The following is a 230686-nucleotide window of genomic DNA, read 5'->3' as shown; positions in this document are numbered from 1 at the left end:
CTCCCTGGTAGGCGATGCGGGACACGGGGCGGGACATGGCGGCAAGGGTAGGGGGAAGCGAGCGAGCACCGCCCGGGTCCCGGCCGTCCGTGGACCGCGGTGCGCACCGCAGCACAGGTAAGGCTAGCCTTCCTTCGTGACCACGACCGAGATCGCGCCCGCGCGCGTCCGACCCGAGCGCCGGGTCGTCGCGCGCGGCCGCGGCCCGCGCGTCGTGGTCCTCGCCGGCTCGCTGGTCGTCCTGGCGCTCGCCGTCCTGGCCAGCCTGATGATCGGCCGGCAGACCCTGGCGCCGACGACCGTGCTCGCCGAGCTGTGGCGCGACGGGGGCGGCATGGCCGGCGACATCGTGCGCGGCCTGCGGATGGACCGGACGGTGATCTCGCTCGCGGTCGGGCTCGCGCTCGGCGCCGCCGGCGCCCTGATGCAGGCGCTCACCCGCAACCCGCTCGCCGACCCCGGCCTGCTCGGCATAAATGCCGGCGCCGCGGCGGCCGTCGTCAGCGCGATCACCTTCCTCGAGGTCACCGCGCTGCGGCACCAGATGTGGTTCGCGTTCGCCGGCGCGGCCGCGGCCGCGATCGCCGTCTACGGTCTCGGCTCCGGCGGCCGCTCGGCCGCGACGCCGATGCGGCTCGCGCTCGCGGGGGCGGCGCTCACCGCCGTACTCACCGCCTACGCCAACGGGATCGCGCTCCAGGACCAGCGCAGCTTCGACACGATGCGCTTCTGGGTGGTCGGCTCGGTGGTCAGCCGCGACCTGTCGGTGATGGCCGACGCACTGCCGTTCCTGGTTGCCGGCGTCGTCCTCGCCTACCTCGTGACGCCGGGGCTCAACGTGATCGCCCTCGGCGAGGACACCGGCCGCGCGCTCGGCGCCCGGATCGGCCGCACCCGCGTGGTGACGGCGGTGGCGGTGACGCTCCTCTGCGGGTCCGCGACCGCGCTCGCCGGGCCGATCGCGTTCATCGGTCTCACCGTGCCGCACGTCGCGCGCTACCTCGTCGGTCCCGACCAGCGCTGGGTGCTGCCGATCTCGATGACGCTGGCGGCGGCGCTCCTGCTCGTCGCCGACACCGCGGGCAGGGTCGTCACGCCGGACCGGGAGATCGCCGCCGGCATCATGACCGCGTTCATCGGTGCACCGGTCTTCGTCGCGCTCGTGCGCCGCCGGAAGCTGGTGCACCTGTGAGCACCTCCTCGACGGTCCTCGGCGCCGGCCGCCTCGGCATCGGCGTCCTCCGGCTCGGCCCGCTCTCGGTGCGCGTGCACCGGCGGGGACTGCTGGTCTGCCTGCTGCTCGTCGCTGCCACGCTGGGCGCGGTCCTCGCCTCGCTCGTGCTCGGCGACATCCAGGTCGGGCTGCCTCGGGTGCTGCTCACCGTCTTCGGCGAGGGGCTGCCGGTCGAGGAGCTCATCGTCCAGGACTACCGGCTGCCGCGCGTCGCCACCGCCGCCCTCGTCGGTGTCGCCCTCGGGATGGCCGGCGCGGTCTTCCAGACGATCTCCCGCAACCCGCTGGGCAGCCCCGACATCGTGGGCTTCGAGACCGGCGCCGCCACCGGCGGCCTGGTCGCGATGCTCGTCGTCGACGCGGGTGTGGTCGGTACGGCGGCCGGGGCCGTCGTGGGCGGTGCACTCACCGCGGTCGTCGTCTTCTCGCTGGCCGCCCGCGGCGGGTCCGACGGTCTCCGGCTGGTGCTGATCGGCGTCGGCGTCGGCTCGGTGCTGCTGTCGTTCAACTCGATGCTCATCGTCAGCGTGAACATCTACGACGCGCAGGGGGCCGGCGTGTGGCTGGTCGGCAACGTCGCCGGAGCCACGTGGGACCAGGTCGCCGTACTCGCGCCGGCGGTGGTCGTCCTGGCCGCCCTCGCGCTGCTGCTCTCCCGCGCGCTGACGATGACCGAGCTGTCCGACGGCACCGCCGTCGCCGCGGGCCTGCCCGCGGGCCGGGTCCGGGTCGTCGCCGGCGCCGTAGGGGTTGCGATGTGCAGCGTCGCCGTCGCCGCCGCGGGCCCGGTGGCGTTCATCGCCCTGACCGCGCCCCAGGTGGCGCGGCGCCTGACGCGCGCGAGCGGGCCGAACCTGGTGGCGTCGGGACTCACCGGGGCGCTGTTCCTCGTCGTGGCCGACCACGCGGCACGCGAGCTGTTCCAGCCCCGGCAGGTCGCCGTCGGCGTGATGACCGGCGTGGTCGGCGGCCTCTACCTGGCCTGGCTGCTGACCCGCGAGTGGAGGAGTGGACGAGCATGACCACCCAGCGCCTCGAGGCGAGCGGCCTCAGCCTCGGCTACGACAAGCGCCTCATCACCCAGGACCTCGGGCTCGCCATCCCCGACGGGTCGTTCACGGTGATCGTCGGCGCCAACGGCTGCGGCAAGTCGACGCTGCTCCGCGGGCTCGCCCGGCTGCTCACGCCGAAGGCGGGTGTCGTGCACCTCGACGGCAAGGACATCCACCGCTACCACTCCAAGGAGGTGGCGCGGCGGCTCGGGCTGCTGCCGCAGGCGCAGGTCGCGCCCGACGGGATCACCGTCGTCGACCTGGTGTCCCGCGGCCGCTACCCCCACCAGAGGCTGCTGCGCCAGTGGTCGGGCGAGGACGAGGAGGCCGTGCGCGCCGCGCTCGCCGCCACCGACACCACCGACCTCGCCGACCGCGTCGTCGACGAGCTCTCCGGCGGTCAGCGGCAGCGGGTCTGGCTGGCGATGGCGCTCGCGCAGCGCACCGAGATCTTGCTCCTCGACGAGCCCACGACCTACCTCGACATCGCCCACCAGGTCGAGGTCCTCGACCTGGTGTCGGGGTTGCGTGACGACCACGGCTACACGCTCGTCGCCGTGCTCCACGACCTCAACCTGGCCTGCCGGTACGCCACCCACCTGGTCGCCATGAAGGACGGCGCCGTCGTCGCCGAGGGCGACCCCGCGGAGGTGATCACGGCCGAGCTCGTCGAGCACGTCTTCGGCCTCACCTGCCGCGTCATCACCGACCCCGAGTCGCACACGCCGCTCGTGATCCCCCGGCGCTCCCGCCGGGACCCCGATGAGAAGGAGAACCGATGATCCGCGCGCACCGCCGTACCCTGCGAGGCGCCCTTGCCGCCACCGCGCTGACCGCGACGTTCGCGCTCACCGCGTGCAGCGGCGACACCGACCCCGACGCCCGGGCCGAGGACACGGGCGGGGCCGAGGGCCAGACGGCTCCGGAAGGCCCCTTCACCTACGAGGACGGCCGCGGCCACACGGTCGAGCTCGAGCAGACCCCGACCAACGTGGTCGCGCAGAGCAGCGTCGCCGCGGCGCTGTGGGACGCCGGCTACCAGGTCGACGGCGTCTACGGCGAGCTCGCCGAGGTCGACGGCGAGCTCAACTTCCAGGCGGGCAACATCGACCTCTCCCAGGTCGAGGTCTACGGCGAGACCTACGGCGAGCTCGACGTGGAGCAGCTGCTGGTCAGCGCGCCGGAGCTGGTCATCGACTACACCTTCGACGGCAAGGGCCTCTGGTACATCCCCGGCAAGCAGGGCAAGACCGTCGACGAGGGCACCGAGACCCTCGCCATCGACGGCAACTACACCGACACCGACACCGCCATCGAGTCCTTCGTCGACCTGGCGAGAGCCCTCGGCGCCGACACCGAGAGCGCGGACCTCCAGGCCGACAAGGAGGCCTACGACGCCGCCCTCGAGGAGATCGGCACGATCTCCGGCGAGTCCGACCTCCAGGTGGCGTTCGTGTCCGCCGACGCCGACGCCGCCAGCTTCTACATCGCCAACCAGGACTTCTTCCCCGAGATGGGCACCCTGGCCGAGGCGGGCCTCGACATCGTCGAGCCCAAGACCGGCAAGCCGATGCACTTCCACGCGATCAGCCCCGAGCAGCTCCCCGACTATGCCGACGCCGACGTGATCCTCTTCGACGCCCGCACCTACGGCCTGCTCGCCGACAAGCTCGAGACCATCGACACCTGGACCAGCCTGCCCGCCGTCGAGGCGGGCCAGGTCTACGAGTGGTACGCCGCGGCGCCGTACTCCTACGAGCAGTACGCCGGCATCTACCAGGAGGTCGCCGACCACCTCGCCGAGGCGCAGCCCGTCGACTGACACTCGCCGAGTCGGCTCGTCGTCACGCCTGAGAAACGCCGAGTCGGCTGGTGATCACCAGCCGACTCGGCGCATTACGTTGAGGCATGGCGCTCGTGCTCGCGATCCTCGCGCTCGTCCTCTCCGCTGCGGCGGCGGTCCTGGCCTACCGCACCTGGCGGCGGGTGTCGCCCGACGACGGGCTCGACGTACCGGCCGACGTGGCCGGGCTGCGGGCCGAGGTCGCCCGGCTCAAGCAGGAGGCGGGCCGGTCGCTGCGGCACCTGGCGGTGGTGCGCTACGACGCGTTCGAGGAGATGGGCGGCCGGCTCTCGTGGTCGCTCGCGCTGCTCGACGACCAGGGCGACGGGGTCGTGCTGACGTCGATCCGGGGCCGCAGCGAGGCCCGCACCTACGCCAAGGGCATCGCCGGCTGGAGCAGCGAGCAGGAGCTCTCGCCGGAGGAGACCGAGGCGGTCTCGCGGGCGAAGGCCGGCGCCTGACGAGCGAGGCCGCTAGCGCGGCACCCGGACCAGGAGCCGCCCGTGGATGCACTCCATGTGCAGCTCCTCGCCGAGGCCGATCGTGTCGCCGTCGAGCTGGCGGGGCGTCGGTGAGGAGGCCCGGACCGACACGGTCTTGCCGGTCATCCGGTTCATGGTGTCGTCGATGCGCGGCTGCTTGGTGAGGATCCGGATCGCCAGCGGGATCCACGAGAGGAACCGCTGCGGGTTGAGGAGCACGACGTCGAGCGTGCCGTCGTCGATCGCCGCGTCGGGCAGCAGCGGCATCCCGGCCTGGAGGTAGCCGACGTTGCCGACGACGATCGTGCGCGCGCGGTGCTTGGTCCACTCGCCGCCGTCGATCGAGATCTCCACCTTCGTGGAGGGGAACATCAGGGACTTCAGTCCGGACCACACGTAGGCCAGCCAGCCGACCTTCTTCTTGATGTCCTCGTTGACGCCCTCCATGATCGCGGCGTCGAAGCCCATGCCGGCCATGACCATGAAGTGGGTGTCCTCGATGCCGTCTCCGCTGACCGCGACCATGTCGATCGCGCGGTCCTGGCCGGTGAGCGCGATGTCGATGGCCGCCCGGATGAACAGCGGGATGGCGAGGTTGCGAGCGAGCAGGTTGCCGGTGCCGGCGGGCACGATCCCGACGGGGATGCCGGTGCCGGCGAGCTCGGCGCACACCTCGCGCACCGTGCCGTCGCCGCCGCAGACGATCACGAGCTCGGCCCCGTCGACGGCCGCCTGCTCGGCCTGCCCGGTGCCGGGGTCCTCGACGGTGGTGAAGTACCAGCGCGGCTCGCTCCAGCCGGAGTCCACCGCCATCTGGGTGACGATGCTCTGGAACTGCTCGACCGACTCGACCTTGATCGGGTTCAGGATGACCGCGAGGCGGCCGCCGCCCGGGAACGCCTGCGGCAGCGGTGCCGCGCCGGCCGCATGGCTGCGGGGGAGCGGGCTGTAGAGAGCGAGCCCGAGCAGCACGACGCCCACCCCGAGGAGGACGCCGCCGATGGTGTCGGTCACGAAGTGCCGGCCGAGGAGCACCCGGTCGGCGGCCACGACGATCGTGACGACGACCGCGGCGGTGCCGATGAGCCGGCGGATGCCGCCGCGCCGTACGAGCATCACGGCGAGGAGGATCACCAGCGCGGCCAGGGCTGCGGTGAAGGACGCATGCCCCGACGGGAACGCCGCGTTGTCGTGGAATCGGTCGCCCGCCTGCCACTCCGGGCGGTCGCGGCCGAGCAGGTACTTGAGTCCGTACGTCCCCAGCATCGTCACGGTCATCGTCGCGACGACCAGCACCGTCGCCCGGCGGTGCCCCTTGAGGAACATCACCAGCGCGAGGACCAGCGCGTAGACGATCGAGGCGATCGTGCCGAAGCCCCGCTCGACCACGTGCAGCGGCACGTCGAGCCAGTCCTGGCGGATCGCCCACCGGCTGGCGGGCCTGACCTCGGCGTCGACGTCGACCAGCCAGGACGGCGCGGCGACCACGATCGCCGCCAGCACCGCGAACGTCCCGAGGCACAGCAGCGACCACGTCAGCTGGGTACGTCGAGAGCGGTCGAGCACGCCGTGAGAATAGGTGATCGCCAGCGTTCGACCGTGATCGCTAGTTTCTCCCTATGAGCGCCGACACACTCCCCGACGCCACCCGACCGCCGCTGCGGCGGCTCGGCAGCTCCGGCCTCGTCGTCTCCGCGGTCGGGCTGGGCTGCAACAACCTCGGCCGGCCGGGCACCGCCACCGAGAGCCAGGAGGGCACCGACCGCGTCGTGCGCGCCGCCCTCGACGCCGGCATCACCTTCTTCGACGTCGCCGACACGTACGGCGCCCGGCCCGGCCTGTCGGAGGAGCGGCTCGGCGCCGCTCTACGCACCGAGCGGGACCGGGTCGTCATCGCCACCAAGTTCGGCATGGACATGAAGGGCGTCAACGGGCCCGACGGCGGCGCGCGGGGGTCGCGGCGCTACGTCATCACCGCGGTCGAGGCGTCGCTGCGCCGGCTCGGCACCGACCGGATCGACCTCTACCAGTTCCACACCCCCGACCCGCTGACGCCGATCGACGAGACCCTCAGCGCGCTCGACACGCTCGTCCGCGACGGCAAGGTCCGCTACGTCGGCCACTCCAACCGATCGGGCTGGCAGATCGCCGAGGCCGAGTTCGTCGCCCGCGAGATGGGCGCTGAACGGTTCATCTCCGCGCAGAACCACTACAACCTCGTCGACCGCCGCGCCGAGCACGAGGTGGTGCCCGCGTGCCGGCAGTTCGGGCTGGGCCTGCTGCCCTACTTCCCGCTCGCCAACGGCCTCCTCACCGGCAAGTACGCCGACGGCACCGCACCGGAGGGCACCCGGCTCGCCCGCACCCGCCGGCACCTGCTCGAGGCCGCGGTGTCGCCGGAGCTCAAGCGCTACTCCGAGTTCGCCGCCTCGCGCGGACTCACCGAGGTGACCGTCGCCATCGGCTGGCTGCTCGCCCAGGCGCCGGTCGCGTCCGTGATCGCCGGCGCCACCCGACCCGAGCAGGTCGTGGCCAACGCCGCCGCCGGTGCGTGGGTCCCGCGCCCGGAGGACCTCGCCGAGCTCGACGACATCTTCCCGCCGCCGGACCCGATCTCGCCGTTCTGACGGGCCGTGCGGGCGGCTGTGAATCCGGGGAGCGTCGGCCTGCGTCCGCCGGATAGCCTGAACGCATGATCGACCCGCGCATCCTCCGCGACGAGCCCGACCGCGTCCGTGCCGCCCAGGCCAAGCGCGGGCTGTCCGCCGACGTGGTCGACCGTGCTCTCGCCGCCGACCGGACCCGGCGCGACGCCATCGCGGCGTACGAGGCCAAGCGGGCCGAGCAGAAGCAGCTCGGCGCGCTTGTCCCGAAGGCCCAGGGCGACGAGAAGCAGCAGCTGCTCGCCCAGACCAAGACGCTGGCCGCCGAGGTCAAGGAGTCCGAGGCGGCCCGCGTGGCTGCCGAGGAGGAGTGGAACGCGGCGCTGGAGACGATCCCCAACCTCGCCGCCGAGGAGACGCCGCCGGGCGGCGAGGACGACTTCGTCGTGATCGAGCACGTCGGCACGCCCCGTGACTTCCGGGCCGAGGGCTTCGAGCCGCGTGACCACATCGAGCTCGGCCGGATGCTGGGCGCGATCGACCTCGACCGTGGTGCCAAGGTCAGCGGCAGCCGCTTCTACTTCCTCACCGGTGTCGGCGCCCAGCTCGAGCTCGCGCTGGTCAACATGGCGATGGACCAGGCCCGCAACGCCGGCTTCACCCAGGTGATCGCGCCGTCGCTGGTGCGCCCCCGCGCGATGGAGGGCACCGGCTTCCTCGGCCAGGCGGCCGACGACGTCTACCGGATCGAGGGCGAGGACCTCTACCTCGTCGGCACCTCGGAGGTGCCGATGGCGGCCTATCACTCCGACGAGATCCTCGACGCGGCGTCGCTGCCCCGCCGCTACGCCGCGTTCAGCCCCTGCTTCCGCAAGGAGGCCGGCTCGCACGGCAAGGACACCAAGGGCATCATCCGCGTCCACTGGTTCGACAAGGTCGAGATGTTCGTCTACACGACGCTCGAGGAGTCGTACGCCGAGCACGAGCGCCTGCTCGCGTGGGAGAAGGAGTTCCTCGACAAGCTCGAGCTGGCCTATCGCGTCATCGACGTCGCCGCCGGCGACCTCGGCCTCAGCGCGATCCGGAAGTTCGACTGCGAGGCGTGGATCCCGACGCAGGAGAAGTACCGCGAGCTCACCTCGACCTCCAACTGCACCGAGTTCCAGAGCCGTCGCCTCGACATCCGCGCCCGCGACGACGGCGGCACGCGGCCCGCCGCCACGCTCAACGGCACGCTGACCGCGATCACGCGCGCCATCGTCGCGATCCTCGAGACCCACCAGCAGCCCGACGGCTCGGTGCGGCTGCCGGCCGCGCTCCGCCCCTACATGGGTGGCGTCGAAGAGCTGAAGCCCGTCGTTGCATCATGACCGAACCCCCCGCCGGCTGGCAGCCCAAGCTGGTCGCGCTCGACATCGACGGCACCCTGCTCAAGTGGGTCGTCGGCCAGGGCTCCACGCACGAGGAGGTCCCGCCCGCGGTGCACGCGGCGGTCGGCCGGGTGCTCGACGCCGGCGCCCACGTCGTGCTCGCGTCCGGGCGAGCACCGCACAGCATGACGACGATCGCCGACCTGCTCGACCTGCACGGCCACGGCGACCGACTCTGGATCGTGGCGTCCAACGGCTCGGTGCTGCTGCGCTACCCGCCGGAGGAGATCGTCCACGAGGAGACCTTCGACGCGGCGCCCGCCGTCGCTGCGATCCTCCAGCGGCACCCCGACGCGCTCGTCGCGATCGAGGAGCGCGGCGTCGGCTACCGCGTGTCCGCGCCCTTCCCGACCGGTGAGCTCGGCGGCGAGGAGATCGTCACCGACATCGACGAGCTCGTCGCCGGACCGGTGAGCCGCGTGATCATCCGCGACCCGCAGGCCACCGCCGACGACTTCGTGCAGATGGCCGCCGAGCTCGGGCTGCACGGCACCGACTACGTCGTCGGGTGGACCGCGTGGCTCGACCTCTCGCCGGTCGGAGTCTCGAAGGCGTCGGGCCTCGCCCACGTCGCCGAGCAGCTCGGCGTCGACCGTGCCGACGTGCTGGCGATCGGCGACGGACGCAACGACCTCGAGATGCTGCGCTGGGCGGGGCGCGGGGTCGCCATGGGCCAGGCCGTGCAGGAGGTCCACGACGCCGCTGACGCGTCGACCGGCACCGTCGACGAGGACGGCGCCGCGACCGAGCTGGACCGCTGGTTTCGAGACGCCTCGTCCCTCGGCTCCTCAACCCAAGGGTTTGCGTGAACGCCTCGTCCCTCGGCTCCTCGACCCAGGGGTTTGCCTGAGATGGCCGGTCTGCCGGCGCTCATCAGCTCCGACCGGATCCGGCTCTTCCTGATCTCGCCCGAGGAGGCGGCCGACATGGTCGCAGGCCGCCGGCACGACGACCGCTGGCACCCCGACTACCCGCGCAAGGACGACGTCGACGCCGCGTCGATGATCCGCGCCGGCGGCGACGGGGCAGACGGGGCCGACGGGGCCACGTGGGGCCCGCGCCACATCGTGCTCGACCGGCTCGCCGTCGGCTCGATCGGCTGCTTCGGTCCACCGGTCGACGGCGAGACCGAGGTCGGCTACGGCTTGGTGCCGGACGCCCGGGGACGCGGTGTCGCGACCGAGGCCCTCGGCCTGCTCGCGGCCGAGGCCGACAAGGTCGGCGTCCGGCTGCGCGCGAGCGTCGCCCCGGACAACACGTCCAGCCTGCGGGTGCTCGCGAAGTGCGGCTTCTCCGACCTGCGCGGCACGACCGAGGACGGCGAGCTGGTGATGGTACGGCGGCCGCGTCCCGCCTCGTGAGCGGCGAGCCCGTGTGCCTGCGTTCCCGGCGATCTGGTGAGATGGACGGGTGACCGTGCTCCGGACTGCCGCCGTCGCGGCTGCTGCCCTCGCCGCAGTAGCCGCGGGCGCCGTACCGCCTGCGGCGCCGGCCGCTGCCGCCACCGCGCCGACGAGGGCCGCTGTGTGCGCTCCGCTCGACCTCGCCGACGTCGAACCGCAGCAGGTGCGCGACTACGCCGCCGAGGTCGACTTCGTGTTCGTCGGCCGGGTGCTCGACCGCAGGGCGTTGCGGCCGCAGACCAGCGGGCTCCGCCCGAGGACGGCCGGCTACATCCACACCGTCACGGTGAAGGCCGCGCTCCAGGGCGACGTCCGCAACGTCGTCAAGGTGCTGACCACCGACGCCCGCGCGACCGGGCTCGGCCCGCTGCGGCCGCGATCGGACTACCTGTTCTTCGCCGACGAGGTCGACACCGACCGCGCCGGCGCCCTCACCGAGGACCGGCGGTTCGAGGCCCTGCAGTGCTCGGGCACGACCGAGCTCGACGAGCCGATGACCAGTCGCGTCGAGCGCGACCTCGAGCAGGCGCTCCGCGCCCCCGAGGAGCCGGGCATGCCCGTCGAGCTGACCGAGCCCGACGGCGGCGCGACCGAGCCCCCGTCGCTCACCCGGGCGATCGCGCCCGGCGTCGCGCTGGGGCTGGTCGGGCTGCTCGGCCTGCTGCTGTTCTCGCGGGTCGGCCGGCGGGCCTAGGCGCTTCGCGCCTGGCTCCCTCGCTAGAGGTACATCCCGCCGCCGGAGGAGTTGCCCTCCTCGGGCGACGCCTGCTCCGGCTGCCCGGGCTGACCTGGATGGCCCGGCTGACCGGGCTGGCCGCCGAGCATCCCGGGCGGCAGCGCGCGGCGGATCTGCTCGAACTGCGCGCGGGCCGCCATCTGCTGGGCGTAGATCGCGGTCTGGATGCCGTGGAAGAGACCCTCCAGCCAGCCCACGAGCTGCGCCTGCGCGATCCGCAGCTCCGACTCCGACGGGGTGGCGTTCTCGGTGAACGGCAGCGAGAGCCGGTTGAGCTCCTCGACGAGCTCGGGGGCGAGGCCCTGCTCGAGCTCCTTGATGGAGGAGCGGTGGATCTCGGCGAGCCGGTTGCGGCTGGCCTCGTCGAGCGGGGCCGCCTTCACCTCCTCGAGCAGCTGGCGGATCATGCTGCCGATCCGCATCACCTTGGCGGGCTGCTCGACCAGGTCGGTCAGCGAGGTCTCGTCGTCGTCGCCGTCGTCGCCGTCGTCGCCCGCGGCGGCCTCGCCGTCGGTCGGGATGGCGCCGATCGGCCGCCCGTCGGGGCCGATGACCACGATCCGCTGCTCCTCGTCCTGGGGGGTGCTCTCCGTCATGGCTCCGAGCCTAGTCGGCGCCGGTTCCGGCGGATCACAGCGTCAGGAGGACCTTGCCGACGTGCGAGCTCTCCTCGAGCATCCGGTGCGCGTCGGCGACCTGCTCCAACGGCATCGTGGCGTGCACGATCGGCTTCACCGAGCCGTCGGCGACGAGCGGCCACACGTGCTCGACCACGGACGCACAGATCGCCGCCTTGTCGTCGGCCGGCCGCGACCGCAGCGTGGTCGCGATGACCGCGCCGCGCTTGCGCAGCAGCGCGCTGATGTCGAGCTCGCCCTTGACCCCGCCCTGCATGCCGATGATCACCAGGCGGCCCTGGTCGGCGAGCACGTCGACGTTGCGCTGGAGGTACTTCGCCCCCATGTTGTCGAGCACGACGTCGGCACCGCCCGCGCGGTCCTCGGTCCTCGTGCGCGACCGCACCACCTCGACGAAGTCCTCCTCGCGGTAGTCGATCGCCACCTCGGCGCCCAGCTCCACGCAGGTGGCGCGCTTCTCCGCCGTACCCGCCGTCGTGAAGACCCGAGCGCCCAGCCGGCTGGCCAGCTGGATCGCGAACGTGCCGATGCCGCCGGCGCCGCCGTGGACGAGGAACACGTCGTCGGGCCGCAGCCCGGCCACCATGAAGACGTTGGACCACACCGTGCACGCGACCTCGGGGATCGCGGCGGCGGTCACGAGGTCGATGCCGTCGGGCACCGGCATCAGCTGGCCGGCGGGCACCGCGACCTTCGAGGCGTAGCCGCCTCCGGCCAGCAGCGCGCACACCTCGTCGCCGACCGACCAGCCGGTGACGCCGTCGCCGACGGCGGCGACGGTGCCGCTGCACTCGAGGCCGATCACGTCCGAGGCGCCGGGCGGCGGTGGGTAGAACCCCTGCCGCTGCAGCAGGTCGGCGCGGTTGACGGCCGTGGCGACCACGTCGACGACGACCTCGCCGGGTGCGGGCTCGGGGTCGGGGAGCTCCCCGACCGAGAGGATCTCCGGGCCACCCTTGCCGTCCGCGATGACTGCACGCATGACGTGCAGGCTAGCCAGGGTGTCGAGGCCCTAGACCGTGGCCTCTTCCTCCTCCTCGTCGAACTCGAGCTCGTCGAGGTCGTCGAGCTCCTCGACCGTGTCGTCATCGTCGTCGTCGACCGCGTCGGCCGGCCGGTCCCAGGACTCGGCGAGCTCCTGCACCTGAGCGGCCATCCGCTCGATCCGTTCCGGCCCGGCCTCGCGCACCCCGGCAGCCACCCCCAGCAGGAACGCCGTGACCGGACCGGCGTTCGACGCGACGTTCTCGACCGCGATGTCCGCGATGTCGGCGAGCAGCACCTCGTCGGCCTCGGTCTCGACATCGAGCAGGTCGCTCAGCTCATCGATCCAGTCGTGGAGGTTCACCAGACCAGAGTGCAAAACTCGGGAGCCCCTGACAAGGGTTTTGAGAAGGCCGTCAGTCGCCCATGTCGCGAAGGTCCGTCCACGAGTCGACGTCGCGGTGCTCCTCGCCCGTCGGTGCGACGTCGACGAGGTCCAGCGGCTCCAGCAACGACCGCAACGAGGCGCCGTGCTGGGCCTCCCGGTCCGGCCGCTCCGCGTCGAGCCGTGCCGTCGACACCACGAAGGCCAGCTGCCGCCGGCCGTCCGGGTCGGTGAGGACGGCGCCGTCGTGGCCGGCCGCGGCGTCGTACAGCCGCCGGATCGTGGAGGTCGTCACGTTGGGCATGTCGACGGCGAGCACCACCAACGACGGCGTACGCCGCAGCAGCGAGTCGCGCCCGGTGAGGAGGCCGGCGACCGGCCCGCCGTAGCGCGGGTCCTCGACGACGAACGTCACCGGGCGGTCGGTGGGCACGTGCTGGCCGACGACGACCACCTCGGCCGCGTCGATGACGGCGTCGAGGGTGCGCTCGAGGAGCGTGCGGCCGCGGAGCTCGATCGTGGCCTTGTCGGCACCGCCGAGGCGGGTGGCCTGGCCGCCCGCGAGGATGATCGCGGCGAAGCTGGTCAGTCCTGGCTCGATCACCCCTGGAGTCTCCCAGCCGGGCGCGCTCGGGACACCTGGGAGACTGGAATCGTGAGCGAGACCACCCCGACGCTGCGGATCGCGCTGGTGCAGGCGGCATCGACCCTCGACCCCGAGGCCAACCGCGCGGCGCTCGACGAGCTGACGCCCGAGGGTCACGACCTGGTCGTCTTCCCCGAGGCGTTCGCCCGCGACTTCGGCGAGGCCGGGTCCGACGTCAGCGCTTTCGCCGAGGCGGTCGACGGCCCGTTCGCGAGCGAGGTCGCACGGGTGGCGGCGGAGCGCCGTACGACGCTGCTGGCCGGCATGTTCGAGCGCGGCGACGACCCGGCACGGCCCGCGAACACCCTGGTGCTGCGGGGCGCGGCGACGGCCGACTACCGCAAGATCCACCTCTACGACTCGTTCGGCTACCGCGAGTCCGACCGGCTCACCGCGGGCCCGCTGGAGCCGGTGGTCGTCGAGGTCGGCGGCTGGCAGGTCGGGCTGATGACCTGCTACGACCTGCGCTTCCCCGAGCTCGCGCGGGCGCTCGTCGACCGCGGCGCGGAGCTGATCGTGGTGCCGGCGGCGTGGGTGGCCGGCGAGCGGAAGGTGCGCCACTGGCAGACGCTGCTCACCGCCCGGGCGATCGAGAACACCGTCTACGTCGCTGCCGTCGGCCAGCCGGCGCCCCGCTACACGGGGCACTCGATGGTCGTCGATCCCCTCGGCGACGTCGTCGCGGAGGCGGGTCCGGGCAGTCCCGACCGGCCCGAGGTGGTCGCCGCGACCCTCGACCGCGACCTGCTCGACGGCGCACGCCGGACCAATCCCTCCCTCGCGAACCGGCGTCTGTAGGCTCGTCGCCCGTGTCCCGCGCCGCACCCTCCCCGCTCCAGGAGCGGCTGCGCCGGATCTCGGAGTCACGGCTGCCGGTGACGGTGTGGCTGCTCGTGGTCGCCGCAGCGACCGCCGTCCTCGTGTGCGCCATGGTGCCGGTCGGCCCCGACTGGCTCGGTACGGCGGGCGCGGTCGCCATCGCGAGCACCTTCACCTGGGCGCTCGCCGCGCGGACGGGCGGGCGCCCGGTGATCTTCGGGCTGGTGGCGCTGGCGTTCGCGCTCGCGGTGGTGCTCGCCGGCCACGAGTTCCTCCGCACCGGGGCCGCGGTGCTCACGGCGGGCATCGCCGCAGTGCTCGGCGTGATGGTCACGGTCCCGGCCCAGGGCTTCCTGCAGGCCGTCCGCGAGAGCGTCGTGGCGACCGCCGTCGCCGCCGTCGGCGCCCTCGGCGCGGTGGGCTTCGAGCCGACGATCCGCGTGGTGCGCTTCGAGTACGTCACGCTCGGCCTGGCGCTGGTCGGCGCGTTCCTGCTCGTCTACCGGCTCGGCGCCGGCCTGCACGGCCTCGGCAGGCGAGGGCTGATCGTCGTCGGCGGCGGCTCGATCGTGCTGCTGCTGATCCTGCTCTACGCCGAGACCCTGCACCGCTACGGCGCCGCGGGCTTCATCGACACCCTGGACAGCTGGGTGGCCTGGTCACGCGACGAGCTCGGCGCGTTCCCGCGGCCGATCATGGCGGTGCTCGGCATCCCGGCGATCGTGTACGGCGGCCACATGCGCGCGCGCCGGCGGCAGGGGTGGTGGGTCTGCATGTTCGGTGTCGCGGCCACCACTCGCGTCGCGACGGCCCTGACCGACCCGACGGTCGCGCTGCGCGAGATCGGCCTGTCGGTGGCCTACGCGCTGGTCGTGGGCTGGCTGATCGGCTGGCTGCTGATCCGGCTCGACCTCGCCCTGAGCGGCAACCGCGGCCGGCGCCGCCGGGTCGAGGAGCAGGCCGCGGCCCACCGGCCGGAGCCCCCGCGCACCAAGCCGCTCCTCTGACCCTCCAAGAATCGGCCCGGCGCTTTGGACGCGCCGGAGTCGCCGTACCCGGAAGTAGCGCCTAGCGTCCTCGACATGCCCCGAGAGACGACCGTCGCGATCACCGCGGAGATGGTGGCCAACGTCCTGTCCGTCGACGTGCCGGTGGGCGCCACCGTGCAGCCGGGCGACACCGTCGCGCTGCTGGAGTCGATGAAGATGGAGATCCCGGTGGTCGTGGAGACCGGCGGGGTGGTCAGCGCGATCAAGGTCTCGGCCGGCGACGTCGTCCAGGAGGGCGACGTGCTCGTGGAGCTCACGCTCTCCTGAGCCCCGCCCCGCTGGTCGAGGAGGCCGCCGCGCCCCGCTGGTCGAGGAGGCCGGCCACGGCCGTCACGAGACCCTCGGCGGATGGTGAGGGATTTGAACCCCCGGTGCCTCTCGGCACGCTCGCTTTCAAGGCGAGTGCAATCGGCCGCTCTGCCAACCATCCTCGCGGCACCCGGTGCGCCCGGTGCCGACCCCGAGAGTCTAGGACCGCCGGGGTGCAGTTGAATTGCGCCCCATGAGTGCACCGGCTCCCACCGACGTCAGCGAGTACCGCCTGTCCCCGCTGGTGTTCGCGCGGATCGTCGGCGCCTACCTGATCGTCTTCGCGCTGCTCCTCCTCGCCGGTACGGCGCTGGTGGGCGCGCTGGAGTGGAGCGGCGACCTGCTCGTCGTGGTGCTGGGCGTCGGGGTGCTCGGCCTGATCGCGCTGTCGTGGTGGCTGCGCGCCCGCCTGGTGCTCGTCCGGCTGACGGGCACGGGCTACCGCGTGCGGATGATCCGCGCCGCGGGCGTGACCGAGGGCCGCTGGCCGGAGGTCGAGGACGCCGTCGCCGCCACGCCACGGGGGGTCGAGTGCGTCGTACTGCGGCTCAAGGACGGGCGCACGACCACCATCCCGGTCGCCCTCCTTGCCGCCGACAAGGACGACTTCGCGCGCGACGTACGGGCCCGCCTGCGCTCGGCTGCTCGCTGACCGGCAGCGGCCCCGGACGGGCCGGATTCGGCGCGAACCGGCCGGGCGAGTAACCTTGCCCCGCCGGCCGAAGGGTCGGTGAGGAGGCGTCGCCTAGTCTGGTCTATGGCGCCCGCCTGCTAAGCGGGTTTGGGGCTACAACCCCATCGAGGGTTCAAATCCCTCCGCCTCCGCCATGTGGCCCAGCCACGCGAACGGCCCCGATGAGGACACCTCATCAGGGGCCTGTTCCGTTTCCAGGGGCGATGAGGCAGGATGAACGTCACAGCCCACACGAGTCACGGGGGAACGTGATGAAGAAGCTCGCTCGCAAGGCCGCACTGACACTGGCCGCGACCGCTGCGACGGTCGGACTGGTTGCCGTCTCCGCCCCTCCGGCGCAGGCGCTCGACAGCGGCTGGGGCTGCGGCGGGGCCTGCCGCACGCGCTGACCTGAAGGGGTCGTCGGGCCGCGTTCACTCCTGCTTGGGGAGCTCCTTGCCGGACACCCCGAGCTTGCCCATCGTGTAGCCGAGCTGGAAACGTGTCTCGGCGTCGTACTCCTCCTTGAGCTCGGCGACGTAGCCGGCGTACGTGCGCGGGCTCACGCCCAGGCGCTTGGCGCTGACCGCGTCGGCGTGGCCCTCGATCAGCATGCGGATCGTCATCGCCCGCTGCTCGGCGGCGACCTCACGCATGAGCGAGGTCTCGGTGTTGGTGAACGGCCGGGCGCGCGCGAACGCGCGGTCGAAGACGTCGACGAGGTAGGCGACGACGGACGGCTCCCGTACGGCGACCGCGGTCGTCAGGTCGTCGGGGGCGGGGATCACCGCAACCCGCCGGTCGACGACGATCATCCGGTTGAAGAACTCGTCGAGCGTGCGCACCTCGGCACCGCGTTCGGTCACCTGCGCGACGTACTTGTGCGTGATCGCGTGCCGCCGCGCGCTGTGCTGGTAGAGGATCCGCATCGAGACGCCACGCTCCAGGGCCTGGATGTCGCGCAGCGCGGCGGACGCGATCGACGCGGCATCGCGGCCGGTCTGCGGCTGCGCGGTGAGCAGCTCCTCCTCGGCCTCCCCGATGATCGTCGTGAGGTAGGGGCTGATCGCCTCGCCGTGCAGGTAGGTGAACGGTCCCCGGGTCTCGGCCTGCGGTGACCGGCGCCAGGTGCTGGTGAGGGTCTGGAACGCCCGGGCCCAACGCGCGGACTCGTCAAGCAGGCGAGCGCCCTCGACGCCGAGCGGGCTCACGACCCGGCCCTGCGAGGTGCTCGGCTCGACCGCCGTCCAGCGGGGGTTGCCCGGCTCGTGTTGGAGCAGGCCGAGCTCGACCAACAGGTCGAACGCCTTGCGCTGCTCGCCCTCGAGGAGCCGCGGGTCGTCGTCCGAGATGCCGCCGGCCTCCACGACCACCTCGTAGAGCTCGGTGGCGACCCGCTCGAACAGATCGCGCCTCTCGGAATCGAAGCCGGGCATGCGGTCATGATCCCACGACCCGGATTCGGTATCCGTGCACCGACTCGGCTATCCTCGTCCGGTCGCTCCGCGCAGCGGGACGACGGGCGCCTGTAGCTCAACGGATAGAGCATCTGACTACGGATCAGAAGGTTTGGGGTTCGAATCCCTACAGGCGCGCAAATGTGATGAGTCGGGACATGGGTGACACCTGAGTCGCGACGGTCGACAGTCAATGAGCCCCCGGCCAGCGGCCGGGGGCTCATTGCGTGTCGCGCCAGTAGTGCTTGCCAGAGTCGATGCGGTCGGCCGATCCTGATCAGCCGACCTGCGCGACGACCCGCTTCGAGCCCAGCACCTGTCCGCCTGCGTCGAGGAAGGTCAGCGTGAGTGACGTGGCCTGCGACGCCTCGGGGAAGGCGTCGCCGTAGCCGAGGGAGTCAGCGCGCACCGGCAGCGTGCGGTCCACGCCGTCGCCCTCGACGATCACCTCGGTGGCGCGCGGGTACGGCGAGACGCCGTACACGACCAGCCCGACCTCGGCCGCGAAGAACCCGCCGAACTGGTCGGGGCGGGTCAGGTGCTCCGGCGGCCGGTTCGGGCCCATCCAGAGCTGCCCGCCGCAGCCGTACTCGAGCTGGTCCTCGGTGGGAGTGCCGGTCCCATCCCACTGCCCGTCGCTCAGCGCGTAGCAGACGGTGCCCGAGGACGACGTGGCCACCCAGAACGCGAAGACGCCGTTCTCGCTCTCGAACTGAGCCACGAGCTCCGGGTCGTGCAGGACCCCGAGCCCGTTGCCGCTGGTGTTCGGCTGCTCGCTGAACTGCGTCAGCACGCGTCGTACGACGTCGTCAGGCCCGCCCGCGGCGACCGACGCCGCCGTGCCGACGGTGAGGGCGCTCGCCGCGAGGCCTGCCAGCGCGATCCGACGGCCGCGCCGCTTCCTCGCGGGCGCTTCCTGGTCGGTGGCGAGGATGCCGAGGAGGGTCTGCTCCGACCAGTCGGGATCGAACGGCTGAGGTGTCGGCGCCATGTCGGCGATGAGGTCGGTCTTGGTCATCGGATTCCGCCTTCGTTGAGGAGTCGGTTGGGCACGGTTGCGTGCCGGGGAGGAGTGGTGGACTGGTCGAGTGCGGCGCGGGCACGGTGCGTGCGCACCCGGAAGGCGCCGGGCCTGATACCGAGCGCCGCAGCCGCCTCGTCGGGCGTGAGGCCGTCCCACGCGACGAGCAGCAGCGCTTCCCGCTGCTGGTCGGGGAGGTCGGCGAGGGCTTGCAACGCCGCGATCCGCTCGGTGGCCAGCACGCCGGCGTCCTCGCTGGGACGCGCGGCCTCGAAGAGCAGCGAGAGCCGGTCGTGGAGCGCCGTTCGGCGGCGGGTGGCGCGGCGACTGTTGCCGATCACCTTCCGCGCGGTACCGATCAGCCAGGCGATCGGCGGCTGCGGAACCGCGTCCCAGCGCCGCCAGGCCTGCAGGAACGTCTCGGCCACGACGTCGTGGACGTCGTCTGCCGGCACGTGGCGGCGCGCGTACGCCGCGACCCGCGGCCCGTACTCGTCCCAGGCCCGGCCGAACGCGGCGTCATCGGGAGTGCTCATGTGTAGGTAGTGTCCGGCGGCGGCGTGGCGTTACGGCAGCGACCGCTTTGGATCCCTCTTCTTCACAGCGGGGTCCGGCCCCGGGCGGGGCTCCTACTTGCCGCCCCGGACGCGCGTGAGCGCGGATCGGACGTAGATCCCTTCGTCTCGCCCAGGCCGGCGTCGTCACGTTCATCGCTGAGGCCGGTCGGACCGACCCTTCGGGCCGCGCCACGTGCGCTGTCGTCGGGACCGATGCGCGCGGTCGAGCTGAGTCTTGACGTGATCGGCGTCACATGGAAGGTTAAGACAACGTTGTCACGTTGACGGTCATGAGCCAGCCGCTGAGAAGGAGTTCGACAGGCATGAGCAGATGGACACGCAGGCGCGCCGGTGCAGTGCTGATGCTGACGGCGGTCACGCTGGGCGTCACCACCGTGACCGCCACTGGTGGAGAGGTCGAGGACTACCCCGAGTTCCCTTATCCCTCGACGAACTACCAGGAGGACAACCGCGGCCAGCACCACTTCAGCTCGCGCGGCGGATGGATGAACGACGTCAACGCGCCCCTGTACTACGACGGTCTCTACCACCTCTACTACCAGCACAACCCGCACGGACTCGAGTGGGACACGATGCACTGGGGCCATGCCACCAGTGCCGACCTGGTGCATTGGAAGCAGCAGCCGATCGCGCTGGAGCCTGGGGTGCATCCCGGTGACCTGTTCTCAGGTGGCGGCGTCGTCGACACGAACAACGTGTCCGGCCTCAAGTCCGGCGACGAGGATCCGATCATCGTGTACTCCGGCACCAACGGCGTGCGCGCCTTCTACAGCAACGACGGTGGCTACACGTTCGAGACGTATGACGGGGGCAACCCCATCGCGACGCCGGCCGGTACGTCGCGCGACCCCAAGGTCGCGTGGGACCCGGAGTCGCAGAAATGGATCATGGTGGTGTGGTCCGACGAAGGTGGCAACGGTGTCAACTTCTACTCTTCGGAGAACTTGCTGGACTGGGAGTACGAGAGCCGGTTCGCCGCCGGCTGGCTGTTCGAGTGTCCCGACTTCGTCGAGATGGAGACTCCGGACGGCGGCACGACGTGGATGCTCAGCGACGCCCAGGGCGAATACGTCCTCGGCGACTACACGAACGGGGAGTTCAGCACGGACTGGGCAACTCCCCAGCGCGTCAACCTGAACGCCTCCGGTCCCGGCGGCGAATACTACGCGGCTCTGACCTTCGAGAACCTGCCCGACGACCGGGTGGTCAACATGGCATGGCAGGGCGGCAACCGAGGCTCGGTCTGGACGGGCAACGCGACGTTCCCCGTCGAGATGGAGCTTGCCGAGACCGATGACGGTCTGCGCGTGCGCAGCACTCCGGTCGCGGAGCTCGAGAACATCCGCGGCAGGAGCACCACGTTCGAAGACGTCGACCTCACCCCCGCGGGCGCGGAGACACTGCTCGACAACGTGGAGGCCGACACCTACGAGGTGACGGCGACGTTCGATCTCGCCCGCAACCTCGAGCTGGAGCGACTCCAGGACGTTGAGGCACGTCAGCTCGCGGCGATCGCGACCGTGAGCAAGCAGATCAGAACGTCGAACCAGAAGATCAAGAGCTTGAAGAAGCGGATCGCTGATCTCGAGCCGCACCAGTCGGAGCTCCGCACGAAGCTGCGCCGACAACTGGAGGCCGAGCGCCGGACGAACGTCAGGCTGACGACGCGGCGAACGCAACTGCGGTCCGACCTGGCCACGACCCGCGAAGCGATGGACGTGGAGCGAGACCGACCTGCCGCTACCGCCTTCGGTCTGCGTCTTCACACCGACGCCGACGGCTGGCACGACGCCGAGGTGACCTACGACGTGGCCGCGCGCACCCTGGACGGGAGCCCTCTGCCGGCTGGCGATGATCCGAACAAGGTGAAGATGCAACTGCTCGTCGACCGCGGTCAGTTGGAGATCTTCGGCAGCGACGGCCTGTACTACAAGAGCAGGAACATCAACTTCGACAGCCTGCCGGGTGGGGACGGGGTCGACCTGTACGCCGACGGCCACGTTGTTCTGGAGTCGCTGAAGATCACCGACCTGAAGTCCATCTGGAAGGCCGCGGGGGAATCCACGCTGCGGACGAACATCGAGGGACCCTGGTATCCCCACGGCGGGACCTGGACCGAGAGTGCCGACGGCAAGCAGGGAACCTCGACCGGTGATGCTTGGTATCTCTCGAAGGCGACCGGGGGTGACTTCGTCCTGGAAGGCGACGTCCGCATCGACTCAGGCCAGGCAGCGGCGCTGACGTTCCGGGCCGACCGCAACCTCACCAGGCACTACACGATCAACGTGGACTCTGTCGACAGCGGCGGAATGGTCAAGCTCTGGCGGGCTGGCGGAGTGGTGCTCGATACAGTTCCGTTCGATGTCGAGATCGGCCGCTTCTATCACTTCAAGGTCGAGGTGGACGGGAGCCGGATCAAGGTGTTCGTCGACGGTTCGGAGGAGCCGCTGGTAGACGTGGTCGACGACTCCTACACCGAGGGGCAGTTCGGACTCCAGGTCTTCCGATCCACCGCTACGTTCCAGAACGTCACGGTCACGCCGTTGGGCTGATCGCACGATCGAGACTCCACTGTTCCTAGGCGAGTGGCAGCTCAGAGAGCGGCCGGCTCGCCTACGGATCCTCGTCGCCAGGACCATCGGCCCTGCCGATCGAGGTGCGGCCTCGGCCAGGATGGTCTGGTAAGCCGAGGACGAGCTGCGCGTGGTCGCGGGCGTCCAGCTTCGTCATGGCGCGCTGCACCTGGGCTCGGTCTGCGAAGGGGCTGAGGTATGTCGAGTAGCCAGGGGGCGGACGTACACGCATCTCGAAACGTGCGCGTGAGCCGTTACCAAGCATCAAATCACTTGCTAGAGTCAGTTGACGCTTAAGTTTCGCTCGCATGGATGCGCCCATCTCCCCGACGAAGGAGAACAATCGTGACGATTCCGTTCACCGTCCACTACAACGACGCCCGAGCCGTGCGCTACACGCGCGAGGAGAATGGACTGGACGGGGTGAGCCGTCGCATGGTGCAGCGGAGCGACGGCCTCCCGTTCGGGGTGCACCACGCGACGGTCAAGGCACCTGGCTCGTACGGCGGGACGAGCGGTGAGGACGTGGCGATCTACGCTCTCGAGGGCTCGGCCACCGCGTGGGTTGACGATCACGAGTTCGACTTCCAGGCCGGACAGGTGCTCGTGATTCCGCGGGGCTCGGCGTACCGCATCGAGCATCCCGACAACGACCAGACGACCCTCATCTTCCTGACGCCCCCGCCGAGCGAGGGGAAGCACCACTGACCGGGTCGGGGGAGCGAGGGAAGTCCCGTGGCTGATGTCGTGATCATCGGGGGCGGACTCACCGGCCTCGGGACCGCTGTCGAGCTTGCCGATCGCGGCGCCGAGGTGGTCGTTTTGGAGAAGGACGGACTCGGCTTCGAGCAGACCGTCCGGAGCAACGCCGCCCTCCGCCTCCCCGGGCCAGGTCCGCTCGCCATCGAGAGCGAGTCGGTGACCGGGGCATCGATGGTGGGTTGGGATCAGTTCGAAGATCGCTTCGGGGAGGACATCGAGCTCGACCGCGGCGGCTGGAGCACGCTCGTCGTCGACGACGACGACCGCGCCTGGCTGGCGGCGCAGTCGACGACCCTCGGCGTCAGCGAACAGATCGATCTCACCGCGCTGACGCCTCCCGACGAGGTGCGGGCGAGGTGGCCCGCCCTGGCCGGCGAGTTCCTCGGCATGCACACCAAGCCAGGCGGTCACGTGAACCGGATGCGCGTGGTCGCCGCACTGCACCGCGCCGCGCTTGCTAGGGGGGCGCGGTTCTCGGTCGGCACGATGGCGGTCGGCTTCGACCTCTCGCGACGCAAGATCACCGCCGTCCGCACGCTTCAGGAGCGGTTTTCCTGCCAGCAGGTCGTGATTGCCGGAGGGGTCTGGACGCCTCGTCTGCTCGACGCTCTCGGGACACGCGTCCCGATGCAGCGGGTCCGCGTGCCGAGTGGCGAGACGGCCCCGATCGGCGACCGGCTGTTTCCCGGGTTCATCCGGGCGGGCAAATTCACAATGCGACAGAGTGCCGACGGCGTAGTGCGGTTCGGCGGGGGCTACCGGGCGCCCGAGTACGTCCACGACCTGTCGCTCGACGACGTGAGGGACCTCCGGACCTGGGCCCCGGCTCTGCTCCATCACGTGCGCGGAGCGACCTTCCGCGTCGACTGGGCGATCGCCCGCAACGACCTGCGACGCCGGCGGCGACGACTTCGGAACGGACCCGACTTCGTCCCTACGGGTTGGGAACCGCGGCCGTGGCGACGCTACTCGGAGAGCAAGCTCGCCTCCGCGGCGCGCGTGGTGCCGTCGCTGGCGAACCACCGTCTCCAGCGGACCTCGTCGGGAGTCGTCGACATCACCCCTGACTTCGAGCCCTACGTCGGCCGGGTGCCGACGGCCGACAATGCGTGGGTGGCAGCCGGCATGAGCGGACACGGGTTCATCCTGGGGCCGGGCACGTGGCGGGCGGTCGCGGAGGGGATCGTCGACGGGCGCAGTGCGCTCGACCTGCGGCCGTATCGCGTCGATCGCTTCGCGCAGCTGCCATAGCACTGTCGATCCGTTGGCAGATGGGTTCCTAGAGAAGCATAAAACTTGTACAGGCCTTGACATTGCACAGAATCGTGCGTGACTGTCGTCACATTCAATCGATTCGCATCTCGGCCCGACCTAGGAGAAACACCTATGCCCACGTCCATCGGTCCGACGTCCACGAGGGAGCCTGGCAAGTCCGCGTCCGGCCTGGAGACCGGTCAGCTCGGCCGGCTCTCGCTCGCCTCGCTCGCCATCGCGTCGTACACGCCAGCGGTCGGGATGGCGCTGGCCCCTGTCCTCTTCTTCTCCGCCGGAGGCGTCAATGCCTGGCCAGCCGCCTTCCTGGCGATGATCGCCGTCATCGGCGTCGGTCTCGCCGTCGTTGCTTTCGCCCGCCGCTACGTCGGAACCGGGTCTCTCTACTCCTATGTGGGTGAAGTGTTCGGCGCCTGGTCCCGCGTGCTGATGGCGGCGACACTGCTTCTCGGTTTCGTGCTCCAGTTGGCCGGGACCACCGCGATCGTGGGGATCTTCACGGGCAGCTTCCTCTCCGCCCGCGGCATGGGGAGCGCCCTCGACCTCGGCCCTCAGATCGTCATCTACGCCATCGCGATCCTGGTCTCGGCCACCGTCGCCTACCGCGGACTCGACACCTCGGTCCGCGTCGCCGTGCTGCTGACGGTGGTGTCGCTCCCGCTGGTCCTGCTCATCACGTTCGCGAGCGTCGGCAGCACCGGCCTACAGCTCGATTCGCAGCTCGACCTCGGCTCGATGAGCATGAGCAGCACATTTCTCGGTCTTGCGGGCGGCATCGCGTTCCTGGTGAGCTTCGAGAGCTGCACAGCACTCGCCGCCGAGACGAAGGACCCGCGGCGAAACGTGCCGATCGCGGTCATGTCGATCCCGGTCCTTCTCGGCGGTCTCTATCTTCTGGCGACGTTCCTGCAGACGCCCGGGCTGGCCGCGGCGTCCGACGCGCTCGCGGCTGGTGCGTCGCCCACCGCTGCACTCGCGGAGCAGTCGGGGCTCGGCAGCGGCGTCGCGACCGCCACCGACGTCGTCCTCGCGCTCGCCGTGTTCGCCAGCCTCATCGGCTTCGTCAACTACGGGTCTCGGTTCTTCCTCACGCTCGCCCAGGACGGCCTGCTTCCGCGAAGGATCACGAGCATTCACCCGCGCCACCACAGTCCGTCAGCCGCGATCGTGCTGCTTGCCGTCACTGGGTTCGCGGTGCTGGCCGCTGCTTTCCTGCTCGCTGGCGACCTGCTGACCGCCTACAACTCCATCGCGGTGTCGATCGTCTACGCGTGGGTCCTGCCCTACCTCATGATCACCGTCGGAGCCGTGGTCCTGCTGGTCCGCGAGCGCGCGCTCGCGCCCCTGACGATCCTCGGCGCAGCGGTGGGTTTCGCCGGAATGGGTTGGCTCTACGTCAACGGGATCGTGAACCCACCCGCCCCGCCGATCGACGCGATGTCATGGGTGGTGCTGGTCGGGATCGTGGTGCTGGTCGTGTTGCTGGGTGTCGCCTACCAGCGGCGCGTTCGCTCTGACGGCTGAGCGAGGAGAAGGGGTGGGGTCGGACCGTCCGACCCCACCCTTCGGCGTCCCTGGGTCAGAGTTCTCCGCGGTAGTCCCACGCCCGGAAGCGGACCGGCGTGAGCCTCAGCCGGACCTGGCCCGCCGCCTTGCGGTCAGCGAACTCGCGACCCGCATCCGGCCCGAGGTAGCGGGTCGCGATGCGCACATGGTGCTCGTGGACGTCGTCGGTGTCGACGGTGACGGTGCAGGACGCCTCGACGCCGCGGAAGGGACTGGTTTGCTCGTAGACCACGATGCTCGCACGGGGGTCCCGGGTCACATGGCGACCCTTGATCCCGGCGAGAGGCGTGATGACGGAGAACGCGCCGTCACGCCACTCGTGCCACACCGGTGCGAGCAGCACCTCGCCGTCCTTGCGGTAGGTGCCGATCACCGCGATCAGTGGCTCTTCGAGGAGCCCGTCGAGGTCGTCGAGAGTGAGATGACGTCGCACGAGGGCCTCAGCTCGCTGCCGCCGCGCGGAGCAGTCGGTCGAGCTCCGGTGAGTCCACGACCGCCCTCGCCTTCAGCAGGTGCCGATGACCCCACCCGAGGTAGTCCACGCCGTGGTGCTCGATGTCGTAATTGAGCACCGGATCGGCAACCACCGCCCAGAAGTATTCTCGGAGGGCAGCTACCAGCGCCATCAGGCGGACTCTGGCCAGCTCAGCATCTGTCGCGGGCCGTCCGAGATAGCTCCGCATCAGGTGGTCGACCTGACCGTCACTGAGATCTGCGTTCATCGCGAGGTTGCCGAGATCGAAGTCGCCGTAGGCCATCCCGCCGTACTCCCAGTCGACGAGGGTGACGCCCTCGGGTCCGATGATGAGATTCTGTGGCACCAGGTCGTTGTGGCAGAGGACCTCGCCGGCCGGCAGGCCGGCGAAGACGCCGCGCGTCCGCTCGAGCGCCTCGATGAGCAATGGCGTGTCGTCGGCGACGGTGAGCCCCTCGCTGCGCGCGATGTCCACGTACGACAACGTCGCGTCGATGACCGACCAGCGGCCTATTCGGACCGGGGACGAGTGGAGGCGGGCCAGAAGGCGGCCGACCTCTGCGAGCAGCGCGTCGTCCGCGAGATCCGCAGCCGAGGCCGAACGTCCGTCCACCAGATCGGTCAGACAGTGCCCGTCCGGTGCTACCGCAGCCCGCAGCGGCGGCGCGATCAGGAGGTCTGCTGCCGCGCGGTGAGCAGCGAACCCGCAGCCGCGGTCCATTCCGAACCGGGCGCCGTTGGGATCCGCGATGCGGAGCACGAACCGCTGGTCTCCGGTGGTGACGCGGAAGTTGGCGTTGGCCGCGCCCCCGGGGATCTCTGTCGCGCTCCACACGGCGCGAGCGAGCCCGAGCTCGGGCGTGAGCCGGGCGAGCGCCTGCTCAACCGCGGCGCGGCGTGCGGGATCGATCGTGGCGTCGCACGACACGGTCGGTCCGGCCGGCGCGGGCGTGGTCGGGTTCATGGGCGGACCTCCAATGGTCACGGTCATGGCATGTTTCAGACCATTGAAGAGTGAAATGAAGTTCATGACAAGGTCCCGACGAGTCAATCAACAATAATTCGGCCGTCGGGCATGCGAATTGCTTGTCAATCGACGTGGATCCTGCGTACCCTGGCGCTCGAGACACCGCGAGCGAGGAGGAGCAGCCATGGGCGCCGCAACGGCCGGCCACAGGGCCGTGCACGAGTTCCGGATCGAGGTCCCCGACGCCGACCTGCGAGACCTCCGGGCTCGGCTGCTGCGGAGTCGGCTGCCCGACGACTTTGCGAATGAGGATTGGAATCAGGGGTTCAACACCGACTACCTCCGCGAGCTCGTCGCCTACTGGGCCGACGAGTACGACTGGCGGGAGCAGGAGCGACGGATGAACGAGCTCCCGCAGTTTCGCACCGAGATCGACGGTCTGCCCATCCACTACGTGCACGTACGTGGCGTCGGTCCCGCCCCGCAGCCACTTCTGCTCCACCACGGTTGGCCCGAGACCTTCTGGGACCTGGCCAAGGTGATCGGGCCGCTCTCGGACCCCGCTGCGCACGGAGGTGATCCCGCGGACGCCTTCGACGTCGTCCTGATGAGCCTGCCCGGGCACGCCTGGTCCTCGCCGCTGCGCCGGGAGGGTCTCAACTTCTGGAGCGCAGCCGACCTCGAGGTGGTGCTGATGGAGCGGCTCGGTTACGACCGCTTCTTCACCGCGGGGGGCGACTGGGGTGCGTGCGCCGTGGAATACCTCGGGCACGCGTACGCCGACCGGGTTCGCGGGCTCTACTGCCACATGCCGGTGCAGCTCAGCCAGGACGACGACTTCCACGGCGACGCCATCCCCGGGATGCCCTACGGCCCCGACGCGATGCCCGCTCCGGAGGTCTTCGCGGCGGACGAGAAGCACTGGCTGCTCCACAACGAGCGGATCATGAACGAGGAGTACGGCTATGCCTGGATGCACTTCACCAAGCCACAGACGGTCGCCAACGCACTGAACGACTCACCGGCGGGGATCGCCTCCTGGCTGCTGGAGAAGCGACGTTCCTGGGCGCAGACCGGCGGTGACATCGAGTCGGTGTGGTCGAAGGACGATCTCTGCACGACGGCGAGCATCTACTGGTTCACCCAGACGATCGGCACGTCGATGCGCTTCTACCGCGAGCAGCTGCGCAACGCCTGGCGCCCCTCCCACGGCCGCTTCCCGGTGGTCGAGGCCCCGTCGGCCGTGGCGGTCTACCCGGGCGAGATCGCGCCCTACATGCCGCGGGCCTGGACCGAGAAGTACTTCAACCTCCAGTCCTACCGGGAGCACGACCGTGGTGGCCACTTCGCCGCGGCTGAGGTGCCGGACCTGTTCATCGGCGACGTCCGTGAGTTCTTCCGCACACTTCGCTGATCGCCCACCTACCACCGCATGCACGAGAAGGAGTCACAAGTGACCGAGTACGACGTCGCCATCGTCGGAGGGGGGTTCGCCGGAGCGGTGGCCGCCCGTGAGCTCACCCGGGCCGGACGCACCGTCGTGGTGCTGGAGGCGAAGGACCGGATCGGGGGACGCGGCTACTCGACGACCTTCCGCGGCCGGACCGTCGAGCTCGGTGGTCACTGGGTGCACTGGCTTCAGCCGCACGTGTGGGCGGAGATCACCCGCTACGGTGCAGAGGTCGTCGAGACGCCCGGCGCCCGTGCCCAGGAGCTGGTGTACCTGACCCGCGGCGGGCGCCTGCTCACGCTGGACGCCCACGGCCCCGCCCGCAAGGTGATGCGTGCGGTCTTCCGCTATGGGTTCGACCGGTTCTGCCGCGACGCCGAGCAGGTCTTCCCGCGGCCGTACGACGCCGCGATGTCACCGGAGCAGACGGCCCTCGATCGCACGACCGTGCGCCACCACCTGGAATCGCTGCGGTTCATGCCTCCGTTCGTGCGCGACTACGTCGGCGGGATGATGCTGTCCTTTGCCGGCGAGCTCGACCAAGGGTCCGCCGCGCAGATCATGAGGACCTACGCCGCGGCCAACTGGAGCGCGCGATCGCTGATGGATGCCGGCGCGAAGTACCAGCTCCGCGACGGCACCGGCGCTCTCGTGCAAGCGATCATGGACGACTCGAGCGCCGAGGTCCGCCTGGGCGCCTATGTCCGCGAGATTCTCGACAGCGGCGCGGGCGTCGAGCTCAGCTGCGCGGACGGCACCAAGGTCGATGCGCGGTACGCCGTGGTCACGGTGCCGACCCCGGCCTACAAGCAGATCGCGTTCACCCCCGCCCTGACTCCGGCTCTCCAGCACATCTCCGACACCGCGACCGCTGTCCGCGGGGTCAAGATCCACGCTCTGCTCGACCGCCAGCTGCCGGACTTCTTCGCCCAGGGCGCGGTCAACCAGCCGTTCAACTGGATCTTCGCGGAGGACGTCGGCCCCGACGGGACGCTGGTGATCGCGGGCACTCACCGGCACGAGCTCGTGGATGTGGACGACCACGCGTCGGTGGAGGCAGCGCTCCAGCGGTACATCCCGGGTGTGAGGGTGATCGACTACCTCACCCACAACTGGGTGGAGGACGAGCTCGCCTGGGGTGGTGGTGACGGCTCGAAGGTCGGCGAGATGGCACATTGGCTCCAGCACCTCCACCAGCCTCACGGAAGGGTGCACTTCGCCGGCTCGGGCACGGCGACCGCGTGGAAGCGCTTCATCGACGGGGCGATCGAGTCGGGGCTGCGCGTCAGCCGCGAGCTCCGGGGTCTGCTGGACGAGACCGGCAGCGCGGCGAAGACCGAGAAGCTGACTCACGCGTGATGGCTGCCGATCCTGCCCCCGTCGCCGTCCTCGGCGCCGGAAACATGGGAGTCGCCGTGGCACGGCGGCTGCTCTCGTCCCAGCACCGCGTGACCGTCTGGAACCGTACGCCGGGCCGCACCGGGCCGCTCGTCGACCTCGGTGCTACCGCAGTGGATGATCTCGCGGACGCAGTCGCGTCCGCACCGGTCGTGGTGGTCACGGTCAGTGACTACCCGGCGGCGACGACCGTCCTAGGCACTCCGCCGTCGGGGCCGACGGTGGTGAATCTCTGCACCGGTACGCCGGCCGAGGCGCGTCGATTCGCCGACGCGGTCCGCCGGGCGGGAGCCGTGCTGCTCGACGGGTACCCCACCCACCACGCCGACCGGGTCGGCACCGCCGACGCCCTGACCGTGTACGCCGGGCCGCGCCGGGCCTACGAGGAGCACCGGGAGGTGCTCGACAGTCTCGGTCGTCACGCCTGGTTGGGGGAGGACCCCGGACTCGCGAAGGCAGCGGCGATCGCCAGCGCCCCTGCCTACCACGGCGTCATGGTGGCACTGGCGGCCGGCGCGGCGTACGCGGAGGCAGAGGGCATGGACGTTGCCGACTACGTCGAAGTGATGCGGCCGTTCGTCGGCACGGTCAAGGGGATCTGGGACTCCACACTCGACCACTTGGCGGCCGGGACGTGGGTCCCGCCCCGGACCACGATCGACAAGCAGGTCCGAACCAGTCGTAGGACGATCGACGCGTTCGCGGCGGCAGGCCTGCCCCCCTCGGTCCTCGGCTCGGTCGCCGAGGTCTTCGCCGCCGCTGCCGCGATGGGGCACGGGTCCGACGACACCGCAGCCGTGGTCGAGGTGCTGCGCTCCCGCGGCGGGACACCTCGTGACCGCCCGCTCCACGACCTGAGCGCCGACGCGATGCCCACTCCCGAGCCGAGAGAGACCGACCAGTGAGCTCCGCTCCCGCCCTCAAGCCACGTCAGGTCCTCGACCAGGCAGGGGTCCTCACCGATGGCCACGAGGTGTCGACCGACGCGCTCGTGCGCACCCACCGCGACCTCGTCCGCGCCCGGGCGCTCGACGAGCGGGCGATAGCGCTCCAGCGCAAGGGCTGGCTGCGCTCCTACTATCAGTCGTCCGGCCAGGAGGCCGTGCTCGGCGCGGTCTACGCCTTGCGGGAGCAGGACTGGATCTTCACTGCCTACCGCGAGCCCCACGTCTGGTTGGCGCGCGGCGTGAGCCCGTTCGTGATCCTGAGCCAATGGAAGGGCCTGGTCGACGACGGCTGGGACCCCCGAGAGCTGCGGATCACGCGGCTCAACGCGACGATCGGCACGCACCTGCCGCACGCGACGGGGTTCGCGTACGGGCGACGGCTGCTGGACGAGGACACCGTGTCGCTGGCCATCTTCGGCGACGGCGGTACCTCGACGGCCGACTTCCACGCGGGGCTCAACTTCGCCGGGGTGTGGCGGACGCCGACGGTCTTCCTCTGCCAGAACAACCAGTACGCCGAGGCGACACCGGTCCGGCTGCAGACGGCGTCGGACACGCTGGCCCGGAAGGCCGCGGCCTACGGCATGCCCGGCGTCCTGGTCGACGGCATGGATCCGCTGGCGGTCGAGGAGGCAACGCGGGATGCCGTCGAGCGGGCGGTCGCCGGTGGCGGGCCGACGCTCATCGAGTGCCTCACCTACCGGTTCGCGCCCCACTCCTCCTACGACGGCCGTCCGGTCTACCGAACCGCCGACGAGGAGGACGAGTGGCGCGACCGCGACCCCATCCTGCGAGTTGCTGCGCAGCTCGCCCACCGAGGCGTCGATGTGGCGGCACTCCACGAGGAGACCGTCACCGCGCTCGGTGCCGAGGTCGACGAGGCGGTCGCCGAGATCAACCGCCGGCTGGGGGACCGGCCCTCGCGTGCATCGATGAGCCGTCACCTGGTGGCTGATCTTCCGGCGCGCCTCGTGCGGCAGCTCGAGGACGAGGCGGCTGCCGAGGGCGAGCCCGAGCTCGGACTGCCGGTGCCCGACCGGCCGGCGGAGCCCCGACCGGACGGGCCGACGTCGACGCGCACCCAGGTCGAGGTCATCCGCGCCACCCTCGAGCACGAGCTGTCCACGCGACCCGACCTCGTCATCCTCGGCGAGGACGTCGCCATCGAGGGTGGTGTCTTCCGAGCGACGAAGGACCTGCATCTGAAGTTCGGCCTGGAACGCGTGATCGACACACCGTTGTCGGAGAACGGCATCGTCGGCGCCGCGGTCGGGATGGCGATGGCCGGCTTGCGTCCGGTCGTCGAGATCATGTTCGCCGGCTTCTCGTACATCGGCATCGACCAGGTGATCGGCCACGTCGGTCGGATGCGTTGGCGGACCCGTGGACAGGTGTCGCTTCCGCTGGTGATCCGGATGCCCGCCGGAGGCGGCTTCGCCTCGCCGGTCGAGTTCCACTCCGACTCGCCCGAGGCCATGTTCGTCCACAACCCCGGACTCACCGTCGTCTATCCGTCCACCGCGTACGACGCCAAGGGCCTTCTCGCGAGCGCCATCGCGTCCGACGATCCGGTGATCGTCTTCGAGCCGATCCTCCGCAACCACCTGCCCGAGGACGGCGTGCCCGACGAGCACTACACGGTGCCGATCGGGGTCGCGGCGGTGCGCCGCCCCGGACGCGACCTGACCGTCGTGACCTACGGCAACGGCGTGGCCGCCTCGTTGGACGCTGCCGACCTTCTCGCCGATGAGGGGATCGAGCTGGAGGTCATCGACCTGCGCACCCTGTACCCCTTCGACGAGGACTCGGTGCTTGCCAGCGTGCGCCGGACCGGGCGCCTCCTGACCGTGCACGAAGCGGCGTTGACCGCCGGCCTGGGTGCGGAGATCGCGGCGACCGTCGCCGAACAGGCACTGGAGTACCTCGACGCGCCGGTGGCCAGGGTCGGGCACGCCGACACGTTCTGGCACCCGGGCGCCGAGCTGGAATCGTTCTCGATGGTGACCCCGTCCCGAATCGCTGCCGCCGCGCGTCGGATCGTGAGAGGCGGCTGACGTGGCTCTGCGGGAGTTCCTGCTGCCCGACCTCGGCTCCGGCCTGGTCGAGGCCGAGGTGCTCGAGTGGCACGTCGCCGTCGGGGACCGGGTGAGCGAGGGGGACGACATGGTCGATGTCGAGACCGCCAAGTCCGTGATCAGCGTCCCTGCGCCGTTCGACGGTGTGGTGTCCGGACTCGCGGGCGCCCCGGGCACGGTGCTGGCCGTGGGTGCGGTCCTGGTGACCCTCCAGACCGATTCGCGAGCCGAGATCGATACTCCCGTCCCCTCGGATCCGGTGGCGGGGTCCGGTGCCGCGGACGTGCCCGCGAGCAGCAGCCGAACCGTGGTCCCCTCCGGTGCTCAGACGACCGCGGGTCGGGACATCGACCCTGGCAGCGAGGTGCGGGCGTTCCCGCTCGCCCGCAGGGTCGCCCGCCAGCACGGGCTGGCGCTGACAGCCGTCACGGGCACCGGCAGGGGCGGTGTCGTCACCAGGGCGGACGTCGAGCGCGAAGTCGCCCGCCGGACGGCAGAGGCCCCCGTCGCGCCCGAGGTCCTCGCCGCCGAGCGACGCCGGTTGTCGGTCACCCGGCGCACCATCGCGGAGCGGATGAGCCGCGCCTGGCGGGAGATACCGCACATCACCTCGCACGACCACGTCGACGCGGAGGCACTGCTCGCGGCGCGATCCGCCCTCGCGCGCGCGATGGGCGGACCCGTGCCGTTGGAAGTGCTGGCCGTCATGGCGTTGACGCGTGTCCTCCCGGAGTTCCCCGAGTTCAACGCGACGCTCGACGGGGATGACCTGGTTCTCCACGCGAGCTTCGACGTGGCGGTCGCGGTCGACACCCCCGCAGGCCTGGTGACCCCGGTCCTGCGGGGGGCCGAGCGGCTCGGGGCCGCTGCGCTCACCGAGCGGATCACCGACCTGGTCACCCGGGCGCGCGACCGCTCCTTGACCCCGGCGGAGCTCGACGGGGGCAGCATCACCCTGTCGAACATCGGCGCTGCCGGTGGTGGCAGCGCGTCCGTGGTGCCGATCGTCCCGCCAGGCACCACCGCGATCGTGTCGCTCGGGCGTGCCGAGGAGCGCCCTGTGGTGCGCGACGGCGCTGTCGTCGCCGGCGTCCGCCTGCCAGTCGACGTGTCGTGCGACCACCGTGTCATCGACGGGGCGGCGGTACGCCGGTTCGTGGGGGCGCTCCGGATGCGCCTCGAGGACCCGCTGACCCTCCTGCTGTGACCGGAGCTGTCGCGATTTCGGTATGGTGACGCGTGTCCTTGGTGCCCTCTGCTGGATCCGCGGCCGGCCCGTCGGCCGGGTGGCCCGCCCTCGACAAGATCGACGCCCGGCTCATCTCCCATCTGCAGGACGACGCTCGCGGCACCTACGTCCAGTACGCCGAGGGCACGGGGCTCTCGGCGGCGGCGGTCCGGGTGCGCGTGCAGCGGCTGCATGAGACGGGGGTCGTTCGCACCCTGGGAGTCGTGCATCCGGAGATCCTTGGGATCGACTGCTCGGCAACGGTGGGGCTCAAGGTCGACGGGGGGATCGAGGACTGCGCCGGACACCTGGCCGGCTTCGCCGAGACGACCTTCGTGGTCGTGACCGCCGGGCGGTACGACGTCCTCGCGGACGTGAGCTGTCGTACCAACCGGGACCTGGTCGGCGTGCTCGACAGGATGCTCGCCTTGCCCGGGGTGACCTCGGTCGAGCCCTTCAAGCACCTTGACCGGGTGAAGAGCGCGACCCAGGCGCCGCACACGGAGCTGCGCCTCAACGGGTCCTTGGACGAGATCGACCACGTGCTGCTGCGCGAGCTCGAGCAGGACGGTCGGGCGTCGTACGCCCACCTGGCCGCCGCGACGGGGCTGTCCCAGGCCGGTACCCGCGCTCGCGTGCACGCCCTGCTCGCCGCGGGCGCGATCCGCGTGCTCGCCGTCGTCGATCCGATCGCGCTCGGCATCGGCGAGCTGTGCGGGTTCGGGCTCAAGGTCGGGGGGCCCGCGCGGCAGGTGGCGCAAACGGTGGCCTCCCTCCCCAGTACCGAGCTGGTGGCGCTGACGGCAGGACGCTGGGACGTCGTGGGCACCCTCCGGGCGCCGTCCGACGACGCGGCGGTGGAGGCGTACGACCAGGTACGCCAGGTCGGGGGGGTCGCGGCAGTGGAGACCTTCGCTCATCTCGCCATCCGCAAGGAGGCGTACCCCCGCCTCAGCGATCTCAATCTTAATTGAGTTCGCCCTTCTGATTACGAAACGCTTGCTACCTGCCTCTACTACCGACGAATCACTTGTCGTGCCGGTGCATCCGGGATAGAGTCGCGACGTGACTGCGCGCCGCGAGATCGAGGTGAGCGCCTATGCCGCGCCGTTGGTCCGCAGGGTCGCCGTGCGGCTGGCGGACTCGATCGGTAGCGATGACCTCGCATCCCTCATCGATGAGCTGCCGGGCCAGGTGACCCTCGGGTCCGCCCCCACCGAGGCCTGCGTCGTGGAATCGGGCGAGCGCGTCGTGCGGGTGCGATCCGCGGATCGGCACGAGGCTCCGACCTTCGTCTGGGAGGGCGACGGGACCGTCCGGGCCCTGGAGACGTCGACGACCGCGACGGCCGACCGGCTGGCGACGTTGCTCGCGGGCCCGGAGCGAGCGTGGGCTGACCGGTTGAGCGACGTGTGGTCCCGCGGCCAGAAGGCGCCCGGCCTGCCTGCCGCCGTCCGTTTCCGGTGCACCGACGACGGGTCGGAGCTCGTCCTGGGCGAGGGGGAGCCAGAGGTAGAGGTGACCGGCTCGGAGGTCGCGCTGCACGGCTACGCGCGGGGCGACCTGCCGCTGCTGCTCTCGGTGCTGGGTGACGTCGACCTCACTGCGCGGGGATCGCTTGCCCATCTCAGCGTGCTGCAAGGAGTCGGGTTGAGCTGGGTGCTCGGCACCGCGGCGCTGCCGGGCGTCAACGTGGTGGGCCGGGTCGATCGTGGCTGAGCTGGTTCCGGAGCGGGCCGACCTCGTCGTGCTGGGCGGCGGTAGCGCCGGCTACGCCGCCGCCCTCCGCGGCCGTCAGCTGGGGCTGGAGGTCGTCTTGGTCGAGGAGGATCTCCTCGGCGGCACCTGCCTTCATCGCGGATGCATCCCGACGAAGTCGCTTCTCCATGTCGCGGAGGTCGCCGACCAGGTGCGGGAGGCCGCCGCGCTCGGGCTGGTCGCCACCGTCGATGGCGTCGGTGGTGTCGACGGCTCGGCGCTACGCGCGCACCGCGAGCGCGTGGTCGGACGCCTGCACCGGGGACTGCAGGCCCTCATCGCCGCGTCGGGCGCCGTCGTCGTGCCCGGGCGAGGCAAACTGGTCGCTCCGGGCGCGGTGGGTGTCGGCGACCGGACGATCACCGCGGGCAACGTGTTGATCGCGACCGGCGCGGAGCCGATCGTGCCCGCCGGGGTCACGCTCGGGGATCGAATCGTCACCAGCGACGGCGCGCTCGAGCTGCCGGAGGTTCCCGGGCGTGCCGTCATCGTCGGAGGCAACGTCATCGGGCTGGAGATCGGGTCCGCATGGCGGTCCCTCGGCGCCGACGTGACCGTCGTCGAGGCACGTGAACGCGTGCTTCCCGACACCGACGCCGCATTGGGCGCGGCCGTCCGCCGCGCCTTTCGCCGGCGGGGGATGGTCGTGCGGACCGGCGTGGCCGTCACCGGCGTCGAGGCGAGTCCGACGAGTGCCGTCGTGTCACTCGGCGACGACACGACGCTCGACGCCGACGTCGTGCTGGTCGCCGTCGGCCGCCGGCCGCGGACGTCCGCCTTGGGGCTCGCGGAGGCAGGGGTGCGTCTCCTCGACAGCGGACACGTCGCGACCGACGAGCGACTCGCCACGTCGGCGCCCGGCGTCTTCGCCGGCGGTGATCTGGTGGTCGGCCCCCAACTGGCGCACCGTGGCTTTGCGCACGGCGTCTTCGTCGCCGAGGAGATTGCGGGTCTGGCGCCGATGCCGGTCGACGACGCGCTCGTCCCGCGGGTGACCTACGGGAGTCCTGAGGTCGTGTCCGTCGGGCTCACCGAGGACGAGACCCGTACGGCGCACGGCAGTGCGACGGCCACGACCTACGACCTTGCAGGAAACGGCCGCAGCCTCATCCTCGGCACGTCCGGGCACGCAGTGATCGTGACTCGTCCAGACGGCCAGATCGCCGGGGTGCACCTGGTCGGCGACCGGGTGAGCGAGCAAGCCGGCGCTGCGCTCCTCATGGTCGCGTGGGAGTCGCACGCGGCGGACGTCGCCGTGCTACCCCACGCCCATCCGACCCAGAGCGAGGCACTGGGTGAAGCGGCCATGGTGCTCGCCGGCCGCCCGTTGCACGCGCACTCCTGACCTCGCGCCTAGAGCGCGATCCAGGTGGTCTTGAGGGCAGTGAACTTGTCCAGGGCATGGAGGCTCTTGTCCACCCCGTGTCCGGAGAGGCCGCGTCCCCCGAAGGGGACGGAGAGGTCGCCCTCCTCGAAGCAGTTCACCCAGACCGTCCCTGCGCGCACGCGGCGGGCCAGTCGGTGGGCGGCGGTGAGGTCGCGGGTCCACACGGCAGCCCCCAGTCCGTAGGCCGAGTCGTTCGCCAGAGCGACGGCGTGGTCAGCGTCGTCGGCCGGGATCATGGCGAGCACCGGCCCGAACACTTCCTCCTGCGCGAGCGGCGAAGCGGGATCGACGTCGACGAGCACGGACGGATCGACGTACCAGCCGGCACCGGGCCGGGGACTCTCGCTCCCAGAGCGCAGGACGGCCCCCGCCGCGACCGCCGACCGGACGCGGCGCAGGACATCCTCCCGACGGTGCTCGCTCACCAACGGGCCGATCTCGGTGGTCGGGTCGAGCGGATCACCGACCCGGCGGGCCGACACGCGCTGGACGACGAGGTCGCGGAAGTCGGCGTACACCGCCCGGTGCACGATCGCGCGTGACGCCGCCGTGCAAAGCTGGCCGGCATTGAAGGTGATGCCCCAGGCCAGGGCGTCGGCGGCGGCCTCGAGATCGGCATCCGCGAGCACGACGAACGGGGTTTTGCCGCCCAGCTCGAGCCAGACCGGCTTGAGGTTGGACTCGCCGGCGTAGCGCTGGAGCAGCCTGCCGACCCGTGTCGAGCCGGTGAACGTCAGGCTGTCGACACCCCGGCTGCGGGCCAGCGCCGCCCCGGCGACGTCTCCTGCGCCGAGGATGACCTGGAGCACCTGATCCGGCACTCCCGCCTCGCAGCCCCAGCGGGTCAGGAGGAGCACCGACAGGGGGCTCAGCTCGGAGGGCTTGACGACGACGCTGTTGCCGGCCGCGAGGGCGGCGGCGAGCTTCCAGCTGGTGATCGTGACGGGCATGTTCCACGGTGTGATGGCGCCGACGACACCGACGGGCTCCCGCGTCACGAGCGCAAGGGCATCAGTGAGCCCGCGGGGTGCCTCGTCCTGCAGCTTGTCGGCGGCCTCGCCGTACCAGCGAAGCGTGCGCTCGGCCGCCCTGACCTCGACCAGGAGCGCGTCGCTGACCGGCTTGCCCATCTCGAGACTGATCGCGAGCGCCAGCTCCTCGCGGCGGGCGGCGACCAGGTCCGCCCAGCGCCGGAGAACCCCTCCCCGCTCCGAGGCGCTGATCCCGGACCAGTGCCCACGTTCGAAGGATCTGCGGGCGGCAGCGACCGCGCGCTCGACGATGGCCTCGTCCGCCGACGGCATCGTCGCCAGGACGCTCCCGTCCCGGGGGGAGACGACCGAGATGCTGGGAGCAGGGGAGTCCGTGAGCTGTCGGCCGTCCACCCACATCCCGCTCGGCGGGACGAAGGAGGCGGCGCGGTCGATCCAGGACTGGCGCAGGTCGGTCTGGTTCACTTCGTACTCCTCGGTGTCGCGGCGGCGACCAGCCAGTCGAAGGCCGGGTCGCGGGGATGGAGCCACTCGGGGTGCCACTGGACGCCTAGCACGGGACGGCCCGGAGCTTCGATGACTTCGGCGACGCCGTCGGAGCTGCGCCCGGTGACGACGAGGCCACGCCCAGCGCGAGCGACGGCCTGGTGGTGGAGCGAGTTCACCGTCACCTGGGCTCCGTAGAGCTCGGCAGCCAGAGACTCGCCGTCGAGGTGGACGTCGTGATGGCGGTGCCCGGTGGACCGGCCGGAAGCAAGGTGGTCGAGTGGTCCCGCGAGGTCGGGCACCAACGTGCCGCCGAGCGCGACGTTGAGCACCTGCATCCCGCGACAGACAGCGAGCACCGGGATGCCGCGGGCCAGCGCGGCGCGGAGCAGGTCGAGCTCGCGTGCGTCCCGGGCCGGGTCCACCTCCCCGCGGACGCTTTCGGCCGGACCTCCCCAGCGCTCGGGGTCGACGTCCTGACCGCCCGAGAGCAGGAGCGCGTCCAGTCGGTCGACCACGGCGCTCGAGCCGTCGTACGGCAGCTCGACCGGGAGCCCTCCGGCGTCTGCGACCGCCCGCGAGTAGTCGGCGAAGAAGACGTCGACCTCCGTCAGCCGGTATCGCTCCTCCAAGCCTGCGACGCGTGCGGAGGGGAGCCGGCGCCCGGACACCCCGACCAATGGCTGCTGCACGATACTATTCACACTGTCCGGCGCTACCGGCAAGCGAATCAACACTCATGAGCGCCAATCTATCACTAATCAACGCTTACGATCGTGTTGATCTTGTGTAGAGTGCCGCCATGAGCGACTCCGAGGTCGACGCCGCCCGGGCCTGGCTGCAGCAGCACGACATCCGCTCCGTGCAGGTCCAGGCCCTGACGCTCCAGGGGAGCATCGTCGGGAAGCGGCTCGCCGTTGACGAGTTCCTGGCGGTCCTTCCGGAAGGGATCGGACTGCCGGCGACCGTGCTTCACCAGAACGTCGGCGGCGACTACGCGTTCACGTTCGAACCCGGTCCGTGGGCTGGCGAGCTGCGCGACGTGTGGGCCCGTCCTGATCTCCGCACGCTGGTCTCGCTCGACCCGGTTGCTCGCTCGGCCGCTGTGTTGGCAGATCTCTACGACGACCACCACGCGCCGCTCCCCGTGTGCCCCCGGTCGCTTCTGCAGCGGCTGCTCGGCGAGCTCGGCGACGCCGGGTTGAGCCTCCGGGTCGCCTTCGAGCTGGAGGGCACCGTCTTCGAGGAGCCCTTCGACGTCGCGCGGGCGCGGGACTACGACGGACTCACCCCCCTGGGCTCGCACCAGAAGCGCTTGTGCCACGGACGGCCGCCGGCGTCGTACGTCGACTACGCCGAGGCGGTGACCCAGGAGCTGGACCGGATCGGGGTGCCGTGGTCGGGCTGGGTGAACGAGGGCGGTCTCGGCCAGCTGGAGGTCAACTTCCACCCACAGGACCCGCTCGCGGCCGCGGACGACCTCGTGCGTGCTCGAGCCGCCATGATCTCGGTCGCCGAGCGCTGCGGCCGCACCGCGACCTTCATGCCGCTGCCGACCGCTCGCACCCCCGCTGGTCTCCACGTTCACCTGAGCCTCTGGGAAGGCGACCGCAATCTCTTCGCTGACCGGGAGGACGGACGTCACCTAGACCTGTGGATCGCCGGCCTGGTCTCGACGATGGCTGCCTTCACCTCGCTGGTGATGCCGGGTCTCAACTCCTTCCGACGGCTGGTGCCCGGGCACGGCGCGCCGACCGCGCCGTTGTGGGCGCGGCAGAACAAGACGGTCGCCCTCCGCGTGATCCCGGGCGACCGGAGCGCCCGGCTTGAGCACCGGCTGGCCGGTGCCGATGCGAACCCCTACCTGATGCTTGCCGGGATCGTGGCGGGCGGACTGATCGGCGCGCGGGGTCGTCGGCCTCTCCCGCCGGAGTTCGCGGGGTCGGCCTGGGGCCTACCGGAGGACTTCGAACCCTCACTGCCGAGCGGACTGATCGAAGCAGCGGACGCCCTCTGCGCCGACGAGGAACTTGGCGGCCTCCTGGGTGAGCTGGTCGTCCGCTACTGGGCGGGGACCCGTCGCTGGGAGTGGTACGCGTGCCACACGCAAGGTGCCGATCCGAACGCGGTCACGGCGTGGGAGCGACGTCGCTACTTCGAGTCTGTCTGACCGTACCGACCACGATGCGCAGGAGCAGAACGTGAAGGTCCTGGTGACCAATGACGACGGGCTGTCAGAGGGGATGTACGCGCTGCGCGACGGGCTGCTTGCGCTCGCCGGCGTGGTGGACGAGGTCGTGTGCGTCGTCCCGGACCGCAACCGCAGCGGGAGCTCTAGGGCCATGAGCATCAACGGTCCGGTGGAGGTGCTGACCGTCGCTGTGGGGGCGTCGCCCGTCCACACGTGCACCGGCTCGCCGCTTGATTGCGTGCGCGTCGGTCTGCTGAGCGACGTGGCTCGATCCGTGGATCTCGTCGTCTCCGGCATCAATCACGGGGCGAACCTCGGCGATGACCGTTACTACTCCGGCACCTTCGGCGCGGCCCTCGAAGGTGCGCTGCTGGGGCGGCAGGCCCTCGCCGTGTCGCAGCAGTTCTCGGGCGTCACCTGGTTCTCGCCCGCCGCGCCTCCGCCGTCCTTCGGCCGCGCGGTCAGCGTGGTCCAGGAACTGGTGCGCCGACTGGTCGACCGTCCACTGCCCGCGCGTTCGGTGCTCAACGTCAACGTGCCTGCCGGCGAGGGTGCCGGTCGGCTGGTCCCCTCGCGGCCCGGACGTCGGCACCAGAGGGAGCTGCACATTCGGCCGTCGAGTCCGGGGCGCTTCGACGTCTGGGGGCCCGACGCCGGCGAGCCCGGCATGGACCAGGAACCCGACGCCGACTACCACGTGGTCGCGCGGGGCGACGTCGCGATCACCCTGCACACCCACGACCACGCCGTCATCGAGCGGGCGCGGCGCGACGCGGCGCACTGGCTCGGCGGCGAATGACCGCACCCGTCACCAGAGGAGTTGCCGCACGTGAAGACCCGCCCGCCCGTCCCCCGTCAGGCTGACCGGCTGTACGACGACGGCACCCTGCCCGACGAGGTGCGGGCCGCTCGCCATCGCGTCCGCGCGATCGCCGACGAGGTGGTCGCGCCCGTAGCCCACCGGCTCGCCACCCAGGACGAGCGCGTCGACGGGTTTCCCCGCGACGTGTTCGACGCCCTGGCGGCGCGCGGGCTGTTCCGCCTGCCCTTCAGCGCGGATGTCGGCGGCGACGGCCTCGCCCACCGCGCCACGGTCACCGCGGTGGCGGTCGAAGAGCTGGCCTACCACTCCAACTCGATGGCCGCGATCTTCGACGTCCACTGCATCCTCGCCGGCAACGCGCTCGCGCAGGGCACCGCGGATCAACGCGAGCGATGGCTGCGTCCGATCGTCAGCGGTGATGTCGTCGGCGCGTTCGCGACCAGCGAGCCGGGGGCGTCGAGCGACCTGTCGCCGGCGGCGATCGGCACGGTGGCGGTCGAGGACGGCGAGCGATGGGTGTTGTCGGGCCACAAGCGTTGGATCACGAACGCCGTCGCAGCGGGAGTGGTGGTCGTCCTGGCGCGGACGGGTGACCGCCTGACCACCTTCCTGGTGCCGAGGGACCTGCCGGGGGTGCGGATCGGCACCCCTGACCGCAAGATCGGCAATCGGGCGCAAGTCACCGCCGACGTCGTGCTCGACGGGGTGCGTCTGGGTCCAGAGCACGTGCTTGGCGAGGTCGGGGGTGGCTTGCGGGTCGCGCTCCAGACTCTTACCTACGGGCGTATCGGGATCGCGGCCGCCGGGGTCGGGATGGCGCAGGCTGCCTTCGATCAGATGGTCGCCCACCTGCGTGCTCGCGAGGCGTTCGGCCGTCCGCTCGGCTCTCTTCAGCACTGGCAGTTCCTCGTCGCGGACCGGGCGACCGATCTCGAGACGGCCAGGTCGCTCTACCTCAAGGCGGCCCGTCGCCTCGATGGAGGTGCGGCGTTCCCTGAGCCCGAGGCGGCCATGGCCAAGCTGCGCGGTACCGAGCTCGCGGTCTCGATGGCACGGGACGCCGTTCAGGCACTCGGTGCGCTCGGTTTCGTCCAGGAACGCGGCGACGGCGTGATCGGCCCGGTGGAGGCGATCTATCGCGACGCCAAGATCGGCGAGATCTACGAGGGTGCGAACGAAGTCCAGCGATGGGTTGTCGCGAGGGCAGTGCTGGGTCGCGACGTGACGGGCTGACCCGCGACCGGGCCGGATCCGAACGGTCGAGGAATAGGTTTGGTCGATGCCCACCGTTGAAGCGCTCCTCGCCTTCGCGCTCGCTTCCTTGATCCTGATCGCGATCCCGGGGCCGAGCGTGCTGTTCGTCATCGGTCGTTCGCTGTCGCTCGGACGCCGCGGCGGCCTGTGGAGCGTCCTCGGCAACGAGCTCGGCGGTCTCGTCCCGATCACTGCGGTGGCGCTGGGCGTCGGGTCGCTCGTGGCGGAGTCGGTCGCGTTGTTCACGGCGGTCAAGCTCCTCGGCGCGGCGTACCTGGCCTGGCTCGGCGTCCAGGCGATCCGCCGCCGGCGCGACGGGGTGGGCGAGGCGACGAACGACGCGCCCCGAACAGTGTCGTCGGCAACAGTCCTGCGACAGGGCTTCATCGTCGGGGCCACCAACCCGAAGACGATCGTGTTCTTCGTGGCCGCGTTGCCGCAGTTCGTCGACTTCCACGCCGGCGCAGTGCCGCTGCAGATGATGGTGCTCGGACTGGTCTTCACCGTCATCGCGTTCGCCTGCGACGGCCTCTGGGCGCTGGGCGCGGGGTCGGCGCGGGCGTGGTTCGAGCGATCGCCGCGGCGGCTCGCGGCGGTCCGGGGCACCGGCGGCGGCATGATGATCGGGCTCGGCGGCACGCTGCTGTTCGCGGACAACAAGGCCTGACCACCTGCAGTCCCCGACTCCCGACGCGACGTCAGAGCAGGCGGACCGCGGCCGCTGCCGCCGCACCGACGAGCACGGCGACCAGCATCGGTGCCCGGGCCGCCCAGGCCAGGCCGGCTACGCCGACGCCGAGCACCTGCGCGCCGTCGAGCTCGTGCCAGCCCGGTCCGGCGAGCTCGACGACGATCAGGCCGGCCAGCAGGACCGGTGCCATGAGCGCGACGACGCGGCGGGCTGTGGAAGGCAGGCGCCGGTCGCCGAGCGCGAGCGGGCCGGTCGCCTTCAGCAGCGAGTTGGCGGCGGAGACGGCCAGGATGGAGAGCCAGAGCCTCATGCCGGCTCCTCGTCCGCTGCGGCGAGCAGCCCGACGAGGGCGCCTGCTGTCGCAGCCAACAGCGCGTAGCCGGGCTCGGTCACCAGCAGGAGCCCGCCGGAGATGCAGCCCCCGCAGACGGCGGCGACCGCCGCTCGACCCGACGTGATCTCCTCGAGCACGAGCAGCAGGAAGAACGCCGGGAAGACGACGTCGAGGCCGAGCGTCTGCATCAACGCGGGGTCGGGGCGGAGAAGCAGCCCGACGAGCGTGCCCAGCAGCCAGCACGACCACTGCGGCACTGTGGCCCCGAAGAGCCGGGCGATGTCGAACCGACCGCCGCCCCGGTGCGCCACGACGAACGACGCGTCGACCAGCGCCTGCGCCTGGAGCGCCCGCCGGCCGCGACCGCCCTCGAGGCTGTCGTTGAGCGCGATCCCCATGACCAGGTAGCGCGCGTTGATCAGCACCGCCGATGCGACGGCGGCTGCGGCGCTCCCGGTGTGCAGCGTCGTGAGCAGCGAGAACTGTGCCGAGCCCGAGAACCCGAACGCCGAGAACGCCAGGGGCGCCGCGAATCCCCAGCCTGCAGCGGCCGCGGCCGCCCCGAAGGTCACCCCGAGGGCGAGGGTCGCGGCCGCGGGACCGACCGCGTTGCGGGCGCCCTCGGTGAAGCCTGCGCGGACGCTCACCGCGGCTCCGTCGTACGGCGGGCGTAGTGACGCTGGGCCCGGGTGCGGTTGCCGCAGTCGGCTGAGCTGCACCACACCCGGGAGGCGTTCTTCGTGCGGTCGAGGAAGAGCCACCCGCAGTCATTCGCACGGCACTGCCGCAGACGGTGTGCGTCTTCGCGCTCGAGCAGCTGCCAAGCGGCGAGCGCGAGCTGGTCGGGCAGGCTCGCCGCCGCGAGCTCGAGCGGCATCACCGACGTCACCTCGGCCCGGCCGAGCCCGCCGAGCAGCAGGCGCCGCAGACGCGCAACGTCGGCGCCGTCCGGGTCGGCGCCGAGGGCCAGGGGATGAACGACCCGGTAGATGCGCTCGCGTAGTCGGCGCACCTCGACCGCGGTCTCGTCGGCCACCCGGGACCGGATCTCGAGCCCGACGAACTCCGCCCAACGCGCCAAGGCAGCGCCGTCGGGCAACCGGTCGACGGTCCGGTCCGGGTCGAGTCGCCACGACACGGTGTTGACGAGGTCGAGGGCGAGATGCCCACCGATCGCCTCGGCCCAGCCGCCGTCGTCGTACCGGAGGACCGGCCTCCGCTGCTGCGCCTTCACCCTGCGAACCTAACATGCTAAACAACTTACGCATGTTAGAAACCGAGGAGGTGGGGTCGCACGTCCTAAGACGTAGCCAACCGCCGTCAGGTTGGCCACCAACCAGAACCCGTCGGTCCGAGATGCGGGGCTCCCGGACCGAACACCGCTCCTCGCGGGCCGGAGGGATCAGTAGTTGATGTTGTCCTCGGTGATCCGACGCGCCTGCGCGGCGTACGTCTCGTTGGCGGTCTCGTCGGAGAGGCCGATGTCGGCCGCCGCGGCCTGAAGACTGCCGGCGGCGCCCTCCAGCTCGGTCGCCGTCTCCGCCAGCAAGGAGGCGACGCCGCTCTGGAGGGCGGAGTACGACGACCAGGGTCCCGTCTCCGAGAGGCCGATGCCCGCCGGCCGCGTCCACGAGTAGGCCTGGCCGTCGAGCTCGGACCGACACGCGTTGATGTCGCCGATGATCGTCGGGATCCAGAGCTCGGTGATCTTGGCGATCGCCGTCGGGTCGACGAGGACGGTCTGCGCGGACTCCAGGACCGACGTACCGCCGTGGTCGATGATCTCGGGGCGGGCGATGTTGAACGGCCCGGCCGCGGCCGCCAAGGACAGGTCCCCGTGCGCCGCCTCGAACAGGTCCACGAGCTGCTGCTCCTCGGCCCGGATCCGGGTATTGATCTCGGCCAGTCCGTTCACGATGTTGGTGAGGACCTCCTTGGGGTGGCCCGCGCCGAGGGGGATCGGCTGAGGCGGTGCCGGGGGCTTGACCAGGGCGCCCAGCAGGTCCTTGACCGCTCCGGCCCCGACGTTGCCGAGCGAGGTGGCGACGACGGTCGCCGCGGCGATCGCCGCTCCGCCGGAGGCGACCGCGGCGATGCCGCCACACACCGCGCCGACGACGATCAAACCGATCGTGATGCCCGTGATGTCGACGCCACCCGATCGCGGCCCGGACGCCTTCATCGCCTTCTCGGCGTCGAGGGCGACCTGCGCGATCTGCTCGCGCGTGCGCTGGAACAGCTCCTGCTCGCCGGCCACCCCGAACGCGAGCACCATCGTCATCGAGTGCAGGTTGTCGAGCACCGGTCGCAGCCGGGAGACGTAGTTCTCGTTGAACGCCTCCGCGTAGAGCCCGTTGAGCTCGGCGGTGCGCGTGCTGAGGTTCGTGATGTCCGCGTCGAGGCGCACGTTGGCGCCGTTCGACTTGCCCGAGCCGGCGTCGTTGGTGGCCGTCACCCGGATCTCCTCCGCTCCCCTGAGCACGGAAGACAGGTCCCACCGCAGCGGGTCGGACTCGGCCATGTCCTCCCAGTTGCTGAACGCGTCGTCGATCGCCCGCGGCCAGTAGTCGAAGACCTCGGCCTGCAGGTGCGCGTACTCGGACTCGTCGGGAACGATGTCGCTGCGCTGCCCCATGACCATCTCGATCGCGACCGAGCCGTCCTTGACGACCACGTTCCAGTACACCCCGTCGTACTCGCCGCCGCTCGCGCCGAGCTCCTTGAACACGCCGTCGCCGTGGTGCGTGAACCCGCGGTGCTCCATGTCGGCGACGATCGCGGCCTCGGCGATGCTGGCCTTCATGCCGCTTCCGATCAGCGGCCCTCCCGATGGTGGCACGTGCTCTCTCCTCAGGTCTGGTGGACTGCACGCTCGTACCCGCCGCCCCGCGGCGGCAAACGACCCGCCCGGACCCGCCCGGCGTGCGAGTTGCACCGGCTGACGCCGGGGTAGAACATGTTCTCGTGATCGCCGGCCGCCACGTCCTCGTCACGGGTGCGGGCGAGCGGTCGCTGGGCTTCGCCACGGCCCGGCTGCTGGTGGACCGCGGCGCGGAGGTCACCGTCACCACCCGCTCCGGCGCGTCCGAGGTCGCCGAGCGGCTGGGACCGGGCGTCGTGGGACACGACCTCGATCTCGCCGATCGCGGATCGGTCGACGCGTTCGCGCGGTGGTACGCCGCCGAGCGCGGCCGGCTCGACGTGCTCGTCAACAACGCCGGGGTGCATCTGGACCTGCGGTCGACATGGCGGGAGCCGCAGCTGGTCGACGGCCACGAGATCCACTGGCGGGTGAACTACCTCGGCACCTGGCACCTGACGTCTCGGCTGCTGCCGCTGCTCGAGGAGGCCGACGACGCGCGCGTGGTCAACGTCGTGTCGAAGCTGCACAGGCGGGGGAGCAACGCCGCGCTCTTCGACGGCGTGCGGCCCTACGACTCGTGGGCGGCCTACGGCACGTCGAAGCTCGCGCTGGTCCACCATGCGTCAGAGCTCGGCCGGCGCCACCCCGGCGTCACGGGCTATGCCCTGCACCCGGGCGAGGTCTACACCCGGATCGCCGATCGCGGCCTGGAGACGAGTCCGGCCCTGGCCCGCCTGCGCAAGGTGCTGGCGCCGGTCGAGCGGCGGGTCCTGAGGTCGCCCGAGGACGGCGCGGCCACGACCGTCTACTGCGTCACCGCGCCGGGGCTCGCCGCGGGCTACTACCGCGACTCCGCCCCGGCCGACCCGTCGCCGGACGCGCGCGACGAGCAGGTGGCCGCCCGGCTGTGGGACGAGACCGCCGCCTGGCTCGGGACGGAGCAACCGGAGCGGCCCTGACGGAGGCGGCTCCGCCTCCGGTTTCCGGTCGCATCCGGCCGCTGCGGCGTACGGTGTGCTGATGGCGCGTGACAACGACGTCGACGCCGGGACGGTCCCCGACTTCCTGCACCGTCTGTCTGCCCGTACGCCGACTCCGGCGGGCGGTGCGGTGGCGGCGCTGTGCACGGCCCAGGCCGCGGCCCTGGTGGCGATGGTGGCGCGCTACTGCGAGGCCGCCGAGGTCGTCGAGCGGGCCGAGCAGCTGGTCGCCAGCGCCCATGAGCTGGTGGTCGAGGACCAGCGGGCGTTCGGCGCGGTGGCCGCGGCGTGGTCAGCGCCCCGCGAGGCGGGCACCGACGACGAGCGGCGCGCGGCGATCGACGCAGCACTGCTGGGGGCATCGGAGCCGCAGGCGCAGGTGGTCGAGGCGGCCGTCGAGGTGCTGGTCCTGATCGACCAGCTGCGACCCGCGGCGAAGGGAGGGCTCCTCTCCGACCTGGTCGCGGCCGGCGAGGTGGCCAGAGCGGGATCCGCGATCGCGCGGATGAATGTGGAGTCCAATGTGCGCACGCTGCCCGACTCCGAGAGCCGTTCCCGGCTCCTGCGTCGGATGGGCGTCGCGAAGGGGAGGGTCTGAATGCTGTCCGACATCGAGATCGCGAATGCCGCCGAGCTGCTTCCGATCACCCAGGTCGCCCAGGAGGAGCTGGGGATCGACCCGGTCCACCTGGTGCCCTACGGCCACCACAAGGCGAAGGTCGACCTGGGCTACCTGCACTCGCTCGACAGCCGGCCGCTCGGCAGGCTGATCCTGATGACGGCGATGTCGCCGACCCCGGCGGGTGAGGGAAAGACGACCACGACCGTCGGGCTGGCCGACGCGCTGCGCGGACTCGGGCTCCGCTCGATGGCGTGCCTGCGCGAGCCGTCGATGGGACCAGTCTTCGGCATGAAGGGCGGCGCTGCGGGCGGCGGCTGGGCGCAGGTCGTGCCGATGACCGACATCAACCTCCACTTCACGGGGGACTTCGCCGCCATCGCGGCCGCCAACAACCTGCTGGCAGCGCTGATCGACAATCACGTCCAGCACGGCAACGCCCTCGGGATCGACGTCAGGTCGGTGGACTGGAAGCGGGTGCTGGACCTCAACGACCGGGCGCTGCGTGACGTCGTGGTCGGCCTCGGCGGCGTGCCGAACGGCTATCCCCGCGAGGAGGGCTTCGACATCGTCGTGGCGTCGGAGCTGATGGCGATCTTCTGCCTGACCGAGTCCTGGGCCGACCTCAAGCGCCGGATCGGCGACATCGTCGTCGGCTACACACGGGACAAGCGGCCGGTGACGGCGCGCGAGCTCGGCGCCGACGGCGCGATGGCGGTGCTGCTGCGCGACGCATTGGCGCCCAACCTGGTGCAGACGCTCGAGCACACGCCCGCGTTCGTGCACGGCGGGCCGTTCGCCAACATCGCGCACGGCTGCAGCTCCGTCGTCGCCACTCGCGCGGCGCTGCGGCTCGCCGAGTACGTCGTGACCGAGGCCGGCTTCGGCGCCGACCTGGGCGCGGAGAAGTTCGTCGACATCAAGTGCCGCAAGTCCGGGCTCCGGCCCGACGCGGCGGTCGTGGTCGCCACGGTCCGCGCCCTGAAGTACCACGGCGGCGTCGACGTACCCGATCTCGGCCGGGAGGACCTGGGTGCCGTGGAGCGGGGCATGGAGAACCTCGCACGGCACCTGCGCAACGTGCGCGAGGTCTACGGGATCCCCTGCGTGGTCGCGCTCAACCGCTTCCCGACCGACACCGACGCCGAGGTCGCGCGGGTCGTCGAGCTGGTCGACGACCTGGGCGTCCGCGCCTACCCGGCGACGCACTTCGCGGACGGCGGTGCCGGCGCCACCGACCTCGCCAAGGGCCTGCTGGACCTGCTCGAGACCGACGGGCCGGAGCGGTTCGCGTTCACCTATCCCGACGCGCTGCCGCTCCGGGAGAAGGCGGAGACCATCGCCCACCGGCTGTATGGCGCCACGTCCGTGACGTGGGACGGCAAGGCCGGGCGCCGGATCGACCGCCTCCAGGCCGAGGGGTACGGCGACCTGCCGGTGTGCATCGCGAAGACCCAGTACTCGTTCTCCACCGACGCGACGCTCCGGGGCGCGCCCACCGGGCACGACCTGCACGTGCGCGAGGTGCGGCTCTCGGCGGGCGCCGGCTTCGTCGTCCTCGTCTGCGGCGACGTGATGACGATGCCCGGTCTGCCGGTGACGCCGGCGGCGTCGCGGATCGACCTGCTCGACGACGGGACGATCGTCGGCCTGTCCTGACGCGGGCTCCGCCGGGCGGCGTCACCCGAACGAGTCGGCCTCGAGCGCCAGGAAGAGGTCGACCCGGCCGGCGGTCGTGCGTACGTCGCGGCGGGTCAGCTCGGCGAGCCGGGCGAGCCGGTTGCGCAGGGTGTTGACGTGGATGTGCAGGCGCTCGGCGGTGGCGGCGTAGTGGCCGTCGAGCTCGAGGAACGCCCGCAGCGTGGCCTCGAGGTCCCCGCCGCGGTCGTTGCGGCGGAGCTCGCCCAGGACGCCGCGTGAGAAGCGGGCGAGCGCGTCGCGGTCGAGCATGCCCAGCAGCAGCCGGTGGCTGTCGAGGTCGCGGAACTCCTGGACGACGGGCCCGTCCGGCTGCGCCTGCATCGCGCGGCACGTCTCCCGCGCTTGGGTGAGGATCACGCCCAGCCCTGCCGACGTGGGGCTGACCCCGCCGACCGCGACGAGGACGCGGCCGTCGCCACGGGACCGGTGGACCCCGCGCTGGAGCTCCTCCGCGATCGCGCGCAGCGACAGCCCACCGGCCTGCGGCCACGCCACGAACGCGATCGTCTCCAACGAGCCGCCGACGACCAGCGCGGCGAGGCCCTGGTCGAGCAGGAGGTCCGCGACCGTGTCCGCGTCGTGCGACAACCGGCCCGGAGCAGCCGTCGGCCCGGCGACCGCCAGCACCGCGACCGGCCCGGTCGGGTCGACCCCGAACGCGCGCAGCCGCTCGGCGACGTCAGCCTCGCGGCTCGGGCCGGCCTGCACCATGTCGAGCACCTCGGCGGCGAAGCGCTGCTCGATCGCGTGCACGGCCTGCTGCTTGGCGACCTCGAGGCTGAGGTAGGTGCCGGCCTGCTCGAGGGCGGTCACCTCGTCGGGCCGCAGCTCGCCGTACGCGCGCAGGCAGAAGAGGGCGGCCTCGACGTCCCCGACCGCCGCGACGAGGAAGACGGAGGACGTCTGGCCGTCGAGGTCGACCTCCAGCGGAGGTGGGTGGCGGGTGAGGGCACGGGTCGCATCCCTCAGCTGCGCCGGCGAGAGGTCGGCACCGGCGGCGGCCAGCTGGCGGCCGGTCCGGTCGACGACGACCATCGGCAGGTCGTGCTCGCGCCGTACGACCTGGAGGATCCCGGCGGCACCGGCGCCGCGGGAGATCGCCGAAGCGAGGGCGCCGGTCCGCCGCACCGTGCCGGAGAGCTCGCTCAGCCGTGACTCGGCGAGCAGGGTCGCCGCTGCGCGGGTGACGGCCGTGAAGGGAACCTCGATGGAGATCTCGGCGAGCGGTAGGCCCACGCGCCGGCACGCCGCGATCAGCGCGGGCGGGGTGGCCGGAGTCTCCCTGCGCAGCCCGAAGACGATGCCAGCGGCGTCCGCGCCGCGCACCGCGTCGACGAAGGCCGCCGGCTCGGCCTCGTCGAGCCAGACGCCGTTGGTGAGGACGAGCTCGCCGGGACGGACGTACGGCGCGGGATCGGCCAGCTCGGTGTTGTGCAGCCAGAGGAGCTCGCGGTCGACGCCGTCACCCTCCCCGGGCACGAGCAGCGTGAGCTCGAGCTCCGGCTGCTCGAGCAGGCGGCGCAGGGACAGCATGGCTGTGATTATCCACCGTCTGGCGGGCGATGTCTGTCGACATCTCCAATGACGGCTTGTCGGGCGGGCTGGTGTCGTAGGCGACTCACCCGACGTCACCGGAAGGGGCCTGTCTTGACCGTCGTCACCCTCGCCGCGCGCACCGGCCGGTCGGTCCGGCTCGATGCGGGCGGCGCCGTCACCATCGTCAACCTGTTCGGCCAGCAGGTGGTCGACACCTGGGCGATCGACGTCGCCGATCCATCGATCGTGCTGTCGATGGCCCACACGCGGATGGCCAACGGGAGGCTGGCGGTCGGTGCGGGGGACACCCTGGTCGGCTCGGACCGCGAGCCGATGCTCGTCGTGGAGTCGGACACGACCGGTGGCCGCCACGACACCCTGATCCCCGCCTGCGACGCCGCGCGGTACCGCCAGCTCGGCGCGTCCGGCCACCACGCCAGCTGCGCCGCCAACTTCACCGAGACGGTGCGCGCGCTCGCGCTCCCGCTGCCCAGCCAGGTGCCCCAGCCGCTCAACCTGTTCATGAACGTCCCGGTCGGCCCCGACGGGACGCTCGGCATCGAGCCGCCGGTGAGCCGCCCGGGCGATCGCGTCACGCTCCGCGCCGTACGGCCGCTCGTGCTGGTCCTCTCGGCGTGCCCCCAGGACCTCGCCCCCACCAACGGGTCGCACCACGAGCCCCGCGACGTCGAGCTGCACCTGCTGCCGGCGCTCGACGAGGCGTTGCCGTGATCGCGAGCCTCGTGGCGCGCTTCGCTCGCGGGGAGGACACGCCCGCGGGCGTCGTCGAGGGCGTTCTCGACGGCTACCGCGAGGAGGACCGCTTCTTCACCCACCTCGCGTCCGACCACGCTCGCGAGCTCGCCGCGACGTCCACCGCGCGCTGGCGGTCGGGCAATCCCGCGGGCGGCCTGGAGGGGCTGCCGATCGCGGTCAAGGACTGCATCGACGTCGCCGGCATGCCCACCACCAACGGCTCGGTCGTGGACGCGTCGCCCACGGCGGCGAGCCGCGACGCCGACGTCGTCCGGGCACTCCGCGCCCGGGGTGCGATCCCCGTCGGCAAGACCAACCTCAGCGAGCTCGCGTTCTCGGGCGTGGGCACGAACCCGCACCACGGCACGCCGGTGAACCCGCGCTCGACCCACACACCGCTCGTCACCGGCGGCTCGTCGTCCGGCTCGGCCGCCGCCGTGGCGTCCGGCCAGGTGCCGCTCGCGCTGGGCACCGACACCTCCGGCTCGGTGCGGGTCCCGGCGGCGTTCTGCGGCGTGGTCGGCTACAAGGCGTCGGAGCGCCGCTTCCGCCGGGACGGCGTACGGACGCTCTCGCCGACGCTCGACACCCTCGGCCTCCTCGCCCCGACGGCGGCCGACCTCGCCTTCGTGATCGCCGCACTGGACGGCGGACGCGTGGCACCCGATGCCGGGTCGGGCGGCCCGGTGCGTCTGGTCGTGCCGGAGGGCGACGAGGTCGTGGCGGACGCGGACCCGCAGGTGGCCGACTGGTTCGACCGGGCGGTGCGGGAGCTGACCGAGCTCGACCGCGTCCGGATCGAGCGGCGGCCGCTCCCCGTGCTGTCCGAGGCGCAGGCGCTGATGGACGGTTTCGGCACCATCGTCGCCGCCGAGGCGTTCGCCCGCTACGGCCGGCTCCTCGAGGGGCCCGCCGCAGCCCTCCTCGACCCAGCGGTCGTACGTCGGCTCCGGGGCGCGTCTGCCGTCCGCGAGACCGTCGGTCCCGTGCGGTCGCGGATGGGCGAGCTGCGCGAGCGGGTCCGCGTCGAGCTCGCCGGCGCTCTCCTGCTGTGCCCGACCGTCCGCCACGCCCCGCCCCCGATCGCCGAGGTCACGGCGTCGGACGAGGCCTTCGACCGGTGGAACGCCCGCATCCTGCGCACGACGGTGCTGCTCAGCTATCTCGGCATGCCTGGCGTCAGCGTCCCGCGCGGGACCGGCCGCCAGCTCGGCCTCGGTCTCCTCGTCTCCGCCCCTGTCGGCCACGATCACGCGGCCGTCCGGGCGGCCCAGCTGCTCGACGACGTTCGCGAGCTGTCCGAAGCACCTCCGAGAGAACAGATAGGAAGTCCCGCCCATGTCCGAAGCTCCTGACCGTCACCCTGCCCTCCAGCCCCGCTCTCTGGGTCCGCTGGATCTCGCGAACCGGCTGGTGGTCGCGCCGATGACCCGGGTCTCGGCGACGCCCGAGGGCGTGCCCACCTCCCTGATGGCCGACTACTACGCGGAGTTCGCGTCCGGTGGCTTTGGGCTCGTCATCACCGAGGGCATCTATCCCGACGCCGCCTACAGCCAGGGATACCTCAACCAGCCCGGCCTGGTCACCGACGAGCACGTCGCCGGGTGGCGAGCCGTCACCGATCGCGTCCACGGCGAGGGCGCCCGCATCGTCGCGCAGCTCATGCACGCCGGCGCCCTCTCCCAGGGAAACCCGCACCGCGCGGAGACCCTCGCACCGTCGGCCGTGAAGCCACTCGGCACGATGATGCCGGCGTACGGCGGCAGCGGGCCGTGGCCGGTGCCGCGAGAGGCCGACCGCGACGACATCGCCGAGGTCGTCGACGGCTTCGTCGCTGCGGCGCGCAACGCCGTGGCCGCCGGCTTCGACGGCGTCGAGGTGCACGCGGCCAACGGCTACCTGCTCGACCAGTTCGTCACCGAGTACACCAACCTCCGCACCGACGAGTACGGCGGATCGACGGCCAACCGGATCCGGCTGGCAGCGGAGGTCGTCGAGCGGATCGCGGCCGAGGTGCCCGACGGCTTCGTCGTCGGCGTGCGCGTGTCGCAGACGAAGGTCAACGACGTCGTCTACCGCTGGTCCGGCGGGGCCGAGGACGTCGTGGAGATCGCCCAGGCGCTCGCGAAGGCCGGCGCCGACTACATCCACGTCGCCAGCGAGGGTCGCTCCTGGTTCGAGACCGCACAGCTCGCCGACGGCTCGACGGTCACCGGGCTGGCCCGCGAGGTGTCCGGCCTGCCGGTGATCGCCAACGGCGGCATGCACGACCGTGAGCAGGCGGCGCGCGTGCTCGGCGAGGGACACGCCGACCTGCTCGCGATCGGCCACGTCGCGCTCGCGAACCCCGACCTGCCCCGACGGCTGGCGGCCGGGGACGAGCTGGCCGAGTTCGACCCGGCGATGCTGCGGCCCGATGTCACAATCGCGTCGAGCATCCGGTGGCGACAGGCGGGGTGAGCATGGACGTGGACAGCGACGCGTGGCGCAGGGGAGCGGCGGCGGTGGCGACACTGACGTTCGACGTCGACGCCGAGACCCCCGTCCTCGCGTCGAGTGGCCGCTACGCGCGTCACCTCACGACGATGTCGCACCAGGCCTACGGCCCCGACGTCGGCGTACCTCGGATCCTCGACCTGCTCGACCGGCTCGAGGTTCCGGCGACGTTCTTCCTGCCCGGCTGGGTCGCGGAGCGGCGCCCGCACCTGGCGGCGAGCATCGTCGACCGCGGCCACGAGGTCGCCCACCACTCCTACAGCCACCGGTCCGCGACGGAGATGACGCCGGACGCGCAGCGGCAGGACTTCGAGCGCGGGCTCGCCGTCTTCGAGGAGCAGGGGATCGACGTGGTCGGCCACCGCGCCGCCCTCTGGCACACCACCACCACCACGATGGAGCTGCTCGCCGAGCACCGGATGGCCTACGACTCCTCGATGATGGGCGACGACCGGCCCTACCTCCTCCAGCTCGACGGCGCCTCCGTCGTCGAGCTGCCCGTGCACTGGTCACTCGACGACTGGGAGCAGTACGCCTTCCTGCCGGAGCCGCACGTGGGCAGCATCATCGAGGCGCCGTCGAAGGTCTTCGACATGTGGCGCGACGAGCTCGACGCGATGACCGAGCACGGCTGCCTGTTCAACCTGTGCCTCCACCCGTTTCTCTCCGCGCGCCCCGGTCGCCTCGCGGTCGTCCGGCGCCTGGTCGAGTGGGCACGCGAACGCGGCGACATCACGTTCGAGCGGTGCAGGGACGTCGCCGCTCGGGTCGCCGAAGTCGGCGGCGTGCGCGAGGTGCGGGTCGGCGAGACCGAGATCGACCCCGAGACCTATCCGGACTAGGAAGGGCCGAGCGCCGCGGAGCCGCGGCTCCGGCAACGACGACGCCCGGCGGGGAGACCCCGCCGGGCGCTTGCGATTTTGCCGGGGCTGGCGCCGACGGCCGACGGATGAGAACCTCCACCTGTCCCCGCATCATCCTGTGTGAATCTCCACTGACGACGCGCTTCTGCCGGTGGTTCAGTGGCGGCCATCACACCAGGAGGACCACCACCATGACCACTTCGTCAGCACCGCCGCACGACACCGACGCCGTCCCGTTCGACGCCCACGGCATCGAGCCCATCCCCGCCGAGTCGCGCGACTCGACGCCGGCCGAGCAGTTCTGGATCTGGTTCGGCGCCAACCTGGCGCCGGTCAACTGGGTCCTGGGCGCGCTGGGCATCGTCCTCGGGCTCAGCCTGCTCGAGACGATCCTCGTAGTGGCGATCGGCAACGTCGTCGGCTGCGCGCTCTTCGGCCTCTTCAACGTCATCGGCCACCGAACGGCGGTCAACCAGATGGTGCTCGGCCGCGCCCCGTTCGGGCGACGGGGCAGCATCGTGCCCGGCCTCATCCAGGGCCTGCTCACGATGGGCTGGGTCGGCGTCAACACCTGGGTCGTCCTCGACCTGGCCCTGGGCGTCCTCGCGGAGCTCGGCATCGAGGGCGGCACGGTCCTGAAGTACGTCGTCGCCGCCGTCATCATGCTCACCCAGCTGGGCCTCGCGCTCTACGGGTTCTACGCCATCCGGACGTTCGAGAAGTACACCGTGCCCGCCACGGCGGTCGTCATGATCGTGATGACCGTGGTCGCCCTCTCGCAGGTGAGCATCGACTGGACCACCGGGCAGGCCACCACGACCGCCGACAAGGTCACCGCCATCACCCAGCTGGTCACGGCCATCGGCGTCGGCTGGGGCATCTCGTGGATCCCCTACTCGGCGGACTACAGCCGGTTCGTGCGCCGCGACGCCACGGACAAGTCGGTGTTCTGGGCCTCGGCCGCCGGCATGTACGTCCCGACCGTGTGGCTGGCGGTGCTCGGAGCCTGCCTGGCCAGCGCGGGCAACGGCGGCGACCCGGCCGAGCTGGTGATCGCGACGTTCGGCGTCATGGCCATCCCGGTCCTGCTCCTGATCATGCACGGGCCGGTGGCCACCAACATCCTCAACCTCTACTCCTGCTCGCTGGCGGCCCTCTCGGTCGGCGTCCGTGCCGCACGCTGGAAGGTCACCCTCGTCGCCGGCGTCGTGGCGTCCGTCGTGCTCGTCGTCTTCGTCAGCGCCGACAGCTTCGCCCAGGCCTTCGACCACTGGATGCTGTCGATCCTGGTCTGGATCAGCCCGTGGGCCGCAGTCGTGCTGGTCGACTTCTTCGTGGTCCGCCGCGGGCGCCTCGACGTCGCGGACCTCTACCGTGACGGCGCGGACTCGCCGTACGGCGCGGTGAACAAGGTCGGGATGATCAGCCTCGCGCTCGGCATCGTCGCCGGCTGGGCGTGGCAGTACGGCCTGGTCCCGGTCATGCAGGGCCCGCTCGCCCGACTCATGAACAACACGGACCTGTCGTGGCTCTCGGGCGGTCTCGTCGCCGGGCTCCTCTACCTGGTCCTGTCGCGCCGGCAGGCGCTCGCCCGCAACGCGCTCCCGGCCGTCGTGCCCGAGGCGGTTCGATAGCGGATCCCGCCGCGCAACCAACATCGGGCGACGGTCGGTCGGATGCGGCCGGCCGTCGCCCATGGAAAGGACACGATGTACTCCATGAGCGAATCGAACGCCCCCCGACAGCTGCGCCTGATCATCGAGGCCGCCGACTTCGACGAGGCGGTGCGGTTCTACCGCGACGTGCTCGGCATGCCGGAGCAGCCGGCGTTCGCCGGCGGAGGCGACGACCGGGTGTCCATCCTCCACGCAGGGATCGCGACGATCGAGATCGCGACGACCCAGCACGTCCGCGCCATCGACGAGATCGAAGGCGCCCCGCACGACCCCTCCTCGAAGATGCGCATCGCCCTCGAGGTCGCGGACACACGCGTCGCGGTGCAGGAGGCGCAGGCAGCCGGGATGGAGCTCGTGTCGGAGCCGGTCGAGACGCCCTTCCGGAGCCTCAACGCGCGGATCCAGGGCCCGGCGGGATGGCAGGTCACGTTCTTCCAGGAGCTCGAGACGCTGGAGCAGCGGACCCAACGCGAGGGGTTCGCCACCGACGACCGCCGCGACGACAGTTAGACCCGCCGTGTGGTCACCTCGGCGACGAGGAGGTCAGCCGCCTCCGGTGCACCGAAGGCCTGGGACCCAGCAGCGACCGCGGTGGCTCGCGGGTGTGTCTCCGGTCGTCAGGGAGCTGGGATGAACCGCGCCGGGGAATTCGAGGAGCTCAGGCCTCTCCTGTACTCCTTGGCTTACCGGCTCCTCAGCAGCGTCGCCGAGGCCGAGGACGTGGTCCAGGAGGCGTGGCTGCGGTATGCCGCCGTGCCCGAGAGGCCGCGCTCGCCCAAGGCCTACCTGTCCGCAGTCGTGACGAGGATGGCGATCGACGTCCTGCGGTCGGCGCGCGTGAGGCGCGAGCAATACGTCGGCGACTGGCTGCCCGAGCCGTTGCTCACCGATCCCTACGAGGACCCGGCGCGGTCGGCGGAGCTCGCGGACTCGGTGTCGATGGCGGCGCTCCTCCTGCTCGAGCGGCTCTCGCCGCTCGAGCGGGCGGTGTTCGTCCTGCGCGACGTGTTCGCCTACGACTTCTCGGAGGTCGCCGCCGCGGTCGACAGGACCGAGGCCGCGTGCCGCCAGCTCCTGGTCCGGGCTCGTCGGCACATGGAGGCCGCTCGCCCGCGGTTCGAGGCGGACAGCCGCGATCACGAGGAGCTCGCGGCCCGGTTCTTCGACGCGCTGCGCTGCGGAGACGTCGACGGCCTCAAGGACCTGCTGGCGGCGGACGTGCAGCTCGTCGGCGACGCAGGTGGCAAGGCGCCTGCGCTGGCGCGGACGATCGTCGGCGCCGAGCAGGTCGCCCGCCTCCTCGCCTCCACGTTCCCGAGACTCGACCGGGTCGGTGCGCGTCTCGACCTGTGCGCCGTCAACGGCCAACCCGGCGCGCTGCTCCGCGACCGAGAGGACAGGGTCGCGTACGCGCTGGTCCTCGACGTGCGCGACGGCGAGGTGCAGACGATCAGGTCCGTCGGCAACCCCGACAAGCTCGGACACCTGGGCCCGGTGGCCGACGCGTGGGCGCTGCAGCGAGACTTCCACCGGTCAGGCCGTGAATGACTCGGGCCCGAACCGGCCGATCGCGATGAAGAGGGCCAGCGCGACGTAGGCCAGGTTCACCGCGACCAGCTTGAGCTGGCCGAGGCGCCCGTGCGTGATCATCGCGCCCACCATCAGCGCGATCCAGCACACCGCGGTCACGGGCACCATGACCGGCGCCACGTCGGTCACGGCCGGGAGGATCAGTCCGATCGCCGCCAACAGCTCGAGCACGCCGAGGGTCTTCACGAACGCGCGGCTGGCCGTCCGGGTCCACGCCGCCCCTTCGTGGTGCTCGAGCTTCTCCTTGGGGATGAAGGTCTTCGTGAACCCGCCGGTGAGGGCGACGAGCGCCAGAAGTCCGGCAGCGATCCAGAGTGCGATGTCCATACGGCTTCCTCCTAGAGGACGTGCGATTGCAGTTCGCGGGTCGCTCGGCCCGCTCGTCCTCTGAGACGAGACAGCGGGTGCCCCAGTGACCTCGGCCGGCCGCGCGCTCCCATGACACGCGTCACCCGATCGCCGGGCCGTCGCACGCAAGTCGTACGCCGACCGCGGCCACCCCGCGCTCGACCCGGAGCTGGGAGACGGCATCATGACGCCATGGCTGACGAGTCTCGCGACTGGATGTCCGCGCCCGCACCCGACGTGGCGGGAGGTGCGTCGGGGGCCTTCGTCGAGCACCTCGGCCTGCGCCTGGTGAGCGTCACTGGGGACGAGGTCCACGGGACCTGGACGGCGCGGCCGCACCTGCACCAGCCCTACGGGATCGTGCACGGCGGGGTGCACTGCAGCGTCGTCGAGACATTGGCGAGCGTCGCCGCGGCGACCTGGCTCGGCGACCGCGGCAAGGTCGTCGGGGTCAACAACAGCACGGACTTCTTCCGCGCTGTCACCGAGGGCGAGATGACCTCGCGGGCGACGCCGGTCCATCGTGGTCGCCTGCAGCAGGTGTGGGTCGTGGAGACGCGCGACGTCGCCGACCGGCTCGTCGCGCGCGGCCAGGTGCGCATCCAGAACATCTACCCGGACTGAGGTTCCACCCCGTCCGTGTGAAGGACCTCCGCCTGCCACTGCGCACGGGGCTGACGGTGAAGTGTCCAGTAGTGCTCGGCGATGACGTCGGGGTCGAACGGGGTGCCCGGGGCGACCGGCCCGTCGACGGTCACGCTCGCGACGTGAACCCCGGCGGCGCCGTACTCCAGGTGGAGCAGGTCGACGAGGGTCCGCACGCCGGCCTTCCCGAGTGACAGGCTGACGTACTCCCGCTTGGGCTCGGGCATCCCCCCGGTGACGATGAACGACCCGCTGCCGCGACGTGCCATGGCGGGGACGACGTGGGCAGCGGCGGTCAGCGCGCCGAGGACGTTGACCGACCACGCGTCCAGGTGGGCGCGGGTGGACAGCTGGCCCGCGGTGTCGGCCTGGATGATCGCCGCGTTGTAGACCACCACGTCGGGCACGCCGAGCTCGGCCACGGCCGTGTCCAGCGCCGATCGGAGCGCCGACTCGTCGGCGCAGTCGGCGACGAGCGGCGTCACGGCCACGCCGAGCGGACGGACAGCCCGCGCGACGCCCTCGACCGTCGCCGCGGTTCTGGAGACGAGCGCGATCGACATGCCTTCGCGGGCGAACCGACGCGCGACGGACCGGCCGATCCCCGGCCCGGCTCCGACCACCACAGCACCCGGCATGTCAGCGGATCTCGTCGACGGCGTCCGCGGCGCGCCCGGCCGGTCCACCGGTCGCGGCCTGCTCCGCGAGCCAGGCATCGAAGGAGGTCGGCGTGATGACAGCGTCCGACGACGGCAGCAGGGCGTCTCCGGCCATCTCGGCGTCGAAGATCCCGGTGTGCCACGTCGGCACCAGCGCGACCGACCGCCCGCGGACAGCGTGCGTGCGTCGTGCCATGTCGACCAGGTCGTGCGGGTCCGGGCCGGCGACGTCCGGGTGGCGCCCCTGCGGGGCGGAGGTGGCGACGGTCGCCAGCACCTCTGCCACGTCGTACGGCGCCACGGGCTGGATGAGCAGGGGCGGGAGGTACGCCGTGCCGTCGACCTCGGTCCACGACGCGACCATCTCGGCGAAGTCGTGGAACTGGGTGGCCGGCACGATCGTGAACGGGATGTCGCCCTCGATGACGGCGGTCTCCTGTGCCCGCTTCCCCTCGTAGTGCGCGTTGCCGCGCACCTTCCAGAGGCCGGCGATCGACAGCACCACGTGGTGCTTGACGCCCGCGGCCGTCCCGGCCGCGAGGAGCTGCCGCGTCGTGCCGGAGAAGAAGTCGACGGTCTCGGCGCTGTCGGTGGCGGTCGAGTTGGTCACGTCGACCAGCGCATCGACGCCCTCCAGGGCGGATGCCAGGCCGGTGCCGGTCCGCGCGTCGATCCCATGGCTGCGGCTGATCGGGACGACCGTGTGCTCACGGCGCTCCAGCGCCTGCTGCACCAGGCTCCCGATGCGTCCCGTGACTCCGACTACTGCTACGCGCATCCTGCTCACTCCTGTATTGTGGATGTAACGGATCCATAATAACCACATCGCAGAGGGGCCGAGATCGTGAAGCTGCCGGAGACCACCGAATGGGCGCTGCACTGCGTCACGGCCCTGGCGCAGGTGCCCGACGAGGCGGTCAGCCGCGTCCAGCTCGCGGAGCACTTCGCGCTCCCGGCGCCGTACCTCTCGAAGCAGCTGGCCCTCCTCGTCCGGGGCGGCGTGCTGTCCGCCACGACCGGACCGCGCGGCGGCTTCCGGCTCGCCCGCCCGGCCTCGGACATCACCCTGCTCGACGTGGTGGAGGCGGTCGACGGGTCGCGCGATCCCTACGTCTGCCGCGAGATCAGGCAGCAGGGGCGCGGTGCCGCGCCTCCGGGGGAGTGCAAGGACAGGTGCATCCTCGCCCAGAAGATGCGGGACGCGCACGACGCGTGGCGGGAGAGCCTGCAGGGGGTGACGGTCGCCAGCCTCGTGGACACCCTTGCCGCGAGCACGGTGGCCCGCACGCGGGCTTCGCTGTCCCGGGCCGAGTCGTGACGCGGACCGAAGCGCGGGCGGCCGACGCCGCCCTCGCGCGGGGGGCGGGTCCGGTCGCCGTCCGGCCCGGTCGGCTCGTCGTGACCGTCGGCGTGGTCACCGCACTGTGGTGCCTCGGGTTCGCCGCGTTCAACGTCTGGTTCGAGGCCACCGACCGGTTCTCGACCGGCGAGTACGCCGACGCGGAGGACGCGCTCTCGGTGATGAACTGGGTGGTCACGGTCCTCAAGCTCGTCGGCGCCGGAGCGGCCCTGCTCTCCATCCGGCGACGACCCGTCGCTCCGCGGTCCGTCGGGGTGGTGCTGTGGGGAGCGTTCGCGACCGTGACGGTGTACGTCGTCGGCAGCATCGCCTTCGTCGTCGCCATCCTGGCCGGTGTCGCGGGCGACGTCGACACCCTCGACGGTCGCTCGATCGCCTACGTGGCGGCGTTCCTGCTCGCCGCCGCCGGCTTCGGCATCCTCGCCGCCTCCTTCCAGCGCCGGGCCCGGCCCGGCGCGCGCACCGTGCTCCTGGGGATCTGTGGTGCGCCGGTGGTGCTCGGAGGGGTGCTCGTCGTCGGCCCGGCGATCCTCGAGGCGGCGGGTCTCATGTCGGCCCGGTGAGGGCCGCTCCTCAGAACTCGCCGTGCCGCCCGGCCCCGCCCGCGAAGCGGCCGGCACCGGCGATCGCCTCCAGCAGCGACCGCCCGCCGTGCACCCACTCGACATCGAGCGCGCGGTCGATGGGCAGGCCGTGCTGCTCGTACGACGACAGCCGGTCCTGCTGCATGCAGGTCTGCGGGAAGGAGGCGATCTCCTCGGCCAGGGCGATCGCCTCGGTGCGAGCGGCGCCCGGCGCGCTGACCCGGTTGGCCAGGCCCATCCGAGCGGCCTCGTCGGCGCCGACGGGGCGACCGGTGAGGATCATGTCGAGCGCCTGCGACTGGCCGATGAGCCGCGGCAGCCGGATCGTGCCGCCGTCGATCAGCGGCACACCCCACCGACGGCAGAAGACACCGAACACCGCGTCGGGGTCGGCGACGCGCAGGTCGCACCACAGCGCCAGCTCGAGGCCGCCGGCGACGGCGTGACCCTCGACCGCGGCGATCACCGGCTTCGAGAGCAGCAGTCGCGACGGGCCCATCGGGGCCGGACCGTCGGTCCCGGGCGGGTCGGCCTTCATCGTGCCGGAGCTGACGGCCTTGAGGTCGGCGCCGGCGCAGAACGTGCCGCCGCCACCGGTGAGGACGGCGACGCTCGCGTCCGGGTCGGCGTCGAAGGCGAGGAAGGCGTCGTAGAGCGCCTGCGCGTGCTCGGTGTCGACGGCGTTGCGCACCTCGGGACGGTTGATCGTGACGACCGTGACCGCGCCGACCTGCTCGACGTCGATGCTCATGCGGGGATCCTCGGCATGCCGAGGACCCTACGAGCAGACCGCACCGACCGCCACGGACCGGGGCGCCCGGCGCGTCAGCTGCCGGCGATCGCGGCCGCCACCGCGTGGTGCACGTCGGCGTGGAAGACGGTCGGCACGATGTAGCTCGCGTTGAGCTCCTCGTCGGTGACCACTCGGGCGAGGGCGTCGGCCGCGCGCAGCATCCGCTCGACGGTGACGTCGGTGGCCCGGGCGTCGAGCAGGCCCCGGAAGACGCCGGGGAAGACGAGCACGTTGTTGAGCTGGTTGGGGTAGTCGGAGCGCCCGGATGCCACGACGGCGGCGTACTTCGCGGCCTGCACGGGGTCGACCTCGGGGTCGGGGTTGGCCATCGCGAAGACGATCGGGTCGGGCGCCATGTCGCGGATCCACTCCGCGTCGAGCACGCCGGCGGCGGAGACGCCGATGAAGACGTCGGCGCCGCGGAGCCCGTCGTGCAGCGAGCCGGAGACCTTGTTGGGGTTGGTGCGCGCAGCGAGCGCCTCGTGGGCCGGCGGCAGCCCGGGCGTCCCGGCGACGAGGCAGCCGTTGCGCTCGGCGACGATGATGTCCTGCACGCCGGCCGCCTCCAGCAGACTGACGATGGCAGTGCCCGCCGCGCCGCCCCCGCAGACGACGACCCGGATGTCGGCGAACGCCTTGCCCACGACCCGCAATGCGTTGGTGAGGCCGGCGACGACGGCGATCGCCGTACCGTGCTGGTCGTCGTGGAAGACCGGGATGTCGAGCCGCTGGCGCAGCCGCGCCTCGACCTCGAAGCAGCGCGGCGCGGAGATGTCCTCGAGGTTGATGCCGCCGAAGCCCGGTGCGATCAGCTCGATGGTGCGCACGATCTCGTCGACGTCCTGGGTGTCGAGGCAGATCGGCCACGCGTCGACGTCGCCGAACCGCTTGAACAGAGCGGCCTTGCCCTCCATCACGGGGAGCGCCGCGCCGGGCCCGATGTTGCCGAGCCCGAGCACGGCCGAGCCGTCGGTCACGACCGCGACCGTGTTGCCCTTGATGGTCAGGCGCCGCACGTCCTCGGGCTTGTCCGCCAGCGCGCTCGAGACGCGGCCGACGCCGGGCGTGTAGGCGATGGACAGGTCGAGGCGGGTCTTGAGCGGCACCTTCGAGCTGATCTCGATCTTGCCGCCCAGGTGGGCGAGGAACGTGCGGTCGCTGACCTTGTGCACCTCGACGCCGTCGATCGCCTCGACCGCCGCGACGATCTCGAGCGCGTGGTCGGCGTCCGCTGCGGAGCAGGTGACGTCGACGACGAGACGGTCGTGCCGTGAGTCGGCGACGTCGATGCCGGTCACGACACCCCCGGCGTCGGCGATCACGGTCGCCACCTCACCCACCACCGCGTGGTCGGGCGCGGTCCACAACCGCATCGTTATCGAGTTGGAGCCGGAGGTCGCGAGCTTGGTCACCCCACGAGTTTGCGGGAGGTCATCGGTTACTTGGAAGTACGCGAGCGCCGCCGGTCCCGCGCCGGTCCCGTGCCCCGGTACGGCGCGGCTCGCCTTGCTGGCACAATGCCAACATGACCTCGTCCGGTGCGACCTCCGCCTCGTGGCGGCGGCTCGAGCCCGACGTACGGCGGGAGCAGATCCTCGAGTGCGCCGTGCGGCTGTTCGGCGAGAAGCCGTACGCCGAGGTGTCGACCGTCGAGCTCGCGCGGGAGGCCGGCGTCGCGCGCGGCCTGGTCAACCACTACTTCGGCACCAAGCGGGAGCTCTACCTCGAGGTCGTCCGGCGGATGGTGATGCTCCCGTTCACCGACGACGTCAGCGCGATGCACGGCCCGCTCCGCAAGCGGGTCGCCTACAGCGTGACCTGGTTCCTCGACAACGTCAGCGCCCACGGTGCCACTTTCGTCGCCGTCACCGGTGCGGGCGGGCTCGGCAACGACCCGGAGGTCGAGCAGATCCTCAACAAGGCCGACGACATCGCGGCCGGCAAGGTGCTGGAGGCGATGGGCTTCTCCGCCGACCTCGACAACGAGCGCGAGCGCGCCGTGCTGCGGGCGTACGGCGGGATGGCGCGCGCCGCGATCCGCGAGTGGATCCACCGCGACACCATGTCGAGGGACGACGTGCACCTGCTGCTGAGCAGCGCCCTGCTCTCGATCGTCGAGGACGTGCTGCCGACGCTGTCGTCTCAGCACGCCTGACCGCCAGGGCGGCGCCGACTACGACGAGGCGGCGGGCGCGACGGTCTGCTCGAGCACGTCGGCGACGGTCCGGCGGCCCAGCTCGCGGTCGATCGCTGACTGAACGGCCGCGTAGACCTCGTCCAGGACCGGGGCGATGCCGGCGCCGACCGGGCACTCCTGGTTCGGCAGGTGCGGGTGCAGCGCGAACGGACCGCTCTCCCCGAGTGCCGCGGACACCTCCTGGAGCGTGATCGCGTCAGCGGGGCGCGTGAGGGACCAGCCGCCCCCGGGGCCCTTGCCGGCGACCTCGACCAGCCCGGCGCGGCGCAGGGGCGCGAGGTCGCGCCGGACCTGCACCGGATGACTGGCCAGGCTCGCGGCGATCTCCGCCGACGTGAGCCTCGGCCGGCCGCGGCGCGCGGCCAGCTCCAGCCAGCACAGCGCGTGCACTGCGTTGGTGAGGCGGCTGGTGGCGCTCATGGAGCGATTCTCCCATCCCGTTGCGCGGAACGGTTGCCGAGCGGAGGGCCCGGGCCTAGTGTGTAACAAATCATGTTACCTTTCGAGCAGGAGCGCGCGATGCCTGGTGGGACCGACCGACCGCGGTTCTCGACCGCCCCCGTCGCGGAGCTGCGCCAGTACACGCTCCATCCCGGCGCGCGCGACACGCTCGTCGACGTGTTCGAGGACCACTTCGTCGACGGCCAGGAGCGCTACGGGATGGCCATCGGCAGCATCTGCCTGGACGAGGCGGACCCCGACCGCTTCGTCTGGATGCGCGGCTTCACCGACCTCGAGCACCGCACCCGCGCGCTGGAGGGGTTCTACTCCGGACCGGAGTGGACGACCCACGGCGGCGTGGCCAACGGCACGATGATCGACAGCGACGACGTGCTGCTGCTCCGGCCGACCGAGCCGCCGCATCCGCCCGCCGAGCCGGCACGCGACGCCGGCACGGGTGCATCGGCACGCCTCCACCTGGAGGTCTACACCTACGCGCCGGACGAGGCGCTCGACTCCTACCTGAGCACCGAGTTCCACCGCGACGTGGAGTCCGTCCTCGACGTACCCGTCGCCGCGTGGCGCTCGCACCCCGGCCCGAACGGGTTCCCGCGGCTCCCGGTGCGCGACGACCACGCCTTCGTGTGGGCCGCCACGTTCCACGACGCCGACCACCGACGCGGCGCCGTACGCCGCCTCCACGACTCCGACCTCCGTCGCGACCTGCTCCGGCGCGCGCCGTGGATCGGGGTCCAGGAGCTCAGCCTGACGCCGACCCGCCTCTCCCGACACCCCCAGCCCCAGCGACGCCTCGCCGACCAGGAGACGACATGACCCTCAGCGCCCAAGCCCTGCCGGGGCTCGAGAAGAAGACCGACGGGTTCGACTTCCTCGTCGGTGAGTGGACGGTCGCCAACCGGCGTCTCCGGCAGCCGCTCGCCGGCGCCACCGAGTGGTACGAGTCGAGCGCGACGGCGCGGGCCACCACCCTGCACAACGGCGCGATCAGCATCGACGAGATGTGGTATCCCGAGGAGGGTTTCGCCGGCTCCTCCGTCCGCGTCTTCACCCCGGCCGACGGCCTCTGGACCATCTACTGGGTCAACAGCCGGACGGGCCACCTGCAGCCGCCCGTCTCGGGCCGCTGGTCCGAGGACGGAGCCGAGTTCGTCGCCACCGGTCCCGACGAGTTCGAGGGGCGGGCGATCCTCGCGCGCTACATGTGGCACTCGATCACCCCGACGTCGGCGACCTGGGAGCAGGCCTTCTCGCTCGACGACGGCGGGACCTGGGAGACCAACTGGGTCATGGAGTGGACGCGGCAGTGATCCCCCGGGCCGGACGAGCCTGACGACACCCCCGCCGCCAGGCCCGCCCGGGGTCGGTCAGCCCGCGTAGAGGCGGTCCAGCACGTCGGCGTACTTGGTGTGCACGACGCGGCGCTTGAGCTTCAGCGTGGGGGTCAGCTCCTCCGACTCGGCCGTCCACTCGACCGGGAGCAGCTCCCACGCCTTGACCTGCTCGGGCCGGGACAGCCGCTCGTTGGCGGCGTCGACCGCCTGCTGCGCCATCTGCAGGATCGCCGGGTGCTGGGCGAGCTCCGCCAGGTCGGCGCCCTCGATGCCGAGCTTCTGTCCCACCAGCGGCGCGATCTCGGCGTCGAGCGTCATCACCGCGACGACGTAGGGCCGGGACTCGCCGAAGACGAGCGCGTGGCCCACGATCGGGCTCTCCTTCAGGTAGTTCTCGATGTTGGAGGGCGCGATGTTCTTGCCGGAGGAGGTGATGATCATCTCCTTCTTGCGGTCGACCACCTTCAGGAAGCCGTCGTCGTCCATCTCGCCGATGTCGCCGGTGTGCACCCAGCCCTCGTCGTCGATGAGCTGGCGGGTCGCGTCCTCCTGCTTGTAGTAGCCCTGCGAGACGACCGGGCCGCGGGCGAGGATCTCGCCGTCGTCGCCGAGCCGCACCTCGATGCCGGGCAGCGCCCGGCCGACGGTGCCGAGGCGGAACTGGCCGGGTCCGCACGCGGTGACGGCGGCGCACGTCTCGGTCATGCCGTAGACGTCGTAGATCCGCATGCCGAGCCCGGCGAAGAACCGCGCGACCTCGAGCGGCATCGGTGCGGCAGCGGACGCGGCCCACTCGCACCGGTCGAGTCCGAGGAGCGCGCGCAGGAAGCCGAGCAGTCCCTGGTCCACCGCCTCGTACTGCGCCTGCAGCGCGGGGGACGGCGTGCCGCCGTACTGCTGCGCCTCGACGTAGGCGAGGCCGACGGCGAGCGCCTGCTCGACCTGCGCCTTCTTCTCCGGGTCGGTCTCCGCCGCGAGCTTCGCGGAGACGCCGGTCTTGATCTTCTCCCAGACCCGGGGCACGCCGAAGAAGCGCGTCGGCCGCACCTCGCCGAGGGCGCCGAGCAGGTGCGCGGGGTCGGCGATCAGGTGCACGTGGGCGCCGTGGATCTGCGGGATGTACATGCCGAGGGTGCGCTCGGCGATGTGCGCGAACGGCAGGTAGGAGATGAACTCGTTGTGCTGCTCGGGTGCGGCGACGTGGAGCGAGCAGATGCATTCGTAGAGCACCGCGTCGTGGGCGAGCACGACGCCCTTGGGGTTACCGGTCGTGCCGGACGTGTAGAGGATCGTCAGCGGGTCGTGCGGTGCGATCGCGTCGATCCGCTCCTGGAGCTCGGACTCGTGCTCGGCGCGCCAGGCCCGGCCGGCCGCGCGGAAGTCGTCCCAGGAGACGAACCGGTCGTCGCCCGCGGGCGCGGTCGCGTCGACGAGCACGACGGCCGTGATCGAGGTCGACTCGTCCAGGGCCCGCTGCCAGCGCGCGAGGTGGTCGTCGTTCTCGAGCACCACGACCGCGGGCTCGGCGTGGCCGGCGACGTAGCCGACCTGCTCCGGGGAGAGCGTGTTGTAGACCGACATCGACACGGCGCCGGCGTGCATGGCGCCGAGGTCGGCGACCACGTGCTCGATGCGGTTGCCGCCCATGATCGCCACCCGGTCGCCCTTGGCGACGCCGGCCCGGATCATTGCGCCCGCGACGTCGAGCGCCTGGTCGCGCGCCTCGCGCCAGGAGACCGTGCGCCAGCCCGGCGCGTAGCCCGCGGACAGGTCGACCCCGACCTTGTCCGACCACGCAGGCGCGTCGCCCTCGGTCTCGACGGTCCGGGCGAACGCCTTCGGCAGGGTCAGGCCGGCGATCTCCTCCTGGATGCGGGTGCGCGTCTCCATCGCGCCTGGATCGACTTCGGTGCTCATCGTGGTCCTCTCGGGATGGGGGCGGGTTTCACTGCTGGGGTACGGCGCCGGAGCCGCGTCCCTGCGTGCCGGGCGGCGGGTCGGTGCAGTGGACGTCGGTGGGGGGCTCGCGGCGGGTCAGGTCCTGGATGTCGCGCTGGTGGCTCCGGTCGTAGATGCAGTTCTTGAGCACCCGGGGGACCAGGAGCACGCGACCGCTGCCGTCGCGGGTGCTGCCGGCCATCACCAGCGCCTGCATCGGCGCCCAGTCGAGCCAGTGGTGCAGCCCGCGCAGGTGCTGCGCCGCCATGCCGGTCAGCGGCACGCCGTCGCGGAGGAGGCGCCGTACCTCAGGCGAGGCGTCGCGCCACCAGCGGTCGAGCCGGGGCAGCAGCGACAGCGCGTCGGTGACGGTGCGCCGTACGGCGGGCGTGGCCTCGGCGAGCGCAGCGGCGATCGCCTCGAGGTCGGTCGACAGGGCACGGATGTCGGGCGCCAGGTCGTCGACCGTCTCCAGCGGCGTCTCGCCCTGGCGCACGAGGCGGGTCAGCCTGGGCTCCAGGTCGCGCAGCATCGCGAACGCGGTCTCGAGCTCGATGGCCAGCGCGCGAAGGTCGACGTCCTCCTCGTTGCTGCCGAAGATCGACGCCGTCTCGGCGGCGATGGTCTGCACGTCCGCGACGTCGAGGTGCGCCATCAGCTCCTGGGCGTGCGCGAGCACCGTCGGCACGCTCAACGGCACCGACGTGTCGGCGACGGGCACCGTCGCGCCGTCGGCGAGGTAGGGCCCGCCGTCGCTGCGCGGCCGGACGTCGATGTACTGCTCGCCCACCGCCGAGAGGTTGCGGACCTCGAAGTCGCTGTCGCGCGGGAGGTCGACGTCGGACTCGATCGCCAGCTCCGCCACGGCGGCGACGCCGGGCTCGGCGGCGAGCCTGACGTCGGCGACCTCCCCGATCCGCTGGCCGCGGTAGGTCACGACGGAGCCCTCGTGCAGGCCCGCGGCCTCGGGCAGCTGCACCGTGAGTCGCACCGGGTCGTGGAAGAGCGACCCGCCGACCACCGTGTCGGCGACGTAGACCACCCCGGCGACGAAGATGACGAGGATCAGCGCCTGGGCGGTGCGGACCCGTCGGCGCCAGGTGTCGGCGCCGGACGCCGCCCGCAGGTCGATCTCGTCGGCGACCTTGGCGGCCACCTCGATCTGCGTGCTCATCGCGCACCGCCCCGCTCGGGGATGTCGGGATCCACGGGCGGCTCGTCGCCGTGGTGGAACTGGAGCAGCGCCTCGAGGTCGGCGAGGAACGTCAGGTCGAAGTTGACGTAGTCGCCGGGCGCGGCCCGGTCGCTGCCGGACGCGAAGGCGATCAGGCCGTTCATGATCCCGTCGATGTCCTGCCGGCCGTCGAGCAGCGTCTGCACGACGGGCCGCATGTCCTCGAGCTGGGCGAGCAGGTCGGCGCGCACCGTCCGGGTGAACGGCGTCGCCACGGCGTCGAAGCGGCGCAGTGCGTCGAGGGCGGCGACGAGCTCGGAGCGCTGGGCCTCGAACGACTCGACGAGGTCGGTCAGGTCCACCAGCGACCGCGTGATCACGGGCAGGTCGCTGGCGAGCCTGCTCGAGAGCCGACCGACCGCGGCGGTGAGGCGGTCGACGAGCGGCAGGTCGGACGCGAGGTCCGTGACCGCCCGGTCGAGGCGGCCGAGGAAGAGGCGCACGTCACCGGCGTTGCCGGTGAGGGCCACGTTGAGCTGCGTGATGATCGTCGAGATGTCGTCGAAGCTGCCGCCGGTGACGACGGTGGACAGCGCGGACAACAGGTCGGTGACGTCGGGGGCGGTGCCGGTCGCGGTGGCCGGCAGCACGTCGCCCTCCGCCATCACCAGACCGCGCCGCGCCGGGAAGAGCTCCACGAACGCCGTGCCCATCGGCGACGTCAGCCGGATCTCCGCCCGGGAGCCGGTGCGCAGCTCGACGCTCTCGGACAGCGCGACCTCGACCTCGGCGACGTACGCCCCGGCCTCGATCTCGGTGACCTGCCCGACGGTCGCGCCCTCGAGCTTCACGGGTGCGTCGATCGGCAGGTTGAGGGCGTCGATGAACTCGAGGGTCACGGAGTACGTCGGCCCCTCGACCAGGTCGGGGAGCGGCACGTCGTCGAGGCCGAGGCCGCAGCCCGCGGTGGCGCCCGCGGCGCTCGTCACCAGCGCCGCCGCCAGGAGCCCGCGGAGGCCGGTCACGGGATGCCTCCCGGGATCTGGTCGTAGATGCCGTCCAGCAGCCCGTCGAGCAGGCCGGTGCCCTGCTCGGTGAACAGGGCGCTGCACAGCTCGGTGCCGACCTCGCCGATGGCGGAGCCGAGGAGGACCTGGCAGGTGCGGTCGCGGAACGCCGCCGCGAACGGGCCGGCGCTGAAGGCGAACTGGACGCGCAGCCGCCCGAGCTTCCAGTCGTAGGCGCGGGCGAAGTTCTCGGCCATCGTCGGCATCACGTCGAAGGCCTCGGCCAGCGAGCCCTGATGGGCACGCACGATCTCGACGAGGTCGGCGAGGCCGCGGATGTCGTCGCCGAGCACGTCGCCGTTCTCGCGGAGGAACCGGTCGGCCTCGCGGGTCAGGTCGTCGAGGCTGTCGAGGGTGGCGACGAGCTCGTCGCGCTGGTCGGCGAGGACGTCGGTCGTCTCGGTCGCGGCCCCGGTGAACGTGCGGATCAGCTCGTCGCGCTCGGCGAGGACCTGCACCAGCGCGACCATGTTCTCGGTCACCGCGGTGAGGTCGCCCTCCTTGGCGTTGATCATCTCCAGCGCGTCGCGGCTCTCCGCGAGCGCACGGCGCAGGTGCACGCCGTTGCCGTCGAGGGTGTCGGCGGCCGTCGAGAGCACGTCGCCGAGGCCGTTGCCGCCCTTGCCGGGGCCGAGCCCGGCGTCGAGGGCGAGCACCAGGTCGTCGATCGCCCGGGCCACCTGGTCGACCGTCGCGGGGGCGCGGGTGTGGCTCGCCTCGATGTGGTCGCCGTCGGCGAGGGTCGCGCCGCCGGTGTAGGCGGGCCCGAGCTCGATGAAGCGGTCGGTGACCAACGAGCCCTGGAGGATCTCGGCCGCTGCCTCCTCCGGCACCTGCGTGTCCGCCTCGAGGTGCATGACGACCCGCATCACGGTGCCGCGCGGCTCCACCTCGACGATCTCGCCGGCCTTAACCCCTAGGTAGGTGACGTCGTTGCCGACGTAGACACCGGTCGTGTCCGCGAAGTCGGCCGTCACGACCAGGGAGTCGTCGTCCTCGCCCCCGAGCCAGCCGGTGAGCCGCGCCCACGAGACGACCAGCACGAGGAGGAGCACCACCCCGCCGGCCAGGAGCACACGCTGCTTGTTCACCGGCAGTCCTCCGGCGTGAGGCTGCAGACCAGGTCGTCGGGGACGATCGCCCACGGCGAGTTGACGCCGAGCCACGGGCCGTCGCCGGTCGCGTTGGTGAAGACCCGCATGGTCGGGCCCGCGAGCTCCAGCGTGCGATCGAGCTGGTCGCGGTGCTCGTCGAGCACGTCGAGCGTGGACCGGAGCGACCGCAGGCCTGTCTGGAGGTGCGGCGCGGTCTCGCGCACGACCGCGGTGAGGCCGGTCACGAAGCGGTGCGCGTCGGTCAACAGGGCCCGCAGCGTCTCCCGCCGCTCGTGCACCATCAGCAGCACCCGGGTGCCGTTGGTCATCACGCTGTCGAGCTGGCCGGTCTGCGCCAGCACCAGGTCGGTGACGTCGCGGATCGACGTCAGCAGGGCGTCGAGCTGGTCCTCGCGAGCGGTGGCGACCGCGGACACGCCGGCGATCCCGTCCAGGGCGTCGCGAAGTGCCTGCGGGGCGAGGTCGAGGTCGGTGGCCAGCACGTCCACCGCCTCCTGGACCTTCTGCAGGTCGAGTGCCTCCACCTGCGGAGTCGACTCGAGCCAGAACCGCTCGATCGTGTAGGTGTCGACGGCGTGCTCGACACCGATGGTGCCGTCGTCGGCGAGCGGGACTCCTGAGCCGGGCTCGAGGGAGAGGAACCGCTGGCCGAGGATCGACAGCAGCTTGACCGCGACCGTGCTGTCGTCGGTGATCCCGAGCTCCGCCGGGTTCTGGTCGAGCGCGAACTCGACGTCGACCTGGTCGCGGTCGGTGTCGACCGCGACGACCTTGCCGACGGTCAGTCCGGCCACGCGTACGTCGTCGCCGGCCTCGATGCCGGCCGCGTGCCGCAGCCGCACGTGGTAGGTCGGGTCGCCGCCGGCGGACTGGATGCCCATCAGCACGAGACCGGCGAGGACCAGCGCGATGACGGCCCGGCCGGGCCAGCCGAGGCCGCGCCAGATCGCGGACGCCGCGGTCACGTGCGACACCTGCTCGAGAACCGGTCGCCGAGGACGCCGAGGTCGAACGTGGCGTCGTGGCCCTTCATCTTCATGTGGTGGGTGCAGATGTAGGTGTTGAGGTAGCTGCCGTAGCCGAGGGTGCGGAGGTAGACGTCGAGCTGCTTCGGCACGGCGGCGCCGGTGTCGACGAGGAGGTTCTCGCGGGCGGCGAGGTAGCCGAGCCACGGGTCGCTCAGGCGGACGACCTCGACCAGGTCGGGCCCGGCGTCGCCGACCAGGTCCGCGGTGGTCTCGGTGAGCCGGGCCACCGAGTCGAGGCTGGTCGCGATCCTCCGGCGATCGCGCGACAGGCCGCTCATCAGGGAGTCCAGGCCGTCGACGAGCCGGGTGACGTCGGCCCGGTGGCGGTGCGCGGTGTCGAGCACCAGCGTGACGTTGTCGACGACCTCGGAGAGCACCTGGTCGCGGTCGACGAGGCCCGACGTCAGCTCGGCGGTCTGGGTGAGCAGGTGCTCGAGGGTCGGGCCCTGGCCCTGCAGCACCTGGACGACGTTGGTGGCGAGCTGGTTGAGGTCGGCCGGCTGGAGCAGGTCGAAGATCGGGCGGAACGCGTTGAACATCGCCGTCAGGTCGAGCGCGGGCCGCGTCTGGCTCAGCGGGATCCGGTCGCCGTCCGCGAGCGCGGCGTCGGTGGTCGGCTGCTCGGGCCGCGCCAACGAGATGAACCGTTGGCCCATCAGGTTGAGGTAGTCGACCGACGCGATCACATCGGCGTGCAGCTCCTGGTCAGCATCGATCGTCATCGTGACGACGGCCGTGCCGGCCTCGTCGCCGGTGCCGACCCGGGTCTCGGTCACCCGGCCGACCCGCACGCCGGCGACGCGCACCTCGTCGCCGGGACGCAGGCCGGTGGCGTCGCGGAACACCGCGGTCACCGAGATCGCGTCGCCGCTCTGGGCACGGGAGAGGGTCCCGGCGACGGTGAGCGTGAGGGCTACGGCGAGGATGGTGAACGCCGTCACCCCGAGCACTGCTCCCTTGTGACGAGCGAGCTCGCTCAGCTGCCGGCTCATGGCGTGCCCCCGCAGCGTCCGCGGAGGCCGCGGTAGGACGGACAGTCCTCCGGGCCGTAGGCGTCGATGAGCTGGAGCCCGAGGACGCCCTCCATCTGGATCCGCCCGTTCTTGACGGCCCGGGCGCCGTTCTCGAGGAGCTGCGGCACTCGCTCCAGCAGCAGCGCGAACGAGGGATAGCGGTCGGCGAACACCTCGAGGTTGGCAGCGGTGGCATTGAGGAGGAGCGCCGTGTCGGTGCCGTTGTCCCGCAGGAACGCAGTCATGCCGTCGTCGCCCTCGAGCAGGTCGGGCACCCCGGCGAGCAGCTCGGTGGTGCCGTCGGCCTCCTCGACCAGGGTGCGCGCGAGCGGCCGGGTGTCGCGGATCGCGGTGACGAGCTGGGGCTCGACGTCGGCGAAGAGGTCGGAGTTGCTCGCGAGCAGCTCGATGTCGCGGCGCAGCTGCGGGTAGAGGTCGTGCCACCGGCCGAGCATCGCCCCGCCGTCGCGGATCATCTCGGCGAGCGTCGCGCCCCGGCCGTCGAGGGAGTCGGCGAGCTGGGACAGCGCGACGTCCCACTGGGCCGGGTCGACCGCCGCCAGCAGCCGCTGGGTCGCCGAGAACGTGTCCATCAGCCGCAGCGTCTCCTCGGAGGTGTCGGCACGGACGACGTCTCCGTCGGCGAGGTGCGCGTCGGCAGCACCGTCGGCGCCGCCAGTCCCGCCGGCACCGGCCGCGACGACGGTCGTGGTCCGTCCTGCGGGCGCCGCGAGGTCGACGTAGTCGTTGCCGAACAGCGTGCCGGGGAGCACCCGCGCCCGGACCGACGCCGGGATGAGGTCGGCGTGCTCGGGCTCGACGAGCACCTCCGCGTGCGGTCCGTCCCAACCGTCCCCGTCCTCCGACGGGCTCGGGTCGACGTGGACGACGCGGCCGACGCGGAGGCCCTGGTACTTGACGTCGGAGTTGACGCCCAGGCTGTCGCCGACCGTCGCCAGCTCCACGCGGACCCGCACGTCGTCGCTGACGACGCCGAGCGTCTGCAGTCCGAGCACCCCGGCGACGACGCCGAGCGCGAGGCAGCCGACGACGCCGAGCGCGGCGAGGCGCAGCCGGAGCGCACGCGGTCGGGCCGAGCTGTGCGGGAAGAGGAGCTCGCTCACGTGCTCACCCCGAGATCTGCACCTGCTGGTCGGCGCCCCAGAGGGCGAGCGTCAGCAGGATGTCGACGACGGTGAGGGAGATGATGCTGGCCCGGATCGCCCGCCCCGTGGCGCGGCCGACGCCCTCGGGGCCGCCGCTGGCGACGAACCCGTGATAGCAGTGGATGAGCGTCACCACGGTGGTGAGCACGACGACCTTGATCCCGGAGTAGATGACGTCCATCGGCGCCACGAACGTGCGGAAGTAGTGGTCGTAGGTGCCGGCCGACTGCCCGTAAAACGTGGTGACCATGAAGTCGGTCGCGACGTAGGTGCCCACGAGGCCGATCAGGTAGAGGGGCAGCACGACGATCCACGACGCGACGAGCCGGGTGCTCACGAGGTAGGGGACCGGGCGGATCGCCATCGCCTCGAGGGCGTCGATCTCCTCGCTGATCCGCATCGCCCCGATGCGAGAGGTGAAGCCGCAGCCGATGCGTGCCGCGAAGCCCAGCGCCGCGACCATCGGCGCCAGCTCGCGCGTGTTCGCATATCCGGAGATGAAGCCGGTGAGCGGCGCGAGCCCGATGACGTCGAGACCTTGGTAGCCCTCCAGCCCGACCTCGGTGCCGGTGAGCGTCGACAGGAGGAGGACGACGCCCACCACGCCGCCGCCGACGAGGAAGATGCCCGAGCCGAGGGTGACCTCGGCGAGCACGCGGCCGACCTCGTGGCGGTAGCGGGTGACCGCCAGCGGCACGCCCTTGACGGCGCGCCAGGCCATGACGAGCTGCAGGCCGATCCCGGCCAGCGGCCCCACGACGACGCGGTCGACCGACTCCTCCAGCGCGGTCATCCGATGGGCCCTCCCGAGAACGTGCTGTGCACCTGGGAGATCAGGAAGTTGGCGGCGAAGAGGAGCACGAAGTTGGTCACGACCGAGCTGGTGACGGCCTCGCCGACGCCGGTCGGACCGCGCTGGGCGTTCAAGCCTTTGTAGGACGAGACGATCGCGCAGATGATCGCGAAGATCGCCGCCTTCGCCAGCGACAGCCACAGGTCGGACATCTGCGCCAGCGTCGAGACGGACGCGAGGTAGCTGCCGGGCGGCAGGTCCTGGATCACGACGCTCACCGACAGCGTCGTCATGATCGTGAAGAACATGACCACGCCGTTGAGAAGTACGGCGACCGCGAGGATCGCGAGCATCCGCGGCACGACCAGCCGCTCGATCACGGGCAGGCCCATGACCTCCATCGCGTCGATCTCCTCGCGGATCCGGCGCGACCCGAGGTCGGCGCAGATCGCCGAGCCGGCGACGCCCGAGAGCATGAGCGCGGTGATCAGCGGCGATGCCTGCCGCACGACCGCGAGCGTGTTGCCGGCGCCGGTGAACGCGACGGCTCCGACCTCCTGGGCGAGGACACCGACCTGCAGCGCGAGGATGATGCCGAACGGGACCGAGACCGCGAGCGCGGGCAGCGTGCAGACGCGGATCGCGAACCAGATCTGCACGACGGTCTCGGCGAGCGGGAAGCGGCGGCCCGCGATCGACGCCACGAGGGCAGAGAACACCCGGCGGGTGAAGTCGATCATCCCGACCACCTGCGCGGCGGGCCCCCGCAGCGCCTTGGCGCGGTCAGTGGTCGCGGTTGCTGCCATCGGAGCTCCTGCTTCGCCCTGGGAGCGGGACGTCGTGCCGGATGGACGGGGACTCTGTCACACGTTCCTCGCGGACAGGGGCGAAGGAGTCGAGGCTCGCGCTGCCGTAGATGCCGCGCAGCTTCTCGTAGCGGTAGCGGTTGTAGGCGACCGGGTCGAGCAGCGCCCACTTCGGCAGGCGGCGTCGCGCCGCGCGCAGGACCGCCGTGTAGAACCGGAACTCCCGCTGCCGTGCGGCCGTCCACCGCACGCCGAGCAGCTCGCGCATCCGCGGGTGAGCGGCGGCCTCCCCGCAGATGCGCGCCGGCCGCGACAGCGCCGGCGTGATCAGCCGCCAGACGGGCGTGATCAGCAGGTGCAGCCAGCGGGGCCCGAGGAGGGTGGGCACGGGGAGGCTGTCGAACGACTCGTTGGCCCACTGGAGGAACGGGTTGTCCTCGAGCTCGGTCGTCGCGACCTCCTCGTAGTAGGCCTCGACCTCGGCCAGCGTCGGCGGCACGCCGGAGGCGTCGCTGGCGAGCTCGAAGTCCGACATCCAGAGCATGGTGCGGAAGACGACGTCACGCTCCGTCGCGCTCAGGCCGGGGTACGTCGCGACGTACCCGCTGTAGAACACGAGCAGGCTGCTGGTGCCGACCCACTTCCACAAGGCGGGGTTGAGCGCGCTGTAGCGCTCGCCTGCGAAGTCGCCACGGCCCTTGCCGCGGACCTGGCCGTGCAGGGTCTTGAGCCGCTCGGCCGTCGCGCGCCGGTCGGCGTCGTCGCCGAACAGCATCAGCGGCCCCCACAGGTAGCTGCGGATGCCGCGGTTGGTGAAGTTCTCGGCGAACCGCCCCGAGGCGTCGACCGCCGCCGCCACCTCGCGATAGGCGACCTGGTCGAGCGCGAGCCGGCCGAACAGGCCGAAGCTCAGCGGCGTGCCCATCCACCAGCGCACGTCGTCGGCGAGCTCGTGGTGGGGCTGGGACGGGTGCCACGGGGGGAGCTGGTCCGTATCCACGCGGTCACCCTAGCCAGCTATTGGCACGCCGCCAATAGCGGGCTAGGCTCGGATCAAGCCGACCGAGTGGAGGATCCCGTGAGCACAACGGCTGCCGTCTCCCCAGCGGAGGGGCGCGCACCGGCGCGCCGGCCGCGCGACCTGCCCGTGCCGGAGGCCTTCGAGATCACCGACTACGTGAGCGGGCTCGGCGCCCACCTCGCCGGCCCGGCCAACGTGATCATGCAGCTGAGCTGGCCCGGCGTCGGCTACGGCGTGATGAACAGCCGCGTGCACTCCGGCTCCGCGATGAAGCACCCGTTCAAGCGCGGCCGCACGACGTTCACCTACCTCGCGGTCGCGCTGCTCGGCGACGACGACGACCGCGCGGCGTACCGCAAGGCCGTCAACGTCCAGCACGCGCAGGTCTACTCGCGGCCGGGTGAGAAGGCGGAGTACCGCGCGATGGACCCGCGCCTCCAGACCTGGGTCGCCGCGTGCCTCTACTACGGCACGCTCGACATGCGGGAGAAGATGCACGGCCCGGTGCCGGCCGAGGAGGCCGACGCCCTCTACGCCTACTGCTCCCGGTTCGGTACGACGCTGCAGATGCCCGCCGACGCGTGGCCCGCCGACCGGGAGGCCTTCGACCGCTACTGGGAGGAGTCGATGGCCGAGGTGCGCATCGACCCGGAGGTCGCGGCGTTCCTGATGCAGCTCACCACGCTGCGCAACTTCCCGAAGCCGTTCCGGCTCGCCGCGTCGTTCAACGTCTTCGTCACCACCGGCTTCCTGCCGCCGCTGTTCCGCGAGGCGATGAGCCTGCCGTGGAGCGAGCGCAAGCAGCGCCGCTTCGACCGGTTGATGAGGTTCCTCGGCGCCGTCGAGCGCCGGATGCCGAAGGTGCTCCGGATCTACCCGTTCAACTTCTACCTGCACGAGATGCGGCTGCGGCGCCGGTTCCGCCGGCCGCTCGTCTGACGCGCGAGGACCCGGATGGACTTCGACCTCCCGGAGACCGCGCTCGCCGTGCGGGACGGCGTCGCCGCCGTCGCCGCGAAGTACGACCACGCCTACTGGTCGCGCTGCGAGGAGGAGCACCGCTTCCCTCAGGAGGCCTGGGACGACCTGGCCGCCGGCGGCTGGTTCGGGCTCTGCGTGCCCGAGGAGTACGGCGGTGGCGGGCAGGGCCTGCTCGAGCTCGCCGTGGCCAACATGGCGCTGTGCGCGTCGGGCGGCGTGGCGGGCACCTTCTTCTACGTGACGACGCCCGGCTTCGGAGCGATGACGCTGACCCGGCACGGCACCGAGGAGCAGAAGCGGCGCATCCTGCCCGGCCTCGCCGAGGGCTCGATCCAGTTCTGCCTCGCGTTGACCGAGCCCGACGCCGGCTCCAACGCCATCCAGATCCAGACGGCGGCGCGTCGTGACGAGGCCACCGGCGACTTCCTGGTCAAGGGCCAGAAGGTCTGGATCTCCAACGTCGAGAACGCCGACTGGATGGTCGCCGTCACCCGCACCATCCCGGCGGAGGAGACGAAGGACCACGGCCTGCCACGCACCGCCGGCTTCACGCTGTTCCTCGTCGACGTCAAGGAGGCGCTGGCCGCCGGCACCCTCTCCTACGCGCCGATCCCGAAGATGGGCAGCAACATCCTCCACTCGAGCCAGGTCTTCCTCGACGACGTCCGGGTGCCCGCCGCCAACGTCATCGGCGAGGTCGACGCCGGCTTCGGCGTGCTGTGGGACGTGCTCAACCCCGAGCGCATCCTGGCCGCCGCGGGAGGCATCGGTACGGCGGACGCGGCGCTGCGGATCGCAAGCGACTACGCCCGGGAGCGGGTCGTGTTCGGTCGCCCGATCGGCGCCAACCAGGGGCTGCAGTTCCCGCTGGCCCAGCTCAAGGCGAAGACCGAGCTCGGCCGGCTGATGACCTACAAGGCCGCGTGGCTCTTCGACCGGGGCAGGCCGTGCGGCAACGAGGCCAACGTCGCGAAGCTGACCGGCGCGCAGGTCGGCTGGGAGGCGGCCAACCAGGCGTTCCAGACGCTCGGCGGCATGGCCTACTCGAAGGAGTACCCGGTCGAGCGGATCTTCCGCGACGCCCGGATCGCCAAGAACATCCCCGTCGCCGAGGAGCTGATCCTCGCCCACATCGGCACCCAGATGCTGGACCTGCCCAAGAGCTACTGAGGAGACCGGCATGACCGAAGCAGCCGTCCGGCCCACGCCCACCGCACCGAGCGTCCGGCCGCCCTGGGTCGACGACGCCCGAGTGGCGGCGTGGACCGCATGGGTCGCCGCCCTCGCGGACAACGGGGCTCCCACGATCGAGCCGGTCGCGCCGTACGACGGCCGGGTGACCGCCGCGGTGCCGACCTGCACCGTCGACGACGTCGCCGCGGCCGCCCGCGCCGCCCGGGCGGCGCAGAGCCCGTGGGCCGTGCTGCCCTACGCCACCCGTGCCGAGGTGGTGCTGCGCTTCCACGACCTGCTCGTCGAGCGGCAGGACGAGGTCGTCGACCTGATCCAGTGGGAGACCGGCAAGAACCGGTTCAGCGCCTGGCAGGAGATCCTCCAGGTCGCCAACATCGCCCGCCACTACGCGCGGCACGGCGCCCACTACCTCAAGCCCCACCGCGTGCGCGGCGCGATGCCCGGACTCACCAAGGTGCGGGAGGTGCGGGTGCCCAAGGGCGTCGTCGGCATCATCTCGCCCTGGAACTACCCGCTCTACCTCGGTGTCGGCGACACGATCCCCGCCCTGCTCGCGGGCAACGCCGTCGTGTCGAAGGCCGACAGCCAGACGCCGCTGACGCTGCTGTGGACGCGCGCGCTGATGGCCGAGGCGAAGCTTCCCAAGGACCTCTGGGCGATCGTGGCCGGCTCCGGCTCGGTGGTCGGCGACGCGCTCATCGACCACGTCGACCACATCTGCTTCACCGGCTCCACCGCGACCGGCCGGCACGTCGGTCGCCGCGCGGGGGAGCGGCTGATCTCCGCGAGCCTCGAGCTCGGCGGCAAGAACGCGATGATCGTGCGCGAGGACGCCGACGTGCAGAAGGCGGCGGCCGGCTGCCTGAGCGCCGCGTTCGCCAACACCGGCCAGATGTGCATCCACATCGAGCGGGTCATCGTGCACGACGACGTCTACGAGGACTTCCGCGCAGCACTGGTCGACGGCCTCGCCGGCCTCAAGCTGGGGCAGTCCTTCGACTTCGGCAACGACGTCGGGTCGCTCGCCTCCGAGGCCCAGCTCGCCGCGGTCAGCGCGCACGTCGAGGACGCCCGCGCCCGCGGCGCCACCGTCGTGGCGGGCGGACGGCACCGGCCGGACCTCGGGCCGCTCGTCTACGAGCCCACCGTGCTGGAGGGCGTCACCGACGAGATGGACGTCTGCCTCGGCGAGACGTTCGGACCGGTGATCTCGCTGTACGGCGCGGGATCCGACGCGCAGGCGGTGGCGAAGGCCAACGAGGGCAGCTACGGCCTGTCGGCCAGCATCTGGAGCCGGGACACCGCCGCCGCCGAGGCGCTGGCACCGCAGGTGCGCGCAGGCTCGGTGAACATCAACGACGGCGCCGCGGCTGCCGCGGGCTCGATCGAGGCCGGGATGGGCGGCATGGGTGACTCCGGCCTGGGCCGCCGGCACGGCGCCGAGGGGATGCGGAAGTACACCGAGTCCCAGACGATCGCGACCCAGCGGCTGGTGCCGCTCGGGCCGCCGCCGTCGATGGAGGTCGGTAGGTTCGTGGCCCTCGGCAACCAGCAGCTCAAGCTGCTCCGGAGGCTGCGGGTCCGCTGAGGCCCGGGAGGAGGCACGACCACGATGGAGCCGCGCACCGCCCACACGACCTGCCCGCTCTGTGAGGCCAGCTGCGGCCTCACGGTCACGCTCGACCCCGCCGGGATCCGCGTCCGGGGCAACGACCACGACGTGCTCAGCGACGGCTTCCTGTGCCCGAAGGGCGCCAGCCTCGGCGTGCTGCACGAGGACCCCGACCGGCTGCGAACCCCGCTGGTGCGGCGCGACGGCGTGCTCGTGGAGGCCACGTGGGACGAGGCGTTCGCCGAGATCGAGGCGCGGCTCGGCCCGCTGGTCGAGGAGCACGGGCGCGACGCGGTCGCGGTCTACTTCGGCAACCCCACCGCGCACCAGCTGGGCGCGTCGCTCTACCTGCGGCCGCTGATCAAGGCGCTCGGCACCCGCAACGTCTTCAGCGCGGGGTCGGTCGACCAGATCCCGAAGACGTTCGCCACGGGCTACCTGTACGGCGACGCCGCGACCATCCCGGTGCCCGACCTCGACCGCACCGACTACCTGCTGATGATCGGAGCCGACCCGCTCGTCTCCAACGGCAGCCTGATGACGGCGCCCGACATGCCGCGCCGGCTGGCCCGCATCAAGGAGCGCGGCACGGTGGTCGTGGTCGACCCGCGGCGCACCCGCACCGCACGGGCGGCCTCGCGGCACGTGCCGATCCGGCCCGGCACCGACGCGCTCCTGCTGGCCGCGATGCTCCACGTGGTACTCGACGAGGGCCTCGCCGACGCGGGCCCGGCGGCGCCGTACGTCTCGGGGATGGAGGCGCTGCCCGCGCTGGTCGCCGACTTCGAGCCCGAGCGGGTCGCCCCGCACACCGGCATCGACGCCGACACGATCCGCCAGCTGGCGCGCGAGCTCGCCACCGCCGAGCGGGCCGTCGTCTACGGCCGGCTCGGCACGACCGCCCAGCGGTTCGGCACCCTCGCGAGCTGGCTGGTCGAGGTGCTCGCGGTCGTGACCGGCAACCTCGACCGGCCGGGCGGGCTGATGTTCCCGCTGGCGGCCGCCGGCCAGCCCAACACCCGCCCCGGCCCGCGCCGGCCGTTCACCCACGGCCGCTGGTCGAGCCGGGTCTCCGGTCGTCCGGAGGTGATGGGCGAGCTGCCGGTGGTCACGCTGGCCGAGGAGATCCTCACGCCGGGGCCCGGCCAGGTGCGCGCGCTGTTCACGCTCAGCGGCAACCCGGCGCTGAGCGTGCCCAACTCCGGTCACCTCGGTCGGGCGCTGGAGTCGCTCGACCTGATGGTCAGCGTCGACGTCTACCTCAACGAGACCACCCGGCATGCCGACGTCGTGCTGCCGGGGCCGACTCCGCTCGAGCGCTCGCACTACGACGTCCTGCTCTTCCAGTACGCCGTCCGCAACGTGGCGCGCTACTCCGCGCCGGTCGTCGACAGCGACTTGCCGCCCGAGTGGAAGACGATGCTCCGGCTCGCCTCGATCGCCGCCGGTGCGGGCGATCCGCGCGACCCCGCTCGGATCGCCGAGCTCGATCGCCAGCTGGCCGACGCCGTCGGCGCGCTCAACCGGGTGGAGCCCGACCACTCGCTGGAGGGGCCGGAGCGGATGCTCGACGTGCTGCTCAAGGCCGGGCCCTACTCGCTGACCCTCGCCGAGCTGCGCGACCGGCCGCACGGCATGGACCTCGGCGAGCTGCGGCCCCGGCTGCCCGGCGTGCTGTCGACCGCGAGCGGGATGGTCGAGCTCGCGCCGGCGCCGGTCGTCGCGGACCTGCCGCGGCTCCGCGCGGTGCTCGACGAAGCGCCGGACCGGAGGCTGGTCCTGGTCGGTCGGCGCCACCTGCGCTCCAACAACTCCTGGATGCACAACGTGAAGACCCTCAACCGCACGGGCAACGACTGCACCGCGCAGGTCAACCCCGACGACGCGCGACGGCTGGGGCTCGAGCACGGCGACCTCGCCGAGCTCGAGACGCGCACCGGCCGGCTGTCCGTCGAGGTCGAGGTCACCGACGACGTCGCGCCCGGCGTCGTGAGCCTGCCGCACGGCTGGGGCCACGACGTCGCCGGCACCCGGCTGACCGTGGCCTCCGGGCGGCCCGGCGTCAACACCAACCTGCTCACCGACGACCGGTTCGTCGACGAGCCGACCGGCACGGCGGCCGTGAGCGGCGTCCCGGTGGAGCTCCGGCGGGTGGCCGCCGTCAGCGGAGCCTGATCCGCGCCAGCACCGCGTTGTGGTCGGTGTAGAGGCCGCCGACCATCCGGTGCCGCACGAACTCCAGCTCGCCTCGGTGCAGGGCGCCACGGGACGCGTGGACGTAGTCGATGTAGCGGCCCGTCGGGGGGTGCGACGCCCCCAGCCCGTCGAGGCCGAGCGCGGCGTACGACGAGACGGCGTACTCGCCGAGCGCGTCGCGCACGCCGTCGTGCGGCCGGTGCCGCGCGTCGGAGCGGGCGTCGAAGTTGTAGTCGCCCGTGCCGACGACCCACCGGCCCGGTGCGGTGCGCCAGTCGCGCTTCATCCGGGCGAGCTGGAAGCGGGCGCGGGCGGCGTTGCTCGTGCCGAGCCACTCACCGGGTCGGTCGAGGTCCTCGATCTTGTGCGGGAGGTGGGTGTTGATCACCGTCAGCTGCTCGCCGCTCGACCGGTGCCGCAGCGTGACCCGCTGGACGAAGCGCGGGGGGAACGGGTACTGGCCCATCGTGTAGTCCACGCCGTAGGCGACCCGCCGGGAGTCCGCCGAGACCAGCTCGAACTTCGCCCGCCGCCACGACACCGCCAGGGAACCGGCGGCGCCGGAGAACTGCCGGGTGTCCCAGCCGCGGTCGGCGAGCGTCGCGAAGACCGGCCGGCTGTCGTCGGCCTCCTGCCACCCGATCACGTCGATCTCGTCGCGAGCGACCAAGGACAGCGCGTCGGCGCGGATCTGGTCGCCCGGCAGCTGCGCCCACTGGTTGACGCTCGCGACGCCGATGACCTCCGGACGGGGCTTCGGCTCGGGCTTCTTCCGCGGCTTCGGCTCGTCGGCGGTGCCGGGTCCCGTCGGCGGCTCGCGGTCCGGTGCGCGCTCCACACGGTCGGGCGCGGACGTCGTACCGACCAGCTCGGCCTGGGCGTCACCGCGTGCGGGTGGGGCGGAGCCCGCGTCGCTGATCAGCGGGAGCAGCACGAAGGCGGCGATCGTGACCAGGATGAGGAGGGGCGGCGGGCCCGCCCATCGCAGAGGTCGCGCCGCTGACCCCACGGTCGGTCCCTCCTGCTCGCCTGGCCTCTCGAGCGGTGACGCTATCGGCGCAGCAGGCGACCGCCGGGGATCTGCGGCCGTGTCGGCGGGATTGGCGGGTCAGTGGATGTGCTGCCGCCAGTCGAGCGGCACGCGTCCCTTCGGGCCGGGCGCGGGCTGGTCGTCGGGGTGGGACGTCGGCGGCGCGAGGGCAGGGCCGTCGAACGCCTGCTCCTCCTCGTAGTCCCAGAACCAGTCCTCGCCGGGCTCGAAGCTCTGGACGTAGCGGTGGCCGGTCGCGCGCGCATGGGCGGTCGCGTGCTGCGCCGGCGAGGAGTCGCAGCAGCCGACGTGCCCGCACGTCGCGCACCGGCGCAGGTGGACCCACCAGCCCGGCGGCTCGTGGGCGTCGCAGTCGGCGCAGCCGCTGCCGCTGGGCGGGGCCTCGACGTCGATCTCCGCTGCCATGGCGTGAACGGTAGCGCCGGTGCCGGAAACGATGCGAGGGCACTCGGGTCGACCGTCTAGCATCCGCGACGTGGACCCCCTCGCCGGCTCGGTGCTGCAACCGCTGTGGCTCGACACCCCGACACGCCCCGAGCCGCGACCGCCGCTGCGCGCGGACGCCGACACCGACCTGGTCGTCGTCGGCGGCGGCTTCACCGGCCTGTGGGCCGCGCTCCGGGCGGTCGAGCGCCAGCCCGGCCGGCAGGTGCTGCTGCTCGAGGGCGACCGGATCGCCGAGCACGCGACCGGGCGCAACGGCGGCTTCTGCGAGGCGTCGCTGACGCACGGCGAGAGCAACGGCAGGTCGCGGTGGCCCGACGAGTACGACGCGCTGCACGCCCTCGGGGTCGCGAACCTCGACGAGATCGAGGCGACCGTGAAGCGCTACGGCATCGACTGCGGGTTCGTGCGGGGCGGCACCCTGGCCGTCGCGACCAAGCCGCACGAGGTCGCCTGGCTCGAGCCGGACCAGCCGGGGTTCCTCGACCGCGACGCGGTCCGCCAGGTCGTCGACTCCCCGACCTACCTCGCCGGCCGGCGCGAGCCGCCGGCGGAGTGCGCGCTGGTCGATCCGGCGCGGCTGGCCTGGGGGCTGGCCGAGGCGGCGGAGGCGCAGGGCGTCGTGATCGCCGAGCGCACACGGGTCACGAAGGTCGGCCCGGATGGGACGTCCCTGCGGATCGAGACACCGGCAGGCGTCGTACGAGCGCGGCAGGCGGTGCTCGCGACCAACGTGTTCCGGCCGCTGTTGCGTCGTCTGCGGATGACGACGATCCCCGTCTACGACTACGTGCTCGCGACCGAGCCGCTGACCGACGACCAGCTCGCCGTGATCCGGTGGGACCCGGCGATCGGCGTCGCCGACTCGGGCAACCAGTTCCACTACTACCGGATCACGCCCGACCGCCGCATCCTGTGGGGCGGCTACGACGCGATCTACCACTTCGGCCGCTCGATCGACGACGCCCACGAGGACCGGCCGGAGACGTACGCGAAGCTGGCCGACCACTTCGCCGCGACCTTCCCGCAGCTGGAAGGGATCCGGTTCACGCACCGTTGGGCCGGTGTGATCGACACGTCCACGCGCTTCTGCGCTTCCTACGGCCAGGCGTACGGCGGCCGCGCCGCCTACGCGCTCGGGTTCACCGGCCTGGGCGTCGGCGCCTCGCGGTTCGCGGCCGACGTGATGCTCGACCTGCTCGCGGGGCGGCCGACCGAGCGCACCCGCCTCGAGATGGTGCGACGCCCGGCGGTGCCGTTCCCGCCCGAGCCGGTCGCGTGGCTGGGGGTCGAGGCCACCCGCCGGGCGCTGGCGCGCGAGGACGAGACCGGCCGCCGCGGCGGCTGGCTGCGGCTGCTCGACCGGCTCGGCCTGGGGTTCGACTCGTGACGGCCCGCGACGGGCAGCTGGTCGTCGGCTTCGACCTCGACATGACTCTCATCGACACGGTGCCGGGATTCCGCGACGTGCTGCGGGCCCTCGCCGGCGAGCTGGGCGTCGAGCTGCCGATCGAGGAGATGACCTCCAAGCTCGGCCCGCCGCTCGACCTGATGCTCCAGCCGCACCTCGCCGAGGCCGCGATCCAGCCCGCCGTCGACCGGTTCCGCGCGCTCTATCCCGACCACGCGATCGAGAGCGTGGCCGCGATGGTCGGCGCCCACGAGGCCCTGGCCGCCGTCCGCGAGCACCGCGGGCGGGTGGTCGTCGTGACCGGGAAGTTCACTCCCAACGCGCAGCTCCACGTCGACCACATCGGCTTCGACATCGACCATCTCGAGGGCAAGGTCTGGGGCGTCGGCAAGGCCGACGTGCTGCGCAGCGAGGGTGCGTCGATCTACGTCGGCGACCACGTCCACGACGTCGAGGGCGCGCTCGCCGCCGGCTGTGTCTCTGTCTCCGTGCTGACGGGTGGGTCGACGCGGGAGGAGCTGGTCGAGGCGGGGACGCACGTGGTGCTGGAGTCGCTGGACGAGTTCCCAGCGTGGCTGGACGGGCACGTCGCCGGGGGTTGACGTGCGGTCGGCTGCGCGCGCAGCGGTGGCGCCGTCAGGCATGTAACACGTTGTTCGCTGATCCAGCAGTCCCCTGCCATATCTCCGGACCCCATGTCCGGCGTCCGGAGATATGGGAAGCGGCGACAAGTCGCGCGAACAGCGTGTTGCACGCATGCCCCGCGGCCTCCTCGCGCCCGACCGGCGACCGCGACCACCGCGGCGCCGGCAGCCGAACCCCCAGTCACTACCCCAGCCAGCGCCCCACGACCGGCTCCCCGTCCACCATCCGCAGCACCGCGCCGTAGAGCACCCGCCGTGCCCGCGGCCCGCGGTGCCCGAACCAGAACGGCGGCTTCGGCGGGCGCGTGGTGCCCTCGCGCACCCACCCGTGGAACCAGAGCGTGGTGCGGTCCGGCGTCTCGAGCACGTCCGCGCCGCCGGGACCGCACAGGCCGTCGGTCGACCGGCGCGAGAGCAGCGGGTGCCGGACGGCGCCGGACCAGTCGGTGAGCGACGACGACCGGCGCCAGGTCTCACGGTACGTGCAGCGGGAGTAGTCGCCCTCGGAGGTGAGCAGCACGTAGTCGTCGCCGTAGCGGAGCACGACCGGGTTCTCGATGACGCCGTCCGAGCGCAGCAGCTCACGGCTCCGGGTGCCCTTGGCGGGCGCGGTCCCGCGACCGTTGAGCGGCAGCAGCCGGATCGACGACGGGATGCCGTCGGTCTTGTAGAGCAGGTGAGGCCGGCCGTCGTCGACGAAGAGGGAGGGGTCGATGATGCCGCGCTTCGGGAGGCCCGTGCCGCCGGGCACCTGGTCGAGCGCGTCGGGCGTCTTCGCCCGCGGCGGGCACACGAGTGGCCGCTTCCCCCCTGGACGGAAGCGCGCATAGGCGCTGGGCGCGACGGCCACGCCGATGCACCGGCCGTGCTTGCCGAGGCCCGCGACGGGCGCGGAGTAGTAGAGCCGCCAGCCCTTGCCGACGCGGGCGATGTCCGCAGCCCAGACCCCTCCGGCCCGTGCCCACGAGGGCAGCCGCCGCAGCGCGGGACGGGTCCAGCGCCAGCCCCTCCCCTTGTCCCACCGCGCCCGCGGCACGAGGGTGCCGGTCGCCACCAGCACCGTGCCCCGGCCGGTGCGCACCAGGCTCGGGTCGCCGACGGGGGCCGACGTCAGCGCGGGGTCCGGGTACGCCGCGCGGGACGCGAAGGTCGCGAGGGCGGGCTCGACGACGAGCGACCCCGTCGACGCGTCCGCGGTGGGCTCGGGCACGGCGCCGAAGGACCGGTTGCACCCCGCTGCACCGGCGCACTGGCCGAGGGCAGCGGTGCGCCGCGCGAGCTCGCGCTGCACGGCGCGATAGCCGCGGTCGCCGTACCGGTTGCGCAGCTGATAGGGGTCGCGGGCGCGGTCGAAGAGCAGTCCCTGGTGCGGGTGCCCGGCGCGGCGCGCGTAGAGGTAGCGAGCGGTCGTCACGCCGCGATAGCCCCAGCCGCCGTTCATGAGGGCGGTCGGTCGCGTCTGCGCGCCGGTCTGGATCAGGATCGTGTCGCGGCCGCCGGTGTCGTCGAGCGGCACGCCGTCGATACGCCGCCCGGGCCGGACATCGGTCCAGTCGAGGATCGACGCCACCAGGTCGACGAGCGTCACCGGCGTCGCGTCGGTGGCGCCGGCCGGGATGCCCGGGCCGCGGACGAGGAGCGGCACGTCGAGCGCCTCGTCGAACAGCACGTCCTTGTCGACGATCCGGTGCTCGCCGAGCAGGAACCCGTTGTCGGAGGTGACGACGACGTAGGTGTTCGCGAGCTCGCCGGTGCGCTTGAGCCGCCGTACGACCGAGGCGACGGCGTCGTCCGCGGAGCGCAGCGCCCGCGCCGAGCCGCGCGCGTAGCCGCGGAGGTAGCGCCGCGACGGCTTCTTCACGCGCAGGTCGCGCGGCAGGTCATCGATGGCCCGCTCGGCGTACGACGGCTTGCGAAACGAGCTCGGCCGCAGCTTCCGGTAGGCGTTCGTGTACGGCGCCGCCGCGACCGGTGGCACCCACCGGCCTCCGCGCAGCGTCCCGTGCGGCGCGACGTGTCCGGCGACGAGGAAGAACGGCCGCTTGCTGCGGGCGGAGAGGAAGCGGTCGGTGCGGCGGCGCAGGATGCTGGTGACGTAGCCCGGCGTGGGACGGGCGTCGCCGTAGAACACCGGGTCCTTGTAGGTGTAGAGGTTGCGCACGAGCGGCTGCCAGGTGTGCCAGCCGCGCTGCCGGCCGTGCTCGTTGCGGTACTCGTTGAGGTACTTGCCGATCCATCCGGTGCGATAGCCGTCGCGCGCGAGCCACCGGCCGATCGTGTTGCCGGGACGCCGGAGGGCCGGGAAGCCCCCGCTGGGTGGGAAGTTCGACTTCACGCCGTGGTTCTGCGTGTACTGCCCGGTGACCAGCGACGCGCGCGCCGGGCAGCACAGCGGGTGCGGCGACATCGCGCGGGTGTAGGTCGTGCCGTGGGCGCCGATCAGCGCCCTCGTGCGCGGCATGAACCGCAGCTGGTCGGCGCGCATGTCGTCGAGCAGCACCACCACGACGTTGGGCCGCGGCGCCTGCGCCTCCTGCGCCGTACGGCGGTCGGGTCCGGCGCCGGCCGGGGCGACGGCCGCGAGGAGTCCGGTGGCGAGCGCGACGACGAGCGCTGCGATCCAGCCGGTGCGGGGGCGGATCGGCGGGGAGAGCACCCGACGGTTCTACCTCACCTCGGCCGCGCAGACGTCGCTGTCGGCGGAACGGGTGACTCCCGGCTCCGCCTCCGGCTACCGTGGACGGGCCGTACGCCGCCGGAGCCGCTCGAGAGAGAGGACCGATGGGCACGCTCCACCTCCACCCGCGGTCGTCGGTCGAAGCGCTCACGATCTCGGCGTACGCGCAGGACCTCGACGCGCGCCGCTACCGCTGTCCGCCGACCATCGACCGCCGGCTGGACCGGTTGCTCGCGGTCGACGCGCCGGTGCGGGTGCTGGAGCTGACCGGCCCCGCGGGCATCGGCAAGAGCGCTGCGCTGCGCGAGGCCGCCCGGCGCGCCGAGCGGCAGGGCTACGGGGTCGTGGTCGTCGACGGACGCGACGCCGGGGCGGTCGCGGCGCTCGACGAGCTGGTCGGCGGCCGCAACCTGGTCGTGGTGGACGAGGCGGAGCGCCTCGGAGCCGCGCTGCGCGGCGTCGGCGAGCGGATCGCCGAGCTGCCCGCCGAGAGCCGGGTGGTCGTGGCCGCGCGGTCGCTGCCGCGCCGCTGGCTGCCCGACCACGTCGCCGGTCTCGGCGAGCGGTGCCGGATGTCGCCGCTCACGCGGGAGGACGCGGACGCCGTCCTGGTGGCGCACGGGGTCGAGGACCCCTGTGCCCGGGCCGACGTCCTCGCCTGGGCGGGCGGTCTGCCGCTCGCGCTGGTACTGGGAGCGCGGGCGCCGACGGCGCCGCCACGCGAGGTCGGCGACGACCTCATCGAGTGGATCGCGGGCTCCGAGCTCGACGACTTCGACGCCGACCTGATGGCCGTGACGGCGCTGGCCGGGAGCGTCGACGCCGGGCTGGTCGCCGCGCTGCTGCCCGACCGCGACGCCGCTGCCGAGGTCGCTCGGCTGCGGCAGTGCTCGTTCGTCGAGCAGGCCGGGCCGCGGCTGCGCCTGCACTCCCACCTCGCCGCGGTCGTCGCCGAGCGGCTGCGGACCGCCGAGCCGGCGCGCGCGTCGGCGCTCACCCTGCGGCTCGCCGCGCACGAGCACGACCGTGCGGTCGCGGGCGACGTCGAGGCGCTCGGCCGGCTCGCCCGCCTTGTCGCGGACCCGGCGATCCGCGCCGCGCTCGGGCCGACCGTGGGCGCCGCCTACTTCGCCGACCGGGTGCGGCCGTACGACGACGCGGTCCTGCGCGAGGGCATGGAGTCCGTGTGCCGCGGTCTGTGGGCGGTCGCCCGGCCGTGGCTGGGCGACCCCCGCGCTCGCGTGGTGCGGCGCGCCGACGGCACGCCGGTCGCGGCGGTCGTCGCGATGCCGCTCGCGGAGGCGGGCCGCGCGACGGCGCCGGGCGCCCGGCTGACCGCGCCGGTCGTCGAGCACGCCGTGGCTGCCGGCCTGGGCGACCGGGCCGTGGTGACCGCGCTCCAGGTGACGTTCGCCGACGTCGACGAGCCGGAGGTCGCGGCGATCCGCAACGCCGCCGCGATGGCGTGGTGCGGGGTGGCCAACCCCCGGGTCGACGTCGTCAACCTCGTGGGCGACCCGACGGGCGAGCGGCACGCGCTCGTCGCCTACGGCTACGACGAGGTGCGCGGCCTCGCCCGCACGGTGGCGGGCGTCCCGGTCACGACCTGGGTCGCCGACGTGGGCGACGGCGGCCTCGCCGGGCTGCTCTACGGCGTGGTCGCGACCGAGCAGGGCGCGAGCGGCACGGAGGCCGGCGGCGCCGTACTCCTCACGGCACTGGAGGAGTTCCACGACGACGCCGCGCTCGCTGCGCTACCGGTCGCGGCGCGCGACCTCCCGGCCGCCGCGGCGGCCGAGCACGTGCGCGCGTGGGTGCGGACCACCGTCGCCGCGCGGCTGGCGGGCGAGCCGGTGCTGCTCGACCAGGTGCTGCGCCGGTACGTCGAAGCGGGCGCGTCGCACGAGTCGGTCATGCGCGACACCTATGCCAGCCGGGCGACGTACTTCCGCCGCCTGCGCCGGGCACGCGAGGTGCTCGCGGGTGAGCCGGCGCAGGGTCAGCGGACGCCCCAGGAGTAGGTCTGCTTGCGGAGCCCGAGGTACATGAACGTCTCGGTGCTCACCACGCCCTCGACCTCGCGGATCCGGTGGGACACGATCTCGAGCAGGTGCTCGTCGGACTCCGCGACCACCTCGACCAGGACGTCGAACGAGCCGGCGGTCACCACGACGTAGTCGACCTCGTCGAGCTCGGCGATCGCGTCGGCCACCGGCGGCACCGCCCCGGTGACGCGGACGCCGACCATCGCCTGGCGCGCGAAGCCGAGCTCCATCGGGTCGGTGACGGCGACGATCTGCATGACGCCGGTCTCGACCAGCCGCTGCACCCGCTGCCGGACGGCGGCCTCGGACAGTCCGACGACCTTGCCGATCGCGGCGTACGAGCGCCGCCCGTCCTGCTGGAGCTGCTCGATGATCGCCTTCGACACCGGGTCGAGGGCGGCGCGGGGGCCGGCCATGGGGGTCATCGTTGCAGACTCCGGCTTCCGCACTCAACGGTCGCACTGGACGCGGAATCCGTTGCAATCATGTTTCGGCGCAACCGGATCGCTTGTCAGCGGGGCGACGCGGTGGCAGAGTCCCCGCTGTGAGTGAGCAACCAGCCCGTCGCTCGACGTTGTCGCGCCGGGGGTTCCTCAAGGCCGGGGGTGCGCTCGGGTTCGCGGGGCTCAGCGCTGCCGCCCTCAACCTGCCGTTCTTCGACGTCGACGGCGTCAGCCAGTCGGCGGCAGCCTGCCGCGCGCCCGACGTGTCGGAGACCGAGCGGGAGCTGATCATCTCCAACTGGACGGGCTACATCGACCCGCGCCGGGCCGAGGGCAGCACCCTGAGCCGGTTCCAGGCCGAGACCGGGATCGCGGTGACCTACAACGTCGACGTCAACGACAACGCCGAGTTCTACGCCAAGGTGAAGAACCAGCTCGGCGAGTGCGAGCCGATCGACCGCGACATGATCATCCTGACCGACTGGATGGCCGCGCGGATGATCAACCTCGGCTGGATCCAGCCGCTCGACGCCGACCGCATCCCCAACGTCCACGCCAACGTGATCGAGCCGCTGCGCGGCGTCGCGTGGGACCCCGACTTCAAGTACCACGCGCCCTGGCAGAGCGGCCTGACCGGCATCGCCTACAACGCAGCCGAGGTCGGCGAGGTGGGCAGCTTCGAGGAGCTCATCTCGCGCCCGGACCTGAAGGGCCGGATCACGCTGCTCTCCGAGATGGCCGACACCATGGGCTTCATGCTCCTGGTCACCGGGGCGGACCCGGAGAACTTCGACGACGACGACTGGGCCAACGCGATCGACCGGATGCGGCAGGTCGTCCAGGACGGCCAGCTGCGGCAGATCGCCGGCAACAACTACCTCCAGCAGCTGGCCCAGGGCAGCATCGTCGCGTGCGAGGCGTGGTCGGGCGACGTCATCCAGGCGCAGTACGACAACCCGGACATCAAGTTCGTCGTGCCCGAGGAGGGCCTGGCTCTCTGGAGCGACAACATGATGGTGCCCAACAAGGCGACCCACCAGGCCAACGCGGAGACGTGGATGGACTTCTACTACCGCCCCGAGATCGCGGCCAAGCTCGCGTCGTGGGTCAACTACATCTGTCCGGTCCAGGGTGCGCAGCAGGAGATGGAGAAGATCGACGCGTCGCTCGTCGACAACCCGTTGATCTTCCCCGACGCCGAGATGCTGTCGAACACCTGGGACTTCATGGCGCTCACCGACGAGCAGCAGCAGAAGTACGAAGGGGAGTGGGCCGATGTCATCGCTGGATGAGTCCGTCACCGAGGGGGCGACCGGGCAGGCCGCGGCGTCGTACGACGGCCTTCGGCTGACCGCGCTGACGAAGCGCTACCCCAACGGCTTCACCGCCGTGCGCGGCATCGACCTCGACGTGCCGCGGGGCTCGTTCTTCGCGCTGCTCGGGCCGTCCGGGTGCGGCAAGACGACGACCCTGCGGATGGTCGCGGGCCTCGAGTCCCCGACGTCGGGGTCGATCGAGCTGGCCGGCAACGACATCACCGGCGCCAAGCCCTACCGGCGCCCGGTCAACACCGTGTTCCAGAACTACGCGCTCTTCCCGCACCTCGACATCTTCGAGAACGTCGCGTTCGGCATGCGCCGGCGCAAGGTCGCCGACGTGGACGCGAAGGTCGGCGAGATGCTCGACCTGGTCGAGCTCGGGCCGCAAGCACGCAAGAAGCCGGCCCAGCTCTCGGGTGGCCAGCAGCAGCGGGTGGCGCTCGCGCGGGCGCTGGTCAACCAGCCCGAGGTGCTGCTGCTCGACGAGCCGCTCGGCGCGCTCGACCTCAAGCTGCGCAGGTCGATGCAGATCGAGCTCAAGCGGATCCAGACCGAGGTCGGGCTCACGTTCGTCCACGTGACCCACGACCAGGAGGAGGCCATGACCATGGCCGACACGGTCGCGGTCATGAACGCGGGCGTCATCGAGCAGATGGGCTCGCCGGCGGAGCTCTACGAGAACCCGCGGAGCACGTTCGTCGCCAACTTCCTCGGTCAGTCCAACCTCATCGGCGGCAGCGTCGTACGACGGGACGCCGACGTGGTGACCGTCGACATGCAGGGCATCCACGTGTCGGTGCCGGCGGCGCGCGTGCACACCGACGGCGACCAGGGGTGGGTCGGGATCCGGCCCGAGAAGGTGCTCGTCGGCGACGCGGGCGCCGAGCTCGACGCGCCCGGCAACACCATCCCCGGCGGCGTCGTGAGCGACGTCAGCTTCGTCGGGGTCAGCACGCAGTACCTCGTCCGGATGCCCTGGGGGCAGGAGCTGACCGTGTTCGCGCAGAACACCGGCCGCTCCAAGATCTTCTCCGTCGGCGAGCAGGTCGAGCTGTCGTGGCGGCCGGAGTATGCATTCCTCCTCGACCGCTCGCAGGACGTCAACGCCGGCGCCGAGGAAGGGGCCTGATCGATGGCGGAGACCGGGCGGCGCCGAGGACCCGCCGGCTACCTGCTGATGGTGCCGGCCGTGGTGTGGCTGGGCCTGTTCTTCGTCATCCCGTTCTACTCGCTCGTCGCCGCCAGCCTCTACGACCCCGGCGGGTCGGACGAGAAGGGCTGGGACATGTCGTGGGCGTTCGGCAACTACCCCGACGCCTGGGACCGCTACTGGGAGCCGCTCCTCCGCTCGATCGTGTACGGCGGCATCGCCACGCTGATCTGCCTGGTGTTGGGCTACCTGCTGGCCTACGTCATCGCCTTCAAGGTGGGGCGCTGGAAGACGCTGCTGCTGGTGCTGGTGATCGCGCCGTTCTTCACCAGCTTCCTGGTGCGCACCTTGTCGTGGCAGCTGATCCTCGCCGACGACGGGTGGCTCGTCGACGCGCTGCAGTGGATGGGGATCGTGCGCGGGGAGGGCCTGCTCTACACCGACTTCTCGGTGATCATGGGGCTGGCCTACAACTTCCTGCCGTTCATGGTGCTGCCGCTCTTCGCGAGCATCGACAAGATCGACCCGAGGCTGATCGAGGCGTCGAGCGACCTCTACTCCAACCCGGTGGTCGGGTTCTTCAAGGTCACGTGGCCGCTGTCGCTGCCGGGTGTCGTGTCCGGCACGCTGCTGACCTTCATCCCGGCAGCCGGTGACTACATCAACGCCCAGCTGCTGGGCAACACCGGCACCACCGTCATCGGCTCGGTGATCGAGCTCCAGGCGACCGACGCCAACCAGCCGCAGGTCGCGGCCGCGCTGGCGATGACGCTGATGGTGCTGATCGTCGGCATGGTGCTCGTCTACGTGCGCCGGGCAGGGACGGAGGAGCTCTTCTGATGCGGTGGTTGCGCGAGCACCTGGTGCTCATCCTCGGCCTGGCGGTGCTGGTCTACACGTTCGTGCCGATCGCGGTGGTCGTGCTGATGAGCTTCAACGAGCCCGCGTCGCGCGGGGTCTACTCGTTCGACGGGTTCACCCTCGACAACTGGCTCGACCCGTGCGCCGACCCGACGATGTGCGAGTCGCTCGGTCTCTCGATCCGCGTGGCCCTGCTCGCGACCCTGGTCGCGACCGTGATCGGCACGCTGGCCGCCTTCGCGCTGGTGCGGTGGGACTTCGCCGGCCGCTCGTCGTCCAACATCCTGATCTTCCTGCCGATGGCCGCGCCCGAGATCGTGCTCGGCTCGTCGCTGCTGACGCTCTTCGTGCAGGCGGGATTCGCGGGCCAGCTGGGGTTCTGGACGATCTTCATCGCCCACGTGATGTTCTGCCTGTCGTTCGTCGTCGTCACCGTCCGCTCGCGGCTGGCCGGGATGGACGACACCCTCGAGCAGGCCGCGCAGGACCTCTACGCGACGCCGTCGCAGACGTTCTGGCGGATCACGTTCCCGCTGGTGCTGCCCGGCATCCTCGGCGCCGCACTGCTGAGCTTCTCGCTCTCGTTCGACGACTTCATCATCACGAACTTCAACTCCGGCAGCGACGTCACCTTCCCCATGTACGTCTGGGGCCAGGCCCGCGTCGGCGTCCCCATGCAGGTCAACGTCGTCGGCACCCTCATGCTCGTGATCTCCCTCGTCATCGTCGTCGGCGGCGAGATCGCCTCGCGGCGCCGTACCCGCGCCCTCGCAACCGTCTGACTGCCGAACCGGCAGGGTTGGCGGGCCGAACCGGCAGGGTTCGGGGTGCGAACTGGCACCTTGCGGGGTTCGACCCGGCACACCTCGGGGCTCCAGAGAGGTGGGCAGGGCCTGGGCCACCCGGGTTCTGGGCTTGTTTCCACAGCCCGCTGCGCGCTCGGTTTTCGTGGTACGACGCCGCGGGCACCCCGTCTGCATGACCCAGGCGTTTCCACCCGACATGCCTTTCACCGCGGCCGACGCCCTGGCCCGCGGCGTGACACCGGACCGACTGCGATGGCTCGTTCGGTGCGGGGTCGTCAAACAGTTGCTGTACGGCGTCTACGTGCCCGGCCACTGGGAGGACACCCCGGCGACGCGGGCTGCCGCAGCCGCTCACGTCCTGCCGCCGCATTGCGTGGTCTCTGACCGCTCCGCCGCCGGCCTGCACGGTATCGACGTCCTCGACTACGCCGAGCTCGACGTGACGCCCCAGCTCGAGGTCGTGTCGATCGGCGGCGCGACCCGGACGCGGCGGATGGGTGTGCTGGGCGGCCAGCGCGAGCTGCTCCCGGACGAGGTGATGACCCTCGGCGACATCCTGGTAACGACCCCAGAGCGCACTGCCTGCGACCTCGGCTGCCTCAGAGGCCGCCACCGCGCGTTCGGCGCGATCGAGGCGTTCCGGACGAAGTTCGACCTGAGCCAGGCGAGCCTGAAGCGATTGTTGCCCCGGTTCGCCGGTCGCCGGGGTGTCATCCAGCTCCGAGAGCTGATCGGGCTCAGTCGGATAGGAGCGGACTCGCAGCCGGAGTCGTGGGTGGCCATCGACCTGCACGACGAGGGATTTCCGATGCCGGCCGCGCAGGTGTGGGTTCAGGTCCCGGGCTGGGGCCGCGCCAAGGTCGAGAACGCATACGAGCACCTCCGCGTCGCCGTTGAGTACGACGGCGAGGAGCATCACTCGGAGGAACCCGACATCGCGCACGACGCCGCCCGCCGTGAGGCCTTGCGGGCGGCGGCCGACTGGATCATCGTCGTCGTGCGGAAGAACGGGTTCAGCGGCGAGGGCCGCGTGCAGTGGCTCGCCGAGTTCTCGGGCGCCTACGCCGGCCGGGCGCCTTGGCCGACGACCAAGCGCATCTACGCGCGCGCTCCCGATCAGTCCTATCGCGGGCGCCGTCGCTGATCAGTGGCCGTCGGGCGTCGTACCCCGGACGGCGCCAGTTCGCACCCCGAAGCGCGCCAGTTCGCACCCCGAAGCCCGCCAGTTCGCATCCCGACGTGTGCCGGTTCGCACCCCGAAGTGTGCCGGTTCGGCCCGCCAACCGTGCCGGTTCGTCGGGTCAGCGGGCGTCGGGGGTCAGGCTGACGAGGGTGTCGTCGCCGCGGCCGCCGCGGCCGGAGTCGGCGCCGGGGCCGCCGTGGAGGTAGTCGTCGCCGTCTCCGCCCTTGAGGTGGTCGGAGCCGCGATTGCCGTAGACGGAGTCGTCGCCGTTCTCGGCGCGGACGAAGTCGTCGCCGCGCTTGCCGCGGATGAAGTCGCGGCCCGGGCCGCCGCCGAGGTCGTCGTCGCCGGTGCTGCCGCGCACCTGGTCGTTGCCGCCGCCGCCGTGCGCCTCGCCAGGCCCCGTGAGCAGGAGGGCGTCGTCGCCGCCCTCGCCCCAGATGTCGGTGCCGCACACGACGTCGTGGCCGCCCTTGGCGTGCACGGTCCCGGTGGCGACGATGACGTCCTCGCCCGGCGTGCCGTCCACCGGGTCGCCGGACAGGTCGACGATCGTCGCGTCCAGCCCCGCGCAGGTCGGGGCCTCCTCGCCCGCGCCGGCGGGGCCGGTCGCGAGCACCGGGCAGAGCGCCAGTACGGCGACGACGCCGCTGCGGAGACCTGTGTCGTTCATCTCCGCATCATGCACCCGGATCAGATCAGCGACCACGCCTTGTCGAGGACGGTGCGCAGGATCTGCTCCATCTCGTCGAAGTGCTCCTGGGTGGAGACCAGCGGCGGTGAGAGCTGGATGACCGGGTCGCCGCGGTCGTCGGCACGGCAGTAGAGGCCGGCGTCGTACAGCGCCTTGGAGACGAACCCGTAGAGGATGCGGTCGCACTCGTCGTGGGTGAACGTCTCCTTGGTGCCCTTGTCCTTGACGAGCTCGATCCCGTAGAAGAACCCCTCGCCGCGCACGTCGCCGACGATCGGCAGGTCCAGCAGCCGCTCGAGGGTCGCGCGGAAGGCCGGCGCGTTGGCCTGGACGTGGTCGAGGACTCCCTCGTCCTCGAAGATCTGCATGTTCTTCAGGCCGATGGCCGAAGCGACCGGGTGGCCGCCGAACGTGTAGCCGTGGGCGAACATCGACGAGCCCGTCGAGAACGGCTCGAACAGCCGGTCGGAGGCGACCATCGCGCCGAGCGGCGCGTAGCCGGAGGTGAGCCCCTTGGCGGAGGTGATGATGTCGGGCTGGTAGCCGAAGCGGGTCGCGCCGAACATCTCGCCGAGCCGGCCGTAGGCGCAGATCACCTCGTCGGAGACCAGCAGTACGTCGTGCCGGTCGCAGATCTCGCGGACCCGCTGGAAGTAGCCCGGCGGCGGCGGGAAGCACCCGCCGGCGTTCTGCACCGGCTCGAGGAAGACCGCGGCCACGGTCTCGGCGCCCTCGTTGAGGATCGCGACCTCGATCTGGTCGGCGGCCCAGCGGCCGAACGCCTCGGGGTCGGACCCGTCGAGGAGGCCGCCGGTGATGTCGTCGGCGCGGTAGACGTTGGTGTTGGGCACCCGGAACGTCGAGGGCACCAGCGGCTCGAACTGCGCCTTGAGGCCCGGCAGGCCGGTGATCGAGAGCGCACCCTGGGTAGTGCCGTGGTAGGCGATCGCGCGGCTGATGACCTTGTGCTTCATCGGCTTGCCGGTGAGCTTGAAGTAGTTCTTCGCCAGCTTCCAGGCGCTCTCGACGGCCTCGCCGCCGCCGGAGGTGAAGAAGACGCGGTTGAGGTCGCCGGGGGCGTAGCCCGCGACCTTGTCGGCGAGCTCGATCGCCGCCGGGTGGGCATAGGACCACAGCGGCATGAACGCCAGCGTCTCGGCCTGCTTGGCCGCGGCCTCGGCGAGGTCGCGCCGGCCGTGGCCCAGCTGGGAGACGAACAGGCCGGCCAGCCCGTCGAGGTAGCGCTTGCCGTGGCTGTCGTAGAGATAGACGCCCTCGCCGCGCACGATCACCGGCACGTCATGGTCGGGACCGTCCCCGACGTACCGCCCGTGCTGGGTGAAGTGCATCCACAGGTGGTCCTTGGCGGCGCGCTGCAGCTGGGTGTCGTCGAGCATGGTCACCATGGTGATCGATGTACCCACCTTCTGCAAGTGAATCCGTTGCGTACGACGCCGCAGGCGACGAATCCGAACGAAAACCGCGGTCTCTCCCTCCTGATTTCGTCGGTCGCTGGCTAGAGTCGGGCGCATGACCACCGCTTCCGGCCAGTCCTTCAAGAACGTCATCAACGGCGAGCTCGTCGACGCCGCAGAGGGTGCGACGTACGACGTCGTCGACCCGGCGACCGGGGAGGTCTACGCGCGCGCCCCGCTGTCCGGCGCCGCCGACCTCGACAAGGCGTACGGCGCCGCGGACGCCGCGTTCGAGGGCTGGGCCTACGCGACGCCGAAGGAGCGGGCGACGGCGCTGTTGAAGATCGCCGACGCGATCGACGCGCGCGCCGAGGAGATCTGCCGGGTGGAGGTCGCCGACACCGGCAAGCCGTTCCAGATCACGATGGACGAGGAGATGGGGATGGCCTCGGACCACTTCCGCTTCTTCGCCGGAGCGACGCGGGTGCTCGAGGGCAAGTCGGCGGGGGAGTACCTCGAGGACCACACCAGCTGGATCCGGCGCGAGCCGATCGGCGTCATCGGCCAGGTGACCCCGTGGAACTACCCGCTGATGATGATGATCTGGAAGATCGCGCCCGCCCTCGCGGCCGGCAACACCGTCGTGCTCAAGCCCTCGGACACCACGCCCGCCAGCTCGACCCTGCTCGCCGAGATCTGCCAGGAGTTCCTGCCGCCCGGCGTCCTCAACGTCGTCTGCGGCGACCGCGACACCGGTCGCGCGCTGGTCGCGCACCCCACGCCGCAGATGGTCGCGATCACCGGCTCGGTCCGCGCCGGCATGGAGGTCGCGGGCTCGGCGGCGACCGACCTCAAGCGCGTGCACCTCGAGCTCGGCGGCAAGGCGCCGGTGATCGTGTTCGACGACGCCGACATCGAGAAGGCGGCGGAGGCGATCGCCGTCGCCGGCTACTTCAACGCCGGCCAGGACTGCACCGCCGCCACCCGCGTCCTCGCCGGACCCGGCATCCACGACGAGTTCGTGTCGGCGCTCGCCGAGCAGGCACGCAGCACCCGCACCGGCATGCCCGACGACGAGGACATCCTCTACGGCGCGCTCAACAACGCCGACCAGCTCGCGCGCGTGAAGGGGATGGTCGACCGCCTACCCGACCACGCCACCATCGCCAGCGGTGGCGCCCCTGCCACGGTCGACGGCGGCGCCAACGGCTTCTTCTACGAGCCCACCGTGCTGTCGGGGCTCAGGCAGGACGACGAGCAGATCCAGACCGAGATCTTCGGGCCCGTCATCACCGTCCAGCGGTTCTCCGACGAGGCCGAGGCGCTCGCCTGGGCCAACGGCGTGCAGTACGGCCTGTCCTCCTCGGTGTGGACCAAGGACCACGGCCGGGCGATGCGGATGAGCCGCAAGCTCGACTTCGGCGTCGTGTGGATCAACACCCACATCCCGTTCGTGTCCGAGATGCCGCACGGCGGCTTCAAGCACTCCGGCTACGGCAAGGACCTGTCGATGTACGGCCTCGAGGACTACACCCGCATCAAGCACGTGATGAGCTACATCGGCGAGTGACCTCCGGTCACGAGGACGTACGGCGCGGCCGGCGCCGTACCGGCGGATCTTCGGCTCTCGAGCCGCCCCTGCCGGTTGGCACGATCCAACTTGTGGGAAAGGCCACAACGCCTGTCCGCGATGTGCAGCGAGCCTCTCGCGGGTGGTTCCCTGTCACCCGGGACGACGATGTCCGCAGAGCGGGCAGCGCGACGCCAGCGGCGACCGCGACCTCGGCGTGAGGTAACTTGCCCCCACCCTCAACAGGATCGAAAGGCTGGCTGGCATGGTGGATCTCGAGCGGGTTCTGGACGAAGCGGGGTTGTCGAACACCCACGTCCGGGAGTACGTCGCGCACTGGGCGGGGGTGACCGGTGCGGAGCGCGTGGAGGTAGTCAGCGCGGCTGACGACGCGCGTCTGGTCCAGGAGGCGCTCGCGGCGGGAGAGCTGCTTCCCGCGGGCGACGGCAACTACTACTCCCGGTCCTACTTCAAGGACGTCGCCCGCACCGAGGAGCGCACCGTCGTCGCCACGAGCGACGAGGCCGACAAGGGCGTCTACAACAACTGGAAGCCCGCCTCGGAGATGAAGCCGAAGCTCATCGAGCTGATGACCGGCGCCTCCGCGGGCAAGACGATGTACGTCATCCCCTACCTGATGTCGCCGAAGGGCTCCCCGCTCGAGAAGTTCGCCGCGGGCGTCGAGCTCACCGACAACATCAACGTCGTGCTCCAGATGATCCGCATGTCGCGGGTCGGCGTGGAGTACATCAACGACCTCGGCGACAACTTCGTGAAGGCCGTTCACGTCACCGGCGACCTCCCGAACCTCGGCCAGGGCACGCCCGACGACAAGCGCAACTTCGTGACCGTCGCCGACGAGCGCACGATCCTGCACTTCGGTTCGTCGTACGGCGGCAACGCGCTCCTGGGCAAGATCGCCCACGGCCTGCGCCAGGGTGCCTACGACGGCTGGAAGAACGGCTTCCTCGTCGAGCAGTTCATGCTGCTGGGCATCACCGACAAGGAGACCGGCGCGAAGTACAACATCTGCGGCGGCTTCCCGTCGGCCTCGGGCAAGACCAACCTCGCGATGACGCTCGCTCCCGACGCGCTCGGCGACCGCTACTACGTCGAGTTCTACGGCGACGACATCGCGTGGATCTGGGTCGACGAGGACGGCGTGCTCCGCGGCTTCAACCCGGAGAACGGCGTGTTCGGCGTCGCCAAGGACACCAACGAGAAGACCAACCCCACGGCGATCGACTCGATCAAGCCCGGTGTCGGCGCGATCTTCACCAACGTCGCCTACAACGAGAAGACCCAGGAGGTCTGGTGGGAGGGTCGCGGCGACAAGCCGACCGACCTCGACGGCTGGCTCGACTGGAAGGGTGAGCGGATCGCGGACCGTCCGGCCGAGGAGGCCGACGCCCCGTGGGCGCACCCCAACAGCCGCTTCACCACCACCCTGGCCAACGTCCCCAACGTGGCCAAGGACTTCGAGGACCCGGCGGGCGTCGAGATCCACGGCATCATCTTCGGTGGCCGCACCCGCGACCGCGAGCCGCTGATCCGCGCGATCAACGACGTGGCCGAGGGCGTCTACGACGGCCTCACCCTGGGTGCCGAGGCGACCGCCGCGACCGACGGTCTCGAGGGCGTGCTCCGCTACGACCCGATGTCGATGCGCCCGTTCATGTCCTACTCCGAGGCCGACTACGCCCAGCACTGGCTCGACGTCATCGGCGCGGCCAAGGAGAAGCCGGTCTTCGCGCACGTCAACTGGTTCCAGCGCGGCGACGACGGCCGCTTCCTGTGGCCGGGCTACCGCGAGAACCTGCGCCCGCTGCTGTGGCTGATGCAGTACAAGAACGGCGAGGTCAAGGGCGTGGAGACGCCGGTCGGCGTGATCCCGGCCCGCGAGGAGCTCAACCTCGACGGCCTCGACGAGCAGGCGCTGGCCGACCTCGACACGATCCTCACGATCGACAAGGCCCGCTGGCAGCAGGAGATGGGCTTCCGCGAGAAGCACCTCGCCCAGTTCGACGGCCTGCCCGAGGCGATCTGGGAGGCCCACCGCCGGGTCGCCGAGGCGCTCGACAAGTCCTAGGTCGAATCACCCCTCATGGTTCGTCGAATCGCCCCTCGTGGTCGCCGTTGCGCCACGGGGGGGCGATTCGCATGACCATGAAGGTCAACTCGACGAACCACGAGAGGTAACTCGACATGAGGGCGGTCACCTGCCACCAGAGCAAGCTCGAGGTCGCCGAGGTGGCCGACCTGGTCCCGGCCCGGGGGCAGCTGCTCCTCGACGTCGAGCGGTGCGGCATCTGCGGCTCCGACCTGCACGCCCGCACCCACGGTGACGAGACGGCGCGCGACGTCGCCGAGCTCGGCTACGACGGCTTCATGCGCTCCGACCAGCACGTGGTCATGGGCCACGAGTTCGTCGGCACCGTCGCCGACTACGGCCCGCGCACCAAGAAGGCGTGGCCGGTCGGCACCCGGGTCGTCGCGCTCCCGGTGCTGAAGACCGACGGTCAGATCCACCTGACCGGCCTCTCGCAGGACGCGCCGGGAGGGTACGGCGAGCAGGTGCTCACGCAGCAGGCGATGACCTTCCGGGTGCCCGACGAGGTCCCGGTCGAGGCCGCCGCGCTGACCGAGCCGATGGCGGTCGCCCTGCACGCCGTGCGCAAGGGCCAGGTGGGCGCGAAGGACGTCGCCGTGGTGCTGGGATGCGGACCGATCGGGCTCGCGGTGATCTTGATGCTCAAGGCCAGCGGCGTGCGCCACGTGATCGCCAGCGACTTCTCCGCCGGCCGCCGCGCGCTCGCCGAGAAGTGCGGCGCCGACGTCGTCGTCGACCCCGCGGTCGAGTCGCCGTGGTCGTCGTTCGAGGAGTCCAGCCGCTACCTGACCAACCCGGTCGCCCTCGCCGAGGTCGGCATCGACGCGATGGCCAAGCTCCGCGCCGTGCCGCTGCTCCCGTGGGCCCACCTGATGCGCGCCGCCGAGAAGGCAGGGGCGACGCCCCGCGGCCCGGTGGTGTTCGAGTGCGTCGGCGTGCCCGGGATGATCGAGCACGCCATCTCCTCCGCCCCGCTGCTCACCCGCATCGTCGTCGTCGGCGTGTGCATGGGCGCCGACTCGTTCCGCCCGTCGATGGCGATCAACAAGGAGGTCGAGCTGCGGTTCGCCTTCGCCTACGACCCCGCGGAGTTCCACCAGACGCTGCAGTGGATCGCGAGCGGCAAGGTCGACGTGCTGCCGCTGGTCACCGGTACCGTCGGCCTCGGCGGGGTCGCCGCGGCGTTCGAGGCGCTCGGCGATCCCGAGCGGCACGCGAAGATTCTGATCGATCCGTCGTCCGATCTAGAGTCTCCCGCCTGACGCCTCAGGTAGGGGCGTCGCTGTCCGTACGGGCAGTCAACGTCGTCTGCTTGCAAGGGAAGTCTCGGTGACCGTCCGTCGCCTGCGCGCCGCCGCCATCGCACTCGTCGCCACCCTCTGCCTGGTCGCAACCGTCTCGGTCGTCGAGCCCGCCCCGGTCGGCGCGCACGCCGCCCACCCCGCCAGCGTGAAGCCCGGCAAGCAGGACGAGCGCCGTCACCACCAGCTCGGCACCCTGTCCGTCAGCCCGAAGAAGTACTACGCCGGCCAGGGCGTCCGCTTCAGCGGCACGCTCCCCGAGCGCGGCGTACGACGGGTCTGGCTGGAGTTCCACATGAACCGCCCGGGCGACCGCTGGACCCGCGTCGAGGGCTCGATGCGCCGTACCGACCGGGCGGGCAGGTTCTCGTTCCGCCACCCGGCGCCGGGCATGTACAACATCAAGCTGCGCGTGAGCTCCGCCGCCGGCTCCACCCGGCCCCGGCTCTTCCACGCGGTCGACGAGATGATGACGCTCCGGGTGCGGCCGCGCGACGGCGCCTGGCCGGTGCGGCTGGAACGCTCCCGCTACCGCCACTCCACGAGCTATCCCGCCGTCACGGGCGAGCCGTTCACGGTCACCGTCGACACCGCGCCCCACGGCGGGCCCGTGCTCCGGGGCCGTCGCGTCATCCTCCAACGCCGTCTCGACGCCACCACCTGGCGCACGGTCGGCCGGGGTCGGGTCACCCGCTCGGGCACGGTGTCGTTCCGCCAGGACGTGGCGCGCCGCGGCGTCGCCGTCTACCGCGCCCGCACCGACGACTGGCGCCGGGGCCTGAGCAACATCGGGTGGAACACCTCGTTCCCGATCAGCGTCTACGTGCTCGACCGCACCGGCGCCGGTCCCCGGCCGCCGCGCCCGACGTTCGGCCCCCGCAGCAGGCCCGCCCCCCCCCCCGGTGAGCTCGCCCGGCCGCGCGGCGCCGCGGGCGAGCGGTTCGACTGGGGCCGGCCGCTGTTCGACTTCGCGTTCGAGTGGGGCGAGTCGCTGTCCGACCGGCCGCACCGCGGCACTCGGCTCCGCGGTCGATGGAAGGAGACCTCCACCGGCGGCGGCCGCGTGGGACGCCACAACGGCGGACTGTTCCTGGAGTCCAAGTACGGCGTGGTCGCGCCCCGTGACACCGGCCTCGGCGACCGAGGTACGACGGCCGCGACCCTGCGCGGCAACGCGCGCGCGACGGGCCGGTGGGAGGTGCGGATGCGCACGTGGGAGCTGGCCGAGCCCGGCGCGTCGTACCGCGTGAAGGCCGAGCTGGTGCCGGTGAACGCCGCGAAGCGCGCCTGCGGCGCCCGCACCATCACCATCGCCGACATCTCGCCCGGCTCCCGCCAGGTCAGGTACGGCGTCACGACTCCGCGCGACCACCGCGCCTGGCGCGGCCGGCGCAACGACGTCCGGATCCGGCAGGTGCAGCACGCCTATGCCGTCGAGGTGACCGACTCCAGGATCACGTGGTTCCTCGACGGGCGGCCGACTGCGACCGTGCGGAACCGCAAGGCGCTGCCGGGGGTCCCGCTGACCCTGCGGTTCTCCCTCGTCGGCAGCGGCCGGCGGGAGATGCGGCACGCCTACGCCGGCGCGGACTGGATCCGCGGGTGGGACCTCGATCGCGGGCGGTCGGTCCGCGCGCCGAAGCTGCTCCGCTCCGAGCGGCACCAGCTCGGCTGCCGCGGCCCGCGGCGCTGACCGCCGCGGCGTACCCCTCAGGTCGCGACGCCGGCGGCCGAAGGAACGGGCAACGTCACGTCTGCCTGGGGGGACACGGTGACCTTTCGTCGCCTTCGCACTGCTGCAACCGCACTGATCATCGCCGTCTGCCTCGTCGCGGCATTGTCGCCGGACGCGCGGGCGGTGTCCGCCCGACAGGAGGCGACGCTGACCATCGGCGAGTCGGAGTACTACGCCGGCCAGGGCGTCCTCTTCGAGGGCTCGCTCGCGCAGACCGGTGAGCGCCAGATCTGGCTGGAGTTCCACATGAACCGTCCGGGCGACGCCTGGACCGTCGTCCCGGGCTCCACCGCGCGCACCGACCGCAACGGCCGGTTCTCGTTCCGCCACCCGGCACCCGGGATGTACAACATCAGCCTGCGGGTGAGCTCGGCCGTCGGCGCGACGCCCGGCCGGCTGTTCCATGCGCACGACGAGATGACCACGGTCGCGGTCGCGCCTGCCGACGGCACGCTGCCGTTCCGCCCCGACTGGTCCCGGTACCGCGAGTACACGAGCTACCCGGCCGCGGAGGACGAGGCGTTCAGCGTCACTGTCGACACCAGCCCGGAGGGCGGGCCGATCCTCCTCGGTCGCACCGTTGCGCTCGAGGAGCGGGTCGACGCGACCACCTGGCGCAAGGTGACCCAGGGGATCGTCGGGCTCAACGGCACGGTCCGCTTCCAGCGCACGATCAGCGAGCCCGGCGTGCACGTCTACCGCGCCCGCATCGGGGGCTGGCTCGGCTTCGGGAGCGACATCGGCTGGAACACCTCGTTCCCGGTGCACGTCTACGTGCTCAGCCGCCGCGGGGAGGGCGTGCAGCCCGCTCGCGCGACCGAGACCCGCGCGCCCGGGACGACGCAGCCCGCGGGGCGCTCGTCCGAGGGCGGCTCGTCGGGGCAGCGCTACGGCTGGGGCGAGACCCTCTACGACTTCGCCTACGAGTGGGGCGAGTCGCTCAGCGACGCGCCCTACAAGGGCAAGGTCCCGCGCGGCACCTGGGCCGAGACGTCCACCGGCGGCGGGCGCGCCGGCCGGCACAACGGCGGCCTGTTCCTCGAGTCCAAGTACGGCGTGGTCGCGCCGCGCGACGCCGGCCCGGGGGACTTCGGTACGACGGCCGCGACCCTGCGCGGCAACGCCCACGCGACCGGCCGGTGGGAGGTGCGGCTGCGCACCTGGGAGATCGCCGAAGCAGGCGAGTCCTTCCGGGTCCGCGTCGAGCTCGTGCCGGAGGACCCGGCGAAGCGCGCCTGCGGGGCCCGCACCATCACGGTCGCGGAGATCTCCCCGAGCGGCCGCGCCGTGAGGTACGGCGTCACGACGCCCAACAAGCGGCGGGCCTGGACCTCGCAGCGCACGGGCGTGCCGATCAGCCAGGTCCACCACGCCTACGGCGTCGAGGTCACGGGCTCGCGGATCACCTGGCTGCTCGACAGCCAGCCGATCGGGACCGTGCGCAGCCGGGCGGCCCTGCCGAAGGTGCCGCTCACGCTGCGGCTGTCGCTGGTCGGCAGGGGGGACCGCGAGATGCGGCACACCTACGCGGGCGCCGACTGGATCCGCGCCTGGGACCGCAGCAACGGCCGCTCGGTGACGTCGGCGCACCGCCTGCGGGCCGGCCGGCACGACCTCGGCTGCTGACCTCCTGGCCGGGGTCCGGGGCCGCGGCCGCGCTCAGGTGGGACCGGTGGACGACGCCGCGGGGTCGCCCCACACGAGTCGCTTCGTCGTACCACCGGTCCACGGCAGGCAAGCTAGGCCGGACCCCCGACGCAATGTCGACAAAGCGACCCGAGGGACGCTGGAGGTGGGTCCGCTCACAATCGCTTGTGGGTGACTGGAACTTGTTCCTATCGTCGACGGGTCGACCTCCTTGCCACTGGCAAGGAGACCCGTCGTCACGCTGGGCGGGGAGCGTGGCCCGAGGAGCAGGAGCCCCGTGTCAGCCTCCCCTGACAACGCAGACAGCGCCGACCGCGCGCCGTGGATCGCCCGCGTCATCGTCCGCCGCGCCGGCTGGGTCGTCCTGGGCTGGGTCGCGCTGACCGCGGTCCTCAACCTGGTCGTCCCGCAGATCGAGGAGGTCGCCGCGCGCGACTCCTCGGCGATGGTGCCCGAGGACGCGCCGTCGATGGTCGCGGTCACCGCGATGGGCGAGGCGTTCGGCAGCGGCGAGAGCGAGAGCTTCGTCGTGGTCGCGATGGAGCGCACGTCGGGGCTGCGGCCGGCCGACAAGCAGTACGCCGTACGGCTGTCCCGCGAGCTGCGCGCGGACGAGTCCAACGTCGCCTTCGTGCAGGACGTACGGCGACCGGAGCTGCTCGACGCGCTGACCAGCCGTGACGGCGAGGCGCGCTACCTGCTCGTCGGGATCACCGGCGTCACGGGCGCGCCCGCCTCGATCCGGCAGGTCGATGCGGTGCGCGACGTGGCCGACGACCACCGGCCCGACGGGCTCGCGGTCGCCGTCACCGGGCCGACCGCCACGGTCACCGACGTCGCGACCGAGACCGAGGAGAGCATCCTCCGGATCACGATCGTCACCATCGTCGGCATCGGGCTGATCCTGCTGGTCATCTACCGATCGATCGGCGTGATGCTCCTGATCCTCACCGTGGTCGGGCTCGGCCTCGGACTGGCGCGCGCGGTCACCGCGTGGTGCGGCATCGCGGGCGTCTTCACGGTGTCGACGTTCAGCGGTTCGTTCCTCACCGCGGTGGTCCTCGGCGCCGCGACCGACTACGCCGTCTTCCTGCTCGCGCGCTACCACGAGGGCAGGCGCGACGGCCTCGACGCGGACCACGCCGCCGCGCTGGCGACGTCGCGCGTGGGCGCGGTCGTCGCCGGGTCGGCCGTCACCGTCGTGCTCGCCACCTCGGTGATGGCGCTCGCGCACATGGGCATCTTCCGGACCACCGGACCCGCCGTCGCGGTGAGCGTCGCGGTCAACCTCGCGATCAGCCTGTCCCTCACGCCGGCGCTCCTCGCGATCGCCGGCCGCCGCGGCTGGCTGGAGCCCAAGCCGTCGCGGGTGAGCGGGGTCTGGGAGCGGGTGACCGGGCTGGTCGCGGCGCGGCCCGGCCGGATGCTCGTCGCGTCGCTGGTGCCGCTGCTGGCGCTGGCCGCGTTCTACCCGGTGATGGACAAGTCCTACGACCTTCGCGACGCGCAACCGGAGGAGACCGAGAGCAACCTCGGCTACGCGATGCTCGACCGGCACTTCCCGGTCAACGAGGTGCTGCCCGACTACGTGCTGGTCGAGGCCGACCACGACCTGCGCAACGCCCGCGACCTCGCGCTCCTCGAGCGCGCCGCCGCGTCCGCCGAGCAGCAGCCCGGCGTGGTGCTGGTCCGCGGCATCACCCGACCGCTCGGCCGGCCCATCGAGCAGGCGTCCCTCAGCCACCAGTCCGGCATCGTCGGCGAGCGGCTCGGCCGCGCGGGCGAGCGCCTCGAGGAGGGCGAGGACGGTGCCCGCCGCCTGGTCGACGGGGCCGGACAGCTCAGCACCGGCGCCGACCGGCTCGCGTCCGGCAGCGGCCGGCTCGCCGGGGGCGCCCGGCAGGCCGCGGGCGGCGCGGGGCGGATCGCCGACGGCACCGGCGACCTCGCCGCGGGCATCGACCGGCTCCTCGACGGCGCCGAGGCCGCGGCCCGCGGCACCGGCGGCCTGCGCGCCGGGGCCGACGAGCTCGCGGCCGGACTCGACGCCGCCGCCGACCAGGTCGCCCTGGCCGTCGACGGGCTCGGCATGGTCCACGACGCGCTCGCCACCAAGAGCCTCACCTGCGGCCTCGACCCCGCGTGCCGGCAGGCGCGCGACGCCCTCCGCCAGATCTGGGTCGCCGAGCGCGACCAGCTCCTGCCCGGTCTGCGCGACGCCGCGGCGGGCGCCCGGCGCCTCGCCGACGGCACCGGCGACCTCGCTGAGGGTCTCCGCCGGCTGCGGACCGGGCTCGAGCAGGCGCGAGCCGGCGCCGACCGTCTGGCCGACGGCCAGCGCGTCTTCGCCGCCCGCCTCGACGACCTCGCCGACGGCGCCTCCCGGGTCGCCGGAGGCGTCGACCAGCTGGCCGACGGCGCCGGCCAGGTCGCCGGAGGCACCGAGCAGGTCGCGAGCTCGCTGCCCGAGCTCCGTCGCGGCCTCCAGGAGGCCGCGGCCCACCTGCGCCGTACGGCGAGGGTCGGCGACGCGCCCGCTGTCGGTGGGTTCTACCTGCCGCCGACGGCGCTCGAGCGACAGGACTTCGCGGCCGCCGCCCGGCTCTACCTCTCGCCCGACGGTCGCACCGCGCGGATCGCCGTCCTCGGCGCGACCGACGCCTTCGGCCGCGAGGCAGCCGCGCGCACCGTGGAGCTCGAGGAGGCCGTGGCCGAGGCCTTCCGCGGCACCAGGCTGGAAGGCGCAACGGTCAGCACCACCGGCATGGCGAGCACCAACCACGACCTCGCCGACTACTCCGCCGCGGACTTCCGGCTGATCGCGATCTGCGCGCTGGTCGCCGTCTTCCTGGTCCTGCTGGCCCTCCTGCGCAGCATCGTGGCGGCGGGGCTCCTGGTCGGGACGGTGGTGCTGTCCTACGCCTCGGCGGTCGGGCTCGCCGTCCTCGTGTGGCAGGTGCTGCTCGGTCAAGAGCTCGAGTGGACCGTCGCGCCGATCGCCTTCGTGATCCTGGTGGCCGTGGGCGCCGACTACAACCTGCTGCTGACGAAACGGATGCACGAGGAGGCGCCGGACGGGTCGGCGTCCGGGATCGCCCGGGCGACGATCGCGACCGGCGGCGTCATCACGACCGCGGGCCTCATCTTCGCCGCCAGCACGTTCGCGATGATGGCGGCCACGGTCACCACCGTCACGCAGGTCGGGTTCACGATCGGGTGCGGCCTGCTGCTCGACACCTTCGTCGTGCGCTCGCTCCTTGTGCCGGCGCTGGCGACCCTTCTCGGACCGCGACTGTGGTGGCCGCAACGCCCGCCCGGCAAGCGCGTCGCGGAGGTGGCTGCCTCGTGAGCCGCCTCGACGTCCGCCACCGGCTGCTCCGTGCGGCCGAGCAGGAGATCGCCTCCAGCGGCCCGGCTCGGGCGAGCCTGCGAGCGATCGCGCGCCGGGTCGGCGTGTCCCACCAGGCCACGGCGCACCACTTCGAGGACCGGGCCGGGCTGTTCACCGCGCTGGCGGTGGAGGGTCTCGAGCTGCTGCTGGAGCAGACCGAGGCCGCGATCGCGGAGGCGCCGGTCGAGGGCGGTCTGCGGGTGGCCGCCGCCGGGGCGGCGTACGTCGAGTTCGCGTTGGCGCGGCCGACCATGTTCGACCTGATGTTCCGGCCGGAGCTGCTGCACGTCGACGACGAGCGGTTCGTCGCCGCGCGCGAGCGGCACCGCGACCTGATGCTCGCCACGGTCGCGGACGCGCAGGCGACGGGCTGGGGCACCGCCGTACCGACCGCCGAGCTCGCGATGCTCGGCTGGGCCGCGGTGCACGGGCTCGCCGTGCTCCAGCGCGACCAGCTGGTCGGCGCGGTGTATCCGGACGTCGACCCCGACAACATCCTGCCGCGGGTGGTGCACGCGCTCGACGCGCTGGCCTGAAGGTTCGTCGCGCCAACCCTGCCGGTTCGTCGCGCCAACCCTGCCGGTTCGTCGCGCCAACCGTGCCCGTTCGGCATGCCAACCGTGCCCGTTCGGCACGCCAACCGTGCCCGTTCGTCAGGGGGAGGGGACGGCGAGCGGGGTCTCCTCGACCCGGCCGCGGAGCACGGTGGCGCCCTGCTGCTCCCAGTGCGCCGCCTCGTCGGCGCCGCGGGCCGCGGCGACCTCGACCGTGTGCCACATCGCGAGCACCCGGCCCGGCACCTCCTTGGCGAGGTCGGTGAGGCGGGAGGCGGAGTTCACGGCGTCGCCGATGACGGTGTACTCGTAGCGCTCCTCGTGGCCGACGTTGCCGGCGACCACCGTGCCAGTGGAGACGCCGATGCCGGCGCCGATCTCGGGCACCTCGACCTCCAGGCGCTCGGCCATCGACCGGGCCGCGGCCAGGGCGTTGGCGGCGTGGTCGGGGTCGGTCGCGGGGGCGCCGAAGACGGCGAGCACCGCGTCGCCGATGAACTTGTTGACCAGCCCGTGGTGGGCGGCGACCTCGTCGACGACGACGCCGAAGAAGCGGTTGAGCACCGAGACGACCTCGACCGGGCCGTGCTCGGTGGCGTACGCCGTGGAGCCCACCAGGTCGACGAACAGCACGGACACGACCCGCGCCTCGCCGCCAAGCTGCATCTCGCCGGTCTCGACAGCGGCGGCGGCCTCGGCCACCTCGTGTCCGACGTGGCGGCCGAAGAGGTCGCGGATCCGCTCCCGCTCCCGCAGGCCGACCACCATCTGGTTGAAGCCGCTCTGGAGCTGGCCGAGCTCGGTGCCGTCGTAGACGACGACGTCGGTGTCGAGGTCGCCGGCCTGCACGGCCTGCATCGCGTCGCGCACCGACGTGATCGGCGCGACGACCGCGCGGGCGTTGAGCGAGGTGACGAAGAGCCCGGTCACGAGCACCACGCCGCACACGGCCAGGGTCACGACGGCGAGCTGGCGCAGCGTGGTCTCGCCCTCGGTGAGCGCCAGCAGCGCCGCGACGGCGAGGCCGATCACCGGCATCGCGGTGCCGACGGTCCAGAACAGGACCATCCGCTGGCCCACGCCGACCCCGCGCACGCGGGGCGGGGGCGTGCCCTCGAGGGCGCGGGCGGCGATCGGCCGCAGGGCGAACTCGGTGAGCAGGTAGGCGATCCCGGCGACCATGACCGCGCCGATGCCGACGGTCAGCAGCGTGCTCACCCAGCGTTCCGGCTGCAGCACCGCGGCCAGGATCGTGAAGAGCACAGTGCCGATCAGCCACAGGACGAGCTGCATGACGGTCAGCCGCATCGGCACCCGGAGCGCGTGGCGGCGGTCCTCGGCGTCGGGCTCGCTGTCGGGGACGGTCGCCCAGCGCAGCGACTGGAGGGTGGCCGACGTTCCCCACGCCACCCCCGCGGCGGCGGCCGCGACGACGTACGTCGGCACGCCGATCGCGAGCGCGACGGTGGTCGCCTGGTTGGGCGGCGGCGTCGGCACCACGAAGCTGTTGATCAGGAAGACGGCGGCCGCGCCCACCATGTTGTTGCCGAGCAGGGCGGCGGTCAGCAGCAGCTGGACCCGGATCCGGAGATGGTGCGGCTCCTGGACCCGGGGGCCCAGGAGCCGGTTGCCGAACGGGCTGGGTCCGCGGCGGCGTCGGGAGAAGATCGCCGCGGGCATGCCCCGAAGCGTATCGAGGCTCAGACGGTCTCGAGCTCCTTCTCGAGCGCCTCGAGCTCGCGCGAGAGCCGCTCCTGGCGGACGGCCCAGACGATGCCGGAGACCCAGAGCGCGGCGAGCAGGCCGCAGATCACGGCGACCTGAGCGCCCTCGGCGCCGAAGGTCTCCGCGATCGTCTTGGAGTTGGTGAGCACGATCAGGCCACCCGCCGCGACGCCGAGCACCCGCGCGGCGAGCTTCTTCACCAGCCAGGCGGCGATCGGCGCGGCGATCACGCCACCGGCGAGGAGGGCGATCGCGTAGTCCCACGGGATGTCCTCGTTGGCGAGCGCGAAGAGGAAGCCGAGCGAGCCGCCGACCGCGACGAGGAACTCGGAGGTGTCGATCGAGCCGATGACCTTGCGCGGCTCGAGCCGGCCCGACGAGAGGAGCGTCGTCGTGCCGACCGGGCCCCAGCCGCCGCCGCCGATGGCGTCGAGCGCGCCGCCGGCCAGGCCCATCGGCGCGAGCATCGCGGCGGAGGGGCGGGTCTTGAACGTGGGACGGCGGCCGCCCAGCACGAGGAAGCGCCAGATCACGTAGAGGCCGAGCGCGAGCAGGATGCCGGCGACCCACGGCTTGGCCGCGTCGCCGTCGAGGCTCGCGAGGAACGTGGCACCGGCGAACGCGCCGACGAACCCGGGCACGGCCAGGATGCTGACGGTGCGCCAGTCGACGTTGCCGAGCTTGTGGTGGGAGAAGCCGGAGACCAGCGACGTGCCGATCTCGGAGAAGTGGACCGCGGCCGACGCGGAGGCGGGCGCGATGCCGGCGGCCAGCAGCAGGGTCGAGGACGTGACGCCGTACGCCATGCCCAGCGATCCGTCGATCAGCTGGGCCAGCAGGCCCACGAATCCGAGTACCAACAGCTTGCGCACGACGCGCTCCTTCTTCCGTGTCTTACCTAAGAACAGTGAACAAGTAGAGATTATGAACTCAAGTGAGACGACTATGCAAGTCCGACCTGCCGGGTGAGCGGTTCCGCCTCTCACCCGGGCGGGCCGGGGCCGTGGTTGGATCGCGGGGTGACCGGGACCTTCACCGCCGACGAGATCACCGATGCCTACGCGGCGTTCCACGAGAAGGTCGCCGGGTTCACGGCCTCAGGGGACTGGACCGGCTACGCCGACCTCTTCACCGAGGACGCCGTCTACGTCGAGCACGCGATGGGCACGTTCCGCGGCCGCGACGAGATCCGCGCCTGGGCGGTGCGGACGATGACGTCCTACCCGGGCCGGGTGATGACCGGCTTCCCGCTGACCTGGCAGGTGGTCGACGCCGACGCCGCGCGGCTGGTGTGCGAGGTGCGCAACCCGATGCCGGACCCCGGCGACGGCACCCGGCTCGAGGAGCCGAACATCACGATCATGACGTACGCCGGCGGCGGCCTCTTCTCCCGCGAGGAGGACGTCTACAACCCGCTGCGCTTCCACGAGATGGCGCTGCGCTGGGCCCGGATCGCCCGTGACCACGACCGGGCCGACCCCGATGTCCTGAGGTTCTTGGAGAAGTACGACACGATGGCCCGGTGAACGCGGTGGGTCCCCGATGACCGGGGCGGCGAAGCGACTGGTCCTCGAGGTCGTCGGCTGGCTCCTGCTCGTCGCGGGCGTCGCCGCCCTGGTGCTGCCCGGGCCGGGCCTGATCCTGCTGTTCGCCGGCCTGGCCGTGCTGTCGCAGCAGTACACCTGGGCCGAGCGCTGGGTCGAGCCGGTGCGGCTGCGCGCGCTGAAGGGCGCGGCGGAGAGCGTGGAGACCTGGCCGCGGATCATCGCGTCCACCGTCTTCGCGATCGGGCTCGCCGCGTGCGGCGTGCTCTGGATCGTCAAGCCCGACGTGCCGTCGTGGTGGCCGCTCTCCGACGGCTGGTGGCTGCCCGGCGGGCTGTGGACCGGCGTGACCCAGATCGGGTCAGCCGTCCTCGCGCTGGTGCTGATCGCCTACTCCTACCAGCGTTTCCACGGCAAGCCCGACGCGGTCAAGGCGCTCGAGGGGCTGATCGACGAGGCCGACGAGGAGATCGAGGAGTTCCGGGAGAAGCACCACCGCGACTGAGCGGCCCGTCGCCCGCTCAGCGGGCGATCACGTGACGGCGCGGACGCCGTACACCAGGAGGCCCAGGAGGGCGCACACGCCGATGGTGCGCAACGGGCTCCACTTGAAGCGGAACATCCCGACCAGTGCGACCGCGGTGATCGCGAACGCCGTCGGGTCCCACTCCGACAGGACCGGCAGGTCGAGCGCGAGCGGACCGGCGCCGATCTCGCGCTGCTCGTCGAAGAGGTTGTGCAGCGCGAAGAACACCGCGAGGTTGGCGATCACGCCGACGACCGCGGCGGTGATGCCGGTGAGGGCGGTGCTCAGCGCCCGGTTGCTGCGCAGCCGCTCGACGTACGGCGCGCCGAGCAGCACCCACAGGAAGCACGGCACGAACGTCACCCAGGTGACGAGCAGCGACGCCAGGACCGCAGCGACCCAGGGGTCGAACGCACCCGGCTGCCGGTAGGCGCCGACGAACGCGACGAACTGCACGACCATGATCAGCGGGCCGGGCGTGGTCTCCGCGAGGGCGAGGCCGCGGACCATCTCCCCGGGGGCCAGCCAGCCGTAGACGCTCACCGCCTGCTGGGCGACGTAGGCGAGCACGGCGTACGCGCCGCCGAACGTGACGACCGCGGCGCCCGAGAAGAACAGGCCCTGGTCGGTGAAGACCGGCGTGGAGTCGACCAGTACGGCGAACGCGGCCACCGGCGTGAACCAGAGGAACAGCCCGAGCGCCAGCACGCCGAGCGAGCGGCGCTTGGTCGGCAGCGCGTGGTGCAGCGCCTCGTCGCTGATCAGCGGCGCCGGGCCGTCGTCCTCGGCCGCCCCGTGGCCGCCTCCGCCCAGGCCGGGGATGCGGCGCCCGAGCAGCCAGCCGAGCACGCCCGCGGCCAGGACGACCGCGGGGAACGGGACGCCGAACAGGGTGAGCGCGAGGAACGCGGCCACGGCGATCGCCACCAGTGCCGGGTGGTTCAGCGCGCGCTTCCCGACCCGCTGCACCGCCTGCACGACGATCGCGATGACCGCGGGCGCGATGCCGGCGAACAGCGCGGACACCAGCCCGGTCTCGCCGTACCGCACGTAGATCGCCGACAGGGCCAGCAGTGCCAGGACGCCGGGCAGGACGAACAGGCTGCCGGCGATCAGGCCGCCGCGGGTGCCGTTGAGCAGCCAGCCGGTGTAGATCGCGAGCTGCTGTGCCTCGGGCCCGGGCAGGAGCATGCAGTAGTTGAGGGCGTGCAGGAACCGCTGCTGCCCGATCCAGCGCTTCTCGTCGACCAGCTTGTGCTGCATCACCGCGATCTGGCCGGCGGGGCCGCCGAACGTCTGCAGGGAGATCGAGAACCACGCCCGGGTCGCCTCGCGCAGCGGGATGACGTCGCCCTGCACGGGTCGGGAATCCATATCGAGAAAGTACAGATTCAGATGCTGGGAGGGCAATCGGGGTGCGTCAGGCCCGCGCGGCCAGCCGGGCCGCGAGCCCCGAGGCGCGACGCGCCTCGCGGCGTACGGCCTCCCTGACCGACGCCTCGGTGCCGACGACGCGCACCACGTCGACGGCGCGGGTGACCGCGGTGTAGAGCAGCTGCCGGGTGAGCAGGCGGGAGTCGGGCTCCGGCAGGACCACCGTGACCTCCCCGAACTCGCTGCCCTGGCTGCGGTGGACGGTGAGCGCGTGGGCGGTCTCGACGTCGGCCAGCCGGGAGAGGGCCAGCACCCGTCCGGTGCCGCCGTCGTCGAAGACCGCCTGCCGCTCCTCGCCGCCGAGGACGACGCCGGTGTCGCCGTTCCACAGCTTGAGGCCGTAGTCGTTGGTGGTCTGGATGAGCGGCTGGCCCGGATAGCGCGCGGGCAGCCAGTCGAGGCCCTCCTCGGCCCTGAGCCACTGCTCGACCCACTCGTTCCAGGCGCGGACGCCGAACGGGCCTTCCCGGTGGGCACAGAGGAGCCGGTGGCCGTTGAGCGCGCGGATCGCCCGCTCCTGGTCGCCGGTGAGCGCAGCGGCACGCAGGTCCCGCGGGCCGGGCATCACGACGTCGCGGATGCGGGCCGTGTCGGCGGGGTCGATCAACTCGATGCTGTCGGCGCCCGACGACACCAACCGCCACGCCTCGTCGGCGTCTCCGTTGCGGACGGCGGCCGCCAGCCGGCCGATCTCCACCCCGAACCGGTGGGAGGTTTCGAGCCGGGTGACCGGCGACGGCGTGCGGCCGCGGAAGCCCTCGACGACGTCGTGGAGCACGGCGCCGGCCTCGACCGACGCGAGCTGGTCGGCATCGCCCAGCAGGACCAAGCGGGCGTCCGGCCGGATCGCCTCGACCAGGCGGGTCATCAGGCTCAGCGACACCATCGACGTCTCGTCGACCACGACGACGTCGTGCGGGAGCCGGTTGCCGCGGTGGTGGCGGAACCTGCTGTGGTTGTCGGGCCGGGTGCCGAGCAGGCGGTGCAGGGTCGACGCGGTCAGCCCGGCGACCGCACCACGGTCGGACTCCGGAAAGTCGCGCCGCTCGGACGCGGCGGTCAGCGCCTGCGACATCCGGGCGGCGGCCTTTCCGGTCGGCGCCGCGAGGGCGATCCGCAGCGGTGCGTGGGACTGGTCGGCGAGTACGGCGAGCAGCCGCGCGAGCGTGGTGGTCTTGCCGGTGCCCGGACCGCCGGTGATCACCGACGTCCAGCGGCGTGCCGACTCCTCCGCGGCGGCGCGCTGCTCGGCGAAGGTGTCCGGGAAGAGCCGGTCGAGCGCCGCGGCCAGCCGGGTCTCGTCGACCACCGGCTGGGTGCGGGTGAGCCGCTCGTGGAGGTCGGTGACGACGGCGCCCTCCTCCGCCCAGTAGCGGTGGAGGTAGACGAGGTCGTGCTCGACGCGGATGGCGACGCCGGTGAGCCTGCTCGCCCGGACGGCGTCGAGCCAGTCGGCCGGCTCCGGCCACGGGTGCTCCGGGAGGAGCTCGGCGACGTCGGCGAGGTCGACGCTCACCGAGCCGCTCCGCGCGGCCCGCACGAGCAGCGCCACGGCGAGCGCCACGTCGGCCGACGGCTCGCCCCCGAGCCGGCACACGGTCTCCGCGGTGCGGACGTCGCCGGCGGCCAGCAGGCCCGCGGCGTTGAGGGCGGCGAGCGGGCCGTGCGCGACTTGCAGGAGCCGGTGGTCGCAGGCGTCCGTGGGCTCGAACAGCTCGGTCATCGGGCACCACCCACGGGAGCGCCGTCGAGCAGGTCGGAGAGCTCCACGACGAGCGCCGCCGGCGGACGCCAGGAGAACACGCCACAAGGAGCGCCGTCGACGGCCGGCGTCTCGGGCCCGCACATGCCGCGCAGGTAGAGGTAGAGGACGCCACCGAGGTGGCGCTCGGGGTCGTAGGTGGGCAGCCGCCAGCGCAGGAACCTGTGGAGGACCACGGCGTAGAGCAGGGCCTGCAGCGGGTACGACGAGTGGCCCATCGCCGCCGCCAACCGGTCGGGCGTGTAGGCGGCCGCCGTGAGCGGCTGGTCGGGCGGGCCGAGCCAGTTGGTCTTGTAGTCGCAGATGAGGAACCGCTCATCGCCGCCGTCGCGCACGCGGAACACCACGTCGACGGAACCGGCGAGGAAGCCGCGCAGCACCTGTCCGCCGAGCACGGGGTTGTCGAGCGCGTCGGCGTAGGGCAGCAACGGGTCACCCGCCGGAAGGTGTCGACGCAGCAGTGCCGCGACGTCACCGAGCAGCCGCGGCTCCGGCACCGGACTGTCGCCGCCGCCGATCGGCAGCTCGAAGTCGAGCTCGCAGAGCCGGTCGGCGAGCGGCAGCTGCCTCAGGGTCAGCTCGCCCGCGAGCGGGCCGAGCGGGGAGTCGCACACCTCCACCAGGCCGTCGGCGAGCGCCTCGGGGTCGAGGGCGACCGGCCACTCCACCAGCTGCTCGCGCACGTGGCGGAGCACCTCGGCGCGCCAGTCGGGCGCCGCCGGGTCGGCGTGCTCGAGCACGGCGTGGACGAGCGACCCGAACCGGGCGCCGCTCGGGAACGCCGCCAGCGGCGACGGCACCGTGGCGACCTCGGGTACGGGCGCCGGCGGCGCGACGATCTCCGGCTCGTCGTCCTTCTCGACGACCTCCGGCTCGCTGCCGACGGCGGGCGGCGGCTCGTCGGCGACGGCGGCGAGAGCGGAGTACGACGTACGCCGCCACAGCTGGTCGACGCGCCGGTCGAACGTGCGCGCTGCCAGCGGCCCCGTGCCGGGTCCGGCGGGCAGCGCCGGCGGCTCGCCCGGCTCGGCGCGGGCCAGCTCGGGCCCGCCGATGTCGGGGTCGGCCCACCGGCGCAGCCACCGGACAGCTTCCTCGTCGGACGGCGGCTCGTGCCGGTCGGGGACGTCGGGGGTGCCGGGCTTGCGGCCGAACAGCACGCGGTGGAGGGCGGAGCACGGCACGTTGGTGCCGGCGGCCCACCAGGTGACGAGCCGCGACCGGGCGCGGGTCATCGCGACGTAGAGCATGCGCAGCGACTCACCGGCGTCCTCGGCGCGGTGGCGGGCCACCAGGGCAGCGGGGCGGGCCATCGGGTCGCCGACGTGGAGCACCCGCTCGCGGTCGTCGTCGTGGTAGATGAGGATGTCGGGCGGCGTCTTGCCGACGAACCGGTCGGAGACGAACGGCGCCAGCACCACGGAATACTCCAGGCCCTTGCTGCCGTGGATGGTCACCAGCTGGACGGCGCGGGCGTCGGAGTCGATCCGGCGGGTGCGCTCGGTGGTGGCGTCGTTGGCCTCCCGCTGCCGGTCGAGGAACCAGGCGATCAGGCCGGCGAGCCCCAGCCGCTCGCGGGTGGCGGCGTCGTGGAGCAGCTCGGAGAGGTGGCGCAGGTCGGTGAGGTGGCGCTCGCCGCCGACGGTGCCGAGGACCCGCGCCGAGAACCCGCGGGCGACGAGGCTCTCGAAGACGGCAGCGACGCCGCGCTCGGCGTAGGTCAGCGCGAGGTCGCGCAGGTCCTCCGACAGCCGGTCGGTGAGGGCCTCGCCGCCGGCGTCGAGGTCGGAGCCGGTGTGGCCGAAGAACGCGGTGGCGCCCGCGGCCCGGGCGAGCCGCGCACGGTGCGGCTGGGCCATCGCCTCGAGCAGCGCCCGCCACTCGGCGCCGGCCGGAGTCGCGAACACGCTCTGGCCGCCGGTGATGACGGCGGGCACGCCGACCTTCCGGAGCGCGTCCTGGACGAGCTCGAGGTCGCGCCGCGTGTGGGCCAGGACCGCGATGTGGCCCGCGGTGAGCGGGGTCCACGCCTTGGCGTCGGGCTCCCACACCTCGGCGCCGGCGCCGAGCAGGTGGCGGACCTGGGCGGCGGCGTCGGCGGCGATGCGCGGCCGGACGACGTCGACCTTCGCGAGCTCGTCGGGCGCGACGCGCAGGTCGGCACGGAGCAGCGCCCGCAGCTGGAACGGCGAGCCCGGGAGCCCGCGAATGCAGTCGGCGCCGGGCGGGCGTGCGGCCTCGATGGGGTGCACGGCGATCAGGGGATCGCCGAGCTGCGCCTGGTCGAGCACCTTGTGGACCGCCTCCACGAGCGCGTGGTCGCTGCGCTGGTTGGTCGAGAGCGTCTGCCGGGTGTCGGCGACGTCGGCGGCCTTGAGGTAGGTGAACACGTCGCCGCCGCGGAACGCGTAGATCGCCTGCTTGGGGTCGCCGATGAGCACGAGGACGCCGTGGCCGTGGAAGGCGCGGGCGAACACCTCCCACTGCACCGGGTCGGTGTCCTGGAACTCGTCGATCAGCACGACCTTCCAACGGTCGCGCATCCGCTCGCCGGCGATGGCGTCGGCGTCGACGAGCACGTCCCGCAGCTGCACGAGCAGGTCGTCGAAGGACAGGACCCCGAGGCGGCGCTTGCGGTGGTCGAACTCCTCCGCGACCTCGCGCGCGAACCGGACCCGCGCCTCGTCGGTGGAGCCCGGCGTGGGGTGCTGGGGCTCGAGCCGGGCGCCGGGGTTGTCGACGATCGCCTTCGCGATGCGGCCGGCGTCGTCGTGGCTGAGCAGGCCGCCGCCGGAGTAGTCACGCAGCCACAGGTCGTCGACGACCTCCTTGCGCAGGTCGGAGAGGTCCTCGACGAGCGTTGCCCGCGGGTCGGTGTCGCCGGCGATGCCGAGCCCCTTGAGCACGAGCTGGCAGAACTGGTGGATGGTCACGATCGTCGAGGTGTCGAACGACGCGACCGCCTCGCGCAGCCGGTCGCGGCGCTCGGCGAGAGCCGCCGCGGGGCCGTCGACCAGGTGGGCGACGAGCTCGTCGGGGTCGGTGGGGCCCTCGCCGGCCAGCGCCCGGTCGAGGCAGTCGGCGACCTCGGCCAGGCGGGTGCGCACCCGGTCGCGCAGCTCGGTCGTCGCCGCCTTGGTGAACGTGACGGCCAGGACCTGGTCGATGGTGGCGTGGCCCTCGGCGACGTAGCGGGTGACCAGCGCTGCGATCGTCCAGGTCTTGCCGGTGCCGGCGCTCGCCTCGAGCAGGGTGGTGGTCGGGGACAGCCCCCCGGCCGTCGCGCCCGGCACGGGCCTCGAGATGTCGAACGGCTGCAGCTCGGTCATCGGACGAACCATCCCTGCTCGAAGGGGACCAGGTCGCGCCAGACGGTCTCGGCGAGGGTGCCGAGGTCGGTGAGCCGGGAGAGGTCGGCCTGCCGGCCGAGGAAGTGGGTCCAGGCGGGGTCGTCGCGCTCGGCGCGGAACCGGTCCCACTGCCACTTCTTCATTGCGTTCTTCCACGCCGTCGACCGGTTGCCACGGCCGAGCGCCCACGCCCGGCCGGTCTCGAGCGGCAGGTGGCAGAGCCCCTGCAGGCCGTCGTGGCGGGCCGCGGCCCACGCGGCGAGCGTCGACCTTGCCAGGTCGGGGTCGACCGGCTTGATGATCCCGAGGCGGTCCTTGGCGACCACGACACCGCGTACGTCGAAGCCGGGCTCGCTCGCCTGCAGGGCCAGGAGGTCGAGCCAGGTCGTCAGCGCGTGCTTGGCGCCGAGTCGCGAGTAGGTGACGCGCAGCAGCGTGTCGCCGTGGAGGTCGGGCACGCGTCCGGTGAGCCGCCGCCCGTCGCCGAGGTCGAGGGTGACGTCGGTGGTGACCGGGTTGTCGGTGCGGTGCTGCAGGGCCTTGGTGACGACCTGCTGGGCCGACGTGGCGATCTCGCGGAGCGCGGCGGCGCCGAGGTCGCCCGGCGGGAGGGCGCCGCGGTGGAGCTCGGCCGACAGCACCGCATCGGGGCTGCTCCCGGCCAGCACGGCGTTGACGACCTGGTCGCCGACCGCCCACTTCTCGAGCGCGGACGGGGAGATCGGGATGTCGTTGCTGGGCGGGTCGACGTCGAAGGGCAGCGCGATCTCGAGGTGGTCGAGGAGGGCACGAGCCGGGTTGGTCAGGAACCGGCGCAGGTCGTCGAGGGTGAGGTCCGGGTCGGGTGCCGAGACCGGGTGCGGCAGGAAGGGCTGGGCCGGCTGCGGGGCGCGGGCGGCGCTTGCGGCGGCGAGCGCCGCCGGGTCGAACGTCGCGGGCGCCGCCGCGTCGAGCAGGCGCTCGTCGTGGGGCTGGAGCGGCTGGCGGGTGACGACCCGGTCGCGCACCGGCTCGGCGGCCGTCGCGTCGAGCGCGTCGAGGAGCTCGCCGACCGGGATCGCAGGCGGCTTGTCCTGGCCGGAATGCTCCGACATCCCGGCGTAGGTGATCACCAGCGCGTCGCGCGCCGACATCACCGCGTCGAGCAGCAGCTGGCGGTCCTCGGCGCGCGCGTCACGCTCGCCGGTGAGCGGCGCGCGGGCGAGCACGTCGTCGCCGTCCACGGTGATCGACCGCGGGAACGTGTCGGCGTCCATGCCGAGCAGGCACACGACCCGGTGGGGCACCGACCGCATCGGCACGAGCGTCGAGACGGTCAGCGTGCCGGTGCGGAAGTTGGAGCGCGTGGGCCGCGGAGCGGTGCGATCCTCGAGGAGGCGTCGTACGTCGGCGACAGTCAGCGTGGCGCCGCCCGAGTCGGCCGCCACCCGGGAGAGCTCGTGGTCGAGCTGGGACGCCTGCCATGCGTCGTCGTAGTCGGTCGCGGTGAGTGAGGTGACGTGCACCCGGAGCGCCTCGCTCCACTCCGACGCTGTCGCGGCCGCGGCCAGGGCATCGACCGCGGCCTGGACCCGGGCGAGCGCCTCGGCCAGGCGTCCCGCGAGCTCGAGGTCGGAGGAGCCGACGTCGTCGAGCGGCAGGGTGCTGCCCAGGAGCACCTGCTCCTCCGGCATCGCGACCCCGCTGACGATCCGGTCGAGCCCGAACCGCCAGGTGTTTTCCGCCAGCGAGAGGCCGTGGTGGCGCCGGTGGTCTCCGTCGAGGCCCCAGCGCACTCCCGAGGTGGCCACCCAGCGGGCGACGGTCTCGAGGTCGTCGTCGGCGAGCCGGAACCGGCGGCGCACGGGCGTGGCCGCGAGCAGGTCGAGGACGTCGGTCGCTCGTGCACGGCCGTCGACGAGCCCGACCAGCTGGGCGGCGATCGCGAGCAGCGCGTTGGTCGTGGCGAGGCCGCGGTCGGCCATCGACACCCGCAGCTGGCGGGCCGGGTGGTCGTCGGGGACCGCGCCGAACGCCGCGTGTACCAGCGGGGCGAACGCCTCGACGTCGGGGCACATCACGAGGATGTCGCGCGGCTCGAGGGTGAGGTCGTCGTCGAGCAGGCCGAGGAGGACGTCGCGCAGCACCTCGACCTGGCGGATCGCACCGTGGCACGCGTGCACCTGGACGGACCGGTCGTCCGCCCGCAGCTGGCGGTCGCCGCGGTCGGCCGGCGCCTGGTCGGCGCGCAGGTCGGCCTGCAGCCACCCGAGCAGGTGGTCGCCGGGCGGGTCGGCCTCGGCGACAGCCTCGACCGCGGAGACCGTCGCGAGCTGGCGTTGCACCTCCCGGGCGTCGCGGCCCAGGGTAGCGAGCAGCGGGTGGCGCGCGTGCCGCGCGGAGGTGTCGTCGGCGCGCGGCACCGGGCCCTCCGCGACGACCGGCCGGAGCGCGTCCCACAGCGCCCCGGAGACCTGCGGGAGGAACAGGTGGACCTGCCGCGTCTCCGCCACCGCGGCCAGCAGCTCCACCTCGGTGACCGGGAGTCGGGTGTGCCCGAAGAGGATCAGCCGGTCGGGCAGCGCGCACGCGTCGGGGTCGTCGCGTAGCGCCGAGCAGGTCGCCAGGTGGCGCTCGTCGGGCGGCGGCGCCCCGATGTCGGCCACCACCCGGCGCCACAGCTCCGGCTGCCAGGCGAGGTCCGCCGGCACGTCGTCGTCGCGGCCCTCGCGCCAGGCCGTGAGCAGCGTCGGCCGCTGGACGCCGTACGACGCGAACAGGCCCGCCAGCCTGCGGGCCAGGCCGTAGCGCCGGGCCTGTCGCAGCTCGCGCTCGACGCCCGCGAGGTCGTCGCCCAGGTGGCGCGCGATCGGCGCCGCCCAGGCCTCGCCGAGGGAGGCGTCGACGACCGAGAGAACCGGCCACGCGAGCCGGTCGGGCAGCCAGGGGTCGGTGTGCTCGGTGCCGGTGAGCAGCGACACCAGCGACCGTGGCCTGAGGAACTCGACGCCCGCGCAGACGCCGTCGGCGCCGCGCGGCCCGGAGCCGAGCCGGTGCGAGAGCCGCTGCGCCAGCCACCGCTCCACGCCCTTCGCGGGCACCACCACGACCTCCTTGGCAAAGGGGTCGGGGAGTGGTGTCGCCAGCAGAGCACCGAGCGCGCGGGCGAGCGTGGCGGTCCCGGATCCGCGGTGGATGGTTAGCACGACCGCACACTAAGCCCCCGGTCCGATCAAACGGTCCGACGCCTGCGGCTATCACAGACGTTTGCGGACTTGCGGGACACCGGCCACCCCGCGAGCCCGAAACCGCTCCGCAACCTGCGCGGGTTAGCCTCACAGCATGCCGTTCCTGCTGCGTGTGGAGCTTCCCGACGTCCCCGGGTCCCTGGGGCGGGTCGCGACGGCGATCGGTATGGCGGGCGGTGACATCGAGGCCATCGAGATCGTCGAGAAGCGGCCCGACGGCGTCGCGGTCGACGACGTGCTCCTCGAGGTCAGCGACGGCACCATGCCCGACTCGATCGTGTCGGCGTGCAACGCGCTCGACGACGTCGAGGTCGTGTGGATCAGCCGCTACCCCGCGGGCGGCAACCTGGTTCTCGACCTCGAGGCAGTCGAGGAGCTGACCGCCAGCCCGAGCGAGGCGTTCGACCGCCTGGTCGACCTGCTGCCCGCCACGTTCCGCGCCGACTGGGGCGCCCGCGTCCACCGCGCGAAGGGCCTCGTCTACGGCACCAGCGCCGCCCCCGACGAGCTGGACTTCATCGAGATCGAGGCGCCGACCCGCCTCGAGCTCCCCGACGACGAGATCACCCTCGCCGCCGCCGCCCGCCTCGACGGCAACGACATCATCGTGATCGGCCGCCGCGGCGGCCCCGACTTCGTTGACTCCGAGATCGCCCGCCTCGGCCACCTCTGCGGCCTCGCGGTCACCATCTCCAACACCTGACCCCGCCTGATCCCGCCTGACGAACGGGCACCCTTGGCGTGACGAACCGGCACGGTTGGCGTGTCGAACCGGCAGGGTTGGCGTGACGAACCGGCACAGTTGGCGGCGCGAGCCGGCACGGTCGGCGCTGGTACGGCGGCGGGAATGCTCACCGGCCTGCGGGCATTGTCGAGGTCATGGATCTTCTCGAGGGTGAGTACGAACCGAGCGCCCAGGGCTGGGTGCGCGAGCAGGTAGCGGCCTACGAGGCCTCCGGCGGCGCCAAGGCCAACACCCTGCGTGGTGGCAAGGACCCCATCGTCGTGATCACCTCGCGCGGCGTGAGGTCCGGCAAGCTCCGCAAGAACCCGGTGATGCGCGTCGAGCGGGACGGCAAGTACGCCGCGATCGCCTCCTACGGCGGCGGCCCGGAGAACCCGGTCTGGTACCACAACTTCCTCGCCAATCCCGTCGTCCAGCTCCAGGACGGCCCCGAGCCGGCGCTCTACCGGGCGCGGCTGCTCGAGGGCGAGGAGCGGGCGGACTGGTGGGAGCACGCGGTGGCCACGTGGTCGACGTACGCCACCTACCAGGAGAAGACCGACCGCGAGATCCCGGTCTTCCTGCTGGAGCCGATCGACTCCTGACGCGGTCCGCGTCGGTCAGCCGTCGCGCCGCGCGGCCAGCGCCGCCGCGAGCTGGGAGCGCTGGGTGATGCCGAGCTTCGGAAACACGTGGTAGAGGTGCGACCCGACCGTGCGATGCGAGATGAAGAGCATCTGAGCGATCTCGCGGTTGGTCCGGCCCTCGGCCGCCAGGCGCGCGATCTGCAGCTCCTGCGGGGTCAGCCCGTCGGCCCGCCGAGGTGACCAGGCCCGCATCGTCTCGCCGGTCGCCGACAGCTCCTGCCGCGCCCGCTCCGCCCACGCGCGGGCTCCGATGCGGTCGAAGACGGTGACGGCCTCGCGCAACGGCGGCCGGGCGTCCACCGTCCGGCGGGTACGGCGCAGCAGCTCGCCGTGCGCGAGCAGCAGCCGGGCGCGCTGGTAGGGCCACTGGTCGAGGTCGCGACCGAGCGCGCGCTCGAAGAGGTCGGCCGCCGCGCGGTCGTCGGCGAGGTGTGCCTGCGCGGCCTCCAGGTTCAGGTGCACGACGACGGCCGTGGTCCCGGCGGCCACCCCTTCGAGCTCCTTCACCAGCGGCAGCACGTCGTCCCCACGCCCGGTCCTGGCGGCGGCGTGCGCCAGGTCGGCGAGACCCCACCACCGCATGGTCCAGTGGTACGACGGATCGCCGGCAACGAAGAGGCGCAGGAGCTGGTCGAACGCGCCCTCGTGGTCGCCCGCGGCGCTGGCAGCCAGGCCCCGCGCGAGCGACGTCGACGACCGGACGAAGATCGTGCCGAGCTCGGCGACCGCCTCGTCCGCCCGGTCGGCAGCCGCCAGGGCCTCCGCGTGCTCACCGCGCATGGCTGACGCCAGCGCGATGACGGAGTCAGCCGCGCCCACCCAGGTCGCCTGGCCGGTCTCTGCCCCGAGGGCACGGGCCTCGGCGGCCTCGGGCTCGGCGACGTCCCAGTCGGCCATCCGCGCAGCGACCATCGAGTTCAGCACCAGGAGCCGGGGCAGCTGGCCGAGGCGGCCCTGCTCGCGCAGCATTTGGATGGACGCGTGCAGGTGACCCCGGGCCAGGTCCCACGCGCCGGTCACCACCGCCGCGGTACCGAGCATCCACGCCGTCCTGGGGTCCGTGTGGCCGGCCGGTCGCGCGTGCCGCAGCCGGTCGACGACGGCGCCGCCGCGGGCGTCGGCGTCGGCGTACCCGAGCCCGCACAGCACCCGCGGGTCGTCCGGGTCGGTCGCCACGCGGTCGATCACCTCGAGGGTCCGGGTCCGCGCGCTCCGTCCAGGGTCGGCCCACCAGGAACGCGACGCCACCAGCCAGAGGAGGTCGAGGGCGAGATCGATGTCCGCCGGTGCCGTTCCCTCCGCGGAGGCGAGCAGCTCCGCGCTCCGCGCCGCTGCCTCGCCCGGGTGCGGGTCGACCAGCTCCCGGGTCAGCGCGAGCCGCCCGTGCTCGGCGTCCGTCATCGGCTGGAGCGCTGCCTGCTCGAGGAGCGGCTTGGCGCGGTGCGGGCGTCCCAGCTCGAAGGCGAGCTCGGCAGCCAACAGCAGCATCCGACCGCGGCGCCGCGCATCGGTCGTCAGCGCTGCGGCGCGCTCGAGTGCGGTGACGGCGACGTCGTTCGCGCCGCGGCGGCGGGCCCGCTCGGCAGCGCTCTCCAGCTCGGCGCTCAGCTGCGGCTCCGGGGCCAGCGTCGCCGCCGCGCGGTGCCACAGGCTCCGGTCGGCGTCGCCGGCGAAGACCCGTCCGAGGGCGCGGTGGGCAGCGACGCGCTCGGTGATGGGTGCCGCGTGGTAGACCGCGGACGCCATCAGCGGGTGCCGGAAGCGGAGGGCCTGGCCGACCACGTCGACGAGGTCGGAGTGGTCGGCCTCCGCGACCGCACGGGCGGGCAACTCGGTCTGCAGCATCTCCTCCGCGCCGGCGACGACCTCGCCGAGCGTCGCGCGCTCGTCGGCGGCCGCGACGAGCAGGAGCGCCCGTGCCAGCGGGTCGAGATGCTCCAGACGCGCGGTGAAGGCGCGCTCGAGCCGGACGGGCAGCGGTCCGGTCTCGGCCGAGAGGCCGGTGGACGTGACCGACGGCAGCTCGAGGAGCGCGAGCGGGTTCCCGCCGGCGAGCCTCAGGATCTCGGTGCGCGCGGCCGGGCCGAGGTCGGCGGCCGACGGGGCCCGGGCGAGCAGCTCCTCGCTCTCGTCGACCGACAGCGGGCCGAGCTCGAGCTCCGGCAAGCCCTGCCCGAGCCATCCGTGGTCGCCTGTGTCGCGGACCGAGAAGAGCATCACCACCCGATCGACCCCGAGCCGCCGCGCCACGAAGCCGAGCACGTCGGCCGTCGGGCGATCCAGCCACTGCGCGTCCTCGACCACCACCAGGCGAGGCCGCTCCGCAGCCGCGTCGCCGAGGAGCTCGAGCGTCGCGAGGGAGATCAGGAAGATGTCGGGAGCCGGGTCGGACGTCCGGCCGAACGCAGCGTCGAGCGCCTGCCGGTGCGGGTCGGCCAGGCTGGTGAACCCGCCCCGGAGCGGGCGGAGGAGCTGGTGGAGGGCGGCGAAGGGCTGGTGTCGCTCCGCAGGGACTGCCCGGAGCTCGGTCACGTCGAGACCGAGGTGCGCGGCGCGCGCTGCGGCGAGGGTGAGGAGTGCGGTCTTGCCGATGCCGGCGGGGCCCCGCACGACCAGGGCCGCGCCCTCGCGGGGCGCCCCGTCGACGAGGGCATCGAGCAATCGTCTTTCCTCTGCCCTGCCGACGAGGGGCGCTCCGCTCAGCACCCGCACATGATCCCCGGCCCTGCGGGGCGCCGTCCTCCGAATCGCGTTCTTCGGGCGGCCGGCGACGATCGTCAGTGATGCGCCGCCTCGGGAGCTCCGTGGTGGGCGCCCACCGCTGCGTGGCCACGCCCACGCGCGATCAGCCAGGCGTTCACCGGGAGGGTGACGACGAACGCGACGGCCATCGCGATCCCGAGCGAGAGCCAGAACGCCGGGTCGTCGAGGCCCGTCGTGAGTGCTCCAGGCACCAGCACCAGGAGGACGTTGCTGACCACCTCCATCGTGGAGATCGACAGGAACTCCGACGCCACCGCGATCCGCGCGGCGGAGCCCCACGACAGGCCGTGGCGACGGATGCGCAGCGCGGCGAGGAGCAGTCCGAACACGAAGGCGAGGCCGACGGAGAGCGCGATCGTCGCTGCGTCCGCCAGGCCCCACGCCTCGCCGAGGACCATGCCGAGCACCTCGCCGATGGAACAGCCGACGAGACAGTGGACGGTTGCGGCGGCGGCCGCGCGCCAGTCGAGGGACGGCGCGGCCCGCGCGGTGTCGCTCACGAGAACCGCTTCACGAACGAGAGAGCGGTCTCCGCCACCTCGCGCCACCCGGCGTCGATGGTGAGGGCGTGGCCGCGCCCCGGGATCTCGACGATCTCGGTCTCGGCGTGCGCGTTGCGACGCTGCTTCTTGTACGCCGCGTTGGTGAGCGCCCAGGGCACGGTGTTGTCCTTCTCGCCCGAGATCAGGAGAAGCGGCCCCCGGTCGGGATTCTTGCGGGTCACCTTGGTCTGCGCCCAGGGGTTGAAGTTGGCCGTGGCTGCCTGGAACAGCGGCTCGGCCGGCGCCGGCACCGCGAAGGTCTCGTACAGGTGTCGCGCCTCGTCCTCGTCGACCGCGTTCGCGAAGCTGTAGCGGAACTGGTCGTAGGTGAGCGGGATCGCCCGGTGGTAGTTGGCAGGATTGCCGATCACCGGCCGGGCCGCACGCAACGAGGAGACCGGCAGCGGGAGCACGCCGCGGAACGGCGCCGGGTCGATCGCGACCGACGCGTGCGCCAGCCCCCGGCCCGCGAGGATCTGCGTGATCAGGCCGCCGAAGGAGTGGCCGATCACCACCGGCTTCTGCGAGAGCCCGCCGATCAGGCCGGCGAAGTGGTCGGCCACCTCCCGCACCCCCTTGCCGGCGAACACCTCCGGGTTGCGGTTGGCCTCCTCGACCGTTTCCGGATCGTCGGGCCAACCGGGCAGGACGGGCGCGTAGCCGGCCTCCTCGAAGAGGTCGGCCCACCGTTGCCAGCTCGAGGGGAGCAGCCAGAGACCGTGCACGAACACCACCGGTCGGCGCCCGGTGCGGTTGGCTGCGTCCACCTGCGCGCGGTCCGTCGTCGCGCTCATCGGGTGCCCAACCGCTCGGCCAGGAACGCGACGGCCTGCGAGATCGCGCCCTCCGCGGCGGCGGTGCCGCGGAGCGCGTTGAGCATCACGAAGTCGTGGATGATGCCCTGATAGCGGACCGCGGTGACGTCGACCCCAGCAAGGCGCAGCTTCGCGGCGTACGCCTCGCCCTCGTCGCGCAGCACGTCGGCCTCGGCCACGATCACCAGCGCGGGAGGAAGCCCGGCGAGGTCGTCGGTGGTCGCCCGCAGCGGCGAGGCGGTGATCTCGGCCCGCTGGTCGGGATCGGTCGTGTACTGGTCCCAGAACCACTGCATGGCGTCGCGCCGCAGGAAGTAGCCCTCGGCGAACTCCTGGTACGACGTGGTGTCGAACGACGCGTCCGTCACCGGGTAGAAGAGCACTTGCGCCGCGAGCCGCACGTCGCCGCGCTGCTTGGCGGTGAGTGTCAGTGACGCCGCCATGTTGCCGCCGACCGAGTCGCCGGCCACCGCCAGGCGCGACGCGTCGAGGCCGTGCTGCTCACCGTCGGACATCACCCACTGGGCGACACGGTAGTTCTCGTTGATCGCCGTCGGGTACGGCGCCTCCGGCGAGAGGCTGTAGTTGGGGAACACGACCGCTGCTCCGACGCCGACCGCGAGCTCGCGGGCAAGCCGGTCGTGGGTGTGGTCGTTGCCGAACACCCAGCCGGCACCGTGGATGTACAGGACGACCGGAAGGGGCGCCGTCGCGCCGGCGGGCCGGAAGATCGTCACGGTGGGTCCGCCCGGAACTGCGACCACGTCCTTGGTCGAGCCCGGGACCTCGACCTCGGGGCTCTGCACCTCGTCGACGGTCTTGCGACCCACCTCGGGGCCGAGGTCGAAGAGGTAGGGCGGATTCGCGGTGGCCTCCGCGAACTGCTGCGCGGCTGGCTCGAGTACTGGCTTCACGACGCTGCTCCTGGGATGAGGGTGACGGGGAGGAGCCGCGGTCCGCGCCAGGCGGGGAGCGGCTCGCCAGGAACGCTGCCGGAGCCGGTCGACCGGCGGCATCAGTCACCGTGACTGACATTCCGCCGGCACCGACGTATGCCGCTGGTCATGCCACAGGCAGCACCTTCGCGAGCTCGCGCTCGAGAGCTGCCTTGCTGCGTGCGCCGCGCAGCTCCATGACCACCTCGCCGCCGATGAACAGCACCAGGGTCGGCAGGCCCTGGACCCGATAGCGCGAAGCAGTCACCGGGTGCTCGTCCACGTTCAGCTTGACCACCCTCAGCGTGTCCGCCATCTCCGTCGCGAGCTGGTCGAGCACGGGTGCGACCTGGTGGCACGGCGCGCACCACTCGGCCCAGAAGTCGACCAGCACCGGGTGACCGGAGGCGAGCACGTCGCGATCGAAGTCGGTGTCGGTCGTGCTGGTGACGGGGCTGGACAGGGTGCTCATGATTCCTCCTGGGTGGGGTGGTGGCCGTAGCTCTCGGCGTCGTGCAGCAGCCCGGTGAGCTGGTCACGGAGCGTGGCGAGCTCGTCGATCCGGCGCTCGATCTCCGCGATCCGCATCCGGTAGGCGTCGAGGGAGGCGGGGCACACATCCGCCCGTTCGTTCCCCGCGCGGAGGCACTCGACGAACGGGACCGTCTCGTCGGCCGTCAGGCCGAGGGAGAGCAGCGCCCGGATCTCGCGCACCACGAGCACGTCAGCGGCGTCGTACTCCCGATAGCCGTTGGGGGCCCGGTCGGGCGAGATCAGCCCGCGCGACTCGTAGTAACGCACCGCCTTGACGGTCACGCCCGCGCGCTCGGCGAGCTCCTTGATCTGCACACCGACGACGGTAGACCTTGCCCCGAGGGTCAAGGTCAAGTCGCGCCGGGGACGCCGGATAGCCTCACCCACCATGAGCGCGATCGAGGGCGTGAGCGAGACGTTCGACCCGACCCAGTGGGACGAGGTGCCCGGGTTCGAGGACCTGACCGACCTCACCTACCACCGCGCGAAGGCGCACGGCACCGTGCGGATCGCGTTCGACCGCCCCGACGTGCTCAACGCGTTCCGGCCGCACACCGTCGACGAGCTGCTGCGCACGCTCGAGCACGCGCGCACCAGCGCCGACGTCGGCTGCGTCATCCTCACCGGCAACGGCCCCAGCCCGAAGAACGGCAAGCGCTCGTTCTGCACGGGCGGCGACCAGCGGATCCGCGGCAAGGCCGGCTACCAGTACGAGGAGACCGGCACGACGTACGACGCCGCGGCCACCGGTGCCTCGGAGCCGAGCGCGATCGACAAGGCCAAGCTGGCGCGCCTGCACATCCTCGAGTGCCAGCGGCTGATCCGGTTCATGCCGAAGATCGTGATCTGCGTCGTGCCCGGTTGGGCCGCCGGCGGCGGACACTCTCTCCACGTCGTCGCCGACCTCACCCTTGCCAGCGCCGAGCACGCGCGGTTCAAGCAGACCGACGCCGACGTCGGCAGCTTCGACGGCGGCTACGGCTCGGCGTACCTCGCCCGCCAGGTCGGCCAGAAGTTCGCTCGCGAGATCTTCTTCCTCGCCCAGGAGTACGACGCCGCCGACGGCATGCGGATGGGCACGGTCAACCGCGCCGTCCCGCACGCGGAGCTGGAGGCGACGGCGCTCGAGTGGGGCCGGCTCATCAACGGCAAGAGCCCGACCGCCCAGCGGATGCTGAAGTACTCGTTCAACCTGATCGACGACGGCCTGGTCGGGCAGCAGCTGTTCGCGGGGGAGACGACCCGGCTGGCGTACATGACCGACGAGGCCCAGGAGGGCCGCGACCAGTTCCTCGAGAAGCGGGAGCCGGACTGGTCGCCGTACCCCTGGTACTACTGACCGGCCGACTCGCCCCGCGGGCCCTGCAGGCCCCGGACCTCGGCGCGGAGCCTGGTCATCCGGTCGTCGAGGTCCGCAGCGGTGCGGGCGGCGTCGGTCAGCTCCTCGAGCAACGTAGCCGGGACGTCGGCGTCGTACTTGTAGTAGATCTCGTGCTCGACGCTGGCCCAGAAGTCCATGGCGATCGTGCGGAGCTGGAGCTCGACGGGGACCAGCTCGGTGCGGTCGGAGAGGAAGACCGGGATCTGGATGGTCAGGTGCAGGCTCCGGTAGCCGTTGGGCTTCGGGGACCCGATGTAGTCCTCGACCTCGAGCACGGTGACGTCCGACTGCCGGGTCAGCATGTCCTTGATCCAATAGACGTCGGAGACGAACGGGCACACCACGCGGACGCCGGCGATGTCCTGCACGGTCGCGGCGATCGACTCCGGCGACCCGGCCGCGCCGCGTCGGGTGGCCTTGGCCAGGATGCTCGGCGGAGACTTCAGCCGGCTGCGGACGTGCTCGATCGGGCTGTGGTCGTAGGTCTCCTCGAACTCCTCGCGGAGAATCGCGATCTTCGTGGTCACCTCGTCGATCGCGAACTTGTACGGAAGCCGGAACCGGTTGAGGCGCTGGTGCATCGTGCGGAAGTCGTCGCCATCCGCGTGGGGGAGAGGACGACCGGTTGTCTCGCCGGCCTGGGCACCGACACCCGCCGGCTCGTGGCCGCTTCCCGGTCCGACCGATTCCGGGGTGGTCGCTGCCATGGTCCGAGCATGGCAGGCAGGTCCTGACGCGCGGTTAGGACGTTCCTGACAGTTCCCTGTGAACTGACCCGCGGGGCGTCGCCCACGAGGCCCGGCCGTCGCCGGTGATGGGGATCTCCGGGCCACCCGTGACGCCGGGCCGCCAGATGGCCTCGCCGAGTCCCCGCACCCGGGCGAGCAGCTCCCGGACCCAGCGACCGTCGTCGCCGATGGCGTAGCCCTGGATGTCGATGCCCGCCGACACGCCGAGGTCGACGGCGCGGGCGGCATAGGTGCCTTGGGTGACCACCACGGCGGTCTCGACGGCGAAGATCTCCCGGGCCCGCCGCATGGTGTGCCAGGTGCTGAAGCCGGCGTAGTCCGTGAACACGTCCTCGGGCGGCACGCCGGCGGCGAGCACGGCGTCGCGCATCGCGTCGGGCTCGTTGTAGGTCGTCGTGCCGTTGTCCCCGGAGACGAGGACCTTGTCGACCGTGCCTGCCTCGTAGAGGGCGGTCGCTGCCTCGACCCGCTCGGCCACCACCTCGCCGAGGGATCCGTCGGCGCGCACGTGCGATCCCGGCACGATCGCCACCTGGGCGTCTTCCAGGCCGTCGGCGTCTGTCGTCACCCTGTCACTGGTCCGGGCCACGACGACCACGTTGGCGATGACGACGACCGCCACCACGAGGATGACGCCGGCCAGGCAGGCGCGAACCACGGCCTTGCGCCAGCGGCGCGCGCGGCGGGGAGTGTCGATGGGCACGGGTCCTCCTGCTGTTCGGCCGCCGCCGTGGAGTCGTGGCCTGCGGTCGACCCCATGGTGACCGACGGCCGGGTACGGAGCGCCTGAATGACGACTCGACCGCGGGGTATCGCACGACCACCCCCCAGCGACGACACCTGGAGTCCTCATGTCCACCGATGCCATCGTGCTGCTCAAGCAGGACCACAAGCAGATCCTCAAGACGTTCCGCGACTTCCAGAACGCCGGAGAGAACGCGGAGAAGCAGAAGGGCCAGCTCGTCAAGAAGATGATCGAGCTGCTCACCGTCCACACCTACATCGAGAACGAGGTCATGTATCCCCGGGTGCGTGAGCTGCTTCCGGAGCTCGAGGACGACGTCCTGGAGTCCTACGAGGAGCACCACGTCGCCGACGTGCTCGTCAGCGAGCTGTTCGCGATGAAGCCGGGTGACGAGCGTTTCGACGCCAAGACCACCGTCCTCATCGAGTCGGTCTCCCACCACATCGAGGAGGAGGAGTCCGAGTGGTTCCCGCAGGTCCGCAAGGGCCTCGGCCGCAAGGCCCTCCAGGAGATCGGCGCGGAGATGGAGAAGGCGCGGAAGAAGGCGCCCAAGAAGCCGGCCCAGCCGAGCGCGCTGAAGAAGACGGTCGACGCGGTCCTGGCCTGAGGCACTGGCGTCAGGAGCCGAAGCGCCGCTGCATCTCGCCGTAGCCCACCGCTCCGTCGAGGAACCCCAGCGTCCCGGAGTCCAGCAGCTCCCGGCCCGCCCGCTCCAGACCGCTGAGCATGGCGCGGGCGAGGCTGCCGCCGAGGCTGACCCGCTTCACGCCCAACGCGAAGAGGGTGCGCGCGTCCGTGCTGCTGGCGAGGCCGGCCACGATGTTGAGGGGACCGGGGATCGCCTCGGCGAGACGACCGATCTTCTCCTCGTCGGAGACACCGGGGACGAAGACGCAGTCGGCTCCGGCCTCGAGGTAGCGCACCGACCGCTCCACGGTCGCGGCGAACACGTCCGCGCCCGTCCCCGCGAGGTAGGTGTCGGTGCGGGCGTTGAGCACGAAGCTGCCGATCGGGGCCGCCGACCGGGCGGCAGCGACCCGCTCGGTCGCCACGTCGACGTCGAACAGTCCTCCGCCGTCGGCGTCCTCGAGGTTGCCGCCGACGACACCGAGGTCGACCGCCGCGCGGACGGTCGCCGCGACGTCGGCGGGCTCGGCGCCGTACCCGGACTCCAGGTCGGCGGTCACCGGTACACCGACGGCCGCCACGATCCGGCCGACGTGCGCGAGCATCGTGTCGCGGTCGACGGCGCCGCCGTCGGGCACGCCCAGTGACCAGGCGATGCCGGCGCTGGTCGTCGCGAGCGCGGGGAAGCCGACCTGCTCCAGCACCCGGGCGGACCCGGCGTCCCACGCGTTCGGGAGCACGAAGCCGGAGCCGTGGTGCAGGACCAGGAGCGTGGCAGCCTTGCCGGCCGAGGACATGGTCACCGGGCCAGTATCGGCCGACCGGCACCTCTACAGGTAGGACCCGATCGCGACCGGCTCGTCGTCGACGTTGGAGATGCGGTCGAGCCCGCCGCGCTTCTCGTAGAGCTCGGCGAGCGTCACCCGGGTCGGCGACCCGGGCACCGGGCCGCCCCACCACTCGCGGGCCTCGGCGCCGGACAACGGCGCGAACTCGACGTCGGCCAGGCACCGGCCCGGCCGCACCACGGCCGGGTGCAGCGCGCTGAGCGGCTCGTTGGTGGTGAGCAGCACCAGCGTGCGCAGGCCCTGGCCGAGGATCCCGTCGGTGACGTTGAGCAGCCGCCCGAGCGACGCGCCCGCGGTCTGCCGGGCGTCGGCCCGGAGGTACTCGTCGCTGTCCTCCGCGACCACCAGCCGCCACCGCGTCTGCTCGCGGTGGTCGTCGCCCATGAACGGGTCGTCCATCTCGAACCCGCCCACCACCGAGTGGAGGTAGTCGAGGTCGTCGAACATCCGCTCCGCGTCGCTGACGTAGTGGACGTCGCACCACTCCCGCCAGGCGTTCGCCAGGCTGCGCAGCGCGGTGGTCTTGCCGGTGCCGGGAGCGCCGTGCCAGAGCACCAGCTTGCCGCCGCCGGCCGGGGCCGGCCGCGCCATCAGCTGGTCGAGCTGGGCGCGCACCCCGACCGGGTAGTTGCGCCCGATGGTCTCCCACGGCTCGACCTCGAGCCGGCGGGTGACCCGCTGGGCGCCATGCATGCCGCGGTGCCACAGGTGGAAGCGGACGCGGTCGTCGGTCGCCGGGGGCGGCGCCGGGACGCGTCGCATCGCGTCCTCGAGCATCGCCATCGCGTCCTCGCGGGTCGCAGCGAACGCGGTGAGCTGGGTGCCGGGCACACCGCGGTCGTCGCGCACCAGCAGCGCGCCGCGCGGGCCCCGGGCGTACGTCGTACCGCGCGCGACCGTGTTGTCGAGCTTGCGGCTGCGATAGCGCGCCGTACGGACGATCTCCAGGTCAGGGGAGAGCCATGCCTCGACCGGGTGCTTGTCGTCGACGGTGACCGTCGCGGTGTGCGACTCGCCGAGACGCCGGGCGTCGGCGAACAGCTCCATGCGCACCAGGTCGTCAGTGGTCGCCTCGTCGTTGATCGACATGCGCCACTGGGCCGGGGCTCCTCCTTCCGTCTGCATTCCAGGAAAGGTACGGCGGAGGGCCGACACATCTGAAACGGATTTCCACAGGCCGGCGCTAGTCTCGCCCGCATGTGTCCGCACGACGCCGCCGTCGAGGCCGGTCTCGAGACCGGTCTCGAGACCGCGTTCACGATCGACGCCTCCCGGGTGACCTTCGGCGCCGGCTCGCTCGCCGAGGTCGGCCCGCGCGTCCGCGCCCACCTCCCCGACGGCGGCCGGGTCGCGCTCTTCACCGACGCCCGGCTCCGCGCCCTCGAGTGGTACGACGCCGCAACCACTTCCCTGGTGGGTGCCGGCCTCGACGTCGTCACGTTCGACGAGGTGCTCGTGGAGCCCACCGACGAGTCGGTCGACCGTGCGGTGGCGTTCGCCCGCGACACGCGGCCCGATGCCTTCGTCTCCCTCGGCGGCGGGTCGGTCATCGACACCGCCAAGCTCGCCGACCTGCTCGCGACCCACCCCGGCGAGCTGGCCGACTACGTCAACGCACCGCTCGGCGCCGCCCGCCCGGTGCCCGGTCCGCTCAAGCCCCACCTCGCGTGCCCGACCACCAGCGGCACCGGCAGCGAGGTCACCGGGATCGCGATCTTCGACCTGCTGAGCGCGCACGCCAAGACCGGGGTCGCCTCGCCGCTGCTCCGCCCGACCGAGGCGGTCGTGGACCCGCGCGCCACGAGCACCCTGCCCGCAGGCGTCGTCGCCGCGAGCGGCCTCGACGTGCTCTGCCACGCGGTCGAGTCGCTGACCGCGCGCCCGTTCACCACGCGACCCGCCCCGGAGCCGCCCACGACCCGACCGGCCGGCCAGGGGGCCAACCCGTGGAGCGACGTCGGCGCAGCCCGGGCGATCGAGGTCATCGGCACCCACCTGCGCAGGGCCGTTGCCGACTCGACCGACGAGGAGGCCCGCCACCAGATGATGTGGGCCGCCACCCTCGCCGGCATCGCCTTCGGCAACGCGGGCGTCCACGTGCCGCACGCGATGGCCTACGCCGTGGCCGGCCGGGTCCGCGACTACCGTCCGGAGGGCTACCCGCCCGACCACCCGCTCGTCCCGCACGGCTTCGCGGTCGCGGTGAACGCGCCCGCCGCGTTCCGGGCGCTCGCGCCGACCGCCCCGGCCCGGCACCTCGAGGCCGCCCGGCTGCTCGGCGCCGACACGTCCGGCGCCGGTCCCGACGAGGCGGGGGAGGCGGTGGCGACCGCGGTCGCGGCCCTGATGCGCGACGTAGGCGCGCCCAACGGGATCTCGGGCGTCGGCTACGCCGCGGCCGACGTACCCGATCTCGTCGCGGGGGCCGCGCCCCAGCGGCGCCTGCTCGACAACGCCCCGTCCGAGGTCCGCGAGCCCGAGCTCGAGCGGATCTTCCACGACGCCCTGAGGTGCTGGTGATGGCCGCCGACGCGGACAAGCGACCGATGATCGCCGAGTACCCCCATGTCGCGACGATCACGACGCGGTGGAAGGACAACGACGTCTACGGGCACGTCAACAACGTGACCTACTACAGCTACTTCGACTCCGTCGCCAACGAGTACCTCATCACCGAGGGCGGCCTCGACATCCACGCCGCCCCGGTGATCGGCCTGGTCGTCGAGTCCGGCTGCGCCTACCACGCGCCCGTGGCCTACCCGCAGCGGCTGCGCGCGGGCCTGCGCGTCGACCGGCTCGGCAACCGCGCGGTCACCTACGGCATCGGCATCTTCACCGACGACGAGGACGAAGCGGTCGCGCACGGCCACTTCGTCCACGTCTTCGTCGATCGCGAGACCCGCTCCGCGGTGCCGATCCCCGAGCCGATCCGCACGGCTCTCGAGCGGCTCGAGGTCGGCTGACCGCACGGCGCTCAGGGCCGCAGCACCACGCGGCCGCGCACCCCGCCCTTGTTGACCGTCTGGAGCGCCTCGACGACGGCGTCGAGCGGCAGCTCCGCCGCCACCTTCGTCGGCAGGTCGCCGCGCGCGGTGGCGTCCAGCAGCGCCGCGAGCCGGGCCGCGTCGGGCTCGACCGAGACGGCACGCACGGTCACGCCGGGGCCGGCCTCGGGGAGGACGGCCGGCCGGACCCCGACGAAGAGCCCGCCGTCCCGCACGAGCGGCGCCGCGTTCTCCTGGAGCCCAGCCGCGTCGGCGACCGCGTCCCAGCCGCCCGCGGTGTCGTCGGCGGTGAACTCGGCACCGAGGCCGCGCACGAACGCCTCGTCCGACGGCCGGGCGAGGCCGGTGACCGCCCAGCCGCGCTGCTGCGCGAGCCGTACGACGAACCCGCCGACCGCGCCGGCGGCGCCGGTGACGAGCAGCCGGCGGCCGTCGCCCTCGCCGAGGAGCCCGACCAGCTGATCGGCGGTCAGCGCGTTGAGCGGCACCGTCGTGGCTGCCGCGGTGTCGAGGCCGTCGGGCACGACCGCGACCCAGGCGACCGGGGCCACGATCTCTTCGGCGTAGCTGCCGAAGTCGCGGTCGAAGCCGGGCACGATCCCGGCGACGCGAGTGCCGGCGGCGATGTCGACGCCCTCGCCCGCGGACAGCACGGTTCCGGCGAAGTCCCAGCCGAGGCCGGTGTGCTCGGGCTGCGTGACGAGCCCGATGGAGTGGAAGAAGCCGTCGGCGACCCAGACGTCGGCGGGGTTGACGCTGGCCGCCTCGATGCGGACCCGGACCTCACCGGCTCCGGGCTCGCGGACGGAGACGTCGACGATCTCGACGGACTCGGGGCCGCGCGGGTCGCGGACGACGGCGGTGCGGAACGTGGTGGTGCTCATGATTCCTCCTGGTGTGGGGTTGATGTTCTCTGGCTTGAACTCCACACTGGTGGTGTTGCTTTCCGTTGGTAAGTAGGCACCTGAAAGTGCGTAAGTCGCTGCTGGGTGCCGGAGAGGCGCCCGATGCCCACCCTGACCGCCGCCCAGAAGCGCGCCCGCGCCAAGCTCGAGTACGACGCGTTCCTCGACGGGTGCCCGAGCCGCCAGCTGCTCGACCGGATCTCCGACAAGTGGGTGGCGCTGGTCATCGCCGCGCTCCACGAGGAGGGCCCGGTGCGCTACTCGCAGCTCGCCCGCCGCATCGCCGGTGTCAGCCAGAAGATGCTCACCCAGACCCTGCGCTCGCTCGAGCGCGACGGCCTGGTGACTCGGACCGTCACCCCCACCGTGCCCGTCACCGTCGAGTACGACCTGACGCCGCTCGGCGCCTCGCTCCACGGCGTGATGCTGCAGCTCAAGCACTGGGCGGAGACCCACATGGACGAGGTCCACGGCAACCGAGAGGCGTACGACGCCGCCTCCTGAGGGCCTAGTCTGGCCGCCGTGGCCCGCATCGTCGTCCTGACCGGAGCCGGCATCTCCGCCGAGAGCGGCGTGCCGACGTTCCGCGACGCCGACGGCCTCTGGGAGGGCCACCACGTCGAGGACGTCGCGACGCCCGAGGCGTTCGAGCGCGACCCCGACACCGTGCAGCGCTTCTACGACGCGCGCCGGGCCGCGCTCGCCCTGGTCGAGCCCAACCCGGCCCACAAGGCGCTGGCCGAGCTCGAGCGGGCCGTCGGCGACGACCTCCTCGTCGTCACCCAGAACATCGACGACCTCCACGAGCGCGCCGGCTCGACCCGCGTCATCCACATGCACGGCGAGCTGCTCTCCGCGCTCTGCCGGGCATGCCGGCGCCGTACCCCCTTCAGCGGAGCGATGGTCGACCACCCGCCGTGCCCCGGGTGCGGCGCGAGCGACCTGCGGCCCGACGTCGTCTGGTTCGGCGAGATCCCCTACCGGATGGAGGAGATCCTCGACGCGCTCGGCAGCTGCGAGCAGTTCGTCTCGGTCGGCACGTCGGGCGCGGTCTACCCGGCCGCGGGGTTCGTCCAGCAGGCCCGGGCCTACGGCGCCCGCACGCTCGAGCTCAACCTGGTCCCGTCCGAGGGCAGCTTCTTCTTCGACGAGGCGCGGCACGGCCCCGCGGGCGAGCTGGTCCCTGCGTGGGTGGCAGAGGTACTGGGCTAGTCCGTTGGCTCCGTAGCGAGCGGCCTTGGTTGCGTGGCCGCCGCCGATGTAGCGGGCCCCTGCCCGGGGCAAATCTGGATGCATCAACGACGCGCAGCGACAGGCGGGCGTCACCCAACCAGCCCGAAAGGTGCATCCACATGAACACGAACACCAACGCCAACAAGAAGAGCCGCACGTTCTACGCCAACACCGCGTCCACCGCGGCGATCGTCCTCGCCCTCGCCGGCACCGGCGGCGTGGCGTACGCCGCCGGCCTGGCGAAGGACTCGGTCGGCGCTCCGCAGATCAAGACCGGTGCGGTCAAGACCAAGGAGCTCGCCAAGAACGCGGTCAAGGGCGCGAAGGTCAAGAACGGCACCCTCTCCGCCGCCGACCTCAACGGCGCGGCCAACGAGAAGTTCACCGCCGGTCCGACGGCCTACTTCGACCACCTCGAGTTCCACGACCTGAGCTCCGGCGACCCGGACACGACGATCTTCGAGGTCACCGTGCCGGCGGGCTCCTACGCCGTGTCGGCGTCGGGCACCATCCAGAACAACGGCGGGGACGTCAACGACTTCACCTGCTCGATCACGCAGCCGGTCGGCGACGAGTACACCAACACGATCGCGACCTCGGAGGTCCGTGTGGCCAACGGCGGCGACCACGGCACGATCGCCCTCGACGGCGTCGCGCTCGACAGCGAGGGCGGCAACACGATCACGATGAGCTGCGAGGGCCAGATCGACCCCTACACCGCCAAGCTCCTCGACCCGCGCATCGTGCTGGTCGAGCTCGGTGAGGCCGTCGAGAAGTAAGAGAAGAGTCAGCCGCGCGCGAGCTCGGCGTCGAGCAGGGCGGTCAGCCGCTCCTGCTCGGCGCCGAGCCCGAGCCGTGGCAGCCACTCCACCAGCGTGGAGCGGAACAGGGCCCCCGCGGCGATGACGCGGGGGTCGCAGTGTCCCGTCGACTCGAGCACGACCACGCCGTACAGCGCCGACCACGCGCGCATGTAGATCCACAGCAGGCCGCGGTCCTCGGCCGGGATGTGCTCGGCCTTCGCGGGGATCAGCGGCTCGGCGACGGCGTCGCGCACCTGCGGGTCGAGCTCGTCGAGCGCGGGGTAGGGGATCCGGTAGCGCTCGTGGATCTGCCAGAGCAGGTCGGTGAAGTAGTGGCCCGAGGTCGCGAGCGTCAGCAGCTCGCGGCGGGCGGTGTCGCCCTCGGTGATCGGGTTGGCGAACACCAGCTGGAACTCGCGCGGCTTCGCCAGCGCCCACCGCCGGAACTGCACGCAGGCGATCGTGAGCCGCCCCGCCGGGTCGTCGGCGGGGAGCCGCTCGGCCTCCGCGGCCCACAGGGCCGTCTGCTGCTTGTCGAGCTCGAACGCGACGAGGTCGATCAGCTCCTGGTAGCTGGCGACGTAGCGGTAGAGCGCCGGCGCCGTCATCCCCATCCGCGTGGCGACCGCGCGCAGGGACAGCTCGGCGCCCTCGGCGAGCAGCGCGGCGGACACCTCGACGATCTCGTCGTACGTCGCCGCGCGCTGCCGTTCGCGGCGGGTGGGCTGGGGCAGAGCGGGCACGCAGGTTCCTTGCTAGTGATCGGTTGACACCTGAGTTTACACCGTTTACGGTTTACGGTGTAAACAGGACTGATCCGGTTTCACCATAGTCGAAAGGGACCCGACCATGCTCGACCGTTGGGGCAGCTTCCTCGCCCGCCGCGCCCGGGCCGTGCTCGTGCTCGGCCTGCTCCTCGTGATCGGCGCGGCCGTCTACGGCGTGGGGGTGTTCGACAGCCTCTCCCGCGGCGGCTTCGACGACCCGGACGCCGAGGGCCGGATCGAGATGGCGCAGGAGCGCGAGATCTTCGGCAACCGCGCCGCCGACGTCGTCGCGATCTACTCCAGCGACGACCTGGTCGCCGACGACCCGGAATTCCAGGCCGCCGTGGAGGACGTCGTGGCAGGTCTGCCCGACGACGCGGTCGCCCGCGTGACGCCGTACTTCGAGGCGCCGCCGGAGGCCGGTCTGGTCAGCGAGGACGGTCACCACGCCCAGGTGGTCATCTCCCTCCAGGGCGAGACCCAGGACGACTTCCTCGACTCCTACGACGAGATCCACCCGCTGCTCGAGGCCTCCGCCGACTCCGGCGTCGAGGCCGACGTCGCGGGCTCCTACGCGGTCTACAACGACGTCAACGAGATCACCTCCGAGGACCTCGAGCGCGCCGAGCTGATCTCGCTGCCCCTCGTCGTGCTGCTCGCGCTGCTGATCTTCGGGAGCCTGGTCGCCGCGTCGATGCCCGCCCTGGTCGGCGTCGTCGCGATGGTCGGCGCCCTCGCCGTCGTCCGCCTGCTCACGACGTTCACCGACGTCTCGGTCTTCGCCGTCAACGTGATCTCGCTGCTCGGCATCGGCCTCGCGATCGACTACGCCCTGTTCGTCATCAGCCGGTTCCGCGAGGAGCTCGCGGCGCTGCCCGACGACGACCCCGACGCGGCGCGCACCGCGATCCGCAACACCATGAACACCGCCGGCCGCACGGTCCTCTTCTCGGGCCTCACCGTGGCAGCCGCCCTGGCGAGCCTGCTGATCTTCCCGCAGATGTTCCTCCGGAGCATGGGGTACGGCGGCATGGCCGCCGTCGTGATCGCGATGCTGGCGTCGCTCACCGTCCTGCCGGCGGCGCTGGTCCTGCTCGGCCGCCGGATCGACGCCGGCCGCCTGCCGTGGCGCCGCCACCGCGCCGTCAGCGTCTCCGACGACCACGGCCGCTGGGCCCGGCTCGCCCACGCGGTCATGCGGCGCCCGATCGCCGTCCTCGCCGTCACCGTCGTGGTCCTCCTCGCCGTCGCGTCGCCGTTCCTGGGCGTGAAGTGGGGCAGCGTCGACCACCGGGTGCTGCCCGAGGACGCGCCGGCCCACGTCGCCGCTGACCAGCTGCGCGAGTTCGGCGAGGAGACCTCCACCGCCAACGTGCTGCTCCAGGGCGTCGACGCGGCCGCGGCCGACGACTACATCGCGCGGGCCGAGGGTCTGCGCGACGGCACGACCGCCCAGGTCGTCGCCCAGGAGGACGACGCGACCCTGGTCCACGTCACGTGGCCGGGCAACAGCCAGACCGAGGAGTCGCAGGACCTCGTGCGCGACCTGCGCGACATCGACCCCGAGGGCGGGTCCGCGCTCGTCGGCGGCCTGACCGCCGACACGGTCGACCTCCTCGACTCGGTCGGCGCGCACCTGCCGTGGATGGGCCTGATCGTCGTCGCCGTGATGCTGGTGCTGCTGTTCGTGGCGTTCGGCTCGGTGGTGCTGCCGATCAAGGCGGTCGCGATGAACGCCTTCTCGATCACCGCCTCGTTCGGCGTGATCACCTGGATCTTCAGCGACGGCAACCTGACCGACTTCCTCGGCTTCGAGTCGCAGGGCTACCTCGACGCCACCAACCCGATCCTGATGCTGGCGATCCTCTTCGGCCTCTCGATGGACTACGAGGTCTTCCTGCTCAGTCGGGTGCGCGAGCAGTGGGACAAGACCGGCGACAACGACCTCGCCGTCGCCACCGGCGTCCAGAAGACCGGTCGCATCATCACCAGCGCCGCGCTGCTCCTGGCCGTCGTGATCGGCGCGTTCGCCACCAGCGGCATCGTCTTCATGAAGATGCTCGGCGTCGGCATGCTCGTCGCGCTGCTCGTCGACGCGACGATCGTCCGGGCGCTGATGGTGCCGGCGACGATGAAGCTCCTCGGCGGCCTCAACTGGTGGGCTCCCGGCCCGCTGCGTCGCTGGTGGGAGCGCTACGGGTTCCGCGAGGAGCCGGCGGCCGCCGTACCCGCGGGCGACGACGACAAGATCCCGGTCGGGGCCTGAACTCCCACCGACCGGTCCCCTGGCCCGGCCGACCGTCCTCCCAGCGGTCGGCCGGGCCCCTCCCTGTCAGGGCGGCGCCCGCGTGCCCGAGGGAATGCCGTACGGCGCCCGCCGGTTGCCGCCTCACGTGACCTCGACCGCCGCTCCGTCCCACGCGAGCGTCGGCCTGCGCAGCGAGCGCGGCCCGATCCTCGGCTCGGTGATGCTCAGCATCGCCCTGGTCGCGATCGACACCACGATCCTGGCGACGGCGGTGCCGGCGATCGTCGAGGACCTCGGCGGCTTCACCCAGTTCCCGTGGCTGTTCTCGGCGTTCCTGCTCACCCAGGCGGTCACCACCCCGATCTACGGCAAGCTCGCCGACGTCTACGGCCGCAAGCCGCTGATGATGTTCGGCATCGGCGCGTTCGTCGTCGGCTCGGTGTTGTGCGCGGTCGCGTGGAGCATGCCGGCGCTCATCGTCGCCCGCGCGGTCCAGGGCCTCGGCGCCGGCGCGATCGCGCCGACCGGCATGACGATCATGGGCGACATCTACTCCGTCGCGGAGCGCGCGATCGCCCAGGGCTACGTCGCCAGCGTGTGGGCCATGTCCGCCGTCGTGGGTCCGACCCTCGGCGGGCTGTTCGCCGACCACCTGTCCTGGCGCTGGATCTTCTGGATCAACCTGCCGCTCGGGCTGCTCGCCGCCGTGATGCTGCTCCGCAGCTTCGAGGAGCACGGCGACCGGGCCGCCGTGACCGAGCGGCGCTCGGTCGACGTGGCCGGCTCGGCCCTCCTCGCCGTCGCGGCGGGACTGCTCCTGCTCGGCCTGCTCGAGGGCGGCATCCGGTGGGACTGGGACTCACCCGCCAGCGTCGGCCTCTTCGCCGGCTCGGCCGTGCTGCTCGTGACGTTCGGTCTCGTCGAGCGCCGCGCGCCCGACCCGGTGCTGCCGCTGTGGGTCTTCCGCAACCGCGTCCTCAACGCCGCGACCATCGGCGCCTTCGTGGTCGGCGTGCTGATGATGGGCGTCACCTCCTACATCCCCGTCTACGCCCAGCGCGTCCTCGGCTCCGGCGCCACCGTCGCCGGTCTCGCGGTCGCGGCGCTCGCCATCGGCTGGCCGATCGCCGCGTCCACCGCCGGCCGGGTCTACCTGCGCTGGGGCTTCCGGCCGTGCCTCCTCGCCGGGGCGGTCTTCGGCGTGCTCGGCAGCGGGATCGTCGCGCTCGCCGGGCCGGGCAGCTCGATCTGGCAGCTCGCCGCCGGCTGCCTCGTGCTCGGCCTCGGGCTGGGCTACGTCGCGAGCCCGTCGGTGATCGCCGCCCAGTCCGCCGTGACCTGGCGCGACCGCGGCGTCGCGACCGGCACCAACATGTTCTCCCGGTCGGTCGGGAGCGCCGTCGGCGTCGCGGCGTTCGGCGCCCTCGCCAACGGCATCGTCGCCAGCCGCCTCGGAGGCGGCGTCGACGCGGCCGACGTCGACCTCGACAAGCTGGCGGTCGCCGTACTCGAGCCGGCATTGAGCGCCGTCTTCGTCGCGGTGTTCCTCGTCTCGCTGACGCTCGTCGTCGCCGGCGCCGTCATGCCGTCCCGCGTCCACTCACCAGACGAACCAGCGGAACCGACGGATGTGACCGGCGAGTAGGATCCGGCGCTATGAGGCGCGAGATCTACGACGAGGACCACGAGGCGTTCCGCGAGTCGGTGCGGACCTGGCTGGAGCGGTCGGTCATCCCGCACACCGAGGAGCACATCGCCGCCAAGGCGCTGCCGCGCGAGTTCTGGCTCGACGCCGGCAAGAACGGGATGCTCGGCCTCGAGATCCCCGAGGAGTACGGCGGCTCCGACGCCGGCGACTACCGCTTCCAGGCCGTGCTCCAGGAGGAGCTCGGCAAGGTCGGTGCGGCGTACCCCACTTGCCACGGCATCCACTCCGACATCACCGCGCCGTACATCGTCGAGCTCGGCACCGAGGAGCAGAAGCAGCGCTGGCTCCCCGGCGTCGCCTCCGGCGACATCCTGCTCGGCATCGGCATGACCGAGCCGTCCGGCGGCTCCGACCTCGCCGCGCTGAAGACCACCGCCGTCCGCGACGGCGACGAGTGGGTCATCAACGGGTCGAAGACGTTCATCACCAACGGCTACTCCGGCGACCTCTTCGTGACCGCCGTGCGCACCGACCCGGAGAAGGGCCCCAAGGGCATCACCCTCTTCGGCATCGAGGCGACCAAGGAGGGCTTCTCCCGCGGTCGCAAGCTCGATAAGGTCGGCATGGAGGAGTCCGACACCGCCGAGCTGTTCTTCGAGAACGTGCGGGTGACCGACGCCGAGATCATCGGCGAGCTCAACATGGGCTTCATCCACATGATGCAGAAGCTCCCGCAGGAGCGCCTCGGCTGCGCGGTCGCCAACATCGCGCAGGCCAAGCAGATCCTGGTCGAGACGCTGCAGTACACCAAGGAGCGGCACGCGTTCGGCGCCCCGATCGGCACCTTCCAGCACAACAAGTTCCTGCTGGCCGAGCTCTTCACCCAGATCGAGGTCGCCGAGGCCTATATCGACAAGTGCGTCCTCGCGCACTCGAAGAAGGAGCTCACCGCCATCGACGCCGCCAAGGCGAAGTGGTGGTCCAGCCAGGTGCAGTCGGAGGTCCTCGACCACTGCGTCCAGCTCCACGGCGGCTACGGCTTCATGAACGAGTACCGCGTGGCCCGCGCCTGGCGCGACGCCCGGGTCACCAAGATCTGGGCCGGTTCCAACGAGATCATGAAGGAGCTCATCGGCCGCGACCTGGGCCTGTAGCGCCGGGCGGGCCAGTGGGGTAACTCAGTGTTACGAACGCTTGCTGGATGCTGTGACCGGTCATAGCGCCGAGGGAGCGGACGTAACACCGAGGTAGTGCGGTGCGCGGTCGGCGGCTTCCGCAGTCCGCTCGCCACGGTCATCCACAGGGCCCGCTGCTCGCGGTCGACGTACGCCCCCGAACGGGGCACCGTGCGGGCCATGGATCCTCGGGTGGTCGCCGCGTTCGAAGCCAAGCAGGTGTTGAGCCGTTACGAGCTGCTCGACCTCGACGTCGCGCCGACGGAGATCCGGCGGTTCCTGCGCACCGGCGACCTCGAACGGCTGCGTCGCGGCATGTACACGACGCGGGAGATCTGGCAGTCCGCCGACGAGTACGTCGGGCGACCGCGCCTCCTCGCCCGGGCGGCGATCGCCCAGATGCGTCGCGGCTGGTTGCTGAGCCACGACTCCGCGGCGCACGAGCTGGGGCTGGCGATCCTCCGGCCGAAGGATCCGTTGGTGCACGTCACGCGTCCCGGGTTCACCAACGCCTGGACCGAGAACGGCGTCAAGCACCACCTGGCCAGGTTCGCGGAGCACCAGGTCGTCGAGGTCAACGGCATGCGGGTGCTCGATCTGGCGCGGACTGCGGTCGACATCGCCCGCGAACGAGGGCGACAGGACGGCCTCGTCGCCTGCGACGGCGCGATGCGGATGGGCGTCACGCGGGCCGAGCTCCAGGCCGCGGTCGCACCGATGACGCACTGGCCCGGCAGCCGCGCCGCCCGTTGGGCCGTGGGACAGGCTGACCCGGGTGCCGAGAACCCCAACGAGTCGCTCGCGCGCGAGCTCGTGCTCGAGGCGGGCATCGGCGAGCCGGAGACCCAGTTCCCCGTCCTGACCGATGAGGGCGTCCGGTGGTGCGACATCCGGGTCGGCAACCTGGTCGTCGAGGCGCACGGCGCCATCAAGTACCGCCCGCCCGAGGAGGGCGGCGTCGCCCTCCGGTCGGCAGGCGACGTTGTCTTCGAGGAACGCAAGCGCGAGCGGCTGCTGAGCGCGGCCGGGCTCGTCGTCTGCAACCTCTACTGGGAGGACTACTGGGGCGAGCGACGCCACTCCGCGATCCGCCGGCTGCGGGCGGACCACGCCGAGGCAGTACGGCGCTCCGGGAGCGAGCTGAGTCCCGAGCTGAAGCGCCAGGCCGACATGCTGCGTGTGCAGTACGGCGACCGCCGGCCCACCGCGTAGGTCACCGCGCCTCGCCGTACCCCCGCGACGACCAGGCGACCCCGCACTACCTCGGTGTTGCGACTACTACCTCGGCGCTCTGACATGTCACAACGCCCACCAAGCGTTCGTAACACTGAGTTACCCCACCGCCGCCGCCACGCCACCTGGGCCTGTGGCCGGCGCGGCCGAGCTACCCCACCGCCGCGGCGTTCGTCCGCTCCACCAGGTCATCAACCACGGCGGTGAGCGAGCGGGTGCGCTCGTAGGCCTGGCGCTGTCGGGTGGCGCCGCCGCCGGCGAGCACGCGGGGGAGGCCGTCGCGGACGCGGTCGAGGTCGCCGGTCGCCTCGAGCTGCTCGCGCACCAGGTCGACCAGGTCGTCGAGCGCCGCGCGGGCGGGGACCAGCTGCCCGGTGGTCGGCGAGACCAGCTCACCGGCGAGGCCGTAGCGCGCCGCACGCCACTGCGCGGCCCGGAGCAGCTCGGCGCACCACACGGGCGGCTCGTCCGCCCCCGGGACGCGCGACCGCGCGGACCCGGGCTCGGCCCCCCACGTGATCAGCGCGCGGAGCAGGGCCGCCACCAGCACGGCGTCGTCCACGGCCGTGCACACGTCGGAGATCCGCACCTCCACGGTCGGGTGGTCGGCCGAGAGCCGGGCGTCGAAGTAGAGCATCCCCGGGTCCCGGGCGGCCCCCGAGGCGATCATCCGCTCGGAGACGAGCCGGTAGCGCTCGACGGACCCGAACGCCTCGGTCGGCCCGGCGCTCGGCCAGCGCGCCCAGATCTGCGACCGCCACGAGGCGTAGCCGGTGTCCCTGCTGCGGAAGTACGGCGAGTTGGCGCTCACCGCCAGGACCAGTGGCAGCCAGGGGGCGGTCGCGTCGATCGCGCGCACGCCTTCCTCGTCCGAGGCCACGTGGACGTGGACGTGCATCCCGCACGTGCCGCCCGGGCGGGCGATCTCGCCGTACCGCCCGACCATGTCGAGGTAGCGGTCGTCCCGGGTGATCTGCGGCTCGCCGCTCTCCAGGGGCGACGTCCCGCTCGCCGCGGTCGCCAGACCGACCCGCGCGGCGGCCTCGGCCGCGAACCGGCGGCCGCGCACCAGGTGCTCCCGCAGCTCGTCGAGCCCGACGGCCGGCGGGGTGCGGGTCTCGAGCTGGTGGCGGAAGAGCTCGTGGTCGAGGTCCTCGGCCGCGTCCCGCTGCTCGTCCGGTGGCAGGTGCTCGAGCACCTGGTCCGAGCGCGGCGACGCCTGCCGCGTCTCCGGGTCGATCAGGAGGAGCTCCTCCTCCACGCCGACGGTCCGCTTGTCCTCCAAGTGGGGCTCCCTCCGCCGATACCGGCCGGGCGGCCGCGTCGAACGTCAGGTACCCACCTGCGGCTCGGACAGCAGCGTCGCGCCGCTGTCGGCTCAGCCCGTGGTCGAGCGGCGTACGACGAGCTCCGGCTCGAGCACCACGTCCCGCACCCGCGGGTTCGCCGGGTCGTCGATCACGCCCAGGAGGATCTCGGTCGCCACCCGCCCGAGCTCCTCGCGCGGCTGGCGGACCGAGGTGATCGGGATCGCCGCCGAGGCGGCGAAGTCGATGTCGTCGTAGCCGACGATCGCGATGTCGTCGGGGACCCGCAGCCCCGCGAGCGTCAGCCCCTGCAGCACGCCGAGCGCGATCAGGTCGTTGGCGGCGAAGATGGCCTCGGGACGCCGGCGCGGCCCGAGGGCGACCAGCTGCTCGGCCGCGTGCCGGCCGGCGTCGGCGTCCATCGTCGGCGTCTCGACGAACGTGAGCCGGGCGCGGTTGACGGTGTCGACGACCTCCTGGGCGCCGAGCAGGCGGTGCTTGACCTGGTTGAGCCCGCGGGGGCCGCCGACGAACGCGAGCCGCCGGCGCCCGGTGTCGAGCAGGTGCTGCGCCGCGAGCCGTCCGCCCCGCTTGTCGTCCACCGAGACCGACGAGAACTCGCGGGTCCCAGTGCGCCGGTCGACCACGACCACCGCGGTGCCCCGGTCGCGCAGTCGCCGCAGCCGGGGCAGCACCTGGCCCACCGGCGTGATCAGCAGCCCGCTGACCCGCTGCTCCTCGAACAGGTCGAGGTACGTCGACTCGCGCGCCGGGTCCTGCCCGGAGTTGCCGAGGATGAGCGGTCGCTGGTGCACGCCGAGCCGCTTCTCGACGCCCTGCGCGACGTCGGTGAAGAACGGGTTGCGCACGTCGAGCACGATCATGCCCACCGCGCGGTTCTTGCCCGCGCGGAGCTGGCGCGCGGCGTCGTTGCGCACGAACCCGAGGTCGTCGATCACGCGGAGCACGTGGTCGCGCGTCGCCTCCGAGACCTTCTCCGGCCGGTTCAGCACGTTGGAGACCGTGCCGAGCGAGACGCCGGCGGCCGCAGCGACGTCCTTCACGGAGACGCTGCGACCGTTCGCCGGCGCGGAGCGTCCGCCTTCGAGCTCGGTGGTCACCAGGTTCCTCCTCCGTGTGGGCTCACCCTAGGGGGTGCGGCCGCCTTCGTGATCGGGATTGATTCGTTTCAAAGATGTTTCGGTCAACGTCTTGACGCCTGTGACGGCAGTCACCTAACGTGCCGGTATCGGTAGTTGAAACCTTTCAATCCGGATTGTCAAGGAGTGGCATGACCAGCAGGCGGGATCCGTTCGCCGGCACCCCGACGCTCGAGCTCGAGGGGATCGCGAAGTCGTTCGGCGCGGTCGCGGCCCTGCGCTCCGGCACGCTCACCGTGCACGGTGGCTCGATCCACGCCCTCGTCGGCGAGAACGGCGCAGGCAAGTCCACGCTGGTCAAGATCGTCGCGGGCGTCCACCGCCGCGACGGCGGCGTGTTCCGCTTCCGGGGCGAGGACGTCGACTTCGGCTCCACCGCCGACTCGAAGGCGGCGGGCATCGCGGTCATCTACCAGGAGCCCACGCTCTTTCCCGACCTGTCGGTCGCCGAGAACATCTTCATGGGCCGCCAGCCGCTGGGCCGCGCGCGTCGCATCGACCGGACCCGGATGTACGACGAGTCGGCCGCCCTCTTCGCGCGGCTCGGCGTGCACATCGACCCGCGCCGGCCGGCGCGCGGCCTGTCGATCGCCGACCAGCAGATCATCGAGATCGCCAAGGCCATCTCGCTCGACGCGGCGCTGCTGATCATGGACGAGCCGACGGCCGCGCTGAGCGGCGTCGAGGTCGACCGCCTCTTCGCCGTCGCCCGCAGCCTGCGCGACGAGGGCCGTGCCCTCGTCTTCATCTCCCACCGCTTCGACGAGGTCTTCGACCTCTGCGACACCGTCACCGTGATGCGCGACGGCGAGTACGTGTCGACCGACGCGATCGCCGACACCTCCGTCGACCAGATCGTCGCCCGGATGGTGGGCCGCGAGGTCTCCGAGCTGTTCCCGAAGACGCCCGCCGAGGTCGGCGACGTCGTCCTCGACGTCGAGGGCCTGGAGCACAGCGGCGTGTTCCACGATGTGACGTTCCAGGTGCGCTCGGGCGAGATCGTCGCCCTGGCCGGGCTGGTCGGCGCCGGTCGCAGCGAGATCGCCCGCGCGGTCTTCGGCATCGACCGCTACGACGCGGGCAGCGTCCGCATGCTCGGCCGCCGGGTGCGCGCGCACCGGCCCCGGGCCGCCATCGCCGCCGGCATGGCGTTCGTCCCCGAGGACCGCCGCCAGCAGGGGCTCGTCGTCGAGAGCTCGGTCGCGCGCAACGTCGCCTCCGTGATCCGCGGCAAGCTGGACCGCTTCGGCCTGCTCACCGAGGGCCGCGAGAACCGCGCCACGACGCCGTGGGCCAGCCGGCTCGAGGTCAAGACCGGTGCGCTCGACATGGCCGCCACCACCATGAGCGGTGGCAACCAGCAGAAGGTCGTGCTCGCCAAGTGGCTCGCCACCGAGCCGCGGCTGCTGATCATCGACGAGCCGACCCGTGGCATCGACGTCGGCACCAAGGCCGAGGTGCACCGCCTGCTCTCCGACCTCGCCGGCCAGGGCCTGGCGATCCTGATGATCTCCTCCGAGCTTCCCGAGGTGCTCGGCATGGCCGACCGGGTGCTCGTCGTCCACGAGGGCCGGATCGCCGCCGAGCTCGACCGCGCGGAGGCCACCGCGGAGGCCGTGATGCACGCCGCGACCGGGTCGCGGACCGAGGACCAACCCGTCGTCGCGACGGAAGAGAGGGCACGCGCATGACCGCCGGCACCACCGAGCACGCACCTCTGAGCGAGGTCCGACCGAGCGCGATGAGCCCCGCCCGGCGGGCGCTCAGCACCGTGCTCCGCTCCCGCGAGCTCGCCGTCGGCGCGGTCCTCGTGGCGCTGATCGCGGCGACGGCGCTGAGCAGCTCGAGCTTCCTGTTCAGCTCCGACGGCTGGCGATCGCTCCTGGTCAACCCGAGCATCCTGATCGTGCTCGCCGTCGGCCAGACCGCGGTGATCGTCACCCGCAACGTCGACCTCTCCGTCGGGTCGACGATGGGACTGACCGCCTACCTCACCGGTCGCCTGTTCGTCGACACCGGCCTCCCGGCCATCGTCGTCGTGATCGCCGCGATCCTGGCGGGTGCCGGCCTCGGGCTGGTCAACGGCATCCTGGTCACGTTCGGCCGGGTGCCCTCCCTCGTCATCACGCTCGGCACCCTCTACATCTACCGGGGCGTCTTCCTCAGCTGGGCCGGCAGCGACCGGATCACCGCGAGCGACATCCCCGACGGCTTCTCCGGCCTGGGCACCGAGCAGGTCCTGACGATCCCGGTGCTGACGATCATCGCGCTGCTGGTGATGGCGGTCGTCGGCTACGCGATGCACACGGCCCGCTCCGGCCGCGAGCTCTACGCGATCGGGTCCGACCCCGACGCCGCCGTCCTCTACGGCCTCCGCGTCAGCCGTCGCGTGCTGTCCGCCTTCGTCGTCTCCGGTGCGCTCGCCGGGATGGCCGGGCTGTTCTACGTCGCTCGCTACGGCACGGTCAGCTCCAACGCCGGCTTCGGCATCGAGTTGCAGGCGGTCGGCGCCGCCGTCATCGGCGGCGTCGCGATCTTCGGCGGCAGCGGCACGGTCTGGGGCGCGGCCATCGGCGCCACCCTCCTGATCACGATCAACAGCGCCCTGCCGATCCTCGGCGTCGGCGACTTCTGGCAGCGCGCAGTCGTCGGCGCCCTGATCCTGGCCGCCGTCGCGCTCGACCGGATCCTCGCGCTCCGCCAGGAGCGTCGCCTGGTCGCGGCTCGCGACCTCGACGTCGGCGACGGGCCACCACCACCGTCCCCCACGCCCTCCACGTCCGCGACCGGGAGCAGCCGATGACCAGCCTGCAGACCGCCCCCACGGCACCCGGCGGCCCGACCGCCCGCACCTACCAGCCCTACGCGCGGCCGCTGTGGCGCCGGTGGCTCATGACCCACGAGGCCGCGGTCATCGCCCTCCTCGTCGCGGTCTTCGCCTGGGCCAACGTCAACGTCGAGAACTTCGACGGGCCGCTGACGCTCTACTTCCTGTTCCTCGACATGGCGCCGATCCTGATGATCGCCCTGCCGATGACCCTGGTGATCGTCACGGGCGAGATCGACCTCTCCGTCGCGAGCACGGTCGGGCTCAGCGCCGGCCTGATGGGCATCTTCCACGTCGACGCCGGGATGTCTCTCCCGGTCGCGGCGCTGCTCGCCCTCGGGTTCGGCATGGTCGCCGGAGCCCTCAATGGCTTCCTCGTGGCGTACGTCGGGCTGCCGTCCCTCGCGGTGACGATCGGGACGCTCGCCCTCTTCCGCGGGATCGCCGTCGGCCTGCTCGGCGACACCCCGATCACCGACTTCGACGAGAAGTGGACCGACCTCGCCTCCGAGCGCCTGGTCGAGGGCGGCTCCTACCCGCTGGTCCTCGTGCCGATCGCGGTGCTGGCGCTGGTCTTCGTGGTGCTGCTGCACTTCACGACGTTCGGCCGCGGCGTCTTCGACGTGGGTCGCAACAGCGAGGCGGCCCGGTTCACCGGCGTCAACGTCGAGCGCACCAAGTTCGTGCTGTTCGTGCTCACCGGCGCGGTCTCGGCGCTCGCCGGCATCTTCTACGCACTGCGCTACGGCAGCGTCCGCGGCGACTCGGCCAACGGCCTGGAGCTCCAGGTGATCGCGGCCGTGCTGCTCGGCGGCGTCTCCATCTTCGGCGGACGCGGCGCCCTCCACGGCGTCCTGGCCGGCGTGCTCCTGATCGGCGTCATCTCCAGCGCGATGCGCCTGGAGGGCCAGACGGTCAACGTCATCAACATCGTGATCGGAGTGCTGCTCGTGCTCTCCGTGATCTCCACCAGCTTCCTCACCTGGGCCTCGGGACTGCGCTCGGGGAGGACGTGGCCGTGGGCATCGCGCCCACGGCCGGACGGCACCGACCACCGGCTGCGGTCCTGACCAGCACCAACGAAAGGTAACGAGAACGATGAAGTTCCAGAGCCAGCGAGCGGCCGGGTTGGCCGCGATCGCCCTCGTCGCCAGCCTCGGTCTGACCGCGTGCGGTGGCGACGACGACGGCGAGGGCGGCGGCGGTGACGGCGGCAGCGCCACCATCACGATGCTGCCGAAGAACCTCGGCAACCCCTACTTCGACACCAGCACCGCGGGTGCGGAGGCCGCTGCTGAGGACTTCGGCGGCTCGATCGAGGAGGTCGGCCCGGACACGGCCAGCCCCGAGGCGCAGGTGCCGTTCATCAACACCGCCGCGCAGCAGGGCGTCGACGCGCTGATCGTGTCGGCCAACGACCCCGAGGCCATCTGCGACGCGCTGAACCAGGCCCGCGACGCCGACATCCCGGTCGTCACGTTCGACTCCGACACCAACCCGGAGTGCCGCGACCTGTTCATCAACCAGGCGACCGCCGAAGGCATCGCCAAGGTGCAGGTCGACCTGATCGCCGAGCAGATCGGCGGCTCCGGTGAGATCGCGATCCTCTCGGCCGCCGCCAACGCGACCAACCAGAACGCGTGGATCGAGATGATGGAGGAGGAGCTCGCCGCCAACCACCCCGACATCGAGCTCGTCGACACCGTCTACGGCGACGACGACGACCAGAAGTCGTTCGACGAGACCGCCGCGCTGCTCCAGGCCCACCCGGACCTCAAGGGCATCATCTCGCCGACCACCGTCGGCATCGCCGCGGCCGCCCGCTACCTCTCGACCTCCGACGCCAAGGGCGAGGTCGCGCTGACCGGTCTCGGCACCCCGAACCAGATGCGCGAGTACGTCAAGGACGGCACCGTCACCGCGTTCGCGCTGTGGAACCCCGAGGACCTCGGCTACCTGGCGGCGTACGCCGCGAACGCGCTCGCGTCGGGTGAGATCACCGGCGAGGCCGGCGACACCTTCGAGGCCGGCGACCTCGGCGACTACGAGGTCGGCGAGAACGGCGAGGTCCTCCTCGGCGAGCCGTTCGTCTTCGACGAGAGCAACATCGACGACTTCGACTTCTGATCGGCCCGGTCCGAGCGGAGCTCGGACCGGATAGCCGATCAGGTCGAGGAGGGGCCCGTAGGGCCGAGCTCGCGAGGCACTGCGGGCCCCGTCACGAGACCTCGATCAGGTGGTCGTCACACCAACCCACGCCGCATCAACCACGCACCAACCCCAGGAACAGGGAGGAGGAACCCCATGCCCCGCTACTGCTTCACGCTCCAGGTCCGTCCCGACCGGATGGACGAGTACGTCGAGCGGCACCGGTCCGTGTGGCCGGACATGCTCGCCGCGCTCAAGGAGACCGGCTGGCGGAACTACTCCCTGTTCCTGCGGGACGACGGGCTGCTCGTGGGCTACGTCGAGGCCGACGACCTCGACGCGGCCCAGGCGGCGATGGCCCGCACGGAGGTCAACGGTCGCTGGCAGGCCGAGATGGCGCCGTACTTCACCTGGCCGGACGGGCCCGACACGTCCGCCGGCCGCCCGCCCGACGAGGGGTTCCTGCTCCTCCGCGAGGTCTTCAACCTCGACGACCAGCTGACTCACGAAGGAAGCGACCCAGCATGACCGACTTCGCCGCGATCGCGGCCGCGCTCGAGCACCAGGCGATCGAGCTGCCCTCCTGGGCCTTCGGCAACTCCGGAACCCGGTTCAAGGTCTTCGGCAGCGCGGGGACCCCGCGCTCGGTCGAGGAGAAGATCGCCGACGCCGCCACTGTCCACCGCTTCACCGGCCTCGCGCCGACCGTCGCGCTGCACATCCCGTGGGACAGGGTCGACGACTACGCCGCCCTGGCGCGGTACGCCGAGGACCACGGCATCCGGCTCGGCACGATCAACTCCAACACATTCCAGGACGACGACTACAAGCTCGGGTCCCTGTCCCACGTCGACCCGAAGGTCCGCCAGAAGGCGATCGACCACCACTTCGAGTGCATCGACATCATGGGCGAGACCGGCTCGCGCGACTTGAAGATCTGGCTCGCCGACGGCACCAACTACCCCGGCCAGGGCGACCTGCGCGGCCGCCAGGACCGGCTCGCCGAGTCGCTCGCGACGATCTACGAGCGGGTCGGCGAGGACCAGCGGCTGGTGCTCGAGTACAAGTTCTTCGAGCCGGCGTTCTACCACACCGACGTCCCCGACTGGGGCACGTCGTACGCCCAGGTCGCCGCGCTCGGCGACCGTGCCGTCGTGTGCCTCGACACCGGCCACCACGCGCCCGGCACCAACATCGAGTTCATCGTCATGCAGCTGCTCCGGCTGGGGAAGCTCGGCTCGTTCGACTTCAACTCCCGGTTCTACGCCGACGACGACCTGATCGTCGGAGCGGCCGACCCGTTCCAGCTGTTCCGGATCATCGTCGAGGTCGTCCGGGGCGGCGGCTACGGGCCCGACAGCGACGTGGCCTTCATGCTCGACCAGTGCCACAACATCGAGCACAAGATCCCCGGCCAGATCCGGTCGGTCCTCAACGTGCAGGAGATGACGGCGCGCGCGCTGCTCGTCGACCGTGACGCCCTGGCCGCGGCCGAGGAGACGGGCGACGTCCTCGCCGGCCACCAGGTCTTCATGGACGCGTTCTACACCGACGTGCGCGCCGACCTCGCCGCGTGGCGCGAGGAGCGCGGCCTGCCGGCCGACCCGATGCGCGCGTACGCCGAGTCCGGCTACCAGGCAGAGATCGAGACCGCCCGCGTCGGCGGCTCCCAGATGTCGTGGACCTAGCGCCACTGGTGGTCGAGGAGGTCGCCCCGCGACCGTCACGAGACACCGGTACCGACCCAACCCACACCTGAGAAGGAAGCGATGACCAACCCCGCAGTGACCGAGCTGATCGCCCGGTCCAACCGCCTCGGCGCCGACCCCAAGAACACCAACTACGCGGGCGGCAACACCTCGGCGAAGGGCACCGAGACCGACCCGGTCACCGGTGACTCCGTCGAGCTGGTCTGGGTGAAGGGCTCCGGCGGAGACCTGGGCACCCTGACGGAGGGCGGCCTGGCCGTCCTCCGTCTGGACCGGATGCGCAGCCTCGTCGACGTCTACCCCGGCGTGGAGCGCGAGGACGAGATGGTCGCCGCGTTCGACTACTGCCTGCACGGCAAGGGCGGCGCCGCGCCGTCGATCGACACCGCGATGCACGGCCTCGTCGACGCGGCGCACGTCGACCACCTCCACCCCGACTCGGGCATCGCGATCGCCACCGCGACGGACGGCGAGTCGCTCACCAAGGAGATCTTCGGCGACCAGGTCGTCTGGGTCCCGTGGCGTCGCCCCGGCTTCCAGCTCGGCCTCGACATCGCCGATATCAAGGCGCGCAACCCGCAGGCCGTCGGCTGCATCCTCGGCGGGCACGGCATCACGGCCTGGGGCGACTCCAGCGACGAGGCCGAGAAGAACTCGCTCTGGATCATCGACACCGCCGCGGCCTACATCGCCGAGCACGCGAAGGCCGAGCCGTTCGGCCCCGCCCTCGACGGATACGCCGCGCTGCCGGAGGCCGAGCGCCGGGCGAAGGCGGCGGCGCTCGCGCCGACCATCCGCGGCATCGCGTCGGCCGACCGGCCGATGGTCGGGCACTTCACCGACTCCGACGTCGTCCTCGACTTCCTCGCGCACGCCGAGCACCCGCGCCTGGCCGCGCTCGGCACCTCGTGCCCGGACCACTTCCTGCGCACCAAGGTCAAGCCGCTCGTGCTCGACCTGCCCGCCGACGCGTCGGTCGAGGACTCGGTCGCGCGGCTGAAGGAGCTTGCGGTCGCCTACCGCGAGGACTACCAGGCCTACTACGACCGGCACGCGACGCCAGACAGCCCGGCCATCCGCGGCAAGGACCCGCTGATCGTCCTGGTCCCCGGCGTCGGCATGTTCAGCTTCGGCAAGGACAAGCAGACCGCCCGCGTGGCCGGCGAGTTCTACGTCAACGCGATCAACGTGATGCGCGGTGCCGAGGGTCTCTCGACCTACCAGCCGATCGACGAGTCCGAGAAGTTCCGCATCGAGTACTGGGCACTCGAGGAGGCCAAGCTCCAGCGGATGCCGAAGCCCAAGCCGCTCGCCACCCGGGTGGCGCTCGTGACCGGCGCCGCGTCCGGCATCGGGCGCGCGACGGCCGAGAAGCTCGCGGCCGAGGGCGCCTGCGTCGTCATCGCCGACCTCTCGCTCGAGAAGGCACAGGAGGCGGCCGCCGCGATCGGCAACAGCGACGTCGCGGTGGGCGTGCAGGTCGACGTGAGCGACGCGGACGCCGTACGCGCGGCCGTCGACGCGGCCGTCCTCGCCTTCGGTGGCGTGGACCTCGTGGTCAACAACGCCGGCCTGTCCCTGTCGCGGTCCCTCCTCGACACCACCGAGAAGGACTGGGACCTCCAGCACGACGTGATGGCGAAGGGCTCCTTCCTCGTCTCCCAGGCGACCGCCAAGGTGATGATCGAGCAGGAGATGGGCGGCGACATCGTCTACATCTCCAGCAAGAACTCGGTCTTCGCGGGCCCCAACAACGTGGCGTACGGCGCCGCGAAGGCCGACCAGGCGCACCAGGTGCGGCTGCTGGCCGCCGAGCTCGGCGAGCACGGCATCAAGGTCAACGGCGTCAACCCCGACGGCGTCGTGCAGGGCTCCGGCATCTTCGCCAGCGGCTGGGGCGCCAACCGCGCCGCGGTCTACGGCGTGGAGGAGAAGGACCTCGGCAAGTTCTACGCGCAGCGCACGATCCTCAAGCGCGAGGTGCTGCCCGCCCACATCGCCAACGCCGTGTTCGTCCTCTGCGGGCCGGACATGACGCACACGACGGGCCTGCACGTCCCGGTCGACGCCGGCGTCCCGGCGGCCTTCCTGCGATGACTGGCCCGATCCGGGTCGCCGCTGTCGATCTGGGGGCGACGAGCGGCCGCGTGATGTCGGGCCGGGTGACCGCCCGCGGCATCGAGCTCGAGGAGCACCACCGGTTCCCGAACGGCGCCGTCCGGGTCGGCGGGTCCCTGCACTGGGACGTCCTCGGCATCTACCGGGAGATGCTCGCGGGTATCCGGAAGGTCGCGGAGACCGGGCCGCTGCACGGGATCGGCATCGACTCCTGGGCGATCGACTACGGCCTGATCGACCGCGACGGTCAGCTGCTCGGCAACCCGTTCAGCCACCGCGACTCCCGCACCGACGGGGTGGCCGAGAAGGTCGTCGACGAGGTGGGTGCCCGCGAGCTCTACGCCCGCACCGGCATCCAGCAGCTGCCGTTCAACACGCTCTACCAGCTGGTGGCCGCGCGCGGCACCGTTGCGCTCGATGCCGCCGAGACCCTGCTGCTCCTGCCCGACCTGCTCGGCTACTGGCTCACCGGCGTGGTCGGCGCGGAGCGCACGAACGCCTCGACCACCCAGCTCTACGGCGCCCGCTCGGGGGAGTGGGACGTCGACCTGGCCCGGCGCCTGGGCCTTCCCGCGGAAGTCCTGCCAGCCCTCCGCGATCCCGGCGCCGTCGTCGGCCGCCTCCGCCCGGAGGCGGCCGACACCCTCGGGGTCGGCTCGGAGGTGCCGGTCATCTCCGTCGGCTCGCACGACACCGCGAGCGCGGTGGTCGCGGTGCCCACGGAGACGCCGCGCTTCGCCTACATCTCCTCGGGCACCTGGTCGCTGGTCGGCCTGGAGCTCGAGGAGCCGGTGCTGACCGAGGAGGCCCGCGTCGCCGACTTCACCAACGAGGGCGGCGTCGACGGCACCGTCCGGTTCCTGAAGAACGTCATGGGCCTCTGGGTGCTCTCGGAGTGCCTCCGCTCCTGGTCGGAGCGCCGCTACCGCGACGTCGAGCTCCAACGGCTGCTCGCCGACGCTGCGGAGTTCGAGCCGCTGCGCACCGTCGTCGACATCAACGATCCCCGCCTGCTCGGCCCGTCGACGGCGGCGGACCCGATGCCCGAGCGGGTCGCCACGCTCGCCGCCGAGCGCGGGGAGACGGTGCCGCACTCCCCGGTCGCGATCACCCGCTGCATCCTCGACAGCCTCGCGGTCGCCTACCGGCGCCACGTCCGCACCGCGGCCGAGCTCGCCGGGGTCGACGTGGACGTCGTGCACGTCGTCGGCGGTGGCACCCGCAACGCGACGCTGTGCCAGCTCACCGCCGACGCCTGCGGCGTACCCGTGCTCGCCGGGCCGGCGGAGGCGGCGGCGATCGGCAACGTGCTCGTCCAGGCACGCGCCCTCGGCGCCGACCTGCCCGACCTGGCCGCGATGCGCGCGCTCGTGCGGGCGTCGTACGACGTCGTCCGCTACGAGCCCGGCGGTGACCTCGACTGGGCCGCCGCCGAGGCCCGCCTCCCCTGACCCACCCCCGCCCCACCCGAAGGCCTGAGATGAACGAACCCAACCCCGTCCGGCTCAACCGTCGCGCCCTGTTCGGCGCCGCAGCCGCCACCCTCGGCGCCGCGGCGGTCGTGGGCGCCACCGGCGCTCCGGTGCCCGCCGCGACGGCCGGGACCGGCTTCCCGGGCGACCTGGCCAAGCGGTTCCGCAAGCCGGGCACCGGCAGCGCGGCCGGGTTCCGCTGGTGGTGGCCGCACGGGCTCGTCGACCCGGAGCAGGTCGCCCGCGAGGTCGACCAGGTCGCCGACGCCGGGTTCGGGGTCCTCGAGGTCGCCGTGGTGACCCACAGCCTGCGGGCGCGCGGCATCGAGATCGACGTCGCGCAGCACGGATGGGGCGGCCCCACCTGGGTCGCCGGGGTGAAGGCGGCGCTCGCCCGGGCCGCCGAGCGCGGCGTCCGGGTCGACATCACGGTCGGGCCGTCCTGGCCGGCCGCGGTGCCGACGATCACGCCCGAGGACGACGCTGCGTGCAACGAGCTCGCGTTCGGGCAGGCCGACGTGCCCGCCGGCGGGACCTACGACGCCGAGCTGCCGGCGCCCACCGGGGAGGCGCACAGCGACCGCGCCGAGCTGGTCACGGTCCAGGCGCACCGCGTGACCGCGCGCACGTCCTCGACCACCACCATCGATCCCGGCTCGTACGTCGACCTGGCGGGCAGCGTGTCCGGCACGCGCCTGACCTGGACCGCCCCGGCCGAGCCGGCGGGCGCGACCTGGGTCGTGCTCGCGACCTGGCGCCGCGGGTCCGGGCAGGAGCCCGAGGCCGGGCCGCACACCGCCCCCCGGTCCTACGTCGTCGACCACTTCAGCGAGGCCGGCACCCAGGCGGTGATCGACCTGTGGGAGGACCGTGTCCTCGACAGCGAGATGCGCGCACGGCTGCGCGCCGCGGGCGGCTACCTCTTCGAGGACTCCCTGGAGATCGAGACCGAGGCGACGATCTGGACGCCGCGGATGCTGGAGGAGTTCGAGGAGCGGGCCGGCTACGACCTGCGCCCGTGGCTCCCGGTGGTCCTGGAGGTCGACGAGGCCTACCGGTTCGCGCTCGGCGCACCGGGTGCGCCCGCCACCACCGACGCGCTGCGCACCAACCAGGTGCGCGACGACTTCAACCAGGTGCTGTCCGACCTCTACCGCGACCACCACCTGCGGCCGATGCAGGAGTTCGCCCGGACCCTCGGCATGGGGCTGCGGATCCAGGCCTATGGCCTGGAGACCGACAGCACCGAGCACGCCGCGATCCTCGACATCGCCGAGACCGAGTCGCTCGGCTTCAAGAACCTCGACGACTACCGGGTCATGGCCGGCGGCCGCGACATCGCGGGGAAGAAGATCCTGTCCTGCGAGGCGATCTGCTACAACGGCGCCGCGTACAACACGACGTGGGGCGCCAACGGCACCAGCCCCACCGCGCAGAACCAGGCGCTGTTCACCCTCAACAGCATCTTCGCTGCCGGCGTCAACCAGGCGATCATCCACGGCTTCCCCTACGCCGAGGCGCCCGACGTCACCTGGCCCGGCTTCGCCGCCTTCTCGCCCTACTACAACGGCGCCGTCGGGTTCGGCGAGGCGTGGGGGCCGCGGACGCCGCAGTGGGAGCACGTCCCGGGCATCGCGGGCTACCTCGCCCGCACCCAGCTGGTCCTGCAGACGGGCGTGCCGAAGTACGACATCGTCTTCCTCCGCCAGAAGAGCGGTGCGTCGACCGGCATCGGCCCGTTCTGGGTGACCAACGACGGCACCAAGCTCGGCTGGTCGCACTCGTTCATCACCTCCGCCCTGCTCACCCGCGACGACGTCACCGTCCGCGGCGGCCGCCTGGCACCGGACGGGCCGGCCTACAAGGTGCTGGTGATCGGCCCCGACAAGATCCGCAGCCGCGAGGTGACGATCGACCTCGACGCCGCCCGCAAGGCGCTCGAGCTGGGGCGCGCGGGGCTGCCGATCATCCTCGTCAGCGACGCCGGCAAGGACTGGACCAGGGACGCGACCCCGATCGGCCGCACGGACGAGGCCGCCGTCGCCGAGGTCCGCCGGCTGATGACCGAGATCGCCGCGCTCCCGACGACCCGCAGCGTCGCCGAGGCGCAGGTCGGCACCGCGCTCGCCGCCCTCGGCGTCGCCCGCGACGTCGAGCACGCGGACTCGACGGTGATGCACGTGCGGCGGGTCCACGGCGACGTCGACCTCTACTACCTCGCCAACGCCCGCCACGCCGAGAACCGCCGGCTCAGCCGGGTCACCCAGGACGTCTGGCTGACCGCGACCGACCGCTCAGCGGTGCCGTGGCTCCTGGACGCCTGGTCCGGCACGGTCACCCGGGTCGCGGCGTTCGAACGGGCCGGCGACCGGGTCCGGGTGCGGGTCGACCTCGTCCCCGGGCAGTCCACGGTCGTCGCGCTCGCTCCTCCCGGCGCCGGCGTCGCGCGCACGGTGCTGCCGCTCGCCGCGGCGGGCAAGGAGGTCGTCGCCCGCGGGGCGAACGCCGCCCTCCGCACCACCGTCGCCGGCACCACCGAGCTGACGCGCGCGGACGGCTCCACCGCCAGGGTGCGGGTCGACCGGGTCCGCGAGCCCGTCGTACCGACCGCCTGGACGCTCGAGCTCGAGGACTGGCGTCCCGCCGATCCGGCCGACCCGAAGAACCTCGCGACCGAGAAGGACGTCGCCGAGCGCGAGCTCGCCACGCTCCAGCCCTGGTCGAAGGTCGCCGGGCTCGAGGACGTGTCCGGCGTCGGTCGCTACCGCACCACGGTCGACCTCGGCGACGACTGGACGGCCGACGACGGCGCCTACCTCGAGCTCGGCGAGGTCAACGACACGTTCCGGGTCCGCGTCAACGGCGAGCCCGTCGCCGCCTGTGACCCGCTCGACGCGACCGTCGACCTCGGCCACCTGCTGGTGCCCGGGCGGAACGAGCTCGAGGTCGAGGTCGCCTCGACGCTGCTCAACCGGTTGCGCGTCGTGACGCCCGCTGTGTACGGCGCCGCCGCCCGCCAGACCTACGGCCTGACCGGCCCGGTGCGGCTCGTCCCCTACGTGGAGAAGGTGGTCCCGGGCTGAACGGTGCGACGAGGCGCGCAATGATCGAAGGGTCCGCGGACCCGTCAAGGACACGAGGGGGCTGGCCGTGCGAGTGGCGGTGATGGTCACGTGCATCAACGATGCGCTGTTCCCGGGGACCGGGGCGTCGGTCGTGCGCCTGCTGCGGAGGCTGGGTGTCGACGCGGAGTTCCCCGAGGCGCAGACGTGCTGCGGCCAGCCGATGGTCAACACCGGCTACCTCGACGAGGCCGTGCCGCTGGTGCGCAACTACGTCGACGCCTTCGAGACCTACGACGCCGTCGTGACGCCGTCCGGGTCCTGCGCCGGATCGGTGCGGCACCAGCACGGCATGGTCGCCCGGCGGGCGGGCGACCCGGGGCTCGAGCGCGCGGTGACCGGCACCTCCGCCCGCGTGCACGAGCTGTCGGAGTTCCTCGTCGACGTGCTCGGCGTGACCGACGTCGGCGCCTACTTCCCGCACCGGGTGACCTACCACCCCACCTGCCACTCGCTGCGGATGCTCGGCGTGGGCGACCGCCCGCGACAGCTGCTCGAGGCGGTGCGGGGCCTGCGCCTCACCGAGCTGCCGAACGCCGAGGAGTGCTGCGGGTTCGGCGGCACGTTCGCCGTCAAGAACTCCGACACCTCGGTCGCCATGGGCGCCGACAAGGCGCGGCACGTGCGGTCGACCGGCGCGGAGGTGCTGGTGGCCGGCGACAGCTCGTGCCTGATGCACATCGGCGGGCTGCTCTCGCGCCAGCGCTCCGGGGTGCGGGTGATGCACCTCGCCGACGTGCTGGCCGCGACGGAGGACGCGCCGTGACCGGGACGTTCGTCGGGATGCCCGCCTTCCCGGCCGCGGCGCGGGACGCGCTCGCCGACACCCAGCTGCGCCACAACCTGGCGCACGCCACCGCCACCATCCGCGGCAAGCGCGCCGCGGTCGTCGGCGAGGTGGAGCACTGGGAGGCGCTGCGCCTGGCCGGCGCCGCGGTGAAGGAGCGCGCCCTGCACGGGCTCGAGGACCACCTGGTCCGGCTCGAGGAGTCGCTCGTCGCGCGCGGCGCGCAGGTGCACTGGGCGCGCGACGCCGCCGAGGCCAACGCGCTGGTCGCCGACGTGGCCCGGCGTCACGGCGCCGACGAGGTCGTCAAGGTGAAGTCGATGGCCACCCAGGAGATCGGCCTCAACGAGGCGCTGGCCGCGGAGGGCATCGCGGCCTGGGAGACCGACCTCGCCGAGATGATCGTGCAGCTGGGCGACGACCTGCCCTCCCACATCCTGGTGCCGGCGATCCACCGCAACCGCGCGGAGATCCGCGAGATCTTCCTGCGCCGGATGGCCGATGTCGGCCGGCCGGCCCCCGCCGACCTGACCGACGAGCCCGCCGTGCTCGCCGCTGCCGCGCGGGAGCACCTGCGCGAGAAGTTCCTCCGCGCCAAGGTGGGCGTCTCCGGCGCCAACTTCGCGGTGGCCGACACCGGCACCCTCGTCGTCGTGGAGTCCGAGGGCAACGGCCGGATGTGCCTGACCCTTCCCGAGGTGCTGGTGACCGTGGTCGGCATCGAGAAGGTCGTGCCGACCTGGGCCGAGCTCGACCCGCTGCTGCGCCTGCTCCCGCGCTCATCGACGGGCGAGCGGATGAACCCCTACACCTCGACGTGGACCGGCGTGACTCCCGACGACGGGCCGCAGGAGGTCCACGTCGTGCTCCTGGACAACGGCCGCACCCGCGCCCTCGCCGACGAGGTCGGACGCCAGGCGCTGCGGTGCATCCGCTGCTCGGCGTGCCTCAACGTCTGCCCGGTCTACGAGCGCGTCGGCGGGCACGCCTACGGGTCGGTCTACCCCGGCCCGATCGGCGCGATCCTCAACCCGCTGCTTCACGGAATCGGGGAGGGCACGGGTGATCCGCAGAGCCGCAGTCAAGTGGAGTCGCTGCCCTACGCCTCGTCCCTCTGCGGCGCCTGCTTCGAGGTGTGCCCGGTGCGGATCGACATCCCGGAGGTGCTGGTGCACCTGCGGTCGAAGGTGGTCGACGCCCACCGCGGCGACCGGGTGCCCAAGCCCGAGGCGCTCGCCATGCGCGCCGCGGCCCACACGCTCGCTGACGCGAAGCGGCTGGGCCGCGCCGAGCGGCTGGCGGGCCGCGTCGGCCGCCTGGTCGGCAGGAGGGGTACGACGCCGCGGCTTCCCGGCCCCGGCGCCGGCTGGACCGACGCGCGCGACCTGCCGACACCCGCACGCGAGTCCTTCCGGGGCTGGTGGCGCCGCACCGGTGGCCGCCTCGACGGAGGCGAGAACGATGGCTGACGCCCGCACCCAGGTCCTGGGCCGGGTGCGCGCTGCGCTCGCCGGGACCGCGCCCGACCCCGAGCCGGTGCCGGCGCCTGCCGGCGCGCGACCCGGCGACGTCGTCGCGCACTTCGCGGAGCGGGTCGCCGACTACCGCGCGACCGTCGTGCGGTGCGCGCCCGCCGACGTGGGCGCCGCGGTCGCCGGAGCGCTGCCCGCGGGCGCGCGAGTCGTCGTACCGCCGGGGCTGCCGGAGGAAATCAGGGCGGCGCTCGCCGACCCGCTCGTCGACGACGGCCTCTCGGCCGCCGAGCTCGACCGGGTGGACGCCGTGGTGACGGCCTGCCGCCTGGCGATCGCCGAGACGGGCACGATCGTTCTCGACCACCGGCCCGACCAGGGGCGCCGCGTGCTCACGCTCGTGCCGGACCGGCACGTCTGCATCGTCCGCGCCGACCAGGTGGTCGCCGACGTGCCCGAGGCGGTGGGCTCGCTCGACCCGACCCGCGCGCTGACCTGGATCAGCGGCCCGAGCGCGACCAGCGACATCGAGCTGGACCGCGTGGAGGGCGTGCACGGGCCGCGGCACCTGCACGTCGTCGTGGTGGAGGGGGCCGAGCCGCGATGACCGGACGCAACGGCGACGTGGCGTGCTGGCGGCCGGAGGACCTCGACATCGAGATCCTGAGGCTGCTGTCCCAGGGCCTCACCACGCATGCGATCGCCCGCCGGGCGGGCATCTCCGAGCGGACCGTGCGTCGCCGGCTGCGCGCCGTCGCCGACGAGCTCGGCGTCGACTCGTCGATCGAGGTCGTCGTGCACGCGGTTCGCACCGGCCTGATCTGACCGGATCCGGCCACATGTCTTGTGACGACCGTCACCCGGTCCTAGCGTGTCGCTGAATCGTTTCACGATCCGCACACCCTCGGAGTCCCTCATGCGTCCTCAGCTCGCCGGCGGAGTCGTCGCCGTCCTCCTCGCAACTCCCCTCGTGGCGACCTCGACGCTGTCCCCAGCAGCCGCCGCGGCCGCCCCCTCCCTGGCCGCGGCGGCGGCTCCCCCGACCGTGTCCGACCTGCGGGTGAACGCCCTGCACGAGCCGCTCGGGATCGACACCGCGCCGCCGGCGCTGAGCTGGAAGATCGCCTCCGACCGCCGCGGCACGACCCAGCAGGCCTACGAGGTCCACGTCGCCTCCAGCGAGGCGGCGCTGGGAGAGGCCGACGTGTGGGACAGCGGCAAGGTGACGTCCGGCCGTTCGGTCGGCGTCCGGTACGCCGGCCCGGCGCTCGCGCCGCGCACCGACTACGTCTGGGCGGTCCGGGTCTGGGACGACCAGGGCGTCGCCTCGGCCTGGAGCGAGCCCGCCCGGTTCGGCACCGGCCTCGGTGACGACGACTGGACCGCCGAGTGGATCGGCGCGGAGACCGAGGGCATCGGCCCGGAGTGGACCGACTACACGATCGAGTTCACCGCCTCCGACATCTCCGGCGCGCTCGGCGTCTACCTCCGCGGCGAGGACACCGAGAACGCCTACATGTGGCAGCTCAGCGAGGCCAACGACTCGCTCCGCCCGCACGTGAAGCGCAACGGCGGCTACTCGGTCCTCAACGCCACGCCGTTCCCGGCCGGGTTCGACTTCGGCGCCGCGCACGACTACGCGATCACCGTCGACGGCCCGACCATCACCACCCGCGTCGATGGAGCGGTCCTCGACCAGCGCAACGACGCGACGTTCGACGGGCCGGGCATCGTCGGATTCCGCACGAGCGGCGCCGAGCGCGGACTGGTTCACGACGTCACGGTCACCAGCGAGGACGGCGAGGTGCTCGTCGACACCGACTTCCCGGCCGGCGACCGCACCTTCGCGGCCGGCACCGTCACCGCCGACGGCCTCCGCGTCGACAGCGCGGGCGCCGAGGCGTGGCTCCGGCAGGACCAGCCCGTCCCGCTGCTGCGCACGGAGGTCGACCTCGGTGACGAGGAGGTCGTGCGGGCGCGCGTCTACGCCTCGGCGCGCGGCGTCTACGAGCTCCGCCTCAACGGCGAGCGGGTCGGCGACGCCGAGCTCGCCCCGGGCTGGACCGCCTACGACAAGCGCATCGACTACCAGGCCTACGACGTGACCGACCTGGTCCGCTCCGGCGCCAACGTGCTCGGTGCCGAGGTCGCGCCCGGGTGGTACTCCGGCAAGGTCGCGATGTTCGGCACCGACGTCTACGGCCCCGACAACTCGGTGATCGCCGAGCTCGTCGTCGACTACGCCGACGGCACCAGCGAGGTCGTCACTACCGACGACAGCTGGATGACGACCGACGGCCCCACGCGCGAGGCCGACCTCCTCGACGGTGAGTCGTACGACGCCCGCGTCGCCGCCGACGTGGCGGGCTGGGACGAGCCCGGCTTCGACGCGGCCGGCTGGGAGCCGGTCGTCGTCCGCGACGAGCCCACCGGTGTCCTGGAGCCGCAGACCGCGGTCGACGTCCGGGTCACCGAGGAGCTGCACACCGCCGAGCGGATCGACTCGCCGACCGAGGGCGTCTACCTCTACGACCTCGGACAGAACATGGTCGGCCACGTACGGCTGACTCTCCAGGGCGAGCCGGGACAGACCGTCACCATCCGCCACGGCGAGGTCCTCAACCCCGACGGCACGCTCTACACCGCCAACCTGCGCTCGGCGAAGGCGACCGACCGCTACACGTTCGCGACCGACGAGCCGGAGACCTTCGAGCCGTCGTTCACGTTCCACGGCTTCCGCTACGTCGAGATCTCGGGTGTCGACGAGGCGCCCGACGCCGCCGACCTGGTGGGCGTGGTGGTCGGCACCGACGGCGACCTGGTCAGCAGCCTCGACACCAGCTCCGGCCTGGTCGACCAGCTCCAGAGCAACATCGTCTGGGGCATGCGCGGCAACTTCCTGTCGATCCCGACCGACACCCCCGCGCGGGACGAGCGGATGGGCTGGACCGGAGACATCAACGTGTTCGCCCGCACCGCCGTCTACAACATGGACTCCCAGTCGTTCCTGACCAAGTGGCTCCAGGACCTGCGCGACACCCAGCGCCCCAACGGCTCGCTGCCCGGCGTGGCGCCCGTCGTGCCCGGCCGGTTCGACGGCGGCTACGAGTCGGCGGGGTGGATGGACGCCGGCGTCCACGTGCCCTGGACGCTGTGGCAGGCGTACGACGACACCGACGTGATCCGCGAGAACTACGACATGATGAAGCGCTACGTCGACTTCCTCGCCGCCGACTCCACCAACCACATCCGGTCCGCAGGCGGCTACCTCGACTGGCTCAACCTCGACGACCCGACGCCGGCCGACGTGCTCGACACCGCGTTCGTCGCGAAGAGCACGCGCGAGTTCTCCCAGATGGCCGCCGCGATCGGCCGCGACGCCGACGCGGCGACGTACCTGGACCGCTACCGCGCGATCCGGACGGCGTACCAGAACGCGTTCATCTCGCCGGACGGCACGGTCAAGGGCGACAGCCAGACGGCCTACATCCTCACGCTCACCAACGACCTGGAGCCGGCCGACCGCCGCGACGCGGTGTTCGACCAGTTCGTCCAGACCCTCGAGCGGCGCGACTATCACCTCTCCACCGGGTTCCTCGGCGTCGACGGCCTGCTGCCGGCGCTGACGAAGGCGGGCCGCACCGACATCGCCTACCGGCTGCTCCAGCACGAGGACTACCCGTCGTGGGGCTACGAGATCGGCAAGGGCGCGACCACGATCTGGGAGCGCTGGAACTCGATCAACCCGGACGGCACCTTCAACGACGTCGGCATGAACTCGTTCAACCACTACGCCTACGGCGCGGTGGGCGAGTGGATGTACCGCACGATGGCGGGCGTCTCCGCCGCGGAGCCCGGCTACAAGCGGGTCCTGGTCGCGCCGGAGCCGGGTGACGGGATCGACAGCGTCGACTTCACCCACGAGACGCCGTACGGCGAGGTCCGCAGCGCATGGAGCACCGAGGGCGAGGGCCTCACGCTCGACCTCACCGTGCCCGCCAACACGACGGCCGAGGTGCGCGTCCCGGCCGCCAACCGCTGGGCGGTCACCGAGGGCGGCACGCCGATCGAGGACGTCGCCGACGTGACCTACCTGCGCGACGAGGACGGCGACGTCGTCCTCGAGGTCGGCTCAGGCGACTACGCGTTCGCTGTCGACGCGGTGCTCGGCGACATCGGCGCCGCGGCCGACGCGACCGAGGCCCTCGCCGGAGCGGTCGACGACCTCACCGTCACCGCCCCGCACGGCACCAACCTGCGGCGCCACCTGGGCGTGAAGGTGACCGAGCTCGGCAACGAGCTGGCTGCGGCCTGGCAGGCCCGCCTCGACGGCGCCTCCGACGAGGACGTCGCCACCGACGTGCACCGCGCGCTCGCCACCGTCGCCGACCTCGACCGGTGGATCGCGACCGGGCTCGAGGAGGGCGACCTCGACGAGGCCGAGGCGAGCGACCTCCGCGACCGGCTGGCCGCGATCGAGCGCCTGCTGTCGTCAGCCTCCTCCGACCTGGTCGGCGCCGTCGCGTCGCTCGGCGTCCCGGCCGGCGAGATCCTGCCGGGCGACGTGGTGCGGGTGACCGCGCGCCTGGAGAACGCAGGCTCCCGGCCGGTCTCCGGCGTCGACTCGTCGCTGACGGCGCCGGACGGCTGGACCGTGCGGCCGGTCGGGGCGCACGCCTCCACCGTCGAGGGCGGCGCGACCGTCGAGCACGCCTACGACGTCACCGTGCCGGCCGACGCCGCCGCCGCGACGATGTCGCTGACCGGATCGGTGACCTACCAGCGCGCCGGCGGCACCGCGACGCTCCCGGTCGCCGCCGACGTGATGGTCGCGCCCGGCGTCCAGATCGTGTCCACCGCGACGACGCCTGCCGCCGTCGCGGGCGGTGAGGAGGCGACGGTGACCGCGGTCCTGCGCAACCGCACCGCGGTCGCGCAGTCCGGCGAGCTGGCGCTCACCCTGCCCGGCGGGTGGGAGCCCGTCGCACCGGTCGACTACGACCTCGCCCCCGGCGAGGAACGTGCCGTCCCGGTCGAGGTGACGGTGCCGATGACGGTCGTCGCCGGCCCCGCGCCGGTGACGGTGGCGACCGGCCCGACGGCCGCCGAACGCGCGCTCGCGACCGTGACCGTGGCGCTGCCCACCCCGCCGGCCGGCTCGACCGACCACGTGGACCTCGGCAACGGGACGTCGGAGTCGGCGCACCGGCTGACGGCGTCGCCCAACTCGGGGACCAACGTCGAGGCGGGCCTGACCCGGCGCTACACGCACTCGTCGTTCCCCGGCGGCTGGTTCGAGATGGACGTCGCGGTGCCCGCCAACGGCGCCTTCGTGGTCCGGGTGATCGAGACGTTCGACGGCCCCCGTCGCAAGACCTACGACGTGCGGCTCGACGGCCAGGTGGCGCACAGCGTCGACCTCGTCCGGACGGCCGGCGGCCAGGGCTCGATGGTCCACCAGTTCCTGGTCGAGCCGTCGGCCGTCACGTCCGACGGCAAGGTCCGGATGCGGTTCCAGGACACGCTGGCCGACTACGACCCGTCGATCGCCGACGTCTGGGTGGTGCCGGTCGGCTGACCGGCTCGCCCACCCCATCCCCGAGGAGACGAAGTCATGACCCCGACCGCCCGGCGCTCTCGCGTCGTACCGCCCGTGTCGGCGCTCCTAGGGCTGCTGGCCCTGGTCGCCTCGTTGCTCGCGGTCGCGACGCCGTCGACGGCGGCGCCCGGCAACGCGTTCCCCTCGGCCCTCACCGTCGAGCAGCGCACGGAGCCGGCCGACGTCGACGACGTCGAGGCGCCGATCCTCGGCTGGCAGGTGCCGACCGCCCGGCAGACGGCCTACCAGGTCCAGGTCGCGCCGACGCACGCCGACCTCGCCTCCGGACGGCGGCTCGTCTGGGACTCCGGCAAGGTCGTCTCCCCGGCCAGCACCAACGTCGCGTACGACGGCCCGCGGCTCGAGCGCGGCGAGCGCTTCGTGTGGCGGGTGCGGACGTGGGACGGCGGGGGTGCGGTGTCTCCGTGGTCGCGCCCGGCCACGTTCGGCACCGCGCTCGGCGGGGACTGGGGAGACAGCCAGCCGATCTGGACCGAGGCGCCGCAGGCGGCGCAGTGGGGCGACTACACGCTGGAGGCGACCTTCTCGATCACGACGCAGAACGCGTCGATCGTCTTCAACGCCAAGGACGCCAACAACTACCTGATGTGGCAGTTCCGCGGCGACGGCGTCGACCAGCTCGCGCCGCACACCCGGGTCAACGGCACCTTCACGGCGCTCAAGACCGTGCCCCTCCCGGTCGACCTGGTGCGCGGCGTCGACCACCGGATCCGCATCGAGACCCGCGGCACGACCGTGAGCACCTGGCTCGACGGCACGCTGATCGACACCACCGAGAACGTGCCGTTCCGGGGCGGCAACATCGGCTTCCGCACCGGCGGCAGCGAGCGCAGCAGCTGGGACGACATCTCCGTCACGGCGCCGGACGGGACCGTGCTCTACGAGGACGACTTCTCGAGCCCGTCCGCGGACTTCTCCTGCGCGACCGTCGCCGACGGCCGCCTCCACGTCGGCACCGGCCAGAACTGCCTCTACGGCGTGGGCAGCACGGACTGGGCGTTCCTTCGCGGCGAGTTCGAGACCGACCCCGAGAAGGAGGTCGCGTGGGCCACGGTCTTCGCGACCGGCTCCTCGCCGGAGCCCGGCCGCCAGTACGTCTACAAGCTGTGGCTCAACGGGCAGTTCGTCGGCCTCGGGCCGGTGCGGTCGATCGCGGGCGAGACCCGCTACGACGGGTACGACGTCACCGACCTGGTCCGCGAGGGCGGCGCCAACGCGCTCGGCGCGATCGCCTGGACGCAGGCCGACCGGCGGTTCCAGGCCCAGCTAATCGTCGAGTACGACGACGGCAGCCGGCAGACGTTCGGCACCGGCCCGGACTGGTCGGCGATGCGGGGCGGAGCGGTCTACCCGTGGGGCGGCTCGATCGGCACGTCCTACTTCGTGGCGCCGAAGGAGAACCTCCAGGCGGCTGCCTTCCCGACGGGTTTCGACGAGCCCGGCTTCGACGACTCCTCCTGGCAGCCCGCGGCCGCGCGGCCGGCGTACGCCAACCTGGTCGCGACGCCGACCGACAAGGTCGCCCAGCGCACGGAGCTGCCCGTCGAGGTGGTCGAGAAGGCGCCCGGCCACTACTTCGTCGACTACGGGCGCAGCTGGATCGGCGGGGTCAGCCTCGACCTCGTCGGCACCGCGGGCCAGGTCGTCGACCTCCGGTTCGGCGAGGAGCTCTCGGGACCGCAGACCGTCCGCTACTCCATGCGCACCGGCAACCAGTACCAGGACCGCTGGACCCTGCGCGACGGGCCGCAGCACCTGGAGACCTGGGGCATGCGGGTGTTCCGCTACCTCGAGGTGATCGGCGCGCCGACCGGCCTGACCGCCGAGGACTTCCCGGCTCTCGCGCAGGTCTACCCGTTCGACACCGACGGCGCCGTGTTCGACTCCTCCGACGACGCGCTCAACCAGGTCTGGCGGCTCTCGCGCAACACGGTCGAGGCCACCAACCACAACCTGTACGTCGATTCGTGGACCCGCGAGCGGGAGCCCTACGAGGCCGACAGCTACCTCCAGATGATGGCGAACTTCTTCACGTCGTCCGACCCGACGCTGGGCAACTACTCGATCGACTACCTGCTCACCCGCCGCACCTGGCCGACCGAGTGGCCGCTCTACACGATCCTCGCGATGCACGACAGCTTCCAGCAGACCGGCGACGTCGCGCAGCTCGAGCGCAGCTATGACCAGCTCCGGCTGAAGCTGCCCGACGAGTGGCTGGAGGCGAGCACCGGGCTGGTCCGCAAGAACAGCGGATCCGACGGCTGCAACAGCCGCACCGACTGCGACATCGTCGACTGGCCCGCCTCGGAGCGGGACGGCTACGTCTTCCGCCCCTACAACACGGTGATCAACGCGCTGTCCTACCGGGCGTATGTCGACATGGCGGAGATCGCGACGGCGCTCGGCCGCGCGGAGGACGCGGCGTCGTACACCCGGACCGCGGAGCGCCTGCGCGCCGCGATGAACGAGCGGCTGTGGGACGAGCAGAAGGGGGCCTACCGCGACGGGCTCAACTCCGACGGCAGCCCTGTGCAGCACCACGCCGTCCACGCCAGCGTCTTCGCGAGCGCGTTCGGGGTGCCGGACGCCGACCGGGCGGCGCAGGTCGCGGACTACATCGGCAGCCGCGGGATGGCGTGCAGCGTCTACTGCGCGGCGTTCCTGGTCGAGTCGCTCTACAACGGCGACCGGTCCGACCTCGCCTACGACCTGCTCACCAGCACCGGTCTGCGCAGCTGGCTGAACATGATCGCCGACGGCGCCGGCGCCACCGGGGAGGCCTGGGACCCGAGCCTGAAGTCGAACATGACCTACTCCCACCCGTGGGCCGCCTCGCCGGCGTACAACATCCCGCAGGGCATGTTCGGGATCAGGCCGACGACGCCGGGCTACGCGACGTTCGACGTGCGCCCGCAGCCGCAGTCGGTGGAGTGGGCGAGCGTCACCCTGCCGACGCTGAAGGGCCGCATCGGTGCGGCGTTCCACACCCTCGACGGCCGCACCGACGTGGGCGTCCTCGTGCCCGGCAACACCGTGGCGTCGGTCTTCGTGCCCGCCGGCGGCGCGACCGAGGACGTCGTGTACGTCGACGGCCGGGTCCGGGCCGCGGTCCGCGAGCGCGGCTACCTGCGTGTCGACGGCGTCGCGAGCGGCTGTCACGTCCTCAGCACCGTCCCGGGCGGTGACCCCAAGGACGACGAGCGGCTCACCGCCCCCTGCCACTGACCCCACCCGCCATCCGACCCGAAGTCCGACTCGGAGGAACTCCCATGCGAACCCACCACCCCCGCCGACGCCGCCTGGCGGCGCTCGCCGCCCTGACCGCCGGCGCGGTCGTCCTGCCCGGCGTGACCGATCTCCCCGCCGCGCGGGCCGACGTCGGCACCCGGCCGGCGGCGCCGGAGCGGCTGACGGTCGACGACCTCGCGCACCCGCTCGACACCGACCTGACGCCGCGCTTCGGCTGGCTGCCGCAGGACAGCGACCCGAACGAGGTCCAGACCGCCTACAAGATCGAGGTCCGTGACGCCGACGGTCGCCTGGTCTGGGACACCGACAAGGTGACGTCGTCGGACCAGGCCTACGTCGAGTACGACGGCTCGCCGCTCGAGCCGGGCAGCGCGTACACCTGGCGGGTCCGCACGTGGGACAAGGACAAGCTGCCGTCGCCGTGGTCGCAGTGGGCCCCCTTCGAGACCGGCCTGGGTGACGGCGACTGGGGCGGTGCCAGCTGGATCCGCCGCCCACCGGGCAATCCCGACGCCTCCGCGCTCTCCGTCGTCGACGGCCGGGGCCGGGTGTCCGGCGGGGACGTGACGATCGCGCGGACGGGCCGCGACTGGACCGACTACGTCTACACGGTGGACGTCACGCCGATCACCCGCGCGGCCGCCGTGGTCTTCCGGGCTCCCGACAGCCGCAACGGCTACATGTGGCAGCTGCACGCCAACGACAACGCGATCAAGACGCACCGCATGGTCAACGGCGCCTTCCCGACCGACGCGCGCCGTACGGTCCCGCACGTCATCGACCCGGGCGTGACCTACGAGCTGTCCGTCCGTGTCGAGGGCCAGACGTTCACGACCAGCATCGACGGACGGGTCGTCGACACCTGGACCGACTCGTCAGCCACCGGCTCGCGCGCCGGGACGATCGGGTTCCGCCAGGCCAGCGGCGAGGTGGCCGACTTCGACGACGTCCGGGTGACGTCCCTCGACGGCTCGACGGTGCTCTTCGAGGAGGATTTCTCCGGCGGCCTGGACAAGTGGGTGCGCGGCACCACGAACCGTGAGGCCGATGAATACACCCTCGCCCGCACCGTCGTCGACGTGCCCGCGGGTGAGATCGTCCGCGCGCGCAGCTATCTCGCCGCCAGCCACCAGGCCGAGCTCTACCTCGACGGCGAGCGTGCCGAGCGGATGACCAACTACGGCTACCCGGGCGAGGGCTACTACCAGGCCACCGACGTCACCGACCTGGTGACGGCGGGCGAGCCGCTCGCGATCGGCGCGATGCTGCACTGGTTCAGCGGCGGCCAGGGACGTGCGGCCGGCGAGCCCGGCCTGCTGGTCCGGCTGGTGCTCGAGTACGCCGACGGCTCCGAGGTAGTCGTCGTCAGCGACGGGTCCTGGAAGGTGCGGCGCGGCCCCTACGTCCTCGTCGGCACCCGCAACGGCGAGGGCCTCTACGTCGAGCACCTCGACGGCCGCGCGGTGCGGGCGATCGGCGACTGGACCGACGAGGACTACGACGACTCGGGCTGGGCCGACGCGGTCGTGGTCGGCGAGCACCCCGTGGCGCCGTTCACCCGGCTGGTGGGCCAGGAGACCCACCTCGTCGAGGAGGTCGTCGCGCCCGAGCGCATCCTCACCGCCGATGACGGGACGCCGGTCGCCGACTTCGGGAAGGTGATCCCGGCGCGGCCGGCCGTGCACTTCGAGCAGGGCGTCGAGGGCAGGGTGATCCCGATCCGCGCCAGCTACGGCCTCGCCGCGAACGGCCGGGTCTCGACCTCCGGCGTCGACACGCAGGGCACCAACATGTCCTTCCCCTACACGCAGGCCGCCGGCGCCCAGGACTACCGCGCCTTCGGCCACCTCGGCTTCCGCTACCTGGAGATCCCCGGCGCGGAGGAGTAGATCTCCGTCGACGACGTGAGCGCGACGATCGTGCACACCGCCTACCCCGAGGACGGCGCGGCGGAGTTCGACAGCTCCGACGAGACGCTGGACGCGGTCTGGGACCTGATGGACCGGTCCCTGGAGTACTCCGTGCAGGAGACGTTCGTCGACACGCCGACCCGGGAGCAGGGCCAGTTCCTGCACGACACCGTGAACATCTCGCACGGGCTGCTGGCCACCGAGCACGAGCGGGTCGCGAGCCGGCAGGCGATCCGCGAGTTCATGCTCAGCCAGGAGCGCTACTGGACCAGCGGCAACGACGCCGGTCGCTACAACGCCGTCTACCCCAACGGCGACGGCAAGCGCGACATCCCGGACTTCACCGAGGTCGTGCCAGCCTGGATCTGGGCCTACTACCTCGAGTCCGGCGACCGGGCGCTGCTCGCGGACGTCTACGACAACCTCAGCGCGACCGCGGGCTACGTCCGCCGCCACATCGCGGAGACCGGCCCGACCCAGGGCCTGGTCACCCGCCTGACCGGCGGCAGCGGCGCCTACCAGTACGGCATCGTCGACTGGCCCGAACACGGCCGGTTCGGCTACGACATGTCGGCGGCCGCGCGCACGACCGTCAACGCCCTCGGCGTCGACGTGCTGCGGAAGGTCGCCCTGGTCGCCGAGGCGCTCGGCCGGCCCGCGGCCGAGGTGCAGTCGTACGTCGACGACGCCGACGCGCTCGCCGAGCGGATGAACGCCACGCTGCGCCGGCCCGACGGCACCTACGTCGACGGCCTGCTCGCCGACGGTACCCAGAGCGCGCACGCGGGCCAGCACGCCACGTCGTACGCCGTCGCCTTCGGCATCGCGCCCGAACAGGACCTGCCGGCACTGGGCGACTATCTCGCCGGGATGGGCATGAAGCAGGGTCCGATGACGTCCCACTTCCTGCTCGAGGCCCTCGCGGCGTCCGGCTCCTACGACGCGGTGCTCGACCTGCTGACCAACGAGGACGACTACGGCTGGGCCGGCTGGCTCGCTCAGGGCGGGACGTTCACCCCGGAGGCGTGGCAGCTGAGCGGGTCGGCCAACAGTGCCTCGCACGGCTGGGGCTCGCAGGCGGTCGTCGACGTGCTCGACTCGGTGCTCGGCATCGAGATCACCGCACCCGGCGCCGCCGAGGTCACCTTCTCGGTGCCCGACACCGGGCTTGCGCACGCCGAGGGCTCCCGGATGACCCAGCGCGGCCGGGTCTCCTCGGCCTGGACGACCGAGGACGGCGCGCTGACGCTCGACGTCGAGGTGCCGGTCAGCGTCTCCGGCATCGTCGAGCTGCCGGCGGGTGACTACGAGGTGATGGGTCCCGACGGCGCCGCCGCCAAGGAGCTGGGCACGGCTGACGGGCTGACCCGCTACCGCGTCGGCTCGGGCGCCTGGACGTTCGCCGGCTGACGGCCGCTCCGCCCGGGCCCAGCGCGCCTCGCGTCCGGGCCCGGGACCGGCGATGATGGAGCGATGAGCAGCTCTACGGTCGATCCCGGCGGTCTCCGAGGGCACGAGGGGGAGCCGCACGACCAGGGCGGTTTCAACGACCGGCTGAACTGGCTGCGGGCCGGGGTGCTCGGCGCCAACGACGGGATCGTGTCCGTCGCGGGCGTCGTGATGGGCGTCGCCGGCGCGACCACCGACCGCGGCGCGATCCTGATCGCCGGCGTGGCGGCCCTCGTCGCCGGTGCGCTGTCCATGGCGGCGGGCGAGTACGTCTCCGTCTCGACCCAGCGCGACGCCGAGGAGGCCCTCCTCGCGAAGGAGCGCGAGGAGCTGCGGACGATGCCGGAGGCCGAGTTCGCCGAGCTCGAGGAGATCCTCGAGTCCAAGGGCCTCACCCCCGACGTCGCACAGGAGGTCGCCGAGCAGCTCACCGCGCGCAACCCGCTGCGCGCCCACGCGGTGCTCGAGCTCGGCATCGACCCCGACGACCTGACCAACCCGTGGAGCGCGGCGCTCGCCTCGATGCTCGCGTTCACCGTCGGCGCCGCGCTGCCCGCGCTCACCATCCTGCTGCCGGACCCCGAGCGGTTCCTGGTCACGGTGCTCGCGGTGCTGGTGGCGCTCGCGTTCACCGGCTTCACCTCGGCCAGGCTGGGCTACGCCCACCCGGGGCGCGCCGTCCTGCGCAACATGCTGGGCGGCGGCTTCGCGATGGGCATCACCTATCTCGTTGGGACCATGGTGGGCGCAGGCGTAGGCTGACCCGCCCTATGGGCACCCGACTCTTCGCCGCCGTCGTCCCGCCCGAGTACGCCGTCGAGCACCTCGACGAGTTCCTCGAGCCCCGCCGCGCGTCCGCCCCCGACTTCCGGTGGACGATCCCCGATCAGCTCCACGTCACGCTCGCGTTCATGCCGTCGGTGCGCGAGGACCTCGTCGACCTCTACGTCGACCGGCTCGCCGACGGGCTGGCCCGTACGCCGGTGCCCGTCCTCCGGCTCTCCGGTCCCGTCGCGTTCCCCGACGCCGCGCGGACGCGGGCGCTCGCGACGGGCGTCGTCGCCGAGTCGGAGGGCGCGGACGTCGTACTGGAGCGGATCGCGGGCCGCGCCCGCAACGCCGCGGTCAACGTCGGCACCGAGGTCGACGGCGGCCGGTTCCGCCCCCACGTGACGATCGCCCGGCTGCGCCGCCCCGACGACACGACCAACTGGGTGCGCCTGCTGGAGACGTACGTCGGGCCCGAGTGGCCGGTCGTCGAGGCCACCGTGATCGCCTCCCACCTCGGCGAGGGCCCCGGCAACCGACCCCGCTACGAGATCGTCGGCGAGGTCCCGCTCGGCTGATCGTCCGTGCCGAACCGGCAGGGTTGGCGTGCCGAACCGGCAGGGTTGGCGCTCCGAACCGGCAGGGTTGGCGATCCGCCGCGACCCCCGGCCCGGGAACCCGTGTCGGCTCAGGCGTCGCGCGGGGGACGCCCCCGCTTGCGTGGCGCCTTCGCGCCCGTGGGCATCCGGCCCGCCTCCTCGAGGGCGCGGCGCAGCAGGAACTCGACCTGCGCGTTGGTGCTGCGCAGCTCGTCGGAGGCCCAGCGGGCCAGTGCGTCGTGGACCGCAGGGTCGAGACGCAGCAGGACCGCCTTGCGCTCGCTCGCCACGGGACGGCTCAGTGGTACAGCGAACCGGCGTTGACGATCGGCTGGGTGTCGCGATCGCCGCAGAGCACGACCAGCAGGTTGCTGACCATCGCCGCCTTCCGCTCCTCGTCGAGCTCGACGATGTCCTCCTCGGCGAGCCCGTCGAGCGCCGCCTTCACCATGCCGACCGCGCCCTCGACGATCCGCTCGCGGGCGGCGACGACCGCGCCCGCCTGCTGGCGGCGCAGCATCGCCTGGGCGATCTCGGGGGCGTAGGCGAGGCGGGTGATCCGGGACTCGATGACCTTCACGCCGGCCGACTGCACGCGCACGGCGATCTCCTGGGAGAGCTCGGCCGTGATCTCCTCGGCGTTCTCGCGCAGGGAGCGCTGGGTGTTGTCGGGGGAGTCGTAGGGGTACGACGTCGCGATGTGGCGCACGGCGGTCTCGGTCTGGATCGCCACGAACTCGACGAAGTCGTCGACCTCGAACCGCGCCTTGGCCGTGTCCTGCACCTGCCACACCACGACGGCCGCGATCTCGATCGGGTTGCCGTCGGCGTCGTTGACCTTCGCGACGTCGGTCTCGTGGTTGCGGATCCGGGTCGAGATCTTGGTGCGCCCGGTGATCGGGTTGACCCAGCGCAAGCCCTCGGTGCGGATCGTGCCGACGTACTTGCCGAGGAGCTGGACGACCCGCGCCTCACCGGGAGCGATCGCGGTCAGGCCGGCCAGCGTGACCAGGGACCCGACGCCGAGGAGCAGGCACACCACGATCACGATGAGGCCGGGCGCGTCGTTGGCGTCGGCGAGGAGGGCGAGGCCGATGACCACGCCGGCCACCGAGGCGAGGAGCAGCAGCACTGCGCCGATGAGGACCGGCCACCCGTTGCTGCCGTTGGTCTGGCGCTCGCTCACCTTCGGCTCGGGCAGCGCGATGCCGAGGTCCTCCGTCGACGAGGTCATGGGGCGACTCCTCCGTGAGAAAAACTGATATCAGTTTTATATCACGGAGGTCCGCAGCCGCGTCAGGCCTCCAGCTCGAAGAAGAGGACCGGCTCGGTGGTCGGCTGCGGCGACCCGCCGTCGGGCTCGACCGTCACGCCCACGCCGGTCGCGTCCGTCGCGTCGCCGTCGAGCAGCACGGTGGCATCGGAGTCGTCCGGCATCAGGCCCGCCGGTGCGAGCCTGCCGTCCGGCTCCTCGAGCCAGAGCTCGTAGACCTTCCCGTCCGGCGCCGGCGCCATGTCCTCCGTGACGATGACCGCCGCGCCCTCGGACCTCGACACCACAACCGTGGCCCGCGAGCCGTCGGGCAGCTCCTGGCTCGCGCGCGTCGCGTCGTCCGCCGCGAGCACGCGTTCGGCGGCGGTCGGTACGTCGTCCGGCTCCGCCCACGGGCGCCAGGCGGCCAGTCCCACGAGAGCCACCAGCACCACCGCAGCGGCCGCCGCGAGCAGCGGCGTGCCCCGGAACGGGAGCCGCCGTACGCTCCGCCGGTCGGTGGGCGCGGAGGTCCGCGCCGCGGAGGATCCGTCGCCCGTGGCCGGGGCGAGCGGAGGCAGCGGCCGGACGGTCTCGATGCCCGCCAGGATGCTGTCGCGCAGCCCGGCCGGCGGCTCCGCGTCGGCGTCGGAGGCGAGCAGCGCGGCGGTACCGCGGAGCTCGTCGACCTCGGTGCGACAGGTCGGGCAGCCGCGCAGGTGCTCCTCGAACCGGGCGCGCTCCTCGGTGTCGAGCGCGTCGACGGCGTACGCGCCGGACAGCGCGTGCACCTCGTCGGCGTCGTCGTGACCGCTCATGACTCTCCTCCGATCGTGTCGCGCAACCGGATGAGGCCGTCGCGGATGCGGGTCTTCGCCGTGCCCAGCGGCAGGTCGAGCAGGGCGGCCACCTCGGCGTGGGTGTAGCCGCCGAAGTAGGCAAGTTCTATCGCCTCCCGCTGTACGGCGGTGAGGCTGCCGAGCGCCGAGCGCACCCGGTGCGCCTCGAGCGATGCGTGGGCGGTGTCGGCCGTGGTGTCGTGGTCGACCGGCCGGCTGAGGTGGAGGTACGTCGACTCGCGGCGCGTCGCCGCCTCGGAGCTGCGGACGCGGTCGACGGCCCTCCGGTGGGCGATCGTCAGCAGCCAGGCGACGGCGCTCCCTCTCGCCGCGTCGTACCTGCTGGCCGTTCGCCAGGTCTCCAGGTAGACCTCCTGGGTGACCTCCTCCGCCTGGGCGGGATCCCGCACGACGCGGAGCACGAGGCCGTGGACGCGCCGGGCGGTGGCGTCGTAGAGCTCGGCGAACGCCGCCCGGTCGCCGCGTGCCGACCGGTTGAGCAGCGCGGCGAGGTCGGGGCCGGTGCCCGCCGGCACCCCCGGGTGGGGGGTGCCGGCCGCACCGATCTGACCTGGGTCCATGGTCTGATCCTTGCGCGTGGGTGGTCGGGACGCTCGGGTCACTTGACCCCGGTCAGGACCTTGTCGATGACGTAGACGGTCGCGTTGGCGGTCGGGATGTTGCCGCACAGCACCGACGCGGTGACGGTGCCGTCGGAGACGGTCATCCCGGACTCGGCGTCGCCCTCGACGGTCAGCGTGTCCCCGGCGAGGGTGTCCTGGTCGCCGCCGACGGCGGCCGGGTCGGCATTGGTCGGGAGCACGTGGTGGGCCAGGATCTTGTAGAGCGTGCTGTCCTGGCCGTCCTTCATGCCGCCCTCGACGAGCGCGTTGAGGTCCTTCTCCGGGATCTCCGCGAAGGCCGGGTCGTACGGCGCGAACACGGTCAGCGCCTCCTGGCCGTTGAGCGTGTCGGCGAGACCGTCGATCGAGGTGACCGCGGCGACCAGCGTCTTGAGCAGCGGGTTGTTGCTCGCGGCGGTGGCGACCGGGTCGTTCACCATGCCGTCGAAGGAGCCGGCGCCCGACGTCGGGATCTCGGCGCAGCCGTCGCCGAACGTCGCGGCGCCGGCGCCCATGTCGCCGGTGTCGCCGGAGTCGCCGGAGTCGCCGGCGCCCTCCGGCTCCGCGGAGTCCGACGTCTGCGCGGAGTCGTCGGAGGCGTTGGTGGGCTCGTCCTCCTCGCTGCAGGCGGCGAGAGCGCCGGAGAGGGCGAACACGGTGGTGGCGGCGGCGACGGTGCGCAGGAGCTTCATGATGGGGCCTTCCGTTCGGTGGACTGGTGACGGTGGTTCGGCGCCGGTCGCGGTCCGGATGGGTGCGGACAGCACCGCTTCTCAGCCGACCTCGACGAATAGCTCGTGGATCCCGCTGGACCCGGCCGGGAACGGCTCGGCGCGCGCCGCGGTCTGGACCGTGCCGTCGGCGGTGATCGTCCGTGCGGCCAGGGAGTGGGAGCCGGGCTCCGCGCGCCAGCGATGGAACCACTGCCGCCAGTACGGGTCGCCCGCCGTCGGGCCGAGCTGCGCGTCCTCCCAGGGACCGCCGTCGACGCGCACCTGGACGCCCTGCACGCCGCCGTCGGCCTGCGCCCACGCGATGCCGCCGATCACGACGTCGCCCGCGTCGAGCCGGGCGAGCGCTCGCGGGGTGTCGATGCGCGCGGACGGCTTGATCGGCGCGTCGGTCGCCCAGCCGCGCCGGGTCCAGTAGGCCTCGCGGTCGGCGTACGTCGTGAGCGTCAGCCGGGTCAGCCACTTGGTGGCGCTGATGAAGCCGTACAGGCCAGGGACGACGAGCCGGACGGGGAAGCCGTGCTCCCGGGGGAGCGGTGCACCGTTCATGCCCACGCAGACCAGGGCGTCGCGGCCGTCGGTCGCGAGCGCCAGCGGGGTGCTGATCGTCATGCCGTCGAAGTCGGTGGACAGGATCTGGTCGGCGGACCGGCCCACCCCGGCGAGGTCGAGCACGTCGGTCAGGCGCACGCCGAGCCAGCGCGCGCCGCCGACGTACGGCCCGCCGACGCTGTTGGACACGCAGGTGAGGGTGATGTCGCGCTCGACCATCGGCATCGCGAGCAGGTCGTCGAACGTCAGCGTCACCTCCCGCTCGACGTCGCCGTCGATGGTCAGGGTCCAGCCGTCGGTGGAGACGACCGGTGTGTCCAGCCGGGTGTCGACCCGGTAGAAGTCGGCGGCCGGCGTCCGGAACGGCGTGACGCCGGGGACCTGGTCGTCGAGCCCGCGGGGGAACGGCGGTGCCGGGTCCCGGGGCGCCGGCAGTGCCACGTCCTCCTCGCGGAGCCGCAACCGGCTGGCCAGCCACCCGCCGCCGCCCGACGCCAGCGCGAGGGCGGCGACGGCGCCGGTGGCGAGCAGGAAGCCGCGGCGTCCGGGCGCGGTGTCCCGGGGACGGGCTCGCGCCAGCAGGACGAGGGTCAGTACGGCGACCGCAGCCGCGGTCGCGGTGGGCACGAGGTCCGCCGCCGAGGTCGTGGGCCGGTCGAGCACAGCGAGCCCAGCGAGGCCGGCCAGGGCCGCGAGGGCCGCGGCGCCGTACCGCAGGCGCCTCCGGGCGAGCAGGCCCGCCGCCGCTGCGAAGGCGACGACCCCGACCAGCACCGAGCCGACCAGGATCGGCTTGTCGGCGGTCCCGAACGTGCGGATCGCCCACTCCTTGGCCGGGGTGGGGGTGCGGTCGATGACCGCCGAGCCCACAGCGAGCACCGGTGAGGTGGCGACGTCGCGGAGCGCGGCCACGAGATGGCCGACGGCCAGGCCCGCCGCCGCACAGAGGATGCCGATCAGGGCCCACGCCGTCCGTCCGGTCATGGGTGTTGTTCGGCGCCGTGCGCCGGCCGGATGGCTCGTTCAGGCGGGACGCGCGACCAGCGCGCCGGCGTGCGGCAGCAGCGTCAGCGCCCCGTCCGCGATCGTGGCGCCGGCGGGGGAGGCGAGGAGCACGTCGGTGTGCCCCGTCGGCAGCACGGCCCGGTCGTCGCCGAAGTTGACGGCGACGGCCAGCCGGCCGCGGTGCAGGACGAACGTGCGCGCGTCCTCGTCAACCTCGCACCGGACGCTGCCGAACGCGGGATCGGTGAGCTCCGGGTGCTCACGCCGGAGCGCGGCGAGCGCCCGGTAGGCGGCGAGCACCGTGGCGTGTCGTCCGGACTCCAGCTCGCTCCAGTCGAGCTTCGACCGCTCGAACGTGGCGGGGTCCTGCGGGTCGGGGACCACGTCGGGGTCCCAGCCGTGGCGGGCGAACTCCGCGATCCGGCCCTCCGCCGTCGCCTTCCCCAGCTCGGGCTCCGGGTGGGAGGTGAAGAACTGGAACGGCGTGGACGCGGCCCACTCCTCGCCCTGGAACAGCATCGGCGTGAACGGGCCGCACAGCGTCAACAGTGCCGCGCACACGAGCTGGTCGTCGTCGAGGTGCTCGGTCAGCCGGTCGCCGACGGCGCGGTTGCCGATCTGGTCGTGGTTCTGGCTGCAGACGACCAGCCGCCAGGTCGCCACGTGCTCGGTGTCGATGGGCACGCCGTGGTCGCGCTCGCGGAACGACGACCAGGTGCCGGCGTGGAAGAACCCCTCCTCGCAGACCTTCTTCAGCGCCGCCAGCGGCTCGAAGTCGGCGTAGTAGCCGGTCGTCTCGCGCGTCAGCGCGACGTGGACCGCGTGGTGGAAGTCGTCGCTCCACTGCGCGTCGAGGCCGTAGCCGCCCGCCTCCCGCGGCGTGAACATCACCGGGTCGTTGAGGTCGGACTCCGCGATCAGCGTGAGCGGTCGCCGCAGGTGCGCGGAGAGCGCGCCGACCTCGACCGCCATCTCCTCGAGCAGGTGCGTCGGCGAGGAGTCGTCGAGCGCGTGCACGGCGTCGAGCCGCAGCCCGTCGACGTGGTAGTCCTCGAGCCACATCCGCACGTTGTCGAGGATGTAGCGCCGCACCTCCGCCGATCCGTCGCCGTCGAGGTTGAGCAGGTCGCCCCAGGTGTTGGCGCCCTCCTTGAGGTACGGCGCGAACAGCGGCAGGTAGTTGCCGGACGGGCCGAGGTGGTTGTAGACGACGTCCTGGATGACCCCGAGACCGGCCGCGTGACACGCGTCGACGAAGCGCTGGTAGGCCGCGGGCCCGCCGTACCCCTCGTGCACGGCGTGCCAGAGCACGCCGTCGTAGCCCCAGTTGTGGGTGCCGTTGAACGCGTTGACCGGCAGCAGCTCGACGAAGTCGACGCCGATCGACCGCAGGTGGTCGAGCCGCCCGGCCGCCGCCTCGAGCGTGCCCTCCGGCGTGAACGTGCCGAGGTGGAGCTCGTAGATCACCGACCCGGCCAGCTGGCGCCCGGTCCAGTCCTGGTCGTTCCAGTCGTACGCCGACGGGTCGAACCTGCGCGAGAGCTCGTGGACCCCGCCGGGCTGGCGCCGCGAGCGCGGGTCGGGCCGCGGTTCGCTGTCGTCGTCGAGGAGGTAGCCGTAGTCGACCTCGTCCCGGGGCGCCGGCACCGGACCCGTGGGGGTCCACCAGCCGTCGCCGCCGCGCTCCATCTCCACGACGTCGCCGTCCGCGACGAGCCGCACCCGCGACGGCCGCGGCGCCCACACGTCGAACGGCCCGCGCATCACGCGTCCTCCTGCACCAGCAGCGCGACCGGAAGCTCGGCGAGCAGGTCGGCCACCCGGCCGTCGGTCGCTCTGTCCGTCAGTACGTCGCGCCAGCGGCCCGCCGGCAGGTCGAGCACGGTGTCGCCCCAGCCCCTGCGCCGCTCGAGACCGACCGGGAGGCGGGTGACGACGGTGACCGCGCCGCCGCGGTCGAACGCGAGGGCGTGGTCGGCAGCGGCGCCGGTCGCCGCGACCGGTGCGTAGCCGCCGAAGAGGTCCGGCCGGTCGCGCCGCAGGGTCAGCGCGGCGCGGCTGAGGCGCAGCTTCGGCGCCGCGTCGTCGTCCGCCGTGCCCGCCAGGACCGCCGCCCGGTGGTCGAAGTCGACGGGGCGCCGGTTGTCGGGGTCGACCAGCGACGTCTCCCAGAGCTCCGAGCCCTGGTAGACGTCGGGGACGCCGGGCATCGTCAGCGCGACCAGCTTGGCGGCGAGCGCGTTCGAGCGGCCGGGTCCGTCGACGCGGGCGGCCAGGTCGCCGAGCACCCGCTGGACGTCGTCCGACGCGAAGACCGCGTCGACGGCGGCGTGGACCGCCGACTCGTAGGCCTCGTCCGGGTCGGTCCACGTCGTGTGGTCGCCGGCCTCGCGCATGGCCTTCTCGGCGTACCCGTGGAGCCGGGCGGGGAGGTCGGGCAGGTGGTTCGGGGTCCACGCGCCGAGCACCGCCTGCCACAGCAGCGCGCCGAACCCGGGGTCGGGCACTGGCGCCAGCCGGAGCAGCTCGTCGAGCGCCTGCTCCCACACGTCGGGGATCTCGGCCAGCACGGTGATCCGGGACCGCACGTCCTCGCCGCGCTTGGTGTCGTGGGTCGAGAGCGTGGTCATCGCGTGCGGCCAGTCGCGCTGCCGCACCGCCATCGCCTCGTGGAACTCATCCGGGGTGATCGAGAAGACGTTCGGGTCGCCGCCGACCTCGTTGAGCGAGGTGAGGCGGGACCAGCGATAGAACGCGCAGTCCTCCACGCCCTTGGCCATCACCATGCCGCTGGTCTGCTGGAACCGCTTCGCGCCGTCGACGTCGGGGTCGGACAGCCACGGCTCGAGCCGGTCGAGCGTGGCGCCGAGGTCGGGGCGCCGCCGTCGCGCCTCCGCGAACGCCCGGTCGAGGTGCTCGCGCCCGTGCGGCAGGTAGGACCGGTAGACCGGGAAGCACGCCATCAGCTCCCCGAGCGCGTCCTCGGCGCGGAACGCGGGCAGGCCGGGGTCGTCGCGCCGCAGGTCGCGGACGATGCGGCGTACCTCGGAGTGGAGGAGGTTGTCGGCGACCTCGCGCTTGCGGTCGTGCACCATCTCGTGCCAGTCGACGGGAGCGCCGCGGAGCCGGGTCTCGAGCGCGTCGAGCGGCGCCTGCCCGCCGGGATCGGTGAGCACCCGGTCGACATGAGCGAGGGCGTCGTAGCCGGTCGTGCCCGCGGTCCGCCAGTCCGGTGGCAGGTGTTCCCCGGGCTCCAGGATCTTCTCGACCAGCACGTAGGCGCCGCCGGTGAGCGCGGCCAGGTCGTCGAGGTACTTCTTCGGGTCGCGCAGGCCGTCGGGATGGTCGACCCGCAGTCCGTCGACGAGGCCCTCGTCGAACCAGCGGCGGATCTCCACGTGCGTCTCGTCGAACACCTCCGGCTCCTCGACGCGGACGGCGGCGAGCGTGTTCACGGCGAAGAAGCGGCGGTAGTTGAGGCCGTCGTCGGCGACGTGCCAGTTGACGAGCTCGTAGTGCTGGCGCGCGTGCACGGTGTTGGCGTCGACGCCCTCGGCGCCCCAGTCGTCGGCGGTGCCGGGCGCGACCGGGAACCGCTGGTCGTGGTAGCGCAGCTCCAGCTCACCCTCGGGGCCCTCGGCGACGGCCAGGTTGGCGATCGGGCCGCCGTCGAGGGGCTGGTCGTCGTCGCCGACCACCGGGATGCGCAGCTTCTGCCCGGTGGCGTTCCAGTCGATGTCGAAGGCCGCGGCGTGCTCCGCCGCGCGACCCTCGCGCAGCACCTCCCACCACCACGGGTCGGCCGACGGCGTGGCCACGCCGACGTGGTTGGGAACGATGTCGACCAGAACGCCCATCCCCAGCGACCTCGCCTCCTTCGACAGCGCGGCCAGGCCCTCCGCCCCGCCCCGGGCGGGATCCACGTGGTCGTGGGCGACGACGTCGTAGCCGTGCGCGCTGCCGGGCTCGGCGGCCAGCAGCGGCGACAGGTAGACCCAGTCGGCGCCGAGGTCGCGCAGGTAGGGCAGCAGCTCCGCGGCGGCGAAGAGGTCGAAGTCCTCGCTGATCTGGAGGCGGTACGTCGACTGCGGGGCGCGCATGCCGGCGGTCACCCCTGCTGCGCCAGGGCGACGGACGCGGCCACCGACAGGTCGGGCTCGGCCTCGGGCTCGCGGTGCTCGCGCAGCACCACCATGCTGCGGTGGGGCACGGTGAACGTGGCCCCGGCAGCGAAGGAGCGTTCCTCGGCGCTCTCCGCACCGGTGTCGATCACGACGTCCCAGGCCTCGGCGTACTCGTCCGGCGGCAGCGTCACCGTCGCCTCGCCGTCGGCGTTGAAGTAGAGCAGGAAGTGGTCGTCGACGATCGGCTGGCCGCGCTCGTCGCGCCCGGCGATGCCGTGGCCGTTGAGGTACATCCCGAGTCCGGAGGTGCTGTCCCAGTCGTCGTCCTCCATCGGCCGGCCGTCGAGGTGGAGCCAGACGATGTCGTTGAGCCGGTCGCCGTCCCCGCCGTCGGGCACCCGGACGGTGCCTCCGGTGAAGAAGCGCTTCCTGCGGAAGGTGGGGTGCTCCTGACGCAGCCGGGCGACGGCGGCGGTGAACTCGACGAGCGGTTCGTCGGCGTGGTCCCAGTGAACCCACGACAGCTCGTTGTCCTGGGCGTAGACGTTGTTGTTGCCCTGCTGCGTGCGGCCGAGCTCGTCGCCGTGCGAGAGCATCGGGACGCCCTGGCTGAGCAGCAGCGTCGCGATCAGGTTGCGCTGCGAGCGCGCCCGCGCGGCGAGGATCCCGGCGTCCTCGGTCGGACCCTCGGCACCGTGGTTCCAGGACCGGTTGTGCGACTCGCCGTCGTTGTTGTCCTCGCCGTTGGCCTCGTTGTGCTTCTGGTCGTAGGAGACGAGGTCGCGCAGCGTGAAGCCGTCGTGTGCGGTGACGAAGTTGATGCTCGCGAACGGCCGGCGCCCCGAGTGCTCGTAGAGGTCGGCCGAGCCCGCGAGCCGGCTGGCGAGCTCGCCGAGCGCGGGCTCGCCGCGCCAGAAGTCGCGGACGGTGTCGCGGTACTTGCCGTTCCACTCCGTCCACTGCGGCGGGAAGCCGCCGACCTGGTAGCCGCCCGGGCCGATGTCCCACGGCTCGGCGATCAGCTTGACCTGGCTGACGACCGGGTCCTGCTGGACGAGCTCGAAGAACGCGGCGAGGCGGTCGACGTCGTAGAACTCCCGCGCGAGCGTGGACGCGAGGTCGAACCGGAACCCGTCGACGTGCATCTCGCTCACCCAGTAGCGCAGCGAGTCCATGATCAGCTGGAGCGAGTGGGGGTGGCCGACGTTGAGGCTGTTGCCGGTGCCGGTGTAGTCCATGTAGTAGCGCCGGTCGTCGTCGACCGTGCGGTAGTAGGCGAGGTTGTCGATGCCGCGCATCGACAGCGTCGGCCCGAGGTGGTTGCCCTCCGCGGTGTGGTTGTAGACCACGTCGAGGATCACCTCGATGTCCGCGGCGTGCAGCGCCTTGACCATCGACTTGAACTCCTCGACCTGCTGGCCGAGGGCCCCGGCCGATGCGGCGGCGTCCGTACGGCGGGTCGCCGCGGCGTAGTCGGCGTGCGGCGCGAAGAAGCCGAGGGTGTTGTAGCCCCAGTAGTTGCGCAGCCCCTTGTCGAGCAGCGTCGAGTCCTGGACGAACTGGTGCACCGGCATCAGCTCGATCGCCGTCACCCCGAGCCGCGTCAGGTGCTCGGTCACGGCCGGATGGGCGATGCCGGCGTACGTGCCGCGGATCTCCTCCGGCACGTCGGGATGCAGCTGCGTCAGGCCCTTGACGTGCGCCTCGTAGATGAACGTCTCGTTGTAGGGGCGGTCGGGACGGCGGTCGCCCTCCCAGTCGAAGAACGGGTTGATCACGACGCCGTGCATCATGTGCGCCGCCGAGTCGGCGTCGTTGCGCGACGGGCTGTCCTCGGGATCGCCGAAGTGGTAGCCGAAGAGGCTCTCGTCCCAGTCGATCTCGCCGGCGGTGGCCTTGGCGTACGGGTCGAGCAGCAGCTTGCTCGGGTTGCACCGCAGGCCGTTGGCGGGGTCCCACGGCCCGTGCACGCGGTAGCCGTAGCGCTGCCCGGGCCGCACGGCCGGCAGGTAGCAGTGCCAGACGTGGGCATCCACCTCGACGACCGGGACCCGGGTCTCCCGGTGACCACCGGGAGCGTCCGGGTCGGGGTCGAACAGGCACAGCTCCACGCCCTCGGCGACCTCGCTGAACAGCGCGAAGTTGGTGCCACTGCCGTCGAACGTGGCGCCCAGCGGATAGGCCCTGCCGGGCCAGACTTCGGTCACGAGCGGCTCCCTGCCCTGGTCGGTCTTTATCGATCAAACCACGGCAGGGGGTAGTACCCGCTCCGAGCGCCTTTAGGCCTCGCTCAGGCCAGCGCTCGGATGATGTCCTCCACCCGCTCCTTGGCGTCGCCGAACAGCATCTGGCTGTTGTCGCGGAAGAACAGGGGGTTCTGCACGCCCGCGTAGCCGGGCGCCATCGACCGCTTGAACACGATGACGTGGTGGGCGTTCCAGACCTCGAGCACCGGCATGCCGGCGATCGGGGACGACGGGTCCTCCGCGGCGGCCGGGTTGACGGTGTCGTTGGCGCCGATCACCAGGACGACGTCGGTCGAGGGGAAGTCGTCGTTGATCTCGTCCATCTCGAGCACGATGTCGTAGGGGACCTTGGCCTCGGCCAGGAGCACGTTCATGTGGCCGGGCAGCCGGCCGGCGACCGGGTGGATGCCGAAGCGCACCTCCACGCCCTTGGCCCGCAGCTTCGCCGTGAGCTCGGCGACCGGGTATTGCGCCTGCGCGACGGCCATGCCGTAGCCGGGCGTGATGACCACCGAGCCGGCGTGGGCGAGCATCTCGGCCGCCTCCTCGGCGCTGACCTCGCGGTGCTCGCCGTAGTCGGGGCCGTCGCCGGCAGGGGCCTCGATGCCGAAGCCTCCTGCGATGACCGAGATGAACGAGCGGTTCATCGCCTTGCACATGATGTAGGACAGGTAGGCACCGGAGGAGCCCACGAGCGCGCCGGTCACGATGAGCAGGTCGTTGCCGAGCAGGAACCCCGACGCAGCGGCGGCCCAGCCGGAGTAGCTGTTCAGCATCGACACGACGACCGGCATGTCGCCACCGCCGATCGAGGCGACCAGGTGCCAGCCGAGACCGAGCGCGAGCGCGGTGAGCACGGCGAGCAGCACGTCGGCGGAGCCGTCGACGTGGGCGTCGGTGCCGACGTACAGCACCGTCAGGAGGGCGAAGGCGACGAGCGAACCGACGTTGGTCAGGTTTTTGCCCGGCAGCATGAGCGGGGCGGACTTGATCTTCGCCGACAGCTTCAGGTTGGCGACGATGGAACCGGTGAACGTGACGGCGCCGATGAAGATGCCGATGGCGACCTCGGCCTCGTGGATGTTGTTGAGGCTGTCGAGCTCGTAGTGGGAGCCCTCGAGGTGGCCGTTCCAGCCGATCAGCACCGCCGCGAGGCCGACGAAGCTGTGCAGGGCGGCGATCAGCTCGGGCATGCCCGTCATCTCGACGATCCGCGCGCGCCACAGACCGATCACGGCGCCGATGCCGATGGCCAGGAGCATCAGCACGATGGCGATCTCGTTGTCGGTGTCGAGGTTGAAGTCGACGACCGCGACCACGGTGGCCGCTAGGGCCACGGCCATGCCGACGATCCCGTAGGTGAGGCCGTTCTTGGCGGACTCGTGCCGGGAGAGCCCGGCGAGGGAGAGCACGAACAGCAGCGACGCGACGATGAAGGCCGCGCCCGCCATGGAGGCGATTTCCAGTCCGAACATCGGCTCAGGCCTCCTTGCTGAACATGCCGAGCATGCGCCGGGTGACCGCGAAGCCACCGAAGATGTTGATGGAGGCGAGCAGCACCGCCACCGTGGCCAGCCCCTGGATCAGGGCGTCGTGGCTGGAGAGCTGCAGCAGCGCCCCAACGACGACCACACCGGAGATGGCGTTGGTGACCGACATCAGCGGGGTGTGGAGGGCGTGCGCGACCTTGCCGATCACGTAGTAGCCGATCACGATCGACAGCATCAGCACCATGAAGTGGTTGCGCAGATCGGGCGTCGGCGCGAGCGCGTTGACGAGCCAGAAGAGGCCGATGGCCCCGAGCACGAGGCCGACCTTCTTCGCGGGCGACATCGGCTCCTTCGCCGGTGCCTCTTCCCGTACGGCGGCCGCGGGCGTCTGCTGCGGTGCCGCGGAGACCTGCACCGCGGGCGGTGGCCACATCGACTCCCCGCCGTGCGCGACGGTGATGCCGCGCTGCACGACGTCGTTCATGTCGAGCGTGAGCCGGCCGTCCTTCTCCGGCGTCAGCAGCTTGAACAGGTTGACGATGTTGGTGCCGTAGAGCTGCGACGTCTGCGCCGCCAGCCGGCCGGCGAGGTCGGTGTAGCCGAGGATCGTCACGCCGTTGTCGGTGACGATGCGCTGGTCGGTCTCGGTCAATGCGGCGTTGCCGCCGTTGGCCGCGGCCATGTCGACGATGACCGAGCCTCCGCGCATGCCGCGGATGGTCTCCTCGGTGATCAGCTTCGGTGCCGGGCGGCCCGGGATCAGCGCTGTGGTGATGACGATGTCGGCGTTGCGCGCCTCCTCGTCGTACATCGCCGCGGTGGCGGCCTCCTGCTCGGCGGTCATCTCCTTCGCGTAGCCGTCGGAGCTGACCTCCTGCTCCATGTCGACCACGACGAAGTCGGCGCCCATCGACTCGACCTGCTCGGCGACCTCGGGGCGCACGTCGAACGCGCGCACGATGGCGCCCATGGCCGACGCGGCGCCGATCGCGGCGAGGCCGGCGACGCCGGCGCCGACGACGAACACCCGCGCCGGCGGGATCTTGCCGGCCGCGGTGACCTGGCCGGTGAACATCCGGCCGAACTCGTGCGCGGCCTCGACCACGGCGCGGTAGCCGGCGACGTTGGCCATCGACGACAGCACGTCCATGGACTGTGCGCGCGAGATCCGCGGGACGGCGTCCATCGCGAGGGCGGTGACCCCGGCCTCGGAGAGCCGCTGGACGAGCTCGGGCGAGCGCGCCGGCGCCATCATCGACACGATGGTCGCGCCGCTGAGCAGCCGGCCGACCTCCTCGTCGGTGGGCGCGTTGACCTTGATCACGATGTCGGCGGCCCAGACGTCGTCGCTGCTCCCGACGCGCACCCCCGCGTCGGCGTACGCACTGTCGAGCTGGTCGGCCGCCTCGCCGGCGCCGGTCTCGACGACCACGTCGTAGCCCAGCTGCGCCAGCTGGCTCGCTGTCTTCGCGGTCGCAGCGACGAGCGTCTCGCCTGCCTTCGACTCGCGGGGGATGCCGATCAGCACAGGGCCTCCTGAAGGTCCGGGGGTTCAGCGCAGGTCAACCTACACAGGAATGTATGCACTTTTCCTCCGTCCCAAAGTCGGGCACGGTGAGCAACGCCACCCGTATGGGGAACCGGTCACCCGGCGCGCGAGCAGTGGGTAACTCGGCGCCGAGCGGTGGGGTAGCTCAGCGTCCGGGCCCGCGCGGAGCCCGGGTCAGCCGCCGGCGACGCCGTACAGGCGGTCGCCCGCGTCGCCCAGGCCGGGCACGATGTAGCCCTTGTCGTTGAGCTTCTCGTCCATCGCGGCGGTGACCACGGTGACCGGGACCTGCAGGTCCTCGAGCTCCTTCTCGAGCCTGGTGCAGCCCTCGGGGGCGGCGAGCAGGCAGACGGCGGTGATGTCGTTGGCGCCGCGGTCGACGAGGAACCGGATGGCCGCCGCGAGCGTGCCCCCGGTCGCGAGCATCGGGTCGAGCACGTAGCACTGGCGGCCGGAGAGGTCGTCGGGCAGCCGCTCGGCGTACGTCGACGCCTCCAGCGTCGCCTCGTTGCGCACCATGCCGAGGAAGCCCACCTCGGCCGTCGGCAGCAGGCGCATCATGCCGTCGAGCATGCCCAGGCCGGCGCGGAGGATCGGGACGACGAGGGGACGCGGGCTGGCGAGCTTGACGCCGGTCGTCGGCGCCACCGGCGTGACGATGTCGGAGTCCTCGACGCGGACGTCGCGGGTGGCCTCGTAGGCCAGCAGGGTGACGAGCTCGTCGGCGAGGCTGCGGAACGTCGGTGAGTCCGTGGTCTCGTCGCGGAGGACGGTCAGCTTGTGGGCGACGAGGGGGTGGTCGACGACCTGGATGCGCATAGCCCGAACCCTACGGCCAAGCGCAGGTCGGGTTCCTTTCCGCACTGCCTGCACATTTCCTCTGGCCCGGGCGGCGGTGTCGTGTCACGCTGGACCTGGTCCGGGCGTGCGCGAGGAAGGAGTGGGCCGATGACCGTCATCATCGACGCGGTCGACTTCGCCGTCGCCGCGTTCCGCGAGGACGGCGACTGGCAGGTCGCCGAGGTCACCCACGACCACGTCTCCGACGTCGAGTCGCTCGCGTCCGCGCTGCGCCGGCTGCCCGGCGACGGCGGCGCGGTCGGCATGGTCGCGATCGACGACGACTTCTTCGTGGTCGTGCGCGTCGCCGGCACCCAGACCCGGGTGCTCCTCTCCGACGTCACGGCAGCGACCGAGTGGGAGCTCGCCGCCTCCGCTGTCGAGTTCCTCGGCCTGCCCGTCCCCGACGACGACATCGACGACCTCGAGCCGGCCGGCGACCTCGAGCTGCTCAGCGACCTCGGCATGCAGGCCGTCGACCTCGCCGCGATGCTCGACGACGAGGAGGCCTACCCCGACGAGGTGCTCTCCGACATCGCCCGCCGCCTCGGCTTCGGTCCGCTGTTCGACGACGCCGTCGGCTTCACCTCGGCGTGACCCTGCACGACAGCTGGCGCGCCCCGATGGAGGCCGCGCTCGACGAGGCGCGCGCGGCGCTGGCCACCGGCGACGTACCGATCGGCGCGGTCGTCGTCGACGCCTCCGGCGAGGTGATGGGCGCCGGGCGCAACGTCCGCGAGGCGGTGGCCGACCCGACCGGCCACGCCGAGGTCGTCGCCCTTCGTACGGCGGCCGCGGCCCGCGGGGAGTGGCGGCTCGACGGCTGCTCGCTCGTCGTCACGCTCGAGCCGTGCACCATGTGCGCCGGTGCCGCGGTGCTCTCGCGGGTCGACCGCGTGGTGTTCGGCGCCTGGGACCCGAAGGCCGGCGCCGTCGGCAGCCTCTGGGACGTCGTCCGCGACCGGCGCCTCAACCACCGGCCGGAGGTGGTGAGCGGCGTCCTCGCTGACGAGTCGGCCGCGCTCCTCGAGGACTTCTTCGCGACGCAGCGGTCCTTCGGCGAGGTCGAGCCGGGATGATCGACGACGACCTGGTCCGCGCCGTCGGCCGCGAGGTGCTGCGACTGTCGCGGCGTCGTGTCCTCACGCCGGCCGGAGCCGAGCTCGACCAGTCGGTGTTCCGCATCCTGTGGGCGGTGGCGGAGCACGGCCCGCTCTCCATGCGCGAGCTGGAGCACGAGCTCCAGGTGGAGCAGTCGACGGTCAGCCGTCAGGTGAAGGGGGCGGTCGCCCTCGGCCTCGTCGAGCTCGAGGCCACGACGGGGCGGCGGGAGCGGTTGGTGCGGCTGACGCAGGCGGGCCGCGACGCCTACGAGCGCGACGGTGCGCTGCGGCTCGCGATCTTCCGCGAGACCCTCTCCGGGCTCGGGCGCGAGCGCGTCGAGTCGCTCGTCCGCGACCTCGCCGACCTCAACGACGCGATCGAGAGGACCTACTCGGTCAGCGAAGGGCCGAGGCCTCCGCAGCCAGGCGGGTGATCCGTGCCCAGTCCTTCGCCGCGACAGCGTCCGCCGGGGTGATCCAGGTGCCGCCGACGCAGCCCACGTTGGGCAGCGCGAGGTAGTCCGGCGCCGAGGCGGCGGTGATGCCGCCGGTCGGGCAGAACCGCGCCTGCGGGAGCGGGCCCCCGACGGCCTTCAGGTACGGCGCACCGCCGGCGGCCTCGGCCGGGAAGAACTTCATCTCCGTGCGTCCCGACTCGAGCACCGCCAGCACCTCGGACACGCTCGACGTGCCCGGCAGGAACGGCAGCCCGGTGTCGGCCATCGCCGCGAGCAGCGCGGGCGTCGTACCGGGAGAGACGAGGAAGCCCGCGCCCGCCTCGGCGGCAGCGTCGGCCTGCGCCGGGGTGGTGATCGTGCCGGCGCCGAGCAGGATGCCGGGCACCTCGGCGGCGATCGCGCGGATCGCGTCGAGCGCGACCGGCGTGCGCAGCGTCAGCTCGATCGCGGGCAGCCCGCCGTCGACCAGCGCCTGGGCGAGCGGCACCGCCGTGGCGACGTCGTCGACCACGACGACGGGGACCACCGGGACGGCGTCGAGGAGTGAAGCGCCCTCAGGCAGTGGCGCGCTCATCGGCCACCTCCTCGGCCGGTACGGCGGGGAACACCGTCGCGCCGGCGTCGGCCGGCCCGACCGCGTTGCGGAAGACCGAGAACAGCTCGCGGCCGGTGCCGACCCACTGCTCCTCGGTCGGCGCGAAGCCCGTGGGCAGCCGGTGCGCGAACTCGTCGGCCGTCGCGATGTCGAGCACGCCCTGGTCGGCGTCGATGTGGATCAGGTCGCCGTTGCGCACCTTCGCCAGCGGCCCGCCGTGGGCGGCCTCCGGGGTGACGTGCAGCGCGGCGAGCACCTTCCCGGACGCACCGGACAGCCGGCCGTCGGTGACGATCGCGACCTTCTGGCCCCGGTCCTGGAGGGCGCCGAGCGCAGGCATCAGCTTGTGCAGCTCGGGCATCCCGTTGGCGGCCGGGCCCTGGTAGCGGATCACCGCGACGAAGTTGCGGCCGTCGAGGTCACCCGCGTGGAACGCGGTGAGGAAGTCGTCCTGGTGGTCGAAGACCCGCGCGCGGGCGGAGATCGCGCGGTGCTTGGTCTTCAGCGCGGAGGTCTTCACGACGCCCGACCCGAGCGGGCCGGTCACCATCTTGACCCCGCCGTCGCCGGCGAAGGGATCGGTGGCCGGACGCAGCACCTCGTCGTCGAGACTCCGGGTGGTGCGCTCGCGCCAGACGACGGTGCCGTAGCCGACGTCGGCGAGCACCGGCTCCTCGACGTAGCGGCGCAGGCCCGGGCCCGCGATCGTCCGGACGTCCTCGTGCAGGAACCCTGCGTCGAGCAGCGTCCGCACGAGGAACGGGACGCCCCCGGCGGCGTGGAAGTGGTTGATGTCGGCCGCGCCGTTGGGGTAGATCCGCGCCAGGAGCGGCACGACGGCCGACAGGTCGGCGATGTCGCCCCACGTCAGCTCGATGCCGGCCGCGCGGGCGATCGCCACCAGGTGCAGCGTGTGGTTGGTCGATCCGCCGCTCGCCAGCAGGGCGACGCACGCGTTGACGATGGTGCGCTCGTCGACGAGCTCGCCCACGGGCACGCGGTCGTCGTACTTCGAGATCGCGACGGCGCGCGCCGCCGCCTCGCGGGTGAGTGCCTCGCGCAGCGGGGTGTCGGGGCTGATGAACGAGGACCCCGGCAGGTGGAGCCCCATCACCTCCATCAGCAGCTGGTTGGAGTTGGCGGTGCCGTAGAACGTGCAGGTGCCGGCGGAGTGGTACGACGCCGCCTCCGCGTCGAGCAGGGCCTCGCGGTCGACCTTGCCCTCGGCGTAGAGCTGCCGGACCCGCGCCTTCTCCTTGTTCGGCAGGCCCGATGCCATCGGGCCCGCGGGGACGAACACGACCGGGAGGTGGCCGAAGGAGAGGGCCCCCATGAGCAGGCCCGGCACGATCTTGTCGCAGACGCCGAGGAGCAGTGCGCCGTCGAACATGTCGTGCGAGAGGGCGATCGCGGTGGACATCGCGATCACGTCTCGGCTGAAGAGGGAGAGCTGCATGCCGTCGCGGCCCTGGGTGATGCCGTCGCACATCGCCGGTACGCCGCCCGCGACCTGCGCGATGCCGCCGGCGCGGATCACCGCCTGCTTGAGGATCGGCGGGTAGTCGGCGTACGGCTGGTGTGCCGACAGCATGTCGTTGTAGCTGGTGACGATCGCCAGGTTGGGCTTCTGGCCGCGGCGCAGCTGCGTCTTGGCCTCGCCCTCGGCGGCCGCGAAGCCGTGCGCGAGGTTGGCGCAGGCGAGGCGGCCGCGCGCCGGACCGCGGTCGGCGGCGGCGCTGATCCGGGAGAGGTACGACGACCGCGTGGCGCTGCTGCGCTCGACGATCCGTGCCGTCACTGCCGCCACGGTGGGGTGAAGGGACTCGCGTGACATGTCGCTCTTCCTGGGTTCGAGGGCGAGAACACGTCAACGCTAGACCGAAGTTGGGCCTGTGGCAACCAAACTTAGGTTTAACGAGGACCTAAGTCATGTCCTATGGTGTGCCCATGGTCACGCTGGTCGCCGGTGGTGCGGGCTCGGCGGGGGAGATGCTCGAGCTCCTCCGGTCCGGCCGCGCCGCCACCCGCTCCGACCTCCGCCGGCTGACCGGCCTCTCCCGCTCCGCCGTCGTCGGCCGGGTCACCGCGCTCGTCGACGCCGGCCTCGTGCTGCTCGGCTCCGAGCTGGCGTCGACCGGGGGTCGCCCCGCCGGGGGCCTGGTCTTCAACGCGTCCGCGGGCGTCGTGGTGGCGGTCGCGGTGGGCCGCACCCGCACCCAGCTCGGCGTCTTCGACCTCGCCGGCGTCGAGCGCGCCGCCGCCTCCGTCGAGCACGAGATCGGCGCCGGGCCCGACGAGGTGATGCCGCCGGTCGCCGACGAGCTCGGCCGCCTGCTCGACGGGCTTCCCGACGGCGGCGACGTCTTCGGCATCGGGCTCAGCCTGCCCGGCACCGTCGATCCCGTCCGGGGAGTCAGCATCGACTCCAAGGTGATGGTCGGCTGGAACGGCGTCCCGCTCGAGCCCTACCTCACCGAGGTCGCTCCCGCCCCGCTCCTCGTCGGCAACGACGCCGACGTGCTGGCCCTGTCCGAGCGACTGGGGCACGCGGCGTCGTACTCCAACCTGATCGTGGTCAAGGCCTCCACCGGTCTGGGGCTCGGCATCCTCGCCGACGGCCGCGTCGTCTCGGGCCACCTCGGCGCCGCCGGGGAGATCGGCCACACCAAGGTCGACGCCGGCGAGGGCCGGGTCTGCCGCTGCGGCGACGTCGGCTGCCTCGAGACGGTCGCCGCCGGGTGGGCGCTCGTCGCGGGCCTCCGCGAGCGCGACCGCCACGTCGAGCACGTCCGCGACCTGGCCCGGCTCGCGCTCTCCGGCGACGCCGAGGCCAAGCAGCTGCTCCGCGACAGCGGGCGCCAGCTCGGCGAGCTGCTCGCCGTCGCGATCAACCTGCTCAACCCGCAGGCCGTCGTGCTCGGCGGCGACATGGCCGCGCCGTTCGACGTCTACGCCGCCGGCGTCCGCGAGACCGTCTACGCGCGGGCCTCTGCGCTGGCGACCCGCGAGCTCCAGTTCCTGCCGTCGACGTACGGCGACCGCGCGGGCGTCGTCGGCTGTGCCGCGATGGCGCTCGACCACGTGCTGAGCCCGGCCGCGGTCGACGCCCGGCTCGAGCGCGGCGCGGTCCGTGCCGAGGCGGAGGGCTCGTAGCGCCTCGGCGCCCCTGTGACGGCCTAGCATGGCGCGCGTGGTGACGAGTGCGGGTCGGCGGCCGAGCATGGCCGACGTGGCGGCGGTCGCCGGAGTCTCGCACCAGACCGTCTCGCGCGTGCTCAACGGCTCGCCGCTGGTGAAGGCCGAGACCCGCGAGCGCATCGAGGCGGCCATCCGCGAGCTCGGCTACCGGCGCAACAACGCCGCCCGCCAGCTGGCCACCGCGCGGTCGGGCCGGATCGGGATGGTCTCGGCGCACCTCGCGCTGCACGGGCCGAGCATGATCTCGGCCGCGGTCCAGGAGGCCGGCCGCGCCGCCGGCTACGAGGTGTCGCTCGTCGGCATGATCGAGCTGTCGGAGCGCTCCCTCCACGACGCCGTCGACCGCCTGCTCGACGAGGACGTCGAGGCGATCGTCGTCGCCGTCGCCCTCCGCGAGGCCCAGTCGATCGTCGCGTCGCTGTCGTTGCCGATCCCCGTCGTGCTGGTGCAGGGCGTCGGCGCCGGTACGCCGATGGCCGCCGGCGTCGATCAGGAGGCCGGTGCCGCGGCCGCGACCAGCCACCTGCTCGACCTCGGCCACCGCGCGGTCGCGCACGTCAGCGGCCCCCTCGACTGGGTCGAGTCGGGCCGGCGGCGCGAGGGGTGGCGCCGCGCCCACGAGGAGCGCGGCCTGCTGCCCGGCCCCGAGATCGAGGGCGACTGGTCGGCCGCGAGCGGCTACCGGGCGGGCGTGCGGATCTGCGCCTCCGACGAGGTGACCGCGGTGTTCGCCGCCAACGACTCGATGGCCCTCGGACTGCTCAAGGCCCTGCACGAGCACGGCCGGCGGGTGCCCGACGACGTGAGCGTGGTCGGGTTCGACAACGTGCCGGAGGCCGAGTACTTCTGGCCGCCGCTCACCACCGTCAACCAGGAGTTCGCCGAGCTGGGGCGACGCGCGCTCGAGCTGGCGATCCGGGCCCTGGGCGGCGAGGAGGCGCCGGTCGCGGACCTGCTCGCGCCGGCCCTCGTGGTGCGGCGATCCACCGCCCGACCGCCCTCCTGATGTTAACGTTCACAACCGTGACCGACGACCTTGCTGCCCGGGCCGCGATCGTGGAGCTGGGGAGCGCTCCCGGTCCGGTGCTCCACCTGCTCACCCTCGGGGCCACGATGCAGCGGCTGGAGGTCGCCTGCGGCGACGGGCGGCGCCGCGACGTGCTCGTCGGCCTGCCCGGCGCGCGCGAGCTGTTGGGCTCCAGCGACTACCTCGGCGGCACCATCGGCCGCTACGCCAACCGGATCGCCCACGGCCGGTTCGAGCTCGACGGCGAGGAGGTGTCCGTCCGGACCAACGACCGAGGCCACTCGCTCCACGCCGGACCGGACGGGTTCGACCGGCGGCTCTGGGACGTCGCGGACAAGGACGAGTCGAGCGCGACGCTCCGCCTCGTCAGCCCGGACGGCGACCAGGGCTTCCCGGGCGAGGTCACGGCGCACGCGCGGTTCACGGTCGAGGCCGACCGGGTGACGCTCGACCTGGGCGCGACGACGACCCGGCCGACGGTGGTCAACATGACCAGCCACGCCTACTTCAACCTCGACGGCGCGGGCACGGTGGACGACCACCTGCTCCAGGTGCCGGCCTCGTCGTACACGCCGGTCGACGAGGGGTCGATCCCGCTGGGGGACCACGCGCCCGTCGACGGGACGCCGTTCGACCTGCGGGTGGCCCGGCCGGTCGGCGAGGTCGTCCGCGAGCCCCATGAACAGGTGGTCGCCGCGCGCGGCATCGACCACAACCTCGTCGTCGACGGGAGCGGGCTGCGCCGCGTGGCCCGCCTGGAGTCGCCGCGCTCGCGCACCGCCATGGAGGTCTGGTCGGACCAGCCCGGGCTCCAGGTCTACACGGGCAATTTCCTCAGCGGCGCGGTCCTCGGCCGGTCCGGACGGCTGCTCCGGCCGGCCGACGGGATCGCGCTCGAGCCCCAGCTCCACCCCGACAGCCCGAACCACCCGGAGTGGCCGTCCGCCACCCTGCGGCCCGGCGAGGCCTACCGCGCTCGCATCGAGTGGCGGTTCTCCGCGACGGTCTGAGCCGGGCAAGGTGAGCGTTCACATTTTCTGACCGTCAATTCGGCGAAAGTTCTTGACGGGCAGGAATGTTAGCGCTCACACTCTCCGACAAGTGACACCCGTCACAGGGCGCTGACGCCCAGACGATGTGGAGGAAACAGTGGCAATCAAGACGGTGGGCGCGGTGGCCGCGCTCCTGATGGGCGCGACCGGGCTGGCAGCCTGTGGTGACAGCGCCGACGGCTCCGAGGGCGGCGGGGACGACGGCAAGATCGTGATGGGCTTCGCGCAGGTTGGCGCGGAGAGCGGTTGGCGCACGGCCAACACCGAGTCGATCAAGGAGTCGGCCGAGGAGGCCGGCATCGAGCTCAAGTTCTCCGACGCCCAGGGCAAGCAGGAGAACCAGATCACCGCGATCCGCTCCTACATCCAGCAGAAGGTCGACATCATCGCCTTCAGCCCGGTCGTCGAGACCGGCTGGGACGCGGTCCTCCAGGAGGCGAAGGCGGCCGGCATCCCGGTGATCCTGACCGACCGCGCGGTCGACAGCGAGGACACCTCGCTCTACGAGACCTTCCTCGGCTCCGACTTCGTCAAGGAGGGCCAGGACGCCGGCCAGTGGCTGGTCGACAACGCCGCGGAGGCCGACGTGGACGGCGACGGCGACGTCAACGTCGTCCAGCTCGAGGGGACGACCGGCGCCGCGCCGGCGATCGACCGCGGCGAGGGCTTCGCCGAGGCCATCGCGGCCGACCCGTCGATCGAGGTCACGGCCTCGCAGACCGGGGACTTCACGCGCGACGGCGGCAAGCAGGTCATGGAGTCGTTCCTCAACTCCGAGGAGGGCATCGACGTCGTCTTCGCGCACAACGACGACATGGGCCTGGGTGCGATCGAGGCGATCGAGGCGGCCGGTCTCGAGCCCGGCAAGGACATCAAGATCATCACCGTCGACGCCGTCCACGACGGCATGCAGGCGCTGGCCGACGGCAAGATCAACTTCATCGTCGAGTGCAACCCGCTGCTCGGCCCCCAGCTGATGGACCTCGCCCAGCAGGTGCTCGACGGCGAGGACATCCCGGAGCGGGTGGTCACCGAGGAGACCACCTTCACCCAGGAGCAGGCCATCGAGGCCCTGCCCGACCGCAAGTACTGACCGGACGGCAGACGGGAGCCCGGCACCGCCGGGCTCCCGTGACCGTCCCTCCCGCGACGGAGACGAACGAGCGATGACGCAGACCCACGAGGAGCAGCTGGTGACAGGAGCGACGCCGGCGCGCGAGCCGGTCGTCGAGATGCGCGACATCTCGATCTCCTTCGGCAACGTGCGCGCGCTCGACGAGGTGTCGGTGCGCCTCTACCCCGGCGAGGTGCACGCCTTCATGGGCGAGAACGGCGCCGGCAAGTCCACGCTGATCAAGGCCCTCACCGGCGTCTACGCCGTGGACGCCGGCACGGTGCTGGTCGGCGGCGAGGAGCAGACCTTCCCCACCCCCGCCGCGGCCCAGGCGGCCGGGATCAGCACGGTCTACCAGGAGGTCAACCTCGTCCCCAACCTCACCGTCGCGGAGAACATGCTGCTCGGCCGCGAGCCGCGCGGGCCGCTGGGCATCAAGGTGCGGGCGATGAACGCGCACGCCCGCGCGACGCTCCAGCGGCTGGGGCTCGACATCGATCCCGCCTCCACCCTCGGCGACCACCCGATCGCGGTCCAGCAGCTGGTCGCGATCGCGCGGGCGGTCGACGTCGACGCCCGGGTGCTGATCCTGGACGAGCCGACGTCGAGCCTCGACGCGGACGAGGTCGCGAAGCTGTTCGAGGTGATGCGGCACCTGCGCGACGAGGGGGTCGCGATCGTCTTCGTCTCCCACTTCCTCGACCAAGTCTACGAGATCGCCGACCGGATGACGGTCCTGCGCAACGGACGCCTGGTCGGCGAGCGGATGGTCGCCGACACCAGCCAGCTCGAGCTGGTGCGGCTCATGATCGGCCGCGAGCTCGAGGTGCTCGAGCGGCTCGACCACTCCTCGCGTCCCGCCGCCACCACCGGCCAGCCGGTCCTTCAGGTCGTCGGGCTGAGCCGGAAGGGCTCGCTCGAGGCAACCGACCTCACTCTGTACGACGGCGAGGTGGTCGGCGTGGCGGGCCTGCTCGGCTCCGGGCGCACCGAGCTGGCCCGGCTCCTGTTCGGCGCCGACACCGCCGACCAGGGGACCGTCGAGATCCGCTCGACCCGCCGCCGCCTGCGCAGCCCGCGCCATGCCATCGACCGCAAGCTCGCGTTCTCGAGCGAGGACCGCAAGGCCGAGGGCGTGTTCGCGGACCTGACGGTCGCCGACAACATGCTGCTCGCGCTCCAGGCGTCGCGCGGCTGGCTCCGGCCGATCCCGCAGGCGACGCGGACTCGGCTGGTGCGCGACTACATGACCTCGCTCGACATCCGCCCGCCCGACCCGAACGCCCTGATGGGCAACCTCTCCGGCGGCAACCAGCAGAAGGTGCTGCTGGCGCGGTGGCTGATCACCGAGCCCGAGCTGCTGATCCTCGACGAGCCCACCCGCGGCATCGACATCGGCGCCAAGACCCAGATCCAGGCGCTCGTCGCGGACCTCGCCGCCAAGGGGATGTCGGTCGTCTTCATCTCCGCCGAGCTCGAGGAGGTGCTGCGGCTGAGCCACCGGCTCGTCGTCATGCGCGACCGGCGCAAGATCCACGAGCAGCCCAACGACGACGTCAGCGTCAGCGACGTGCTCGAGATCATCGCGGGCGAGGCGCGCGCCCAGGAGGAGCGGGCATGACCGACATCCTGACTCCCGCACCCGTGGCGGACCCGCCCGCGGCCCGGCGCTCGGTCGCCGCGCGGATCTTCGGCCACCAGCTGGTGTGGCCCGTCCTCGCGATCGTCCTGATGCTGGTCGTCGACGTGATCGCGAGCCCGGGCTTCCTGTCGATCCGGATCCTCGACGGGCACCTCTACGGCAACCCGATCGACATCATCCGCAACAGCGCGCCGGTCATGCTCGTGGCGCTCGGGATGACCCTGGTCATCGCGACCCGCGGGATCGACCTGTCCGTCGGGGCGGTCGCCGCGATCGCGGGCGCGGTCGCGTGCACCCGGATCGTCGGCGCGGCCGACGAGGGCGCGGCGTCCGCTGCGATCCTCGCCTGCACGACCGCGCTCGCCGTGTGCGTGCTCCTCGGTGTCTGGAACGGCTTCCTGGTCTCCGTGCTGGGCATCCAGCCGATCATCGCCACGCTGGTGCTGATGGTCGCCGGCCGCGGGATCGCCCTGCTCGTCACCGACGGCCAGATCACCACGCCCACCAACGGGACGTTCTCCGACCTCGCCTCCGGCTACGTGCTCGGGCTGCCGATCGCCTTCCTGGTGGCGGTGGGGATGGTCCTCCTCACGGCCGCGCTGACCCGCCGTACGGCGCTGGGCATGCTGATCGAGGCCGTCGGCATCAACCCCGACGCGAGCCGGCTCGCCGGGGTGCGGGCGCGCACCATCACCTGGACCGTCTACGTGTTCGCCGCGGTGTGCGCCGGCATCGCCGGGCTGATCATCGCCGCCAACACCAACTCGGTGAACGCGGAGAGCCTCGGCCTCTGGATCGAGCTCGACGCGATCCTCGCCGTCGTCATCGGAGGCACTGCGCTGACCGGTGGCCGATTCTCGCTCGCGGGCACGGTCGTGGGAGCGCTGCTGATCGCGACCCTCGCCCGCACCATTCCCAGCATCGGCATCCCGTCAGAGGCCAACTACGTGTTCAAGGCGCTCGTCGTGATCGTGGTGTGCCTCCTCCAGTCGCCGCGCGTCCGTGCGGCATTCCGCGCGCGGCTGCGCCGTACCTCCGAGCCGAAGGCGGTCGCCGCATGAGCCCCACGACCCTGCCCGCCTCCCCGTCCACCTGGGACCGGGTCCGGAGCTACTCGCCGCCGGGCCGCTACCTGCCCGTGATCGGCACGTTCGCGCTGTTCGTCGGGATGTTCGGGGTCGGCGGGCTCCAGTACGACCAGTTCGCCGACACCCAGAACCTCCTCAACCTGCTGCGCGACAACTCGTTCTTCATCGTGCTCGCGGTGGGGATGACTTTCGTGATCCTGACCGGGGGCATCGACCTCTCCGTCGGCTCGGTCGCCGCGCTCTCGACGATGGTCCTGGCGAAGCTGCTGCAGGACGGCTGGTCGGTCTACCCCGCCATGGGCGCGGTGCTGCTCGTCGGCATCCTGCTCGGGGCGCTGATGGGCGTGTTGATCCACTATCTCGACATCCAGCCGTTCATCGCGACGCTGGCGGGGCTCTTCCTGGCGCGCGGCGTCACCTTCCTGATCAGCACCGACCAGATCCCGATCACGAACGAGGGGTTCTTCGAGATCGCGTTCAAGCAGGTCACGCTCTGGAGCGGCTACACGACGTACTGGACCGTGCTGGTGTCGCTCGCGACCGTGGTGGTCGCCGCCTACGTCCTCGCGCGCACCCGGTTCGGGCGCACCGTCTACGCGATCGGCGGCAACGAGGCCTCGGCGATGCTGATGGGCCTCCGGGTCGCCGTCGTGAAGGTCGGCGTCTACGCCATCAGCGGCTGCTGCGCGGCCCTCGCCGGCATCCTCTACGGGCTCTACCTCTCCTCGGCCAACAGCCGCGCTGCCATCGGGTGGGAGCTCGACGCGATCGCCGCGGTGGTCATCGGGGGCACCCTGCTGACCGGCGGGCGCGGCTTCGTCATCGGCTCGTTCATCGGCGTCCTGGTCCTCGGCACGATCAAGGCGCTGATCAACTTCGACGGCTCCCTCGACCCGGCCTGGATCCGGATCGTGATCGGCGTGCTGCTGCTGGTGTTCGTCGTCATCCAGCGGCTGATGACCAGGCGCCAGACGTGACGGCCACCTCGCCCCGGACCGGCAACGGCCGGGCCCCGGTGATGGCCGACGTCGCCCGCCTCGCCGGCGTCAGCCACCAGACCGTCTCGCGGGTCGTCAACGGGCAGGGCAACCTCCGGCCGGAGACGCGGGAGCGGGTCGAGGAGGCGATCCGGCAGCTGGGCTACCGGCCCAACACCGCCGCGCGCTCGCTGGTGACCCGTCGCTCCGGCACGATCGGCGTGATCGGCTCGAAGAGCGGGTTCTGGGGGCCGAGCACCGTGCACCGCACGATCCAGGCGGCCGGCCGGGCCGCCGGCTACTTCGTCAGCTCGACGAACCTCCAGAGCCTGACCCGCGCCGAGTTCGCCGACGCGATGAACCACCTCCGCGACCAGCACGTCGAGGGGATCGTCCTCATCGCCGCCACCGACGACGCCGTGGAGGCCGCACGCACCCAGGTCGACCAGGGCATCCCGGTCGTCGTCGTCGAGGGCGACGAGGACAAGGCGGAGTGGACCGTCGGCGTCGACCAGGTAGCCGGCGCGGAGGAGGCGACGCGGCACCTGCTCGACCTCGGCCACACCGAGGTGGTGCACGTCGCCGGACCGTCGTCGTGGACCGAGGCCCGGGCGCGGCTGCGCGGCTACCGCAACGCGATGTTCGCCGCCGGCCTGCGCCCCTCGCGCCAGGTCGAGGGCGACTGGTCGGCAGCCAGCGGCTACGACGCCGGGCTCGCGATCGCCGCGCGGGCCGACGTCACCGGCGTGTTCTGCGCCAACGACCAGATGGCCCTCGGCCTCCTGAGGGCGCTCTCCGAGTCCGGTCGGTCGGTGCCGCACGACATCAGCGTCGTCGGCTTCGACGACATCCCGGAGGCGCCGTACCTCATCCCGCCGCTGACCACCGTGCGCCAGGACTTCGCCGCGGTCGGCCAGCGCGCCATCGAGATCCTCCGGGCCGCGATCGCCGGAGAGCCCACCCCGCCGCGGCTGATCAGCCCCGAGCTCGTCGTGCGCGCGAGCTCCGCCGCACCTGTCGAAGGGAGAGGTCGTTGAGCGACCAGTACGTCGTCGGTGTCGACTTCGGCACGCTGTCGGGCCGCGCCGTCGTGGTGCGCGCCTCGGACGGCGCCGAGGTCGGGACGGCGGTCCACGAGTACCCGCACGGGGTCGTCGAGGACCGGCTGCCCGGCACGGACCTGCGACTGCCGCCGGAATGGGCGCTCCAAGTGCCGCAGGACTACCGCGAGGTGCTCCAGGTCGCCGTACCTGCCGCCGTCGTCGACGCCGGGATCGACCCGGCGGAGGTCGTCGGCATCGCCACCGACTTCACCGCGTGCACGATGGTGCCGACCCTCGCCGACGGCACCCCGCTGTCGGAGGTCGACGGCTTCCGCGCGCGCCCGCACGCCTACGTGAAGCTCTGGAAGCACCACGCCGCCCAGGGCCAGGCCGACCGCATCAACGCGCTCGCCGAGGAGCGCGGCGAGGCCTGGCTGGCGCGGTACGGCGGGCTCATCTCCTCGGAGTGGGAGTTCGCCAAGGGGCTCCAGCTGTTCGAGGAGGACCGCGACACCTACGACCGGATGGAGCGCTGGGTCGAGGCGGCCGACTGGATCGTGTGGCAGCTGTGCGGGACCTACGTCCGCAACGCCTGCTCCGCCGGCTACAAGGGGATCCTCCAGGACGGCGGCTACCCGAGCGCTGACTTCCTCGAGGCCCTCGCGCCGGGGTTCGGCGGGTTCGTCGCCGACAAGCTCGACCAGCCCGTCGGCCGCCTCGGCGGCCGCGCGGGAACCCTGACGGCCGAGGCCGCCGGGTGGACCGGGTTGCCGGAGGGCATCGCCGTCGCCGTCGGCAACGTCGACGCGCACGTCACCGCGCCCGCCGCGCAGGCGACCGGCGCCGGCCAGATGGTCGCGATCATGGGCACGTCCACCTGCCACGTGATGAGCGGCGACGTGCTGCGCGAGGTGCCCGGCATGTGCGGCGTCGTCGACGGCGGCATCGTCGACGGCAGCTGGGGCTACGAGGCCGGGCAGAGCGGGGTCGGCGACATCTTCGGCTGGTTCGTCCGTACGGCGGTGCCCGCCGAGCACGCCGCCGCGGCGACGGCTGCGGGGGAGACCCTGCACGAGCACCTCACCCGGCTGGCGGCGGCCCAGGAGGTCGGCGAGCACGGACTCGTCGCCCTCGACTGGCACAGCGGGAACCGGTCGGTGCTGGTCGACCACGAGCTCTCGGGTCTCGTGGTCGGGCTGACGCTCGCCACCCGCCCCGAGGACGTCTACCGCGCGCTCCTCGAGGCGACGGCGTTCGGCACCCGCGTGATCGTGGAGACCTTTCGCGACAGCGGCGTCCCGGTGCACGAGCTGGTGATCGCCGGCGGGCTGTCGAAGAACGAGTTGCTCATGCAGATCTATGCGGACGTCACGCGGTTGCCGCTCTCGGTCATCGACTCCGAGCAGGGCCCCGCGCTCGGCTCCGCGATCCACGCGGCGGTCGCCGCGGGTGTCTATCCCGACGTCGCCACGGCGTCGAAGGCGATGGGCAAGATACGGCGGGGCGTCTACCTGCCCGACGAGGGGCGTGCGGCGTCGTACGACGGGCTGTTCGCGGAGTACGTCGCCCTGCACGACCACTTCGGCCGCGCCGACAAGGCGATGCGCCGGCTCAAGGCGATCCGTCGCGACGCGGTCGCCCGACGACAGGCGAGGGAGGGCTCGTGACCGCAGTCGACGACGTCCGCAGCACGGTGCTGCGGCTGCGTGCCGAGCTGTGCGCGCTGCACGCGGAGCTCGTCCGCTACGGCCTGGTGGTGTGGACCGCCGGCAACGTCTCCGCGCGGGTACCCGGCCACGACCTGCTCGTGATCAAGCCGAGCGGCGTCGACTACGACGCGCTGACGCCCGACGCCATGGTGGTCTGCGACCTCGACGGCCGCGTGGTCGACGGCCTGCACGCGCCCTCCTCGGACACCGAGGCGCAGGCCTACGTCTACCGGCACCGGCCCGACGTCGGCGGCGTCGTGCACACGCACTCGCCGTACGCCGTCGCCTGGGCGGCGCGGGGCGAGGCGATCCCCTGCGTGACGACGATGTGCGCCGACGAGTTCGGCGGCGACATCCCCGTCGGGCCGTTCGCGATCATCGGCGACGACTCCATCGGCCGCGGCATCGTCGACACCCTCGCCAGCAGCCGGTCGCCCGCCGTGCTCATGCAGAACCACGGGGTCTTCGCCGTCGGCGCCACCGCGAAGGCGGCGGTGAAGGCGGCGGTCATGTGCGAGGACGTCGCCCGCTCGGTGCACCTCGCGCGCCAGCTCGGGGAGCCCATCCCCATCGAGCAGCGTCACGTCGACGCGCTGTTCGACCGCTATCAGAACGTCTACGGCCAGCGATGAAAGGACCCTACGTGGCGAACGATCCAGAGGTCTGGTTCCTGACAGGGAGCCAGGCGCTCTACGGGCCCGAGACGCTCGACCAGGTCGCGACACAGTCGCAGGAGATCGTCGACAAGCTCGTCGCCCTCTCCGCCCTCCCGGTCCGCGTCGTGTGGAAGCCGGTGCTCCTCGACGCGGCCGCGATCCACCGCCAGGTGCTCGAGGCCAACAGCGCGCCCGACTGCGTCGGGCTGATCGCCTGGATGCACACGTTCTCGCCGGCCAAGATGTGGATCGCCGGACTGGACGCCCTCCAGAAGCCCCTGCTGCACCTGCACACGCAGGCCGGCATGGCGCTGCCCTGGTCGACGATCGACATGGACTTCATGAACCTCAACCAGGCCGCCCACGGCGACCGGGAGTTCGGCTACATCCAGTCGCGGCTCGGCGTACCGCGCAAGACCGTGGCGGGCCACGTCGAGAACCCGGCCGTCCGGGCCCGGGTCGAGGACTGGGCCCGGGCGGCGCTCGGCCGCGACGAGCTGCGCCGGCTCCGGCTCGCCCGGTTCGGCGACAACATGCGCGACGTCGCGGTCACCGAGGGCGACAAGGTGGAGGCGCAGCTCCGGTTCGGCGTCTCGGTCAACACCTACGGCGTCAACGACCTGGTCGCCGTCGTCGACGCGGTCGCCGACGACGCGATCGACAAGCTCGTCGTCGAGTACGCCGACCTCTACGACGTGGCACCAGAGCTCCTGCCGGGCGGCGAGCGCCACGAGTCGCTGCGCTACGGCGCCCGGGTCGAGGCCGGGATGCGCAGCTTCCTCGAGGACGGCGGTTTCGGTGCGTTCACCACCAACTTCGAAGACCTCGGCGGCCTGCGCCAGCTCCCGGGCCTCGCCGTCCAGCGGCTGATGGCGGACGGCTACGGCTTCGGCGGCGAGGGCGACTGGAAGACCGCGGTGCTGCTGCGCGCCACGAAGGTGATGGCCGCCGGCCTGCCCGGCGGCACCTCGTTCATGGAGGACTACACGTATCACCTGGTCCCGGGAGAGGAGAAGATCCTCGGCGCCCACATGCTCGAGGTCTGCCCGTCGATCACCAGCAGCCGCCCGTCGCTGGAGGTGCACCCGCTCTCCATCGGCGGCCGGGAGGACCCCGTGCGGCTGCGGTTCACCGCCGACCCCGCCGAGGCCGTCGTCGCCGGCCTCTCCGACCTCGGCGACCGCTTCCGACTCACCGTCAACGAGGTCGACGTCGTCGAGCCCGACGAGGCGCTGCCCGCCCTGCCGGTCGCCTGCGCGGTCTGGGAGCCGCGGCCGTCGCTCGCGACCTCGGCGGAGTCGTGGCTGATGGCCGGGGCACCGCACCACACCGTGCTGTCCACCGCCGTGGGCGTCGAGGTGCTGGGGGACTTCGCCGAGATGACCGCCACCGAGATCGCCGTCATCGACGCCGACACGACTGCCCGGGGGTTCCAGCGCGAGCTGCGCTGGAACGCCGCCTACCACCGGCTTGCGGGTGGCCTCTGACGGTCATCTCCGGGCCACCGCGATTTCAACGGCGCCGGTCTGCTCCGGTACATTCTCCCGCGGTGGCGTGTCCGAGCGGCCTAAGGAGAACGCCTCGAAAGCGTTTGTGGGTGCAAGCCCACCGAGGGTTCAAATCCCTCCGCCACCGCCATGTGATGTCGCAAGACATCGGCGACAGCCGAACCCTCATCTGAGGGTTCGGCTGTCAGGCTTTTGTGGGTTCCTTGGTTGGTAGTCCCGGGTGGGGTCGATGTCGTGCTCGCTGAGGAGCTCGCCGGTGGCGGAACGCGGCAGAGTCGGGCGAGCGTAGCCGCCCTGGTTGCGGCATGAGCGTGCGACCCTGCCGCGGGATTAGTCGAAAGCGAACGGCTCCCACCCGAGGGAGATCTGCGGATCCAATTGCAGGAAGACCCTGTCCGTGCGGAGCCCTTCGGCGAACGCGATCTGGAGCACCACGCGACCTTTCGCTCGGTCGAGTTCGATGCTCCGCACCTTGCGGAGCAGAAGGTCGGCGACCTCACCTTGAGCGTCCTCCACAAGCAGCCGGGCCTGCTCATGGCCCGGCTGGAGGTCGAGCGAGACACGACGTTGCCCTCGGCTCAGGACGAAAACGACTCGGGTGTACGGCCACTGCTCACGCCAGTCGGACTCGTACCCTGCGGCGAGGTCGTCCTCCTCGTAGGCGTAGTGGGGCTCGTCCTCGAAGGCCCAGACGAGATCAGCCAGATCTGGAAGCGGGTCCATCACCACGCGGAGCAGCATGTCAGGGGAAGTCCGAACTGCGCACTCATCGGCAGATCCGCGCGCATCCGCACGTCGGCATGAGCCAGAGCTCGGCTGATTAGGAACACACCCAGTGAGGGAGGTCGCCGCCTTCTAGGCGCCTGCCGGTGACACATTCACGTGCTCGGGAGTCTGATGGCCTCGCTTCATGCAGGAGATTCCCAATCGTCGCCCCCGGAGGTCGAAGTCCTGTTAGGTTCCCGGCCAGCGACTTCATCGATCGACTCTCGGGAGACAACGGTGTTACGAGTCCTGCGGCTTGCCCTCTCCTCGGCAGTGGCGCTCACCCTGACTTTGACCATCAACGCAACCGTGCCGGCGGCGGCCATGGAGGTCGGCGCCGAGCCGCAGGTCCGAGACAGCTCGGCACCGTTGCCACGAACAGCCGTCACTCCGCGAGTCACGAGCGGGAGATGGTTCACCATCGCGCACCGGGACATCGCCGGTGCGCACCGCCGCCCGGGCACGCTGGGGCGACAGTCGCTTATCCGGATCACCGACGTCCGCGCGCGACAGCGCTTCCTCTTCGACGTCGCCCTTCCGGCCGGTGCGCGACTGCGAGCGCACGGTGAGGGTCTCGAAGCCGTGGACCGCGAAGGTGCTGTGATCGGCGCGTTGGAAGCTCCCTGGGCCGTCGACGCGATCGGCATCGCCGTGTCGACCCGGTTCGAGGTCGTCGACCGGAACTCGTTCGTTCAAGTCGTCGAGCACCGGGCGGTGGGCGCGACCTATCCCGTCTTCGCGGATCCGTGGTGGGTCGTTCCCGTGGCCTTGCGAGTGGGCGGGCAGATCCTCGGCCGGTACGTGGTCCGACGCGCGACCTACGAGGCGGCGAAGCGGGCGGCAGCCAAGCTCGCCGCGAAGCAGGCGCAGCTCGATCTCGACGACGTCGAGCCGCGGACCCCGCGGAAGCTGCTGAAGCTCAACCGCCGCAACTTCCGCGAGAACGTCCGACGACGCACCGGCTGGGAGAAGTCCTCGATCGTCGGGTACGACGCGCACCACACGCTCCCGGTCAAGTTCAACGCAGACTTCAGCCGCGCCGGCCTGAACATCCACAACCCGATCTTCGGGCACTGGTGGTGCAGTCCTGCACACCGGAAGTACGCGCGGAAGTTCAACCGGCTCTGGGAGGACTGGCTCGCACCGCGGCGCAGCGACATCGAGGACAGCCGGTACTGGCGGATCAAGATCGAGAACAAGCGGATTCGCATGGTCAGCCGGTCATGGCACACCACTTACCAGTGCCCGTCCTCGAGGACCCGATGGCTTGGCACACCGTAACCGCGGCCGGAGCAGGCCGCGACCTGTGGCTGCGGGTGACCGGCGAGGACGCCCCGACCTATGGCCGGTGGAGGGCACCGTCGGGCATCGACGTCGAGAAAGCCTTGGGGGAGGCCGGGCCGGGGTCGGTGGACGTCGCGGTCTGGTGGGTCCAAGAGCCGGAGCACTACGGCAAGAGACTGAACGACTTCCTGTGGCAGACGTCGATGATCGGGTTGAAATTGCTCAGCGAGCGGATGGTTGAGGTTCTTCGCGGGTGTGGCGCGGAGCTGGACGTCTTCGACGTGGAGATCCGCCTGCGGAGCGGTGACCGTCTCGGTGGCTACGTCGGCGTGCTCGAGGAATGCAATGACCCCGGGCCCGTGCACAGCCTGTGGCGCGGTCGGAGAAGTCACAACCTGGTCGTCTCCGACGAAGTGCTGGCCGCCATCAAGGAGGCCGGGCTCACCGGGCTGAGGATCGAAGCGGTGAACGGTGCGTTTCCAGGCGATCAGCCGGGGTTCTTCGGCGAGGACTGAACCCCCGGGCTAGGCGGCTTCGTTGAACGCTGCCTGGTACTCCTCGGCTTGCTTCGCGGTGAGGTCACCGTTCACCCGGAGGAGGAGGGCGCCGTCCCGGTAGTGGTATTCAGTTCCGAGGGATTGCATGCCGGACTGGAGCGCCTTGAGGTAGCCCGACCGCTCCTTGGCGCCGTCGGCGTCCGCCCACACCTCCAGCACGGCCCCGCAGTCGATCCCGGGCTGCGGACACTTCAGGCGGGAGTCGTAGAACACTGCCGCCTCGCTATAGCCCTCCTCGCTGCCCAGCATCTTGTCCGGGTCGGTGTCATCGGTGAGCCGGACCGACTTGGTGACCGAAGGAACGTCCTCGACCGACGCCACTATCGCGTCCACATCGGGCTCGGGGTCGGCACCACCGTCGCAGCCGACGAGCGCGGGAAGCAGGAACAGCAACGTGACCAGAGCCCGGACGACCATGGTGGAAACGTACCGGCGTCTCACGGCGCGTACGCCGCTGGCCGCCAGTACTTCCGCACCACTCTGCCGGCATGCAGGCAGCCGCGCCCGTTCGGCTCCATCCCGGCAGCAGCACACCACGAGAGTCCCGGGCCGAGTTGCTTCGGCCCGGGACTCCGGTAGCGATCTACGCGCCCACGCAGCCTGGTTGAAGGATTCGCGACCTCCGCTGCGATTGAGCCCGAGCCTGACCCCGGTGGCGTAGCAACGCTGCCGGCCGGTTAGCGCTCGAGACGCAGCCGGAGCGTCGGCAGGGGACCGCCGGGGAAGTGGAGCAGCGGACCGCCGATCGCGAGCAGGCCGAGGTCGATCGGTGCCCATCCGGCCTTCGATGCGAGCCGCGCGACCGTGCCGTTCGCGGCCGGGTGGTCTCCTGAGATGAAGACGACGCGCCGCCCTCCGGCGGTCGGGTCGGCTCCGAGGTCGGGCGGAGTCAGTGTTCCGAACGCCTTCACCACCTCGGCTCCCGGGACGAGCTTCTCCACTAGCTGCGTGCTGGAGACGTGGCCGCCGAGGTCGGCGGGCGGGAAGTCCGGTGCGCTGAGCGGGTTGGTCGGGTCGATGACGATCTTGCCCGACCAGTCGTCGATGCCGCTGTTGGCCACTGCTGCCTCGAGGCGGTTCCAGGGAACGGCCAGGACCACGATGTCGGCCTTGGCTGCCTCGGTGATGTCGGCCGCGGTGACGCGGTCGTCGGGTGTCTGCACGGTGTGGGAGCCGCGACTGTTGGCGAGAAGGACTTCTGCGTCTGTGGTCGCGAAGCGGCGCGCGAGCGCCGTACCGATGCCGCCGGCGCCGATGATTCCGATGCTGGTCATTGGTTGCTCTCCGTTTCTCGTAGGTCGGGTTCGGCTCAGACGGCGAAGCCGCCGTCGACGTCCCAGCTGGTGCCGGTCACGAAGCGCGCCTCGGGGCGAACGAGGTAAGCGACCGCGCTGGCGATGTCGGTCGGATGGGCGTAGTGACCCACGGGCATGAGGGCCTTCATGGCCTCCGCGAACTCGCCCTCGTCCGGGTTCATCTCGGTTGCGGTCGGCCCGGGCTGGACGGTGTTGACGGTGATGCCGCGTGGTCCGAGCTCGCGGGCCAGGCCGCGGGTGAGTCCGGCGACGGCCGCCTTGGTCAGGGAGTAGACCGCGATGCCGGGGACCGGCACCCTGTCGGCGTTGATGGAGCCGATCGTGACGATCCGGCCACCGTGGGGCAGGTGGGGGACGGCTGCCTGGATCGTGTTGAAGACGCCGCGGACGTTGACGGCGACGAGACGGTCGAACTCCTCGAGCGGGAACTCCTCGATCGGCGCGACGTGGGCCACCCCGGCGTTGTTGACGAGGATGTCGAGGCCGCCGCTGATCGCGACGACCTCGGCGATCGTGTCGCGGACGGCGTCGGCGTCGGCGCTGTCGGTCTCGACCGCCCGGACGGTGCCGCCGGTGCTTGTGATCCGTTCGACGACCTCCTTGGCGCCCTGGTGGTCGGCGACGTAGCTGAACGTGACGCTTGCGCCGTCGGCTGCGAGGCGCTCGACGATGGAGGCGCCGATGCCGCGCGACCCTCCGGTCACGAGTGCGGTCTTTCCTGCGAGAGGCTGCTCAGACATGTGTAGCTCCTTGGTCCTTTTAGAAACCGAACCGTTCGGTTACTATTGGCTTGGAACTACTCACCTCCCGGGTGTATTCCGGGACCGATTCGGAAGGGAGCAGACGATGCCGGCTGGACGTCCGCGGTCGTTCGATGCCGAGGAGAAGCTCGATGTCGCGATGCGCCTGTTCTGGCGCGATGGTTACGAGGGTGTCTCGTTGAGCGACCTGACCGAAGCGATGGGGATCAACCGGCGCAGCTTGTACGCGGCGTACGGCAACAAGGAGACCCTGTTCGCCTCGGCCGCGCGGCGCTACCTCGACGGTCCCGGAGCTTTCGTGTCGCGGGCGCTTGAGGAGCCGACCGCACGAGGGGTCGCCGCGGTGATGCTGCACGGATGTGCGGACGCGTACACGCAGCCGGACTCCCCGGCGGGTTGCCTGCTGGTGCAGTCAGCGCTCGCGTGCAGTCCCGAGGATGACGGGGTCCGGAGGCTGCTGGCCCGTTACCGGGAGGACGGCGTGCTCGCTCTCGCGGCGCGTTTCGAACGCGCCCGCAACGACGGGGACCTCGGGGCTGACGAAACGGCCGATCCGAAGGCGTTGGCACGAATGCTGACCGCGATCGGCCAAGGCATGTCGGTCCAGGCCGCGGGCGGGGCCAGTCGCGAGCAGTTGCACGAGCTGGCCGACCAGGCCTTGAAGGCGTGGCCCACCCCCTAATTCACACGCCCGACGGGACAGGCCGCCGACGCATTCTGGTTGGTGAAACTGAGCAGCGTGCCGGGGGTGGTGACTGCCACTATGGCGTCACCATCGAACCCCGGAGGGTGGTGCATGTTCGGCCGCGACCAGGAGCTCGGCATTCTCGGCGAGCTCGTCGCGCGCAGGGAGGGCGTGGCCCAGGCCGCGTTGCTAGGCCCTCCCGGGGTCGGCAAGACCACCCTGCTGGCAGCCCTCAAGAACCAAGCAGAAGCGTCCGGCGTCGCGGTCCTGAGCGTGCGAGGCCACGAGGCGGACTCCAACGTCGCGTTCGCTGGCCTTGCCGACCTCCTCGCGCGCCTCGCGCCGGGATTGGATGCACTCCCGGTCGGACAACGCGACGCGGTGCTCGCCGTCCACGAGCACGGCGCTCTTCCCGAGGAGGACGGCTCGCTGCTGCTCCGGCTCGCCACAGGGAACCTGCTCACCGGGCTGGCGGCCGAGAAGCCGTTGCTGTTCCTGGTTGACGACTTCCACTGGATGGACCACGCCTCCCGGTCAGTCCTCGGGTTCGTGCTGCGTCGACTCGATGGCGCCCCCGTGGTCACGGTGGCGAGCGCGCGGGGCACGGAGGTGCCCAGCGGGCTGGAACGAGCACGTGTGATCGACCTTGGCCCGCTCGACGACGTCAGCGCCCGAGCCTTGTTGGGCTCCCGCTACCCATCGCTGGTCGGCGCCGCGCTCAAGACGGTGCTGCGCGAGTCGGCAGGCAATCCGCTCAGCCTGGTCGAGCTCGGCCGCGTGGCGGCGCAGGACCCTCGCGCGATCGCGACCACTGACGACCTGCCGCCGGTCGAGCGACTGGAGGCCGTTTTCGCCGCCGAGCTGCACGAGCTGCCGGCGGCCACCCGTGACGTCCTGGCCCTGGTCGCGGCGGGCGCCGACGACGTGGCCGTCCTCGCCGCAGCCGTGAAGCCGCCGCTGGACATCGCAGACCTGGCACCTGCGGAACGGACCGGGCTGATCTCGGCGACCCGCGACCACCTGGAGTTCCGCCACCCCGTGGCCCGCCGGGCGGCCTACCGAGCGGTCCCGGTCGCGCGTCGCCGCCAGCTCCACACCATCCTCGCCCAGGTACTGGCCGGCGACCCCGACCGTCGCGCGTGGCAGATCGCGGCCGCCGCGACCAGTCCCGACGAGACGGTCGCCGTGGAGCTAGCCGCCTACGCCGTCCGGGCCCGCGCCCGCGGCGCGTTCGTGGAGGCAGCGCGCGCCTACGAACGAGCAGCAACCTTCACCGAAGAAGACTCGGCGCGTGCGCACCGACTCCTGATGGCTGCGAGCCTCGCCGGCACCAGCGGCAACTTCGCCTGGGTCGAGGACCTGGCGACCAAGGTCGGCCAGCACACCACGGACCCGCAGATGCTCGTGCTCGCCGAGCACAACCGCGCAGCCGCCCTGGCGCGCACGGGCCTGCATCGTGCGGCCACCGAGGCGCTCGCCGAAGTCGTCCGCGACGCCGTCATCGCCGACCCGACGGTGGGCTGGGCAGCCCTCTCGGTGCAAGCGGTCCTGATCTACCAGGCCAACGGCGACCGGGACCTCCTGCGCAAGGAGATCGCGCATCTGCAGGCAGCCGCCATGCCCGAGCGGCCGGCCCTGCCGCCCCAGCTCTCGGAACCCACCCAACTGTGGGCAGCGGCAGCCACCGACCCGTTCCATCGCAGCCCCGACCAGCTGGTGCGCCTGAAGGAGATGACCGCCGACCCCGCCGGCCTGTCATCGGAATTCGGACACGTGCGCGCCATGCTCCTGGGCGCCGCCTGCTGGCTGCTGGATCAGTCGGTGGTCGCAGCCGAGCTCCTCGGGGAGTCCGTCAGGCTGATGCGGCGCCACGACGCGCAAGGAGAAACCGGCAACCCGCTCACCGCGCTCGGCTCCGTCTACCTGGACCTCGGTCGATTCGCCGACGCAGAAGACGTGGCACGGGAGCTCGACCAGGTCGCAGCCCTGGACAACTCGCGATTCCTGGGCCAGTCCGCAGACCACCTGAGAGCACGCGCCGCCGCAATCCGGGGTGACACCGGACAAGCACGAGACCTCGCCCGGCGCACGCTCGCCGACCTCGACCGCGACGACCACCGATCGCTGTTCTGCCACCTGCAGCTCACCCTCGGCCTGTGTGACCGCGTCGACGCCGACCACCATGGCGCGTTCGCGCACCTGAAGGAGCTCTTCGAACCCGACGGCACCCCACGGCACGAACATGTCTCGATGATGGCGATCGCGGAGATCGCCGGCGCTGCCGCACAGGTCGCCCGGATCGACGAGGTCCGACCAGTCCTCGCTCACGCTCGCGACACGATCGCCGGCAGCGGCGCAACCCGGTTCGAGCTCCTGCTGCACCACGCCGAAGCCCTGACCGCCGACCACGTGACTGACACCGAACGTCTCTTCCGGCTCGCCGTCGACGACCCGGACGGGGCAACCTGGTCCTTCGAACACGCCCGCGCTGCCCTCGACTACGGGCAGTGGCTGCGCCGCCAGCGCCGCCTGACCGATGCCCGGCCCATCCTTGCTGCAGCCGCGGACACCTTCGACGCAACCGGCGCAGTCAGCTGGGCGACCCAGGCCCGCAACGAGCTGCGTGCGGCAGGCGTCACCGCGGAACCTCCCCAGGACGGTGTGCTCGCCCAGCTGACGCCGCAGCAACAGCAGATCGTGCGGATGGCGGCCGACGGCCTGACCAACCGGGAGATCGGCGAGCGACTCTTCCTCTCACCGCGCACCATCTCCTCCCACCTCTACCAGATCTTCCCCAAGCTCGGCGTCGCCGGCCGACACCAGCTCCGCGACCTCCTCGAAGGCGACGACCACTCCGGCCGCTGACAAAAACCGTCACGTGACTGATGCCGACCTCTCGTCCGGCTCCATAGCGTCATCTGCGCCAGCACGCCCGGTCTCGGCGGGCCGACAGGCACCCGACGCCCGACCCTCGGGCGCGCGAGACCTCAGGAGCCACCATGCCCCGCAGCACGATCATGTTCGTCCACGGACTGTGGCTCTCAGCCCAGTCCTGGCGCCCCTGGCAGGACCACTTCGAGCAGAACGGATGGGCGACACTCGCCCCGGGCTACCCGGGAGAGGCCGCAACGATCGAGGAGACCCGCGCAAACCCCGACGCCCAGGCCGGCCACGGCATCGACGACCTCGTCTCCCACTACTGCGACGCCGCGCGTGCCGTGGACGGGCCCGTCATCGCCATCGGCCACTCCTTCGGAGGACTCGTCGCGGAGAAGATGCTCGGCGAGAACGCGGTCGCCGCCGCGATCGCGATCGACCCCGCCCCGATCAAAGGCGTGAAGCCACTGCCGTTCGCCCAGCTGCGCTCCGCCTTCCCCGTCCTCGGCAACCCGACGAACAAGTCGAAGGCGCAGGCCCTGACCGCCAAGCAGTTCCGCTACGCGTTCGGCAACGCACTCACGCCCGAGGAGTCCGACGCCCTCTGGGAGCAGTGGAACATCCCCTCACCCGGGCGTCCGCTCTTCGAAGCGGCGTCGGCGAACCTCAAGCGCAACTCGCCGGCCAAGGTCGCCACCGACAACGCCGACCGCGGCCCCCTACTCATCATGTCCGGCACCGCCGACCACACCGTGCCCGACAAGGTCACCCGGGCCGCCTACACGCTCTACGCGCACTCCGAGGCCTCCACCGAGCTCCAGCAGTTCGAAGGCAGAGGGCACTCGCTGACGATCGACCACGGATGGAAAGAAGTCGCCGACGCCTGTCTGCTGTGGCTCGACTCCAAAGGCCTCGCCGGATGACCACCATCATCGGGTTCCTAGGCGCCGGCGCCATCGCCCAGGCGCTCGCCAGCCAGCTCGTGCGCCTCGAAGACACCCGCGTCATCCTCACCAGCAGGCGCGGACCCACCAGCCTGCAGACCGTGACCGACCGGCTCGGCCCGGCGGCCCGCCCGGGCGACGCCGTCGACCTCGAGGACGCCGACGCCATCGTCCTGTCGGTCCCATGGAGCCAGGTACCCGCCGCCCTCGACCGCCTCGACGACTGGAAGGGCAGACTCCTCATCGACACCACCAACCCGATCGAGGCGCCCACCTCCCGGATGGCAAGCCTCGGCGGAGAAACGGCCTCGAGCCGGGTCGTGGCCCACCTCGCCAACGGCGCCAAGGTCGTCAAGGCGCCACCTGGCACCCGACGCGCTCGCCGCACCACCACGCGCAGGCAACGGACGACGCGTCCTCTTCCACGCCAGCGACCACGCGGACGCCTCCACCTGGGTCGCGCGCCTGATCACCCGTCTCGGGTTCGAACCCATCAACCTCGGCGGCCTCACCGACGGGGGACTGCTCCTGCAGTTCCCCGGAGGCTCGCTGCCGACCCGCAACCTCGTCCAGATCTGACCAGGAGACCCCCATGCGTATCCACCTCGCCGCGGCCGCCACACTGATCGCCGCCGCCGTACCCGCCTCGACCTCCGCCCACGCCAGCCCACCTCCCGGCGAGCTCACCCAACGCGCCGCCACGAAGCCGACGATCGTGCTCGTCCACGGCGCCTGGGCCGACGCGTCCTCCTGGTCGGCAGTCGCCCGAGGGCTGATCAACGACGGCCATCGCGTCCTCACGGCACCGAACCCGCTGCGCGGGCCGGCCAACGACATCGCCTACCTCGAGGCGTACCTCGCCGAACGAACCGACGGCCCGGTCGTGCTCGTGGGCCACTCCTACGGCGGCACCGTGATCAGCGGCGTCGACGACCCGGACGTCGAGGCGCTGGTCTACATCAACGCCTTCATCCCTGCCGAAGGCGAGTCGACCTTCCAGCTCGCAACCTCCAAGCCCGGCTCCCACCTCGGAGCCGACCCGGCCACCGTGTTCGACACCGTCGACTACCCCGGAGCGCCGGAAGGCGACGTCGACCTCTACGTCAAGCGCAAGGTCTTCATCGGCGCCTTCGGCAACGACCTCCCGCGACGCACCGCCGCCGACCTTGCGCTCGCGCAGCGGCCGCTCACCTACTCCGGCGGACTCGAAGCCTCACCCGCACCGTCCTGGGACACGATCCCGAGCTGGTCGCTCATCGGCACTCTCGACAACGTCATCCCGATTGCCCAGCAGCGCGCGATGAGCACCCGTGCAGGTTCGACCACGGTGCGGGTCAAGGCCGGCCATCTCTCGATGCTGTCCAAGGCCGACAAGGTCATCGACCTCATCGACCGCGCAGTCGGCAACTGAGCCCGGTCCACGGAGAAAGCCACCATGCCGACCGCACTCGAGAACCGCACCTTCCACTTCGACCTCGGTGGACTCAAGGTCCGGTACACCTTCGAACCCGACGACAAGGCCACCTTCGTCGTCACCGACGGCGCCGGCCTGGCCCCGGACGGCCACACCGAAACCGTCGCCATCACGGCGACCGAGATCCGGCCGAACGTGTGGCTCAACGCCTGGCGCGAAGCGAACGGATCCACCGTCACGCATGTAGAGGACTTCGAGAAGGGAGTCCTGTACTCCAACGTCACCGTCGACGGGCAGCTCTACACGCTCACCGGCACCATCAAGGAGATCTAGAGATGTCCAACGCAGACCTGGTCCGAACCGCGATGCACGAGCTCTTCGAGCTCAAGGACCTCACGGCACTCGACCGGTACTGGTCCGAGCCCTACATCCAGCACAGCCCCGGCCTGCCCAACGGCCTCGACGGGCTGCGGACCGCCGTACCCCACCTCGAAGGTTTCACCTGGCGGCCGGAACGTGTGGCCGAGGACGGCGACCTCGTCTGGGCCCACAGCCGCGTCACCGGCTGGGGTGAGGGAACCCAGATCATCGTCGACATCTTCCGCATCCACGACGGAAAGATCGTCGAGCACTGGGACGTCGTCCAACCCGAGACCAGTGCCGAGAACACCGTCAACGGCAACAGCATGCTCTGACCCGCCCGAGGGTCACTCCCTCGCGCGACCCAGCACACCCGCACCAACCGGTGGCGCGGGCTGGGCAGCGCACGCCCGGGCGGGTGCGCCCATCCTCGCGCCCCTTCCCGGGCCCTCATGTCTCGACCGCGACAACCGCGACCAACCACGAAGGAGTTCCGCCATGCCGTTCATCACCGTCGGCGCCGAGAACCGCACCGACATCGAGATCTACTACGAAGACCATGGGCAGGGCCAACCGGTCGTGCTCATCCACGGGTTCCCCCTGGATGGCCACTCGTGGGAGAAGCAGGCCAAGGTCCTGCTCTCCTCGGGGTACCGCGTGATCACCTACGACCGCCGCGGCTTCGGGCAGTCCAGTCAACCCAGCGACGGCTACGACTACGACACCTTCGCCAGCGACCTCCACGCCCTCATGGAGACACTCGACCTCACCGACGCCGTCCTCGTCGGGTTCTCCATGGGCACCGGCGAGGTCGCCCGGTACCTGGCCACTTACGGTTCACGCCGCGTCGCCAAGGCCGCGTTCCTGGCCTCCCTCGAACCCTGCCTCGCCAAGTCCGAGGACAACCCGACCGGCGCCGCGCCGCTGGAGTTCTTCGTCGGGATCAGCGAGCAGGTCAGCAACGACCGCTACGCCTACTACACCGCCTTCTACGAGCAGTTCTACAACCTCGAAGAGAACCTCGGGACCCGCATCAGCGAGGAGGTTGTCCGCCGCAGCTGGGACGTCACCGTCGCGGGGGGCTGGTGCGCCGCCGCCGCGGCCCCGCTGACCTGGCCCACCGACTTCCGCGACGACATCCCCAAGATCGACGTCCCCACCCTGATCGCCCACGGCACCAGCGACAACGTCCTTCCGATCGATGCGACCGCACGGCCGTTCCGGGCCCTCATCCCCTCGGCGCAGTATGTCGAGATCGAAGGAGCCCCGCACGGCATGTTGTGGACCCATGCCGACGAAGTGAACGAAGCACTACTCACATTCCTGAGCGCCTAGCTCACAGAGCCACCGCCATGTGAAACAGCCCCCACCTGCGGAATCGCAGGGAGGGGCTGTTCTCCGGTCCACTGTCAGCAGCAGGCCGGCGCGGGCTGGCGTGGCGTGGTCGACGCCCTGGCCGACGCGGCCGACGCGAGGGTCGCGACCCGGGCGATGACCGCCGCAGACCGCAGATCACTGCGGCGTCGGACCGCCTGCCGCAGGAGACGGTGGTCGGCAGCTTCGCGGTGGAGCTCGGTGATGCGACTGTCGGCGAGTGCTCGAGCAATGCCTGGATGCATGGTGACTTCCTTTCAGCAGCAGGCGGGGGTCTTCCCGGCCGGCTCGTCGCCAGCGTCGTGGGTGCGGTCGACGTCGGTGTTGTTGTCGTCGATGTTGGTGCAGCAACCTCCGAGGCCGGACACGTCGCTCAGGTCGAGGTCGGCCTTGCCCTCGAGGTCGGGGCGGGCGTCGCCGGTGACGGTGTAGACCTCCCACGGCTCGTTGCCGGGGCCGGACACCCACACCTTGTCCTGCACGGCGTAGCAACAGGTGGTGTTGTCCTCCACGCGGGTGGCCAGGCCGGCGTCGGCGAGCCGGTTGGTGGCCGCGGCGACGAGGTCCGTGCTCTCGACCTCGACCCCCAGGTGGTCCATCCGGGTCTCCGTGCCGGGCTGCCCCTCGAGCAGGACCAGCTTCAGCGGCGGCTCGGCGATCGCGAAGTTGGCGTAACCGGGGCGGCGCTTGGCCGGCGCCGTGTTGAAGAGGCGGGAGTAGAAGTCGATCGAGCCGTCGAGGTCGGCGACGCGGAGGGCGAGCTGGACACGGGACATAGGGGGTTCCTTCCGTTCGGGGGCGGCAAGGCCGCCGCAGATATTGATGACTGTCTATGTCTTACTGGCCACAGGTTGCTCCATAGATTGATCTCTGTCAATATAGAAGCGTGTCTAAGTCCTCGCTCCCCCTGCTGACCGGCAGCGATGCGCTCGCCTGCTGCACCCCGCTGTCGCGGGAGCCGATGAGCGACGAGCAGGCCGCTCAGGTCGCGCCCCTCCTCAAGGCGCTGGCCGACCCGGTTCGGCTGAGGTTGATGTCGATGGTGCTGTCGCACGAGGGCGGGGAGGCATGCGTGTGCGACCTGACCCCGGCCTTCGACCTGTCGCAACCGACCATCAGCCACCACCTCAAGGTGCTCCACGAGGCTGGCCTCCTTGACCGCGAGAAGCGCGGCACCTGGGTCTACTACCAGGCCAAGCCCGAGGCGATGACCGCGATCATGACCCTGTTCGCGGCGGGCCCGGTGGCCTCCACTTGCTGATGGCCGACCCGGTCAGCCCTCGCATCGAGCCGCTCCCCGCTTCCGCGACGCTCGCGCAGCGCGTGGTCGCCGAGCTGGTCGGCACGGCCTTCCTCGTGGCCGCCGTCATCGGCTCCGGCATCGCCGCCACCCGGCTCTCGCCCGACGACGTCGGGCTGCAGCTCCTGGAGAACAGCCTCGTCACCGGCGCCGCCCTGGTCGCGCTCATCCTGGCTCTCCAGCCCGTCTCCGCCGCGTTCAACCCGGTGGTCACCGTCGTCGAACGCGCCTTCGGTCTCATCGGTACGACGACCGCCGCGGCGCTCATCGCGGCGCAGGTCATCGGCGGCGTGCTCGGTGCCGTGCTCGCGAACCTGATGTTCGACCTCTCTCCGGTCAGCATCGCCACGACCGACCGCACCGGCAGCCACCTCTGGCTCGCCGAGGTCGTCGCCACGCTCGGGCTCGTGCTCGTCGTCTTCGGCAGCCTGCGGACCCAGCGGACCAGCACCGTCGCGTTCGCCGTCGGCGGCTACATCACCGCCGCCTACTGGTTCACCAGCTCCACGAGCTTCGCGAACCCCGCCGTCACCATCGGCCGCTCGTTCTCCGACACGTTCGCGGGGATCGCACCGGCGTCGGCCCCCATGTTCGTGCTCATGCAGCTCGTGGGCGGTGCCCTGGCCGCACTGATCGTTCGGTTCCTCTTTCCCGAGCCCCGCACCACGGAGGAGATGCGATGACCGACCACGCCGACCCCAGGCCCACGGTCCTGTTCGTGTGCGTGCACAACGCGGGACGCTCCCAGATGGCGGCAGGCTGGCTCCAGCACCTCGCAGGCGACCGCGTCGAGGTCCTCTCCGCGGGGTCCGAGCCCGCCGACCAGATCAATCCGGTCGCCGTCGAAGCGATGCGCGAGGTGGGCATCGACATCACCGCCGCTCGGCCCAAGGTCCTCACCGCCGAAGCGGTTCAACACTCTGACGTCGTCATCACCATGGGCTGCGGCGACGCCTGCCCGTTCTACCCCGGCAAGCGCTACGAGGACTGGAAGCTCGACGACCCCGCTGGTCAGGGCATCGAAGCGGTGCGGCCGATCCGTGACGACATCGAGCAGCGCGTCCGCGACCTCGTCGCCACACTGACCAACTGAACCGGTGGGCCGCCGCGCCGCCGCCGCGGGCAAGAGCGAGATCCCGCCCGGACCGGGTCCGGGCGGGATCTCGCGTGATGGTGGTCGGTGGGACTCAGACGGTGGCCTTCACCGGCTCCTCCGGCGGGGCGGCCCCAACCCCCGTGGTCGAGGGGATGGCATCGGAGTGCGGGGCGTCGCTGCGGCCGTAGCTGCGGTGCAGCGCCATGTAGACCAGGCCCGTTCCGACGACGATCGCGGCCGACAGCAGGACGAGGTAGTTGTCGTACCACGCTGCGTCCGGCGTGCGCGGCCACGCGATGTTGACCATCGCGGCGACACCGTAGGCGAGGGCGGCGATGTTGACCGGCAGGCCCCACCTGCCCAGCTGGTAGGCCCCCGACGGCTGCCAGCCCTTGAGCCGGGCCCGCAGCGCGGCGAGCACGACCAGCTGGAACCCGAGGTAGATGCCGAAGGCGGCGAAGCTGACGATCTTGAGCACGGCGTCCGCGCTCACCTTCGAGAAGATCACGATCAGGGCCGGGACGATGCCCGACAGGAGCAGGGCGTACGGCGGGACGCCGCGGGTCGCGGAGAACTTCTTCAGCAGGCCGGAGCCGAAGATCATGTCGTCGCGGCCGTAGGAGTAGGCGAGCCGGCTCGCGGCGGCCTGGAGCGACATCGCGCAGGACACGAACGAGATCAGCACGACGAAGAGGACGATCCGGGCGCCGGTCGTGCCGAACGCGTCGTTGAGGACAGTGGTCACCGGGTCGACGTCCTCACCCGCGATGACGCCGGGGATGTCGGCCACGGACAGCACGAGCGCGAGGCAGACGAACGTGGCCGCGGCGCCGCCGATGTAGATGGTGCGGCGCATGGCCTTGGGGATGAGGCGACCCGGGTTCGGGACCTCCTCGGCGACGTCGCCGCACGCCTCGAAGCCGTAGTACTGGTAG

207 protein-coding genes and 4 tRNA genes (2 of these 211 cut by a window edge) are annotated in these 230686 nt (G+C 72.0%); 130 read left to right on the top strand and 81 right to left on the bottom strand.

Going from position 1 to position 230686, the window contains the following annotated elements:
- Nucleotides 1-37, bottom strand: partial view of a prephenate dehydratase gene (locus HNR19_RS20560; protein ID WP_179669687.1) — the 5' end (the start) only. It extends 827 nt beyond the left edge of the window; the window shows 37 of its 864 coding nt (coding positions 1-37); its start codon is at nt 35-37; its stop codon lies beyond the left edge, outside the window.
- A gap of 99 nt (nt 38-136) precedes the next feature.
- On the opposite strand from HNR19_RS20560, the gene HNR19_RS20555 reads away from it, so the two are divergent.
- From HNR19_RS20555 to HNR19_RS20535, 5 genes are all read left to right on the top strand, one after another.
- The gene (locus HNR19_RS20555; RefSeq protein WP_179669685.1) at nt 137-1192 is read left to right on the top strand and encodes an iron chelate uptake ABC transporter family permease subunit; all 1056 of its coding nucleotides are present in this window, start codon (nt 137-139) and stop codon (nt 1190-1192) included.
- A complete protein-coding gene (locus tag HNR19_RS20550) occupies nt 1189-2256 on the top strand; it encodes an iron chelate uptake ABC transporter family permease subunit (protein WP_179669683.1) in 1068 nt (355 codons plus the stop codon). Before HNR19_RS20555 ends, HNR19_RS20550 begins: the two co-directional genes overlap by 4 nt.
- Entirely contained in the window at nt 2253-3068 is an 816-nt protein-coding gene (locus HNR19_RS20545) for an ABC transporter ATP-binding protein (protein WP_179669681.1), read from the top strand. The genes HNR19_RS20550 and HNR19_RS20545 overlap by 4 nt, the downstream gene beginning before the upstream one ends.
- Nucleotides 3065-4108: an ABC transporter substrate-binding protein gene (locus tag HNR19_RS20540; RefSeq protein ID WP_179669679.1), complete on the top strand. Its 1044-nt coding sequence runs from the start codon at nt 3065-3067 to the stop codon at nt 4106-4108. The genes HNR19_RS20545 and HNR19_RS20540 overlap by 4 nt, the downstream gene beginning before the upstream one ends.
- An 86-nt stretch (nt 4109-4194) precedes the next feature.
- On the top strand, nt 4195-4590 hold the full coding sequence (locus tag HNR19_RS20535; protein WP_179669677.1) for a DUF4446 family protein: 396 nt from the start codon (nt 4195-4197) through the stop codon (nt 4588-4590).
- A gap of 12 nt (nt 4591-4602) precedes the next feature.
- On the opposite strand, the gene HNR19_RS20530 is transcribed toward HNR19_RS20535, so the two are convergent.
- Nucleotides 4603-6177, bottom strand: a complete 1575-nt coding sequence (locus HNR19_RS20530) for a bifunctional phosphatase PAP2/diacylglycerol kinase family protein (protein WP_343047300.1) — start codon at nt 6175-6177, stop codon at nt 4603-4605.
- 53 nt (nt 6178-6230) lie between these two features.
- Between HNR19_RS20530 and HNR19_RS20525 the strand changes: the two genes are divergently transcribed.
- The 5 genes from HNR19_RS20525 to HNR19_RS20505 all read left to right on the top strand — a co-directional run bounded on the left by HNR19_RS20525 (nt 6231) and on the right by HNR19_RS20505 (nt 10741).
- Entirely contained in the window at nt 6231-7238 is a 1008-nt protein-coding gene (locus HNR19_RS20525) for an aldo/keto reductase (RefSeq protein WP_179669676.1), read from the top strand.
- 65 nt (nt 7239-7303) lie between these two features.
- The gene (gene serS, locus HNR19_RS20520) at nt 7304-8584 is read left to right on the top strand and encodes a serine--tRNA ligase (RefSeq protein WP_179669674.1); all 1281 of its coding nucleotides are present in this window, start codon (nt 7304-7306) and stop codon (nt 8582-8584) included.
- A complete protein-coding gene (locus tag HNR19_RS20515) occupies nt 8581-9453 on the top strand; it encodes an HAD family hydrolase (protein ID WP_179669672.1) in 873 nt (290 codons plus the stop codon). Before serS ends, HNR19_RS20515 begins: the two co-directional genes overlap by 4 nt.
- A gap of 42 nt (nt 9454-9495) precedes the next feature.
- Complete coding sequence (locus HNR19_RS20510) at nt 9496-10005, top strand: GNAT family N-acetyltransferase (protein ID WP_179669671.1); 510 nt, start codon at nt 9496-9498, stop codon at nt 10003-10005.
- Nucleotides 10006-10054: 49 nt separating this feature from the next.
- On the top strand, nt 10055-10741 hold the full coding sequence (locus HNR19_RS20505; RefSeq protein ID WP_179669669.1) for a hypothetical protein: 687 nt from the start codon (nt 10055-10057) through the stop codon (nt 10739-10741).
- 23 nt (nt 10742-10764) lie between these two features.
- Here the strand turns inward: HNR19_RS20505 and HNR19_RS20500 are convergent, their stop codons facing one another.
- The 4 genes from HNR19_RS20500 to mobA are packed head-to-tail and all read right to left on the bottom strand — an operon-like array spanning nt 10765 to nt 13394.
- A complete protein-coding gene (locus HNR19_RS20500; protein WP_179669667.1) occupies nt 10765-11379 on the bottom strand; it encodes a bacterial proteasome activator family protein in 615 nt (204 codons plus the stop codon).
- Between the two features lie 34 nt (nt 11380-11413).
- On the bottom strand, nt 11414-12403 hold the full coding sequence (locus HNR19_RS20495) for an NAD(P)H-quinone oxidoreductase (protein ID WP_179669665.1): 990 nt from the start codon (nt 12401-12403) through the stop codon (nt 11414-11416).
- 30 nt (nt 12404-12433) lie between these two features.
- Complete coding sequence (locus HNR19_RS20490; RefSeq protein WP_179669664.1) at nt 12434-12769, bottom strand: DUF6457 domain-containing protein; 336 nt, start codon at nt 12767-12769, stop codon at nt 12434-12436.
- Between the two features lie 52 nt (nt 12770-12821).
- On the bottom strand, nt 12822-13394 hold the full coding sequence (gene mobA / locus HNR19_RS20485) for a molybdenum cofactor guanylyltransferase (protein WP_343047299.1): 573 nt from the start codon (nt 13392-13394) through the stop codon (nt 12822-12824).
- A 51-nt stretch (nt 13395-13445) separates the two neighbouring features.
- Here mobA and HNR19_RS20480 point away from each other — a divergent pair, with 51 nt between their 5' ends.
- The 3 genes from HNR19_RS20480 to HNR19_RS20470 all read left to right on the top strand — a co-directional run bounded on the left by HNR19_RS20480 (nt 13446) and on the right by HNR19_RS20470 (nt 15571).
- Nucleotides 13446-14234 carry a carbon-nitrogen hydrolase family protein gene (locus tag HNR19_RS20480; RefSeq protein WP_343047298.1) on the top strand — a complete coding sequence of 263 codons (789 nt, stop codon included), beginning with the start codon at nt 13446-13448 and terminating at the stop codon, nt 14232-14234.
- Nucleotides 14235-14245: 11 nt separating this feature from the next.
- Nucleotides 14246-15262, top strand: a complete 1017-nt coding sequence (locus tag HNR19_RS20475) for a hypothetical protein (protein ID WP_179669662.1) — start codon at nt 14246-14248, stop codon at nt 15260-15262.
- A gap of 75 nt (nt 15263-15337) precedes the next feature.
- A complete protein-coding gene (locus HNR19_RS20470; protein ID WP_179669660.1) occupies nt 15338-15571 on the top strand; it encodes a biotin/lipoyl-binding carrier protein in 234 nt (77 codons plus the stop codon).
- A 78-nt stretch (nt 15572-15649) separates the two neighbouring features.
- Here the strand turns inward: HNR19_RS20470 and HNR19_RS20465 are convergent.
- Nucleotides 15650-15734: transfer RNA gene (locus tag HNR19_RS20465), tRNA-Ser, on the bottom strand.
- Between the two features lie 72 nt (nt 15735-15806).
- On the opposite strand from HNR19_RS20465, the gene HNR19_RS20460 reads away from it, so the two are divergent.
- The 3 genes from HNR19_RS20460 (at nt 15807) to HNR19_RS20450 (ending at nt 16696) form a co-directional block, all read left to right on the top strand.
- Entirely contained in the window at nt 15807-16265 is a 459-nt protein-coding gene (locus tag HNR19_RS20460) for a hypothetical protein (RefSeq protein ID WP_179669658.1), read from the top strand.
- Between the two features lie 82 nt (nt 16266-16347).
- A tRNA-Ser gene (locus tag HNR19_RS20455) sits at nt 16348-16441 on the top strand.
- A 117-nt stretch (nt 16442-16558) separates the two neighbouring features.
- The gene (locus HNR19_RS20450) at nt 16559-16696 is read left to right on the top strand and encodes a hypothetical protein (RefSeq protein WP_179669656.1); all 138 of its coding nucleotides are present in this window, start codon (nt 16559-16561) and stop codon (nt 16694-16696) included.
- A gap of 24 nt (nt 16697-16720) precedes the next feature.
- On the opposite strand, the gene HNR19_RS20445 is transcribed toward HNR19_RS20450, so the two are convergent.
- Complete coding sequence (locus HNR19_RS20445) at nt 16721-17722, bottom strand: phospholipase D-like domain-containing protein (RefSeq protein ID WP_179669655.1); 1002 nt, start codon at nt 17720-17722, stop codon at nt 16721-16723.
- Nucleotides 17723-17808: 86 nt separating this feature from the next.
- Here HNR19_RS20445 and HNR19_RS20440 point away from each other — a divergent pair.
- A tRNA-Arg gene (locus tag HNR19_RS20440) sits at nt 17809-17881 on the top strand.
- Nucleotides 17882-18020: 139 nt separating this feature from the next.
- Here the strand turns inward: HNR19_RS20440 and HNR19_RS20435 are convergent.
- Together HNR19_RS20435 and HNR19_RS20430 are read right to left on the bottom strand one after the other, a co-directional pair.
- A complete protein-coding gene (locus HNR19_RS20435) occupies nt 18021-18761 on the bottom strand; it encodes a hypothetical protein (RefSeq protein WP_179669653.1) in 741 nt (246 codons plus the stop codon).
- Complete coding sequence (locus tag HNR19_RS20430) at nt 18758-19300, bottom strand: RNA polymerase sigma factor (RefSeq protein ID WP_179669651.1); 543 nt, start codon at nt 19298-19300, stop codon at nt 18758-18760. Before HNR19_RS20430 ends, HNR19_RS20435 begins: the two co-directional genes overlap by 4 nt.
- A 311-nt stretch (nt 19301-19611) precedes the next feature.
- Here HNR19_RS20430 and HNR19_RS20425 point away from each other — a divergent pair, with 311 nt between their 5' ends.
- From HNR19_RS20425 to HNR19_RS20410, 4 genes are all read left to right on the top strand, one after another.
- On the top strand, nt 19612-21894 hold the full coding sequence (locus HNR19_RS20425; RefSeq protein WP_179669650.1) for a GH32 C-terminal domain-containing protein: 2283 nt from the start codon (nt 19612-19614) through the stop codon (nt 21892-21894).
- A 366-nt stretch (nt 21895-22260) separates the two neighbouring features.
- On the top strand, nt 22261-22623 hold the full coding sequence (locus HNR19_RS20420; protein ID WP_179669648.1) for a cupin domain-containing protein: 363 nt from the start codon (nt 22261-22263) through the stop codon (nt 22621-22623).
- A 27-nt stretch (nt 22624-22650) separates the two neighbouring features.
- A complete protein-coding gene (locus HNR19_RS20415) occupies nt 22651-23928 on the top strand; it encodes an FAD-dependent oxidoreductase (protein ID WP_179669646.1) in 1278 nt (425 codons plus the stop codon).
- A 135-nt stretch (nt 23929-24063) separates the two neighbouring features.
- Nucleotides 24064-25473 (top strand): APC family permease, encoded by a 1410-nt coding sequence (locus HNR19_RS20410; RefSeq protein ID WP_179669644.1) that lies wholly within the window; start codon nt 24064-24066, stop codon nt 25471-25473.
- A gap of 55 nt (nt 25474-25528) precedes the next feature.
- Here HNR19_RS20410 and HNR19_RS20405 read toward each other — a convergent pair whose 3' ends face one another.
- Entirely contained in the window at nt 25529-25948 is a 420-nt protein-coding gene (locus HNR19_RS20405) for a pyridoxamine 5'-phosphate oxidase family protein (RefSeq protein ID WP_179669643.1), read from the bottom strand.
- A gap of 7 nt (nt 25949-25955) precedes the next feature.
- Nucleotides 25956-27041: a phosphotransferase gene (locus HNR19_RS20400; protein WP_179669641.1), complete on the bottom strand. Its 1086-nt coding sequence runs from the start codon at nt 27039-27041 to the stop codon at nt 25956-25958.
- A gap of 100 nt (nt 27042-27141) precedes the next feature.
- Here HNR19_RS20400 and HNR19_RS20395 point away from each other — a divergent pair, with 100 nt between their 5' ends.
- From HNR19_RS20395 to HNR19_RS20360, 8 genes are all read left to right on the top strand, one after another.
- Nucleotides 27142-28371, top strand: coding sequence for an epoxide hydrolase family protein (locus tag HNR19_RS20395; RefSeq protein ID WP_179669640.1), 1230 nt, complete (start codon nt 27142-27144; stop codon nt 28369-28371).
- Between the two features lie 39 nt (nt 28372-28410).
- Nucleotides 28411-29766: a flavin monoamine oxidase family protein gene (locus HNR19_RS20390; protein WP_343047297.1), complete on the top strand. Its 1356-nt coding sequence runs from the start codon at nt 28411-28413 to the stop codon at nt 29764-29766.
- Nucleotides 29766-30710 carry an NAD(P)-binding domain-containing protein gene (locus tag HNR19_RS20385; protein WP_179669636.1) on the top strand — a complete coding sequence of 315 codons (945 nt, stop codon included), beginning with the start codon at nt 29766-29768 and terminating at the stop codon, nt 30708-30710. Before HNR19_RS20390 ends, HNR19_RS20385 begins: the two co-directional genes overlap by 1 nt.
- Nucleotides 30707-32806: a thiamine pyrophosphate-dependent enzyme gene (locus HNR19_RS23650; protein ID WP_179669634.1), complete on the top strand. Its 2100-nt coding sequence runs from the start codon at nt 30707-30709 to the stop codon at nt 32804-32806. The genes HNR19_RS20385 and HNR19_RS23650 overlap by 4 nt, the downstream gene beginning before the upstream one ends.
- Nucleotide 32807: 1 nt before the next feature.
- Nucleotides 32808-34034 (top strand): 2-oxo acid dehydrogenase subunit E2, encoded by a 1227-nt coding sequence (locus tag HNR19_RS20375; protein ID WP_179669632.1) that lies wholly within the window; start codon nt 32808-32810, stop codon nt 34032-34034.
- A gap of 32 nt (nt 34035-34066) precedes the next feature.
- Entirely contained in the window at nt 34067-35029 is a 963-nt protein-coding gene (locus HNR19_RS20370; RefSeq protein WP_179669631.1) for an AsnC family transcriptional regulator, read from the top strand.
- Nucleotides 35030-35120: 91 nt separating this feature from the next.
- Nucleotides 35121-35774, top strand: coding sequence for a hypothetical protein (locus HNR19_RS20365; protein ID WP_179669629.1), 654 nt, complete (start codon nt 35121-35123; stop codon nt 35772-35774).
- The gene (locus HNR19_RS20360) at nt 35767-37158 is read left to right on the top strand and encodes an FAD-dependent oxidoreductase (RefSeq protein ID WP_343047295.1); all 1392 of its coding nucleotides are present in this window, start codon (nt 35767-35769) and stop codon (nt 37156-37158) included. The genes HNR19_RS20365 and HNR19_RS20360 overlap by 8 nt, the downstream gene beginning before the upstream one ends.
- Nucleotides 37159-37166: 8 nt before the next feature.
- Here the strand turns inward: HNR19_RS20360 and HNR19_RS20355 are convergent, their stop codons facing one another.
- Nucleotides 37167-38657 carry an aldehyde dehydrogenase family protein gene (locus HNR19_RS20355; protein WP_218910335.1) on the bottom strand — a complete coding sequence of 497 codons (1491 nt, stop codon included), beginning with the start codon at nt 38655-38657 and terminating at the stop codon, nt 37167-37169.
- A complete protein-coding gene (locus tag HNR19_RS20350) occupies nt 38654-39310 on the bottom strand; it encodes a gamma-glutamyl-gamma-aminobutyrate hydrolase family protein (protein WP_218910334.1) in 657 nt (218 codons plus the stop codon). Before HNR19_RS20350 ends, HNR19_RS20355 begins: the two co-directional genes overlap by 4 nt.
- Nucleotides 39311-39480: 170 nt before the next feature.
- On the opposite strand from HNR19_RS20350, the gene HNR19_RS20345 reads away from it, so the two are divergent.
- Genes HNR19_RS20345 through HNR19_RS20330 form a run of 4 tightly spaced genes read left to right on the top strand, consistent with a single transcriptional unit; the run spans nt 39481 to nt 43613 of the window.
- On the top strand, nt 39481-40848 hold the full coding sequence (locus HNR19_RS20345) for a glutamine synthetase family protein (protein WP_179669627.1): 1368 nt from the start codon (nt 39481-39483) through the stop codon (nt 40846-40848).
- Between the two features lie 31 nt (nt 40849-40879).
- On the top strand, nt 40880-41668 hold the full coding sequence (surE, locus tag HNR19_RS20340) for a 5'/3'-nucleotidase SurE (protein WP_179669625.1): 789 nt from the start codon (nt 40880-40882) through the stop codon (nt 41666-41668).
- A gap of 30 nt (nt 41669-41698) precedes the next feature.
- Entirely contained in the window at nt 41699-42925 is a 1227-nt protein-coding gene (locus HNR19_RS20335; RefSeq protein WP_218910333.1) for an acyl-CoA dehydrogenase family protein, read from the top strand.
- 46 nt (nt 42926-42971) lie between these two features.
- Nucleotides 42972-43613, top strand: coding sequence for a LysE family translocator (locus HNR19_RS20330; protein WP_179669622.1), 642 nt, complete (start codon nt 42972-42974; stop codon nt 43611-43613).
- 31 nt (nt 43614-43644) lie between these two features.
- On the opposite strand, the gene HNR19_RS20325 is transcribed toward HNR19_RS20330, so the two are convergent.
- The 4 genes from HNR19_RS20325 to HNR19_RS20310 all read right to left on the bottom strand — a co-directional run bounded on the left by HNR19_RS20325 (nt 43645) and on the right by HNR19_RS20310 (nt 46774).
- Entirely contained in the window at nt 43645-43947 is a 303-nt protein-coding gene (locus tag HNR19_RS20325; protein WP_179669620.1) for an AzlD domain-containing protein, read from the bottom strand.
- Nucleotides 43944-44618, bottom strand: a complete 675-nt coding sequence (locus HNR19_RS20320; RefSeq protein WP_179669619.1) for an AzlC family ABC transporter permease — start codon at nt 44616-44618, stop codon at nt 43944-43946. The genes HNR19_RS20325 and HNR19_RS20320 overlap by 4 nt, the downstream gene beginning before the upstream one ends.
- The gene (locus HNR19_RS23645) at nt 44615-45205 is read right to left on the bottom strand and encodes a CGNR zinc finger domain-containing protein (protein WP_343047294.1); all 591 of its coding nucleotides are present in this window, start codon (nt 45203-45205) and stop codon (nt 44615-44617) included. Before HNR19_RS23645 ends, HNR19_RS20320 begins: the two co-directional genes overlap by 4 nt.
- Nucleotides 45206-45373: 168 nt before the next feature.
- Nucleotides 45374-46774: a hypothetical protein gene (locus HNR19_RS20310; protein ID WP_179669617.1), complete on the bottom strand. Its 1401-nt coding sequence runs from the start codon at nt 46772-46774 to the stop codon at nt 45374-45376.
- Between the two features lie 161 nt (nt 46775-46935).
- Between HNR19_RS20310 and HNR19_RS20305 the strand changes: the two genes are divergently transcribed.
- From HNR19_RS20305 to HNR19_RS20295, 3 genes are all read left to right on the top strand, one after another.
- Complete coding sequence (locus HNR19_RS20305; protein ID WP_179669616.1) at nt 46936-47793, top strand: SDR family NAD(P)-dependent oxidoreductase; 858 nt, start codon at nt 46936-46938, stop codon at nt 47791-47793.
- 61 nt (nt 47794-47854) lie between these two features.
- Complete coding sequence (locus tag HNR19_RS20300) at nt 47855-48412, top strand: cyclodeaminase/cyclohydrolase family protein (protein ID WP_179669615.1); 558 nt, start codon at nt 47855-47857, stop codon at nt 48410-48412.
- Nucleotides 48413-50092, top strand: a complete 1680-nt coding sequence (locus HNR19_RS20295; protein WP_179669613.1) for a formate--tetrahydrofolate ligase — start codon at nt 48413-48415, stop codon at nt 50090-50092.
- 21 nt (nt 50093-50113) lie between these two features.
- Here the strand turns inward: HNR19_RS20295 and HNR19_RS20290 are convergent, their stop codons facing one another.
- On the bottom strand, nt 50114-51667 hold the full coding sequence (locus HNR19_RS20290; protein WP_179669611.1) for a PucR family transcriptional regulator: 1554 nt from the start codon (nt 51665-51667) through the stop codon (nt 50114-50116).
- Between the two features lie 114 nt (nt 51668-51781).
- Between HNR19_RS20290 and HNR19_RS20285 the strand changes: the two genes are divergently transcribed.
- The 7 genes from HNR19_RS20285 to HNR19_RS20255 all read left to right on the top strand — a co-directional run bounded on the left by HNR19_RS20285 (nt 51782) and on the right by HNR19_RS20255 (nt 59009).
- The gene (locus tag HNR19_RS20285) at nt 51782-52402 is read left to right on the top strand and encodes a DUF1989 domain-containing protein (protein ID WP_218910332.1); all 621 of its coding nucleotides are present in this window, start codon (nt 51782-51784) and stop codon (nt 52400-52402) included.
- The gene (locus HNR19_RS20280) at nt 52399-53781 is read left to right on the top strand and encodes an amidase family protein (protein WP_179669607.1); all 1383 of its coding nucleotides are present in this window, start codon (nt 52399-52401) and stop codon (nt 53779-53781) included. The genes HNR19_RS20285 and HNR19_RS20280 overlap by 4 nt, the downstream gene beginning before the upstream one ends.
- Nucleotides 53765-54886: an oxidoreductase gene (locus HNR19_RS20275; protein ID WP_179669606.1), complete on the top strand. Its 1122-nt coding sequence runs from the start codon at nt 53765-53767 to the stop codon at nt 54884-54886. Before HNR19_RS20280 ends, HNR19_RS20275 begins: the two co-directional genes overlap by 17 nt.
- Nucleotides 54887-54888: 2 nt before the next feature.
- Complete coding sequence (locus tag HNR19_RS20270) at nt 54889-55764, top strand: polysaccharide deacetylase family protein (protein WP_179669604.1); 876 nt, start codon at nt 54889-54891, stop codon at nt 55762-55764.
- A gap of 212 nt (nt 55765-55976) precedes the next feature.
- Nucleotides 55977-57419, top strand: a complete 1443-nt coding sequence (locus HNR19_RS20265; protein WP_179669602.1) for a purine-cytosine permease family protein — start codon at nt 55977-55979, stop codon at nt 57417-57419.
- Between the two features lie 84 nt (nt 57420-57503).
- The gene (locus HNR19_RS20260; protein WP_179669600.1) at nt 57504-57971 is read left to right on the top strand and encodes a VOC family protein; all 468 of its coding nucleotides are present in this window, start codon (nt 57504-57506) and stop codon (nt 57969-57971) included.
- Nucleotides 57972-58091: 120 nt separating this feature from the next.
- Nucleotides 58092-59009: an RNA polymerase sigma-70 factor gene (locus HNR19_RS20255; RefSeq protein WP_179669599.1), complete on the top strand. Its 918-nt coding sequence runs from the start codon at nt 58092-58094 to the stop codon at nt 59007-59009.
- Here the strand turns inward: HNR19_RS20255 and HNR19_RS20250 are convergent.
- A complete protein-coding gene (locus tag HNR19_RS20250; protein WP_179669597.1) occupies nt 58995-59378 on the bottom strand; it encodes a DoxX family protein in 384 nt (127 codons plus the stop codon). The two genes, HNR19_RS20255 and HNR19_RS20250, sit on opposite strands and share 15 nt — an antisense overlap.
- A 213-nt stretch (nt 59379-59591) precedes the next feature.
- On the opposite strand from HNR19_RS20250, the gene HNR19_RS20245 reads away from it, so the two are divergent.
- Nucleotides 59592-60023, top strand: coding sequence for a PaaI family thioesterase (locus HNR19_RS20245; RefSeq protein WP_246303557.1), 432 nt, complete (start codon nt 59592-59594; stop codon nt 60021-60023).
- Here the strand turns inward: HNR19_RS20245 and HNR19_RS20240 are convergent.
- Together HNR19_RS20240 and HNR19_RS20235 are read right to left on the bottom strand one after the other, a co-directional pair.
- A complete protein-coding gene (locus HNR19_RS20240; protein WP_179669595.1) occupies nt 60011-60682 on the bottom strand; it encodes an SDR family NAD(P)-dependent oxidoreductase in 672 nt (223 codons plus the stop codon). The genes HNR19_RS20245 and HNR19_RS20240 overlap by 13 nt on opposite strands.
- A 1-nt stretch (nt 60683) precedes the next feature.
- Nucleotides 60684-61481, bottom strand: a complete 798-nt coding sequence (locus HNR19_RS20235) for an SDR family oxidoreductase (RefSeq protein ID WP_179669594.1) — start codon at nt 61479-61481, stop codon at nt 60684-60686.
- A gap of 66 nt (nt 61482-61547) precedes the next feature.
- Here HNR19_RS20235 and HNR19_RS20230 point away from each other — a divergent pair, with 66 nt between their 5' ends.
- Both HNR19_RS20230 and HNR19_RS20225 read left to right on the top strand, forming a co-directional pair.
- Entirely contained in the window at nt 61548-62021 is a 474-nt protein-coding gene (locus HNR19_RS20230) for an Rrf2 family transcriptional regulator (protein ID WP_179669592.1), read from the top strand.
- A complete protein-coding gene (locus tag HNR19_RS20225; protein WP_179669590.1) occupies nt 62018-62626 on the top strand; it encodes a hypothetical protein in 609 nt (202 codons plus the stop codon). The genes HNR19_RS20230 and HNR19_RS20225 overlap by 4 nt, the downstream gene beginning before the upstream one ends.
- A gap of 10 nt (nt 62627-62636) precedes the next feature.
- Here the strand turns inward: HNR19_RS20225 and HNR19_RS20220 are convergent, their stop codons facing one another.
- Complete coding sequence (locus HNR19_RS20220) at nt 62637-63398, bottom strand: crotonase/enoyl-CoA hydratase family protein (RefSeq protein WP_179669589.1); 762 nt, start codon at nt 63396-63398, stop codon at nt 62637-62639.
- A gap of 74 nt (nt 63399-63472) precedes the next feature.
- Nucleotides 63473-64813: an NAD-dependent malic enzyme gene (locus tag HNR19_RS20215; RefSeq protein WP_179670408.1), complete on the bottom strand. Its 1341-nt coding sequence runs from the start codon at nt 64811-64813 to the stop codon at nt 63473-63475.
- 152 nt (nt 64814-64965) lie between these two features.
- On the opposite strand from HNR19_RS20215, the gene HNR19_RS20210 reads away from it, so the two are divergent.
- Entirely contained in the window at nt 64966-65595 is a 630-nt protein-coding gene (locus tag HNR19_RS20210; protein ID WP_179669587.1) for a TetR/AcrR family transcriptional regulator, read from the top strand.
- 18 nt (nt 65596-65613) lie between these two features.
- Here the strand turns inward: HNR19_RS20210 and HNR19_RS20205 are convergent, their stop codons facing one another.
- Nucleotides 65614-66057: an Rrf2 family transcriptional regulator gene (locus HNR19_RS20205; protein ID WP_179669586.1), complete on the bottom strand. Its 444-nt coding sequence runs from the start codon at nt 66055-66057 to the stop codon at nt 65614-65616.
- A 99-nt stretch (nt 66058-66156) separates the two neighbouring features.
- On the opposite strand from HNR19_RS20205, the gene HNR19_RS20200 reads away from it, so the two are divergent.
- The gene (locus HNR19_RS20200; protein WP_179669585.1) at nt 66157-66912 is read left to right on the top strand and encodes an NIPSNAP family protein; all 756 of its coding nucleotides are present in this window, start codon (nt 66157-66159) and stop codon (nt 66910-66912) included.
- Nucleotides 66909-67406, top strand: a complete 498-nt coding sequence (locus tag HNR19_RS20195; RefSeq protein WP_179669584.1) for a hypothetical protein — start codon at nt 66909-66911, stop codon at nt 67404-67406. Before HNR19_RS20200 ends, HNR19_RS20195 begins: the two co-directional genes overlap by 4 nt.
- Nucleotides 67407-67463: 57 nt before the next feature.
- Here the strand turns inward: HNR19_RS20195 and HNR19_RS20190 are convergent, their stop codons facing one another.
- The 10 genes from HNR19_RS20190 to HNR19_RS20145 are packed head-to-tail and all read right to left on the bottom strand — an operon-like array spanning nt 67464 to nt 78530.
- The gene (locus HNR19_RS20190; RefSeq protein WP_179669583.1) at nt 67464-69347 is read right to left on the bottom strand and encodes an AMP-dependent synthetase/ligase; all 1884 of its coding nucleotides are present in this window, start codon (nt 69345-69347) and stop codon (nt 67464-67466) included.
- 28 nt (nt 69348-69375) lie between these two features.
- Nucleotides 69376-70542, bottom strand: coding sequence for an MlaD family protein (locus HNR19_RS20185; protein ID WP_179669582.1), 1167 nt, complete (start codon nt 70540-70542; stop codon nt 69376-69378).
- A complete protein-coding gene (locus HNR19_RS20180; protein ID WP_179669581.1) occupies nt 70539-71567 on the bottom strand; it encodes an MlaD family protein in 1029 nt (342 codons plus the stop codon). The genes HNR19_RS20185 and HNR19_RS20180 overlap by 4 nt, the downstream gene beginning before the upstream one ends.
- On the bottom strand, nt 71564-72700 hold the full coding sequence (locus HNR19_RS20175; RefSeq protein WP_179669580.1) for an MCE family protein: 1137 nt from the start codon (nt 72698-72700) through the stop codon (nt 71564-71566). The genes HNR19_RS20180 and HNR19_RS20175 overlap by 4 nt, the downstream gene beginning before the upstream one ends.
- Complete coding sequence (locus HNR19_RS20170; RefSeq protein WP_179669578.1) at nt 72697-73689, bottom strand: MCE family protein; 993 nt, start codon at nt 73687-73689, stop codon at nt 72697-72699. The genes HNR19_RS20175 and HNR19_RS20170 overlap by 4 nt, the downstream gene beginning before the upstream one ends.
- Entirely contained in the window at nt 73686-74744 is a 1059-nt protein-coding gene (locus HNR19_RS20165; RefSeq protein WP_179669577.1) for an MCE family protein, read from the bottom strand. Before HNR19_RS20165 ends, HNR19_RS20170 begins: the two co-directional genes overlap by 4 nt.
- A complete protein-coding gene (locus HNR19_RS20160; RefSeq protein ID WP_179669575.1) occupies nt 74741-75889 on the bottom strand; it encodes an MCE family protein in 1149 nt (382 codons plus the stop codon). The genes HNR19_RS20165 and HNR19_RS20160 overlap by 4 nt, the downstream gene beginning before the upstream one ends.
- A gap of 4 nt (nt 75890-75893) precedes the next feature.
- A complete protein-coding gene (locus tag HNR19_RS20155) occupies nt 75894-76724 on the bottom strand; it encodes an MlaE family ABC transporter permease (protein ID WP_179669573.1) in 831 nt (276 codons plus the stop codon).
- Entirely contained in the window at nt 76721-77530 is an 810-nt protein-coding gene (locus HNR19_RS20150) for an MlaE family ABC transporter permease (RefSeq protein ID WP_179669572.1), read from the bottom strand. Before HNR19_RS20150 ends, HNR19_RS20155 begins: the two co-directional genes overlap by 4 nt.
- On the bottom strand, nt 77508-78530 hold the full coding sequence (locus HNR19_RS20145; protein WP_218910331.1) for an oxygenase MpaB family protein: 1023 nt from the start codon (nt 78528-78530) through the stop codon (nt 77508-77510). The genes HNR19_RS20150 and HNR19_RS20145 overlap by 23 nt, the downstream gene beginning before the upstream one ends.
- Nucleotides 78531-78608: 78 nt before the next feature.
- Here HNR19_RS20145 and HNR19_RS23305 point away from each other — a divergent pair, with 78 nt between their 5' ends.
- Genes HNR19_RS23305 through HNR19_RS20125 form a run of 4 tightly spaced genes read left to right on the top strand, consistent with a single transcriptional unit; the run spans nt 78609 to nt 84513 of the window.
- On the top strand, nt 78609-79490 hold the full coding sequence (locus HNR19_RS23305) for an oxygenase MpaB family protein (RefSeq protein ID WP_179669570.1): 882 nt from the start codon (nt 78609-78611) through the stop codon (nt 79488-79490).
- Nucleotides 79491-79505: 15 nt separating this feature from the next.
- Nucleotides 79506-80702, top strand: a complete 1197-nt coding sequence (locus HNR19_RS20135) for an acyl-CoA dehydrogenase family protein (RefSeq protein ID WP_179669568.1) — start codon at nt 79506-79508, stop codon at nt 80700-80702.
- A 10-nt stretch (nt 80703-80712) separates the two neighbouring features.
- Nucleotides 80713-82314 (top strand): succinic semialdehyde dehydrogenase, encoded by a 1602-nt coding sequence (locus HNR19_RS20130; RefSeq protein ID WP_179669567.1) that lies wholly within the window; start codon nt 80713-80715, stop codon nt 82312-82314.
- A gap of 24 nt (nt 82315-82338) precedes the next feature.
- Nucleotides 82339-84513: a molybdopterin-dependent oxidoreductase gene (locus HNR19_RS20125; RefSeq protein WP_179669565.1), complete on the top strand. Its 2175-nt coding sequence runs from the start codon at nt 82339-82341 to the stop codon at nt 84511-84513.
- Here HNR19_RS20125 and HNR19_RS20120 read toward each other — a convergent pair.
- Nucleotides 84500-85543 carry an exonuclease/endonuclease/phosphatase family protein gene (locus HNR19_RS20120; protein ID WP_179669563.1) on the bottom strand — a complete coding sequence of 348 codons (1044 nt, stop codon included), beginning with the start codon at nt 85541-85543 and terminating at the stop codon, nt 84500-84502. The two genes, HNR19_RS20125 and HNR19_RS20120, sit on opposite strands and share 14 nt — an antisense overlap.
- A gap of 99 nt (nt 85544-85642) precedes the next feature.
- Complete coding sequence (locus tag HNR19_RS20115) at nt 85643-85990, bottom strand: UBP-type zinc finger domain-containing protein (RefSeq protein ID WP_179669561.1); 348 nt, start codon at nt 85988-85990, stop codon at nt 85643-85645.
- Nucleotides 85991-86060: 70 nt separating this feature from the next.
- On the opposite strand from HNR19_RS20115, the gene HNR19_RS20110 reads away from it, so the two are divergent.
- Complete coding sequence (locus HNR19_RS20110; RefSeq protein WP_343047292.1) at nt 86061-87419, top strand: NAD(P)/FAD-dependent oxidoreductase; 1359 nt, start codon at nt 86061-86063, stop codon at nt 87417-87419.
- Nucleotides 87416-88042: an HAD family hydrolase gene (locus HNR19_RS20105; RefSeq protein WP_343047291.1), complete on the top strand. Its 627-nt coding sequence runs from the start codon at nt 87416-87418 to the stop codon at nt 88040-88042. Before HNR19_RS20110 ends, HNR19_RS20105 begins: the two co-directional genes overlap by 4 nt.
- A gap of 226 nt (nt 88043-88268) precedes the next feature.
- Here the strand turns inward: HNR19_RS20105 and HNR19_RS23640 are convergent, their stop codons facing one another.
- The gene (locus HNR19_RS23640) at nt 88269-90740 is read right to left on the bottom strand and encodes a sulfatase-like hydrolase/transferase (RefSeq protein WP_179669559.1); all 2472 of its coding nucleotides are present in this window, start codon (nt 90738-90740) and stop codon (nt 88269-88271) included.
- 125 nt (nt 90741-90865) lie between these two features.
- Between HNR19_RS23640 and HNR19_RS20095 the strand changes: the two genes are divergently transcribed.
- Nucleotides 90866-92782: a hypothetical protein gene (locus HNR19_RS20095; protein WP_179669558.1), complete on the top strand. Its 1917-nt coding sequence runs from the start codon at nt 90866-90868 to the stop codon at nt 92780-92782.
- Here the strand turns inward: HNR19_RS20095 and HNR19_RS20090 are convergent.
- Nucleotides 92761-93222: an Lrp/AsnC family transcriptional regulator gene (locus tag HNR19_RS20090; RefSeq protein ID WP_246303556.1), complete on the bottom strand. Its 462-nt coding sequence runs from the start codon at nt 93220-93222 to the stop codon at nt 92761-92763. The genes HNR19_RS20095 and HNR19_RS20090 overlap by 22 nt on opposite strands.
- A gap of 128 nt (nt 93223-93350) precedes the next feature.
- Here HNR19_RS20090 and HNR19_RS20085 point away from each other — a divergent pair, with 128 nt between their 5' ends.
- The 5 genes from HNR19_RS20085 to HNR19_RS20065 all read left to right on the top strand — a co-directional run bounded on the left by HNR19_RS20085 (nt 93351) and on the right by HNR19_RS20065 (nt 98529).
- Nucleotides 93351-94541, top strand: coding sequence for an ABC transporter substrate-binding protein (locus HNR19_RS20085; protein ID WP_343047290.1), 1191 nt, complete (start codon nt 93351-93353; stop codon nt 94539-94541).
- Nucleotides 94525-95697 (top strand): ABC transporter ATP-binding protein, encoded by a 1173-nt coding sequence (locus HNR19_RS20080; RefSeq protein ID WP_179669556.1) that lies wholly within the window; start codon nt 94525-94527, stop codon nt 95695-95697. The genes HNR19_RS20085 and HNR19_RS20080 overlap by 17 nt, the downstream gene beginning before the upstream one ends.
- 3 nt (nt 95698-95700) lie before the next feature.
- Nucleotides 95701-96558: an ABC transporter permease gene (locus tag HNR19_RS20075; protein ID WP_179669555.1), complete on the top strand. Its 858-nt coding sequence runs from the start codon at nt 95701-95703 to the stop codon at nt 96556-96558.
- Entirely contained in the window at nt 96558-97361 is an 804-nt protein-coding gene (locus tag HNR19_RS20070) for an ABC transporter permease (RefSeq protein ID WP_179669554.1), read from the top strand. The genes HNR19_RS20075 and HNR19_RS20070 overlap by 1 nt, the downstream gene beginning before the upstream one ends.
- A 100-nt stretch (nt 97362-97461) precedes the next feature.
- Nucleotides 97462-98529 (top strand): type IV toxin-antitoxin system AbiEi family antitoxin domain-containing protein, encoded by a 1068-nt coding sequence (locus HNR19_RS20065; RefSeq protein WP_179669553.1) that lies wholly within the window; start codon nt 97462-97464, stop codon nt 98527-98529.
- 157 nt (nt 98530-98686) lie between these two features.
- On the opposite strand, the gene HNR19_RS20060 is transcribed toward HNR19_RS20065, so the two are convergent.
- Together HNR19_RS20060 and HNR19_RS20055 are read right to left on the bottom strand one after the other, a co-directional pair.
- Entirely contained in the window at nt 98687-99241 is a 555-nt protein-coding gene (locus HNR19_RS20060; protein WP_179669552.1) for a calcium-binding protein, read from the bottom strand.
- 20 nt (nt 99242-99261) lie between these two features.
- Entirely contained in the window at nt 99262-100659 is a 1398-nt protein-coding gene (locus HNR19_RS20055; protein WP_179669551.1) for an aspartate aminotransferase family protein, read from the bottom strand.
- A 133-nt stretch (nt 100660-100792) separates the two neighbouring features.
- Here HNR19_RS20055 and HNR19_RS20050 point away from each other — a divergent pair, with 133 nt between their 5' ends.
- The 7 genes from HNR19_RS20050 to HNR19_RS20020 all read left to right on the top strand — a co-directional run bounded on the left by HNR19_RS20050 (nt 100793) and on the right by HNR19_RS20020 (nt 112967).
- Nucleotides 100793-102247 (top strand): gamma-aminobutyraldehyde dehydrogenase, encoded by a 1455-nt coding sequence (locus HNR19_RS20050; RefSeq protein ID WP_179669550.1) that lies wholly within the window; start codon nt 100793-100795, stop codon nt 102245-102247.
- Nucleotides 102248-102512: 265 nt separating this feature from the next.
- Nucleotides 102513-104336 carry a phosphoenolpyruvate carboxykinase (GTP) gene (locus HNR19_RS20045; RefSeq protein WP_179669549.1) on the top strand — a complete coding sequence of 608 codons (1824 nt, stop codon included), beginning with the start codon at nt 102513-102515 and terminating at the stop codon, nt 104334-104336.
- A gap of 116 nt (nt 104337-104452) precedes the next feature.
- A complete protein-coding gene (locus HNR19_RS20040; protein WP_179669548.1) occupies nt 104453-105619 on the top strand; it encodes a zinc-binding dehydrogenase in 1167 nt (388 codons plus the stop codon).
- 67 nt (nt 105620-105686) lie between these two features.
- Nucleotides 105687-107351: a LamG domain-containing protein gene (locus HNR19_RS20035; RefSeq protein WP_179669547.1), complete on the top strand. Its 1665-nt coding sequence runs from the start codon at nt 105687-105689 to the stop codon at nt 107349-107351.
- A 78-nt stretch (nt 107352-107429) separates the two neighbouring features.
- Entirely contained in the window at nt 107430-109019 is a 1590-nt protein-coding gene (locus tag HNR19_RS20030; RefSeq protein ID WP_179669546.1) for a LamG domain-containing protein, read from the top strand.
- Nucleotides 109020-109317: 298 nt separating this feature from the next.
- Complete coding sequence (locus HNR19_RS20025; protein ID WP_179669545.1) at nt 109318-112389, top strand: MMPL family transporter; 3072 nt, start codon at nt 109318-109320, stop codon at nt 112387-112389.
- A complete protein-coding gene (locus HNR19_RS20020) occupies nt 112386-112967 on the top strand; it encodes a WHG domain-containing protein (RefSeq protein WP_179669544.1) in 582 nt (193 codons plus the stop codon). Before HNR19_RS20025 ends, HNR19_RS20020 begins: the two co-directional genes overlap by 4 nt.
- Before the next feature lie 117 nt (nt 112968-113084).
- Here HNR19_RS20020 and HNR19_RS20015 read toward each other — a convergent pair whose 3' ends face one another.
- Nucleotides 113085-114665, bottom strand: a complete 1581-nt coding sequence (locus HNR19_RS20015; protein WP_179669543.1) for an adenylate/guanylate cyclase domain-containing protein — start codon at nt 114663-114665, stop codon at nt 113085-113087.
- A 20-nt stretch (nt 114666-114685) separates the two neighbouring features.
- On the bottom strand, nt 114686-115582 hold the full coding sequence (locus HNR19_RS20010; RefSeq protein ID WP_179669542.1) for a TSUP family transporter: 897 nt from the start codon (nt 115580-115582) through the stop codon (nt 114686-114688).
- A gap of 147 nt (nt 115583-115729) precedes the next feature.
- Between HNR19_RS20010 and HNR19_RS20005 the strand changes: the two genes are divergently transcribed.
- Entirely contained in the window at nt 115730-116236 is a 507-nt protein-coding gene (locus tag HNR19_RS20005) for a nuclear transport factor 2 family protein (RefSeq protein ID WP_218910330.1), read from the top strand.
- A gap of 16 nt (nt 116237-116252) precedes the next feature.
- Nucleotides 116253-116759, top strand: a complete 507-nt coding sequence (locus HNR19_RS20000; protein ID WP_179669540.1) for a PGPGW domain-containing protein — start codon at nt 116253-116255, stop codon at nt 116757-116759.
- A 27-nt stretch (nt 116760-116786) separates the two neighbouring features.
- Here HNR19_RS20000 and chrA read toward each other — a convergent pair whose 3' ends face one another.
- Genes chrA through recC form a run of 4 tightly spaced genes read right to left on the bottom strand, consistent with a single transcriptional unit; the run spans nt 116787 to nt 126511 of the window.
- The gene (chrA, locus tag HNR19_RS19995; protein WP_179669539.1) at nt 116787-118154 is read right to left on the bottom strand and encodes a chromate efflux transporter; all 1368 of its coding nucleotides are present in this window, start codon (nt 118152-118154) and stop codon (nt 116787-116789) included.
- Nucleotides 118155-118200: 46 nt separating this feature from the next.
- A complete protein-coding gene (gene recD / locus HNR19_RS19990; protein ID WP_179669538.1) occupies nt 118201-119937 on the bottom strand; it encodes an exodeoxyribonuclease V subunit alpha in 1737 nt (578 codons plus the stop codon).
- A complete protein-coding gene (locus HNR19_RS19985) occupies nt 119934-123305 on the bottom strand; it encodes a UvrD-helicase domain-containing protein (protein ID WP_179669537.1) in 3372 nt (1123 codons plus the stop codon). The genes recD and HNR19_RS19985 overlap by 4 nt, the downstream gene beginning before the upstream one ends.
- On the bottom strand, nt 123302-126511 hold the full coding sequence (gene recC / locus HNR19_RS19980; RefSeq protein ID WP_179669536.1) for an exodeoxyribonuclease V subunit gamma: 3210 nt from the start codon (nt 126509-126511) through the stop codon (nt 123302-123304). The genes HNR19_RS19985 and recC overlap by 4 nt, the downstream gene beginning before the upstream one ends.
- A gap of 136 nt (nt 126512-126647) precedes the next feature.
- Between recC and HNR19_RS19975 the strand changes: the two genes are divergently transcribed.
- Both HNR19_RS19975 and HNR19_RS19970 read left to right on the top strand, forming a co-directional pair.
- The gene (locus tag HNR19_RS19975) at nt 126648-127256 is read left to right on the top strand and encodes an ACT domain-containing protein (protein WP_179669535.1); all 609 of its coding nucleotides are present in this window, start codon (nt 126648-126650) and stop codon (nt 127254-127256) included.
- Between the two features lie 176 nt (nt 127257-127432).
- Nucleotides 127433-127882, top strand: coding sequence for a nitroreductase family deazaflavin-dependent oxidoreductase (locus HNR19_RS19970; protein ID WP_179669534.1), 450 nt, complete (start codon nt 127433-127435; stop codon nt 127880-127882).
- Nucleotides 127883-127897: 15 nt separating this feature from the next.
- Here the strand turns inward: HNR19_RS19970 and HNR19_RS19965 are convergent, their stop codons facing one another.
- From HNR19_RS19965 to HNR19_RS19940, 6 genes are all read right to left on the bottom strand, one after another.
- Complete coding sequence (locus HNR19_RS19965) at nt 127898-130630, bottom strand: helix-turn-helix transcriptional regulator (protein WP_343047289.1); 2733 nt, start codon at nt 130628-130630, stop codon at nt 127898-127900.
- Nucleotides 130631-130701: 71 nt separating this feature from the next.
- Complete coding sequence (locus HNR19_RS19960; RefSeq protein WP_179669532.1) at nt 130702-131187, bottom strand: DUF4396 domain-containing protein; 486 nt, start codon at nt 131185-131187, stop codon at nt 130702-130704.
- Nucleotides 131184-132023, bottom strand: a complete 840-nt coding sequence (locus HNR19_RS19955) for an alpha/beta hydrolase (RefSeq protein ID WP_179669531.1) — start codon at nt 132021-132023, stop codon at nt 131184-131186. Before HNR19_RS19955 ends, HNR19_RS19960 begins: the two co-directional genes overlap by 4 nt.
- Nucleotides 132020-132958 carry an alpha/beta hydrolase gene (locus tag HNR19_RS19950; protein ID WP_343047288.1) on the bottom strand — a complete coding sequence of 313 codons (939 nt, stop codon included), beginning with the start codon at nt 132956-132958 and terminating at the stop codon, nt 132020-132022. Before HNR19_RS19950 ends, HNR19_RS19955 begins: the two co-directional genes overlap by 4 nt.
- Nucleotides 132959-133106: 148 nt before the next feature.
- Nucleotides 133107-133451, bottom strand: a complete 345-nt coding sequence (gene trxA / locus HNR19_RS19945) for a thioredoxin (RefSeq protein WP_179669529.1) — start codon at nt 133449-133451, stop codon at nt 133107-133109.
- Complete coding sequence (locus HNR19_RS19940) at nt 133448-133828, bottom strand: MerR family transcriptional regulator (protein ID WP_179669528.1); 381 nt, start codon at nt 133826-133828, stop codon at nt 133448-133450. The genes trxA and HNR19_RS19940 overlap by 4 nt, the downstream gene beginning before the upstream one ends.
- A 73-nt stretch (nt 133829-133901) precedes the next feature.
- Here HNR19_RS19940 and HNR19_RS19935 point away from each other — a divergent pair, with 73 nt between their 5' ends.
- On the top strand, nt 133902-134852 hold the full coding sequence (locus tag HNR19_RS19935; protein ID WP_179669527.1) for a 1,4-dihydroxy-2-naphthoyl-CoA synthase: 951 nt from the start codon (nt 133902-133904) through the stop codon (nt 134850-134852).
- Here the strand turns inward: HNR19_RS19935 and HNR19_RS19930 are convergent.
- Both HNR19_RS19930 and HNR19_RS19925 read right to left on the bottom strand, forming a co-directional pair.
- Entirely contained in the window at nt 134846-135601 is a 756-nt protein-coding gene (locus HNR19_RS19930) for a GTP pyrophosphokinase (RefSeq protein ID WP_179669526.1), read from the bottom strand. The genes HNR19_RS19935 and HNR19_RS19930 overlap by 7 nt on opposite strands.
- A 34-nt stretch (nt 135602-135635) precedes the next feature.
- Nucleotides 135636-136346: an ElyC/SanA/YdcF family protein gene (locus HNR19_RS19925; RefSeq protein ID WP_179669525.1), complete on the bottom strand. Its 711-nt coding sequence runs from the start codon at nt 136344-136346 to the stop codon at nt 135636-135638.
- Between the two features lie 148 nt (nt 136347-136494).
- On the opposite strand from HNR19_RS19925, the gene HNR19_RS19920 reads away from it, so the two are divergent.
- Complete coding sequence (locus HNR19_RS19920; protein WP_179669524.1) at nt 136495-136995, top strand: hemerythrin domain-containing protein; 501 nt, start codon at nt 136495-136497, stop codon at nt 136993-136995.
- A gap of 10 nt (nt 136996-137005) precedes the next feature.
- On the opposite strand, the gene HNR19_RS19915 is transcribed toward HNR19_RS19920, so the two are convergent.
- Both HNR19_RS19915 and HNR19_RS19910 read right to left on the bottom strand, forming a co-directional pair.
- The gene (locus HNR19_RS19915) at nt 137006-137812 is read right to left on the bottom strand and encodes an isocitrate lyase/PEP mutase family protein (protein ID WP_179670404.1); all 807 of its coding nucleotides are present in this window, start codon (nt 137810-137812) and stop codon (nt 137006-137008) included.
- A 33-nt stretch (nt 137813-137845) separates the two neighbouring features.
- The gene (locus HNR19_RS19910) at nt 137846-138988 is read right to left on the bottom strand and encodes a DUF5925 domain-containing protein (protein ID WP_179669523.1); all 1143 of its coding nucleotides are present in this window, start codon (nt 138986-138988) and stop codon (nt 137846-137848) included.
- 72 nt (nt 138989-139060) lie between these two features.
- On the opposite strand from HNR19_RS19910, the gene HNR19_RS19905 reads away from it, so the two are divergent.
- Nucleotides 139061-140383, top strand: a complete 1323-nt coding sequence (locus HNR19_RS19905; protein WP_179669522.1) for a hydroxyacid-oxoacid transhydrogenase — start codon at nt 139061-139063, stop codon at nt 140381-140383.
- The gene (locus tag HNR19_RS19900) at nt 140383-140826 is read left to right on the top strand and encodes an acyl-CoA thioesterase (protein ID WP_246303553.1); all 444 of its coding nucleotides are present in this window, start codon (nt 140383-140385) and stop codon (nt 140824-140826) included. The genes HNR19_RS19905 and HNR19_RS19900 overlap by 1 nt, the downstream gene beginning before the upstream one ends.
- Before the next feature lie 11 nt (nt 140827-140837).
- Here HNR19_RS19900 and HNR19_RS19895 read toward each other — a convergent pair whose 3' ends face one another.
- On the bottom strand, nt 140838-141752 hold the full coding sequence (locus HNR19_RS19895; RefSeq protein ID WP_179669521.1) for an NADP-dependent oxidoreductase: 915 nt from the start codon (nt 141750-141752) through the stop codon (nt 140838-140840).
- A gap of 123 nt (nt 141753-141875) precedes the next feature.
- Between HNR19_RS19895 and HNR19_RS19890 the strand changes: the two genes are divergently transcribed.
- From HNR19_RS19890 to HNR19_RS19880, 3 genes are all read left to right on the top strand, one after another.
- Nucleotides 141876-142277 (top strand): winged helix-turn-helix transcriptional regulator, encoded by a 402-nt coding sequence (locus HNR19_RS19890; protein WP_179669520.1) that lies wholly within the window; start codon nt 141876-141878, stop codon nt 142275-142277.
- 18 nt (nt 142278-142295) lie between these two features.
- The gene (locus tag HNR19_RS19885) at nt 142296-142985 is read left to right on the top strand and encodes an NAD-dependent deacylase (protein WP_343047287.1); all 690 of its coding nucleotides are present in this window, start codon (nt 142296-142298) and stop codon (nt 142983-142985) included.
- A 140-nt stretch (nt 142986-143125) separates the two neighbouring features.
- Nucleotides 143126-143785, top strand: coding sequence for a hypothetical protein (locus HNR19_RS19880; RefSeq protein WP_179669519.1), 660 nt, complete (start codon nt 143126-143128; stop codon nt 143783-143785).
- Between the two features lie 8 nt (nt 143786-143793).
- On the opposite strand, the gene HNR19_RS19875 is transcribed toward HNR19_RS19880, so the two are convergent.
- A complete protein-coding gene (locus tag HNR19_RS19875; RefSeq protein WP_179669518.1) occupies nt 143794-144552 on the bottom strand; it encodes a WHG domain-containing protein in 759 nt (252 codons plus the stop codon).
- A 106-nt stretch (nt 144553-144658) separates the two neighbouring features.
- Between HNR19_RS19875 and HNR19_RS19870 the strand changes: the two genes are divergently transcribed.
- From HNR19_RS19870 to HNR19_RS19855, 4 genes are all read left to right on the top strand, one after another.
- Nucleotides 144659-146842, top strand: a complete 2184-nt coding sequence (locus HNR19_RS19870; RefSeq protein WP_179669517.1) for an MMPL family transporter — start codon at nt 144659-144661, stop codon at nt 146840-146842.
- Between the two features lie 82 nt (nt 146843-146924).
- Nucleotides 146925-148469 carry an MDR family MFS transporter gene (locus HNR19_RS19865; RefSeq protein ID WP_343047286.1) on the top strand — a complete coding sequence of 515 codons (1545 nt, stop codon included), beginning with the start codon at nt 146925-146927 and terminating at the stop codon, nt 148467-148469.
- Between the two features lie 11 nt (nt 148470-148480).
- Nucleotides 148481-149626 carry an acyl-CoA dehydrogenase family protein gene (locus tag HNR19_RS19860; RefSeq protein WP_179669516.1) on the top strand — a complete coding sequence of 382 codons (1146 nt, stop codon included), beginning with the start codon at nt 148481-148483 and terminating at the stop codon, nt 149624-149626.
- A gap of 201 nt (nt 149627-149827) precedes the next feature.
- The gene (locus tag HNR19_RS19855; RefSeq protein ID WP_179669515.1) at nt 149828-150859 is read left to right on the top strand and encodes a hypothetical protein; all 1032 of its coding nucleotides are present in this window, start codon (nt 149828-149830) and stop codon (nt 150857-150859) included.
- Between the two features lie 172 nt (nt 150860-151031).
- Here HNR19_RS19855 and HNR19_RS19850 read toward each other — a convergent pair whose 3' ends face one another.
- Both HNR19_RS19850 and HNR19_RS19845 read right to left on the bottom strand, forming a co-directional pair.
- Nucleotides 151032-152165, bottom strand: a complete 1134-nt coding sequence (locus HNR19_RS19850) for a carboxylate-amine ligase (RefSeq protein ID WP_179669514.1) — start codon at nt 152163-152165, stop codon at nt 151032-151034.
- Between the two features lie 93 nt (nt 152166-152258).
- Nucleotides 152259-153308 carry a LacI family DNA-binding transcriptional regulator gene (locus tag HNR19_RS19845; protein ID WP_343047285.1) on the bottom strand — a complete coding sequence of 350 codons (1050 nt, stop codon included), beginning with the start codon at nt 153306-153308 and terminating at the stop codon, nt 152259-152261.
- Nucleotides 153309-153478: 170 nt separating this feature from the next.
- Here HNR19_RS19845 and HNR19_RS19840 point away from each other — a divergent pair, with 170 nt between their 5' ends.
- The 19 genes from HNR19_RS19840 to thpR all read left to right on the top strand — a co-directional run bounded on the left by HNR19_RS19840 (nt 153479) and on the right by thpR (nt 182576).
- Nucleotides 153479-155038 (top strand): sugar ABC transporter ATP-binding protein, encoded by a 1560-nt coding sequence (locus HNR19_RS19840; RefSeq protein ID WP_179669513.1) that lies wholly within the window; start codon nt 153479-153481, stop codon nt 155036-155038.
- Nucleotides 155035-156150, top strand: coding sequence for an ABC transporter permease (locus tag HNR19_RS19835; RefSeq protein ID WP_179669512.1), 1116 nt, complete (start codon nt 155035-155037; stop codon nt 156148-156150). The genes HNR19_RS19840 and HNR19_RS19835 overlap by 4 nt, the downstream gene beginning before the upstream one ends.
- Nucleotides 156147-157244, top strand: a complete 1098-nt coding sequence (locus HNR19_RS19830) for an ABC transporter permease (RefSeq protein WP_179669511.1) — start codon at nt 156147-156149, stop codon at nt 157242-157244. Before HNR19_RS19835 ends, HNR19_RS19830 begins: the two co-directional genes overlap by 4 nt.
- 28 nt (nt 157245-157272) lie before the next feature.
- Nucleotides 157273-158301, top strand: a complete 1029-nt coding sequence (gene rhaS / locus HNR19_RS19825) for a rhamnose ABC transporter substrate-binding protein (RefSeq protein ID WP_179669510.1) — start codon at nt 157273-157275, stop codon at nt 158299-158301.
- A gap of 177 nt (nt 158302-158478) precedes the next feature.
- Nucleotides 158479-158850: an L-rhamnose mutarotase gene (locus HNR19_RS19820; RefSeq protein ID WP_179669509.1), complete on the top strand. Its 372-nt coding sequence runs from the start codon at nt 158479-158481 to the stop codon at nt 158848-158850.
- Nucleotides 158847-160010, top strand: a complete 1164-nt coding sequence (gene rhaI, locus HNR19_RS19815) for an L-rhamnose isomerase (RefSeq protein ID WP_179669508.1) — start codon at nt 158847-158849, stop codon at nt 160008-160010. Before HNR19_RS19820 ends, rhaI begins: the two co-directional genes overlap by 4 nt.
- An 81-nt stretch (nt 160011-160091) precedes the next feature.
- Nucleotides 160092-162128, top strand: a complete 2037-nt coding sequence (locus tag HNR19_RS19810) for a bifunctional aldolase/short-chain dehydrogenase (protein ID WP_179669507.1) — start codon at nt 160092-160094, stop codon at nt 162126-162128.
- The gene (locus HNR19_RS19805) at nt 162125-163600 is read left to right on the top strand and encodes a rhamnulokinase (protein WP_179669506.1); all 1476 of its coding nucleotides are present in this window, start codon (nt 162125-162127) and stop codon (nt 163598-163600) included. Before HNR19_RS19810 ends, HNR19_RS19805 begins: the two co-directional genes overlap by 4 nt.
- A gap of 29 nt (nt 163601-163629) precedes the next feature.
- Complete coding sequence (locus HNR19_RS19800; RefSeq protein WP_179669505.1) at nt 163630-166704, top strand: glycosyl hydrolase; 3075 nt, start codon at nt 163630-163632, stop codon at nt 166702-166704.
- Nucleotides 166705-166786: 82 nt separating this feature from the next.
- Nucleotides 166787-167509, top strand: coding sequence for a (Fe-S)-binding protein (locus HNR19_RS19795; protein WP_179670399.1), 723 nt, complete (start codon nt 166787-166789; stop codon nt 167507-167509).
- Complete coding sequence (locus HNR19_RS19790) at nt 167506-168999, top strand: lactate utilization protein B (protein WP_343047284.1); 1494 nt, start codon at nt 167506-167508, stop codon at nt 168997-168999. The genes HNR19_RS19795 and HNR19_RS19790 overlap by 4 nt, the downstream gene beginning before the upstream one ends.
- Nucleotides 168992-169609: a LutC/YkgG family protein gene (locus HNR19_RS19785; RefSeq protein WP_179669504.1), complete on the top strand. Its 618-nt coding sequence runs from the start codon at nt 168992-168994 to the stop codon at nt 169607-169609. Before HNR19_RS19790 ends, HNR19_RS19785 begins: the two co-directional genes overlap by 8 nt.
- Complete coding sequence (locus tag HNR19_RS19780) at nt 169606-169827, top strand: LuxR C-terminal-related transcriptional regulator (protein ID WP_179669503.1); 222 nt, start codon at nt 169606-169608, stop codon at nt 169825-169827. The genes HNR19_RS19785 and HNR19_RS19780 overlap by 4 nt, the downstream gene beginning before the upstream one ends.
- Before the next feature lie 91 nt (nt 169828-169918).
- Nucleotides 169919-174580, top strand: a complete 4662-nt coding sequence (locus tag HNR19_RS19775; RefSeq protein ID WP_179669502.1) for a family 78 glycoside hydrolase catalytic domain — start codon at nt 169919-169921, stop codon at nt 174578-174580.
- 36 nt (nt 174581-174616) lie between these two features.
- Nucleotides 174617-177847: a family 78 glycoside hydrolase catalytic domain gene (locus HNR19_RS19770; RefSeq protein WP_179669501.1), complete on the top strand. Its 3231-nt coding sequence runs from the start codon at nt 174617-174619 to the stop codon at nt 177845-177847.
- Nucleotides 177848-177891: 44 nt separating this feature from the next.
- Complete coding sequence (locus tag HNR19_RS23290; protein WP_179669500.1) at nt 177892-179760, top strand: glycoside hydrolase family 78 protein; 1869 nt, start codon at nt 177892-177894, stop codon at nt 179758-179760.
- A gap of 15 nt (nt 179761-179775) precedes the next feature.
- Nucleotides 179776-181191 carry an alpha-L-rhamnosidase-related protein gene (locus HNR19_RS19760; protein WP_179669499.1) on the top strand — a complete coding sequence of 472 codons (1416 nt, stop codon included), beginning with the start codon at nt 179776-179778 and terminating at the stop codon, nt 181189-181191.
- 63 nt (nt 181192-181254) lie between these two features.
- Nucleotides 181255-181992 carry a VIT1/CCC1 transporter family protein gene (locus tag HNR19_RS19755; protein WP_179669498.1) on the top strand — a complete coding sequence of 246 codons (738 nt, stop codon included), beginning with the start codon at nt 181255-181257 and terminating at the stop codon, nt 181990-181992.
- Between the two features lie 8 nt (nt 181993-182000).
- Nucleotides 182001-182576: an RNA 2',3'-cyclic phosphodiesterase gene (gene thpR, locus HNR19_RS19750; RefSeq protein ID WP_179669497.1), complete on the top strand. Its 576-nt coding sequence runs from the start codon at nt 182001-182003 to the stop codon at nt 182574-182576.
- A 110-nt stretch (nt 182577-182686) separates the two neighbouring features.
- Here thpR and HNR19_RS19745 read toward each other — a convergent pair whose 3' ends face one another.
- The 12 genes from HNR19_RS19745 to upp all read right to left on the bottom strand — a co-directional run bounded on the left by HNR19_RS19745 (nt 182687) and on the right by upp (nt 197827).
- Nucleotides 182687-182887 carry a type II toxin-antitoxin system antitoxin gene (locus HNR19_RS19745; protein WP_179669496.1) on the bottom strand — a complete coding sequence of 67 codons (201 nt, stop codon included), beginning with the start codon at nt 182885-182887 and terminating at the stop codon, nt 182687-182689.
- An 8-nt stretch (nt 182888-182895) separates the two neighbouring features.
- The gene (locus tag HNR19_RS19740) at nt 182896-183831 is read right to left on the bottom strand and encodes an SPFH domain-containing protein (protein ID WP_179669495.1); all 936 of its coding nucleotides are present in this window, start codon (nt 183829-183831) and stop codon (nt 182896-182898) included.
- Nucleotides 183832-183893: 62 nt separating this feature from the next.
- Nucleotides 183894-184667, bottom strand: a complete 774-nt coding sequence (locus HNR19_RS19735) for an anti-sigma factor (protein WP_179669494.1) — start codon at nt 184665-184667, stop codon at nt 183894-183896.
- A complete protein-coding gene (gene sigK, locus HNR19_RS19730) occupies nt 184664-185269 on the bottom strand; it encodes an ECF RNA polymerase sigma factor SigK (RefSeq protein ID WP_179669493.1) in 606 nt (201 codons plus the stop codon). Before sigK ends, HNR19_RS19735 begins: the two co-directional genes overlap by 4 nt.
- 38 nt (nt 185270-185307) lie before the next feature.
- Complete coding sequence (locus HNR19_RS19725) at nt 185308-186003, bottom strand: fasciclin domain-containing protein (protein ID WP_179669492.1); 696 nt, start codon at nt 186001-186003, stop codon at nt 185308-185310.
- Nucleotides 186004-186084: 81 nt separating this feature from the next.
- On the bottom strand, nt 186085-187578 hold the full coding sequence (locus HNR19_RS19720; RefSeq protein ID WP_179669491.1) for a molybdopterin-dependent oxidoreductase: 1494 nt from the start codon (nt 187576-187578) through the stop codon (nt 186085-186087).
- Nucleotides 187579-187617: 39 nt separating this feature from the next.
- Nucleotides 187618-189363, bottom strand: coding sequence for a malto-oligosyltrehalose trehalohydrolase (treZ, locus tag HNR19_RS19715; protein ID WP_179669490.1), 1746 nt, complete (start codon nt 189361-189363; stop codon nt 187618-187620).
- A complete protein-coding gene (treY, locus tag HNR19_RS19710) occupies nt 189363-191699 on the bottom strand; it encodes a malto-oligosyltrehalose synthase (RefSeq protein ID WP_179669489.1) in 2337 nt (778 codons plus the stop codon). The genes treZ and treY overlap by 1 nt, the downstream gene beginning before the upstream one ends.
- Before the next feature lie 8 nt (nt 191700-191707).
- Nucleotides 191708-193930 carry a glycogen debranching protein GlgX gene (glgX, locus tag HNR19_RS19705; RefSeq protein WP_179669488.1) on the bottom strand — a complete coding sequence of 741 codons (2223 nt, stop codon included), beginning with the start codon at nt 193928-193930 and terminating at the stop codon, nt 191708-191710.
- A gap of 83 nt (nt 193931-194013) precedes the next feature.
- On the bottom strand, nt 194014-195444 hold the full coding sequence (pntB, locus tag HNR19_RS19700) for a Re/Si-specific NAD(P)(+) transhydrogenase subunit beta (RefSeq protein WP_179669487.1): 1431 nt from the start codon (nt 195442-195444) through the stop codon (nt 194014-194016).
- 4 nt (nt 195445-195448) lie between these two features.
- Nucleotides 195449-196987, bottom strand: coding sequence for a Re/Si-specific NAD(P)(+) transhydrogenase subunit alpha (locus tag HNR19_RS19695; RefSeq protein ID WP_179669486.1), 1539 nt, complete (start codon nt 196985-196987; stop codon nt 195449-195451).
- 195 nt (nt 196988-197182) lie between these two features.
- Nucleotides 197183-197827, bottom strand: a complete 645-nt coding sequence (gene upp / locus HNR19_RS19690) for a uracil phosphoribosyltransferase (RefSeq protein ID WP_179669485.1) — start codon at nt 197825-197827, stop codon at nt 197183-197185.
- Between the two features lie 129 nt (nt 197828-197956).
- On the opposite strand from upp, the gene HNR19_RS19685 reads away from it, so the two are divergent.
- The 3 genes from HNR19_RS19685 to HNR19_RS19675 are packed head-to-tail and all read left to right on the top strand — an operon-like array spanning nt 197957 to nt 199385.
- On the top strand, nt 197957-198445 hold the full coding sequence (locus HNR19_RS19685; RefSeq protein WP_179669484.1) for a tRNA adenosine deaminase-associated protein: 489 nt from the start codon (nt 197957-197959) through the stop codon (nt 198443-198445).
- Nucleotides 198446-198471: 26 nt separating this feature from the next.
- Nucleotides 198472-198927 (top strand): nucleoside deaminase, encoded by a 456-nt coding sequence (locus HNR19_RS19680; RefSeq protein WP_179670397.1) that lies wholly within the window; start codon nt 198472-198474, stop codon nt 198925-198927.
- On the top strand, nt 198924-199385 hold the full coding sequence (locus tag HNR19_RS19675) for a MarR family winged helix-turn-helix transcriptional regulator (RefSeq protein WP_179669483.1): 462 nt from the start codon (nt 198924-198926) through the stop codon (nt 199383-199385). The genes HNR19_RS19680 and HNR19_RS19675 overlap by 4 nt, the downstream gene beginning before the upstream one ends.
- Here the strand turns inward: HNR19_RS19675 and eda are convergent.
- Both eda and edd read right to left on the bottom strand, forming a co-directional pair.
- Entirely contained in the window at nt 199348-199983 is a 636-nt protein-coding gene (gene eda, locus HNR19_RS19670) for a bifunctional 4-hydroxy-2-oxoglutarate aldolase/2-dehydro-3-deoxy-phosphogluconate aldolase (RefSeq protein ID WP_179669482.1), read from the bottom strand. The two genes, HNR19_RS19675 and eda, sit on opposite strands and share 38 nt — an antisense overlap.
- A complete protein-coding gene (edd, locus tag HNR19_RS19665) occupies nt 199964-201802 on the bottom strand; it encodes a phosphogluconate dehydratase (protein ID WP_425490694.1) in 1839 nt (612 codons plus the stop codon). Before edd ends, eda begins: the two co-directional genes overlap by 20 nt.
- A 149-nt stretch (nt 201803-201951) precedes the next feature.
- On the opposite strand from edd, the gene HNR19_RS19660 reads away from it, so the two are divergent.
- The 12 genes from HNR19_RS19660 (at nt 201952) to HNR19_RS19605 (ending at nt 215148) form a co-directional block, all read left to right on the top strand.
- Nucleotides 201952-203157, top strand: coding sequence for an ROK family transcriptional regulator (locus tag HNR19_RS19660; protein WP_179669480.1), 1206 nt, complete (start codon nt 201952-201954; stop codon nt 203155-203157).
- Nucleotides 203158-203194: 37 nt separating this feature from the next.
- On the top strand, nt 203195-204208 hold the full coding sequence (locus HNR19_RS19655) for a substrate-binding domain-containing protein (protein WP_218910328.1): 1014 nt from the start codon (nt 203195-203197) through the stop codon (nt 204206-204208).
- 17 nt (nt 204209-204225) lie between these two features.
- Nucleotides 204226-205239: a galactose-1-epimerase gene (locus tag HNR19_RS19650; RefSeq protein WP_179669479.1), complete on the top strand. Its 1014-nt coding sequence runs from the start codon at nt 204226-204228 to the stop codon at nt 205237-205239.
- 139 nt (nt 205240-205378) lie between these two features.
- Complete coding sequence (locus HNR19_RS19645; RefSeq protein WP_343047283.1) at nt 205379-206374, top strand: ABC transporter substrate-binding protein; 996 nt, start codon at nt 205379-205381, stop codon at nt 206372-206374.
- 73 nt (nt 206375-206447) lie between these two features.
- Nucleotides 206448-208016: a sugar ABC transporter ATP-binding protein gene (locus HNR19_RS19640; protein ID WP_218910327.1), complete on the top strand. Its 1569-nt coding sequence runs from the start codon at nt 206448-206450 to the stop codon at nt 208014-208016.
- Nucleotides 208013-209098, top strand: coding sequence for an ABC transporter permease (locus tag HNR19_RS19635; protein ID WP_179669478.1), 1086 nt, complete (start codon nt 208013-208015; stop codon nt 209096-209098). The genes HNR19_RS19640 and HNR19_RS19635 overlap by 4 nt, the downstream gene beginning before the upstream one ends.
- The gene (gene yjfF / locus HNR19_RS19630; RefSeq protein WP_179669477.1) at nt 209095-210102 is read left to right on the top strand and encodes a galactofuranose ABC transporter, permease protein YjfF; all 1008 of its coding nucleotides are present in this window, start codon (nt 209095-209097) and stop codon (nt 210100-210102) included. The genes HNR19_RS19635 and yjfF overlap by 4 nt, the downstream gene beginning before the upstream one ends.
- On the top strand, nt 210099-211139 hold the full coding sequence (locus HNR19_RS19625) for a substrate-binding domain-containing protein (RefSeq protein WP_218910326.1): 1041 nt from the start codon (nt 210099-210101) through the stop codon (nt 211137-211139). The genes yjfF and HNR19_RS19625 overlap by 4 nt, the downstream gene beginning before the upstream one ends.
- On the top strand, nt 211136-212812 hold the full coding sequence (gene araB, locus HNR19_RS19620; protein ID WP_179669476.1) for a ribulokinase: 1677 nt from the start codon (nt 211136-211138) through the stop codon (nt 212810-212812). The genes HNR19_RS19625 and araB overlap by 4 nt, the downstream gene beginning before the upstream one ends.
- Nucleotides 212809-213486 (top strand): L-ribulose-5-phosphate 4-epimerase, encoded by a 678-nt coding sequence (locus HNR19_RS19615; RefSeq protein ID WP_179669475.1) that lies wholly within the window; start codon nt 212809-212811, stop codon nt 213484-213486. The genes araB and HNR19_RS19615 overlap by 4 nt, the downstream gene beginning before the upstream one ends.
- An 11-nt stretch (nt 213487-213497) precedes the next feature.
- The gene (araA, locus tag HNR19_RS19610) at nt 213498-214997 is read left to right on the top strand and encodes an L-arabinose isomerase (RefSeq protein ID WP_343047282.1); all 1500 of its coding nucleotides are present in this window, start codon (nt 213498-213500) and stop codon (nt 214995-214997) included.
- Between the two features lie 61 nt (nt 214998-215058).
- A tRNA-Ser gene (locus HNR19_RS19605) sits at nt 215059-215148 on the top strand.
- Nucleotides 215149-215348: 200 nt separating this feature from the next.
- Here the strand turns inward: HNR19_RS19605 and HNR19_RS19600 are convergent.
- Entirely contained in the window at nt 215349-215747 is a 399-nt protein-coding gene (locus HNR19_RS19600; RefSeq protein ID WP_179669473.1) for a hypothetical protein, read from the bottom strand.
- A 309-nt stretch (nt 215748-216056) separates the two neighbouring features.
- On the opposite strand from HNR19_RS19600, the gene HNR19_RS19595 reads away from it, so the two are divergent.
- Nucleotides 216057-217064 (top strand): hypothetical protein, encoded by a 1008-nt coding sequence (locus tag HNR19_RS19595; protein WP_179669472.1) that lies wholly within the window; start codon nt 216057-216059, stop codon nt 217062-217064.
- A complete protein-coding gene (locus tag HNR19_RS19590; RefSeq protein WP_179669471.1) occupies nt 217046-217582 on the top strand; it encodes a hypothetical protein in 537 nt (178 codons plus the stop codon). Before HNR19_RS19595 ends, HNR19_RS19590 begins: the two co-directional genes overlap by 19 nt.
- Before the next feature lie 9 nt (nt 217583-217591).
- Here HNR19_RS19590 and HNR19_RS19585 read toward each other — a convergent pair whose 3' ends face one another.
- The 3 genes from HNR19_RS19585 to HNR19_RS19575 form a co-directional block, all read right to left on the bottom strand.
- Nucleotides 217592-218041 carry a hypothetical protein gene (locus tag HNR19_RS19585; protein ID WP_179669470.1) on the bottom strand — a complete coding sequence of 150 codons (450 nt, stop codon included), beginning with the start codon at nt 218039-218041 and terminating at the stop codon, nt 217592-217594.
- Nucleotides 218042-218301: 260 nt separating this feature from the next.
- On the bottom strand, nt 218302-218937 hold the full coding sequence (locus tag HNR19_RS19580; RefSeq protein WP_343047348.1) for an NADPH-dependent F420 reductase: 636 nt from the start codon (nt 218935-218937) through the stop codon (nt 218302-218304).
- Nucleotides 218934-219680 carry an SDR family NAD(P)-dependent oxidoreductase gene (locus HNR19_RS19575; protein ID WP_179669468.1) on the bottom strand — a complete coding sequence of 249 codons (747 nt, stop codon included), beginning with the start codon at nt 219678-219680 and terminating at the stop codon, nt 218934-218936. The genes HNR19_RS19580 and HNR19_RS19575 overlap by 4 nt, the downstream gene beginning before the upstream one ends.
- 106 nt (nt 219681-219786) lie before the next feature.
- On the opposite strand from HNR19_RS19575, the gene HNR19_RS19570 reads away from it, so the two are divergent.
- The 8 genes from HNR19_RS19570 to HNR19_RS19535 all read left to right on the top strand — a co-directional run bounded on the left by HNR19_RS19570 (nt 219787) and on the right by HNR19_RS19535 (nt 227316).
- Nucleotides 219787-220383, top strand: a complete 597-nt coding sequence (locus tag HNR19_RS19570) for a TetR/AcrR family transcriptional regulator (protein ID WP_179669467.1) — start codon at nt 219787-219789, stop codon at nt 220381-220383.
- 114 nt (nt 220384-220497) lie between these two features.
- Nucleotides 220498-223251 carry an AAA family ATPase gene (locus HNR19_RS19565; RefSeq protein ID WP_179669466.1) on the top strand — a complete coding sequence of 918 codons (2754 nt, stop codon included), beginning with the start codon at nt 220498-220500 and terminating at the stop codon, nt 223249-223251.
- Between the two features lie 134 nt (nt 223252-223385).
- Complete coding sequence (locus HNR19_RS19560; RefSeq protein ID WP_179669465.1) at nt 223386-224186, top strand: alpha/beta hydrolase; 801 nt, start codon at nt 223386-223388, stop codon at nt 224184-224186.
- Nucleotides 224126-224833 carry an NADPH-dependent F420 reductase gene (locus tag HNR19_RS23735; protein ID WP_425490693.1) on the top strand — a complete coding sequence of 236 codons (708 nt, stop codon included), beginning with the start codon at nt 224126-224128 and terminating at the stop codon, nt 224831-224833. Before HNR19_RS19560 ends, HNR19_RS23735 begins: the two co-directional genes overlap by 61 nt.
- Nucleotides 224800-225618 carry an alpha/beta fold hydrolase gene (locus HNR19_RS19550; RefSeq protein WP_179669464.1) on the top strand — a complete coding sequence of 273 codons (819 nt, stop codon included), beginning with the start codon at nt 224800-224802 and terminating at the stop codon, nt 225616-225618. The genes HNR19_RS23735 and HNR19_RS19550 overlap by 34 nt, the downstream gene beginning before the upstream one ends.
- 24 nt (nt 225619-225642) lie before the next feature.
- Complete coding sequence (locus tag HNR19_RS19545; RefSeq protein ID WP_179669463.1) at nt 225643-225954, top strand: MoaF-related domain-containing protein; 312 nt, start codon at nt 225643-225645, stop codon at nt 225952-225954.
- 2 nt (nt 225955-225956) lie between these two features.
- Nucleotides 225957-226316: a nuclear transport factor 2 family protein gene (locus HNR19_RS19540; RefSeq protein ID WP_179669462.1), complete on the top strand. Its 360-nt coding sequence runs from the start codon at nt 225957-225959 to the stop codon at nt 226314-226316.
- 163 nt (nt 226317-226479) lie between these two features.
- Entirely contained in the window at nt 226480-227316 is an 837-nt protein-coding gene (locus HNR19_RS19535) for an alpha/beta fold hydrolase (RefSeq protein ID WP_179669461.1), read from the top strand.
- A gap of 296 nt (nt 227317-227612) precedes the next feature.
- On the opposite strand, the gene HNR19_RS19530 is transcribed toward HNR19_RS19535, so the two are convergent.
- Nucleotides 227613-228131, bottom strand: coding sequence for an ArsI/CadI family heavy metal resistance metalloenzyme (locus HNR19_RS19530; protein ID WP_179669460.1), 519 nt, complete (start codon nt 228129-228131; stop codon nt 227613-227615).
- A gap of 110 nt (nt 228132-228241) precedes the next feature.
- Between HNR19_RS19530 and HNR19_RS19525 the strand changes: the two genes are divergently transcribed.
- Genes HNR19_RS19525 through HNR19_RS19515 form a run of 3 tightly spaced genes read left to right on the top strand, consistent with a single transcriptional unit; the run spans nt 228242 to nt 229748 of the window.
- A complete protein-coding gene (locus HNR19_RS19525; protein ID WP_343047281.1) occupies nt 228242-228616 on the top strand; it encodes a metalloregulator ArsR/SmtB family transcription factor in 375 nt (124 codons plus the stop codon).
- Nucleotides 228616-229338 (top strand): aquaporin, encoded by a 723-nt coding sequence (locus HNR19_RS19520; RefSeq protein ID WP_179669459.1) that lies wholly within the window; start codon nt 228616-228618, stop codon nt 229336-229338. Before HNR19_RS19525 ends, HNR19_RS19520 begins: the two co-directional genes overlap by 1 nt.
- Nucleotides 229335-229748 carry an arsenate reductase ArsC gene (locus HNR19_RS19515; protein WP_179669458.1) on the top strand — a complete coding sequence of 138 codons (414 nt, stop codon included), beginning with the start codon at nt 229335-229337 and terminating at the stop codon, nt 229746-229748. Before HNR19_RS19520 ends, HNR19_RS19515 begins: the two co-directional genes overlap by 4 nt.
- A gap of 94 nt (nt 229749-229842) precedes the next feature.
- Here HNR19_RS19515 and HNR19_RS19510 read toward each other — a convergent pair whose 3' ends face one another.
- Nucleotides 229843-230686: the 3' portion of an APC family permease gene (locus HNR19_RS19510; RefSeq protein ID WP_179669457.1), read on the bottom strand. Its footprint extends 662 nt past the window's final position; 844 of the gene's 1506 nt are visible here — the last part of the coding sequence; its start codon lies off the right edge, out of view; the stop codon is at nt 229843-229845.

It is taken from the genome of Nocardioides thalensis (assembly GCF_013410655.1).
In the GTDB taxonomy this organism is placed as follows: Bacteria; Actinomycetota; Actinomycetes; order Propionibacteriales; family Nocardioidaceae; genus Nocardioides; species Nocardioides thalensis.
The sequence above is the reverse complement of the archived record's forward strand: the minus strand, read 5'-3'. Positions and strand labels throughout refer to the sequence as shown.

Bases quoted from the DNA above. Each gene is read 5' to 3' on its own strand.
- HNR19_RS20545 (WP_179669681.1), top strand. From the start codon at position 2,253: ATGACCACCCAGCGCCTCGAGGCGAGCGGCCTCAGCCTCGGCTACGAC.
- HNR19_RS20540 (WP_179669679.1), top strand. From the start codon at position 3,065: ATGATCCGCGCGCACCGCCGTACCCTGCGAGGCGCCCTTGCCGCCACC.
- HNR19_RS20535 (WP_179669677.1), top strand. From the start codon at position 4,195: ATGGCGCTCGTGCTCGCGATCCTCGCGCTCGTCCTCTCCGCTGCGGCG.
- HNR19_RS20525 (WP_179669676.1), top strand. From the start codon at position 6,231: ATGAGCGCCGACACACTCCCCGACGCCACCCGACCGCCGCTGCGGCGG.
- serS (WP_179669674.1), top strand. From the start codon at position 7,304: ATGATCGACCCGCGCATCCTCCGCGACGAGCCCGACCGCGTCCGTGCC.
- HNR19_RS20515 (WP_179669672.1), top strand. From the start codon at position 8,581: ATGACCGAACCCCCCGCCGGCTGGCAGCCCAAGCTGGTCGCGCTCGAC.
- HNR19_RS20510 (WP_179669671.1), top strand. From the start codon at position 9,496: ATGGCCGGTCTGCCGGCGCTCATCAGCTCCGACCGGATCCGGCTCTTC.
- HNR19_RS20500 (WP_179669667.1), bottom strand. From the start codon at position 11,379: ATGACGGAGAGCACCCCCCAGGACGAGGAGCAGCGGATCGTGGTCATC.
- HNR19_RS20495 (WP_179669665.1), bottom strand. From the start codon at position 12,403: ATGCGTGCAGTCATCGCGGACGGCAAGGGTGGCCCGGAGATCCTCTCG.
- HNR19_RS20470 (WP_179669660.1), top strand. From the start codon at position 15,338: ATGCCCCGAGAGACGACCGTCGCGATCACCGCGGAGATGGTGGCCAAC.
- HNR19_RS20460 (WP_179669658.1), top strand. From the start codon at position 15,807: ATGAGTGCACCGGCTCCCACCGACGTCAGCGAGTACCGCCTGTCCCCG.
- HNR19_RS20450 (WP_179669656.1), top strand. From the start codon at position 16,559: ATGAAGAAGCTCGCTCGCAAGGCCGCACTGACACTGGCCGCGACCGCT.
- HNR19_RS20445 (WP_179669655.1), bottom strand. From the start codon at position 17,722: ATGCCCGGCTTCGATTCCGAGAGGCGCGATCTGTTCGAGCGGGTCGCC.
- HNR19_RS20435 (WP_179669653.1), bottom strand. From the start codon at position 18,761: ATGACCAAGACCGACCTCATCGCCGACATGGCGCCGACACCTCAGCCG.
- HNR19_RS20430 (WP_179669651.1), bottom strand. From the start codon at position 19,300: ATGAGCACTCCCGATGACGCCGCGTTCGGCCGGGCCTGGGACGAGTAC.
- HNR19_RS20425 (WP_179669650.1), top strand. From the start codon at position 19,612: ATGAGCCAGCCGCTGAGAAGGAGTTCGACAGGCATGAGCAGATGGACA.
- HNR19_RS20410 (WP_179669644.1), top strand. From the start codon at position 24,064: ATGCCCACGTCCATCGGTCCGACGTCCACGAGGGAGCCTGGCAAGTCC.
- HNR19_RS20395 (WP_179669640.1), top strand. From the start codon at position 27,142: ATGGGCGCCGCAACGGCCGGCCACAGGGCCGTGCACGAGTTCCGGATC.
- HNR19_RS20385 (WP_179669636.1), top strand. From the start codon at position 29,766: ATGGCTGCCGATCCTGCCCCCGTCGCCGTCCTCGGCGCCGGAAACATG.
- HNR19_RS20345 (WP_179669627.1), top strand. From the start codon at position 39,481: ATGAGCGACTCCGAGGTCGACGCCGCCCGGGCCTGGCTGCAGCAGCAC.
- HNR19_RS20330 (WP_179669622.1), top strand. From the start codon at position 42,972: ATGCCCACCGTTGAAGCGCTCCTCGCCTTCGCGCTCGCTTCCTTGATC.
- HNR19_RS20325 (WP_179669620.1), bottom strand. From the start codon at position 43,947: ATGAGGCTCTGGCTCTCCATCCTGGCCGTCTCCGCCGCCAACTCGCTG.
- HNR19_RS20310 (WP_179669617.1), bottom strand. From the start codon at position 46,774: ATGAAGGCCAGCATCGCCGAGGCCGCGATCGTCGCCGACATGGAGCAC.
- HNR19_RS20300 (WP_179669615.1), top strand. From the start codon at position 47,855: ATGGCGCGTGACAACGACGTCGACGCCGGGACGGTCCCCGACTTCCTG.
- HNR19_RS20295 (WP_179669613.1), top strand. From the start codon at position 48,413: ATGCTGTCCGACATCGAGATCGCGAATGCCGCCGAGCTGCTTCCGATC.
- HNR19_RS20290 (WP_179669611.1), bottom strand. From the start codon at position 51,667: ATGCTGTCCCTGCGCCGCCTGCTCGAGCAGCCGGAGCTCGAGCTCACG.
- HNR19_RS20275 (WP_179669606.1), top strand. From the start codon at position 53,765: ATGTCCGAAGCTCCTGACCGTCACCCTGCCCTCCAGCCCCGCTCTCTG.
- HNR19_RS20270 (WP_179669604.1), top strand. From the start codon at position 54,889: ATGGACGTGGACAGCGACGCGTGGCGCAGGGGAGCGGCGGCGGTGGCG.
- HNR19_RS20265 (WP_179669602.1), top strand. From the start codon at position 55,977: ATGACCACTTCGTCAGCACCGCCGCACGACACCGACGCCGTCCCGTTC.
- HNR19_RS20260 (WP_179669600.1), top strand. From the start codon at position 57,504: ATGAGCGAATCGAACGCCCCCCGACAGCTGCGCCTGATCATCGAGGCC.
- HNR19_RS20255 (WP_179669599.1), top strand. From the start codon at position 58,092: ATGAACCGCGCCGGGGAATTCGAGGAGCTCAGGCCTCTCCTGTACTCC.
- HNR19_RS20250 (WP_179669597.1), bottom strand. From the start codon at position 59,378: ATGGACATCGCACTCTGGATCGCTGCCGGACTTCTGGCGCTCGTCGCC.
- HNR19_RS20245 (WP_246303557.1), top strand. From the start codon at position 59,592: ATGGCTGACGAGTCTCGCGACTGGATGTCCGCGCCCGCACCCGACGTG.
- HNR19_RS20240 (WP_179669595.1), bottom strand. From the start codon at position 60,682: ATGCCGGGTGCTGTGGTGGTCGGAGCCGGGCCGGGGATCGGCCGGTCC.
- HNR19_RS20235 (WP_179669594.1), bottom strand. From the start codon at position 61,481: ATGCGCGTAGCAGTAGTCGGAGTCACGGGACGCATCGGGAGCCTGGTG.
- HNR19_RS20220 (WP_179669589.1), bottom strand. From the start codon at position 63,398: ATGAGCATCGACGTCGAGCAGGTCGGCGCGGTCACGGTCGTCACGATC.
- HNR19_RS20215 (WP_179670408.1), bottom strand. From the start codon at position 64,813: ATGCGGTTGTGGACCGCGCCCGACCACGCGGTGGTGGGTGAGGTGGCG.
- HNR19_RS20210 (WP_179669587.1), top strand. From the start codon at position 64,966: ATGACCTCGTCCGGTGCGACCTCCGCCTCGTGGCGGCGGCTCGAGCCC.
- HNR19_RS20205 (WP_179669586.1), bottom strand. From the start codon at position 66,057: ATGAGCGCCACCAGCCGCCTCACCAACGCAGTGCACGCGCTGTGCTGG.
- HNR19_RS20200 (WP_179669585.1), top strand. From the start codon at position 66,157: ATGCCTGGTGGGACCGACCGACCGCGGTTCTCGACCGCCCCCGTCGCG.
- HNR19_RS20195 (WP_179669584.1), top strand. From the start codon at position 66,909: ATGACCCTCAGCGCCCAAGCCCTGCCGGGGCTCGAGAAGAAGACCGAC.
- HNR19_RS20190 (WP_179669583.1), bottom strand. From the start codon at position 69,347: ATGAGCACCGAAGTCGATCCAGGCGCGATGGAGACGCGCACCCGCATC.
- HNR19_RS20185 (WP_179669582.1), bottom strand. From the start codon at position 70,542: ATGAGCACGCAGATCGAGGTGGCCGCCAAGGTCGCCGACGAGATCGAC.
- HNR19_RS20165 (WP_179669577.1), bottom strand. From the start codon at position 74,744: ATGAGCCGGCAGCTGAGCGAGCTCGCTCGTCACAAGGGAGCAGTGCTC.
- HNR19_RS20155 (WP_179669573.1), bottom strand. From the start codon at position 76,724: ATGACCGCGCTGGAGGAGTCGGTCGACCGCGTCGTCGTGGGGCCGCTG.
- HNR19_RS20150 (WP_179669572.1), bottom strand. From the start codon at position 77,530: ATGGCAGCAACCGCGACCACTGACCGCGCCAAGGCGCTGCGGGGGCCC.
- HNR19_RS20135 (WP_179669568.1), top strand. From the start codon at position 79,506: ATGGACTTCGACCTCCCGGAGACCGCGCTCGCCGTGCGGGACGGCGTC.
- HNR19_RS20130 (WP_179669567.1), top strand. From the start codon at position 80,713: ATGACCGAAGCAGCCGTCCGGCCCACGCCCACCGCACCGAGCGTCCGG.
- HNR19_RS20125 (WP_179669565.1), top strand. From the start codon at position 82,339: ATGGAGCCGCGCACCGCCCACACGACCTGCCCGCTCTGTGAGGCCAGC.
- HNR19_RS20115 (WP_179669561.1), bottom strand. From the start codon at position 85,990: ATGGCAGCGGAGATCGACGTCGAGGCCCCGCCCAGCGGCAGCGGCTGC.
- HNR19_RS20095 (WP_179669558.1), top strand. From the start codon at position 90,866: ATGGGCACGCTCCACCTCCACCCGCGGTCGTCGGTCGAAGCGCTCACG.
- HNR19_RS20090 (WP_246303556.1), bottom strand. From the start codon at position 93,222: ATGGCCGGCCCCCGCGCCGCCCTCGACCCGGTGTCGAAGGCGATCATC.
- HNR19_RS20080 (WP_179669556.1), top strand. From the start codon at position 94,525: ATGTCATCGCTGGATGAGTCCGTCACCGAGGGGGCGACCGGGCAGGCC.
- HNR19_RS20075 (WP_179669555.1), top strand. From the start codon at position 95,701: ATGGCGGAGACCGGGCGGCGCCGAGGACCCGCCGGCTACCTGCTGATG.
- HNR19_RS20070 (WP_179669554.1), top strand. From the start codon at position 96,558: ATGCGGTGGTTGCGCGAGCACCTGGTGCTCATCCTCGGCCTGGCGGTG.
- HNR19_RS20060 (WP_179669552.1), bottom strand. From the start codon at position 99,241: ATGAACGACACAGGTCTCCGCAGCGGCGTCGTCGCCGTACTGGCGCTC.
- HNR19_RS20055 (WP_179669551.1), bottom strand. From the start codon at position 100,659: ATGCTCGACGACACCCAGCTGCAGCGCGCCGCCAAGGACCACCTGTGG.
- HNR19_RS20050 (WP_179669550.1), top strand. From the start codon at position 100,793: ATGACCACCGCTTCCGGCCAGTCCTTCAAGAACGTCATCAACGGCGAG.
- HNR19_RS20045 (WP_179669549.1), top strand. From the start codon at position 102,513: ATGGTGGATCTCGAGCGGGTTCTGGACGAAGCGGGGTTGTCGAACACC.
- HNR19_RS20040 (WP_179669548.1), top strand. From the start codon at position 104,453: ATGAGGGCGGTCACCTGCCACCAGAGCAAGCTCGAGGTCGCCGAGGTG.
- HNR19_RS20015 (WP_179669543.1), bottom strand. From the start codon at position 114,665: ATGCCCGCGGCGATCTTCTCCCGACGCCGCCGCGGACCCAGCCCGTTC.
- HNR19_RS20000 (WP_179669540.1), top strand. From the start codon at position 116,253: ATGACCGGGGCGGCGAAGCGACTGGTCCTCGAGGTCGTCGGCTGGCTC.
- chrA (WP_179669539.1), bottom strand. From the start codon at position 118,154: ATGGATTCCCGACCCGTGCAGGGCGACGTCATCCCGCTGCGCGAGGCG.
- recD (WP_179669538.1), bottom strand. From the start codon at position 119,937: ATGACCGAGCTGTTCGAGCCCACGGACGCCTGCGACCACCGGCTCCTG.
- HNR19_RS19985 (WP_179669537.1), bottom strand. From the start codon at position 123,305: ATGACCGAGCTGCAGCCGTTCGACATCTCGAGGCCCGTGCCGGGCGCG.
- HNR19_RS19975 (WP_179669535.1), top strand. From the start codon at position 126,648: ATGCCGTTCCTGCTGCGTGTGGAGCTTCCCGACGTCCCCGGGTCCCTG.
- HNR19_RS19970 (WP_179669534.1), top strand. From the start codon at position 127,433: ATGGATCTTCTCGAGGGTGAGTACGAACCGAGCGCCCAGGGCTGGGTG.
- HNR19_RS19955 (WP_179669531.1), bottom strand. From the start codon at position 132,023: ATGAGCGCGACGACGGACCGCGCGCAGGTGGACGCAGCCAACCGCACC.
- trxA (WP_179669529.1), bottom strand. From the start codon at position 133,451: ATGAGCACCCTGTCCAGCCCCGTCACCAGCACGACCGACACCGACTTC.
- HNR19_RS19935 (WP_179669527.1), top strand. From the start codon at position 133,902: ATGAGCGCGATCGAGGGCGTGAGCGAGACGTTCGACCCGACCCAGTGG.
- HNR19_RS19930 (WP_179669526.1), bottom strand. From the start codon at position 135,601: ATGGCAGCGACCACCCCGGAATCGGTCGGACCGGGAAGCGGCCACGAG.
- HNR19_RS19920 (WP_179669524.1), top strand. From the start codon at position 136,495: ATGTCCACCGATGCCATCGTGCTGCTCAAGCAGGACCACAAGCAGATC.
- HNR19_RS19915 (WP_179670404.1), bottom strand. From the start codon at position 137,812: ATGTCCTCGGCCGGCAAGGCTGCCACGCTCCTGGTCCTGCACCACGGC.
- HNR19_RS19910 (WP_179669523.1), bottom strand. From the start codon at position 138,988: ATGCAGACGGAAGGAGGAGCCCCGGCCCAGTGGCGCATGTCGATCAAC.
- HNR19_RS19905 (WP_179669522.1), top strand. From the start codon at position 139,061: ATGTGTCCGCACGACGCCGCCGTCGAGGCCGGTCTCGAGACCGGTCTC.
- HNR19_RS19900 (WP_246303553.1), top strand. From the start codon at position 140,383: ATGGCCGCCGACGCGGACAAGCGACCGATGATCGCCGAGTACCCCCAT.
- HNR19_RS19895 (WP_179669521.1), bottom strand. From the start codon at position 141,752: ATGAGCACCACCACGTTCCGCACCGCCGTCGTCCGCGACCCGCGCGGC.
- HNR19_RS19890 (WP_179669520.1), top strand. From the start codon at position 141,876: ATGCCCACCCTGACCGCCGCCCAGAAGCGCGCCCGCGCCAAGCTCGAG.
- HNR19_RS19880 (WP_179669519.1), top strand. From the start codon at position 143,126: ATGAACACGAACACCAACGCCAACAAGAAGAGCCGCACGTTCTACGCC.
- HNR19_RS19870 (WP_179669517.1), top strand. From the start codon at position 144,659: ATGCTCGACCGTTGGGGCAGCTTCCTCGCCCGCCGCGCCCGGGCCGTG.
- HNR19_RS19860 (WP_179669516.1), top strand. From the start codon at position 148,481: ATGAGGCGCGAGATCTACGACGAGGACCACGAGGCGTTCCGCGAGTCG.
- HNR19_RS19855 (WP_179669515.1), top strand. From the start codon at position 149,828: ATGGATCCTCGGGTGGTCGCCGCGTTCGAAGCCAAGCAGGTGTTGAGC.
- HNR19_RS19840 (WP_179669513.1), top strand. From the start codon at position 153,479: ATGACCAGCAGGCGGGATCCGTTCGCCGGCACCCCGACGCTCGAGCTC.
- HNR19_RS19835 (WP_179669512.1), top strand. From the start codon at position 155,035: ATGACCGCCGGCACCACCGAGCACGCACCTCTGAGCGAGGTCCGACCG.
- HNR19_RS19830 (WP_179669511.1), top strand. From the start codon at position 156,147: ATGACCAGCCTGCAGACCGCCCCCACGGCACCCGGCGGCCCGACCGCC.
- rhaS (WP_179669510.1), top strand. From the start codon at position 157,273: ATGAAGTTCCAGAGCCAGCGAGCGGCCGGGTTGGCCGCGATCGCCCTC.
- HNR19_RS19820 (WP_179669509.1), top strand. From the start codon at position 158,479: ATGCCCCGCTACTGCTTCACGCTCCAGGTCCGTCCCGACCGGATGGAC.
- rhaI (WP_179669508.1), top strand. From the start codon at position 158,847: ATGACCGACTTCGCCGCGATCGCGGCCGCGCTCGAGCACCAGGCGATC.
- HNR19_RS19810 (WP_179669507.1), top strand. From the start codon at position 160,092: ATGACCAACCCCGCAGTGACCGAGCTGATCGCCCGGTCCAACCGCCTC.
- HNR19_RS19805 (WP_179669506.1), top strand. From the start codon at position 162,125: ATGACTGGCCCGATCCGGGTCGCCGCTGTCGATCTGGGGGCGACGAGC.
- HNR19_RS19800 (WP_179669505.1), top strand. From the start codon at position 163,630: ATGAACGAACCCAACCCCGTCCGGCTCAACCGTCGCGCCCTGTTCGGC.
- HNR19_RS19795 (WP_179670399.1), top strand. From the start codon at position 166,787: ATGGTCACGTGCATCAACGATGCGCTGTTCCCGGGGACCGGGGCGTCG.
- HNR19_RS19785 (WP_179669504.1), top strand. From the start codon at position 168,992: ATGGCTGACGCCCGCACCCAGGTCCTGGGCCGGGTGCGCGCTGCGCTC.
- HNR19_RS19780 (WP_179669503.1), top strand. From the start codon at position 169,606: ATGACCGGACGCAACGGCGACGTGGCGTGCTGGCGGCCGGAGGACCTC.
- HNR19_RS19775 (WP_179669502.1), top strand. From the start codon at position 169,919: ATGCGTCCTCAGCTCGCCGGCGGAGTCGTCGCCGTCCTCCTCGCAACT.
- HNR19_RS19770 (WP_179669501.1), top strand. From the start codon at position 174,617: ATGACCCCGACCGCCCGGCGCTCTCGCGTCGTACCGCCCGTGTCGGCG.
- HNR19_RS23290 (WP_179669500.1), top strand. From the start codon at position 177,892: ATGCGAACCCACCACCCCCGCCGACGCCGCCTGGCGGCGCTCGCCGCC.
- HNR19_RS19755 (WP_179669498.1), top strand. From the start codon at position 181,255: ATGAGCAGCTCTACGGTCGATCCCGGCGGTCTCCGAGGGCACGAGGGG.
- thpR (WP_179669497.1), top strand. From the start codon at position 182,001: ATGGGCACCCGACTCTTCGCCGCCGTCGTCCCGCCCGAGTACGCCGTC.
- HNR19_RS19740 (WP_179669495.1), bottom strand. From the start codon at position 183,831: ATGACCTCGTCGACGGAGGACCTCGGCATCGCGCTGCCCGAGCCGAAG.
- HNR19_RS19735 (WP_179669494.1), bottom strand. From the start codon at position 184,667: ATGAGCGGTCACGACGACGCCGACGAGGTGCACGCGCTGTCCGGCGCG.
- sigK (WP_179669493.1), bottom strand. From the start codon at position 185,269: ATGGACCCAGGTCAGATCGGTGCGGCCGGCACCCCCCACCCGGGGGTG.
- HNR19_RS19725 (WP_179669492.1), bottom strand. From the start codon at position 186,003: ATGAAGCTCCTGCGCACCGTCGCCGCCGCCACCACCGTGTTCGCCCTC.
- HNR19_RS19720 (WP_179669491.1), bottom strand. From the start codon at position 187,578: ATGACCGGACGGACGGCGTGGGCCCTGATCGGCATCCTCTGTGCGGCG.
- treZ (WP_179669490.1), bottom strand. From the start codon at position 189,363: ATGCGCGGGCCGTTCGACGTGTGGGCGCCGCGGCCGTCGCGGGTGCGG.
- treY (WP_179669489.1), bottom strand. From the start codon at position 191,699: ATGCGCGCCCCGCAGTCGACGTACCGCCTCCAGATCAGCGAGGACTTC.
- pntB (WP_179669487.1), bottom strand. From the start codon at position 195,444: ATGTTCGGACTGGAAATCGCCTCCATGGCGGGCGCGGCCTTCATCGTC.
- upp (WP_179669485.1), bottom strand. From the start codon at position 197,827: ATGCGCATCCAGGTCGTCGACCACCCCCTCGTCGCCCACAAGCTGACC.
- HNR19_RS19685 (WP_179669484.1), top strand. From the start codon at position 197,957: ATGACCGTCATCATCGACGCGGTCGACTTCGCCGTCGCCGCGTTCCGC.
- HNR19_RS19680 (WP_179670397.1), top strand. From the start codon at position 198,472: ATGGAGGCCGCGCTCGACGAGGCGCGCGCGGCGCTGGCCACCGGCGAC.
- HNR19_RS19675 (WP_179669483.1), top strand. From the start codon at position 198,924: ATGATCGACGACGACCTGGTCCGCGCCGTCGGCCGCGAGGTGCTGCGA.
- eda (WP_179669482.1), bottom strand. From the start codon at position 199,983: ATGAGCGCGCCACTGCCTGAGGGCGCTTCACTCCTCGACGCCGTCCCG.
- HNR19_RS19660 (WP_179669480.1), top strand. From the start codon at position 201,952: ATGGTCACGCTGGTCGCCGGTGGTGCGGGCTCGGCGGGGGAGATGCTC.
- HNR19_RS19640 (WP_218910327.1), top strand. From the start codon at position 206,448: ATGACGCAGACCCACGAGGAGCAGCTGGTGACAGGAGCGACGCCGGCG.
- HNR19_RS19635 (WP_179669478.1), top strand. From the start codon at position 208,013: ATGACCGACATCCTGACTCCCGCACCCGTGGCGGACCCGCCCGCGGCC.
- yjfF (WP_179669477.1), top strand. From the start codon at position 209,095: ATGAGCCCCACGACCCTGCCCGCCTCCCCGTCCACCTGGGACCGGGTC.
- HNR19_RS19590 (WP_179669471.1), top strand. From the start codon at position 217,046: ATGGCTTGGCACACCGTAACCGCGGCCGGAGCAGGCCGCGACCTGTGG.
- HNR19_RS19585 (WP_179669470.1), bottom strand. From the start codon at position 218,041: ATGGTCGTCCGGGCTCTGGTCACGTTGCTGTTCCTGCTTCCCGCGCTC.
- HNR19_RS19575 (WP_179669468.1), bottom strand. From the start codon at position 219,680: ATGTCTGAGCAGCCTCTCGCAGGAAAGACCGCACTCGTGACCGGAGGG.
- HNR19_RS19570 (WP_179669467.1), top strand. From the start codon at position 219,787: ATGCCGGCTGGACGTCCGCGGTCGTTCGATGCCGAGGAGAAGCTCGAT.
- HNR19_RS19565 (WP_179669466.1), top strand. From the start codon at position 220,498: ATGTTCGGCCGCGACCAGGAGCTCGGCATTCTCGGCGAGCTCGTCGCG.
- HNR19_RS19560 (WP_179669465.1), top strand. From the start codon at position 223,386: ATGCCCCGCAGCACGATCATGTTCGTCCACGGACTGTGGCTCTCAGCC.
- HNR19_RS23735 (WP_425490693.1), top strand. From the start codon at position 224,126: ATGGAAAGAAGTCGCCGACGCCTGTCTGCTGTGGCTCGACTCCAAAGG.
- HNR19_RS19550 (WP_179669464.1), top strand. From the start codon at position 224,800: ATGCGTATCCACCTCGCCGCGGCCGCCACACTGATCGCCGCCGCCGTA.
- HNR19_RS19545 (WP_179669463.1), top strand. From the start codon at position 225,643: ATGCCGACCGCACTCGAGAACCGCACCTTCCACTTCGACCTCGGTGGA.
- HNR19_RS19540 (WP_179669462.1), top strand. From the start codon at position 225,957: ATGTCCAACGCAGACCTGGTCCGAACCGCGATGCACGAGCTCTTCGAG.
- HNR19_RS19535 (WP_179669461.1), top strand. From the start codon at position 226,480: ATGCCGTTCATCACCGTCGGCGCCGAGAACCGCACCGACATCGAGATC.
- HNR19_RS19530 (WP_179669460.1), bottom strand. From the start codon at position 228,131: ATGTCCCGTGTCCAGCTCGCCCTCCGCGTCGCCGACCTCGACGGCTCG.
- HNR19_RS19520 (WP_179669459.1), top strand. From the start codon at position 228,616: ATGGCCGACCCGGTCAGCCCTCGCATCGAGCCGCTCCCCGCTTCCGCG.
- HNR19_RS19515 (WP_179669458.1), top strand. From the start codon at position 229,335: ATGACCGACCACGCCGACCCCAGGCCCACGGTCCTGTTCGTGTGCGTG.